The organism is Paenibacillus sp. NPDC056579, from assembly GCF_042793215.1.
In the GTDB taxonomy this organism is placed as follows: Bacteria; Bacillota; Bacilli; order Paenibacillales; family NBRC-103111; genus Paenibacillus_S.
The window spans coordinates 921,202-1,151,887 of sequence record NZ_JBHTVD010000001.1 but is presented as its reverse complement, the minus strand read 5'-3'; the positions used below and the strand labels follow the sequence as shown (position 1 = coordinate 1,151,887).

Here is a 230,686-nt window from a genome sequence, read left to right as displayed (position 1 = left end):
GGGGTCGTTTCGAAGTACCAGATTCGGGTCCAATACCGAGAGCAGTTTCTCAAAGCCTCCGTTACGTGACGCGGCGAGGAAGGCTGATGCCCCGCAGTTTCTGAAGACGATTCGGCACCTTGGACTCGGCGACGAGCGCGGCTCCCAAGCTGTCTCGCTGCGGCTTCGTTGCGTCCAATAATGAGAGCGATCTCCGAGAAAACCGGATGGTTGCGAAACGGAAAACCACCGTTTCGCCGCGGATGAGATTCACGCTCGAAAGATCAAATTCTTTTTAAGCGGTTCGGAAACGCTCGGCCTTTCTCGAAGAAGGATTATTCGAGGAAGACAACCCACCACAAGAAACCCGGTGGTGACGGTGCTATTGAATGATGAATGAGGTGTCTCTTTTGCAAATCGATCACATTATTGTTAGAAATCAATGTAAGATAAAACCAGGGGAACCGATGGAAGTAGAGCTTACTGATGGTACTTTTCACAAGGGCGTCTTTTATCAGCGATGGCAAAAGAAGAACAGCGCTTCTCAAATCGTACTCATCGAAAAAGTGGGAGAGAATCATGAAAGGTTATTTTATCTTGATGAAACAGCGATAAAAGATATTCGTCTCGGTCCGTATGGTGAGCCTCAATTGTATCGGATAAAATAGGGTAGCAATAGAATGACCATTTAAACTAAAAGCCAAGAGATCATAATGATCCTTGGCTTTCTATTATTGACGATATATACGTTAGTTGTTATAGCTTCGTAAATCGGGTAATTAAATTTAGAAAATCCTTAGAACAGAAAAAGCAGCAGAGCGGTATTCAGGGAAATCTACAGTACTTACAGGTACAACAGTGAGCACGTTTCCTGAAATTAAATTGGCTTGAATAACAACACCGGTACGGAATATTCCAGAGTCGATGTCAACATTAATTGCTTCTACAGTAAATGTGGGTCCAAGAGTAGGAGGAGCAGCGTTTCTAAAAACTTGAAATGCAACACTCTCCCCACCACCAAGAGGACCTCCACTAATTATCACGTCTAAACTAGCACTAATTTGATACGTACCATTGAGATTAATCGTTATTTCCCCAGTTGAGATATTAACCGAAGTATTTACAGCAGATCCATCAGAACTATCATACAACACAGGAGATCCAACAATAACTGGTCGTACGGTTTCAAATCCATACATTGACCCAAATGCAGGTGTAAATGCTGGTGGTCCAGTCGGTCCGGTAGGTCCCGTAGCTCCAGTCGGTCCAGTCGGTCCCGTAGCTCCAGTAAGCCCTGTAGCTCCAGTAAGCCCCGTAGCTCCAGTAAGTCCCGTAGCTCCAGTAAGCCCCGTAGCTCCAGTCAATCCAGTCAATCCAGTCAATCCAGTCAATCCAGTCAATCCAGTCAATCCAGTCAATCCAGTCGGTCCGGGCGGCCCTAGAGGTCCAGGAGATCCTATCATATCAACCAAAGTCATCACCCCTTTTATGAACTAATTCAGGTTATGTACAAGTATTCTAATTGTCACGGTACTAGTCTTGCTACAAGCCCATTGTTTGAAACCCTCAGCAGTTCTGATTTCCACTTTTCCAATGATTTCGGTCTTAAACAAGTGAAACTGTATTGAAAGAATATTTGGATCCCCCAGCTCGTTCAGTCGGGAAGGCCAAGCGAATCACCGGCTCTAGGGCGCAAACGCCCAAGACCCGGTAGATTCCATTGGCCTTCTATTCCTCCTTTGCGTTCCGATGAAAAGTCATTCTATTCATCCGATGCGTGCAGGACCTACAAATTAATGAAGAATTTTCTCAGGTTAGATAGGGGGAGCGGGTGATAGTTAAGAGTATTAAAATATCTTGAGCCTCGTATGAATATGCACATTTTAAGACTTTGGTTTTTATAAATGCACGTCGTCTATTGTTACAAAGTCATTGACTGTTAGAGCTTATCCTTGAGAATGTCAAAGTTTTTATGCCGATAAGTGTTAATATGTGCATAGAACTAACGTACGATAGTTGGGCTAATATTGATCGGTTTTGTTTATTTTGTTAATAAAATACCGGGAATGAGGCGCTGTCGGGTGACAAGATCATAGTCTCATTAATAGCCGCGTAAATCGCGGCTTTTTTTATTTTATGAGTCAAGTTCTTGTCAATTCTAATTGATAAGAACTTTATCTCATTCCCGAAATTGACAAGAACTTGACTCATTCCCGACGAATGTTCTCTTATTAGTTAAAACGGAAAAACAATCGGAGCAAATGGAAACGGTATATTGATATTCGAAAGAAGAGATGAATGATACTATCACAATAATGATAATTCCATAATGGTGTTGCATTCTTACGGAAATGTAAGCGAAGGAGCGAAAACGGTTAGACAAGAGTCATTCACTTCATGAAAGTTTCGTCTATAATCCAGACATAATAATTATTTAAGGAGCAAGCAGATGAATAAAATTATAGTTTTCGTGTTAGTGATCGTTGTTTTTGCAGGTATAGGATTTGGAGTAAAACGGTTTGTAGAAGGTCAGCGATCGAGGATATTTGGGGCCACGATTTCGAAGGCAACGAGAGAACACGTCAACCGACTGCAAAAACAGTTGTCGGGTGACAAGAACTTGATCTCATTAATAGCCGCGTAAATCGCGGATTTTTTATTTTATGGGATCAAGTTCTTGTCAAAACAAAATGACAAGAACTTGATCCCATTCCCGAAATTGACAAGAACTTGACTCATTCCCGATGGGTATTCGGCGGATTAAGCTAACGGGTACGATAGTTAAATAATCTGACGACAGCCTGTTCGTAAAGACCGGCTGTTTTTTCGTTAAAGTAACAGGGAAAATTATGTAACTAAGCGAAGGTTATGAACGTCTAAAACACATGGATTAACTTTAATACTCCATATGTTCTAGCCAGGAGTGTGAACCTATGAATAGAAAGTTTATTGTTACTTGCTTGTTATTTGTAATCGGATTTGTTTCATTTTCAATTTGGAGCTATGTCGATGATGATGCACGACGTATTTTGTTTGAGCGACAAAGAGCCTGGGCAGGACCGAGATTTACAAAAAGTGAAACAAATATACATTAAAACCGAAACAGAAGAGGTATTGTTGACGGATGATAGTAGGGTTATCATCGAACTCATGCAAGATTTAAAATACAAGCTGGCAACAAATCAATATTGGTTAGTGAGAGCCAAAAACGGTGATTTCATTCCTTACAACGAAGGAGGCTGGGAACTAGTTTTTATTGTGTGGGGTTGCCTCTTTATTAATTACGTAAAACAACGAAATACCATGGGCCTGTACACGATACGCTCTTGAAGCAGCAAAACAGCGGGGTGTACAAACTTATTTCAATCCTGCACCGGCACCAGAGATCCAAGCGGATGTATATCCATTGTAGATATAATGATTTTGAACGAATCCGAGGCCGAATATATTACTTCTATACGACTAGAGGAAGATTTATCGAATGTCAGACAAGCCGCCAGCCAAATTATTGCCTTAGGAGTCAAAGAAGTTATCATCACATTGGGCGAGAAAGGGTCTCTCTATATGAACCATCAGGAAGAAACTGTCTTTACGAACGGCTGCAGGCGATACGTTCATCGGATCCTTTATCGTAGCCAGGCAACAAGGTATGACGGTTAAGGATGCTCTGCAGCGAGCTAGCGCCGCTTCAGCTATTGCTGTGTCACGTGCCGGGGCTCAAGAATCAATACCCAATGTTGAGGAAATCGCTACCTTCTTGAATGACCATTGCCGTTCTAAAGGTAAGTTAGCAATACAATGATAAGTTTCATGGATACTAATGAATCCCGTATCTTAGGATAGTTAACTCCAATGGTTCTCCTATACTTCAACAACAGACGTGTGTGAACACATTCGTAAGTCTCCCTTGTCTCATGGTTATACATGAGACAAGGGAGACTTACTTTATTATATTTCCCTGGCCGTCTTCCCATCTCGACTGGACTTCAAATATGTGTTAATACAAGAGAATTTTTTGGGGGGGATTTGTTGATCGCACGTATCCATCTCCAATTTAATTGCGTAAAATCACCCGTGTGAGATATCAAGCGTCTCGTAATCCAATCGGCCGAGACAGTATCCCGAGATGTTTGGCTGATCCGGCAATCCGATACCCTGGGGTGAAAAGAGGAGAACATCTTTGCCGTTCAATGAAAAGAAATCGGGACATTCCTACATATATCCCATGTCACCGCTACTTTCGCAGAATACCTTTACATATTCCCAATGGATAAGATCACCGGCAATAAAACAATATTTTTCCGTTATCCCCCAGACGATTTTCGACTAGCATATACCAAGTTCCATCTTGGAAAAATACGTTCGGATCGCGGAAATGGTTATCTTGCCTGATGCCGGCAGGAGGATGCTTGATCACCGGATTTAATTCCGACAATCTGAGTCGCCAATAGGCAGCCTTTCTCATTCCTGGACCTCGGCTTCCAATCGGGCAGATACTGCAGCAATGAGAAGGAGGTTGGGTTATTTTTTTAGTTCTATCAGACTATTTCCTAATTTAGGAAATAGAGGTATTTTAATATAGTAATTGGTATACAATCTATATTTGGAAAGGATTTAAAAATTATTAAATGAAAAGAAAAACAATTTTATCCGTAGTATTGTCTACAACAATGGTATTTGGTGCTGCAATCCCAGCTTTTGCTTCTTCAAGTTCTTCTTTTGAGCCACAAAGTACTGTCAAGACAGCTTCTAATGAAAATGAGAGACAACCGACTAATGTAGTGGCAACTGGTAATGTTGTAAAGTTTGACAGTAAATTAGTTGCAGAAACCAATCTTCTTAATTCATATGTTTCTAAAGGAGAAGACGGCCTTTTGCATATTGATCCAGCCGGAAAAGATGTAGTGAGTGCTGAATCATATGCAATCGTTGAGAATGGTATCGGTATTTTAAATTCATCGTTATCTCAAGGAACTAGTATCATTGAAAACAATTTAGTTGTCGCTAATCCGAATGTAATAATAGCAGCGAAAGGATTTTCAAACACCTATTGGTGGGGTGTTGCCTTAACAATGAACAAAGCTGATACAGAATATTTGGCATATAATCTCAGTCAGTTGTCAACTGGTTATGCAGCAGAAGCCGCTGTCGCTACTTTATTAACTGCAATGTTCCCTAATCCAGCTACTTTCGCAGCGGCAGCAGCAGGCGCTATTGTCTCTGGTGGATGTAAATTGGTTTCAGATAGTTTAAGATACTGGAACACTGGTGCATATGGAACTACATTGAACGTCCATTGGTTACCTGTTCCATACTACGAAGTTACACAAAACAGTTCTTTTCAGTATTAAAGATGCGATGCCACACGGCCAGTTATGATGTGCAGGGGGGCTTTCTCCCTCCACATCCCCTTTGGTGGACGGAAGGGGGCAATTTCGTCACGCCATTAGCGGGTCTATTTTGAAATCACAATCAAATAATGTGATGAACAACATAATGTGGTATTATTTTATTAAAAGAGAAGGAGGTGGGTATGATCACACTATTTCTTTTAAGCTTGGCTGGATTTTTAGTTATATGGACTGGCATTTTTTTCTTCATAAGGAATCGTACTAAAAAGACAGACATTATTACTGCTGCGAGACCAATTGTTTTAGGAATTTTATTACTTGGAGTAATAGCGATTTTAGTTCAAACCTTTGTATATAAGATTGATTCCCCGAATTGGATATTGCTTTCAATGCTTATGGTCATTGCTTTTACATTTGGTTTGCAAACTTATAAATTGAAAAGAAAGTAGTTTAACCGATCTGTACTGTAATTCCAGTCAATTAAGCGAAAACCACCATCGTAACCAACCTGCAGCTGATCATTGGGTTGTAGAAGACGACACCAAAGGAAATAATATGACTGATCCAATGAGAAACGACGGCAGCTCAGGACAGGAAAGTCCTAGACAGCCGCGTTTTTTTGAATTAGGGGCAGTACCAGCGTAGCTGACACCATACGCAAACGCATGTAAAACACTGGTAAACAGTTGCCGAAAGTGCCGGAAAAGATGAGTATCGGAACAAATCCTAGCTTTCGAACGATCCCGGTACCAGAATATAATGAAATCTATCTCTCAACTCAAAAACTTCGATTGCTTGCAAGCAACCTATCAGAGATAAGATTAGGAACCCGACTTTAGTAGTCGGGCATGGGCAGCCACGCCATCCTCGGTATCGTCGATGGGCGGTATGAACGCCTATCAGTGGGCTGAAGCCTATCCTGACGCTATGGATGGGAGAATGCCTGTAGTGTCTCTACCGATCAAAGTACTAACGACGGACGGAGAAGGACGGAGCGCGCCGGGAATCTGTCACCGGCAGTGGAGCAAGCTATCGTAACGGACCTCGGACGTACGAACAGCCTCGAAGACGAGATCCGGAAAGGCCAGCATGAAGACTAGCACTCAGCTGGGCGAGATCCTCTATCGAGTCAAGAGACGAGCCTCCTTGATGTCGTACGACACAAACATTAGTTTCAAGTAATACAACAAATACTTCCTAATGAGTACGTACCCAGTTTCACAAAATAAACGTGATTTACAACAACTGGAACATTGGAAAAACAGTCACGTACTATTACACAACTCTTGAGGCTTAAAATCTCTAAATTACAGCGCTCTCATTGAGGGCGCTTTACTTGTCGCGGACGACGAAACAACAACTCATCAAACAACAACAACTGTCGGGTGACAAGAACATTATCTCGTTAAATGCCGCGTAAATCGCGGCTTTCTTGTTTTATGGGATAAAGTTCTTGTCAAATTTCAATGACAAGAACTTTATCTCATTCCCGAAATTGATAAGAACATTATCCCATTCCCGACGAATTACATAACATGGTAAACCACCGGCTTCATTCAAAGGGAAAACGGCGACGATGTATTCGTTCATTTTTCTGCCATTCAAGGCGAAGGATTCAAATCTTTGGATGAAGGGCAACGCGTTGAATTCAATGTTGTTAAAGGCCAACGTGGACCTCAAGCGGAGAATGTCGTAAAACTGTAATACTGACATCCAAGCCTGTTCTTGACAATACGTCAAGAGCAGGCTTTTTATTATCTTTTTCCCATGAAGTTACTGAACTAACGTGTACGATAGTTTAATAAATAACTAAGACGCGGCTGCCGGCATATCGGCAGCCGCGTTACGCTAACTGGCAGGCTAGTTTAAATATTAATGAAGCTTTCCCAAATGATATAGGCAAATAATGGTAAAATGGTATCGACTATATGACTATTAGATGAAGAAAGGATGATTAAATGGTCGATCAAAGAAACGATGAATTAAGGAAGTATATCAATATGTTTGGTTTAGATTCGGAGATAATACAATCGATTCTTGAATGTGCTGTTAATAAAAGAATTCGAAGCACTAGGATAAAAGAAATTCGACAAATTGAAGGTAACAACTACGGATACCAGGGAGAAAAAATAATTCCCGTGTTTACATACGAGAGTGAGGCTGGAGAGGTCAGCGAGATTGAAATGTTTGCTAAACGATTAAATAAGATAGAGCTCGGAGAAGAGGCGCACTATCATTACCTTGCTAGTTATGGAGTACCTGTTCCTCGATTTTTTGGTGCTTTTAGGAATGTTTCCGGTGAAGAGATACTATTCATTGAACGATTGTCTAAAATCGGAGCCGATTTTAAGGAGCCGTCAGAATTGAAATTGGCTCTCCGACTTTTAGCTAAAATAAACTCTTTGCCGATATCAGACAAGTATCGTTCCTATTTGCCTCCGAGCCATAAAAGCAAAACCACTGATCTAGATAAAGCGCTCCATCTAGTATGGGAATACGCGGCGAACGGGGAGATCGGAGATGATCTAAAAAATTTTTGTAAAACCCATCCAGTAGCTTTATATTTAAGTAAAGCAGAAACGTTCAGACGTGCTACCGAAGATCTAAATTTTGGTCTCATTCATGATGATTTTCATAAAGGCAATATTGGATTTAATACGAATGGGGAGATAGTCATTTTTGACCTGAATTCGATGAGTTGTGGACCGCGATTTTGGGATATCGCCCGAATATACGGATCGATGCCTAAAGAACGTTATTCCGAACTGGTTCAAGGTTATTTATTCGAATATCTAGCACTAAATAACATTAATTTATCAGAAGCAGTTTTTTTTGAGGAATTAGACATTCTGCATAACTTAAAAAGAATGACCTATGTTAAGATATATCTTAACTGGAGTCTATCTGGAAAAAATGGAATGAAGTTACCATTAGAGGAAGGGAAGAAGTATCAGCAAAGAATTTTACTCAATACTTTAGCTTCATTTTTGTAAATCATTTATTACCGTTGGTCTCCGATTATGTAAGTTAATCGCTCCGCTAACGGGTACGATAGTTCAAAATCTGACGACAGCCGGTTCATAAAGACCGGCTGTTTTTTCGTTAAAGGAACAGGGAAAATGTATGTAACTAAGCGAAGGTTATGAACGTCTAAAACACATGGATTAACTTTAATACTCCATATGTTCTAGCCTGGAGTGTGAACCTATGAATAGAAAGTTTATTGTTACTTGCTTGTTATTTATGATAAGACGTGGTTGTCGGAATCGATCGGCAGCGCATTAAGCTAACGTAACGTAGTTCAACAACAATTCAGAGAATTAGATTTAATAGGGATGGGGGAGGAAAAGTGAAAAATATAAATCAATTCGGTTTATCTGTCATTTCAATAATTATTACTTTAATTGGATTCTTGAAATTATCCAATAGTGTCCAACAAGCCAGAGACTCAACAGGTGAATATATAAGGTCGGTAGGAGGTAGTTTAGATACAAACACGGCTCTAACTATTACTGAGGGATATATAGTCTCCAATGTTGTGACAGGTGGAGTCATGTTCTTTATAGGTCTGTTTTTTCTCTGTTTATCTTTTTATTTAATTTTCAAGAAATTAAGCTAACGGGTACGATAGCTTATTAAACAACTAAGACACGGCTTTCGGCATTGATCTGCAGTCGAGGTTGTGCAATGAGCAAGATCTCGTGGTTATTGCTCGAATAATTCTGAGTTACTACGATTCAAAGGGGGGATAATCATGGGCTATAAATCACAGATTGTAATAGAGATAAGTATGAATCTAGCACGATTCATTTATACAAAAACTTATTGACTTAGCCGACTTTCAGACATATGTACAAAATACGGGTTTTGTGCAAATGTAAAAATCATCCAAACCCCAAAATATTATATTTTTGGGGTTTTGGATTTTTAATTGTTTTGAGAGTTAATTTTAATAAATTATGTTTTTTCAATGTGTTTTGTTTGTGTTTTGTTTGTGTTTTGTTTGAGTTAATTTTCGTTAATAATGTTTTCCATTAATTATGTTTTTTCATTAATTATTTTTTTTCATTAAATTACTTTAAAACAACTCGCACTGGCCCATACAAACCGCCGGTCGGAAATGCAGCTTGCCATTCGGGCCGATGCTCGCGATCCCAATATGTCACCGCCGGATTGGCTCCGACCAAGCTGGTTGGGCGGCCTTTCTCATAATGAGTACCCAGTGTGTTAGTTACACGAATACGAAGCCGATGCGTCCCGGCCGATATTGATCCTAGCATGAATCGATACGGTCTCCACACACGGATACCGATCGGCTTGCCATCAAACCATACCTCAGCTGTGCCTCTGACATGACCAAGCTCAAGCGTTGCTTCACTTGCTTCAGATAAGTGAAGCGTCGTTTCATACTCTACAGCTCCGCTATGATGCGGAAGCTGCAGTGCCGTACGCCAGTCGCCAAGCTTCCCCTCATAAGGAACGACATCAAAACGTACAGGACCACTTAGAACAGCCGCTTCCGTCTGTGTTCCCTCTGGTTCGATCCTTACGGCTGCGATTGTCCCTGCTGCTTGTGGCGGAAATGAAGCCCTTCCTCCGGCAAAAGGCACTTCTTGGCCGTCAATCCAAACGCTCACTCGCCCCTGCCCTGTCGTCTCCAGACGCATACCGCATGCACCGACTGGAAGTGGAAATCGCAGCCATACAGGTTGGCCTATGGAAGCTAAGTCCGCTGCAAAAGACACAGGCGGTGAAACGGGTACAGACTCCGGCATAAGCCAACCTACGCCAGGCAATGGATGCGGACGAGGATTGATCCATAGCGATTCCGTTTCTGCAAAATGCAGCACGTTTTTATGTAAAATACCAGGAGCTTCCCCACGTTCATCTTTCCAATCAAGTCCAGTGCAGAAGGACAAGGAACTTCCATCCAATAGCTCAATTCGCCCATCGGCGAGCACTACGCCCTCACCTTCCGGCATCAGGAACCTAACGACATTTTCACCTTCGCGACAAAATTCGGTAACGTCTACCTCCTCTTGACCTTGCCGTATGTATGGATTAAAGTCTCCGTGCTCCGAAACATGTACGCCATTCACCTCGAGGACAACTCGGCCCCTTGCCGCGAATACAAGCTGGACCTTCCGGACCTTTGCTGCCGGCAGGGATTGTCAATGATTTTTGCAAACTGGCGTTTGGATTCGGATTGCTTACGTACAGCCATTTCGGCAGCGATTCGCTTAAAGTCTCATTGATCTCAAACCCCGCACGAATCAAACCGTTTGAAAGCGCTTCGGCTTTGATCAAGAACATATTTGGCCCTTCCTTCAGATCGATCCATGCTGTTTTCTCTTCAGGTCCGCCGCTCCATGCAATCGGACAGTCGTTTACCCAGCCTATGATTTCGGCGTTGCTCTCCACACGCACTCCATAGCGTCCAGCCTTAGGGGCTACTGCGTGAGTATGTGCCCAAACCGTCTCTCCTTTTACAGCGTCACCCAAATGAAGGTAACGTCTCGGAACGCGCCCCATCCGACCTGCCCACGATCGAAACGCCAAATCCCCGAAAATATTGCTGTAGACAAGCGGCTTTGCTTCCGATGGCTGGAACGAATCTCCCTTGTATACATGCCAATAGACAGACTCGCTCCATAACCGTTCATCCCAGTCCGAATCATCATAAGCAGGTAAATGCCAGCCGTTCCCGATTCCCGAATCCCCATCACGCTCCGTGCGTACCTGCATAACGCGTCTTTCCGGCGGCATGATACCACGTTGGGTGCTATGCAGATCGAAATCTCCATACCGGTTGTCCAGTGTAGATTCTACCCGAACTCGCCAGTTCTCCTCCAATAGGATCGTTCGTCCGGCATTGACCGGCCACTCTCCAGGTTGCGCTGGGAAACGCATAGCCAATGGCTGTGAAACAGCCTCTTTTAATCCTTCCGGTATTCTGGTTACATCGGCGGCAGTTCTAAAAGGACAAACGATTAACGCAGCAGGCCAATCGCTAAATCCAGCTTCCACCCGAATCCACTCGCCTTCACGGATGTAAGGTATCGGCTCCATGCGTCCGCTGACAGGATCCCAGAGCTCAGGCACGCCGGACGTCAAAAGCCGATACTCCGCACGGTCCAGCAGCATCGTTGACTCATCCGCGGGCTGGTGCATTCGAAGCAGCTTGCCATCCTCGGGGAGCAGCAGGAAGACGTCGGCCTCATCCGTGCTCCGCTGTAGCGACATACCCGGTCCCTCCACTCGCTTGGGCAAGCGTTCCTCAATAATTGCCGCCATCTCTTCTGCTGTTTGAACAAAAATGGCTCCCGGCAGCGAAGATTTTTCCACCTCTGGCACCATTACTCCTATAACTAAGCCGCCTTGCTCCAACATACGGTTCACTTGCCGGGATGCTTCTGCATCCATGATAGTCGTACCGCACAATACCAGAACGGAGAATGCCTCATTCGAAATAGCGAGCCGTCCGTTTTGAACATCGGCTTGCTGCAAAATCGAGTCGTCGACTACGTCAAAATCCAGATGCCTGCTACGCAGAACGCCAGGACGCATGGCTGTATCACGTCGGTTTACAGTCCCTGTAACTTCCAAATATACCTCACGGAGGTGCGCCACTTTCTTATTCGGGTCTCGGTTCGAAGCAGCCATGGGATGCTCACGGGGCTTGATATCATCCAAAGACAAATACCCTACAACAGCATAGGAAGGATAATGAACGGCAATATCGCATACATGCGAGCCAACGCTTAGCAGACTGCACACACGACTCACCGTATCTGCAAAAATGCCGTAATGCTCAAAGTAAGGCTGTCTCCACCCGGTATCGGGCGGTGCCCACTCCCACCATCCTCCTCGAGTCGAGTAGTACACTGCGTGCGGGCTGAATAGTGTAACCCCTGCTTGAAGGAACGGAATGAGCCAATGCATCGTCTCTTCGAAAGTTCCGCCCCAGCCGCTGGAATGAAATGCTTCCAGCCAGACTCTGGTGCCTCCATTCAAATGGACCATGGACGAATGAGGTTTGATTTCCCCTTCCATATCCGCTCCTGGAGCGTTGTACCAGCGATGGGTGCGGAAATAGTCCAGGTAGAGCCGTTGAGCGGCATGAAGATCAACTCGGCGTGCAGGGCCGGCCTGATCGCATCCTATGAGCATGCCGTATTTGCGGTGCCAATTTCCAAGTGGAATAAACAGCGCTTGCTCGGCCAGCTCCGCTGCAATGCGATAAACCCGGCGGCGAACTTCATCAGCTCCTGGTTCATCATCGAATAAAGCCGGCAGGAGCGTGATGACGTCCTCCCCGAATAGCTCGGCATACCGTATAGGTACATCCGGCGACCATAAGGGTAATGGCGGCAGTTCATCCTGAAAGCTGCCGGCAATCGTCTTCCCTAGATCATTGGGAAATCGCCGCTCCATTTCACCATGTACCCGGTCCAGCATTGCCGCAGAGGCATGAGGATCCAGCCAGTTAAAGCCCTGTCGAACCGCCGCATAGCGGTAGGCTTGCGTTTCAAGCAACAGCTGCGCGCCTTCCGGAAGCTCTTCCTCAGGCAAATAACGGCGCAAATGATACCCGGAAAACTCGGGATTAGAGGCAACTAAACGCGCCAGCTCGTTGGCTCCTGAAAATCCGATCTGATCGTAAAACCAAAGTCGCATACCGAGCCGTTCCGCTTCGCGCAAAGCCACCTCGAAGAGAACCCACCAGTCGTCGCTCATAAAAACCGGACTGTCTCCACAAGATCCGTACTGCGGACCGGTTGGCGCCAGATGAATGATGCCAATGTTGCGCAGCCCGCCTTCGCGAAACTTTTGAAGCTGCCATCGAATCCTTTCCTCTGTGACTTCCTCACCGCTCCACCACCAGAATGGCACTGGACCGAAATGCGGATCCGGAATAGCAAACCGTGTCTGCAGCTCCTTAATCGCTGTCATGACAATATCTCCTCCCTCGATCTCTAACGCTATTACAAAACGATCATTAGCCACAGAAATGACCTGTCCATCACGATAATTATCACTATCATCCTAACTATCCAGCTGGAGACGAAATGAATATCCAACTATTATCCTAATTTTGTGCAAGCCTCTTGCTGCGATAACGCGTACAAAGCATATTAAACATTATATGTTGTATACATCAATATGTAAATCCTGTTTTTACCATGCATAACACCGGATCGGCTTGAGAAACCGGACATCCTTTTGTAACACCAAAAATTGGTATTAATCGAAATAGGTGGAGTCAATTTCCTAATCAATTTTAATTCTTCTATCAGCCTTATATTAACTAAAGACTGCTTGTCACCTGCACTTACGCTGTAAAGATCCTTTTAAGGGAGATGAATCCGTTTGTTAATTCCGGATTGGACTATTAATGAACAATGTTCAATTAACCTCATGTCTACCCCATCACGAATAAACCTGCGTTTAATTGCCGGATCCTCACCAGATAGCCGATAGTCCGGTCCACTGACACGAATAGGATAACTTGCCTCTTCCCTCTTTCATACAATGGCTGCTTTAGCTTTCTTTGTGCAATTGGTTTTCAGCTTTAACAGTTATTACGAATCCGCTTGAAAGCCCCCGACTGGAACTAAATGTAAATAGCCGCTTCATTACCTTGTACGTTAGTCAACTTACTTTATTTGTACAAAGTTAATATCGATTTGTTTTAAATTAACTTGTTTTAAAAATTAAAAATTGTATATTGTAAACGCTATCATTTGTAATTTATTATTACAAGCAAAAGAATTATGAAAACAAGCTGCATGCATTTACCTCTTCTACCCGACGATGCCTGCACTTTATTCATAGATACAAAAGACGCAAAGGAGGACACGCAGGCATAGCATTTTTCTACATAAGCAGTGAATGGATTATTCAAAAATAAAGAAAAAGCAAGTACATACTGGATGGAGCGGTAGTATACATTGACATCATTTTTAATGGAGGGGTCATTTCAATGAAGAATTTCTTTTCTGCAGTTTTGTCGTTAAGCATGGCATTCTCGATGTTACCTATCGCAGCTTTGGCTGCGGACGCACCGAAGGATTCTACAGCGTTCAGCGATCTGAAAGACTTGGATGCAGCTACAAAAGCAAAGTATGATGACATGCTGAAAGCAGGCATTTTTAACGGGATCGAGGAAGGCAAGTTCGGTCTGAAGGAGAAAATGAACCGTGCGCAATTCGCCAAGGTAGCTGCCCTCGTGTTCCAGCTCAAAACCGATGCATCGCTCAAAAAGTCGACGTTTCAAGACGTTACTTCAGACGATCCGGCTAACGGGTATGCTCTACCCTTCATCGAGGCAATTTACAAGGCCGGCATTACGGATGGCTATGCAGAGGGCTTGTTCAATCCAAGCGGTGAAGTGACGAAGGAGCAGCTTGCTGCTTTCCTCGTTAAAGGGCTGAAGCTGGACGAGAAAGTCAAAGCATCTGCAGGCGTTAAGGACGATACCGTATCCGATTGGGCTAAAGGCTATGTAGCTGTTGCCATTGACCTGAAGCTGATGGTTAACGGAGCGAACGGGAAATTTGACGGAACCACCCCTGCCACTCGCGATTTGCTTGTGCTCTCCGCTTATGAAGCCAAAAAGCAGCTTGCTTCTGCTGCCAAACCGGAGGTAGTCACCAAAGTATCGATCAACAAAGCCGAAGTGACAGGAGCCAAAACGATCAAGGTCACTCTGAACGGAGCGATTGCAGATACATCCAAGCTGACGGTCGGCGTTACCCGTGGATCTACCAAGATCGAAGCCAAGCCAAAATGGAACGACAATAAAAACGAGGTTGAATTGACGCTCGATACCAAAATGACGGAAGGCGTCTACAACGTGAAGCTCGAAGCCGTTAAGGACGGAGGCTTAACCGTTGATAAAGGCTCTGCAGACGTAACCGCACAAACCGAGAAATTAACGAAGCTGGAATTTACAACGGCTTCTGACACGATAGCATTGGGCAAAGAGGTCGTTATCGCGTTCCGTGCTTTGAACCAATACAATGAGCAAACCGATTTGCCGGCAGCGCGATTCGACATTCGCGTGAATTCAGATCTTACGGTAAAGGCTTCTAACGTGGAGCAATCATTCACCATAAACACGTCGGATTTGGAACGCAATGATGTCATTTCCGTTACGGTCTTAACTCCTGAGAAAACCGTACAGGCCAACAAAACGTTCAAGATTGGAGACAAGCAGCTGGTATCGAAGGTTGAGCTGGGTGAATTGAAGCTGATCAGTGGCAAGAAGAAGCTCGAAGCCGGAGACAAAGCCTATCTGGACTACAAAGCGTATGACCAATATGGAATGCTGGTAACTGAGCTGGATTTATTGCGTGATCAAACCAACTTGTTGGTGTCTGATGCGGACGCAATACTCGATGGCACGATTACGGAAAACGGCATCAAGATCGACAAAGGCTTCGGCTTCTTTGAAGACGAGGATAGCGATAACCGACCTGATCTTATTATTAGAACCGCTTCCGCCAATCCGGACATGCTGCCTGGCGAGCATGAAGTTACCTTTTCCGTAATGCCTTCCAGCGGACAAACCGCTACGAAAAAAGTGCAAATCGTATCAAGCGATGTGCCATTCGATATCAGCTTTGGCAAGCCAAGCGCCGCCTCGATAGCTTGGGGTGACGAGGACGTCTACCTCCCTGTCATTGTAAAAGATAAAAACGGCAAGGAATTATCCATTGACGATATTGTCAGATTTGCAAACGAAATTCGTATTGATGATTCCGGTTCTGCCCGAGTGAAAATAAGCAGATCTATTGAAACCGAAGGCGTAGGCAGAGGCAAAATTAAAATTGGCGGGCTTGAAGGCTCCAGGGAAAACGATGAAAAAGCAGGAACGCTGACTATTACGGCGACGATTGAGAAGAACAACAAGTCGGCTACTTTCAGTACTTGGATTGGGGAAAAACGCTATCCGAACCAAGTGTACGTATCTTCCGAGCCGAAACCGCTCATGGTTCCGTCCCTTACTCCGTTGTACGTCAGTACTGACAATATGATTACTGAAAACAAAATGAAGCTGAAATTTAAAGACCAATACGGCGATGATTTCGATAAGGACTACACAGGCTACGAGGTCGATATCAGCTACGAACAAATTTCCGGAACCGTAACGAACGCCGTGTACTTTACCAAAGGCTCTCTAACAAGCACAACCGCACCTACATGGCAGTGGGATACGGATAAGGCTTCACCGAATCATAAGATTACTTTCGTTGGTGACGATACTCGCGCAGACGGGTACTCCGCATCCAAAACGTCCGTTAAATCGATCCGTGATGCCGACTTAACCTTCACACCGATCACAGGCGACGATAACGTAGGCGAGTATAAAATGACGGCTACGCTGTTCAAGATGGACGGCAAGAGCAGAAACGAAATGTCTTCTGTATCCCGTGAAGTCGAGCTGTTGAACTCCAAGGATGCAGAGAAAGTGACGTATGAGGTCAAAGCATTTGCCAACGGATTGTTCGCAACGAATGACTTGTATTTGGGTGCGTTCGAAGCCGGCGCTGTCGCGTCTGACTTATCTAAATTAGCTTTGCCTGGATTGGTCGCACCGACTTCCGAGGCCGATGCGATGGCCAACTGGTTTGCCGGCAAAATTGAAGTTTCCGCTAAAAACAGTAAAGGCGAAAATGTCGGTTTGCCTAACAACCTGATTCAAGGTGTATCCACTACAAACAAATTCGCTGTACCGGTAGCTCGACCTAAATCGGATTCCCTTGCCTTCGATACCATTGCCCTTCGCGGTGTGGAAGAAGGAACGACTAATGTTGCCGTTACCTTCCGCAATGGACATAAGCCATACAATCTGTCGAATGTTCAAGTGAAGAAGGATGCACTGAACGTGGCTTCCTTCACATTAGCGGAGAATGGAAAATCAAAAACGGTCTGGTTATCCCTGCTCAACAACTTGTCGATCCATTCCGGAGATTCCGTTGCTAACGGCGTAACTCAATTGAAGAAGACGCTTGGCGACATAAAGCTTAAAGACCAGTATGGAGCGTTTGAATTCAAAAACTATTCCGTATACCGTGCAGCTGATTTGTTCGGTACCCGCTTCAGCATTAATAATGCCAAATGGTCGGATCCAGCAAATCCAGGAACCATTGAGATCGTTGTCGACAAAAAAGCCGGAACCGCCGTATACAAATACGTACCGGGAGCAGGCGGCAGCCAGATCGTTTCCTTTACCGTTATGGCTACAAGCGGAAGTATCACGCAAACGGTCGACGTATTCACGGATCGTACGAAATAAAAGAAGCAGCAGCATGATTCATCGACCACAGACTGTAGAGATGTGACATAACAGAACAGAGAGCTGAGCTGACGTCGATACTTATCGGCGTCAGTTTTTTTACACCTATTCCGGATCCGTGTCGAAGCATAACAAAAATAAAATACACCTTTGAGAATATCCATCAGGTCACCTGGAGGTTTCCAATGTCCATTCAAAAAGGTGCATTATGGTTTTGAGAAAGACAGTATGTATGGGGGTTATATGCTCCCCGCTTCCCTTGAATCCTTACGGAAATGGCCGGGAGTTAATTCCGTGCTTTTTTTGAAGGCTCGGATGAATGACACTACATGGGTATACCCTACTTGCCAGGCAATTTCCTGAATGGAGTCGGAGGACATAGCCAATTTCTTCATCGATAACTCGATCCGTAATCGTGTAACGTAGTCAATGAACTTCTCTCCTGCTCCCTCCTTGAACATTCGGCTGAATTGTACCGGGTTCATGGAAAAGTGATGGCTGATTTGCTTCAAAGATAAATTAGGATCCGTAAGGTGATCATCAATGTACTTTTTAGCATCATCAATCCATGGCAACGTTTTAGGTATATCCATTAGAATGGATTCCAATAAATAGATACCCCCTTCTTTTTATTTGCTTTATTACTTTTAAAAAGTAAGCGCTATCATTCAATGTTAAATTTTTGCTCTTTAAGGATAGTATACCAGATTATTCGTAAAAAAAGTTTAGTTTGAGTCCCTAAAAATGTTGTTATATTACGAAAATTCACATTTTTTTTACAAGTATAACATTTAATTTTGAAGTAAAAAATCTGTTTTGTGTATGGTTTAGTAAGCAAAGTAATTATGATTATGCTATCCTCTTAATCAATTTCATAATGAAACTGAAAACATTCTGAACGCTCTACCCTGTTAGCAGGCGAAATTGTCCCTATAAGAACATTTGTTCGCTAGAATAAAAGATAAACCTGCTGAAAATGATAAACAGGTCTTCAGACAACATTCATTTCGAGGAGGAACAACTATGACTCAGCAACAAGTCGACGTAAATTCATTAAAGAAAGCCGAAGCAATCGCTTCTCTGGCTAAGGATTGTATTACACAAGCCATTGAGCAATCGTCCGCTAACCAAATCCTATGTGAAGAAGCATTAAAGCAGGCGTCCAATGAAATTGCCCAAGCCCAAACGTTAATCAGTCAGGTACAATCATCTTTCCAGGCAGCACAAGCCACATCGTCCAAAGGATAAGAACTGCCTATTTATTTTATGCTGACTTCATAATTTTTATAAAGAATGGTTCTGTTTCATATGGACAAAATAAGCATTGAGACTGAGTGATCATGGTCTATTACTAAGAGAAGGAGTGATTTCGATGGCTAAACACAATGATCGCAATCAACACGAAGCAGAGGATCTCGATTCAGCGAATATGGCTGATGTCGATGCAGGTGAAGCGGTAGGTACTGTAGGCGGTGGAGCCGTAGGCGCTATTGTAGGTTCCGCATTTGGACCTGTCGGCACTGTTATTGGCGGAATCGCCGGTGCAGCGCTTGGCAATAAAGCGGGCGACAGTGTTGACAATAACACGGATGCCTCTGATCGGAACGAGTAACAGAGCAGTGGAAAAATGCAGGGTATCGTTGAATTATGGTGCCCTGCTCTTTTTTCTTACATAGCGTTCATTCCAAAAAAATGAATCATAATACATACACATTATGATCATATTAACGATGTTGTATACTCGAAGGAGGTTTATGAAATGGCTGATCAACCATCCAACGGACAAGAACAGAGCGCACGGACTAAAGCCCAAAATGCTATGAACCATGCACTTCATGCCCTTAACGAAGCAAGACATAGCAACGTGAATCAAGACAGAGAAGTTCAAGCGGCGAAAGAACAGCTTTATAAAGCTCGTCTCGAACATATGCAGGCGAACCATTCGGATAGCCAAGATCAAGGTACTCTATCTTAGCTCATGTCTTCAACTAGCAAAAAGGTCATCCCGTCAGCAGATTGATTTCTGCCATGAGATGACCTTCTTCCCCATTGCAGCTTTGTTAAGTGTCTTACTAAGTTTATTCGGAATCGGGGTCGGGATCTGACGGGTCGTCACTGTCTGGAAACAGCTCCTTCATTATCCGTTTGCCTGTTGGCGTAGCTGCGAGTCCTCCCCGCGCCGTTTCCCTGTATTTCTCCGACATGTCGCTTCCTACCTCCAGCATAGCGTCGATCACCTCGTCGGACGGAATGACGCTGCGAACTCCGGCCAGCGCCATATCCGACGCCGTAATCGCCGACACGGCCCCGAAGCCATTACGCACAATGCAGGGAACCTCAACCAAGCCGCCGACGGGATCACAGACAAGGCCGAGCGAATTTTTGAGCGCCAGTCCGACTGCGTGAACCGACTGCTCCGGCGTACCTCCGCGAAGCTCGGTTAATGCGCCCGCAGCCATAGCGACCGCGGAGCCGATCTCCGCTTGGCAGCCCCCTTCGGCGCCGGAGACGAACGACCGGTTGGCGATAATATACCCAAGTCCCGCAGCGGTAAATAGCCCGTGCGTCATCCATTCGTCCGTCCAGCCAAAATGCTCCTGAGCGCTGACGAAGACGCCTGGGATGACCCCGCATGAGCCTGCCGTCGGCGTCGCGACGATGCGCCCCATACTCGCATTCACTTCCGAAACCGCGAGCGCGCTCGCCAGCGCCCGGCCGGCAACCGGTCCAAGCAGGCCGAGTCCTGTATCGTGTAAGTTCCGTACCCGCTTAGCGTCGTTCCCCGTCAAGCCGCTGTGCGAAAGTGTATCCTGCGTTAACCCGCGGGACACCGCCTCTTTCATAATCCGATAATAGGCGAGCATCTTCTTCAACTCGCTCTCAGCCGATCGTCCCGATTCCTGAGATTGCTCCTCGATCACCAGACGGTGTATCGGCTTGCCTTCCTCACGACATAACTGCGTAAGCTTCTGAAGCGTATCGAATCTCATAAGCCACCCCAGACGATAAAATAGTTTAATTATCGGAATTCCCGGAATCGGTGCGGTCCGATAAATCGAACGTAACCGCGCGGGTAACGCCTTTCACCCGGCGTACCGCTTCCACCAGCTCGATCGGGAAAACGGCGTCCGCTTCGATCACCGTTAGAGCATCCCCGCTTCGCCGGTTTCGATCCACATCCATGAACCCGATGTTGATTCCATATCGGCTGAACCACCGGGTCAAGGCAGCCAGCAAGCCGACCTTATCGGAATGCCAGATTACCATGGTCGGATACGCGGCGCTAAACCGAACGTCGAACCCGTCGACGTTCACGATCTCAACGTTACCCCCTCCGATGGACGTGCCGGTGATTTGCATGACACGGTCTTTGGCCGACATGCGAATTTGCGCTGTATTCGGATGAGGAGCCATGCCTCTTCCCTTGCGGAATTCTATATGCAGTCCATGCTGCTCTGCCAAGGAAAGCGACTGCGGGATGCGTGAATCGTCAGTTGCCCATCCGAGCAGTCCTGCAGCGATGGCTGCGTCCGTACCGTGCCCGCGTCCCGTATCTGCAAACGATTGATATAGCGCTACATCGGCTTGTTCCGGCTGCTCCCCGAAAAGATGTCTCGCAATCAAGCCTATGCGCAGAGCACCGGCTGTATGCGAGCTGGAGGGACCGATCATATCCGGTCCGATAATAGAGAATAGGTCCTTGAAGCGCATCGCCAGCGCCTCCTTTGTACAATCTTATGGACAGCAAGGCATATATCTTTTCCAAATGTTCCGCCAATAGGATAGTCGATTGTGGACAGCCCCTTCCACATATTGATCATGCTCTCATTACTATCATATCGCCATCGGACAATTAAGGACAAATCTTTAATTTGTCTTTAATTCAACAGGCTCTACGACCTTCTTGCAGGATCAGAACGTACAGTAGACCGAGCTACAAAAAAAGCATCTGCGATAAAACGCGGACGCCTTGTAAGATACATATCGTTTCTATATATCAACTATATAAAGAATGACAAGCCTTTTAACAGCAGTCTTTGATGGTAGACCTTCCCCTCTTCCGGAGACAGGTTCAGCCCATTTTTCCCCGATAAACTCCAATTCAAGTATAGCTTCAATGAAGTCATTCTTCTTATATTATAGAGGATATGCAGCTCCTCAAAAAACGGAACCTCCCGTACAGTGATCCCAGCTGCTGCTGTATACTCGTGTAAATATAGCTGAATCAGCTGCGGAGATTATGGAAATTAATTAGTATTCCAAAAATGAAAAAAGCAGTCTCTGATCCATAAAGACCAGAGGCTGCTTGAATTCATAAGAAACTATTAGCACAACCCAACTTAAGGGAGGATGTTGCCTGCCGCCCGGTAAATTTCATACCATTCCTGACGTGTTAAATGGACATCGCTTGCTTTACAGCAATCGATCAACCGCTCGAGGCTCATAGTCCCAGTCACCGGTTGCATGCGTGCTGGATGGCGCAACAGCCACGCCATCGCAATAGTCGTATTGCTCACTTCATATTTGGCCGCGATCTCGTCGATCTTCTTGTTCAGTTCAGGGAACTCGTCGCTTCCGAGGAACACGCCTTTGAAGAATCCGTATTGGAACGGCGACCACGGTTGAATGGTGATATCGTTTAGTCGGCAATAATCAAGCACGCTGCCGTCACGGCTCACAGCGGAATCGTTCTCCATGTTCACATTGACACCGTTCGTAATCATGGTAGCGTTGGTGATGCTTAATTGAAGCTGGTTGGCTACAATCGGCTGCTTCACAAACTTCTTCAGCAGTTGAATCTGCATCGGATTCTGATTGGAAACGCCGAAGTGGAGTACTTTCCCCGAGCTTTCCAGCAGGTCGAAAGCTTCAGCAACCTCTTCCGGCTCGACCAGAGCATCCGGACGGTGCAGGAGCAAAATATCCAAATAATCGGTTTTCAAACGCTTCAGAATGCCGTCCACCGATTCCAGAATATGCTCCTTGGAGAAGTCGAACATGCCCTTCCGAATACCGCATTTGGATTGCAGGATGATGTTCTCGCGAATATCGTCGTTCATATGGATCGCATCGGCAAATATTTCTTCGCAAGTGCCGCCGCCGTAAATGTCCGCATGATCGAAGAAATTCGCCCCTTGCTCCAACGCAGTCTGGACAAAACGCTCGGCTTCACTTCCGCTCAGCGATTTGATTCTCATGCAGCCTACCGCAATAACCGGAACTTCTAAGGAACTGGTTCCCAGCTTAATCGTTCTCATTGCATCATCCATCCTCTCGATTGATTACTTTGCGCCCATATGTAAGCTAGCAAAATATGCTATCATTTATCATTCTCTCATATCTTTACAACCGTTTTCAAATAGATTCGTATGCGGCAGGAAATAAAATAATCAACCGGACTCCTGGAATCCGGTCGATCCTTCATCCTAAATGTATCCTTTTTCCTTTGCGTGGCGTCCCCAGTGCGGCCGGCGTCCGTCAGCGTCGCTGAATCCGTATTCGTCGGAAAAGTCCCAAGAGCTTAACAGCTGGCCGGTTTTATCCATGACATTCGGGTCCGCCGCTAGTGAAGCTACCGCCTGTCCGACGAAGAACGGCGTCTCCGAATGGAGAAAGTCCGGATCCTGCTCCCCTGCATTTCCATACGGATCAACTCCCATACTTAATGTGACCACGAAGCGCACGTTAATCAGCCTTTTTATAAACCGCCTTGATAAAGCCGCCAAAAACGTCGTGACTGTAGGTGAATCCGCGGCTCAGGTAAAAATCGAGAGCGGTATCGTTTCCATTGGACACATAAATAAAGATCAAATGAACGTCGTTAAAGCTTTCCAGCCATTCGACCGACATCTCGAACAATTTGGAGCCGAGTCCTTTATCGCGGTAGCCGTCTCGCAAGTACAGGTTGCTTAAGCAGCCGATCTTTTGCGGCAGACGAACCCACTCGGGATAAAAGCCTTTATCACGCTCAGGATCTTGTACCGGCGCCCATTCCGGTATGGAATTTTTACTTGCATCCACATAATCAATGGTGGAAAATGCATAGCCGACCGGAATCCCTGCGTCTTTTACGACAATAACCTGGCTGTCTAGAGAGCTTTCATAGCTTCGTTTCATTCTCGTATCGAAATTCATGATATCGAACGTTTCAGGAGCTATGGTAGCCGCGGATTGTTGAAAAGCCATCAGCTCGTTGCACAGCTCTCTGCACTGCTCGATATTGCCATTGTTCACCATTTCAATGGTAATGCTGCTCAACTGTCACCTACTCCTCCACACCATGGTTGTCAGAAATCGTCATCCTGCCCTCATCGTTCCGGACAAACGGATTGAATAAAAGCTCTCATTGCTTTTGAAATATATTTCTTTTCATGATACACCAACTGAACCTTGAGCACGAGCGATGGATAATGAAGCGGCAGTATCGCCAGCTGTCCATTTTCGAACTCGGGAGCGATAATCGTTTTGGGGACAAGGGATATCCCTAATCCATGCATCACATATCGTTTGATCGTTTCGAAATTCATATTATCGTACGTTTTGCTGTACTGAACATGGTTCACTCGCAGCATCGTTTCAAAGTATGATCGGCTCGTGCAATTGTCGGAGGTCATAATCATTTCTTCCCCATTCAGATCTTCCGGATACACGGCAGCTTTGGCGAGCAGCGGATGGTCCGGCTTCGCAATCCACGCGTAATCTTCCTCACGGATCGTCCGGCATACATACTCCGGCAGGTCGGTTTGATCGGTGATTATAAATCCCAAGTCGCATTCGCCTGCTTTCAGCGCCTGCAGCAACCCCATTCCGGCCACTTCCTTGATTTGAATTTGGACGGCCGGGTTCTTTTGCTTATAGACGCCTAAATAGTCGGGAAGCAGATACGACGCTAACGTGGATTTGATCCCAATGGTGAAGCTGCCGTTAGTCGCTCCGGATATAGTAATCTTCGATTCTTCGAACAGGCTGACGATCTGCGAAGCGTAACGGAGCAGCTCCAGGCCATCGGATGTAGGCTGCATTTTTTTGTTCATTCGTTCGAATATCGTAATGCTGTACTCCTGTTCAAGCTTTTGGATTTGTGAGGTTACGCTGGATTGCGCATACCCCAGCATGTCGGCGGCTTTCGTATAATTTTGCCACTTGGCGACCTCAAGCAGTGTTTTATAAAATGCGATATCCATAAAGTCTTCCTCCCAACATCAAAAAAACCGATAGTAACTATCAATAATTATAGATAACACCGAAGTAAATTACCATGTTACGATACGGCTAAAGATTTGGGAGGGACCGCTGGATGATCAACCCGTATGAATTGGAAAAGCAGTATGAGCAGCATACGAAAGAATTGGAGCATATCATGAGAACCGCTTATTTAGTGGAGAAACCAAGCAGGCCAAGACATTTTATATTACGGTGGTGGAAATCGCTGTTTGCTTCCAAAACAAAAGAAGACTCCTCCGCGGTACATCGCTAAGATGAAGTCCTCTTCCGTTCCTTGCTTGAGCTGCTTATTACTTGGCAGAAAGTACAATATGCGCTACAGTCAATTTCGGAATTGATAACATAAACTTATTGTTCTGAATATTAGCTGCGCCTTCTCTTTCGGTAATTTGCGGACTGTTCTCATCAAACGCCCACACTTTAGCCGATTGGTACTGCGTCGTCCCGCCGATGGAAAATGAAGCGTTCATTGCATGTTCGAAGTTTTTGTTGATCGCGATGATGTGCAGATTATTGTCGCTGTCATGGAAAACGGAGCTGTAGATAGAGCTGTTTTCAATATCATTGGTATCCGCTTTGACCTTGGTGTCGCCGTACTTCGAATTATTTCCGTCATAATTGTTAAAGATCTTGAAGCCAGAGGAAACATACGGAATTTGGGACAGTCTAACTGTCCCCATCATGTTCCAGTAGCTCGCCATATACAGGCCTTGCTTGCCGAATATTCCAAGGGTATCGGCCTGTGCAATGCCGCCCGAAACGTGGTGATTGCCGCCAAAATCGTATTCGGTGAACGCGATCTTCGTGCCCGGGTTGTACTTGTTCACCGATTGTTTCATAGCCGGGATCAGAGGGAGAAACTCGCTGTACCATTCGCCGATCCACGTGTTTTCGCGATAGCTCGGATCCCACATCGATCTCGGAGCTTGCACGCGCACCTTGTGTGTCTCCTCAGTATGGCTTTCGAGCGACGTGCTGTTAATTCGAATATCGTCGCCTACTTCTTCGGAGTACCAGTGAATATCCAGCACATCCAGCAGCCGGGTACCTTCTTTCCTCGATTCTCTGGCCATGTTGTCCAAGTAGTAATCCAAATACCATCGATAATTTCCTTTGATTTGTTCCCACTCCGGCTTATTGTCGACCATATAGGCATCGCTGAAGTTATAGGAAACTGGACCGAACATTTCGGCTGTCGGATCGACATGCTTGACCGCTTTCGCCAGCTCGATCGATTTGTTGAGTACTTCGACACCTTTAGGTATGTCCGGATGCATATAAGCATGCGTTTTTTTCCATAATCCCGGCTCGTTATCGATCTCATAGCCTTTAATTCCTGTAGCCGAAGAGGCAGGTCCGAACTTGTTAACCAGCAGGTTGACAAACTCGTCGTTATACGCCACATTGTCGGTCATATCCGGCGTCAAGCTGAACGGTGCGCCTTTGGCTGCCTTCACATCCACCCATCGGCTGGAAGGCGCCGTTTCCGCCGGCGTAACCGGCGTGGAAGATTTATCTTTGGCCGCATAGCCGGCGGTTGGCAGCGTCCACAGGGTGTAGGCGCCCTTGGCCAGCGATTTCTGATGGAAGCCTATAGCCGCGATCCCCGGAATGTCCCACTTGGCGCTTTCCGATACCGGAATGCCTCCATAATACCATGGCACGAACGAGTCGTTGACAAATCCATCGTCATCGCCGGAGTTCGACGCATTGTTTTCCCAATTGTAAGCAGAGAAACGGTTGCCGCCCGCTCGCCGGGCCGTAATATTCTCCGTGCCCGTCAAATCTTCATTGGCCCCATAAATGTATGGGCTGATCGGCGCTCTTTCCTCAGTCGGGTCGATTCGAAAATCGACATCGAAGGTGCCTGCAACGGTCCGCAGCGTATTGATTTTGATCGTATCGCTCCATGGGCCTAATGTTGAGCCGTCTACCGCTCTGACACGGTACGTATGCAGCGATGCCGGGGCCAGCCCGCTCTGGGTATATGACAAGGTCGTCCCTGTAGGGACTACGGCGCCATCAACCTCTATTTCATATCCGGTCACCAGCTCCTGCAGAGCTTTCCAAGTAACCTTGATCGAGCTTTCCGTCTTTTCCGCGCGAATGCCGAGAGGTGCAGGCAGCTGCTGCTCGCCTGTCGTCTTGGCTGCAAATAGCGAGCTCCAGAGGCTAGTTGCATTTCCTTTGATCGTTCGAAGCTTGAACGTATGCAATGTCCCTGGCTTCAAGTAGTCATATACAAACGTATTAGCGGTGACGGTGGTCGTAACCCCATCAGCATAGACCTCGTAGCCTGTCGCCCCCGGTACATCATCCCACTTTAACGTAATGGATGTATCTGTCGAAGAGGAATTCACTTGGGCTGGAAATGGCGGGATATCGAGGGGAGCGGGTTCCGTTCCCCATACCAACACTCCATCCTTGTAAAGGGTCGTTCTTGTAGACTCGGCGGCAGTGGACGAGTTCAAGAACGAGTAATCGTTCGTCTGGTCGAAGGACGACCAATCGCTTTTATTCATCCAGCCGCTGAACAAGAGATCGTCTCCCGGCTGAATGACGCCCGCATTATCCTTAAAGCCGATTTCCAAGTAATGCGTCGCGTTTGAAGCGGGTACCGGCATCTTCACGAAATCGGTAATAACGTTCGCCGTAGGGATGGAGCTCCACTTCACCATACTGTAAAATCCGATGGCAAACGATTTTTCTTCTTCATTAATAAAGTCTGCGGTGAAATAATATCTGATTTTCAAATTCTTCAGGTCGATGGCTGTTGTTCCCGTATTCGTCACTTTAAACTCGGGTGTGATCGAAGGCGAACTCTGGTTTTGCCCGGTCGTTGTGATAACCTTGATTGATCCTTGGCTTGCAGCCGGAGGCACTTTAGCCGCCACTTCCGAACTCCAGGCCCCAGTCACGGTGCCATTCTTCGCCCGCACTCTATACTTGTGTTCCGTATCGGGCGCAAGCCCGCTATGGACATACGAGGTGCCCGCCAAATGACTAACCGTTGTTTCATCAACCTCCACATCATAGCCCGTCGCTTGTCCTGCCGAGTCCCAAGTCACTGTAATGGAATCAGCGGCAGCTATCGCTTTCACGTTCGTCGGTACGGTTGGCACCGGCTGCGTATCGGAGTGGACGGTAAACAGTGCAGCGGAATCGTTCACCGTATAGGTCTTTGTACGATCGGGGCTGTATACGCCAATTCCCACTTTATATTGACCTGCAGGCGCATTCGCCTGGGCTGTCCACTTCACAGGGAAATGCTTCGCCTGATTGGCTGTAAACGAATCGACGAACTTTGTCAGAACCTTAGTGCCGTCAGGCTGAATGACGCTCACTTCCACCAGCGCTTCAGCATACACGTTCGCCGTGACGGAAGTGTCGATGCTCACCTCTCCGCCTGAACGCACACTGTCGGGCGCAACCGCTGCGCCGGTCGTGAAGCTAACCGATGGAGTACCTTTCTTCACGGTAATCTTAGTAACTCCGGGGTACCACTTGTTGATATGGCCTCCCCAGCCCGCTCCGAAAATGCCGAAGCTTACGATATATTCTCCTTCCGGCAATTGCTCTGGAACACGCCATTGGAATGGAACGGTTTTCTCCACTCCCGCTGTGAGCTTAATGTTGTCTTGAAACAGCTGACCGACATTCTGTAAGGAGGAATTGAAAAATTCAACATCCATTAATACGTCTGCACTTTCCGAAGCCTTGACGCTCACAAACACATCAGCCTTGGAGCCGGCTTCAACAGAGGCTGGATCCGCTTTTGCAGATACAGAGAAATCGATTGCCGCCTGGGCGGACGGTACCGGGATAAAGAAGGTAAACGTGTGAAACAGCAGCAGGAAAGCCATGCCTAAAGCTAATCTAACCTTTCTGCGGGTAACTATCGATGCATTCATATTGCGTTCTCCTTTTTCGTGCATTCGCCAAATTGCAAGTTTAGTAAGTTTTCTTTCGATCATTGCAGCTGATGGGCGGTCATCCCTCCCTTCCGTTTCAAATACCAGGATCGTCTTGTCGTTTCCCCCTCTCCAGTCAGCGCACCAACCAGTATGACAGCTTCTGCCAAAAATCTATAGTGTCCCAAAGTATACTTTCACGATCCAAAAGGATACCGGTCGGCATTATTTAAGCATGCGTAAGCCGATTCGCTAATATTTTGTTCATAGGGAGGTGCAGAGAAAATGGATTCAGAACGTACGTGCAGGCTTGTTCGAGCCAATCGAACTTATCATGGAAAGCAAGGCTTGGATTACGGGGAAGCGATATCGAAGGAAAGCGTCGGCTCTCAAGCCATATGCATGCTTCTGGTGACAATACCGCCGGGGCAAAGAGCGCAAGCCCATCTCCATGAAAACCATGAAACGGCCATTTACATGCTGCGGGGAACGTCCGCCATGTGGTATGGCGATAAGCTGGAGCTGCATATGGAGCTCGAGGAAGGGGATTTTCTGTATATTCCCGCTGGAATGCCTCATCTCCCTTACAATCCAAGCGAATCCGAAACTTGTACCGCTCTTATCGCCCGTACGGATCCGAATGAGCAGGAGAGCGTCCTTCTGCTCCCCGAGCTTGATGCCTTGTGGCGGCAGCAAAGACTATCGGAGGATTAATTGCATGAACATCAAAAAAGATTCAGTCCGCTAAGGGCTGAATCTTTCTTCATGGTTAAACGTTATTTTTGCTTGATTTGCGGCATGATCTTGACGATTTCCTCTTCCGCTTCCCGAAGCGCAGTGTTCACGTCTTTTTTGCCTGCTACGGTGTCCGCCACTTTGGCATTGAAGATTTTGCGAACATCCGCGTGGGCGGAGTACATGGAGCTTGGTTTGTAAGGCGCGATTTGACCTTTGTAGATCGCCTGCACGTTTTTGCCCTTCAGGAACTCCATCTCGGCGCCGAAGGAATCTTTAACGGCTTTGCTTGCCAATACAGGATAATATCCGTATTTCTTGGCCATCACCGTCTGAACTTCATCCGAGGTCAGCACGGAGACGACTTTCATGGCATCGTCCTGATTTTTGCTTACTTTGTTCACGCCTATGTACATCGTATCGCCCAAGCCTTTAAGCCCTTCGTAGCCTTTATAGCTCGGCAGCTGCACCATATCCCAGTTCAAGCCGTTCTTGGTTGCTTCCTGCAGCGAAGGCATTACGTTGGAAATGACCATCGCGGTATTTTTGTCCTTCACGAATGCGTTGACCACATCGGCAAAAGCCGTGCCTTTCGGCTCATTCCCCGGTATCGACATCAGACTGGCATATAGGGTCAGCAGCTGCTTCCATTGGTCATTATTAATAGTAGGCGCATCGGTATTGGCATCCAACAGATCAATCGGCACTCCGCCTTTCATAGCGAAAATACTCTGAGGATGCAGCCCTTTATACTGGAAGCCTGCATCGGATTTGGTCACCTGCTTGGCCAGGCTGACGATATCCTCCCACAGCATGCCGTCCTTCGGATAAGAAACAGCAAATTTATCGAAAATATCTTTATTGTAATACAAAGCGGTTGGACTGCTGTATAAAGGGAAGGCAACCGTCTTGCCATCCACTTTGTTTCTTTCCAGAAAAGCGGGATCGAACTTGCTGATATCGATATTCTCTTTCTTAATCAGCGGGCCCATATCCTGTGTCAATCCAAGCGTAGAATATGACCGGACATCGTTGGAAATGGTGAATACGTCCGGGAATTCTCCGGAGGCTACCAGTTCTTCCGGATTGCTGCCTTTGCCTCTGACCACTTGCTCCAAAGTAATATGAGGATACTTCTTCTTCACAGGCTCGACGAATAACTGCTGCCATTGGTCATCGGACACGGCTACCCATTGATAAATTTTAATGGTTACAGGCTTTGCCTCGGCTTGCGCCCCGCCTGGATTCGCGCTTTCCTGCACCTGCTTCCCGCCTGAACAGGCAGCAAGCATACTTAATGCCGTTAATGAAGTCAGAACAACCGATAGTCTCTTTTTCAAACCATACATCCCCCTTATCGTTCGTATAAAGCGCGGTTTATCCATTCCATGTGTAAACACACCGCTTCATAGCAACGCTTATCAACTACAAGCGCTTTATGTTGGTGTTTTGATTATAGCAAAGCGGACACTCGGATTCTTTATTCAGATTGCGTTCAATTATCAATATATTGCTATGTTTGCGGCTTGCTTTGGATCGAATGAGATAAGGAATGAAAATCCGGTATCCTTTGTTTGAATTCGAGATACCGGCTTAGGGGGATGATTCAGAGGTATATAAACTATTAGCATGATTCGTGGAGAGGATGTAAAGACTAACCAATAAGACGAAGGAGTAAGGGGGCAATCCCCTTCTTATTTATAAAACGTGTGGTCACCTATTTTAACTGTTACTTTAGCTTTCTTGTTAGGTACATGTGCCGCGCTCTTTAACTCGGCAAAATATAAGGATCCGTTCGTTGGATCGCTGCCATTCAATGCCTCCTCAACCGCTCGTATGGCCGATTGAGTAGCAGGCTTTTTGATGGAACCGTTCTTGACAGGGGAAAATTGGTATACCTTTCCGTTATTGGCGTTAATCACTTCTTTCACCGTTTTCGGAAATTTACCTGATTCCGTCCTGTTTAAAACTACGGCAGCTACCGCCACTTGACCTAAATAGGGCTGATTTCTCGCTTCAGCTGTAACAAGCCTTGCAAGTAACTCCTTATCACTGTCTGAAATACTCTTCTTTTCAGTCGTTGGGCTTGGTTTAGGAGTTTCCAACTTCGGAGGAGGAGTAGGCTCAGGCTTTGCCGGCGCAGGCTGTTCAGGCGGTTTAGGCGCTTCTGCTACCGGTGCGGCGGCAGGCGCTGCGCTTAGGACCATAACCTTTTTTTCCTTTTCCAGCGTAAGCCTCATCTCATCGCTCAACGAGTTGTCAACCTTATTTCCGCTTTCCTTCTGAATAAACGTACTGCTAGGCAATGACACTTCGGAAATTGCTTGCTTATTCACAACCATCATTCTTTTATCTGCATGCGTTGCATTTGCAGGAACGATAAGGAAGACGGAAATGATTCCGGTCAGCAGGGTAGCACTTGCCGCTGCTGCTGGCTTTCTCATTCTATCACTCCGTTTCGTTGAACCACACTTTATCTATTTAAAGTAATAATTAACGATTTGTCTCTAGTGTATTGCTGGTTCTATTGGTAGTATTTTTGCAATTCGGCACTTATTTCGATCCATTCTATGGATTCGGACCCTGTATTTCCCGCTAATCCAATTCTTGCATAATGGGATGCTCGTCCAAATAACCGAAACGCTGCAGCTCCTTAAGCTCCATCATGATATGGTCTGCATCATCATTTGACACCTCGTACAGATCGCTTAACGTATTCCCTTCGTGCTGTTTCAAATAAACCAACATCCCCTTGGCAGCCCAGGACAGGCGGCTGTCGCCATAATCGCCCAGTATATCGCGGAACACTCTGAGCGGTATCACTCTTTTTTCAACTAAGCTTTGAAGTGCCTCCGACGTTTGCTTGGAGCTCATTCGGCCTATGCCGGCGATATCCGCTACCGTTGGATGAGAGGCTCCGCTTTGGAGCATACTGCTCAGGACAATGCACACCATTTGCTCGTATACATTTAATTCCGGTACTTTGAAAATTTCTGAGATTGTAAAGGGCTGGGGGTGATTTGCGTGCGATACGTTAGACACCATCTAAGTCCTCCTTACAAAGAAGAGTTACTTTCTATATTCGAGATCAAATGAATATAAGGGTCCGTCGGAATCAAAATTGCATCGAGGCAAAAAAAAGGAAACGGCACATACCGTCCCCTTTTTTCCTCACAAAAACGACTATCTTAGCAGCTTCACCTGCTGCTGCTCGATGACGTAAACATGATCCGCTACCCGGTCAACAAACGTCCGGTCATGCGATACGAGAAGCACAGTCCCTTCATAAGCCTTCAAGAAGCGTTCCAGTGCTTCCCTGCAGTAAATGTCCAGGAAATTGGTCGGCTCATCCAATACCAGCACATTGTACCTGCCCAGAAACAGCTGACACAAAACCAGTCGAATCGCTTCCCCGCCGCTGATCTGCCGGACGTTCTTTTTCAAATCGTTTCCGGCAAATCCCATCGCATGCAGCGCAGAGCGGATTTTGCTTTCCTCGTGATCGCTTCGTTCATTTATATAGTCAAGGACCGGCCGTTCTATATCCAATACGGTACGTTCTGAGAACGATAGCTCTATATTTACTAGTTCTATACATACTTTTTCCATAGTCCACTACCTCCAATTCGCGTGCAGTTTGAATCTTGTATTGCCATCTATTGATTGCAGCCGACCAAAACCTCCAAGTCGACCGTGATCTCGACTTCCTCTTGATTGATAAACGCAGTGACCCTGTTGCTGTCAGCAGACCAGGAGAGCGGCGTCATATGAACCAACGAGTCGAGCGTCTCCTTGCTCAGCTTTCGCGTATACTTTACCGGAACGACATCCAACAGCTGAAAATGCTGCTTAAACAAAGTCACGGTTTCTGTATTTCTATAAACCGGTTTATTGCTGTTCGGGAATAGCGCCTCGCGCAGTTCTCTCAAATAATGAGCCCGAGGAACGACTTTCATGACAAGTCCGCCGCGAGCCAATATTCTCTTGCACTCGCTGTAGTTCGACGGAGATAAAATGGTGAGAAGCGCATCCATTGACTGGTCATTGAAAGGTGTTTTCGCCAAGTCGCCTACTAGCCAAATCGGGCTTTCATGCCGTTTCGATGCCATCAGCACCGCTTCCTTGGATAGATCAAGACCAATTCCTGTAATGTCTCGGTCCTGACAACCGTCTATAATCATTTGCAAATGAGAGCCTTCTCCACAGCCTAAATCCGCCATAGTGAACCGGCGTGCTGAAGCATCTGTGTGCTCCATTACTACTTCCGCAACCGTCTCATGCAAGGCAGTGAATAAGCCGGTTTCCGTAATGATGCGGTGTCTTGCTTCAAATAATGATTTCGTGTACGGGCTGCTTACAGGCCTCGTCATGAAGTTCAGATACCCTTGCTTTGCGAAGTCAAAGGTGTGTTTTTTGCCGCACACCAGACTTTTTAGATCGACAACTCTCAATTCACTGTGGCAGATCGGGCATCGGAATGAAGACAATAGCTCGCTCATTTGTCCCGCTTTTTTTAGCTGTTTGGTCATGTTATCCCTTCCTTTCGCAACAAAAAAAATCACAGGCTATTTGCCTGTGATTCAGAGTAAAGGGAAGAAGACCCATCTTTTATTAGATGAGGATGATGTCGTTATAGCCGTTACCCAATAAACCTCCCTTTCACGTAAAAGGGAAGCAATAATCTACATAAAAAAAGAAAGGCAGAATATCCGCCTTTCTTCACAATACAAAAATGTATTAAAATGAAGATTATGAGAAATGGGCAGACTGATCCCGTTTACTCTGTTTACAGCAACAGAGCCTTTGAACGTATGAAATTAACGGTTCAAAGTTGGAATACGAAGTCTGACATAATAGATCACTCATAATCCTCCTTACAGTTACAGATTTACGTTTATTATAGTACTCTTTGTAACTATAGTCAAAAACTCATTATTGGAAGGAGAAGCACACCACTTGCGTTTAGAATGTTCGCAGGCTCCCATGGCCGAGCTTTATGATTGTGAAACATCCCATCGGATCCCTTTTCCCGACACGTCTGAAGGACGTCGAGCGGCGGAGCTGCTTCTTCCGTGGCTTGAGCATTCAGCGACCCGTTATGTGGCGAATGTAACAACGAGTCTATATGTGCTTCGCCTTGGCGATATGCTCTTTCCAGTGACCGTCAACGTCAATGAATACGAGAACAGCTATGTATGCTCCCCCTTCACTCACTACATTACTTACGCTAAGGAAGAGCTGTATAAGCTAAATCACCCGCTTCTTGAATCCTTATTGGGTCGGCTGCTGGACGGCATCGGCTGCCTGTTGAAGGCGGGACGAATGAACCAAACCGTACAAGTGAATAACGGGCTGCTCTCTACGAATTTGTATCTGAAGCAGGTCCCTGCTCAGCTATCGGAAGGCTTACGGATGTTACAAGCTGCTTTTCCCGGACATACGATTCTTTTCCGTTCGCTGGTCCCCAGCTTGAATGCAGATTGGATCGACGCTCTCCGTCTGGAAGGCTCCCGCTTCGTCCCGAGCCGGCAAGTGTACCTGTATGCAGCTCCCAATGCAAAAGCAAGGTGGCTAATCAAGCGCGACCGTCAATTGTTGAGCAAGAACGGATACGATGTGATAGCGGGTGATAAATTAGATGTAGCCGATATTCCCCGGCTTAAGGCTTTATACGACCTGCTTTATCTCGAGAAGCATTCCCGGTGTAATCCTTGGTTTACGGAAGCGTTTTTCTCGCAGGCACTTCTATCCGGGACACTGTCGATTTACGCGCTGCGGCATGCGGCAACCGGAAGACTCGATGCGGTTCTCGGATTTTACGTGAAAGAAGGTGTCATGACAACGCCGGTCTTCGGCTATGATACCTCCCTGCCGCGCGAGCTTGGATTGTACCGGATGCTGTCCGCTGTGCTCATCAGTCTGTCCGAGCAGAACGGCTGGAGGCTGCACGAGAGCTCGGGCGCTCCCGAATTTAAGCGAAACCGCGGTGCTGTGCCGGATATCGAGTACAGTGCCGTTCTGGACGCACACTTGCCATGGACTCGCAGGCTTGGCTGGTATGTGCTCGACCGGCTGCTCAACCGGATCGGCGTTCCGCTGATGAGAAAATGGAAGCTATGATCCAGTTATTCTTTTACAAAGGAGTATGAATATGGCATCTTCGAGCAAAACGTTAAGAACTTGCAGCAACGGCCACCAATACTACAAAAGCAGCGATTGCCCTACCTGCCCGATCTGTGAGAACGAACGTAAGCCAGACGACGGGTTTATGTCCTTGCTTAGCGCACCGGCAAGACGCGCATTGAAGCATCATGGAATAACTTCCTTGCACGAGCTTTCTCAATATACCGAGAAGGAGATCTTGGCATTTCACGGCATGGGACCGAAATCAATGCCCATCCTAAGAAATGCTTTGCAAGAAAAGGGCTTATCCTTCAAAAACCTTTCCATTTGAATCGGAAGCATGCGCAGTCAATCTATTTGATCGCTTTGAACTAGCGCCGTTTTGTTCAGAAGGCTTGTGCTCCTGGTTGTCGCTTCCCCCAATCAGAATCATTCCGATAATAACCATCATACCGCCCGCCCACTGCGGCCATCCGGCATGCTCGCCCAATACGAGAACAGACAGCAGCATGGAAGTAAACGGCATCATGCCCGATAACGCAGCGGCGGTCGAGGCGTGGCATCGTTTGATGCCTGCATACCAGCAAATGAATGCCAAGGACGTCACAACCGGTCCGTACCAGACCAGTGCCAGCCACGCCTCCACTCCAATCGTGGAAAGCGATGAAATCGGATCCTCTAGAATCGCAGGAACTAGACAGAGCAACAATGAAATAACCGACACAATCGCGGTTTGCGCCATCGGATGAAGATGCTCCCTTTGTGTTCTCTCCGTTGTAACTGCAGCGGCACGAGACAAAATATTGAAGATGGATTCGCTTATCGCTGCACACAGCACAAGGACATTGCCTGCCAAATGCATTATGGACAGCTTCGCACCTGGCGACAGCAGCTCTTGGATTAGCAAGATCCCTCCGACAGTACTAAGGATCCCTGCCAGCTTGGTCCGGTGGATCGATTCCTTCAAAACGACCCTTGCCAACATAACGGTTACGGCAGGGGTTGCTCCGGTAATGATTCCCGCTTCCCCGGCACTTGTATGCTGCAGACCGAACAGCAAAAACATGCGAAACAAAAAGACACCGAATAATGCTTGAAGACCTAAAAGAGTCCAGTCTCGTAAAGTCATAAGACGTATGGCCGATAGGATCCCCCTCCATGCCACCGGCAGCAAGCAAAGGATGCCTAGGAGCAAACTGACCCCAGTAATTGTGAATGGCCCCATCTGCCCGTTCAAAAGCCTTCCAGCTATGACGGAGGTTCCTGCGAACGAAAAAGCGCAAATCAGATAAAATATCCCTTTCAAGCGTTCCAAATCCATACCACTCCTCCGTTTATTTCTCCCCTGTCGAAGCGCAATCAGAAATTTATGTTACAATCATAGGGAAATAACTGGTATGGGAAAAGAACCAGTTCGACACGGATTCATGCAATCCAGTTGGAGGTCTTATGAGGGGAATTCAATTACATCGAGAAAGTGAAATATCCTTAAAGCGTCAAATCTATCAAGCGTTAAGAGATCAAATCTTGAACGGGAGATTAGAAGCGGGAGAAGCTTTACCTTCCACAAGGGAGCTGGCGGGTGAGCTGAACGTGTCGCGCAATACCGTGAATGAAGCCTACGAGATGCTGATTGTCGAGGGCTTCGTGTTAAGCCGTCAAGGAGCGCCGACGCGGGTTGCGGAAGGCTTATGCCTGGAATCAAAGCAAGATGACCCATCCTCGGAGCGGGAAAAGCCAATACGCTCATACGCAGCGGACTTCAGGACGGGACAACCCGACCTGCGGCAATTTCCCCGATATCTTTGGCAGCAAATCATGCAAAAGACATGCCAAGACATGGAGCCTGCTTTGCTAGGCTATACCGGACCTCAAGGACTGGCAAGGCTGCGTGAAGAGATCGCCGCATGGCTGTTTCGCTCCAAGGGGCTTGCCGTAGATCCGCAGAGTATCTTCATAACCGCCGGTGCCACTCATGCCCTTCATTTGATCGCCGATTTGCTGTACCGGGAAGGGCGGGACATTCTGATTGAAGATCCTTGCAACATCGGCATGCTGCAAACGTTTGTGAACAAAGGTTACCCCCTTTCCCCTATTCCCGTGGATGCTTACGGCCTCAAAACAGATGATTTATCCGGAACCAATCCCTGTGCGGTCTATGTCACACCGTCTCATCAATTTCCTCTCGGAGGAATATTGCCGGCAAGCCGTCGTGCTGCCTTAATTCGGTTTGCACGTGAAACCGGCTGTTACATTGTGGAGGATGATTATGACAGTGAGTTTCGGTATTATGGCGATCCCGTTGCACCGCTCTATGCGATGGATCCCGACAGAGTCATCTATGTCGGTACCTTCAGCAAAGTGCTGTTTCCGGCGCTTCGGATCGGCTATGTGATCCTTCCACCCACACTGCACCCAAGATGGCGATATCTTCGGACCCACACGGATGTTCAGAATCCTCCATTCGAGCAAATGGCATTGGCGGAATTGCTGCATACAAGGAAGTTTGACAGGCACATCGGAAAAATGAGAAAGCTGTACGGCGAGCGCCGGCAAACGCTGCTATCCACCTTGACGGAATGCTTCGGGGATTCATGGCTTTCCTGGGGAGATGCAGCCGGTCTGCATCTGGCGGTAGAGTTCCCGGGCATCTATTTTGACGAAGCGATCTCCGCTCACCTCCTGCATAATGGAATCCGTGTCACTCCAGTAGAGCATCACAGTATCCGAAAAGGCGCGCATGTCAACAAGCTGCTATTTGGGTACGGGCATATGGAGCCGGATGAGATCCGTGCAGGCATCGTTTTGCTGCGCGGAGTTTTGAACCATGTCCTCTCAAGCAGTTAGTCTTAATATTAAGATTACTTCTTCCCATGAAGATATTTAATGTTATTAATTATTAACATAATTTATTACTTTGGGGAGTCATTTTGGGTCAATGGAAACTTACTATTATGCTGATATCAAGTCAAAGGATCCGTACAACATCAAAAAAAGGACTTCATCGACTATTCGCTCGAATGAAGTCCTCTTTATTCTGATTACAAATTTTTATCGTCGATCTGGTTCAACCAGCCTCGAATATCCCCAATGATGGAAGAAACGCACCCTTCCTCAAAGGGAGAGCGCAAGCCGGCGAGCCCTACAAGCTCAGTGAAGGATTGACTTCCGCCCGCCCGGCACAGCTTCAAGTAGCTCGACCATGCAGAGGTTCGGTCGTCGTTCGCAAACTTCCAATATTGCAGGGCGCAGATTTGAGCCAGCGTGTAATCGATATAATAGAACGGGCTCTTAAATATATGCTGCTGCTGATGCCAGAAGCCCCCTCTGTCGAGAAACGGCATATCGTCATAGTTGCGAGACGGGATATATTTGCGCTCGATCTCGCGCCAAACCTGCTTCCGTTGTGCAGGCGTCATATCCGGCTCCTCATAAACCCGGTGCTGGAACTCGTCAACCGCGACACCATATGGAATGAAGGTAATCGCTCCGCTAAGATGAGAGAACTTATATTTATCCGTATCCTGCTCGAAGAAGGAGTCAATCCACGGCCAAGCAAAAAATTCCATGCTCATCGAGTGAATCTCACAAGCGTCAAGCGTAGGATGAATATATTCCGGTACGGCAAAACCGCGGCTCATATACGCCTGGAATGCGTGCCCCGCTTCATGCGTGAGAACATCGACATCGTGCGACGTACCGTTGAAGTTGGAGAAGATGAAGGGAGCCTTGTACGCTGAAATATAGGAGCAGTATCCGCCGACCCGCTTGCCCGGCTTGCTCTCCAAATCCATCAGGCCGTTATCCAGCATGAACCGGAAAAATTCATCCGTCTCCGGCGACATGTCCGCGTACATCGCTCTCGCCTTCTCCACGATCCAATGAGGGTCCCCTTTGGGCGTCGGATTGCCGGTTAAGTAAGAAAGACCGTCATAGTACCGCAGCGAGTCGAGTCCAAGACGGACGCGACGCCGTTCGCTAAGCTCGGAGGCTACCGGAACGATGTGCTCGATCACCTGCTTTCTGAATTCGGCGACCTGTTCTGGACCGTAATCCGTCCGATCCATCCGGTCGTACGCGAGCTGCGTGAAGCTGCGGTAGCCCAGCTTGCGGGCGATGCGCGTCCTCAAATGCACGAGATGGTCGTAAATCTCATCGATCGCCTGTTCATTCGCTTCGTAGAACGAATATCGCGCATCGGTCGCTTTTTTGCGAATCTCTCTATCTGTCGATTGCATGTAAGGAGCGAGCTGGGATAACGTTCGCTCTTGACCGTCGAACTCGATTTTGGCCGAAGCTACGAGCTTTATGTATTCGCTGGTTTTTTTGTTCTCCTCTTTGAGGTCTTCGACAATGTCTGGTGAAAAGGTTTTGACGGAAAGCTCGGCCGTCTCGAACAATTGCCGCCCCCACTTCGCTTCCAGCTCCGCACGGAACGGAGAGCCGGCCAGCGCCTTATAGTAGTCTGTAATCAGCCCCTGATACACCGGCGACTGCTCGTCTATGTAGTCTTGCTCCGCTTTATACCCGGCGTCTGCGGTATTGATGGAATAACGAATTCTTGCGATGGCAAACATGGACGATACTCTCGTACGTGCGGCGTTAATCGCTTCCATCGCAGTGTCCTGCTCCTCCAATGTGGAGGCGGCGTTGAATCGCTCAAGCAATGACGTAAATTCGCTGCGGAATTGCTCCATATTCGGGCGTTCGTAGACATAATCTTGAAACTTCATCAGCGACCTTCTCTCTATTAGGTTATTTTACAACTTCAGGTAAAGCCATGGTCCTTTTCTTAGTATATCAGGAAGTAAGGATAAGAAGTCCATATATCTCTGCGTAGATGGGTTAAACTGAATAAATATTCCCTATTATTTTTCTTTTCACATTCTTTCATTACCTCCAGGTTCCTATATGACTTCAAAGTGCGTACTGTTCAACCCTAGCTTCATGCTGCACAATGAAGTAGAAATCACACAGGAAATGGAGAGGATTCGGATGGAAACAAGAGATAATGCATTGAATAAAACCGCACTGGTAGTTGGCGCTAATGGAGTCATTGGAAGGAATTTGATTGAGTATTTGGAGCAGCTTCCCGATTGGAATATTATCGGAGTTTCCCGCCGGGGTGGAAAGTCCACCGCACGAGTTCGGTATGTAGCAGTAGACTTGCTGGATGAACAGGATTCACAGGAGAAGCTGAGCAGCTTAACGGAAGTCACCCATATTTTCTATGCAGCCTATCAGGATCGTCCGACCTGGGCGGAGCTGGTTGCACCGAATCTGGCCATGCTCGTCAATGTAGTTAATGCGATCGAGCCTTCGGCTCCCGGACTGCAGCATATCAGCCTGATGCAAGGCTATAAAGTATATGGCGCACATCTTGGCCCTTTCAAAACGCCGGCAAAGGAAACCGACGCATACCATATGCCGCCGGAGTTCAACGTCGATCAGCAGCAGTTTCTCGAACGCAGGCAAATCGGCAGCCGCTGGACATGGTCGGCGATCCGTCCTTCGGTTGTATGCGGATTCGCGCTGGGCAATCCGATGAATTTGGCAATGGTTATTGCCATGTATGCTTCCATCTCCAAGGAGCTCGGGTTGCCGCTCCGTTATCCCGGGAAGCCTGGCGCGTATAACAGCCTGCTGGAGATGACCGATGCCGGCTTGCTGGCCAAAGCTACAGTATGGGCTGCGACGGATGAGCGGTGCGCGAATCAGGCATTCAATATTACCAATGGCGATCTATTCCGCTGGAACGAGATGTGGCCCAAAATTGCCGCTTATTTCGGATTGGAGACCGCTCCCCCGCTGCAAATGTCATTGGATGTAGTCATGGCCGATAAAGAAGAGCTATGGAATCGGATGGTAGAAAAATACGGCTTGGAGAACAACAGCTACAAGGACGTATCCTCTTGGAAATTCGGGGACTTTGTATTCTCCTGGGATTACGATTTCTTTGCCGACGGCACCAAAGCTCGCCGCTTCGGTTTTCACGAATTTATGGACACAGAGCAGATGTTCCTGGACATCTTCGAGGATTTGCGCCAACGTAAGGTCATTCCGTGAGTCGCAGGATGAGTTGGGGCAACGTAAACACCGGTCATCGTTGGGTCGAGACCGGTGTTTGTCCTCCTATGTTAGCCCTGTTCCGCAACGGTTGACCCAGAGAGTATTTTGGCTCTGTCACCGAATACGCGTTCGGCATGCGTATCTCCCCATCGGCACATCAGATGAAGGAGCGCCCTCAGGCTCGCACCGTATTCCGTTAGCTCGTATTCTACTTTGGGAGGAACCTGATTGTACGAAATTCGATTGACAATTCCATCCTCTTCCAGCTCTCGAAGCTGCTGTGTCAGCACTTTCTGCGTCACATCGGGCATCAGCTGCATGAGCTCGCCGTTCCGCTTTTTGCCGAAAGTCAGATGGAACAATATCACCGGCTTCCACTTGCCTCCGATGACCTCGAGGGTCACTTCGACCGCTGTGTTGTAGATTTTTAATGGTTCGGACATTCCCGTTAGCACCGCCTTCCTTGCCTATTACGATACCAGCCTGGTGCCCGCGAGCGCAAGCTTATTAGTTGGAGGCAAACCCAACCTCACATTTCTAAGCTTGTCTTACATTTTTTAGCCTGCGGGAAGATGATGGAGAAACCCCTCGAAAATGAGACTGCTGTAGGACCTGTTAAGATATCATTTTGATTCCGCGTAAATCAGTTAACATATTATTTGTTATGTAAACTAAACTGTCCATCTTAAGTGATTGATTGACTTTTTCGATTACAATTGCTCAAGTATGAGAAATATTAAGCATTTCGAGTAACATCACCAGCTTGCTGTAAAACAATGCGCGAATATCCTACAGCAGTTACTTACATGTCAGTGAGGTCATCAGGATAATCGGATCGGACCATGGTTCCGCTATTTCCAAAAAAATGCGCATATTGCGGTCATGATCGGACCGTAGTTCCGTTATTTAACTGAATTGTAGGCATTTTAATGGTAAAAATGCCCAATAACGGATCGTGTGTCCGATAAGACGCAAGAAAAACCTAAAATGAACGAAATAACGGATCTCCTGTCCGTATGAGTCAGCTAATGATCGTACTTACCCGCTAGATTTAAAAAATATTGGTTTCCCCACCTAACACTTGGGCCACATTAGTCGAAAAGTCACAAGTAGACATATTATTTATTATGTAAACAAATTTGTTCTCACTTTCAAAATCATGTTAATACTTAGGTCGCCATCCGGCACAAACTCCCAGCAGAATCTTCATAATTCCCTGACTATTGGAAACAGATTACTATTTATATCCCCCAGTCCTGTTTTACTTTTAAAAGAGTTTAGTACAACCAATCTCCAACTTTATAACGCATTCCTATCGCTTACTACAATCCGGTAAGTATTTATTATCAAATTACAAATATACATAACATATATTATGTAAACTTTATTTCTCTACTATAACATTTCCAACTCTTACGATTCACAATCGCACGTTTCGACACCGCAAAGCGGTCGGTCGCTCCCCTCCAACATCTCATCAATCCAACTGGACTCCTGCAGTTTGTTTACTCACGAACCCATAGCATCCCTTTGCATCAAAAATCAAAAAAGCCTGATTTCTCAGGCTTTTACACTTATTTAATGACGTTAATCATCAATACCATTAACCATGATAAGCTTGCTTTAGTTTCTCAATATCGAGCTTACCCATCTGAAGCATCGCCTGCATTGCTCTCCCCGATTTGACAGGATCCGGTCCATACAGCAGCTCCCCCAAGATGGAAGGGATAACCTGCCAGGAAACTCCGAATTTGTCCTTGACCCAGCCGCACCTCTCCTGTTCTCCGCCGGCGGATAGCTTTTCCCAAAGATCGTCCACTTCTTCCTGCGTCTCACAGTCTACGAAGAAGGAAATAGCCGGTGAGAACGTGAAATGAGGTCCTCCGTTCAGCGCCATAAATTGCTGGCCGTTCAGTTGAAACGTTCCGGTAATTACTGCGCCGTCACCTCCCGCCCGATGGATACTTACGATTGAGGAGTTTTTGAAAATGGACGTATAGAAGTTCATCGCTTCTTCAGCATTGCCGTCGAACCATAAAAACGGAGTGATTTTTTGCATCGTTATGCTCCTTTTTTAATAAATTGCAGCAAGCAGTTACCCGTTACAACAACTTTAGCATATAGCAAACACCATGGTTTCTTATAGATTGCTGCATTAGTCCCTTGCCGGAATTTCACGAAGCAATAACAATGCCAGCAGCTCTTCCGCGGTAATCGCACCGAAATATCGGCTCAAGTCCACCTGGGAGAGCGCATGCCGCAAAGCTTCCTCCTCATAACGCACTCCAAGGAGCCTCTCTTCGAGCTCGGAAACGTCATAAGCGCCGAAATAGTCGCCGAACAAACGAATTTGACGAATAGCTCCCTCTTCAACCTGCAAACGAACGTCGATGATGCCCGATGGGAACTTGAATGCATTTTCGATATTGCTTTTGGGGGACTGCCCGTAGTTCCATTCCCAGCTGCGATAGCGCTCATCGGCCAGACGATGGACATGAGCCCACTCTTCATCCGTCATCGGGTATACGGGAACCTCCTCGGGATCGCATTGGAACACCTCGGCAAGAATGACGTTGCGGAACTGTTCGATCGTCATAGGCTCGGCCAAAAACTCTGAAATGTTAGCGACACGCGAACGTACCGACTTCGTTGATTTCGATTGGATCTTCATCGGTCTTACATTCAGCGCCGATGCGACTTGTCCAAGCTCGGAATGGAACAGCAGCGTACCGTGCGTGTACATGCGCCCTTTGGAGAAAAACTGGGCGTTGCCCGATATTTTGCGTTCGCCGACTTGAATATCATTGCGTCCTGTAAGCTCAGCCTCTACCCCGATTTTGCGAAGGGCATCAATGACCGGCTTCGTAAACTTCCCGAAGTTATGGAACGATTGTCCGTCGTCCTTGGTCAGAATGCTGTAATTCAAATTGCCAAAATCATGATAAACGGCACCTCCGCCCGACAAACGGCGTACAATTTGAATATCGTGCTCCTTCACGTAATCAACATTAATCTCTTCTATTGTATTCTGATTTTTGCCAATGATAATGGATGGCTTATTAATATAAAACAGCAAGCAGCTCTCATCCAGCAGCACGTTGCGTAGCACATACTCCTCCAGCGCAAGATTGACAGCCGGATCCGTGATCCCCTTATTATCGATAAACAGCATTGTTCCTCTTCCTCCTATCAGATCATCTCTCTATATGGATATGTATATTATTATAACTTATCGGTGACGAGAACCATAACCAGATCACAATGACTCTATGAAGATACAAGATCCGGAAGCTGGATCGTTGTCATCGCATTCTTTTTCTGTTCATTGTTTACGTGAGTGTAGATCATCGTCGTTTCAATGGATGCGTGGCCGAGCAGCTCTTTTACAACTCGAATATCCACCTGATTGTTAAGCAGCATCGTTGCGAACGAGTGTCTCAGCTTATGGCACGTCAGCTTCAAATCGTTCAGATGAGGGTTATCCGCCTTCAGCCGCGCGAACGTTTGCGACGCTATTTTTTGAATTTGGCGGATAGACAGCCTTCTCCCCTTTTGGGATACGAAGAAAGCCTCCTCCTTGGTCCGACTCGGAGTCATTCTATCTTTTTCGACAGCCGTCAAATATTGAATCAATGTCGGAGGAAGCGGGATTTCATTCCATTTACGGCCTTTGCCGAAAACCTCTATCGTTCCCTTCGTTTTGTTAAAATGGGACACATTCATGCGATAAATTTCTCCGACCCGTAATCCGCAGTAAGACATTAATAGAAATATCGCTATATTCCGTTCGCGGTAACGCCCGTCGATATAATCGACCGTCTTTTTCAAATCATCCTCTTCCAAATACACCGGTTGTTTATTTTTTTCGGTCTTGGATTTCTTAATTTCTTTGGCGGGATTCCGCACGGCCAGCTCAAAGTCGATAAGCGCGGTATAAAAAGAACGGATCGCGGACAAAGTCCGGTTCCGGGTTTTATCTCCTGCTCCCTCTTGCTTCGATACGAGAAAGGCAACAATATTCATTTTGCCGGCCTCTTGGACGGGCAGTTCATTCAAAGATTCCAGGTAAGCCATCACTTCTCTTAAATATTCCTTTTTGGTTGCATCCGTATAGCCGGCTTGCTTCATCCACACGACAAAAGCTTGGATGGGTTCGGCATACACTTGCTCCAGGTCAAAATTACGCGGCATGAGGTACCTCTTTCTCGTAAATCATCTCTGATGATGGGTAATTGCTATGCAAAACAATCGCTTTAAAAAGAAAGTGCGCAAAATATGGATTTGGCGTACTTATTTTACCATGGAAATGACCATTAATGAAGCCGTTGTTTGTGGCGGCAGCAACGAAAAACCGCCGGCCCTTACGGGACCAGCGGCAGTAATTTTTATCGACCGTCCTTCATGCGGCGGTACACTAACAAGATGGGAGCAAAAAGCAGCGCTGAAGCAACTAGCGACGCTCGTACGGTAAACCGGGTTCCAATCCACCCGATGAACGGGCCACCCCCCGTCTGCCCAAGCGCATCCGTTTGGCTCATCATCGACAGCACTGTCGCCCGGGACTTGCTCTCAATATTCAGATTGAGCCATGTTTCGTACATCGGACCCATCATCGTGCGAATGAGCTCGAAGAATAAAACGGACATCAGCGCCCACTCAAAGCCGGGCGAAAATGCCAAAGCTACAATAGCTACGATCCGAGCAGCCGTCAACAGGAACATCGTACGAAAAACAAGCTTCTGGTTGCTCATATCGATTCGCCGTTCCACAATCCACATGACCAACAAACTGAGCAGAGTTGATAGAACCGCAATTATACCTAACCATACAGCGGTTGGGAATGAGTAGCTGGCGGGAAAACCTATTTCATGAATGAGATGCGCTTGCCATAACCGGTCATACCCTTCGGATGCGGCTCCACTGAATAGTGTAACGATAAGAAACATAATCAGCGCAGGATGGCTGCGGATCACTTGTGCTCCGGACAACCAGGTAGCCTTCATTTCCTTCCAATGGGACGAAAGTCCGCCTCCCTCTTTACGATCAGGCTTTACGAAGGCTGTCTCCTTCATATAGACGAGCAAGAACAGGCCTAGGGCCAAATACAGTATGCCTCCGATTATATAAGGCAAGTTAGCACCCCAAAATGCCGAAATACCCACACTCAGCACAATACCGATTAGACTGCCGAACAGACCGGCACGTCTGGCCCTCATGAAGATGCGACCCGCACTGTCCTCTCCGACTTCGTCTACCATCCATGCGGAATCCGCTCCGCTTATGAACGTAGCGCCTACGCCAAAGAATACTTGAGACAGCAGAAGCCACATAAATGCCGAGATCATGGGACTAGCTTGACCTAACCATAAGGCGCTTCCTTCCAATACAAAACCGAAGCCGAGCACAAACATCCCTGTGATGACAGACCGTCTGCGGCCGTACGTGTCGGCAACCACTCCGGTAATTCCTTCAAACAGCAGTACCGTTACTTCCAATACCATCCCTACCAGCAGCAGCTGGAGCGGATTTAGTCCTAGCTCTATTACTTGATAAATGGCGTAAGTCGTAAACATCGTAGCATTTGCTAACGACGTCATAAAGCTCATCAGCATATAAACCTGTGATGCGTGAAAATCCTTCAATGTCGTGTCCGCCTCTCTCACTCTTGTACGGCAGATAAGGACACGTCACGACAGTCCGATAATATGAATCATCATTCCTAAGCTCGTTTGTCCTCTACCGATCAGATCGTTCCTTCTTATTCCTAGTCATTGTTTGTAATGCAGCAGCACTGAATCGTCTCATATTCGAACACCTCCGGGTATAGTTGAAAATATTATACCTTACCGACAAGCAGCATTAACAGGTAAAGCTTAATTTTACTCAACCTATCCTGTCTCATCCTTCTATTCTGTCAGCCAGTTGAAATCGATCCTTTATCCTTTGTGCGACTTCTTCAGGGCTAAGCTTCGAATTATTAATCCTTATATAATGTTCCTTGGTGATTTCTCCTGCATTAGAATTTAATCGATGCTTGTTCATCGAGGCTATGAGCTCCTGCTCGGACCAATTGGTATCTCTTTTTGTAGGCTTATGCAGCAGCCGGTGCGGGCTTTTATTCCGCTCGATTCGTTCTGCTACATCCGCTTCCAGCTCTACGAAACAAACCTCTCCTCCTCTGGATTCGAATAGTTGGCTGATCTCCTCGATATACGCCCAGTCATGTGGCGAATTCAATGCCCACACGTAAGTAAAAATCAGACCGGCCAGATCACTCTTGGCTACCGCTTCGAATATTTCCTGCCGGAACATTCGCACCAACCGCTTGCCTTCTGCAGAGCCATAGCTGAAAAAAGGAGAAACCAATTCGATCGTCATATGATTATGAAACAGCTTCAAATCCGTTATTTTCTCAAGCTCTTGTCCAACGGTCATTTTTCCGACGGCTTGCGGGCCGAAGATGATGATCAGCTTCATAAACATACCCCTCCCTTTCTAATCTTAACCGGATGTCCATACACTGAAATGATTCTAGTTATGTTCGACAATCACCAAATAATTCCTCCTATCCAAAAATATACAATATTTCGTAAATTCATCACAAAAAAACGACCCTAACTAGGTCGCCAATCAATTTAATATAACTAATAATTAATATAGTTAATTATAATGCCTCTCCCCTATTACCTCCCCCCCCCAATAGCCGCATAGTATGCAGCACTCTCAAGCTGTTGAGGAACCTATTTTTTCGAAATCTTTGTAATAGGTAGGTGGGGTATACCTTGGAGGAGTTTACGTCCGCCTTTGAAATCTGTGAAAATACCGCTAATTCTAATCAGATTCACAGGTTTCAACAGCGGCTGGAGAGGCATACCCCACCGGAGTATTCAAGCAAATTTCGATTTTCTTTGATTTCCCTGCTTAGCCCTCATACTATGCGGCTAACCCTCTCACTTTTGATACTGACCCCGATACGTGTTAGGAGTCAAACCGGTAAACCGTTTGAATATTTTTATAAAATAGTTATCGTTCTCGTATCCGACCTTCATCCCGATCTCCGAGACGGAAAGGTTCGTTTGCTCCAGACGCTGCCTGGCTTCCTCAATTCGAAGCTGATGCAAATACTGAATGATATTCGTTCCCGTCTTTTTCTTGAACAAAGTGCTAATGTACTTCGAATCCATCGATACTTGTTCGGCTAACGTCTTCAGGGAAATCATTTGATGATAATGATCTTTCATATATCGGATCAGCTTGTCGACTTCCTTATGCCCGGTTTCTTCCGGCAGCAGCGCCGACGCTTCCATCTTCTCCAGTGTACCTGCAGGCTGCCGGGCCACCGCCTCATCTCCAGGCTTGTGACGTTTCCGCAAGTCGGCGTCTACTTTTATCAAAGCCTCTACAAGAGATTGCACATTCATCGACAGCTTGAGGATATAATTGGAGGCGCCATACTCCATGGCTTGCCGTACATACTCAAAATCGCTAAGGCAGGACAGCATAATAAAACGGCTCCCGATCTCTGCCTCCCTGACACGCTTCAATACTTCTACGCCGTTCATCTTCGGCATCAGAATATCGCAAATCACAAGATCGGGACGATGCTGTTCAATCCAGTGCAGCGCCTCCTCGCCGTTCCCCGCTTCCCCAATTACATCGAACCCAAGACTGTGCCAATCGACGATCCGCCGGACCGATTCACGAACGAACACCTCATCCTCCACCAGCAACACGGTCCACACATTTCCCGCCTCCTAAACAACGTCTTGATACCAATATTCCCGCACACCGATTTCAGGCATTCCCCCCGATTTCTTACATCGTAGCATGAAAATATACAGCTCGAACATATCCATTTTCCTGCTAACAATAGAACAAAATACAGAATCTCCGCAGTCGGTGCCGGAAGAATAGAACATTTTCTCGCAGGCTCACGGTGAATCTCCAAGATGGTGCAGCTCTGCATTCAGACCCGACTGTTCATGGTAAGGCTTCGACAGCAGCAGAGGCAGCTCGAACCGTACGAGCGTCCCTTGCTCCAGTGACACGATCTCCATCCCGGAGCGGCCCTTGAACAACAGCTCGAGACGTTCTCTCAAGTTGCTGATCCCAATCCCCGGTCTTGTCCTTCCCGGTTGACTTGTGTCCTTCATTCCCGCTCCATTATCCTCCACCTCCAGGTTCAGCTTGCCGTTCCGCGTATAGGCCCTAACAGTGATAAGACCGTTACCTGCAAGCTCCATCAAACCGTGCTGGATGCTGTTTTCGACCAAAGGCTGCAAGCTCAGCTTGGGAATCAACGCATATTCCAGCCCTGGCTCCGCTTCATAACGAACCGCGAACAATTGCTTATACCGGAAGCTCTGGATCTGCACATAAGACTCCACAAGGTGCAGCTCATCGCGTACGTGGATCAACTCCAGCTCGGAATTCAGACCAGCCTCGAGCAGCTTGCCCAAACTTACGCAAATTTCCGCGATATCCGGCTGCTTCTCGACAAGGGCCAGCCATTTGATCGTGTTCAGCGTATTTAGAAGAAAATGCGGATTCGTTTGCGAGAGGAGCACTTGAAACCGGACCGCTTCCTTCTTCCGCTCCTCCTCCTTAAGACGCTGTACCAGTTCTCCCATATCCGCCATCATTTGATTAAAAGCACGGGTCAGCTGAAGCACCTCTCCCTGCCGGTTGCCCTCGGGCAGCTGAACGCGAAACCGTTTGTTGACGGCATCGGCCATCCTCCGCTGCAAATGGTGCAGCGGTTTCGTTATCGTCGAAGAAATAAGCAGCGTGATAGTAATAAAAGCTAACGTCAAGGATACCGACACGATGAAAAACGATCTCTTCAATCGATCGATTTCCGCATAAATAATGTCTAGCGGGACTTGCTTGACGAGATGTTTATCCAACCGCGGCAGCTTGGAATAAATATTCAAGTAATTCCCCGACACATAGTAGCCTTTATCCCCAAGCACCGGCAAATCGGCAAGCTTCTCCGTCCCCTCGGTTCGGCCTGTTTTGTTATCGGCGAGAATGATCCCCTGCTGATCCAGCAGCAAGTAGGTTTCCTCGGAAAATTGGGTGGCGAGACGAAACCATTCGTTCACATCGACACTGACCCGGATAGCGGCGTAGGTGGTATTGTTCTGGTTTTTGAGCGCCGTTGCGTAGGTCAATAGCTGTGGGCTGCGCGAGACATCGCGGCTCGTGTAGTTCGTCTCCCAGCTCCAAGAGAATACGTTAGGCCGCTCAAGAGCTTTGGCATACCAGTCTTCCTGAGTCATTCGTGAATAGGACAAGCTCTCGAGAGGCTGGTAGGAAGCGTATACATTTCCTGAGAAGTCGGCAATCGTGTAATAGACCGGCGACAGGCTGATGAACAGGCTGTTCATAATCGACTTGAACTTCGTGTCAATGAGACGCACCCGCTGCAGGCTGTCGAATGCGTCGGGATTTTGCAGCACGGCCGCTGTCGAGGTATCCTGCTCCATCAAGATGACCGTTTTGTATACGACATTCAGAAAGTCCTCCAACGACTTGTTCATCGTGAGCATTTGATCGAGATTCTGGTCGGCCGTCTGCTTGCGCAGCACTCCTTCTACCCGGTTGAAATTGTACAAATTCAAGCAAGCATGAGGAAGCAAAATGAGCAGAACAAACGCCATAAACAATCGGTTTTTCAGTGTTTTGGGCAGCCACTGGGACGGCTTTAGCTTCTGGATGATAGCGGATTTCCGCATTGCGTACAATCTTCCCCTCTCCACTGTGCATGGATCCGACTTCGCTTACTCTTTCAGCTTAATACACAACCAGGTCGGACGTCCACGTAAAAAAACAAGCCTTCATTACCGAAGGCTGTGCTCATGAGTTCGTATTTATCCTTTGACTGCGGTACTGGATAATCCTTGAATGATAAAGCGTTGGCCGATCAAGAAAACGATCAGCATCGGCAAAATTCCGGCGGATGCAGCAGCCATCATTCCGTTGTAATCGACGTTGAATTCCAGAATGAAATTTTGCAACCCGAGAGGAACGGTATACAACTCCCGGTTGATTAGAAAAACAAGCGCATTCTCAAAGTCATTCCAATGCCACGAGAAATCAATGATGGCAAGCGTAGCCAATGCCGGCTTCGCAAGCGGCAGCATAATTTGTGTGAAAATGCGCAGGTGACCGGCTCCATCGATAAAAGCGGATTCGGAAATCTCCTTCGGAATGGTGATGAAAAATTGTCTCATCATAAATACGCCGAAGATCGTAATCATACCTGGAAGAATAAGTGCCCAATGCGTGTTAAAGATGCCCATCCATTTGAATATAATGAACTTGGGAACGAACAATACTTGCGGCGGGACCATCATCATAGCGATGTAGATTAGGAATAGCGTATCTCTTCCCTTGAATTCGACTTTCGTAAAGCCGTAGGCCGCCAGAGCGGACAAGAACGTTGCGCCCGCCATGCTTAGCAGTGAGACTTTGAGAGAATTAAGATAATACGGCACGAAGCTGCTCGCTCCGGTCCATATTTTCACATGATGCTCCCATACCGGATGCGCAGGAATCCATTGAATTGGATATTCGAATACTTCACCCGGCGTTTTGAACGAGGTGGAGATCATCCATACGAACGGCAGCACCATAGCTACCGCGAAGAAGAGCATGATTAACGTGACCGCGCCTTTTTGCAGCCGTGATCTCGTCTCCTTCTTCAAGGCTGCGGCTGTAGGCTGTCGTTCCGGGGCGGCAAAACCGGTTTTGCTCAACATGATGCATCACCTCCCTGTTTTTCCACTTCCATAGTGTGCAATTAGTAATGTACCCATTTCTTTTGTCCGATCCATTGAATGGCCGTAATGACCAGAATGACTGCGAATAACGCCCAGGACACCGTAGAAGCATAGCCCATCTCGTAATACCGGAATGCGGTCTTGTACACATATAAGGACATGATGAGCGAGCTGTTGCCGGGCCCTCCCTGCGTCAATGCCTCGATGATTCCGAACGTCTTGATCGTCATAATGAGTCCGGTTACGATCAGCATGAACGTAGTGGGGCTCACTAGCGGCAGCATAATGCGGAACACAGTCTGTCTGACGGAAGCGCCGTCCATCTTGGCGGCCTCGAGCAGCTCCGGGGAAATTTCTTGCAGCGCGGCCAAATAAATGATCATATTATAGCCCAGCATGAACCAGATCCATATGATATCGATCGCGGCCATTACTGAATCGGGTGAAGTCAGCCAGCCTGGCTGAGCTATGTCCAGACTGGCCAGCATGCCGTTAATCGGGCCCTGCTTGGGCTGAAACAGCAGCATCCATACGAAGGCGACAGCAACGCCGCTCGTAATATAGGGCATGAAGTACAGGGCACGCAGCAGCGTCTTCAAATATACCGACCGGTTCAAAATGACCGCTACGACGAATGCCAATGCTACCGATACAGGGACGCTGGCAAGAAACAACGCCGTATTTTTCAACGAAATATAAAACAGCTCGTCATGGAACAACCGTAGGATGTTATCCCATCCTACGAAATGAAACGTTGGACTCGTGAACTTCCAATCCGTGAACATCAGCACCGCTGAAAACAAGGCAGGGATGATGAAGAACAGGAGCACGCCGATCAAATTCGGCATGATGAAAGCATAGCCGATCCACTGCTGCCTTCTGCGCATAACGTATCGCTCCCATCATTCGGTTCGCAGGGGAAGCGGGAGCCGCACCGGCGATCAAAGACAACTGGAACTGAAGCCAGCTTCCCGTCCTTCCGCCAAGCATTAGCTTCCGTACTCCCCTGCGGCCGGAATTATTTTTTGTTCTGCTTCAAGTAATCATTATGACGTTTGGCTATCGCGTCGAGAGTCGCTTTCAGATCCTTCTTGCCGGTGAAGAAGCTCTCATATTCTTCCTGGCGCAGATCGAGCACCTGCTTCGGCAGCGAACGCGTATAAGTCGGTATATTCTGGAACAGGACTTTTTTGAGAGATTCCTGGTCGTATGTCGCGGCATTGTCGCCCAGCAGCAATTTTATCGTTTCATCTGCATTCACCGCTTTGGAAGCAGGGAACCTTCCGCCCGGTACCATCGGGAGCATGCCTCCGTCCGCATACCATTTCAGGAATTTCCAGGCCGCCTCCCTATTCTTGGACTTGGCATTAATAGATATGGCGTCGCCGGTACCGCCCCGCGTAACGAAATCCTCCGCCTTCTCGGCTAACCGGGGTACGGGAGCAAAGGCGATTTTGAACGATCTCGGATTATCCTTCATATTGTTCGAGCTGCGGAATATCCACGTACCGGCGTTCAGCATCGCCGCTTCTCCTTTTAGAAATACCGTATCGACAGGCATTTTCGAAGTTACCTGCTCGGCATAAGGAACGGTCGTCCTGCCATCCTGCATCATCGATTTCAACGTTTCGAGCCACTGGCCGTACAGGGCGTGATCCATGTTGGAGCTGCCGTCCGGCTTCGTATAACCGTACTTGACCGAGATCGAGTCCAACGGATCGGGGAAAGGCTCCAAATGCTGGACCAATCCATACCGTTTATCGCTTTTCAGCTTCTCCGCATAGGTCTTCATCTCTTGCCATGTCCAAGACTCCGGTATTTTTAGCCCCGCCTGATCGAGCATTTCTTTGTTGAACCAGACGAAAAACTGGCTTTTACTTGTAGGCATAGCGTAATACTTGGAATTGATTTTCCACTCTCCTGCTCCATTGATCTTCTCATCGATGTTATAATCCGTGAAGGTTCCGAGATCTAATGTAAAGCCGGCGTCGATACGCCGTTGAAGCTGCGTCTGGGAATAATTGACGAACAAGTCAACGCCCTGGTCCGTAGCCAATGCCGTGTCGAGCTTCATATTGCCCGCGTCGTCGTTGACGAAGCGCTCGTATTTAACCTGAATATCCGGGTTCTTGGCATTCCACGCGTCAACGACCGCTTGAGGACCCGATTCTGCAGGTACGCCGCCCCACATCGTCAGCACGATTTTTTCCCCCGGCTTGTTCGAATTCGCCCCGGTACTGCCTGCCGGGCTTGTCGTTCCTTCCGCCGGCGCTGTGCCTGTTGAGCACCCCGATGCCGCCGTACATACCGCAATGACCGTCAATAACGCCATCGTCTGTTTCTTTATCATGGATAACCCCTCCAATGACTGTGTCGATTGTTTCTCGCTTCATCAATATAACATCCGGGCTCCCAGCCGGTAATGAACGTTTTCTAGAGATGCATGGAACAAAGTCGTGAGCTTTATAGGAGGCAATAGAACGATTTCGCGTTGCAGCCGGCACGATATCCGGAGATGTGATTTCCTCCATTGTACACTCTAGGCTAGAACCTATAGCAATCCTTGGGCATACAGTACATTATCAGAATTCAGCATCGAAAGGAACGAAAATATGCATAATCAAACCCCTTATAGGTTTTATTATCCAGTTCGATCTTATCCCGTGGATACACGTTGGCTGAAAGGATACCCCTCTTCTTTCCCCTATTGGACATCACCTCAAGAGGAGCAGCGTGATGAGGCGGCGTCAAGAGAGCAGCAGCAGCCGTTAACGTTTGTCCTGATACACGGGTCGTGGGCCGACTCGAGCTTTTGGAACCCCATTGCCGCCGAACTCAAGAAAAAAGGACATACGGTCTATGCTCCCGAATATCCGGGACACGGTGCGGACACCAATAAAGCGGTCACGCATGCCATGATGACGAAGGCTATCGTAGACTATATTACATCGAGAAATTTACGTAATATCGTACTGGTAGGCCACAGCTTCGGCGGGAGCCTGGTTCAGAAAGTCGCGGAGCAAATCCCGGATCGCATCAAGCGGCTCGTATTTTGGAACGCCTTTGTGCTTCAGGACGGAGCATCGGTGTCCGATCAATTCCCGCCATCGGCGCTTCAAGGCTTCGAACAGCTAAGAAAAATGTCGAGTGACGATACCATTATGCTGCCCTTTCCGCTCTTTCGTGAAACATTTGCCAATTTGGCGCCGCTCAGCTTCGTCCAGCAGATGTATAATAAAATCACACCGGAACCGGCCAAGCCGCTCTTTGAAAAGCTGGATTTAAAAAAGTTCTACAGTCTTACGGTACCGAGAAGTTATGTGTATTTAACGGAGGACACTGCTGTCCCTCAAGCTGAAGGCTATGGCTGGCATCCCCATATGTCCAGTCGGCTTGGAATATTCCGCCTTATCAAAGGGCGGGGAGATCACTTCTCCACATCGCAAACCGATCCGAAGCAGATCGCGCAAAAGCTGTACGAAGCCGGCAGAGATTGACACATAACATCAAGAAGCGAAGCTGGACCTGGCCGGTCCGACTTCGCTTGTTTCATTGTAGTTCTATTCAACTATACTACGGCACGAACGGGCTTATGGATTACGTAGGACTTAGCGTCTCTCCACCCACGATCGCATGCTTCTCTATATCGAATTAATGCACCGAAGCCCGCTGCCCTTCCATGTCGCCTTCCTGCGGTACCGAGCGCTTCAGGAAGAATGAAGTGATCCACGCCAGAGCAACGAGTCCGAACGCCAGCAGGAAGGCGCTCTTCATCCCGGCGATCAAAGCAAGAATCTTCAGCTGTGACGGATCCATTGTGCTCGAGGCTTGTGCCGCATATTGCTCGGAGCTGTTCGTCATAATCGTCACCAACAAGGCGGTTCCTACGGCTCCGGCTACCTGCTGAAGCGTGCTGATTACAGCTGTTCCGTGCGGATATAACGGAGGCGGCAGCTCGTTCAGCGCGTTGGTCATGACCGGCATCATGAGCATCGAAATGCCTAGCATCAATAACGTGTTCAATACAACAATCGTGCTGTACGAGGTGGAAGCCGTAATAAAGGCAAATTGCCAGAGCGTGTTGCCAATCAGTGTCAAGCCGACAATCGCCAGCCATTTGGCGCCGAATTTATCGAAGAGCCGACCTGTAATCGGCGACATGATTCCCATCACAACGCCTCCCGGCAGCATAAGCAAGCCTGCTTGAAGAGGTGTGTAACCCAATGCATTTTGCAGGAATATAGGCAGCAGCATCATGGCCGAGAACATCGCCATCATGACAATCATCATAATCATGGTCGACATTCTGAATATGTTGTACTTAAATGTCCTCAAATCGAGGAGCGGCTGTGAAATCGTCAGCTGTCTCCATGTGAACAAGGCTAGAGCTACGACACCGATGACGATAGGGATCAGCACTTTGCCGCTCGTCCATCCTCCATGGCCTTCGCCTGCACTGCTGAAGCCGTACACAATACCCCCGAATCCAAGGGTTGAGAGCGCCAAAGATAGCACATCCACTTTCGGTTTTGTCGTCTCCGTCACATTTTTCAGCTTCATGAAAGCAATGACGACGACAAGAAGCGTGATCGGAAGAACGCTGTAGAACAGGACACGCCAGCTGAAATGCTCGACGATAATTCCGGACAAGGTAGGTCCTATGGCGGGAGCAAAGGTAATGACGATACCGATCGTCCCCATGGCCGAGCCTCTCTTTTCAATGGCTACTATCGCAAACACGACGTTAGTCAGTAAAGGAAACAGAATTCCGGTTCCTGCAGCCTGAAGCACTCTGCCTAACAGCAAAGCGGCGAATCCCGGCGCAATAGCGGCAATAAATGTGCCGACCGTAAATAATCCCATCGCGGATAGAAACAAAGCTCGTGTTGTGAAACGTTGAATTAAAAACGCAGTGACGGGAATCAATACACCGATAACAAGCAAATAGCCGGTTGTCAGCCACTGCGCGGTGCTTGGGGCGATCCCGATGTCCGCCATAATTTTGGATAGAGCTACGTTCAGAAGCGTTTCATTCAGAATGGCTACGAATACGCCGAGTATCATGATCATCACGACCAGAAAGTTGCTCCTGCTCCCGAAGGTCCCTCCATTTTCGTTGGAACGGATTGGATTGTCCATGGTTCTCTCCTCTCGATTTCTCCTATCTGTACATAAGACTCTTTATTTCTTCTTCCCCCTTCAGATCTGTTCCTATTCTAGCATGCCCCTCATACCGCGGTTTCTTATCGATTGCTATTGTTGCCGCTGGTCTCCCTAATCCTAATCTGATTCACGGTCAATAAAAAAATCTCCGCAAGCTGCGGAGATTGCCTAGATGCGCGTTACGGTTGGAGCAGCGCTTTATTACTATTTTTTTCCCCTCCCTGAGAGCTATATTGACGTCTTTATTGCCGGCCAAATACCCGTCAAAGCTTTTATACAATAAGGGCTTCGCTTTGGCATGATTCGGTGAAATGTTGGGAGCAGAGCCGGCTTGCTTGTGTTTGTCATCAACCATATCAAGCGATTTTTGCAAGTACAGATGCTCCAAATACTCCTCGGGTAAACGCATACAACCATGATTGTCCAATGATCTTGGAGCTGAAACTTGATCACCTCCCGCCCTTTAATACCTATATGTGATATGTTCGGTCTATAATAGAAACGCCGGTTAATAACCGGCGCAGATTTCATCCCTTTTCTTGTAAAAATCACTCAGCTGGCTCTGTTCATAAGCGTAGCCTGTACGGATGAGCAAATCCTCTCTTCCGTGACCTGCTGCCAGCTGCAGGCCTACAGGCAAGCCCTCGCTTGTAATTCCGCACGGAATGGATAAGGCCGGAACTCCTGCCAGATTGAAAATGCCGGTATAGCGGGTCATGGCGTTAAAGATCGATTCGGTGTACGATCCGAACTGTACCTCCTCCACGCCGATCTTTCTTGCTGCTATCGGGATCGTGGGAGTAGCCAACACATCGATTCTTTCACGGAAGAGGCGGGCGAACTTTTGCACATATTGTTCTTTCTTCTTCAAAGCTTCGATGTACTGGAGAGCCGAAATATGTTGGGACATTTCCAGAAAAGCCTTTACGTCCGCTCCATACTGATCCAGACAGCATTCCATTCGAGCTCTATGCTCATACACGGCTTCTGCGCCTGCGATCGTAAAAGTAACATCTTGATTGCCGTCGATGAAGGATACACCTGTGTCGATCAAAACAGCTCCCAGATTTTCCAATGCATACAATGCATGCAGGTAGAGATTATATGTTTCCGTCTCAATGTGCTCGTTAAAATAAGTCGTCGGAACGCCGATCCGCAATCCGCGGATATCTTCTTTCAAGAAAGGCTTGTACGGTGTGCTCGTCATGGCTTCCATCATAATCGCCATATCCGACATATTCGCGGTTAATGGCCCTGCATGATCGAGCGTCCACGAAATATAGGTTACTCCGGCGGTGGACACTTTGCCATAGGTCGGCTTCAATCCGATCACTCCGCAGGACGCTGCAGGAATCCGAACCGAGCCTCCCGTATCGGTTCCTATAGAGGCAACACTTAAGTCGGCGGCTACCGCTGCGGCCGATCCACCGCTGGACCCCCCAGGTGAATACTCCGGGTTCCAAGGGTTATGAACGGGACCGTAATGCGGGTTGTTGGATGTGATGCCGATCGCATATTCGTGCATATTATTTTTGCCTAATAGGATAGAGTCTTGACTTAACAGGCTTTGAGTCACGTCCGCATGGGTATCCGGAATGTTATTGTAATCAATTGAGGAACCGTTCGTAGTGCGAATGCCTTTGGTTGCAATGTTGTCTTTGAGGGACAAAGGAATGCCGAACAAGAGACCCGTCTGTTCCCCTGCCTCTTTTTTCGTTTGAACGATTTTGGCCTCACGAACGGCCCTCTCTTTCGTAACGGTGATGAACGAATTCAGATCCGGCTTCTTCTTTTTGATTCGATGCAGGTAGGCTTTCGTTATTTCCAGAGGGGTAAATCGGTTATCCGAGTAACCGTTCTGAAGCTCTCGAATCGATTTCCGTGCCATTGTTCTCTCTCCTTTCGTTTGCATACATGGATGGCGATGTTCCTATGAAACCTATTTGCTATAATTCTATGTATTACTATATTATGCATAAATAGTAGATTCGTATAAGCTATTAACCGATTTGAAAACTAAATTGGACGTATCACATGTTCCATTTACAACCAATTGGATCTGCGATATAATATATGTAAACACGTAATTACGTAATTTAATAATAACTCCGGCGTGTTTCAATCATTATATTAAGGAGTGTGGTTTAAATGACGCGTGACTATGGTGCTGAGTTGGATGCATTGAGAACACAGATGGCAGCGATCGAGAGCATGGTTCGAGCATTGGCGGGTAAAGACGAGATTCCCGCTGTGGTACCGGGAGCAGATCGTTCGGATAATGAATTGGTCGTTCAAGGGGGCGGCACGGATTCATGCGCTATCTACGTCTCCGGGTATTACCGCACCGGTAATCATACGGTACGGCTCGAACCGCAGGAGAAAGGATCCGCAGAGCTGCTGGACCTTAACAGAGCGAAGGCGGCGAAGGTTCTGTCTGCGCTTGGGCACAAACAACGTCTGGATTTACTTCTTGAGGTATGGAACGAGCCGCTTACGGGTACTGAGCTGGTGGAACGTTTGAATATGGGGACGACAGGCCAGCTGTACCACCACTTGAAGGCGTTAACGGGTGCGGATTTGCTGAAGCAGGAAGAACGAGGCGGCCGCTATACGATTCCGGCTCACCGCCGGTTTCCGGTTTTGCAGCTCATGTCGGCCGTATCGGATCTAATCGATACCAGCGATTACATCGACATGACGGAAGCGCGTAATGAGGCGGGAAACTACTTGGGCGAAGGCACGAAGGAAGGCTATGACCCTCATCAACTCTTATGGGCGGTCGTCAGCAATACGGTTCAGGAGCATCGTGCGGGCTACTGCACGGAAATGGGCATTTACTTGCATGATGATGGAGGAGCGACGGTAGCGGACAACGGCCGAGGCATCCCGATACGCTTGCTGCCGCAAACCGGCCAGCCTTCGGTGCAGTCCGTGATGACCAAGCTCGATCAGTTCAACGATCCGATGAAATCGTTCTTTGCTCCCGGTGCGGACAAAGGAATGAGTATCGCGGTAGTCAATGCGTTATCACGCTCGCTAAGCGTGGAAATCAGGAGAGACGGCGGCATTTACCGGCAAGATTATCGTTTCGGCATCCCGCAAACCGGACTTATGACGGTAGGCGTGTCGAACGAGACCGGTACCAGCATTACTTTCAAGCCGGAGCCTGAGCTGTTTGCAGGCAGCTTCGACAAGGGCAAGATTGAAGAACAGGTACAGCAATTGAGAGAAGCTTGCCCCGGATTGCGAATTCATATTCAATAATAAACAAATATTGCAAAGAGGCCATCCTACCGGGATGGCTCTTTCGGTTTGAACATCGTACGTGTTAACGGACTGATCTTCAACAAGCCGTCCTTCAGTTTGAATTTGAGATACGAATACACTGTCCCCGCGTGCTCATCATAAATCCGGTCGAAATCCATCGCTCTCCCCCCCCCCCTTCCTATTTAATTGTCGCGAGTTCTTCTTGTTCGGTTCAAAGGTTGTGAAAACCAGGGTAACGATAAAAAAACCACCCCCTTCGGGATGGCTTCCTGACTGCACATCATGATCTACTTCGCCAAATGTTCTACGATATCGCGTAGTGTCCCCAATCCGGCTACTTCCGCATCCCTTGCTTCACGGAGCATTATTAGTGCTGCCGCTTTAAGCTCAGGATCGGTCGGATCCGCGCTCTTCGGAAACGGAAACATCTCACGCAGCCTGATCCAGGCACGATAGCTGGCCATGTAATGCTCCGATGCTTGCAGCATCAGCTGCTGAAGGGTGTTATCCTGGATGCTCATACAATGCGTAATGGCCGATTGAGAGAAAAAAGGCACCACATACTGCCTTGACGACGTGATCCACAGTAAATTGTAGCTGGTAAAGAAGGAATGAGCGGTTCCATCCTCGAAGGCTGTTATCCACGCATTGATGGCGGCAATGCCGTTTTTGCGCCGGCTGCCTTCCGAACCCTCGTCGGCAATATGGCGAATAGCAATGGAAAGCGCCGTCCGTAAGGCCGAACGGTAGCTCGCATCCTCTATTTCCGTATATCGCGTTACGTTGAGATGAGGCGGCTCATTTCGTTTTCGGATTACTAACACGAACAATTCAGGCTCTATTGGAGTGCCGTTACGCGGGCGACGCCCGAATTCCTCGTAGCGGAGCTCGCCGCCATTTCGCTTGTTGATATCGTGAATATTCAGAATACGGCGTTCGTCATCATAGCCGTAGATGAGTCCATGCTCGTAATTATCCAGATTCCAGCTGACCACCGCGATCCCATTCTGTATGCTCTCGCGGATCATATCCAAAGCCTCCTCGGCCATGTCTTCGTTCCAAGCCCCGCCGTAGAGGTTGGCGTGAAGCACTTCCATTTCGAAGCCAAGATGGTCCAGTGCCTCTCTTATCAAGCCACCGTCTCCAAACACATCCATCGGACCTACGAACGTATCCGTATTGATCGCGAATGCCTGTCCCGTATACAGCAAAGCCTGAGTCAGATTCAATGATTTGTTCGAGTATTTCATGGCGCCATAGAGTGCAAGTGCAAATGAATTATAGCAATCGTTCCAGTTGAAGCGCTGCCGTTCCAATACCATGCTCGTTGGAAAGCTATCCACAATTCCATACCGCAAGCCGCTCACTTCCACTCCTCCTTAAAGGGAACTCGAATTAATGATAGTAACAAAAATGGAACATATATCCATACAAAGTAATATAACACAACTACCCCTATCCTGTAAGCGTTTTTTCGTTATATTGTCTTCCGGTTTGGCCAAAAAAAGATTACATAATATATATTATGTAATCTTATAATTCGATCTTAAGATCCGCATCGGACAGTTTCCATAATCGAGCCGCCGAGAGGTCGGACTAATGCTCATAAGTGTTTCTTTTCTGAGAAGTGACTAAGCCTCTCGATTTATCGCCTCCATCAGCCGAATCCTCGGATCCAGCTTAGGGTCCAGAATATGCTTCGCGTACTGTTCTGCACTATGCAGAACCGCATCATCCGATGCCGCCGCAGCACCATAAAAGACGAAGCTAGGCAGGAATTTCATCCCGATCAACCCTGCCAAAGCCTGCATAGGCTTCGTAAACTCACTCATACTGAAGCCTTGAAATCCTCCTGCTTGGTAAGCTTGCTCGTGGGAGCCGGCCGAAATGGCAAGAACCAGCTCCTTGCCGGCAAGCCCTCTTCCCCCTTCTCCCATCATCCATTGCGATTCCAGCACCTCTTCCATCCACTGCTTCAAAAAGGCAGGAGCACTGTACCAGTAAAATGGATATTGAAACACGATTCGGTCGTGCTGCAATAACAGCTGCTGTTCCTTTTGAACGTCGATCCGCTTGTCAGGATACTCCTTATGCAAATCGTTCAGAGTGATACTGCTTTCTTGCCTTAACCGTTGTATCCATGCCTTATTGACCTTAGATTGCTGAAGATGCGGATGTGCTGCTACAACTAAAATTTTCATCAAACGCCCTCCTTTTTTTGACTATCATGAATGTCAATATTAAAAGCAAAAAAATTTACTCCGGTCTAATAACCGCCAGCGCCGATTCAACCACTTGTTCGAGAATCGTCTTCAGCTCTTTATCCCTTGTCTGTTGCGTCTTTACTGCTTCCGCGGCGGCATTCTGTACTTGCTGGTGGTCTATATAAGCCATGCCTTGGGAAATAGCACCCCAAAACTGCATTGCCATCAGATTGGCATCCCCTGAACGGATCGTTGTTTGCTCAATCCCCTTCTCCAATGCTTGCACCATCGGCTTCATGAAGGACTTCACCCATTCAAACGGTGAATAAGTGCCGTCAGTATACAAATAGTGCACGTCAAGGCTAATCCTTGTGTAAAAACGGAAAATTGCAGGAGCTTCCAATACTTGATTGCAGACGCTCCAGGCATACGTGTTGAACAATTCCAGAACAGCGCCTTCTCTTGCAAAATGGGCTACTGTATTGGATTGAGCGCTATTCATCATGTATTCGTACAGCTCGCGGAACAGCGTCTGCTTGTTTTTGAAATAATGGTACACCAGACCTCGGGCTAACCCTGCCCGTTCCGCCACTTCTCCGATTTCGGACGCCGCATACCCTTTCTCTGCGTAGACGAGAATGGCCGCCTTCATAATCTCTTGAGTCCTCTGCTTGCGAATCTCATCGTTTTGTTCTTTTGTGCGTGGTGACATGGAAGTTCCCTCTTTTTAAATTGACATAAGTGTCAATCAAAAATATATCGTGTCATGATCGAACTGTCAATAATTTCATGCACGATATTTTTCGGTCAATGAATAATTCAAGTTATTCGTTACAAAATGCAGCCACTTGTTTTGAGGGCTCACAATCTCAGGCAAGTCTTCAAGGGGCGCCCAAAACAACTTGAACCGGTGATCATCCGCGTCCTGCTCCCAAACCGACAGGCTGCAATGGGAATGCATGTGATAAAAATGTCTGGACACGATGGAAGCAAGCACGGACGGCTCTACCCAGCCTGTTATCTGATAAGTAACATACTGAGGATCCGGATAGCGGTCACCTTCTATGTAAGATACTTGGACAAAATCTCCGGACGAACGCACATGCTGAACGGTGATTCCTCTTCGGAATTCCGCCCAGCTGGAGCTTTGCAGATCCGGTCTGGAGTAAACCTTTGCGCTATGCAACAGGATACGGTTATGTTCTGGCAGAGTAAGCTCTTGCTTACCGATATACGTGCAGGCCGTGAACTCGGATAGCCCCGTTTCTTCCCTTGCTTCCCTTAAGGCTGCGGCCGTAATGTCTTCATTGTGCTCGACCGTCCCCGCCGGTAATTGAATACCTGCATTAGGGTGTTGGATGAGCAGCAGCTCGGTCCGATTGTTGGCTTCCCTGGTAATGAAACAGGTGACCTTGTCTAAAACTGCAGGTTGTTTTCCCATATAGAGCCCTCCTTAAAGTAAAAAAAGCCGCCTATTCTTACTATTCGGCAGCCTAGATGCGGTAGATTCAGTTCCATTTTGACACAGTAGTAATATAGTAACGAGTGGGTAGAGGTTTGGAAAGTGAGAAAATTATTATAAATATCCTTTCCATCCATCATATGATTTCCATACGAAGAGAATATAAATATTGTTAATATTTAATATGGTTAATTAAATTAGATAATTAATCACATTAACTAGTTTCATAGGATAACTACACGCTATCCGATATACGTTCAGCCATTACTTTGGAGGATGGCAGTACGCCAGCCTTAGCCATTCCCGACATTGTGTCGCCGTTAACCGTCACATCGAATTTTAAATTCAGACGCATTGGTTTCGTCACCTGCTGGCTCCATGTCAACCGGTTGCCTTCGATGACTGGATTCATGAATGCCGCGGTTTCATCGCCCTGTATGGCTGCTCCACACAGCTGCCCATTTTCGGACTTTATATGAAAGGTCACTTCCATCTTACCTACCGGTGTAGCAATCGAAGCCTTCCATATACCTTCAAAGCATGATGTGCTCTTCCGGTGATCCGATCCGGCTGGAGCTTCCTTCAGAATGTGTGAATTTGTTTTCGATTGCTGTTCCCTATCGCTGCTAAGGCTTCCCATTGGGGTTAACCCCCGCGATTGCCACACGGTTCCACGGCGCTCGTATTCAAACAGCTGCTCGACCTCATGGGCTATTTGGGGACCTAGCTCTCGCTCAACCAAGTACAATGCGACATCAAGCCCTGAAGTCACACCTCCTCCTGTTACCAGGTTCCCATCCACAACAACTCTTGCACGTATTGGGATGGCACCGGTTGCCTCCAAAACATCCATTCCAAGATGGTTCGTCACGGCACGGCGCCCCTCCAGCAAACCACCCATGGCCAGAATGAGAGAGCCTCCGCACACAGTAGCTACGCTCATATCCGGCTTCTGCATCGCCTTCCCGACTATCCCGGTCAATTCCGTCTCCATTGCTTTTCGCAACAACACTGGTACGGAATCGTGACCTTCTCCCGTCATAGGACCGGAAGCACCCGGAACAAGGATGATTCCCGGTCGATCAGGGGTAAGCTTGCCGTTTGCCTCCACTTGGGGTCCATTCATCCCGCTGGCAACGAATCTTGCCCCCTCAGCCGTTACAAGCTCAACGCTCCATGCTCCGTCCGAGAACATTTCAGCGGCACGGAACACTTCATAGGGCGCAAGGGCATCCAGCAAGTCAAATCCGTCGAATAACACGATTTGAATATGCATACAGCATCTCTCCTTCTCTCAACTTGCTACGATAAGGCTGCCGCCTTACGTGCTGTAAACCTAATTACTATTTCCGCCAATAGAAGCAGGAAAACAATCGCACCATACACACCGACGGTGTAACTCTTTTCATACGTCAACCCCAATCCTGCTTGAGTTAATGTAGTGAAGAGATGGATGAACAAGTTGGTGAAACAAAAGACAAAGCTGCGAATCATCCATTGCCGATGCTTGATTTGCCTTTTGCGTCTGATATGAATAATTGCGATCAGAGTAAATGCGGGCCAAACGATATTCAACATATTGAACGCGATGCTGTTGATTTTCCCGCCTGTAGAGAATGGCGCCATATAGCCGGAAGTCAGACATACGATAAAGACGAACACCACGTACAAATAGCCGTTGATTCGGTGGAATTTCCGATAGTTACGGAGCAGATACGAAGAGAAATTAAGTGCTCCGGTAATCATCGCCAAACTGGCGGCAATGACATGTATATACATGACGTTCAGCCATGTCGAAACAGGCAGCGGTCGTTTCAGGTTGCTTTTGCGGCTTAGAAAATCAGAAGCTTCAGGATCATAGTACAAATTTACAAACAAAATATACGCTATGTACAATAAAGAAGCCGCCAACAAGAGGGAATAGAAAGAGTACCGATGATTCTTGCGCAGATACAGCCCATCCTTTCAAAATAAAATCTCTTTTTTGAGACCGGACCGTTCGGTCTTTTTTTATTATATAATAAAGTATGTTATGATTCACCTATGAAATGTTACAATATTATGAGTGGCAACAAGAAATGGAAGAAAGGAAATCCTCTATGCGCAAAGGCGAGAAGACAAAGCTGCATATTATTATGAAATCCGCAGAGCTTTTTAACGAAAAAGGCTACACGGGTTCCACCATACAAGACATTATGGAAGCAACCGGATTGACCAAGGGCGGAATTTACAGGAACTTTGCAAATAAGGACGAAATCGCTCTGGAAGCATTCGCCTATGCCGGAAAAGTATTGTGGGAACACTTTGCGGCGGCCGTTCAGCAGGCGTCTACGGCAACGGGGAAGTTACTTGCGATGTGTGACGTATACAGCGATACTGTGCACAATCCCCCTATTCAAGGCGGGTGCCCTTTTCTTAATACGGCAGTGGAAAGCGATCATTCCTTTCCCGTACTAAGAGACCGCGCTTTGGAAGCATACGAATCCATGATGTCATTTATCCAGAGCATTCTGAAAGAAGGCATTGATGCCGGGGAATTTCGTTCGGAGATGAATACGGAATCGGTAGCCTCCTTCATCTTCTCTTCCATCGAAGGAGCGATTATGGCGAGCAGGCTGACCCGGGATAACAAGCATATAGGCTATGCGCGAGGTCATATCGAGCAGATGTTGAATATGTACCGCCCAACACCTTAAACAACGACAAAAAGCAGGCTGCTTTCTAGCAGATCCTGCATTCTTTTTGTCCTTACGCCCTAGCAGTAGTGCAAAATATCAAGAACCTCATCATTTCAGTTGAAAAAAGGCAACCAGTTCATCCAGCAGCAAATTAGCCGCTTCAATGCCTCCCGCCGAGTTCCAGATGGCTTCATCGACCTGGATCAATTTGCCGTTCTTGGACGCTTTCAGGTTTTGAAACAACGGATCGTTCATCCATTCTTTCACTACTTTGTCTGCATCGGTTTTGCCCGGCGTCTCCGTTACGAAGTAGAACAAGACATCACCGTCCATCTCAGGGATTCTTTCCTTGGACATGACCTCAATGTTGCCGTCCTTGTTCTGAGCAGGGGGACGGGCAACTCCCAATTGTTTCAACAGTACACCGGAGAACGTCTGCTTCTGGTAAATACGCACTTGAGTCGCCGAGAAGCGGACTACAGAAACTTGAGTAGCTGCCTTGCTTCCTAGCTTGGCTTTCACTTCGCTGACCCGTTTGTCAAAAGCGGCCAGTGCCTTCAAGCCTTCTTCCTTCTTATTGACGGCTTCCATATAGAGCTTGAAATTTTCTTGCCAATCTGCCCCTAAATCCGCCGAGAATACGGTCGGCGCGATTTTATTCAATTGCTCGTATACTTTTTCCTGTCTCACTTTATTGCCAATAATCAAATCCGGCTTCAGACTGGCGATAACCTCCATATTCGGCTGCAATTCGTCACCAACCACCGTGACATCCTGCATCTCCCCTTTGATATGGTTATACCATGGATCTCCGGACCAGGATTTCACGGCTCCAATGGGCTTGATTCCCAACGCCAGCAAGGCCTCGGTTCCTTCATTCGTCAAAATTACAACACGCTTCGGTGTTCCTTGCAGCTTAGTTTCGCCCATGGCATGTTTGACTACTCTTTGCGTTTCCGCTTCCGGGGCCTTTGTTGGTGCCGGAGTGGCAGTTGCTATATTGGTGCTGCTGTTGGAATTGGCGCTGCTCGATGGGGCCGCTCCATTCACACACGCGCTCAATAGCAGGGTGAAGCAGACAAATAGCATGGCAAGCATGGATGTCGTGGACTTTCTGTACATTGACAAGTCTCCCTCTCTTTTATACTGATAATGGTTCTCACTTCCCTCATCAATATAACGTTGGGGCTTGGCTGTAACAATAGAATATCTCGACATCGGCGATGGATTATATCGACTGTCTTCCGTGGGATGCGAGCTTTCCTTGAAAACCGTAGGAGAAACACCCTCCACCTTCTTAAACATACGACTGAAATAATAGCTGTCGGAGTAACCGACGCTCTCGGCAATTTCCCTCATCGTAAGATCCGTATTCAGCAGCCGCTCCTTCGCCTTACCGATTCGGATTTGTATCAAATAGTCGATAGGGCTTGTATTCATGCGACTTTTGAACATACGGAGCAGCTGCCTGGAATTGCAATGGAGCTTCTCTGCCAACGATTCGAGGGTAATGGACTCTTGATAATGATCGTGCAAATACCGGATCGCCTGAAGGACCGGGTCCGCCTTAACCAGCGGCACATCTTGTTGATCCAGCTGCCGCAGCACCTCATGAACGAACTGATAAAATAAAGCTTTGACCTCCAGCTTGTTCAAAGGATCGGATTGTTGCCAAAGCTGACTCATCCTGGCTGCCTTATCATATAAGACTACCGGGTAGTGCGGCGCGAATCCGAAATGCATTTGAAACGGATTATGCCTCTCCATGAGCTGTACCCATTCTTGTCTGCAAGGAAGCGATAGCATCGCCTTATACATAATGATGAAATATTCAAGTAATTGTTCTGCCCGTATATCAAGACACAGCCCTTTGCCCATATGCAGAATATGAAATCGGTCCGCTGTACTCTCGCAGCCATCCAAGCCAACCTGTGCCCGCCCTCTCACCACAAACAAGAAGGCACTGGTCGGCATGCGATAGGAACGCAGTCCATCCCCCTCCTCCATAATGGAGTGGCGAATATCCATCACTCTTATGGCCGCATGGTTCCAAACCATGATTTGGTCATTCAGCTTCATGACTTGCTCCTATCCTTTCTTTACTGACGCAAAATCATTCTATTTGTTACTAGTTTCAAAGAACCGATGCTTTTATCGCTATTATAGTTGATAATAATTATCAATATCAACCACAAAAAAGACTAACTCACGCCAATTACCGGCGACAAGTTAGCCGTATTCCCAGGTTTCATTTATGCAGGCTTGAGCCCCTCTCTCAAGTCTTTTAGGAACGATTTTGCAAACTGCTGCATTTCTAAATAAATTGGCTGCGCTTCAGGTAGATAGCATTGTCCTTGTCCCAGTACATAGGTTTCAAAGTAGTCCAGCGTTTCTTCCAGCGTCTGTCCTCTGGCCGTTCCCGTACAGAGGGATTTGACGATGAGATAGGTCTTGCCTCCTTCGATTCGATGCGCATCATGAAGCAGCTTGCCCTCCAAAGACTCTGGAACCTCATCCTTCTGGGATTCCCACGAAACCCGGACGACGGTATCGATATAATCTGAGGGCAGCCCTTGATTGGCCAAGTACTCCCTAACAGCGTCTTCTCTCAAATAAATAAAACCATGAAAATAGCAGCCGTATGTAATCAAGTCCATATCCGTAATTTCGGGATAATAGATTAACAGTTTCTTCGCGGACTGAAGCATTCTCTCAATATGGCTTACATTGTGCATGATGTCTTTGTTGATGTAGTAGGGAGTAACAAATTCAATAAGACTCGGCATATGTATCATCAAGACCACTCCTCTTGGCTTTCTTGACATCATACTCGGATTTCCATATTATTACAACCCGAATATTGAACTGATTTACAAAAGAAGGACCGCCTCTCGACAGTCCCCCTTTCCTTTGCACCAGCTGCACTATTAAGAATTCAGGTGCTCCCTTCTATTTTGGTTGGAATATACCATTCTATAGCTCCAGCTGCTTGCAACTCTGGTGTAATCATCTCAAACCTCGGCTTATCCAAATCGATTCGGTATTTTAATTGATTCTCTTTGGTACAAACCGTCTCCCAAAACGCGCCAATCCATGCTTTCTCAAATCGGAAGACCGCATAATGGTCCTCTGGAATCGTGACAATCAACATATCCGTCGGTACATCGTTCATCGTGGTTGCTTCAATGCCGACAAAAGGCTTAAGCCCCGGCATAATAACCAAGTAAGGTTTACCTTGATTTCTCAGCTCAATACGAGTTAAGGTATCTTCCAACCTCTCAAAAAGCTCATGCTGATCCTCCAGCCACTCACCTTGATATCCGACGAGAGTAACAGCGCGATTGCTATCCGTTCTTACTTGTGAAAAAGTCTCCAAGCTGCTCATAGGCAGTGTAACCTCCATATCCCTTAGTTAATGTATGCGACCTCAACATATGGTATTTTTATCCAGATACTTCACCATCATAATAGATTATGCCTATTTTGTATACGTTTTCCCGTATTAGAGAGTTAGATGCTGTCCTTATTCTCGCCTTCGGTAACGGTAACGAGTTATTTTTACCCTTACCAAATATACTAATCTTTGAAAAAAATGGTTACTTACTAGAGTGCAAATATACAAGCATGATATGGAGGATTTGAATCTAATAGTAATGTAGGAGGAGGTGAGGTTATGAAAAAAGTAAAAATCGCAAGCAAAGGAAAATTAGTTCGGTTGTCCAAAGTACGCATTAAACAAAATCTCGGAGACGGATTTCTCCGTACGGTATTTGCAACTCAAACCATTGATCCGAATGAATTCCTTACTATTGATTTGACTGCCGCAGAAGGCAGAGTTGTGGTCAACGCCGGTTGGTCGATCACCGGTGGTAATAACCCTGCATACGCTACCAACAGCTTCCCGTTAAGTACTACGGTATGGCGGCTGATTCTCCGCAATCCAACAAATAATCAGAGAACAGTAACACCTTATTTAATAACGAAATTAGCTCCTGCGTAAAGAAACGTTGAATCAAAGGGTCGATCACATCGACCCTTTTTTTATGTTACTGGGTAACGTAAAAAGACCTTTTAAGGAAAAACAGCAGCCTCCTGCCCTCAAGCAGTCAGCTGCAATCATAACCTGCATTTACTTTACCTTCATAGACTCGATCGTTTTGGCGGCCTCTTCTTCCGAGGTTCTTAGAAGCGTGTTTACATCCATCTGTCCTAAGGAAAATGGAACAAGCTTCTTCCCGTAAGCAGAGGATACGGCACTGTCGTATATCGTTTGGACAGCGATAGGAGCAAAGGAAGAATACAACGCGGATTTCACATTCTTATCCTTGAACTTGGCGTCTTGCGCAAAAGCGCCGATCACGGAACTGCTTTGGATCACAGGCAGCGTTCCGCTTCGGGCAACAGCCAGCTGGAACTCGTCGGACACGAGATATTTAATCATATCCATCGCCTGATCCTGATGCTTGCTAATGCTGCTAACCCCGAAATACGTAGGGTAGGACTGCGGATTCGAATTAGGTGCATCTTTAAACACCGGGTAACGTACGACATCCCAATTCACCTCTGACATGTCCTGGGTCATATGCATGTTAGCCAGCGCTGCTACCATGGCGGTATCTTTCTTTTTAACAAAATTCGTCACACCGGGAATACCTTGAAGCTCTTGAATTTTCTCTTTGTAGCCGGAAGCTTCGGCCATCTTCGAATAGATCTCGAAAAGCGTCTTCCACTTATCGTTATAGATGGTCGGCATCAATGTATTAGGATCCATTTTGGATAAGGAAAGCGGATTAATGTCAAAGAAATGGCCCTGAGATATTCCAAGCCCGACATATTGTATTCCTCCGTCCACTCGGGTCAGTTGCTTATTCAAGTCCAGCACTTGATCCCATGTCATACCGTCGGTAGGATAGGCCAACCCGAATTTGTCGAATAAGTCTTTGTTATAGTAAAGGGAGAGGGTATTGTTAACGACGGGCAGCGCATACAATTTGCCTCCCGAGATGGTTCTCATCGCATCGAGCATCGTCGGTTCCATCCGGCTCGTATCTACATTGTGCTTCTTGATAAGCTCGGTCATATCATACTGAATATTGTATTGAAGGATGCTTGGGAACTTCGCAACGGATTCCCATATCATGTCGATGGGCTGACCGGCAGTAATGAGGTCTTGATAGCCAGCTCCATTGGTGCTCTGAATGTATTTGATCTGGTGCTGAGGGAATTTGGCCCGCAGGGCATCCCCGAATTTCTCGTTAAAAGCCTCCGGGGTCCACCCGCTGCTCGAATAGATCACAAGCTCCACCGGTTCCATCTGCTGCAGCTGACTTGCTGCCGCCGGTTCGCCAGCTTGTTGGTCGGCGTTAGGCTGCCCGGTGCATGCTGTCATCGCTCCGGCCAGCAGTGCCACAATAAACGCTGCATGGGGGTGTTTCATCTTTACCATCGTGCATCCTCCTTATTAATCTCAATGTAAGCGCATCCACAATTCTTCCAAAAGAATCAGCACCGTTTCCGGCACTGATTTCTTTTACAGCTGGAATTAAGCTAAGATTGGACCCTTAAGAGCTGAGCCGTTCCCGGCGTAATCATGAGCTCGACGCTCCCCTTTCCCTCGCTTGGATAAACCTCGCCAGTTACAACATTCACAAGGGCTGGCCCTTGAATTGCAGCACATTCGGTTACCGACCCTATATTAGCCACAAGAATGTAAGTGTACCCGTCTGCTCCTGTCACGCTTACCGTGCGCAGATTCCCTGTCGGCCCGTGTAACCACTCACTGCGCTCTAAGGCCAACCGACGGGTTTCGGAGCTGTCGCCAACATGGATTACGAAGCCTGCGTCAACAATGATTTCACCGGGTATCACAGAGAGAAGGCCTTGCTCGAACGGTCCACAAAGCTCATCGGCATGAAGCATTCCTTCGACGCCTACCGTGTTCCATTTTTCTTTTAACCCGATCTGCCTTCTCCCGGGATGATAGATCGTCAGCTCCTTGGCGCCGTATATCGCCGCGGCTCCAAGGCGGTTATCCGCATTGATCCAGAGCGAATCCGTTCGTACCGCCTCAGCAGCCGAATCTCTTCGCAGGGTTCGTTCCCCCTTTTCATAGTAATAAGTTCGCTGATCCCCGTTGAACAAATCGTTCGGAACAACAAGATGCAGTCCCTTCACTTCATGCAAGTGCACGCTTCGTTCAAGAGCGGAGGTATATTGCAATACGATCACATGCTGATCGTCGGGAAGCGCTGCACAGACGATTCGGCTTCTTGCCAAATCGTGGTCTTTTTGACCTTCGGCGAGCAAGCCCGACGTATGAATAAGCGTGCTGCCCCAAGTTAGAAAACCGCCTTGAAAAACCGCGCCGTCATGCGATTCCAGTCTCTGCTCCGTCAGCTTGCCCAGTCCTTTCAGCTGCACAGCCAAATTCTCTTTCCACTCTGCCATATCGCTTGCATCGTTCGGCAGACAAAGTCCCTGAGGCTTCTCGGCTGCTTCCCATACCCAGGAGGCCGTTCTTAGTTGCCCCCGATGAACGTAGGCTCCGTGATAGCCGTCGTGCCAACTATCGCCGGAGGCATTACGGATTACGATGGCTCCCGAATCCGTCTTCGTGCTACCTGCTGAGAGGTCGGCACTCTCCAATCCCCAAGCTTTGCCGGGCTTCGCCGAAGCAGCAATTGGTTTCCAAGCCAGCCCCATCGACAGCGCAGCCGCCCGGTCCGACTCGAGCCGGGTGTAGTACAGCGGAGAGCTCTGGCTTAATCCTCGGCATCGCGCAGAGAGAAACGTGCCGTCACCGCTTGCATCCATTTCCAGCTGAACCTGCTCCAGCCAGCCTCGCTCGAAGCGTTCGCAATCCTGATCGCCAAGCACGTCGGCAATCATCAGCCAAGCCGGGATAACATAGTCCTGGCAATACGTATAGCGGACACGAGTATCGCCGCCGATCCGAAGCAGCCTGCCATCGGGGAACGTGCACAGCTTAACGACCTTCCACAGCTCTTCCATATGTCTGTAGAGCGCCTCGGGCGCACGGGTCCCCTGACGCCGGTACATGAAGTGAAGCATCGCCATATTGGATAAGCAAATGACCATGTAACCGACGTTGAGATAGCCGTGATGATTGAGTGCCAAGGAATCGAAGAAATTGGCGCCGATAAACCAATCGGAGGCAGGCTTGCCATGAACTATCGTAGAATCCGTCGCATCAGCCGGGACGGAAATGGAATTCATCAAAAACTGCAAGCCCTTCTCCCGGTATCGTTCAGCTCTGCTGCAGTCAGGGAACATCTCCGTTGTTCGTAATAGCAAGGCGCCGTTCCATAGATTGCTCTCCGGCTTGTTATTCCCGTCTTTATTGTACAGCCCCCCGACGATCTCATAGTGGTCCAATAACCAGTCGCACTCGGAGATCAGCACTCGGCGCAGCAGCTGTCGATCATGCTCGGTCAGCAGCCCTTCCAATGCTTCCACTCCATGCATCATTCTCTCCAGTCCGAGTACGCTGATCCAGGTATGTCCCCATCGAGTATTGTCCGTGCAGCGGTAAGATCCTTCCCAATGAGTTTCTAAGGAAAAACGCAGCAGCTTCAGCGCCATGCTCTGGGCTGTCTCCCTCGTTATCCCTGCGGTTCCCTCATCAAACCTGGGATCCATGGCAGCGGTCGACCAGGCGGCAAAGGCCTTCTGATTCGTTTGCACCCCCCATCCATTGTCTCCAGTCCCGTAATACATCAGCTCGGAGCGGTCATGACATTCTTTTATATAAGGACTAGCCCCGTGAATCCATCTCTGAAGTAAATTCATATACATCTTCGTATCGGCTGCAACCATTGTCCCTGCTCCCCCATCCTTTCGAATTAGAAACTTGCTCTCGTTCTTACCCTCATCCTACCAACGTTGGCTCCCAGGCACCATGCATGATATTTTCCTTTTCTTGTACGATATTTGGGTTTATACTCTTGGTATGAAACAGGGTAAGAAAGCATCCGGATCAGAAGGAGTGCTTTATTATGCAAATGATCAATACCGTCTATTTCCAATATGCGGATAAGCAATGGGTAGGTCACGGCCCTCTAACCAAGCCCTACCATCTGTTCATGTTTGTCGATAAAGGCTCTTGCGCCTACCGTATCGCCGGTGAACGTTATGTGCTGGAGAAGGGAGATATCCTGTTCATCCCGGAGGGGATGGAACGCGTCGGAGAAGCCGTCACGGAGCATGCGCATTCCAAATATTCCGCTCATTGGATCGGCGACGGACTACTTCGCCATTTTCCGCAATTCGAGCAATCCGCTTCCAAGTTCCAGGCCTCTTCGTTATATTCCTATTTACAACGGGCATTTACCCAGATGCACCAGCTTTGGCTCAAAAAAGACCCCTATTACGCTCCTCAGTGCGAAGGCATGCTGCTTGAGGTTATGGCGAGAGTCCATCAGGAGCAGGTAGCGGATCACTACTCCGGCAAACAGCTTCGTGTTGTCCGCCAAGTGAGAGATTATATACTCCAATATTATCAAGAGCCGTTGTCCATTGAGGAATTAGCCCACTTGACCAAACGCAGCGCCTCCCATTTAATTACCAGCTTCAAGAAGCATTACGGACTGGCTCCTATGGAATATATGCATCGGATTCGGATACAGAAAGCGCAGGAGCTGCTTCTGGAGACCGACTTCGGTATGGAGACCATAGCCGTCGAATTGGGCTACTGCGATGCTCCTTACTTCAATCGAATGTTTAAAAAGCTGACCGGCGTCTCCCCTGCCATGTACCGCAAGCAAAATACCAGCGTCCCGCTGAAATGAGAAAAACCTGATTCCTCATCTTGAAGGAATCAGGTTTTTCGGGGTTGTCAGAAGCTGCAATCATGGATTTCCGGTTTCCTACCCCTTAAGCCCCGAGGTGGCTATCCCCTCTACGAAATAGCGCTGGGCTGCAAAAAATAATAGCACTTGAGGGATAATCGATAAAAGCGACATGGCCAATACCTGCCCCCACGAAACCGCGGATTGAGTGTCTATGAACATCCGTAAAGCAAGAGGAACCGTGAATTTATCGACCGAATTCAAATAAATGAGCGGGCCGAAATAATCCTCCCAATGCCAAAGGAACGAAAAGATCATGACGGTAATTAATGCAGGCTTCATCAAAGGCATAATAATGCGCCAATAAATTCCAAACCAGGTACAGCCGTCTATTTTGGCCGATTCATCCAACTCACCTGGGATACCCCTTATGAATTGAATCAGCAGGAAGATGAAGAAGGCTCCCCCCATCGCGCTGGGTACTATAAATGGCAGATAGGTGTTAATCCAATTGAATTTATGAAACATAGCGTATTGCGGAATTAAGGTTACCTGACTGGGCAGCATGATCGTCAGAAGAAGAAGTGAAAACCACAGCTTTTTGAGCGGAAAATTCAGTCTTCCGAAGCCGAAAGCAACCAAGCTGCTGGAAATAACCGTTAAAATGGTCGTCGAAAGAGTCAATTCCAAGCTGTTGATGTAAAAGTAAGTAAAGGTATACTTGGGCAGCGCTACCCAGCCGTCTGAGAAGTTATTCCATTGCAAAATGCTGGGAAATATCGCAGGCGAACTAAGCTCTGTGTTGGATTTGAACGATGCACCGATCCACCAGAGCACCGGATAAAACATGATCGCGCTAAATAGCAGCAGCAGGATGTGGGTGAGCAGCTTGCTCGAGATTAACGTCCTCATCGATTCCCTCCCGGCTCATTCTCGTAAAACACCCAGTACTTGGAGGCAAGGAAATTGATTGCGGTGGCTACGGCAACAATGACCAGCAGTATCCATGCTAACGCGGACGCATAGCCCATATGAAGCGTAGCGAAAGCCTTCTGGTACAAGTACAAAGCGTACATTTCCGTAGAATTAAGAGGCCCGCCGTTCGTCACAATAAATGCTGCAGTAAAGGACTGGAACGAATTAATGACGCCCATAATCAGATTGAAGAAGATGACGGGTGACAATAGAGGAAGCGTCACGGTAAAGAACTGCCGGAGCTTGGACGCTCCATCCACGGATGATGCTTCATAGAGTTCACTTGGAATTTGCTTCAGCCCCGCCAAAAAAATGATCATCGCAGATCCGAACTGCCAGACGCTTAAAGCGACTAGTGTTCCTAATGCGGTTCCCGGTGTTCCGATCCAGTTTTTGGCGTCGATACCGAACAGCGGAACAATGTGATTGATGAAGCCGTTAATTCCGAATATATTTTTCCATAACACGGCTACTGCAACACTGCCCCCGATTAGAGAAGGCAAGTAAATGATGGTTCGGTAGAAGCCGATGCCCCTCATTTTCTTATTGAGCAGCATAGCAACGAGTAGTGCAAAGATGAGCCTGGCGGGAACGGAGGTTACTACGAAAGTAAATGTAACCTTCAACGAATTGTAGAAGAAGCGATCCTCGGATATCTCCCTGAAGTTTTGCATCCCGATCCACCTCGGCGGACTGAGAAGTGAAAAATCCGTAAACGTGTAGTAGAATGACTGAATCATTGGCCAAACGGTTAATATAGCAAAACCAATCAGCCATGGAGAAATGAACAAGTAACCTGCCAAAGGCGAATACGTATGATTATGTAATTTGACTTTCTTGACATTCCCAGTAGGCTTGCTAACGGCCATCACAGATTCTTGTTTCATGCTATCACCCCGTTCTGCTGAGGTTATTTCTCGTATTTCTTGCCGGCCTTCACCAGCTCGTCATAAGCTTGCTCCGGCGTAATCTTCTCAAACATTAACCGTTCCCTTATATCCTTCTCATCTTTAGCGAAATCCGTCCAGCCTGGTGCACCCGGATTGAATACTTGCGAGTTCACCGCCGTTTTATTAATCATTTCCACCGTCAGCTTGTCTCCAAGGTTAAATTTCGGCTGCAGAAGAGAAACAATTTTGTTCGTAATCGGAACGCCACGTGTTGTGCCCCCGATTTCTCCTGCTTCGGGATCGTTAATGAACCAATCTATAAATTTCTTCGATTCCTCTTTATACGCAGAGTCCTGACTGATACTGAAGTAAAAAGTGGCTTTCAGCCATCCGCCTCCTTGTGCTGCTTTAGGCATCGCCGCCACGCCAATCGCGCCTGGCTTCAATGCGTCGTACGCGGATACCTGTGCAGCATGCAACCCTTTAAACAATAAATTGCCGTTAATAAGCATATCCGCGGTCGGATCCAGGTCCTTATCGGCTAGCTGCACATCCGGTGGCGGCACGACGCCGGCTTTTCTTAACTGAGCAAATTTTTTCGTCCATTCGAGCCAGGTTTCTTTGTCATAATTGAACTTACCGTCAACGGTAACGGGCCAGCCTTTCCCTTTGCTCAGCTGGAACGCTGCATATTGAGTTGTATCGGTTGTGCCGTCCTTAATTACGTACTGTCCCTTACCGAGCTTCGGCTTGATCTCTTCTACAAGCTTGAAGAAATCATCCCACGTATAGCCGTCCTTCGGTGCAGCAACTCCCAGCTTCTCCAGCGCGGCTTTATCATAGATCATGCCCCATGCGTTGTTGCCTAGAGGTACAGCAGTCAATTTGCCTTGATACTTGCCAGTATCCACTAAAGTAGGATCAATGTCCTTGATGTTGATACCGGAGGACAAGTCCGCCAGCTGACCTCTTCCGTTCCAGTCGGCGAGCCAAGCGGCATCCATTTGAATGATATCCGGAGCGTTTTTGGCGGCAGCCTGTGTCGTCAGCTTATCCAGATAACCGTCAAAGCCTTGGTACTGCGTTTCAAATGTGACATTGGGATTCTTTTTGGTATAAAGATCCAATATTTTCAGCGTAGCATCATGTCTTGCCTGTGATCCCCACCACATGATACGCAGCTTTACAGGCTTGCCTCCGACAGCTGCTCCCGCTCCTGTTCCGGCCGAATTGGCAGAGGGTTGAGCTTCTTCCTTCACCCCGAGGGAACTGCAGCCTGCAGTGGAAATAGCTAGCAGCAATGATGCAATGACTACGGATGTTTTGTTTAACACGTTGTGCATTGGCATTACCTCCCTTATTCTAAAACGCTTACAAATCAAGTAGTCATTCAGCTGCTGCGTTGATATAGAATCAGATACACAGCAGCCGGCTTACTATCAGGCACTCGGTTATTTAGAGAACGATTGTTTTATATCTTCTTCTATCGCTATAGACGCCGCTTTGCGGAACTTCGAGGTCGATATTAATTGCTCCAGAAGCTCTTCATATTGATCCGAGTCAAACGGTACCTCCACCATTTGCTTTGTGAAGGAAGAAAGCATAATGCCATTGGCGATAGTAACCGAATGAATTCCCTCTGTCCCCTCAGCAATCAATTCCCCATTTCCTGTGAGAATCTTATTGACGAACTTCTCTGTCACAACCTTATGTCCCGATGGAACGTCCGTATCCACTACGATCTCGGTCTCCTCACACTCGACATTCTTGAAGCCTTGCGCAGTTTCTTTCAAATGCTGGAGCATGGAAGTTTGATTGAGGAACAGCTGCAGCTTATCCTTCTCGAACACGAGCCGGCCGTTCTCTCCCACGATTTCCAGACGATTGACTCCCGGGGACTCAGCCGTGGTCACTATAAAATGACCGATCATGCCACTCTCGTGCTCGAAGTAGGCGGTAACCTCATCCTCTACTTCGATATTGTGATATTTGCCGATATGAGCATGTCCGCTGATCTTAGCCGGTACTCCAAACACCCATTGGTAGAAATCAAGGTTGTGAGGACATTGGTTCGTCAAGATGCCGCCGCCTTCTCCAGCCCAGGTTGCACGCCAGTCACCGCTATCGTAATAAGCCTGTGAACGGAACCAGGCTGTATTTATCCAAGTTGCTCTAGTCAGCTGTCCCAGCTTACCGCTATCCACTACTTCTTTGATTTTCTTGTAAAAAGGTAGCGTTCGTTCCTGGAACATCATACCGAATACCAGCTCCGGGTACTGCTGCTTCGCTTCGGCATACGCCTCAATGGTTCTCTTCGCATCATTCACGTGAACCGCCAACGGCTTCTCGCAAAGCACATGGATGCCGCATTCGAAAGCATCGATAGCGATGGTTGAATGGCTATAATGCGGTACCGCAATAATTACCGCTTCCAAGCCCGAACGCTCAAATAATTCCGAATGATTGTAATAGGCTGTGGTCCCGCACTCTGCTGCCACCCGGTCTGCTTTCTCACCTATGAGGTCACACACGCCCACCAATTCAATCTGTTCAATCGCTTGGATATTTCGGATATGGGTTTTCCCGATATTCCCCAGACCAACCAAGCCTAATTTTAACTTTGGAGTATTCATCTGCCGTCCCTCCTTATTTATGAGACAATATCATTAGGACCAAGCCAAGCCTTCCCTTTGCAGCAGCTTTTTAAAAGCTTGGGCAGCAATTTTAAAACGCTCCGGCCCGCTATGATCCGGGAACGCTTTGTGTAAATGCGGTTCGATGGACAGAAATCCCGAAAACTCCCGTTCCTTCAGTGCCTTCACGAACGACGGGAACTCTCCGTCCCCCTCTCCTGCCGGGACAAACATCCGTGCTTGCCTGTCGGCATCTTTAATATGCACATACTCAAGGTAAGGAGACAGCAGCGGGTAAGCCTCGCACATCGGCATGATCTCGTTCATTACGAAGTTCCCCGGATCGAAGGCCAATCGCAGGTTGGAAGAACCGCAATGCTGCAATATGTCCAAACAACGTTCATCCGTATTGCCATAAACCCCGCTTTCGTTTTCCAAAAGCAGAGTAACTCCTTCCTGCTCAGCCCGTTCAGCAAGCTGCTTCATGCGGGAGAGTACTTCATCCCGGTAGTTCTCATGCGACTCATTGGCTGGAATAAAATAAGAGAACACCCGGATATAACGCGTGCCCAGCTTCTTAGCGATAGCTAAAGCCTGCTGTATTTTCTCGAGCTCCTTATCAAACGGCTCTTGTATCGGATATTTGCCAATCGGGGAACCAATGGAAGATACGCCAATCCCTTTCTCCTCGAGCGTAGCTTTCAATTGGGCTAATTCTTCTACCGTTAAATCCATTACGTTCTTACCATAGACGCCCCGCAGCTCTAAATGTGAAATTCCTTCGGCTGCTAGAACGTCCAGCTGTTCTTCCAATTGTCCGGAGATTTCATCTGCAAACCCTGTTAATACTAGCAAATGGCTTCACCTCTCCCTTTTTTCGTAAGCGTTTTCAACTATCGTTGATATTACATAGTTTAACAGGAGATGAAGCCCTTAAGTTACTTTCCCATTGACCAAGTAAGATATGAAATTGTTCTATAATTGACTTTTTAATAAGCGACGGTATTGATCTGGTGTCTTACCTTCCCATTGCTTGAATACTTTGCTGAAATGGGAATGATTTTTAAACCCAATGCTGTAGCAAACATCGGTCACGGATTTTTCCGGCTCCAGCAAGAATAAGATTTTAGCCTGATTAATTCTTCTCTTATAAATATAGTGAAACATCGTCATCCCCGTAGTCTCGCGAAAAATACGCACTAAATAATACTTATTGATGTGTAAATACTCTTCCAATTGATCGAGACAAATATCCGTCATATAGTTCTTTTCAATATAGGTCAATGCGTTCTGTACATGCTGTTCCTTTTCTGACGGGAATGTAACTTCCTCATCCCCCGACTTCATCAGCACTTGGCAGATGAAAAATAACATCTCCAGACAGACCACGCGGAACCGCTCATGAGAGACGGCATCCGTTGCCCGGTATAGACGGTTCATTTTATGCAGAAGGTCTTCAAATTCAGCCCGGTCTGCATCATTGAGCTGTACTTTATAGTTACCGAGTCTCTCGAACGGCTCCAATGGATTGATGGAGAACACATGCTCGGAGGCTGCGCGAAAATAACCCGGATCAAAATTAAGCAGTGTTCGGACATAAGGATGCCCGTCGAAGCTCTTAGGCATATGCAGCGTCAAACCATGCATGACGATAAGCGTTCCCGGCATCAGCACATGAATTTTATCGCCAATCAAATAGTTTCCTTTTCCCTCATGAAAATAAAAAATTTCATAGTTATCATGAGACTGAAAATGACCTTCTGGAACCGGAACGTCTTTTAAATACTCGTATTGCAGTAAATACAATCGTTCCATACTTACCCCCTCCGGGTTCAACAAATAATGGTCCCCTTACCAAAATGCCTAACTCTCACAATTATACATCAAAGCGTTAACGATGTAGGAAGCGAACGCTAAGAAGACGAGAAAGCTGATTTTCAGCCTATTCGTCTTCTAGTTTCAAACTATTGAACAGCTACGCGGCTCAAATGTTATGAACATCCTTTTCATAATAGCAAACGTTTATATTCCCGGTATTGCTTGGGGCTCATGGATGTTTTTTTCTTGAAAAAGTTAGAAAAGTGGGCTGTATCGTAGAAGCCGAGCTGCTCGGTTATCAGCTGATTGCGGAAGTCCATCTCGGTTCCTGCCAGCGTCGCTTCGATGCACTCCGTCAAGATATGATCCAGAGTACCGGCGATTTTCATTTTCGACAGCTTTGTCAGCTCAAAGCAGTTCTTCTCCAGAATCGGTAACAAATCAAGAAATTTCGGCATGTCCAACACGATGAAGCTTCGGACATAGTCACGCAATAATCCGATCATCCCGCGCGGATCCTCATGGCGATGGCGTCACATTATCATTGGAAGGACACGGAGAATATCGTCATCTGGTCTAGCGGAGCGAAGGATTCGGACATGGGCAACCAGCTTTACGTGCTGAAGGATCGCAGTAATGAGGTCCAGCCGATCGACCGAGAGTACTTCCTTAAGGACGGACATTGCAGCTATTCGCCGGACCGAAGCATCCTGCTGTATGACAGCTATCCGGATACCGATAGCTACAGGCATTTGTATCTGTATCATTTGGCGCACAAGCGTGGCGTCACCCTAGGATCATTCTATTCGCAGCCACATATCAACGGGGACATACGCTGCGATCTGCATCCTCGTTGGAATCGGGCAGGTACCGCGATATCCTTCGATTCCACTCACGAAGGTCACAGGCGAATTTATACGGTGAATGTGGAGGGAATCTTCTAATTTTTACAAGCTATGAATTGGTTCTTCTGCTTCTACGTTCTCCATTTCATCCAATGGAATGGAGAACCCTTCAACTTCTCCTTTATTTTTGATAAAAATACCCCCTAAAGAAAAACAGCAGCCTCCTGCCTAAAGCAGTCAGCCGCAGTCCATAAATCCCATTCAGTAATGATAACGAAGGTTATTCCTCACCGGTAGCTACCGGATTGTCGCGATAACTGATCCAGTCCGACCAGCTTCCGGCGTACAATTTGACGTTGGAATACCCTGCCTCGTTCAACGCAAGAATATTCGGTGTGGCCGATATGCCGGATCCGCAATAAACGATAAGCTCTTCCTCCTTCGACAGCTCACCGAACCGTTCGGCTAACGCCGCAGACGATTTCCAAGTCCCGTCTACGTCCAAGCCGTCTTTCCAGAACAAATGAACCGCGCCGGGGATATGTCCCGCCACAGGATCAAATGGCGACTCCAAGCCCAAATATTGACTGGCGTCACGGGAATCGACCAGCTTCGCCTTCCTCGTTCCGTTAACAACATCTCGCACGGTATGAACATCAACAACCCAATCCTCGTGAACATCCGGCTTCCACTCGTGAACCGTTGGCTCGGGCTTCACGTCCGTCACTGACAAGCCTGCTTGAACCCAAGCTTCATAGCCGCCGTCCAACACTTTTACATCTTCTACGCCGATATACTTAAGCACCCACCAAAGGCGCGAAGCCGCAGGCCCGTTCGTATCTTCATATACGACTACCGAGCTCTTACGATCGATTCCTAGCTCCCCGAATCGCTTCGCAACACGTTCCGCCGAAGGAAGCGGACTTCTTCCTCCATGCTCTTGAGGCGGATCCGTCAAATCCGATTTGAAGTCGACGAAAACCGCTCCAGGCAAATGTCCCGCTTCATATGCCGATCTTCCATAGAGCGGATCCTTGGGAGAGAAGCGCACATCCGCAACGACAACCGCTCCCTCCTTCAATCGATTCTGCAGCCATTGTACTCCTACGATAGTAGAGCTTGAGTTAGCGTTTGATAAGATGGACATAGTAAGTGCTCCCTTCATTTTGAATCATCATAAGACAAATTCCAGATCTTCCTCGGTCTTCACCTGGTGAATGGCGGCATAAATATCGTTCTGAATTTTTAGCAGCTGGACATCTTCCCGCTTGCGCGGTCTTGGGCAAGGAACTTCGAATATATGCTGAATTCTGCCGGGTCTTGGCGACAGAAGAACGACCCGATCCCCCAGGAACACCGCCTCGGACACATCGTGTGTAATGAAGCATACCGTCTTTTTCTCCGTGTCCCATATCCGCAGCAGATCGTCCTGAAGCTGAAGCCGGGTCAGATGATCTACGGCTCCGAACGGCTCATCCATGAGCAATACCTCAGGATTATTCGCGAGTGCACGGGCAAGTCCCGCCCGCTGCTTCATGCCCCCCGACAGTTGATGAGGGTACTTGTTCTCGAATCCCTCCAATCCGACCATCGTCAAATATTTTTGAACGACGCTTCTCCTCTCTGCTTTGTATATCTTGCGCAGCTCCAGTCCAAGCTCGACATTCTGAACAATGGTGCGCCACGGGTACAACGAAGGGTCCTGAAAAACGACGCCCCGCTCGATCCCGGGTCCCTCAAGCTTGTTTCCATTGAAAACGACTTCTCCCGATGAGGGCAATTGCAGTCCAGCCAAAATCTCCAGAAGCGTACTTTTCCCGCAGCCGCTCGGGCCTAGAATGCTTAGAAACTCTCCGTCTCGAATTGTCAAGTTAATATCGGACAAGGTTTCAGTTGGATTGGAGCCGCCATATCGTTTTGAAACACCGTGAAGCACAAATCCGGCCATAGTAGCACCCGCCTTTACTTTTTCGGAATGAACCTCAGATCGAGCATTTTTTCTGCATCGTAGATCTTATCCTGCATGCCCAATTCCAGCTGGGTTTGCTGCGTATCCTGCAGCGCTTTTTTATCTACGTCCGGATTGTTCTCCCACAGCACTTTCTCTCGTTCGAACGCCTTGTCAACGGCAGCGGCATCGACTTTGATTTTCGACAGGAAGTAAGCTTTGTATTCGTCCGGATGGCTTTTTGCATAATCCTGGGACTTGAAGTAAGCGCGCAGCAGCTTCTCGATCAGCTCCGGCTTCTTGGCTATGACATCGTTGCTCGACACCAGAACCCCGGTATGGAACGTCGGCAAATAATCCCAGCCCTTGGCCAATATCGTTCCCTTACCGTTCACTTCGGCAAGAGAAGCAAACGGCTCATGAATGATCGTCGCGTCAACCTGACCGGAGGTAAGGCTTGCATAGGCTGCTTCATTCGCCCCGTTTGCCAGATAAGTTACATCCGTCTTGCTTAAGCCGTGCTTTTTGAGAATGACCTGGGTATAGACGTCCAGCCCGCTGCCGAATGCAGCAGCACCCACCTTCTTACCTTTCAGCTCTTCGACGCTTTTAATCCCCGGAGCCGCAACCAGGTAAAATGGCCCCTTCGTACGGAACATCGAGGAGACGATTTTGATCGGCGCCCCTTTACCGGCCGCAATAATGGCGGTTGTCGTAGCAATATCGGCGATATCGACGTCCTTGCTCGTCAGACTTTCTACCGGATTCTGAGTAGTGACGAACTCGACGTCCAGCCCCTCCTCTTTGAAAAATCCTTTTTCGGCGCCGAAATTGACGGCTAATCCGCTGACACCATTGAAGGCTGCGTAACGGACCTTTTGCAGCTTTTGATCTCCCGAATTGGTGGCGGCCAATGCTCCTGTTGTTTGCGCCGAGCCGCTTTGGGTGCCGTTCGAGCAAGCCGTCAGCACCATCATGAGTGCAATGCCGGCAATGCCGAGGCTATGTCCTAATGTTCTTTTCATTGTGTTCTCTCCCCCAAGATGATCTCGTAAAAGTAAAAAGATTGAATCGATGAATCGGTTAGTACGATTTCCATTTCATAATGACTCGTTTCTCAAGCAGGTCGATCAGAGCAATAATAAGCACGGAAACGACCGTAACGACCGTAATGATCGCAAAAGCTTTGGCCGTATCATAGGTGGATGTAGCCTGGACAAGCAGGTTGCCGAGCCCGTCCTTGGAGGCTACCATTTCCCCGAACAATGCACCCACCAATCCGGTAGCTGCCGATACTCTCAAGGATACAAAGATCGTAGGCGCTGCCGACGGCAATATAACCTTCGTGATCGTTTGGAACTTCGTAGCCTCGAATACGTGAGCGACCTTCAAATGCTGTTCCGCTGTCTGTTTAATCCCGGTTATCGTGTTGAAGGCGATAGTAAAAAAGCAGAACAAGAAGACAATGGCAACTTTATGCGATAATCCGATGCCAAGCCACAGCATAAGAAGCGGAATGATCGTCACCTTCGGCACCGCCAACAGTGCGGAGAGAAACGGCCGGAAGAAGGCTTCCGCCCGCGGCACCAGAACCAGAAACAAGCCGGTTCCGATGCCTGCTGCAGCGGACAATACGTACCCTGCCCCGAATTCCCCGAGCGTTACTAGTAAATGATGATAGACTACGCCTTGCGTAAACAAATGGATGATTTCTTCGACCACCTGGGTCGGCTTGGACAAGTACAATGAGCCTACGAGCTCCGCACGGACAACGTATTCGATGAGACCGAGCCCCAGCAGCAAAAATACGATTTGTCCAGCTACAATTCTCCAATTATTTAGAATGGATTTGCTCTCCATACGGTTTCCCTCTTTTCCCCGCGTTAAGCCCAATCGCAGGCTCAGCCGCCAAGTACAGCATTCTTCTTCACGAAACGATTCTCGGGACGCTTCAGGCCGAAATGATCCCGGAACGTGCTTCCTTCGTATTCGGTACGGAACAGCCCTCTTCTCTGCAGCTCGGGAACGACGAACTCAAGGAACAAATCCAGCCCTCCCGGCATATAGGGCGAGCAGAGATTGAAGCCGTCCGCCGCTTCATTGACGAACCAGCGCTCAATCTCATCGGCTATTTGCTCGGGGCTGCCGACGATGAGCAGATGCCCTCTGACGACGGCGGCAAAGTAATGGAACAGCTCGCGCACCGTAATGTCTTCGTGGCCTGAAGCGTTTTGCGCCAATCGGACGAGCTGCTTGGCTCCATCGTCAGTCAGTGAAGATAGTGCCACATCCGGCAATGGCCCATCCAGCGGATAACCCGTCAAATCGATGCCGATCCGTTGAGAAAGCGGCCTAAGATCGAAGTCCGTTACGATCAGATTACTGAGCTCGCGGTACTTGGCCCGAGCTTCTTCCTCCGTTCTGCCTACTAGCGGAACGAGGCCCGGCATAATGAACAGCTCCTTTTTGGAGCGCCCATACTTGGCCAGCTTGCCTTTGACGCTAGCGTAAAATTTGCGTGCTTCGTCGAACAGGATTTGTCCGGTGAAGATGACATTGGAAAATCGTGCTCCGAGCTCCTGGCTTCGCTCCGAAGTACCGGCCGACAGGAGCGGGATTTGCCCTTGAGGCGGCCTCGCCACATTCAGCGGCCCGGCTACAGAGAAATGCTCGCCTTTATGATTCAAGGCATGTACTCTGGTGCCGTCCACATACACACCGGTTTCCTTATTCCGGACAAACGCATCGTCCTCCCATGTATCCCACAGATCCTTCACGACTTGGACGAATTCATCGGCATAATCGTACCGCTTCGTATTGTCCCAATGCTTCTCCCTGCTGAAATTCAGCGCTGCTCTAGGATCCGCACCGGTTACCACATTCCAGGCTACCCGGCCGCCGCTTAGGTAATCCAACGACGCGGTTTGCCTTGCAATATGGTATGGTTCGGCATAGGTCGTGTTGGCTGTCACGATCAGTCCGATTTTCTCGGTAACGGCGGTCAGGTGCGCGATCATCGTGAACGGCTCCAGCCGAACCATCTGGGATGGGAACTGGTACTGCATATCGGCGCTGGAAGCAAGAGCATCCCCCAGAAAGAAGAAGTCGAATTTGGCCTTCTCCAGCTTCTGAGCTACGCTCTGCAAAAATTTCGGATCGAACGCGCCGTCCGTTACCGATTCAGGCAGCCGCCAGCCGGCCGGATGGTAGCCCGTTGAGAATAAAAACAGTCCTAGATGCAGCTGGCGATCGTTGTTCGTATGATTGTAGCTCATATGTGACATCCCCTTATCGAATTATGGTTAATGTGTGCGAAATTTCATCAATCGCCGCCAATTCCTCCGTCGTAAGCCTTTGATCCGCATACCGCAACGCATCCTGGATGTGCTCCGGTTTGGAAGCGCCAAGTATAGCCGAGGAAACATAAGAGTGACTAAGCACCCAAGCAAGCGAGAATTGCGCCAGAGTCCATCCTCTCGCCTCGGCATACGGCCGAATCCTCTCGACCAGCTCGTATGCAGGATTGTCTCGCAGCAGAAGCTCTAACCGCTTCTCGCCTGCAGCGAGCCTTGTGCCGGCTTCCGGCTTCTCCCCTTCACGGTATTTGCCGGTCAGAATTCCCCTGCCTAACGGGCTGTAGACAAGTACACCAACCTGATCGGACTCGACGTACGGGATCAGCTCCTTTTCGATATCACGGGAAATCAGACTGTACTCGGGCTGGACGCTCTGGAACCGGTTCAGCCGGTGCAGCGCGCTGATGCCGTTCGCCTTCGCCAGCTGCCATGCGGCAAAGTTGGAGCAGCCGATATAGCGGATTTTCCCCTGCTTCACCAAATCGTCCAGCGTCCCGAGCGTTTCCTCGAACGGTGTTTCTGGATCGAACCCATGCACTTGATACAGATCGATATGATCTGTCTTCAATCTTCGTAAGCTGTTCTCCACTGCACGATGCAGGTGATACCGGCTAAGCCCGGCATCGTTCACCCCATTGCCGACACGCGCCTTTCCTTTCGTAGCCAAAATAATTTCGTGGCGCCGGCCTTTCAGAATGTTGCCCAAGATCGTTTCCGACTCGCCCAATAAGCTCGGATCGCCTACGTCCATGCCTCTACCGTATACATCAGCGGTGTCTACGACATTGATGCCCGCATCCAGCGCTTGTCCGAGAACGGCATCCGAAGTCTTCTCGTCGATCCAACGGCCGAACGCCATCGTTCCCAAACTGATTTCCGATACTTTCAGTCCGGTTCTGCCTAATTTCCTGTACTTCATTTTTGCACTCCCCTTTTTTTAGTCAAAAATAAAAACAGCCGGAAATACACACTAAACCATTGTGTATCTCCGGCTGTCCGGTAGATGCAGTATATTATATTATTCGCATGGAATAAGTAGGTTTTATGGTTGAAAAAGCTTCCGGCTTGTCCGTGTTACTTTAATAGCTCTGCAGAAAGCAGATGGCCTTTGTTTAGCGCCAATTCATACGGCGTCTCTCCGTCTGCATTCCAAACGGACTTATCGGCACCATGCTTCAAGAAAAGCTCGATTAGCGATTCCCTGCCGAAATATGAGGCTACATGAAGCGCGGTATACCCTGCACGCAGCTTGCCTTCGCATCTGGCATTGACATCGGCGCCATAGCGGATCAGCAGCTGAATGATATGTTCGTAATTCCCCATAATTGCAGCATGAACGGCCATATTGTTCAAATTGCCGTCTTGGCTCCTCGCATTCACATCGGCCCCAAGCTCCAGCAGCAGCTTCACCGTCTCTTCGTTGCCGAAATGAGCTGCCATGGAAAGCGGCGGAAAGCCGTCCGGTCCATAGGCTGAAATCCAATGCGGCGTTTGTTCGAGCAGCTCCTTCACTCTTGCGGTATTTCCGACGGCGGACGCCTCGAAGATATTCAACTCAGCTCCTTGCTCGATGAGCAGCTCCTTAATCTCATTGGCTCGCAAGTATGTCGCGATAAGAACGGCCGTTTCCCCTTTGCTGTTGCTGACGTTCACGAGCGAGGAATCCTGCCGCAGCAGCTCGGTCACCTTCTCAACATTATTGTGCGAAATGGCTTCGAACATCTCATTTCTAAGCTGCTGAACATGATCCGCAAGAGCTTGAGCTTTTCTCAGCAGGTCCTCCGAGGCTTGTATCCCTTTGGCGACCAGATGCGACACAGCTCTGGAACGATTGGTTTCCAGTCCGGATTCTACTAGCAGGTCCACCGCCTTGAGCGATTGGTCGTCTAACCGGATGGAAATCACAACGCTATTTTTTTTCTTTGGCATGTATAGCTCCCAGCTTGTAATTTGAATTACAAAAATACAATACCACACTCTCCGAAAAAATACCACTACTTTTCTTATGATTTTACTCGGATTTAATAGATTGCTAGATGATTCTTTGATATCCAGTAATTTATGCTAGGCATTCTTACGTAATTAAATCAAAAATAATGAATATCATCCCTACAATAACAGTACCCACTCCACCATATTTTACTTGCTCTTTAGTATTAATCCCCTGTAATCTAATCTTCAGAAAAAAAACTGGAGTTATTATTTGGAGTAACCCAACAATCATTCCTATAATTCCCATAACTGTTAAAAATCTCACAGTGAGTGTTCTGCTCCTTTCCATATCAATCCAATATTGACGATTTTGAAGTTGAGACGTGCCATCTGTTATCCTCCGCTCCGACCGAATCCAATCTGATTCAATAGGATCAAAAAAGCTATTAGTAACAGGAAAACTCCGAAAAGCCTTTTGACAACCTTCACGAATCTAGTATTATCTGGAACTTTTTCAAACAGTTCATATGTTTTATAATGACGCATGTATTTAGGAAAAAAAATATATCCGAAAGCTAGAAGAAACATCCCCATCATTACTCCAGTCATAATTCGCTCCTAAGTAGTAGATTTACATATACGCATTGGTTTACACTACCGCTATGCAAAAAAACCACAACGCAACAGTCTTGTACGTTGTGGTGATAAAAAATCACTTTCCATTAATTGTATCTAATTCTCCAATTGCAAGGTAATACTCTTGTTCCAAATAACCCATTTCGGAAAATGCGCACCGGGATAAGTAATTCAAGTATTCAACCCGATCGCCAGCTTTTAGACATTTTACTGCTATGTAAAAATACAACTGACATAGGTAACGAACGCTCAATAAGGAGTCGGATCCAATAGCTTTTATACATTCATCTGCTGATACTTCATCGAGCAGGTAACCCGCAATTGCCCCTGGCCAATTTACTACAGCCTTGGGCTTCCAACGCTTTTTTAATAACTTGATTGCTTCTTTTTCTAAAGACTCATTCTTTTGGGAGATTGCTGCGAAATATAATGTTGCAGGGATTTCAACTCCCCCAGCAGCGTCAGTATACTTCGTAGTCAATCCTTTCTTCCATATATCGATGGCTTCTGTGTGATTTCCTATCAACCAATAACTAACCCCGGCTCTAATAAAATCAGCATCTGCACGACCCTCAGTCACTTGAATAACCTTTAGATAATCTTCTAAAGCATTCCCATAGTGTTTTAGACATAGTGATGCATCTCCACGATTTCGTAAATTAGTCTCATTTGGGTCATTTGTGTATTCAGCATTCGCTATTTTATAAGCGTCTTCATATTATTTTTCAAAACTAGATCGAAAAAATCCACAAAATTCACCCCAAACAGGTTTTCCTGTGATCAGCTCGTGGGGCAATTGTAAGTCATGTTCATCGGTACTGACAAGCAGTTATTTCACTGTATAGCTCACATACCAGAAGCTCTGCCCCATAAAAATGTTCAGCTCCTCAGAGACCGGCTCGAAAATGTCGCGCAGCTCCTCATAGCTGTAATAGTTTTTTAACACCTCGTGCTGCGAACCGTCGGACAGTTCTCTTAACTTATACGTGTCTTCACTATGATCCCGGCGTATCAGCTGCCCGCCCCTTCCCTCTACATAGACGTTGTCTGCCATGAATACTCGCGAGCCTGTGGTAAGCTTGTTATGTAAGCCCGTCAAGAAATCCTCGATCTTGTTCTTAGGGATATGCGAGAACCAGAAGTTGGCAATCCCAAGGTCGAATCTCCCCTCTATCTCCTCTATTTGGTAAGCATCCCATTCAATAAACCGGACCTTATCCTTCGGCATTCCCTTCTCCCTGGCGATCTCGATGACCTCCGGTCGAATGTCGACGCCAACAATGTGATCCGCCGTTTCCGAAATGATTGCAGTCCAATATCCCGTCCCGCAAGCAATTTCCAGTACATTTCTATCTCTGGACTGCTCCTTTAAGGAAGCTGCCAGTATAGTGAGCTCTTGCTGGTAGTTCGGATCATCACGGTAGTAAATTCGTTCATATTCATGGGCGCGTGCTCCATAATAATTCTCGAGCGTGGAGGCTGTTGCTCGCACTGCCTTCGCATTGTCAGCAAGAGGATAAGCTTGTTGTCGGGGAGATACCAGTTCTGAGAATATCGCGTTTCCGGCCGTTTTGTAGTTTGCCAATAACCCGTGAGTAGCCATCACTACCAGTTGGGTCATAGAGAGACCGGTATCGGCGGCCATCTGCTCCAGCTCCGTCTTTGCCTTTTCCGGTAAATAGACGGAAAGTCGTTTGCTCTTATCTTCCATAACCCATCCCACCTCCATATGATTCCTTTAAGAGGTTAACATATAATTTGTGTTATATCAACACATATTTTGTGTTACACCTATCATTCAGCCCTGTTTCGAATCAATGAATCATCAGCATTCTATCAGCGAGCAATAATTGTAATATATGGTAATTTGAGCGATGATCGTTATGTTAGCTGATTTCATATATAAACGGGGGGCTACACATGAACATGAACATGAACAAGAAAAAGAAAAAGATCATGACAATCTTCGGTACGCGTCCGGAAGCTACCAAAATGGCGCCGGTTGTTCAGGAGCTTCAGAAGGTTCCGGATTGGTTCGAAACGATAGTGGTCGTAACAGGACAGCATAGAGAGCAGTTGGATCAGGTTTTAACACACTTTGCAATCAAGCCGGATATCGATTTGAACCTGATGCAGCCCAATCAGACTTTGGCGAAATTCACATCCTCCGCCATCTCCGGCCTTGACAAGGTTTTAGCTGAGACTAAGCCAGATTTCATCCTTGTACACGGGGATACACAAACGGCTCTATGCGGAGGCTTAACGGCGTTCTTCCACCAAGTGCCTGTCGGCCATGTAGAAGCCGGGCTTCGCTCCCATAACAAGTATTCTCCTTGGCCCGAGGAAATCAACAGGCGGTTGGTCGATATTGCAGCAGACCTGCTTTTTGTACCGACATCCGTAGGGAGAGACCATTTGCTGCGCGAGGGATACGCCCGGGAACAGCTATTCGTAACAGGCCAGACGGCAGTCGATGCAGCTGTACAGACTCATGTTTCAGCTTACACCTTCCATAATCAACGGTTGAATCATCTGATCCGCCATCAAGGCAAAATCATTACAGTAACGGCACACCGCAGAGAAAATTACGGAGAACCGATGAAGCAAATGTTTAGGGCGATTCGCCGTATAGCGGACGAGCATCCGGATGTCATCGTTATTTATCCGGTTCATTTAAGCCCCGTCGTTCAAGAAACGGCTTCTTCCATCCTTTCCTCCCATGATAGAATTTACCTGCTGGAGCCATTGGATTATCCCGATATGATTAACCTCCTGTCCCGCTCCTATCTTATCCTTAGCGATTCAGGCGGTCTGCAGGAAGAAACGACAGTGTTCCATAAACCTCTCGTTCTGATGCGCGATACGACAGAGCGGCCGGAAGCGCTCAATGCCGGGGCCGTTCGCCTTGCAGGAACCGACGAGAGCGCCATCTATGAGATCACTGCGAATCTGCTAAGCAATGACGCACAATACACGGCAATGACTACTGCCAACAACCCGTTCGGTGACGGCCGCGCCTCCCAACGGATCGTATCGATTCTTGCTCATTATTACGGCTTCTTATCCGAGCTGCCGGAGGAATACGAAGGATAATTCCAAGAATGCAAAAGAAGCTAAGCCCCTCCTCGAACTATTGCGGGCTTAGCTTCTTTCCTCTTTCTAAGTATAAATTCCCTTTCCCTCTCTCCGATTACCGGACGAGCTCAATCTCCGGAGTATAGCTGGAAGAAAGATAGGTTTCGGCTTTAACGTCGGTAACTACTTCAGGATACATGTGATCCGGCTGCGGATCGATTTGAGTATAACTGATGACCGCACGACCGTCTTGTTCAAATCGGATACTGTTGATTTTTATGCCGTATCCTGCGTTCGGCTTTTGACCACGGGACAACGTAACTTTGTTCACATTCTCGTTTATCTTCTCTACTCCAACTGTAACTTCGTCAACGGCAACCGGCTGCTGAGAATGAGACGATACAAATTGAAGGGAGTTATACATCCATGTCGCGGCTTCTCCACGCGTCAGCGCGGCTTTCGGTTTAAATGTGCTGTCCTTGTCCAGCTCCGCAATCTTGTAGTGCAGCAGCCTTAAAACTTTGCCTTGCAGCTCCGGTTGGATTTGATCCGAGTCTTTGAGTTCGACAGCCAGGTTGATCATAGGCAGATTCGCTTTTTTCTCCACAATCGGCATTAATAATGCGGCAAACTGCTCGCGCGTTACCGCAGCATTCGGATTTACATCCTTCGGAATGTCTATCCCATTGAAGTGAGCGGCGATAAAAGCATCCGCATACCACGAATCATTCTTGACATTAGTGTACAGCTCCGATGCGACGGGCGGCTTGGCTAACCTCATAAGATCCATGTTGTAATTGAACGCTTTTACGATCATTTGCACGCTTTGCGCATATGTGATCGTACCCATCGGCGCAAAATGGTCCTTGTCGATTCCACTAACAATGCCGCGCTGCTGAAGATCTGATACGGCGGTTAACTGGGTTCCCGACACATCCGTGAAGGCAAATGCAGAGCTGAAGGACAAACTGCTGATCAATAATGCAGCTGTGGCTGCTACCGATACTTTTTTCATGCTGGTGTTCTCTCCCCGGTTTGGTTTACTCCGACTGTAGCGGAGTTATTTTTTTAACGTTACTTACGCTTCAAAAGTTGCAAACGAATCTTATCTTTTGCGGGCAGCAGTTTCAGCTCTATTGACACAGCCTCCTACGCCGTATAAGATGTTCCTATTCATGACAACTTACTGGAGGGAATAACTATGTTTCATGCGTCTCACTATTCCGGTACGATAGAGCAAAACTATGAGCTAGTCATCCAGCAGCTTACGGCGTTATTGGAGGGCGAACAAGATCAAACGGCCAATTTGGCCAATGCGTCCGCCTTATTGAATCAATTTCTGAACGATATTAACTGGGTAGGCTTCTATTTATATAAATCCGGCGAGCTGGTATTGGGCCCGTTCCAAGGCTTGCCTGCATGCGTGCGCATCCCTGTCGGAAAAGGAGTGTGCGGGACGGCGGCACAAAACAAACAAACGGTGCGCGTTGACAATGTGCACGAATTCCCGGGTCATATCGCTTGCGATGCCGCTTCCCAATCCGAGATCGTAGTGCCGATGATCAAAAATAACGAGCTTATCGGAGTGCTGGATATTGACAGTCCTTCCCTTAACCGGTTCAGCGAGCTGGATCAGCACTATTTGGAGCGATTCGTCCAAGTGCTGGTTCGCTTTATATAACTCCTTCCCAATGCAAAAAAACAGCAGGCTATCCGATATCCGGAGCCTGCTTTTTCTTGTTCATTTCCGCCGATGCGGCTTCTTTTGCAAAGAAATAAACGACCAGAGTAAGGGACACGGCACCGAATAGAAGCGCGGTGAACTGCAGCCCGATCAGATCGAGCAGCAAGCCGGTTCCGAGCAATACGACCTGAAACATGACCCTGTCCAGCATACTTCGGAACGAGAAGAAGCGACCGTGATATTCCTTCGGTACCTGCTTTTGAAAAAAAGTGCCCGCCATAGGGATAAAGCAGCCTGCCGCCAGCCCGAACAAGCCGAACGATCCTATCGCCCCGAGCTTGGAATCCCCGAAGAACAGCAGCATTTGGGATGCGGCGATCACCGTCGAGCAAATGAACGAGCGGCTCATCAAGCTTCCGTTTTCCGAGAGTCGTCTGACGATAAAGCCGCTCACGATAAATGCGATGCCTTCCGCCGCATACAGCCATCCTTTGATCTCCGGATCATTCTGGAGCTCACTCACGTTAATAACCATCAAGTTAAACCCTCCGATGAACAACGTCGGAATGATGGTCATCCACAGCACTCTTTTTACATTGGGCATGGATCGCAGCAGAACAAGCATTTCCTTGAATCCGCCGCTCGACCGTTGTGACGGCTTACCGGCTCCAGGTTCACCCGGCTTTTGCAGCTGCAATAACCATGTCGATCCAAGCAGCACGATATATGCACCTAACGAAACGGTATACAATGTACTGAGGCTCATTACCGTTAACATCAGCCCGGCCAGCGTCGTTCCGAGAATTCGTGCTACCGTTCCCGCGTTCATATGTACGGCATTCATGGACAACAGGTCTTTCTCGTTGACAATTAACGGGATGACAGCCTGCAGCGTGGGGAAGTAAAAGGCTGCGGAAATCTGAAGCAGAACGGCAAAAAGAACCATATACCATACCGATTCGAAATGAAGTGCCAGAAACATAAATCCTACGCTAATTATTCGGCCAACCCCTGATAGCAGAAGCACATGCTTTTTGGACGAGCGGTCGATAACGCGTCCTGCATAAGGCGAAATTAGCACCCCCGCGAGGAGACCGACAAACAAGATTAACGATTTCATAAAATCGGACGGGACATGCCTCTGCATAAATTCCAGATTGGCAATGATCGAAGTCCATAGACCCAGCCCTGCTATGAATTCACCGGCCAACACGATCCATACGTTACGGTTACTCCACATGAAAGCTCTCCTTTTACCTAATAAACATTCGCTTCTTGGATTGTATCCTGTTCTGCAGCAAAAAGAAAGAAGCAGAAATGATTCTGCCTCTTGGGTCGCAAATGGCTATTTATTCGCTTCCGAGCTCAAAAGCTGGTTAGCCTTCTCCTCGGCCGTTCGCAATGCGGTGTTGATATCTTGATTCAGCGCCGTCCCTACCGCCTCATTGTATGTTTTCTCCACCAGGGAGTCGAGCTTCGATTTGTAAGGCACCGGTGCGAATTGATTCGTGAATACCGCTTTCAAGTTTTTGTTCTTGAATTTACTATCCTGGCCGAACGCCTTTTTCACAGCTTCATTGTTCAGTACAGGCATGATGCCTTTTTTGGATAACTTCATCTGCACTTCTTCAGAGATCAAATACTTGATAATTTCCATCGCTTCATCCTTATGCTTGCTCGTCGAAGTAACCCCGAAGAAGGTCGGATAAGGCTGAGAGCCTACACCAGGCGCTTCCTTCAGTGTCGGGATGGGCACCATGTCCCAGTTGAGGGTTTCATACTCCTTATTAATAAACATCGCCGACGATAAATACATGAACATAGCCGCTTCCTGCGTCAAGAAATTAGGTAATCGGTTGTTTTTGGCGGTAAAGGCATCAAGACCAGAGGCTTTATACGGAACGAGGAAAGCCGTTTCGTAATATTTCTTCCACGGATCGCTGGAAATGGCGGATTTCAGAGTGTCTTGCTTCAAATACGGCAGCGACATCTGGTTCATACGCAGCGCATGGTTGGCAGAGGTCGTGTAGCCTACGTAGACATTGCTTTCATCACTTCTCCCCAGCTTTTTGGACAGCTCGTTCAATTCATCCCATGTCATCTGATCCTTAGGATAAGCGACACCGAATTTATCGAATAAATCTTTGTTGTAGTACATCACCAAATTATTATTAAATACGGGTACGCCCCACATCTCTTTGCCGCCGGAGACGATTTTCGCTGCATCCACCGTTGCCGGCTCCAAGCTTCCCAGATTGACGTTATGCTTCTTGATCAATTCGGTCATGTCCATCTGCAGCTGATAATTTTGGACGGTGCTGAATATCCCTATCGAATCATAATAAATATCGATTTGCTGACCGGCAGTAATCATTTCCTGAATGGACGGACCTTCCTTCTTCCAGGGAAGATAAGTGAATTTCACGTTCGGGTATTTCTCCTTCACCAGATCGAGAAACCGGTCGTTAAAGCTTTCCACGGAATCCCCGCTAGCGGAAACGATGAACAGCTCTATGGGTTCGCTTCCCATTTTGAATGCCTCTGCTTGCGCGGCCGGCAAATCGCCGGTCGTCTTCTCCCCTCCGTTACATGCGGTGATGACAGCCAGTAGTAAGGCCGGGACAATTAAACCTGCTTTGTTCCTTTTTCTCATCCTGCATATTCCTCCCAAACTCAAAAGTTCGTTCCAACAAATAGAGAACGCTTACATTATAAGAAATTGGAACATTGCCCCAGTAGTACAATAATCGGATAAAATCGTTGAAAAAGAACATGATTCCAGATACTAGGAGATCTCAATTGCTAGAGATATCAGCAAAAATTAGGTGGAACCATGCTGTATCTACCATCTGCTTTGAATATTTCGTATACTAATCTTGCGGCTATTATGTAAAGCTCTGCCTCTTATCCATGCAAGAAATCGTTCATTATTAACATAAAGGGTGATTTTATTGCTACCATTTATTCTTGCCAACTCGAATCCCGAGCAGCTCCCTCCGCTTTATATCTACTGCATCGGCTATCATGAGCAGAAGCATATTTACCGGCCGACAGGGTTTCCGGTGTATCAATTTTTTTTGACTCGCAAAGGGTCTGGGATGTTTCGTATTTTCGGAAAAGAGGAGCTGATTTTATCAGAGGGGTCGCTGCTGCTTCTAGGCAAAGGGGTGCCCCATGAGTACTTCCCTTCAAACAAAGAGGAAGGCTGGGAGCTCGGATTTATCGGATTTCAAGGGGATGCTTCCGGCGTCATGGCAACCCTAATAGGCTCCGGCAAGCCAATGACGGTTTCGGAAGAGCGATTTCAGCTGTTATGGACGGAGCTCATCGAGTTGTGGCACAGCGTCAACGATCACGAATCGTACAGCGTCTGGGACGCTTCTCGGCGGCTTTACTCCATTCTGCTGACGTTGCAGGAAGTGCAGATTCGTGTAGATGCCACTAGCGCCAGCCATGTTCGGAACCAGCCTAACCAAGCATTGCAGCACGCTACCCGCTTCCTGGAGGAGCATTACAACGAAGACTTGCATTTAGCCAATGTGGCGTATGCCGTCGGTTATTCCGTTCAGCATCTGCATAGGCTGTTCTCCAGTGCGTATGGAGTGACGCCGAACCGTTACTTGCAAATGATCCGGTTGCGGCGCGCTCTGCAGCTTTTTCAGCTTTACCCTGGGATTACCATTGAAGAGGCCGCCGGACAAGTCGGGATGGAGACCAGTTATTTCATCAAAATGTTCAAAAAAATTTACGGCACCACTCCCAAGCAATATGTCATGCGCTATATCGATCAGAAATGAGTGCCGAGCCGCCGCTCATCAAATCCAACACATGGAAAAAGCGACCACCGATCCTGAATGGCCGCTTTCTTTCAACTTTGTTTCCCTTGCATATTGTTAAGAAAGGGAAGGACAATCTCCACAGACAGAGCTTGTACTTCACTTCCGTTATGACCGCGAGTCGATTCCGCCATAAATAAAGAGTTATAGATCGCTTCTTCGGTTGCATCGGCGGCGGCACGGAAGCATTCGGACATTAACGGCCCGTCCTCTCGCAGTATGGTTGACGATACGAGATCGGCTTCCGGCTCATGCTGGAACCGGTTTCCATTGCTGAATGCAATCACAATATCTCCGCTGCCATGGTGGGCGATCGAGCCGGTCCGGGCCAGCCCGATGCCCGCTCTTTTGGCTACTCTTCGGAGCTGGCGGGCGTCCATGGGCACATCCGTACCCAGCACGATAATGATCGAACCGTCATTGTTCCCCCGCCCCCGCTCCACTGCCTTATCGCGAAGATGAGCTCCGACAGGTTGGCCGAGTATCGTCAGGTCCTCGGCGCGACCGAAATTCGTCAGTACCAGCACCCCGATGTGATAGTCCTTGCCGCTCATTGTGATTCGCCGGGAAGATGAACCGATCCCCCCTTTGCAGCCGAAACAGACCATGCCGGTTCCTGCACCGACAGCTCCTTCCGCTACAGGCCGATCCCCTGCTGCTTGCCGGATAGCTTCTTTCGCATGCTTCGGCCGGACATGAAGTCCTCTCATATCGTTCAGCAGCCTGTCATTGCATTCCCCTGTTACGATATTGATTGAACCCGCCTGCTCCCCGATTCCCGCATCCATTTCCATCATATATTGCAGCGCGCCTTCGGTTACCGCAGGGACGCTGAATGTATTCGTCAGCATGATCGGCGACTCTACAGTTCCAAGCTCGTTCACTTGAACGAGACCGGTCGTTTTGCCGAAGCCGTTAATGACATAGGACGCTGCAGCCACCTTCTCACGAAATACGTTCCCACCGTGCGGCAGTATAGCTGTTACTCCTGTGCGCACCGAGTTATCTTGAGTGTCCGTATGCAGCGTTACATGACCAACGGCTACACCCGGGACATCGGATATGCTGTTATGCTTGCCGGTCGGCAGCTTCCCCACTGCGAAGCCGTAATCCCGGAAACGTTTCCTGCTCATTGTTCCTCCTCCAACCTCCGTTATATGAACGGAATTATTGTATCCAATCCGCACTGTCGTGGCAACTCGGCATAAGGCCCTGTCTCCTGCTACCGCAACAATTCCAGCTTCTTCCACGTATAACTTCATATAAGGAGGGAGGCACTTGTTAAACGATTCGTTTGGAAAGCTCGCACGCTATCCCCTGCTGGCCATTATTCCAATAGCTATTGATGCCTTATCTGTGATAATGGGTACAGCGATGAACGGGTTTCATGGAAATCCCCACTTTACATTCAAACTGGTACTGCAGATGGGATTGCCTTCGGTTGCCGCTGTGACGGAGCAAACCTTCATGCCAGGCTCCGTACAGGTTGCTGGAGCAGGAAGCGTGAACCTGCCGAGCATTCTTGGCATCCTAATGTATCTTGGCTTATTCATCGCCGTCCAATCATTTCTTCAAGGCGGGTATGTCGGCTTGCTCTATGACTCGTCGGATGGCCGCAGACTCGATTCGAGACGGTTCATTCAGTACGGAGGGCGTTTCTTCTTGCGATTTTTGCTCCTGAATGTAACTGTTCTCTTAATCCTGCTAGTTATAGGCGGAATAGCCGCTTTCCTGCTGAGAACGCCGGGGATCGTTCTGTTCATGATCCTCTTCCTATGGCTCAGAGTCTTGTTCCTGTTCCTGGAATATACCATCGTAGCCGACGACTGCTCCATCCTGGATGCGATTGCCCGCTCCTACGAGCATTTTCAGCAAAGAACCCCCCTTACGATACCGCTCGTTATCGCCGCGCTTCTGATTAATGTCGCTGCCGGCCTAATCATTAACGCGCTGTGGCTGCCTCTCTTCTTTATCGTATTGCTGGTGCTGTACGATTCGATCGGAGCCGGGCTGCAGATCGCATTCATGAACGAATTCCGGCGGATCAGAGGTTAACGAAGCTTACGAAGCTTACGAAGAAATGCCCGGTGAACATCTTGGTTTGCCGGGTTCTTTTTATGCGCGCAAACATAGCTTTCCCAGTTCAGTCCGTCATGCATGGCCCTATATTGGCACGGACATACTAAAGCAGAACTTGGGAAAGGAGCCGTATTTCGTGAATGCCTTGTATCAAACCATACTCGATACCCATTCCAACTCAACGGACTTCGTACATACACCTTATCCATCAACGCAGCATGAGTATTTCATTTGCTATTACCGGACGCTCATTGACGTCAAGCTGCTCAACGAAGAGCTTCTGCCGGTACTTCACCAAATCGATGGCGGACGGTTAATGAAGCTGTTCGATGAGCTTCCCTTCACGGAAAAGCATCTATTACAGCAGGAGAAGGATATCCACGATAAGGTTTTAAGCGGCTGCATCCTCCTCTTCAATCCATCGGATAACGGCTGCATTACCATCCAAATGGCCAAAAATGAGTTTCGCGCCATTAATGCCCCCGAGGTCGAATTCAGTGTCATCGGTCCAAAGGATGCTTTCATAGAATCGCTGGACACGAACCTTCTCTTGATCCGCCGCAGATTGCCGATACCGGAATTGAAAATTAAAGAAATACAAATCGGAGAGCTTACCCATAGCCGCTGCGCGATAGTGTACATTGAAACGATTGCCAATCCTATCAATCTCGAAAGAATGATTCAGCGCTTGAACGCCATTCAGACCAGCGTCATTACCGACACTACTTCCGTGATTCAAATGATAGTCGACAATAAATATTCGCTCTTCCCCCAATTTATAGAAACCGAACGTCCCGACCGGCTTGTCCATCTGCTGTCTTTTGGCGGCATCGGCGTGCTTGTCGACGGCTCTGCACAGGCATTATCCGGCCCGGCAACAATTGGCCAATTTTTAATCGCTTACGAGGATTATTACTTGCCTTGGCACATAGGGTCGTTCTTCCGAATTTTGCGCATCGGCGCGATCCTGTTCTCTATCTTGGCTACACCAATGTATATTGCGGTATTGACTTATCATTACCATATTATCCCGACCTTGCTGCTTGGCCCTATCATCTCATCAAGAATCAATCTCCCCTTTCCTCCGGTCATTGAAGTTATTTTCATGGAATTAACGATTGAACTGCTGAGAGAAGCCGGAGCTCGCTTACCTTCCAAAATCGGTCAAACGATAGGCATCGTCGGAGGGATCGTCATCGGAACCGCATCGGCGCAAGCCGCACTCACCAGCAACATCCTGCTGATCATAGTTGCACTATCCGCACTCTCATCCTTTACGGTGCCGATCTTTCATATGAGCAACACGATCAGGGTCATCCGGTATCCGTTTATTTTGGCGGCCCAAATGCTCGGATTGCTGGGCATCTTCCTGTGCGGCTGTTTTCTGTTAACCCATTTGCTCCGGCTAAAGTCGCTCGGAACACCGTTCCTACAACCGTTTTATCCGATTCGCATTAACGATTGGGCTGATTCAATCATTCGTTTGCCAATCCGGTTGTTCTCTATGAGACCGAGCTCTTATCGGCCCTTAAACAGAAGCAAACCGGCAACCGGCAAGCAATCCGGCGATATTGACGATTAGGGAGGCTCTTTCCAAATGAAAGCTCCGTATGTTGTATCCGAAACGAACACGATCCCGCCTTACCTGGTCTTATTTCTCGTATTTGGCGCTCAGGTAGGGCTAGAATATTTAAGCTTCCAACGGAAGCTTGCCAATACGGTCGGCCAGGACAGCTGGATTGTGGTGATCATCGCCGGAGCCCTTCTGCACGTGTCGATCCGCTTCATGTTCTCCTTGCTGAACCGCCACAATACCGATATTGTCACGATAAATAAGCAATGCTTCGGCTCGATTGCCGGAGGCATTATCAACACCGCTCTGATCGTTTATGCATTAGTCGTGTGTGCGCTGAGCGTGCGATTGTATGCCGAAATTGTGAGGCTATGGATTTTCCCGGATCTTGGCATTTGGAAGATCATCCTGGTTCTCTTAATCCTAATCTACTATATCGTATCAGGGGGATTCCGGGTGCTGGTCGGTTTTTTCGTATTCGCCCAGCTGTCGGTAGTTCTCATCATCACATATTATTTCGTCCGAAATTATTACCATCCGTCGAACCTGCTGCCGGTATGGACTCATTCCGCGGCGGATATGGCACAAGGTGTCTTGGTATTGGCTCCCAGCTTTATGGGAGTGGAAGCTCTTCTCTTTTACTACCCTTTTATCAAAAAAGGCTATGCAGCTCAGCTATGGGCACACTTAGGTAATGCAGCAACTGTGTTGATTTACTTGATGGCAATCATCTTCTGCTTGATGTTCTACAGTTTAGGACAACTCATGGATGAACCGTGGCCGATTCTCGGTCTGTTTAAGTTTGTCGAGCTTCCGTTTATGGAGCGGGTCGAATTTATCGGCGCCTCCGTGCAAGTATTCCGGCTCATACCGCTTCTGGCTTTGTACGTTTGGATAGCAATCCAGTCCTGCAAGCTCCAATTCAACTTGAAGAAGAAAATCATGCTGCCTGTCTGTCTCGCCACTGTGCTGGGCATAAGTATGTGGTTTCAAGGTTTGGATGAAATTCAACGGATTTATCCAGTGATCGGGTTGGCCGGCATTACGATCTTGTTCATCTATGTGCCCCTCGTCGGGATGATCTCACGCTGGTTGATTTCCAAGAGGCAGCCTGTATGAAGGTCATTCATTGGATCCTCATATGCTGCTTGATGGCAAGCTGTATCGTAAAAACCGAGGTAGTGGAGGACATTAACATCGCTTTGGCTGCGGCAGTAGATGAAGTTCAACCCAATAGCGACGCTGACAAGACGGAACGTCCCGAGATTAAAATTACGATGAGCGTTCCTTCATATAACTCGGATAGCAGTATCAGCAACAGATTTTTTAGGAATACGGGTGCCAGCTTAAAAGATATTACGATGAAAATGAATTATTCGATGGATCAGTACCTTTCTATCAGTAAATTAAGCCTTCTCCTCATAAGCGAGCCGGTTTTGAACTCCGGCATTATGGAATATGCTAGCACTTTGTTCCGGGATCCGCTGTTAAGCGGACGATTGATCCTTGCCATGACGGAGGGCCAAGCCGAAGATTTATTCAGGGTGGACATTCAGAGCAAAAATGTCCCTATAGGCACCTATCTATGCCATGTGGTCGAGAATAACATAGCCACCTTCGATCTGCCGCTTATGAACCTGCATCAATTTATTTACGCGCATAAAGGCGCGGGCATGGATCCGATCATACCGATCCTGGGCATCAAGGATAACCGGCCGCTGATTCGAGGAATCGCGCTGATGAAGAATGGCTGCTATGTCGGGAAGCTGTCGGACGAGGAGATGATTCCGTTCAGCTGGATGAAGAAACATCGGATCTCGAACAGCTACTACACCGTTAGACTCAGTGATAAAGCGATGAGTATTAGTAACATCAAAATCAGGAGGCATTACGAATATTCAGCATCGCCAGACCAAGTAGTAATAAAATTAAAATTAACAGGCAGACTGATGGAACGCTCTCCAGCTACACCGTTTCAAAGCGACTCAGAGCTGAATTCGGAAGTCAAGAAAAAGCTTGCCAAAGACTGTGAAGCCATTATAGCGAAGCTGCAAAAGCTGGGAGTAGACCCTCTCGGGCTAGGCGATTTTGTGCGAACACATTCCCGCGATTGGCGCGAGGAGGAGTGGAAGGATCTATATCCTCGGTTACCTGTCAAAGTAGTGCTGGAAACCGAATTTGCGCATAATTCATAGGCCATACTTCTTTTTCGTCAGTAACTATAAAAATCTTGACAAAGTGACGGAATTGATTTATCTTTAAATCAAGATAATTTAACTCAAGATAATTCCTTCTCATCGAGCCATCAAGATTAAATTATCCGTCCCTGCACATCTCAAGCTGACAGGAGGGATTCAAACTTGATTACGGAACCGGACGAGGAGTCTATACAAACTTCCCTTAAGCTGATGGTCGTTCTGTCCAAGGCTTATAAAAGCGTGATGGATAAAGCGGTCAAGGACATTAAACAGTACGACCTCTCCCCTTCCGAATTCGGGATATTGGAAGTGCTGTATACGAAGGGAAGCATCCCGCTGCAGCAAATTGGCGACAAAATTCTGATTACAAGCGGGACCATGACCTACAATATCGACAAGCTGGAAAAGAAACAGCTGTTACGGCGGATTCCCGGACAGGAGGATCGCCGGATGGTGTATGCGGAGCTGACTGACAAAGGCAAGGAATTCATTCAGCATATCATGCCCCGCCATGCCGCCCATATTCACAGCATGATGCAGAGCTTGTCAGACCATCAAAAGAATGAAGCCATCGCGCTTCTAAAATTACTTGGCAAAGGAGTAGATGAAGCATGACTGCATTAAGAACCATACAAGGCACCTACAAGGGGGCTCCCTTTCACATGGTGGGAGACGGATTCAGGGTATCCAACTACTTCCCGTCGGGAACGAATTTTCAACAACGGTTCAGCCCCTTTATTTTGATGGACTATAACGCTCCGTTCGTGTTTCCTCCAAGCGACAACGTCAAAGGTGTAGGCGCTCATCCTCACCGCGGATTTGAAACCGTGACTATCGCTTATGACGGGTATATCGAGCACAACGATAATTCAGGCAATCATGGTATTATCGGTCCCGGCGACGTGCAATGGATGACAGCCGGGTCGGGATTGCTGCACAAGGAATACCATGAACGGGAGTTCTCCAAACGAGGCGGCCTGTTTCACATGATTCAGCTGTGGGTCAACCTGCCGCGGAGTCAAAAGATGCATCCGCCCCAATACCAAGAGCTGCTGAAAGCTCAGATGGGAAAGGTCGAGCTGCCAGATGACGGCGGCGCCGTCCGGGTCATTGCCGGCGAATATAAGGGAGTGCGTGGTCCGGCACAGACTTTTACTCCCATCCATTTGTTTGACATCCAATTTAATCTGAACGGTAAAGCGGAATTCACCCTGCCTGAATCGTATAACACCGGTTTGCTGGTGCTTAAGGGCAGTTTGCAAATCAACGATATCCAGATCGCGGCTGCGGGAGACTTCATCTTGTTCGATAACGTACCGGGTGACATTGTTCTTGAAGCACTGACGGATGATGCTCTGGTTATCGTATTAAGCGGCGAACCCATCGACGAGCCGATGGTCCAGCGCGGTCCGTTCGTTATGAACAGTCATGCAGAAATTATGGAAGCCTTCCAGGATTTTCAGCTCGGCAAAATGGGTAATCCGGATTTTTAACCTTATAGCATATTACAATGACGGAAGGGCTGGCGCTCTTCCGTCTTTCTCGTCACCTCCCTATGCCGGAATCTCTAAATCAATCAAAAGCCTGTTCCACTCGCAGGACAGGGTGCATATATTACTATGCGACCATATGGGAGGTAGATAAAGTGAAGCAGAATGCAAGGCAAGGGAATCAAAACATCGAAAGGATGAAGAAAAAGAATCCGAGAGTCAAACCAAGTGCCGCTCAAAATACCAAGCCCTATAAGACCCGCCGTCAGGCTCATCAACTTAGCCTATCGAACCTGGATGACATCCAGCCCTATGCGATTGGGAACGAAGCGGTCCTGAATCCGGGTCAAGCCAAGATTAGAGCACGGAGGCGCCGGTTGAAGTACGGCAAGCTTCGCAAACATTTCTATATGACTAGGTTCAAAGTCGTCCGCAGGCATCTGCCGGATACGAGAAAGGCTACAAGAGATAACTTGAGAGCCATGCTAAGGGCCTACCCTTCCCTATTTCTGAAACCGGATTTGGGATCCGGCGGCCACGGAATACTTAAAATTATGAAGACTCCCTCCTCGTACACGGTAAAATACGGCACGGAAACGAAGCATTATACTTCATTCCGTTCACTTTATACCATGATTCGTCCGCTTCTGCTAAAAAGAAGATATGTTCTGCAAAAAGGGATTCGATTGCTGAGAATCAAGCAACGTCCCTTCGATATCCGGGTAATGGTGCAAAAGAACAGAAACAGAAAGTTCGTCGTAACCGGCATCATCGGTCGTTTGGCCAAAGAAGGCAAGATTGTCACCAATTATCATAGCGGCGGCACCCCGCTGCCTGTCGAAGTTCTGCTGCGTAACCACATCGGCATCAAAAGAAGAGGACGTTACGTTAAAAAAATTGCGTTGGTAGGAAAACGAGCCAGCATCGCCATGAGCAAAAGGTTCCGTGACCTAAAAGCATTCGGAGTCGATATAGCTATTGACCCGGCGAAGAAGCTGTGGATTCTGGAGGTCAATACCAAGCCGGATAAACAAATATTCAATACGCTGAACGATAAGACTATGTACAGAAGAGTGCTTCGATTTGCAAAATACTAATGGATTAGCGCCGCTTATCCTTTCAATAATAGAAAACCTCCCTAAGCTTTTATCTAAGCCTGGGGAGGTTTTTGTCTATCTCAACGCATACTTTTTATTGCGGATCCACAGCGCTCATGTCCATGTAGATGACTTCCCAAATATGGCCGTCTACATCCTGGAAGCTTCGGCTGTACATAAATCCTTGATCCATCGGTTCGCTGTTAGACGATCCGCCTGCAGCCACTGCCTTATTTACGATCTCGTCGACTTGCGCTCTGCTGCTGGCCGACAAGCCTACGATGACTTCGGCACTCTTGGCCGTGTCTGTAATTTCCTTCTTAGTAAATGAGCTGAAAAATGGTTCCACTAGCAGCATAGCGAAGATGCTGTCGCTTATCACTAGGCAAGCTGCGTTCTCGTCGGTGAAATGAGGGTTGAATTCAAACCCTGCTTTTTTGAAAAAGTCCATCGATTGCTGCAAGTCCTTAACCGGTAAATTAACAAAAATTTTGTCCGATGTCACTGCCACTCTCTATCACCTCATGCGTAGGATTAATTAGTACCTGTACTTAATAGTAGCATAGGGTTTCGGCTATCGTTTCTTATAGATTGCTATGTTGCTTTGAAGGAATAAGTGTTGTAACGTCCGTTATCGGAGGAATATCTTAAGATATTACCGTCTCACAAAAAAAAGCAGCTGCCGGGACACTCTATTAGGAATGCCGCCGGATGCCGCCTAAATTAAATCATCTATGACTTGATTTAGATATATACGGGATGCTCATTGCCAAGCAAATAATTAATAATAAAATAGGCTATCGGGCTAAGAATAATCAAAGTAAACAATGTGATGATAAGACCTAATCCGCTGAAGCGGTTCTGTTCGTTTGCTTTTGCCAATTCCATAGTATCGTCCCCCATATCTTGTCGATTGTACCTCTTAGACATCATTATAGGAGACTATACGTCAAAAGTAAGTGATATAAATCACAAGCTAACGAGCCTCGCTCGGGCTGATGGGCTAGCATTGACCTGCAAGCGCCAAGCTTAAAAAATTGCCGGTTGCCGAAGCGCGGTTATTCGCGACCTGCTCGGGTGTTCCCTCTGCGACCAGCTCACCGCCTGCGGTTCCGCCGTCCGGGCCGATATCGATAACCCAATCCGCCTCACGGATGAGCTCAAGGCTGTGCTCGACTACAATGACTGTGTTGCCGGCATCGACCAGCTTGTCTAGCAGCAGGTGAAGCCGCTTGACATCAGTAGGGTGAAGCCCTGTCGTTGGCTCGTCGAGCAAGTAAAGCGTGTGCGTTCTTGTCTTTTTGCTCAGCTCCTTGGCCAGCTTGATCCGCTGCCCTTCTCCGCCTGACAAGGTTTTGACGGATTGCCCCCATTGCAAGTACCCTAGCCCTACTTCGCACAGCAGCTCGATCATGCTGTATATTTTCGCTTTCGATTGGAAGATCGGCAGCGTCTCCTGCACCGTTAAATTCAATAAATCCGATATGGAGTACCCTTCGAATTTGACCTTCAACACGTCTTCATTGAATCTTCTGCCTTTGCAGGCCGGGCAAGTAATCTCCGTACTAGGAAGAAAATTCATCTCCACAGGCAAAACGCCAAGCCCTTGGCATGCTTCGCATCTTCCTCCCGGCGTATTGAAGGAGAAACGCTTCGACGTCAGCTTATTCCTCTTCGCTTCCGGCAATCCGGCATACAGATTCCGCAGCTGAGTATACACGTCGGTATACGTTGCGACGTTGGAGCGCTGCATTCTGCCAATCGGCGACTGATCGACGATGATTTTATTACCAATATGTTCGAAGCCGGTAATTCCGTCACATCCTTCGACAGCCTCCTCCCCGCCTTGCGCCAGCAAATCGAACAGCAGCGTCGATTTCCCCGAACCGGAGACACCGGTCACGGATATGAAACTGCCCAAGGGAAAGGATACGTCGATATGCTTCAAATTGCGGGCATGAGCATTGCGAATCGTAAGGAAACGCCCATTCCCTTGCCTCCGTCTCCGGTCAGGCACGGCTCGAGCTTCATTCCTCAAATAGGCTCCAGTAACCGAATGCTCGCTATCCATAAGCTCCTCCAGGCTTCCTTGACCTACGATCGTGCCCCCGTTGCGGCCTGCGCCCGGACCCACATCGATAATATGGTCTGCCGCCCGCATTACATCCACGTCGTGCTCGATAACGAGAACTGTGTTACCTAAATCCCGGAGCTGCTTCAGCACACGGATGAGACCCGCCGTATCGCGGGGATGGAGTCCCGTCGTCGGCTCATCCAAAATATATAGTACCCCCGTCAATCCGGAGCCCAATAGCGATGCAAGCCGCAGCCGCTGCGCTTCGCCGCCCGATAACGTCACCGTCTGCCGATGCAGCGATAAGTAACCAAGCCCAACATCCATAATCCGCTCGAGCCGGACGGGTACATCATGCAGAACAGGCTCAAGCAGATGGAAGCCTTCGACGGGCAGATGGTCTCTCAATTGCCGCGTCCAGCGCAGCACCTCTTCCAGCGGCCATTCGGCCACTTCGGATAAGGAAGCTCCGGCAACCGTAACCTGGCGCACCTCCTTTTTCAATCGTCCGCCCTGGCATCCGGTGCATAGCTTGACACGAAAGAGCTCCGCTTCCCTCTCCATCGGCCCCTGATCGCCGTCCTTCTCTTTATATCTGCGCCATATTCCGGTAATGATTCCTTCAAACTTGCCGCCATTGACCGTTTTCGGAGGCTTCTTGTCCGGGTAGTGGCGCAAGAATTCCGGGCTTTCCACGCCGTAATATAACACATCTCGCTGAATGTCGTTGTAATCTTTCAGTGGCATATCTGGATCAAAGCTGAAGCCGTAATACTTCGCTGCCGCCAGCAAAATACTAGAATAATATTCGTTCAGCACATCATACAGGAATGTGACTCCTCCGCTCCGCAAGCTTAACTCCGGATTGAATACAGCCTCCATAATCAAGGTGGCGACGTTCCCGAGACCGCTGCATACCTCGCATGCGCCTTCGGGTTTATTGAAAGAGAAATGGGCCATACCGAATTTCTCAAGCTCCATAAGGCAGTGCGGGCACGTGATGGATCCGGCTCTTGACTCTTCTTCCTCCATCATAACGGTTCCCGGCTCCTGAAAGCTTGGAGGGATCATTCCTTTGCAGCCTGGGCATATTCTCTGCCCTAGTCTGGAGTATACGAAGCGCAGGTAAGTGTAAATATCCGTAACCGTTCCGACTGTAGAACGTGGATTCCGGTTGGTAACATGCTGACCGATGCTGATGGATGGCGAAAGTCCTTCTATCGACTCCACCTTCGGCTTGCTTACGGAATCGGGTACCATCCCCATGGACTCCATATACTGCCTTTGGCATTCCCGCTGCAGCGTATCCATGGCCAATGTCGATTTGCCTGACCCGGACGGACCGGTAACAACAACAAGCTTGAACTTCGGGATAGATAGTGAAACATGTTTTAAATTATTCTCGTGCGCACCTTTAATGACGATTGCATCCTTCATACAATTCCTCCTTTTAATTCGGGGTCATGATTGGAACGGAATGATGGCCATCAAATGATCCGCTCGATTCAATAATAGAATACTACATTGATGCAAGTGGGAAGGTTTAGAATCATGTTTGGCCTGTAACAGGCATTTTCTTGACAAAACCTTGACACAGCAGTTTAATGTTTTTATCTGTGGTCCGGAGGTATTCAATGACAATAAGACCTATCGATATTGCAAGAAAATTGCATATCAGCACCAACACCTTAAGGCATTATGAGGAATGGGGGATCGTTCCTCCCGTAGAACGCGGTCCTAACGGCTATCGGATATATACGGAGCTGCATGTCGCTTATTTCGAGTGTATACGTGTCCTAAATGATGGAATTGGCATGCAGAAGACGGCGCAGATGATGAAGCTGACACTTCAGGGCAGGACGGATGAAGCATTATGGATATTGAGCCAATGTCAAGCCGAGCTGTATCAGGATAAGCTCATCGCAGAAAAAGCCGTGCAAGCTCTAGAAACTGAGGATACGAATTTGCTCCCCGCCAAAAAAGGAAAAAAAGGATTGACCATCGGCGAAATATCCGTACAAACCATGATTCCGACTACCGCTATCCGCCATTGGGAAAAAGCGGGACTGCTTACCATATCCCGGGATCGGGAGAACGGGTACCGGGTTTTCACCCCCGCCAATTTGCGGCAAATATTAATTATCCGTACTCTGAAAACGGCGTTTTGGTCTCTCGATATCATTAAGCAAATTATTTCGGAGCTCGACGATAATCAAGTGGCGACGGCTATCAAGACCGCCAGGGAAGCGCTGCTTTATCTCAATCATATGAACCGGAATCAGCTTCGCGGCGCTTCTTATTTCCATCGTTTGATGGACCTGCTCACTTCCTCCCCAGCATGAAGGTTTTTCCTGCCGCAATACGGGGTAAATTAGAAGGGTAAGTATAACCAATCCGAGAGGAGTCATTAATGAATGGATGCCGTAAAAGCTGAACGCTATGCGAATATTCTCCCTATGGAGGAATTAAACACGCCGGAAAAAAGACTGTTGCCCTTCACTATTTACAATAACCTTCGGACAACCACTCCTGTCCGGTATGATGAAAGCCGCGGCTGCTGGGATGTGTTTCGATATGAGGACGTCCACCGGATTTTGAAGGATCCCGCTACTTTCTCTTCCGTACGCAAGCTCGCTGAGAGAGATACCATCCTGACGATGGACCCGCCGCGGCACACTCAGATGAGAGCCCTTGTCAATAAAGCATTTACTCCCAAAGTAGTTAACGATCTCGCTCCTCACATCGCCTCCATTACCCAAGAGCTTCTGGATGCCGTTGCATCCAAAGGCCAAATGGATACCGTTCACGATCTCGCCGTCCCGCTTCCCGTAATAGTCATAGCTGAGCTGCTCGGGGTGCCGCCCAAAGACAGACATCTGTTTAAAGAATGGTCGGATATTCTCGTCAAAGGTCCGGATGTAAATACGGATGAAGCTTTTCGGCAAGTCATGATGGAAAAAGCGCAGGCGATGAAGGAGCTGAATGCCTATTTTGCCGTCATCCTTGAGGAACGACGTCAAAAGCCGCAGGAGGATTTGATTTCGCTGCTGCTAGAAGCCGAGGTGGAAGGGCAGAAGCTCACGGATGAGGAATTGCTAGGCTTCTGTATCCTGCTGCTCGCCGCCGGTAATGAGACGACAACCAATCTGATCACGAATGCCGTGCGCCGGCTGACGGAGGATCAGGAGCTGCAAAAGCAGCTTCAGGAGCAGCCCGAGCTTATTCCGAGCTTCGTAGAGGAGGTGCTTCGTTATTATCCTCCGATCCAGGCCATTGGCCGGGTCGTGATGCAGGATGTCGAAATTCAAGGCATACCGATTAAAGCAGGACAGCAAGTTGTCTCCTGGGTCGCAGCGGCCAATCGGGATGACAACAAATTTCCCGATCCTGACCGCTTTATTGTGGACCGGAAGCCGAATGCGCATCTCTCCTTTGGATTTGGCACCCATTTTTGCCTTGGAGCTCCATTAGCCCGATTGGAAGGACAGGTTGTACTTTCGCATCTGCTCCAGCGGTTTCACGATATTGAATTCGTCAGCGGATCCGAGCTGCAATACATACAAAGCCCGTTCGTCTTTGGAGTGAAGCAGTACCCTGTACGGTTTCGTTCCGTAAAATAAAAAGCTACCCTCCGTAGTAGAGGATAGCTAACGTGAACCATTTAGATCCGAAAAGGCTGCAGAGGTACCCACGTGGCGTACCTCCCCAGCCGCTGTTATTTATCGCAAAATCTATTGTTTTATCCCACGAAAGCCCTCTAGTATTTTCAGTGAAATAAAACTAAGTACGAACTATCGATTGCTTGGAGCTATCCCATCTCCATTGGATCCGGTGACCGGACAGGTGAACTCCGCCGTACCAGCACTCGATTCCGTTCGCCTCCACCCCATCTTCCTTCCCTGCCAGCACCGCTTTGCCAAATGGCGTCAGCTCCAGCTTGCCCTCACGGAACGATGAAATCGATGGGTTCATGTAGTCAGGAAACCGGTCGAAATTGCGAAATGCCAGCAGCGGCTTAGAGCCTTGCGTCATTCGCTCCAGGCGGTACCAATATTGCAAATCCCCCATTCCAAGTCCGTGCAGCTTATCTCCTGTGTGCTTGAACAACGCCAGCGGCGAATGGATACCGCTTTCCACCAGCTCCAGCGTAGTTTGCTCGACTATCCCTAGTCCATTGAGTATGGATGGGAACCGGGCCAGATGAAGCCGGAAGCTATCGCCTGCATAAGGCAGAGCAGCCAAATCGCATTCCTGAAGCAGCTTGTTCAGAACAAGCGGATCCGGAGAGGCATACGCTTCCCATAGCTGTTTGCCCAATTCGAGCGTCTTCTGTCCGACAGGCTGCCATGTACCGACAAGCGACAGCAGCTGTTCTACAGACAATTGGCCCAAGCCTCGGAAATCATCAATGCCAGGGAAAGAATTCAACGACAACAGGCTTAATTTTGTTCCCTCCATCGGCTGTCCTGCGAACCAATGCAGCAAGCAACATAGCATCGCTTGATCGAAAAGGTCATATTCAAACCATAGAACAATCTCTTCATGCTCGCGAAATTGCTCCAGTATACGCTCCTGCTCTTTGCTTAAGGCGATAAACTTTGACGACGGGATGCCCATCGTTTGTTCCAAGTAATTCGCTCGATAGACTCTGTTCGATTCGGATGACGCGTCGACGAACACTGGACCTTCGGACCATATTTCCAGCCATACGAGAACCTCTCCTTGAATCCCGCCTTGCTTCAGCTTATCCCCTACGGTATCGCCATTCACGATATGCAGCATTACCATCAAGCCTCCTTTGCAATGATTATAGCTCCAGATGATGTCTTGTGAGATACTGTCCTTCATTGATGGTAAAGCAGGAGGCGTGATGTTTCAACAGTGATTTCCAAATTTATTCTTTGGGTTGCTTGGTCAGTGTCACCGTTTCTTCTTTATCGTTCCAGCGAATTTGAACCGCCATGCTGCCTTCATTCACATATGGCGCGCTTAGTGTCGCTTTCCCGCTGATCTTCAGCTTCTCGGTCGGCCCCTTGTGCTGGCCGCTTTCTTGAAAATTGGAGCTGTTCTTAAACGTATATTGGACATCGGACACAGGTAATCTGTCTTCGCCGATGTAAGTTATTGAGTACTTCTTCACATTAGCAGGCTCATTAACGGAGCATTCTATATTCCAATTCGAGCTCTTACCGCTGTACAGATTCGGTCTTGAGCAACCGATCAATGATGCCAGAACAACAAGAATGACAGCGCCGATCCACATGAATCTTTTGGACATGACAACCACCCCCTCTATCCCCTATTTCCGGATCAACTAAATCAGCTTTATTTTCACATAAAAATGGATTTGTTCATCGCTCTGCTCCGCCCATATCGCTCCGTCGTGCGATTCCACAATGCTTTTGGCAATGGCAAGGCCAAGACCCGATCCGCCTGTATTTGAGGAACGTGATACGTCCACCCGGTAAAATCGGTCGAACAGCTGCTTGATTTCGCTCTCTTCGAGCATCTCCGAACGGTTGCTGAACCTAATGGTCACATAACGCAAATCCTGCTTGACCATAACCGTGATCTTCCCCGGCTTGACACTGTATTTGATGGCATTCGTCAACAAATTTTCGAACACGCGGATCATCTTGTCTACATCGATTTTGACCAGAATCTTTTCCTTTGGGATATGACGCTGGATCGTCAGCTGCTGCTCCTCTGCAGGCGTCACGAACTCTTCTAGCAGCTGATCCAGAAGCTCGTTGATCGCTACGCCTTCCTTCATCATCGGCACATCGTGATTGGACAGCTTCGTATACTCGAACAGATCGTCGATAAGCGATTGAAGCTTCTCCGATTTGTGGTAAGCAATGCCAACGTAGGAGTCCGCCTGCTCTTGCGTTTCGTAGCCTTTGTCGTGCAGCAGGCGCAGGTATCCCATGATTAAGGTTAGCGGGGTGCGCAGGTCGTGGGACACATTCGTAATCAGCTCGCTCTTCAGTCGTTCGTTACGCCGCTCCTCTTCGATTTTTTGCTGCAGCTGCTCGACCATCAGATTCATATCCCGGGCCAAAGAGCCCAGCTCGTCTTCACTCCGTTCAATGACGCGATAGCTCAGGTTGCCGGTAGCGATAATTCTTAATCCGCCTGCCAGCTCCTCTACATAGCGCATTTTTCTTTGCGTCAAATAGTAGAACAGGAAGATGAACACTGCCGCGGCACCCATAAAAGGCAGCGGGCCTTCGTTTTTTTGATACGTGATGTGGGGCTCAGGAATACCCGAAACGATCAAATACGATTTTTGTCCGTTGTAGTTAACGGGATAAAAGCTGGAATGCACCTTGCGGTTCTCGTTGCCTTCATATCTCGTATTCATGGCATTATCGATGATGCTGTGAATTTCTACATTGGTCTCAGGGGCATTGCTGCTCCGGAAAATTACCCTGCCCTCCAGATCGGTTATCAGAACTTTGTATTGATCATTTTGGACGATCCGCTCGACCCGCTGTTCGAAATCGTCAGACATTTTCTCATCGTGTTGGATATTCGTGTTTTTTTCATCCAAGGCACGGTTTTTTAAATCCATCATCAAGCCTCGCGCCTCATTGTCAATCCGGGAGAGACCTACTTGATAGTCGATGACGGCCTCCCTTTGATATTCCCCGAATATTTCGTCGCCTATAGCATAAGTGAGCGTAGAAGCCAGTAAGCAGACGCAGGTCGTTAAAATCAGCTGAAGTCGAATGCTCCGGCCTATTCTGCCCGATCCGATGAAGTACAGTCTGCGCAGCAGGATAATCAGCTTGCGGACGATATTGAACGGAAACCAGGTGAACGGAAATCGGTTCAGCCTGGAGGATGGATGCAATTCATAACGGCTATTCAACTTTGTAGCCAACCCCCCATACGGTTTTGATATATTTAGGCTTGCGCGGATTCTCCTCGATCTTCTCGCGAATTTTACGAATGTGCACCATAACCGTATTATCCGAATCGAAGTAGGCTTCCTTCCATACCGTCTCGTAAATTTTCTCGATGTTCCAGACGATGCCGCGGTTGCGTGCGAGCAGCTCCAGGATGGCGAATTCTCTCGGCGTCAGTTTGATGTCCCTGCCTTGAAGCTTGACTTCCCGCGTCAATGTGTTGATGGTCAATTCATCCACTTCTATCTCATGATCCTTGTTAGCCTGCGGAACATTAAGCCGGGTATATCTCCGCAGCTGGGACTTGATTCTCGCGATCAGCTCCAGCGGATTGAAGGGCTTGCTCATGTAGTCGTCCGCACCCGAGCTTAATCCCCATATTTTATCCATATCCTGGCTTTTTGCCGACAGCATGATGATCGGCATGTTCCGCTGCTCGCGGATTTTGAGGCATGCCTCGATCCCGTCCATTCTAGGCATCATAATATCAAGGACGATGAGATCCACCTCTTCCTTTTGCAGAACCTGGAGCGCCTCCATTCCGTCCGACGCGCGCAGCAGTCTGAAGCCTTCGTTTTTTAAGTAAATTTCCAGCATATCTATGATGTCTTTCTCGTCATCTACCAGCAGTATCGTTGATTGCAATACGATCGTCCCCCTTTGTGCTTTACTTTAACGCACTTTTGTCCTTTTCGTAAATCCGGTCTTACTGGAATCCCTATGTACGTGGAGGAAACCTTCCGCATTTCTTTCTTATGCCTACTACATCCCCTTGCAATATTTAGTATAGCGTCTGAATCTTAACAGATTGGTACTCGGTTTCTTAAAAGTTTCTTAATAAGTTTAAGCAAAAAAGAAAGAGTACGCACCCTCGCTTTCGCTCGGTCTGCGTACTCCATGCTTCATGAAGCTCTTAATTATTGGTTTTCGCTTCTTCTTCCTCTAACGGCGATAGTAACAGCAATAACGATCAGTATCATGCCTAACCAAGGTGTCAAAGGCATCGATTCCCCGGTTAAAGGCAGCATGCCTGCATTAGGGCTATCCGGTTTCTTGTCATCGGAAGGAACATTATCCGGACGGTTCTGATCCTGGTCAGGAGTAGGTTCAACAGGCTGTTCTCCTGGGGGCTGATTCACAGCCGGATCGTTTGGTTCCGGATGGTTACTATTAGGCCCGTTCTCCCCGGCCGGCGGCGTGGTGCCAGGATTGTTGCCTCCAGGATTGCTTCCCGGAACCGATCCGGGAGTTCCGCCGCCAGGCTGCGGATTCCCAGGCGATCCGCCTCCACCTCCACTGCCGCCACCGCCACCAGGTCCATCTGGCCCGGAAGGATCGGATCTTTTGCGGAGGAATCCGGCGTCGATCGTCATGTTGCGTTCCCCTGCCGCCAACGTAATCCAGTCAGTCGACCCGTCGCTTCTTGCATCGGAGTCGATCGCACGATCCGTACCATTGCCTTTCGAGCTGAATTGATAGCCCGGAGGAAGCTCGAATCTTACACTGTATTTGCCGGCCTGGAGCTGTTCGAATTGATACAGCCCCGCTTGCTCGTATACAGCGCCGGTTACCGTAGTGGAGAGCAGTGTTCCGCTTTCCGAATACAGTCTCACTACAACTCCATTGATTCCCGGCTCACCATCGTTTTGCAGGCCGTCGCTGTTCGTGTCCAGCCATACCCGGTCACCAAGTGCAGCTGCCGGATCGCCCGGACCTGGCCCTGGACCGCCGTCATCGTCTCGAATCATGCCTGCATCAACCGTAAGGTTCGTTTCTCCGGAACCGAGAACAATAACGTCGGTCGATCCGTCCGCTTTAACATCGGAATCGGCGGCTTTATCCGATCCGATACCTTTGCTCGTGAACTCATACCCTGAAGGAAGCTCGACCTTCACGACATAGCTTCCGGATGGCAGCTTATCGAACGAATAATGCCCCGATCTGCCGTATACCGTCTCAGTGACTGTAGTGGACAGCTGCTGACCGGCACCGCTGTACAACGATACGAAGACCCCGTTCACGCCGGTTTCTCCCTCGTTTTGCAGACCGTCACGATTTGTATCATTCCAGACATAATCCCCTATCGAGCCGGAGGATGATGGCTGTTCCCGTTTTACGGATAAGCCGGCATCTATAGTGAGATTTGCCTGACCGGCGCTAAGTGTAACCACATCCGTCATGCCATCGGCATTCACGTTCGAATCGGCAGCGCGATTGTCTCCCGCTTCTTTGGATGTAAACTCATAACCGGAAGGAAGCTCGAACTTCAATTGATAACGGCCAGCCTGCAGCTTATCGAAACGATAGAAGCCCGCCTTGCCGTATACATTGCCGGTTACCGTCGTGTCAAGGTGTTGACCGGAATCGTTGTATAGGTCCACCTTGATCCCGTTCTGACCGGTTTCACCATCGTTTTGGATTCCATCGCGGTTCGAATCAATCCACACGTAATCGCCGAGCGCCCCTGTCAAAGGTGGTTCCGGATTCTTCGTAACCCCCGCGTCGATCGTCAAATTAGTTTGGCCGGCAGACAGCGTGACGAAATCCGTTATCCCGTCCGATTTGACGTTCGAATCGGCGGCCCTGTCGGTTCCCGCTTCTTTCGGCGAGAACGTATAACCTGCAGGCAGCTCGAATTTCAAAGCGTAGCTGCCGGGCAGCAGATCGCCAAACTGGTAATAGCCGGGATACTCGTACACGGAACCATACACCGATTGACGCACCGTACCGTACACAGAGCGGTAAACCGAAGACGTCACGGTCGAGTCGAGCATCGCTCCCCGATCGTTGAACAATTTCACGACGACGCCGTTCAAACCGCTAATGCCGTCGTTTTGGATACCGTCTCCATTATGGTCAACCCATACATAATCTCCAAGGACACCTCTGGCCGGCGGCTTCTCTTCCTTGTACACTCCGGCATCGATCGTCCGATTCGCTTCACCGGCTCCGAGCGAAATGATGCCGGTCTTTCCGTCCGCCGGATTGGCGTTGGAGTCCGTGTCGGATGAGGCATCCGTTCCTTGAGTAGTAAAGACATACGAGCCCGGAAGCGTGAACTGGACCTCGTAGCCTCCTGCCCACAGCTTGTCGAAGGTGTAATACCCGTCGCCGTATACCGCGTGGTTGACCGTCGAAGTGGTGGCAAGCGTCGCGCCTCTTGAATCCTGCAGCTGCACTTCGACTCCGTTCAACCCGGCTTCCCCGGCATCCTGAACGCCGTTACGATTGCTATCCACCCACACGCGGTTTCCGATGCTGGCGTTTGGACCCATAAGTCCAGCATCGATGGAAGTGTTGCTCTCGTTAGGGGCCAACCGGATCACAGCCGTTGTACCGTCCTCTTTTGCATCCGAATCCAGCTCAGGTCTGGTTCCGTCTCCTTGTCGCGTAAAGATATACCCGGCAGGAAGCTCGAACCGAACGACATATTCGCCGGCCGTCAACCGCTGAAACCCGTACAATCCGCCTTGGGCTGTCGTCGTTGTTCCAAGCTGAAAACCATTGGTGTCCTGCAAAGTTACAGTAACGCCGTCAAGACCCTGTTCCCCGTTGTCTTGAAGCCCGTTTCCGTTCAGGTCGAGCCATACCTTATCGCCGAGACTGCTCTTCGGCGGGTTCAGGCCTGCGTCCACCGTAACGATCTTCTCGCCCGAGCTCAGCCGGACCGGCGCCGTCCGTCCGTCCGCTTCGGCATCGGAATCCGTCGTATCGGCTCCTTGATTCGCGACGGTCCACCCGCTGTAGCCTTGCGGTAGTACGAATTTGACTCTGTAGGTACCCGAGGTCAGATTCGTAAACAAATAATAGCCCGGGTTCCCGGCAAAGTCATTGCCGGTTATCGTGGATTGCACTAGGTTGTCATCATTGTTGTACAGCTCGACCCGCACCCCGTTGACACCTTGATCCGCCGCCTCATTCTGAATCCCGTCCTCGTTCTGATCGCGCCAAACATAGTTGCCGATTTCTCCTTTGGCGTCTTCTTGAACAACCATACCGACCTTAAGCGGCTCCGTTGCCAGCAGCGGTTTGTTATTATCCGTACGTTTTGCGGTAAAGCCGAAGGAGCTCCAGGCAGCCTGGTCGTTCGTAGGCGCATTAACCGGCGCTCTCATAACCCATGTCAGTTCTTCTTGAGCTCCCGGCGCGATAATATGCCCGCTCGGGAATTCGAATTTGACTCCGGTGACGGTCGTCAAGTCGGCAGGCGGTACTGTCGACCAATGGCCTCCGGCCATCGATATGTCCGAATCCGCCGTATAATACACTTTAATGCCGCCAAATACGGTAATCTTGTCAGTCAATACCGGGCTCCATTTACTGTCCCGGGGCGATTTATCGATAACGCCCAGGTCCCCGACTCGCGGGAAAGCATCGACAATCGTCAAGCCTTGCACCGGAATGTTGCCTACGTTGGTCACTTGGAGCTTATATTCCACTTTTCCTCCGGGGGTTGTTGTGCCTTTGTCGGGGTATCGAGTCCAGTTGGTCCCGTCCAGATCCCCCTGCACCCACTTGACCGATTCGAGCTTGGCTGCCGTATTGACGTAAATGAAGTTGCTGTTGTACACATACCATTTGCCGTTCTTGAACACTTTTTTGGCAAAATCGTAGCTGTTCAAATAATCATGCTTGTCGGAAGTCACGTCTACCTGGTTCGTAATATAGCCGCTCTTGGTGCCCGCCTTAATCTGCGCCTCGAATTCCAGCTCGATCTTCTTGTCGGTTCCTATTACGGCAGGATTCGTATCATCCCACAACCATCGGAGCAGAGTTCGGCCCGTCGCCGCATCCGACTGCTGCTCGATCCGTGGAGCCGGAAGGTTCAGTCCGTCGTCACTCGCCAGCCTCGCGCTGCCCGATACGTATTGTAGCTCGGAAGGCAGCAGATCCTCGATAACCGGGTTCCGGAACAGAGAGCTGCTGAATTCGGTATTTCTTACGGAGATGCGGTATTTGACCTTGTCTCCCGGGGAGTAGAATGTCGCTCCCTCCGTCTGCTTGATCACCTCAATCAGCGGCCGGTCCTGCACCATATACAGCGATGCGCTGCTTTGGTGCTCCACTGCTTTCCCTGCAAAAAGATACTGCAGCACGGCCGTATTCGTTACTTTGTGGCTCTCATCCGGACGAACCGGCGCGTTGTAGCCCTCATCCAGCTTATACCTAATTTCAAAATTGCCGATTTGACTGAAGTCTACCGGAACCTCACCGAAGAGGATACGAAAGCCTTTAATAACCGTTCCCGGGCCGACCGCATTAGCGGCCATCAACGTTACCCGCTGATCCGCACGTACCGTTCCCCAGTCCTTCCATTCCCCGTATACATTATCGGCTACCGTATATTGAACCCGGTAGGATGAGATGCCTGTAAACGTAGGCGTGAATATTTGCAGCAGCTCCAATGGAGCGGGTACCATATCGGTCATTGTGTAGTTTTGCAAAGGGATGTTGGAGCGGCTGGACAAATTTCCAATATAGAAGTTAACCTCTTGTCCCGGAGAAATCTCTTGCTGCCGGTTATGCACCCACTTGGAAAATCCGCTCCCATCGTTCCCGGACTCGGAGGTAAAGGAGTGAGCTGCATTCGCCTTCAATGTCACTGCCGCCGATTGCAGCGGGGTGAATGACGCTTCCGCTTCGTTCACTACCTCTCCGGTAATGCTGTCCGGGTATTTCACCTTCACCCACAGCTCCTTGAAGCTGACTCCCTCTCCGAGAGTGCCGAGCCTCCAGGTAATCTGATTGCCTGTGACCGCATCCGGTGCGGGCCGCGCCGATACAAACTGGGCCTGGGCGGGAAGAATATCGCGTACGACAACGTTTTGCAGCTCGAGCTTGCCGGCAGTGTTAGGGGTATTATCGAATAAAGTCACCTTGTATTCGACCTCGCTGCCGGGCTTAGGCAAGAGCTCCTTAATCGGTCTTGAACGTTCCTTCGTCAGCTTCCAATCAGCAGCAGCCTGAGCGGTTACTGTCACGATATTGGATTCTTTGCCGCCTTGATCGCTCTCGAACTTACTCTGTGCGCGAGCTTGCGTATTGTTGGGTGTCAAGTAATTGGGAAAATGGGCGTTCACCTGAAGCGTGCCGGTCGTTCCGGCTTTTACGACACCGTTGAATCGAAAAACTACCGTGCGGCTTGCTGCTTGATACGAATGCGACGTATCTCCCGCATCGAATGCCGAGTCAAAGATTAAAGATTCAGGTAAGGGCAGGACAATTTGCGCATTCGTATACTGCTGCGTTGTACTGGAGACGCTGTAATCGATCTCGTACGAGAACGCTCTCCCCGAAGGTACAACGGCAACCGAGCTTCTCATCTCGATTTGAATGCCGTCCGAGGCGGCGGCTGCCGTCCATGCGGTTATCGGCACCATGAATACGTGGAAAAGAAGCAGCAGCACCCAGACAACAGCCTGCCTCTTTATCATCGTTCTCATTGTTTCATTTCTCCTCTAGCTTCATTGCATGGCTTTTCCTTTCAGAACGGCCTTTACTATGAGCCTGTGAGTGGGATTGTATTTCGGCTCGCACGTGATTAGTGTCAGCTCAGCCTTGTCCTTGCTTTGCTCCAGAACGGACAGATCGTCCGGCTTGACCAGAAACTTGGATGTGACGGAATACACGTACGTATCGTCCCGGGTATCGAGCTTGATGCTGTCCCCTGCCGCCAGCTCATCCAGCCGGCTGAATTGCTTGCCGTACGTCCAGCTGCGATGCCCGGCTATTACATAATTGCCGGTAGAGCCTGGACTTCGGCCCGGTACGACGGTGCCGACACCGGTTTTTAACGATTCAGGATCCGCACCTTCAACAATCGGCTCTTCCATATTCAAGGCTTCGATGGACAGAACGCCGAGCACAGGGTAACCGTCTAGCTTAACCGGCTCCGGAACGATGGAGCGACCGGATTCTTGCACCTTCGGCTCGGTGATGGTTACGGAATGTATCACTCCGCCTTTGGAAGAGCCCAAGGAAACCGTCTCAAGCTGTTTCCATGTATTCCATTGGTCAAGCATGGATATTCGGCGCTGCTCCTGCACATGCCGATCCCACAGCGGCTGCAAAATCAAAACAATTCCTGTAATGGACAGAACGACAATGAATGCGATTCGCAGCAGATTCGGACGAATGGTGCAGCACCTCCTACTTTCGTACTAGTAGTTGTTGCAGTAGCCACCGCTCCTTTCTCTACAAGACATCGTAACCCGTCTAGTTGAGCTATCAATGCAGGCTTTCCTTTCAGAATACGGCACGTTTTGCGAGAATATTCCAGCATGTTATTGAGCTTATCCAATATTTTTAATAAAAAAAGCTGACCTTCTTCCATCATTTCGATGGTTGAAGATCAGCCTCTTCAAGTACGTGGTTTAACCTGGCATCCCGATTAAGTTCAGCCCAGAGTCCGGACGGGTGCCCCCGCCAGAAATGCCTGAATGTCTTCCACGGCATCACGGTAAAATACCGCATAATTATCTTTGGTTACATAACCCAGATGAGGGGTTGTCAGTACATTCGGAAGCGATCGGAACAGATCGTCCTCAGGCAGCGGCTCTAGCGGATAGACATCCAGCCCGGCTCCTGCGATCCAGCCGTTTTGCAGTGCCTCGGCAAGGGCGTCCCGATCGACAATCGCTGCCCGCGACGTGTTGATCAAATAAGCGGTCGGACGCATCAGCTTCAGCGCCTCCGCTCCGATCAGCCCTCTTGTCCGGTCGCTCAGCACCAGATGGATGGAAACGAAATCGCTGCTTGCCAGCAGCTCCTGCTTCGAAGAAGTGCGACGAACGCCTAATTCGTCCGCTCGCTCCTGCGTTAAATTCTGGCTCCATGCTTGAACCTTCATCCCGAACGCTTGTCCGATCTGGGCTACCCGACCGCCGAGCTTGCCGAGACCGAGTACTCCGAGCGTTTTACCATACAAATCAGTTCCTAATGTGCTCTGCCATCCGCCTCCGCGAACCGCCTGATGCTCTTGGACAATGTTGCGTGCCAAGCCCAGCATCAATGCCCAGGTCAATTCAGCGGTATGAGCGGGAACTCCGTTAGTACCGCTAACCACAACGCCACTGGCGGCTGCTGCCGCAAGGTCGATCGACGCATTGCGCATTCCTGTTGTCACCAAGAGCTTCAGCTTCGGCAGACGAGCGAGCAGCGAAGCGCGAAACGGAGTCCGCTCACGCATGATAACGATAATATCGAAGCTTTCGAGCGTTTGTGCAAGCTCATCCTTAGACGCTATATGCTGAGAAAATACTTTTACATCTACCCGATCGGAGATCGCACTCCAATCTGCCATATCCAGTGCAACCTGCTGATAATCGTCCAAAATTGCGCATTGAAGCTTCATCCTGTATGTACCTCCTCCAATTTTACCGGCAACAAAGGGAATCATCGTTTCCGGGAGCCTTAAAGCTTCCGGTACAGCTGAGCCTAGTATAGCATGTTATCGATCAGTGAAGGTACATGATTTCAAAGCAGAAAAAGCCGCTTGCTCAGCGACTCTTTGAACGGGGATTTCCAAATGGACGAGCACTAGAGGCTGCTATCTTCGTTCAGCGACAACCTTAATTCCCCCTTTGGGAGATAACGTAAGCAGCGCTTCGGGAACAACCGGAGGATGCCCCTTTATATGACGCAGTCGGAACGATTGCCCAATTACAGCCAGTATAATAACCATTTCCAGCATGGCAAAATGATTGCCTATGCAGGATCGAGGGCCGGCCCCAAACGGAAAGTATGCCATAAGCGGTAGCTTCTTCATCAAGTCATTATCAAAGCGTTCCGGCCGAAAGCTCTCCGGATCTTCGAAATACGCCGGGCTCATATGAAGCGGATATGGACTTATCATGATGGCATCGCCACGGCGAAGCGCCAAGTCTCCGAGCTTCGTATCCACCATAGCCGTACGTCCGGTTAAATAACCTGCCGGCCGGAGCCGCAGTGTCTCCCATAATACATTTTGCGTGTATTCAAGCTCATTATAATGCTCTGCACCGGGCAATGCCCCGTCGAGTACCTGCTCCCATTCCTGCAGCAGCTTTTCCTCTACGTCCGGCCTCTTCATCACATAATCGAATGCCCAAGCCAATGTATGCGCCGTCGTTTCATGTCCGGCAAGGAACATCGTCATCAACTCGTCCCTAAGCTGGCGATCGGACATCCCGGTTTGATCGGTTTCGTCTACTGAACCCATTAAGACGGATAACAAATCTTGCGGCTCCCGCTCCTGGTTTTGTCTGCGCTCGGCTATAATGCCGAACACGATTTCGTCAAGCAGTCGGAGTGCTGCGGCATATTCACGGTTTTGTCTCGTAGGGATGAGTAACGGCAGCCGGATCAGCGATCGGATTTTTTCTGAAGCGATGCGGTTGATGCTGTCGAAGGCCTTCTCGATTTGTTCCAGCGTCGATTGGGAATTATAACTGAACAAGGTGCGCGCCATGATATCGAAGGTTATCTTGAATAAATCGCGGGTTAGCTCACGTTCCTGTACATGCGCCCAATTCGCAATGATACGGTGTGTGCTTAGTGCCATCTGAGCTGCATACGCCTGAATGTGGCTGCGGGTGAACTTCGGCTGAACGATGCGCCTCTGTCTGTCATGAAGCTCACCGTTGCTCATAACAAGACCTTCGCCCGTCAACCTCTTGATTTCGTCGAATGCTCCTGCTTTGCTGAAAGCATCGGCTTTCGTAACCATAGCCTCTTTTAACATATCCGGCTGAAATATGGCGTAAAAGCTTTGCGGTCCAAGCCGGAAACGGGCGTAATCCCCATGACTTTGATGGAGCCGGCACATAAATAATAGCGGATCCTCCCTGAACGCCTGTAGTGAACCGCCAATCATCGTCGTTCTCCATTCGGTTGGATCTGTTGAAGCCTTCATCGTCGTTCCTCCAGTACAAGTGCAATATGAAGCTAAGTTATGTGCAAAACCATTATGACAGCTTGAAGGAGGAAACGATATTATCCGTAAGGATACTTTTTAGGCTTCTATAGGATAGGAGAAGGTCTGTGCAAATTAAGATAAAGCCCGTCGTCTCCGGCGACAGCAATTTTGAAGGCCGCTTCATCGTTCCTGCAGCATCTTGTGCGGGGTCGGCGCTTTTGTTTTATCCTGATTCAGCCATCATTTTGCTGGCAAGCTGGGTTCTTGTATTGATTCCAAGCTTGGCATAAATGGACTTCAAATGTTTTTTTACCGTCACTTCGCTAATATACAGCTTATTGGCCACTTCCGCATTCGAGCAGCCCGAGAGGACGAGCTCGATAACCTCCTGCTCCCGGTTCGTGAACTGTTTCATTAGATCCGCCATACGAGTTCCTCTCGTTTCCGGGAGCGGAATCGGCGGTGCTTGCTGCCATCGGATACCCGCTTGCTTAAGCAAGCCTTCCAGGAATAAACGCAGCTTACTGCCCCTCGTATCGATAGCATAGGTCGGAGTTTGATCGAAGCCGGCATAATAATCATGCCATGCATTGTCCACGATACAGAAGCCGAGCTCGGGATAGATTCTGCTGGAAATTTCGCTCGGATAAGGCGAACATACGAATAGTCCTCCGGAACACATATGTGCATAAATCAGATAGACCCCCTGCGAACGCGCACTGGAGTTCATAAGATCGATAAAGTCCATGGAACGCATAAACCAGCCCGATGGACGATCGCGCGGAGCCTCCAATTTGCTTCTTTCTTCGGCGGACAAAGCACTCAGATAAGGCCGGCATAAAGGATCCTCCTCAAGCAATGGCAGAGTCTCTGAATGAATCGGGATGATAACGGCCAGGGCATGAACCCTCCCTTCCCTATCACGCAGCAGCTTGAGAGATTCAGGGGCTTTTTGGAACAAAGCTCGTACGTCTACACCGGAAAAATTATACCGCAGCGCTTCTACCGAGTATTCGAGTACAAACTGCTCGCCGGTATCCGGATCGGTCTCCATTCCGAAAATGCCCTCGGTGCACTGCTCACGCCATTCGATGTAACGAAAAACATCCTGCAAAGAAGATTCCGTGACCGTCTCCCAATAGTACGAATAACTCGTCGTGTTGTCTCTCGCCATCGCTTTGAGCACCTTAATGCCTGCATAACGAAACAATTCCCCTATTTCCCAAGCCATCCCCTTGTTCCCGGCCGCAGTCAGAATAGCCTCCGCATAATAGATCGCGCTTCTTTCAATATATCGCTTGTATAGCTTCGGTGCCCTGTCTTTCAATTGACAGCTTGTTATTTCGCTCATCAAATCATGCAGCTGCCAGCCGTTCACCGATTTATGCACAAATGACAAGCTTTTCAGCTTATCCACAACCTGCGCGTCAATCTCTTTTTCCATAACGAAGGACAACAGCTCCTGATCGAACCGTCGCAATACCGAGGCGGCCTCAACTACGCTTCTCAGCTCGCGGTCCGGATATTCCTTCAGCCATAAGGAGGCAAGCTCTCCGAACCAGTCCACTTCCGAATGTTTGCTGAGTTCACCTTCATATGCGTAAGAAGCCACAGCCAGAGACAACGTTAAGGGGTGTCCCTTGGACCGGATCCATATGGACTCCATTTGTTCTGCATCTTGAATTCCGCATAATCTCGTATACTTCAAGCACTCTTCTTTATCCAGCGGAGGCAGCCGCAGCTGGCTTATCAGCTCCCGCCATACAGGAGATGTAATCCAACCGCCTTTCAGAGGATGCCGTCCCGCCGAGAGGACAACGGTTCCCTTAGGGAGCCACGGAATAAAACGGTCTCGCATCCAAGCTTCCATATCGATCATTTCTTCGAACGTATCCAACGCGATGATTACTCTGCGTTCGGTTGATGCTTGTTCTATCCAATCCAGAGCTCGCTCTCTTGCACTTTCCCCACCCGTGACCCGGGCCTTCCCGTTACTGTTTTGTCTCGTTAACTGATTTAGTAATGCAGAGCAAAACTCGTCTTCCGTATGAACGAAATCCCGGCTGTCCATCAGAACAAACCAGCAGCCCCTATCTACGGATAACTCTCGGCATAGCCGTAGATAAGTGCTTTTCCCCAATCCTCCTGTACCATAAATATGAAGGACCGACGCCCGGCTTCCTCCATGCTCAGCAGCAAGCATGCTACTAAACCGCTCTAATTCCGCCTCACGGCCGACAATATATTGGTTTTCTCGTTGAGCAAGACTGTTATACTCAAGGTCCATATCGAACTCTCCCTAAACTTGACTATCTTTATCTATATGAATCGGCCATGATGTAAACCAGGTTTGTTTATCCATTTCGGCAGATTCAGGAATAAGTCCTGCTTTCTAGACATGGATTGCCAAGCTGCAGAGCCGAACAAGCAAAAAAGCAGACGGAAATCTCCGACTGCTTTAAGCTGTCTAAGCCTATCTATACGCCGGATTTAATCTCCAGCAGCTCATACTTGATAATTCCCATAGGAGCGTTCACGTTGATAATGTCTCCTACTTTTTTGCCGATCAGCTCTTTACCGAGCGGACTTTCATAAGATATTTTATCCTCTGCCACGTTCGCTTCCGCCGGGCCTACGATCCGGTATTCAATCTTTTCCGAGAATTCCAGGTCATTTAAAATAACAACCGAGCCCACTCCGACTTCGTTTGAACTAATCGCCTGACTGTCAACGACTTTCGCGTTTTTCAGCATCCGCTCCAAAGTCAAAATTCTTGTTTCCATAAACGCCTGATCTTCTTTAGCGGAATGATATTCGCTGTTCTCTCTAAGATCTCCGTAGCTGATCGCTACTTTAAGGCGTTCGGCCAGTTCCTTGCGCTTGACCGTCTTCAGGTCCCGGAGCTCCTCCTCCAATTTGGCCAAGCCTTCTTTTGTCAGTACTATCTCTTCTGTGCTCATTGTTCCACTCCTAATCATCTTTCATCTCTTTATATTATCGTATAAACAAGCTAAATGTAATCCATCCCGCAAAAATTTTGCATAGTGTTTACAATTGTGTGTATTTTCTAGTCCGGTATGGAGGCAGCACAAAAGACCCCTCCCGTCGTCGGAAGGAGTCCAAGTTGCTCCGCTGCTTAAGCAGCGATTGCAATCGTTATTTCACAAAGCGCGCGACGAAGCCGCCGCCGCTGTTCAGTTCAATAGTCAAAGTGTCGTCTGAATGGACCATGCTTTCCTCAACGACGACCGAGCTCGAATCATCCGTCTGATCCTTTACCAGGGTTGCACGGTATTCCTGATCCTCGAGGAACGATAACGGTATGCTGACGGTTCTCTCCGGTCCGGCGCTCATGACGGCCAGCATCCACATCGAGCCGCTCCTTCTTGCAAACACGGTCAACTCGCCGATCTTTGATTCCGGCAATACGATCGTCTCATCCCACACCGCTTGGATGCTTTGGATCACGTCTCTGGCCGGGCTGTCCAAGATGCTCTGCGGATGGGCCGCAAGGGTCAGCATCGGGCTTTGGAACGTGGCGAGCGATGCAATCTGATGCGCCACCGAGGAGTCCCTTCTCCGTTCGGTGAAAATCATTGTCGTATAATCGGCCGGTCCTGCAAGATAACGGGTGAATGGCAATGTGGTTTGATGGCGGGCCCGCTGCTGCAGCGCGCTCGATTCCATGCCCCGAATCCCTTCATAGATCATTGCATTCGGCCAAGTTCTCAACCGTCCTGTCGGCTTGTTCGACCCATGGAAATTTATTACGAGCTGGTACTCGGCCGCTTTAAGCAGCAGTGCCTCATACAAGTCAATATTTTCCTTGGCTTCATGGTCGAAGAAATCGATCTTCGCTCCGGATACGCCAAGACGGTGCAGTCGCGAGAAGAATTCTTCCCGGCTCTCCTCCGTACGAAGCTGATTGCTGTGTCTCCAGAACATCAACCTTACGCCTCGTTCATTAGAATACTCGACAATCTCGCGTATTTGCTCATCGGTCCAACGGTAAGCAAATCCTTCAATGATATGGTATTTCGCCCCGATCTGACCTCCCATGTCGGAGAAACGCTTCATCAGCTCGAAGCGGTCCACGTCCTCAGGCCGTGGCTCGTAATTGCGATCGACGTAATCCCACACGGCAAGTCCCGGTTCCACCCAAGATGTTTGGATGCCTTGCGGGAACAGCTTCTCATCGGCAGGAGGACACAAGCTTGGCAGCATATCGCTGTTCACCAGAGCATTCAGGTCACGGGCAACAATTACAACCCGCCATGGCGTAGTAACGGTGCCTTCGACCGATGCCGGTGCTGCGAGACGCTTCGCCTCCTCTCGTCCATAACGCAGCTCGTAAGGATAGTTAATCGGATGACGATGTGCCAGTGCGATTCTCCAGCCTCTTCGCCCGTCGCTCTCCAGTGCCATGCCGCTGTAGTTAACCAGATTAGCCTCAGTAATCGCCCCGTAACCACCGTTCTCGGGCAGCTGGAACGTTAGAGGCGGTCCCGCCCATGTCCCTGCTTCCACATCGGAAATCTCGACTTGATCATATTCCGCTTCATAATGACCGTCCAAGCCGTGAAACCACGCTGTGGATCCGGCAGGAATCAACAGCTCGGTATGCTCGTCCGGTACGTGCGTACGGTTACTATCGTCTTGAATGATATGCCGGAAGGCCACTCCGTCGTTAAATACGCGAACCTCCAGCGTATACGTTGTCATGCTCAGATCGTGTGTCAGCGAAATCCGAACGCCGTTGCACTCATTTTTCGCCAGGCTGTGGACTCCGTGGTAAGTAAATGTCTCATTGATCGAATAGGACTCCACCTGGTTCATGACGACTCCTGATGAAAGATGGTACCCGTCGAGCCTCATGTCCAACTGCGACCGTTCAATTACCGGCTTGTTATCCAGACTCACCGTGTAGGTCAAGCGCTCTGGGTTGGAGCCCAAAATGAATGCGACGGTACCGTCAGGACTCTTTACTTCCACTTCCTGTAATCGGACTACCCGTTGAGTTCTTCTAGTTGCCTCTTGTACAGCTGCTTTTCCTTCCACTGATTGATTCGTTTCCTTCTGCATAGAGTGAACCTCCAGACATTAAGATAGTCCGCCTTTGTAACCGTTATCATTTCTGCGTGATAAAGTTGCAGGACGGCTTCAACTTCCATCAATCCTGAATTCAAAAACATTTAGGCAAGCTACATATCTCCCTTAGCTATTATAATCCAGTACCTCAAGAGAGTAAATATAAAAATTGGATAAGGCTCCCAAGCTGCATTATAATCAATGCAAAAAAACGGAGAGCAAGCATTGGCTCTTGCGCTCCGTCGTATATGACCACCTGGATGTATGAGGTTCCTCAGATCCAGGAATTGATCTTACATCATCCCTTCTGTGAACACCTGGAAGCCTACGCCGAACTTGTCCGTTACCGAACCATACGCCGGGCTAAAGTGAGTTTCCTGCAGGGGCATGCCGACATTACCGCCCTGCGATAAGGCATCGAACATTTTCGCGGCACTCTCTTTGTCTTTCGTCGAAATACAGATCGTTACTTGATTGCCCGATTGATGCGGGTGACCCGGGAATGTATCGGAAAGCATCAAATCGCTTTCTCCGACTTTCAGCATGGCGTGAGCAATCCGTTCTTTGCTTTCAGCAGGCAACGGGAAATCCGGGTTTTCCGGCATCTCCCCGAACGTTTGCTGAAACATTAATTTCGCATCGAGTGCTTGTACATAAAATTGAATCGCTTCTCTTGCATTACCATCCATAACCAAATAGGCAATTAACCGTGTTGTCATCATTACCATCTCCTTGGGCTTAATGTAAATCGCATCTTTTAGTATGCTTCAAAATTCGAATCTTTGTCCGTTCAACCCTTAAGTAATAGTCCTAATCATCTATAGATTGGTACGCCGATGTCCAGAAATCGAGAAACACACCGGGAGGCTCAGGAGATTCCATCAGACGCTGAGTCATCAGTATGCCGATAACCCCTTCTACGGGATCGGTATATGCAGTTGTACCAATGCCTCCGTCCCATCCGAAACGCCCCGGAACCGTAGCCAGATCGACACGACGGGTATTGACCGCAAGTCCGAAGCCCCAGCCGCTATGCTCCCCGAAAAAGATGCGGGCGTCCGCCTTCTGCTCCGGCGTCAGATGATCGGTAATCATCAGCTCAATGGAGGGTCTTGACAAAATGCGCTCGCCATTATGCACCCCTTTGTCGAGCATCATCTGACAGAAAGCCAAATAGTCATCGACGGTCGAAACCAGTCCGCCTCCGCCGGAAGGAAACAAGGGAGGCTCTGCCCAGCGGCTAGCGGAAGCTTCATCGTGAACTGCCAATTCCCCGGTTTCTTTACCGGCCATGTAGCTGGATGTGAACCGGTTCAGCTTCTCCGCCGGAACGTAAAACCCGGTATCCTTCATGCCTAGCGGTACGAACAATCGCGTGTGCAAAAACTGCTCAAGCGATTGCCCGCTAGCCCGGGCGATCAGTATGCCGAGAATGTCGGAGCCGAGGTGATACATCCATTTCTCTCCCGGTTGATGAATAAGCGGCAAGCGTCCGAGCCGGCTCATATATTCATCCGGGGAGATTTGGAGCGGATTTGGTCCCGGGGTAAGTCCCGCCTCATCCAAAGCTACCTGGATCGGATAGAGTCCTGGCGGAGCCATTACGATTCCGATGCCGAGCTTAAAGGTCAGCAGGTCCCTTAAGGTTATGGGTCTGTTTGCAGGCACCGTGTCGTCTAGCGGGCTATCGATTCGTCTCAGCACCTTACGGTCTGCAAGCTCCGGCAGCAGGTCGTCTATCCGGTCATTGAGGCGAAGCTTGCATTCCTCCACCAGAATCATTGCGGCAGCCGCCACGATTGGTTTGGTCATGGAGGAAATCCGGAAAATCGAGTCGCGGCGCATCGATCCACCTCCGAGCGATTGCTTGCCGAAGGCATCGACAACCACTTCGCCTCTTCGGCTGACTAAAGTCACGATGCCGGGTATTTTCCCGCTTTCTACGTAACCGTTCATTACAGTCCGTAATGTTCCGAGCCGCTCTTGGAATTTGCGGTTATTTCTCAATTTTGTCTCCTCCTTCAAAGGGGATACAATCCAGATTTTCTTTGCAGTCGTCCGTCATGTTTCCATCGTCCTTTGCTTCCGTTCCTTCGTCGCCATGCATAGGCGGTGATGATAGGTAACTAAACATCAGCAGCGGGAAACGCATCATGACTTGTAGCATAGAGACTGCTCCTTTCACGTTCTTGGCAGGCCGGAATTCATGTAATGGTATGAGGCTGCCCATCAAGACTGAAGATTTTAAAGTGTCCTAAATGAAGCAGTTTGATGTGTCTATAAGCGCGTTATCTTGCGTACCGTTACCATACCATACGAAACGTTCGTTCGTTTCTTCTCGATTGCTATATTGACGATCGGCGCTATGTAAGCAGGAATTAATTATGCATTAGCTTTCAGCAGCTTGAGCCATTGAAGCGGAGTCAAGACAATTCAGAGAGAAAAGACCGCTTGATCAGCGGCCTTGGAAGCAATTCGTTAAAAGGTATGCCATGACCTTATGCTATCGGTTATTTGCCTGCACTGGCCAAAGCCTTCTTCATATATTCGGAAAGCTCGGCATCCAATCCGAATTTCTCGCCGGTTTCCGGGAAATCCATGTAGTACTTTTTCATCGCATTGATAAGCGAAGGATCGCCGCCTCCGGTCAATAAGCTTTGCAGCTCAGCCAGCCTCGTAACGTCCAGGCTTTCCGCCGGAGTTCCCTTCGCCATCTCTATCCGAAGATTCGCCAGAATAGCAGCCCATTCTTTTACATACAAGGCTCTTTGCTCCAGACTGCCGAAATGCTCCGTCATCTTTTCCATTTGTTCTTTCGTAAAATAGTTGTCAGCGTTCATTTGAGTCACTCCTATTAATTGGATAAATTGCTCAGCCGTAACTTCCTGATGAGTCAGGAGCTGTTGGTATATTCTCTCCAGCTGCTCATGCATCTGCTCCTTGATCCGGATTTGCTCCTTAATGCCGTCCAAATGAAATTTGATTACTTCGAGCTTGTTGTAGTACGGGTTGGACAAAATCTCTTTTATTTCCTCCAACGTGAACCCAAGCTGTTTCAGTGAAAGAATTTGCTGCAGCTTCGCAATATCTTCTTGGCAGTACAGCCTGTGGCCCGATTCGGAATGCATCGATGGGGAGAACAGCCCGATTTCATCGTAATGATGAAGCGTCCGGACGGTAAGCCCGGTTTGGCCGGCCAAATCTCCTACTTTCCAAAAGGTTCGCTTAATAACCATCCCCTCATTTCGCGCGCTTGATTTTACCGGTAAGCTCACTATACAACCTCACGCCGCGTGAGGTGCAACCCCTTATTTTTTATTATGGATTTTGGGTTCCATGATCTATGCCGCTCTACAAAATCTGATGATCTCGGACTTACTGCTGCTGAATGTAATATGAAAAAAACGGGCTCCGCAGCCCGTTCTCATTCTGTATTCTATGTTAGGTTCACCTGCGAGATATGCCAGCACACGCCCGCAGGATCGATCAAATGAACCTCGCGTTTGCCCCATGGGTACCATGTCGGCTCCTTGATTCGGATCGGATATTTATCCGTTAACGTTTGCAGATGCTCCCATACGTCATCTAAATCCGATACAATCAGCTCTACCATGAAATTTTCCTGGAATCCGCGATTGGAATAGTTTTGCAAGAAGAATTCTTGCTCCCCTGTTCGGTAAATCGTCAAACTGCTGTCGGAATACACAACGATAAAACCCAAATCCTCGAAAAAACGTTGTGCCAACGGATAATCTTCACCGGACGGAATAAACGGACGAAGCTTCAGCGTATTCAATTGGCTGCAATCCTCCTTCATTAGCTTGGGCAGAATTTTATTTTAATCGCCGGTCTTACTCTTGTCACCTTTTAAAACCGCTCAGCAAAAGGGAAATGACGTGCATCGTTTCCTCCAGCGCCCGTTCGCTATCCTCCGTCTGAGCTATCCAAAGCGCCGATTCATTCAAAGCACCCGAAAGAGTGTGCGTGAGAGCATCGATAGACACGTTTCCAATGTAGCCTTCGTTTTGCATCATCTCAAGCTGTCCATACAGAAGCCTCATCGAATTCCGCTCATCCATGCTCCTCCACTGCTCCCACCCCAGCACCGCCGGCCCGTCAATGAGCATAATCCGCTTGTTTCGCGGTTCTACGGCCGCACTGACAAAAGCCCTGCAGCCCCGGAGCAGCTGCTCCCAGACATCGTCGCTTTGAGCCGCATCCTGTTCGACACGCTGTGCCACCTCATGCTGAACGGATTCCAACACCGCGATAAACAGCTGCTTCTTGCTGCCAAAATGATGATACAGCGCACCGCGCGTCAATTGCGCTTCATTCGCGAGCTCTTCCAGCGAAGCTGCCGCAAACCCTTTGACGGTAAAGTGCTCTCTGGCAACGTCAAGCAATGCTTGAATCGTTGCGTTCGTGTCTTCCTTGTTACGTTTCACGTATCGCTTACTTCCCTTCCTCCCATACATTCTCTTGGTATTGCTTCAAGAAGGCTTCGGACGGCGGAATGATCGTGATCAAATCGATCAGCACACCATTCGGGTCCGACGTGATGAAATGCCGTTGACCGAATTCTTCATCGCGAAGCTCAAGATGCAGCGGCAGCTTTGCCTGTGTAATAAGCCTCGCATACTCCGCATTGACGTCCTCCACCTCGAAATTAAGGATAAGTCCTTGCGTTTTATTGCGAAAAGGTGCTGGTATGGTGCTATGCTGGGAATCCAGGATCGCCAGCTCGTAAGGAATGTCCCCTTGTGAGCATTTTAAACTAACATACCAATCCGATTCAAATACAATCTCAAACCCGAAGTACTCTGTGTAAAAAGCTGCGCTTGCCGCAACGTTGTCCGTCAAAATAACGGTATAAAAGCTGTTCCATTTCATAAAATCGCCTCCAATATTTGGTGTAAGCCCATATTAACATACATACAGTATGTATGTAAAGTGAGTATCTTTCTCCTTTTACAAAAAAAACGGTATCGGATACGCAAAATACGCATTCCGGATACCGTTTCTTCTTTTTGCCTGCTTGGCCTTGGGGTTAGCTGAAATCTTTGATAATTAATCGGAATAATAGAAGTCTGTAAAGTAATAAATACAAACCATATTCAGCACGAACAAGACGGGCAGCCCGATGACAAAGGACAGGTGCTTCGTTTTGTGCCGGTATATTTTCATTCCCAGCCACGCTCCCAATGCTCCCCCAACCGCCGCTACCGCAAACAAACGCTTCTCAGGCACTCTTCGTCCATGATGTACCGCTTGGGATTTGTCATAGCCCATCATCATAAAGCCGGCAATGTTCAGCACCGCCAAATAAGTCAATAGAAACAGTATGAAGACCACCTTTCGTAACGACCGGCTCTTTCGCCACTCTCGGTCTCTATTATACGACAGCCGGAAGCTGTGTGAAAATGTTCCCGAATAGTTCCCGTAACAATTCCCGCTTCTATCCCTTACCCCCGGGAAAATGTGCTTCTATAATTGTTTTGTAGTCCACGTGCCGCAAGCACCACAAGAAAGGGATGAACATGATGAACGATGTAACCATGTCCTATGACGCCATACTCCAATCGCTAATGACGGAAACCGCTGCTTCACATAGTGCCGATACGAAGGCTAAGCTCGACTTGTTTATTAGAAGACTGGAGATGAAGGAAAAGCCGGGAGATCTGCTGTATTACTTGTTCGCAACCGCTTTGATGAAAAGAGTCGAGCCGAGCGAGATCAAGCCAATGAATCTATATTTGCGCGATTACGGCGTACCGCAAATCAAGCTGTTTAACCTTCTGGCAGCCCGCTTTCCATTAATTTCCCATGCATCGGAGCTGTCAAACTCCTTGTTATCCGGCTACATCCAACACGGTGAAGCTGTTACTCTGCTTGAAGTGGGCATCGGTACCGGCCGCCAATTGGTCAGCCTGATAAAGCTGCTCGCAAGACAAGGCAAGCGCCCCGCATCCATCACACTGTATGCCATAGAACCCAATGTCTCCTGCTTGGAGGATGCTCGCAAAAACGTCGAGGAAGCGGCTTATCAAGCAGGGATACCGCTGCTCTTCAAACCTGTCCCTGTTGAAATTGAACGATTGACTCCTTCCGACTGGAAGCAATTCTCGGCGCATGACGGGCGGCTATTGGTCAACGCAACCTTCGCCATGCATCATATAGGCGACTTCGGCACCTCCGGCATCCATTCCGTAAAAACCGCCGTGCTGCAAAGCATTCGAGAGCTCCAGCCCTCCTGCATTGTCCTATGCGAGCCGGATTCTGACCACCAAACGCCGGATACCCTTCAACGGTTTACCAATTGCTGGGAGCACTTCTCCACCCTGTTTCGATTGATCGACAGCTTGGATTTATCGGATGAAGAAAACCGGATTCTCAAAATCTTTTTCGGTCGGGAGATCGAAGATATTATTGCAAGCCCTGAGCAAGCCCGCTTTGAAAGACATGACACAACGAACCGCTGGATCGGACGTCTGCAGCATGCCGGCTTCGCCTCCTGTCCTTATATAAGGCTGTACGCTTCAAGGACCTTTGAGAAAATGAATGCCACGTCGAGTCCTTGGCATATAGGGTTAGGCATGGGCAGCACCAATCTGGTATCCGTCATTGCAGCCGTACCCGATAATCAGCCGGGATAACCTTTCATGAGAAAAAGCATCCGCCTTGATTGCTCAAGACAGATGCTTTTAATTATTGCTATATCTTATTGATTGTTAAAGATAGAAACGCCGTCTTTGTTGTTATAACGCTCGGTCGCTTCTTTGATGATCTCGTTGCCGCCTTTAGCCTTGTATTCCTCGATGACTTTAGGCCAATCGGAAATCGGCTCTTTGCCGTAAATCATTTTGATCATATGGTCGATAATCAATTTTGGACCGGTATCTCCGAGCGGAGTCAAATCCGGATATTTGGAGAAGGCTTTCAAATCCGGGTAGAACCCGATACCAGGCAACCCCTCTTTGGACAACACGTTGTCAAATGCGCTCAAAATTTCTTTACCGTCGGCGCTCAGCTCCAATTGAAGCTTGTTATACGTAGCGTCGGACGCCATTCTCAACGAAGTACGGAACGATTCCTCTTGCGACTCTTCTTTGTTCGTCGGGAATTTATAATTGATTTTGCCGTTCTCGACTGTGTAGTTTTCCCCTTCAACGCCGAAGCTGAAGAACTTGGCCGCTTCCTCGGTTTGCATCCATTCGATATATTTCATGATGCCGATAGCTTTTTGCTTATCTACGTTTTTGTTGATGTAGTATGCTGTAACCATCGGAGAATACAGGAAGTATCCGCCTTTTCCTTCAGGTCCCTTCGGAGAAGGAATAACATCCACTTTGGCAGCCGGATCGATAGCTTTAATATTGGTTCTGAAGTCTCTCAGCCCGGTTCCTACGTTAGCGGACCACATGCCTGCTTTACCGGCGTTGATGTTCTTGCTGTAGTCGGTGGAGCTGATTGTTGCGAAATCCTTCGGCATCAAGCCTTCATCATACATCGTTTTGTAGGCTTGCAATGCTTTTTGCGTATTTTCCACGTCAAAGAACTTCGGTACGATTTGGTCGCCCTGCTTCTCGAACTGGTCTTTGTACGGCAGTACGTCAAACGCGCCGAGCAGAATGTCGGCATACTTGAAGTTTTCCCGCATTTGATAAGGATTTTCTACGCCGAGCTTCTTGAAGGCACGCATTACGTTCAAGAACTCATCGACGGTCTTCGGCGCAGCAAGCCCTGTTTTCTCAAGCAAATCCGTACGGATGTACGTGCCGCGGCGCGAAGGATTCGTCAAATAGCTTGGAATCCCGTAAATTTGGCCCTTGTAGGTAACGGAGTCCCACGCTGCTTTAGGAACGTTCTTATACACGGTAGGTGCATATTCCTTCAGCAAATCGTCGAGCGGCATGAAGACGCCGGCTTCCACGGATCCGGCCATATCTTTGCCTGTCGGCATATCCAGCGTTCCAAGCACGTCCGGGATATCGTTTCCTGCGAACAGCACGCTCATTTTCTCCCGTTGAATAAGACGAACGTCCAATTCTACGTTGGCGAGCTTGTTCAATCTTTGTACCCACTTGTCCTTGTTCAAGTCCGGTGAACGCTGTCCATAGCCGTCCCCTGTAGTGATAGGAAGGGCAATGGAAAACTTGGTCGGTCCTGTTGCGCCTGCTCCGTTGGAGCTGTTAGCAGAACCATCGTTTTTTGGTGCACAGCCTGCCAGGGAACCTGCAGCAACGGCGGTGACCATGACTAAACTTAATGCTTTTTTCATGGCTTCTCTCTCTTCTCTCCTATTTAGTTGCGATTCAGGATGATAACATCCAAAAAAAGTACAAGATCTATCATACCTTATCTCGAAAAATAATTAATATCGTTAATTTACGTTACGTTGTGTTTTTTTATGTTATTCTTTTGGTTTTCATTGTATTTTCCCAGTCCATCCTTACAAATGAACCGATTTCCAAAAGGATAAAAGCTCCTTAAAGCTTACTTAAATGCAAAAAAATCCAGGAACTAGGTACTTCATACCCTGCTTTCCTGGATTATAGCGGATTATTTGGTATTCAAAATGAGCTTCATGCCTTCAATTTTCAGTTGGTCCATACGGATGACCCAGCTGCGGAACGCTTCGTATTTTTCATCGGAGAAGCCGAACAGCTCCTTCAAATCCTTCACGATTTGCTTTTCCTCATCGTTATAATCGCCGTCTACATACATCAACAGCAATATTTCCATGAATACAATGTCCTTGACATGGTCTTCCTTTAAATCTTCGACAATATCGGGGAGCTTTCTCGCTTCAGAAATGACTTGCAGATCCTGACTCATGTTCATTTCATCCATGAAGGTGTGCAGATATCCTCGCTCCTTGCCGCTAACAAACCCGTCGACTTGAGCCACGACTTGAGCCAGCTCCAGGAATGCTTTCTTATGCTCTCGGGACTGTAAAAAATGCAAAAACAAAATAAATTCGCTCCTCGCTATAAAGTTCTTGTCTTTGGTGAACCAGTAATTCTTTCGACATCATTTAAGATTTCCCTGCTAAACAGCCCTTACGCCGTTCCATGAAGCAATTAACATCATTAAATGTTCTCGTTCGAAAGAAGTACGGCAATCTCCTTATATCCTTTACGGATCGCCCATGCCATCGGTTGCGTCCACGGCTCTATTTTCGGGAGTAACGGATTCGCCCCTCTGCTAAGCAAAAAGCGGACCATCTCGGTTCGTCCGTACTTGGCCGCCCAGCCGAGCGGCGTAGTACCATACTCTTGATCGATAGGCTCAAGCTCGGCGCCGCAGTCTAACAGCAGCTTCGCATATTCAACATTACCGAGCCATGCAGCTATATGCAGATAGGTTATCCCTTGCCAATTTGCATTGTTGGGATCGGCACCGGCGTCGAGGAGTAGTCGGACCATTTCAAGTCCGGTATCCAAAGCGTATCCCATGTAATTGTTCGCATACCACACTGCGTTCAAATCCGCGCCGCTGCGAATGAGAAGCCTGACGATGTCCGTGTGGCCATATCCTGCCGCCATACATAAAGGACCGTAATCGCCGGATTCGATTAACGAAGGATTGGCTCTTATGATTTCTCCCGCCAAATCAATTCTGCCCAAACAGCAGGCACAATCCAGGTTTACCGAGGCGCCGTACGAATATAATAAATGGACCATCTTATCGTGCCCATTGCTCATAGCAATATATAATGGGTTGCCGCTGGCATACACATCGCTGTTCGGATTCGCGCCATGGTCCAGAAGTAATTGCGCACAATCGAGATAATTTCCCTTGGCTGCCTGCCAGAGAGCGCTTCCATTCTTTCCGGACTCCTCGTCACCATTCGGATCTGCACCGTATTCCAAAAGAAGCTTCAGCATGGTCAGGTAACCGCTTCTGGCCGCATAGCTTAACGGTCTCTTGCCAATGGCATTTTTCTCGTGTATTAGCCCCGGCTTCGCTTCCAATAGGCTGCGTGCATGAATCGTGTCGCCTACGGAGGCAGCCGTGCATAAGTCATACTCGGCGCCGCAAGCCAGCAAATAGCCTACAAGAATCCATTGATCGCGAATAGCTTCCTGGCTTAAATCCTGGTTGGCCCGATACCAGTAATCCCCGTCAATAGCAAGCTGAATCGGTGTAGCTCCATCCACTCTGGCTGCTTGCAAATCAGCCCCGCGGCTTAGCAATTCATCAATGAGCCACATTTGCCGGGTGAGCACAGCCCAATGAAGCGGACGGTTGCCGCGTTCGTCGCCGGTGTGGATCGATTCCGGGTCCGCATTAAGCTGTCTTAGGATCTCATCTCGATCCCGGTTCTTAATACTTTCCACGATGCCGCTTCCTGCCGGTGAGCTTTTGTAGCGATGACCCATATGCGTTTCCAGCAGGTCCGCAATATCTTCATATCCGCGATCCTTCGCTTTGGTCCATGAGTCATCCTGCCAGCCTAATGTTCTCTCCGTCGGATCGGCTCCGTATTCGAGCAATAAGCGGACGCTGTCGAGATTCCCGGATCGTACGGCAAAATGAAGCGGAGTGAAGTACCCGACACTTCGATTTACTAACGATGGATCCCCTTCGAGCATTGTTCGCAAGGCCGGCAAATTGCCTTCGATAGTACAGCTCATCATAGCTTTGATGCGATCCTGGTTGATAAGAGATCATCCTCTCCTATGAATTTGGCTATTCCTGCTTCCCCTTCATTTTCTTCATGACAAACTCGGCGATGCCCGTCAACATGACCGTGATAGACAGCACGCCGAGCGCATAGGGAACGATCAAAGGCACGACCCGGTAATCATGGATGTTGACCCAATGCAAGAACAACGGATACAGCAGCAGGAGAATAAAAAAGAGGATCATTTTCATAGATGACTTCCCTTCCGGTCCGGAACCAAGCCCATATAACGGCTATTGGATTGCAGCCATTATACCAAGAAACCGGATGAAGTATCCACCGATTATCCGGATTTTACTTCGTACTTGTAAGGAAGGATAATTACGTCCTGTCGATAAGGCCAAAAGAAATCTTCATACTGGAGGCTTCCGCAAAATAAGCATCCGGGTGGAGCGCCGCCTCAAATCGTCTCTCACACTCGTATTGCTGTGATGCTTCCTGAGCGGTCATCCCGCGCATCATCAGATTGTGGACAAACTCTTCCTTCTCACCGCAGGGTGATGGCCTCATGGAATTCGCAAGCTTGTTCCTGCTCTCTTGACTTGTATTCAAATCGAGAAAGTTCACACGATCACTCACTCTGCACTGAACCTGCTTCACTCCCAGCTCGCTCATGTAGACGGGCAGCTTAATGCCAATATTCCCGTCTTTACCTTCCCGCTTGGTATCCGCTTCATAGAGTCGCTGAATGAGCCCTAACCGGACGAGATCGGACTGGTCAAGCCCTTCGAAATAGTAGCTGGCCATATTCGCGATCCAGTGCGCCTCGAAGCAGGCGATTCTACCCTGATCCTCGACACAATCGATCATCTTGTGCAAAATCTCCTTCGGATTGGGCATATGCATCAGAAATGCATGGCTGATAGCCATATCATACTTGCGCTCCAGAGAAACCGTTTGAATATCCGCACGGATAAATTCGCTCTCATACGGCAGTTGGGCAAAAAGCTCTTTGGCATGGGCAAGCAGCGCTTCCCCCGCATCAACTCCGGTATAGGCAGACCCAAGGGGCAGCATCGGCAAAAGCTTCAACCCCATGAAACCGTATCCGCATCCGAAGTCGATGAGGCGGATCGGCTCGGTAATTTTCCAGACGTTTTTCACTAGAAATTCAATATAGTCGTCGTTATATAACGTCCATCTTGTGTTTCGCAGGTAGTCGATCTTGTCATCCCATGAAATAGCCTCCATTGCTGCACGCTCCTTCGAATATTTCCCGGCCGGGTACAACAACATTATCCTATTTTTCCAGAAAGATATAGACTTATCCTTTTCTTTCATTTATACTACTATTATAAGGGCTTGAGATACAGCCCCCTGCTTTAAATATGTCTTTTACAGGTACAGCACAGCGGATGTGCTGTTTTTTTGTGCCTTTTTTGCGGGCGCGACGGATACCTCCCGCCTCCATTTGTTAAGCCGGCAATGTTTGTCCAGACAGGTGCTTCGAGCTTTTATGCAAATATTTCTGCAAGCAGCCGCGGTACACCTCCCGAAGGGGCTGCGCCCGTTCAATGTCGGCCGGCGTTACCAGACAAGCGGGCTTGGTGCTGATGTCTACGCCGCTCTCATCCAGTACCGACGCGACGAACTGGGAGCAAAAATACGCATTTTCGCGATGAATCCGCATATTGAGCAGCACCCCGAACAACCCGAGGAAATTATATTTGTACCGATGCTCGTTCCGCTCAATTTCACGTATCCGGCTTCGAATTCGTTCATAGACTGCTTTGCTCACCGTACAACGGTACACGGCACAGGTAGCTTGACCAAACATGCGGCTAGTCATATCTTCCCTTACGAAACCTCCGATCCACGGGTTATTTTGCTGCTTGCGGCCGAAGCTGTACACTTCCTTCAGCTCCCGATCCATGGCGATAGACGCGTGATTCATCTCCACTCCGGTAAAGCATCGGATTAATCTCGTAAATAGCGTTCCTGTATCGGTAAGCAGCACATAAATGCTGTGTGTTTCTTTCATGGTTCCCTTCCCCATCCCAAACGTTTTGTTACATTTAGAATAAAGAAATGGCCACTTGACAGAAACGCACCCGCGACGGGTTTGCAAACCCGACTTAAGACGGGCCGGCTACTGGACGTCTAGAGGAAGACAACATATATCACCGCCGCCAGCAGGAGTCGATAAATAGCAAAGGGTACCAGCTTAATGCGGTTAATCAGCTTAAGAAAGAAACGGATCGACAGCAAAGCGAACGCAAAAGCGCTGATAAAGCCAATAGCAAAAAAAGGAACGACGTCAGCCGTTATCGAGTCCCAATGCTTCCATAGCGATATGAAGCTGGCTCCGGCCATGATCGGAACCGCCATAATGAACGTGAAATCGGCAGCCGCGCGATGGCTCATCCCCAACATGACCCCTCCGGATATGGTGGAACCGGAACGGGAAAACCCAGGCCACAGTGCCAAGCATTGAAACAATCCCATTACAAGCGCCTGCTTATACGTAATCCGGTCAACCGACTCGGTGCTCGTACGTCTTCTCGATACTCGATCCGCCACGATCATCAGTAAGGCACCGGCAACCAATCCAATGATGACCGTTGTCGTTGAGAACAAATACTCGTCTATATCGTCATGAAACAATAACCCCAGAACGCCAAATGGAATTAACCCCACGGCAAGCTTCACGAGATGCAGGCGCGAACCATCGGATCGCGACATCCGAAGCAGCTGGACAAATCGCTCCCTCATTAGAACAACAACGGCCATTATGGAGCCTAATTGAATGACGACTTTAAACGTATTTGCCGCTTCCTGGGAAAATCGTTCTTTCGTTTTGAACAGAACATCATCCACAATGATCATATGGCCGGTGGAAGACACCGGAGCAAACTCGGTCATCCCTTCAACAAACCCTAATACGAGTGCAGCCAACCAATCCCAAATATTCAATTGTATATTCCCCCGCTCTCAATGAATATCCGATTTCTCGAAATAAATAACCGTTGCCGCAAACCCTGCCAATGAAGCTACCGATACGGCTATATAGGAGTAGAGAGCTGGGTACTCGGGGATATATCCTTGCACCGCAATCGCGTGAACCGCCGACCAAGGGAACAAAACACGGTATTCGTGTGACGCCAGAGCCACATTCGCCATCGTTATGACCGCAGTGAAAATGATCGTAGGCACATAGTTTTTAAATAATAGGGTAACGAATATCGTCGGAGTGGATAAGAGAAACAGCAGACATCCTCCGAGGAAAAATTGCTTCAACGATACGAGGATGACCGCTGCGGTCAATCCGTCAAACCGGCCGATTAGCCCAAGTACGAAGGTCAGTCCCCAAGCAACCGCCGTTAACAGCATGATCCAGAGAAACAGCATCAAACATTTGCTAACAATCAGACTGAGCTTGGATACCGGAATGATCAGCAAATTTTTTAACGTATCCTCCGCATATTCGCGATGGAATAAATACGAGGTGATGACTCCGTATAACAACGTTCCGATAAGCAGAAGCACATATAAATTCGTGTTGTAAAAGGAAACCTCGAACGTGACCGGCTCGTCGGGATGAGCGCTTCGTGAATTCATGAAGCCGATGAACATCATGACGGGGGCCGCTGCCGCGCCGATGATGCTCACCCAGAGCATATGGGCCCGTTTTAGCTTCAGCAGCTCCGTATAGAGCAAATTAACCAATTGCCCCACCCCCTATGATTTTGATAAAATAATCCTCCAGCCGTTCCTCGCTCGTTTTGATTTTATACACTTCGATGTCATGCTCAACGAACAGCCGGTTCAGCTTCGCCTGTTCACCGATGTGCGAGTACACGCGTATATTGCCTTCGTCCAGTACCTCATAATCGGTTATGCTGAAATGCCGTTCCAGCAGCACGACGGCTTTATTCTCGTTCGAAACCTGAAACTCGAGGTAAATGCGGTTTCTCGCTCGAAGCTCCTCGAACGATATTTCCTCAAGCAGCCTGCCCTCGTGAATGATTCCGATTTGATCCGCCAGCTGCTCCACCTCGTACAAAATATGGCTGGAAATCAAGATGGTCATGCTTCGTTCTACAGCCAAAGATTTGATCAGCTTGCGGATTTCCTTGATGCCCATAGGATCAAGTCCATTCGTCGGCTCGTCCAGTATGAGCAGCTCCGGATGATGAAGAATCGCACGAGCAATACCCAAGCGCTGCTTCATACCCAGAGAAAAGTTGCCTACCCGCTTCGTCTCTTCCCGGTGCAGTCCTACGATTTCCAGCGCGTCCTGAATAGCGCTCTTTTTATGAACACCCATGAGCTTTGCGTTAATCAGTAAATTTTCCCGCGCCGTCAAATTCTCATAGAACCCGGAAAATTCTACTATCGCGCCGACTCTTCTTAAAATTTCCTTCTGCCTCTCGAACAGCGACTCGCCGAATATCTCGATGCGCCCTTCAGTCGGTTTAATAAGGCCTAGCAGCATACGGATCGTCGTCGTTTTCCCGGCACCGTTCTGGCCAAGAAAGCCGTAAATTTGCCCTTGCTGCACATTCATATCCAATCGATCGACCGCTTTTTGCCTTCCGTATTGCTTGGTCAATTGCATCGTCTTGATGATCGTGCTCATTGGAACCTCCCTGCTTATAATGTGTGATTTTCGTTCATAGGCTCATCATAAACAGGCGATTTTAAATGGCTCTTAACGAGTTCTTAATTATTTCTTAATCCGTGGGTGTAGCGTTTGGGAATCGTACAAGCGAATGTTGTCCGTTCGCCAGGGATACTTTCCGCCCATAGTGTTCCGCCGTGCTTCTCTACCAGCGCCTTTGCAATGGCAAGACCTAAACCGCTTCCGCCATACCGCGGGCTTCTTGAACGGTCTGCACGGTACATTCTTTCGAAAATTTTCGGAAGATCACCCGCCGCAATCCCCGGTCCTTTATCCCAAACGATCCACTCATACGACGTATCGGTTTCGGTCAGCTCGATGCCGAGCACCTTCCCTTCCTTCCCGTACTGAATCGCATTCTTGATAACATTGCGCATGATTCGCTGCAGGCTGATCCGATCTCCCTGTATCCGGCACACGGCTTCCGGGATCGCTGCTTTCAACTCCATGGAATGCAGCTTCAGCTCAGGCAAAAATTCGATTACGGTCTCCCGTGTCATTTCGGCCAAATCCAGCGTCTCCGGCTTCATCACGATCTCGTCGGCGTCCAGCTTGGCCAAATGAAACAGATCGTCGATCAAATGCTTCAAGGCGCTTGCTTTTTTACCTAAAATATCCAAATACTGCTGCTTCTCTTCTTCGGTTACCCCGATATCGTCCCGCAATGCATCGATATATCCAATAATGGAGGTCAGAGGCGTGCGGATGTCGTGGGAAATGTTGGATAACAGCTGCTTTCTGGCGGCCTCGGATTGCAATGTCCTTACCTGCAGCCTATCCAGCTGCTCGATCAGCTCATTGATCGCGAATATGAACGCATCCAGCTCAGGGTCATCGTTCGCCAGCAGCCGGGTGTTCAAATTCCCTTCAATTGCCCGCTTCAATTCGTATACACGCTGCTGCGTTTTCCTTAACGTTCTGATCCTGAGCATAATGAAAGTGATCGTAGTTATTAAAAGCACGGCAAACAGACCCCCACGAATCATATCGAAGGGGCTGGAAGGCCATACCAGGAAGAACAGCACGCCTAACGCGAGCAGTTGAACAACTAGAACCGATAACCATTTGTCACGCATCATCATTAGTCACCTACAAATTTATATCCGATTCCCCATACGGTTTGGATATATTTGGGATCGGATGGGTCATCTTCGATTTTCAATCTTAATTTACGTATATGAACCATCACGGTATTGTCGTCTTCCAGGTAATCGCTGTCCCACACGTTGCGAAACAGCTGCGTCTTCGTAAATACTTGCTCCGGATGCGACGCCATAAATTTCAGCAGCTCAAATTCCTTGGCTGTTAACGCCAGCTCTTCCCTGCCTTTGGTTACAACATACTTCTTCAAGTCTATCGTCAGGGTGTTAAATTGGATCCGCTGCGCCCCCTGGGTCTGCTGATTCCCATTACTATTAGTGCCGCTGCCTAGTACGAGAAACCGCCGCAAATGCGCCTTGATTCTCGCAATGACCTCATGAATGCTGAACGGCTTCGTAATATAATCGTCCGCACCGATGCTAAGGCCTACAATTTTGTCGATCTCCTGATCTTTGGCGGTCAGCATGACAATGGGAATGTTCGTCCGGGTGCGAAGACTCCGGCATACTTCCATCCCGTCCACTTTAGGCATCATCAGATCCAATATGACCAGGTTATAAGTGCGCTCGGCAAACATTCGGAGCGCTTCCTCACCGTCAGAGGCTGTATCGACCTTGTAGCACTCCTTTTCCAGATACGCTTTCAACAGCTGTCGTATTTCCTTATCATCGTCGGCTATCAATACACGAATCGAATCCATAGTTCTCTCCTATTTCTAGCTACTTCCAATCAATAGATTCTAGTGTAACGCATTCCGTACTAAATGCAAAATGGTGCGCTGCTCTGTTGTCAAATGAGAAAAACGCCTTGCGGCGTCCTTGGTGTGCAATATACGTTTGTACATGGGGATGGAATTGGGTGTGGGATTCCGGCCGCTGTTGAAGTCGTGTTCCTTTGAATGGTAGGCTTGCCGCGGTAGGAACACGAGCTTCAAAGGCGGACGCTCCCGCTCCTCCACCCCACACCCATTCTCTCTCTTGTTCTACTCTGTGCTTCGTGCTGCTTCTTTAAAACTTGTCGGTTTATCGGTATTCATAACCATGAAACGACTCAACCGTCCTCGTACGTCTTTCTCCCTTGACCTGCCGGCCCGGCCAGCTCTAACTGCCCGAAGCCGGTAACCGCTTCCCGAATCCCGTCGTATGCCGGGTTCACATACTGAACGAACCAATGATCCAGCTTCGACTTCATAGCGGCGCGATGCTCCTGGAGATCCGGTTGATCGACTACGTTATTACGCTCCTCCGGATCATGGACCAGATCATACATCTCATGCGGTCCATACGGATACCGGTGTATATACTTCCATTCCCGGGTTCGAATCATGCGCACTGGTCCATATTCGTCGTAGATGACGACATCGTCGCGACCCATATCCTCTTCCCCAAGCAGGAGCGGCATGAAGCTGCGTCCCGGCAGCGAGTCAGAGTCAGGATGACCAATATCAACATACTCCAGCAGCGTCGGCATGAAGTCATAACCGCTGACCAGCCCTTCGCATACATGCCCTTGCGGAAGGCGTCCCGGCTGACTAAAGATAGCGGGTACCTTGACCGACGTATCAAACATATTTTGCGGGAACGTTCCGTTGCCTTTGCCCCAGATCCCATGATGCCCGCAGTTAAATCCGTTATCGCTCAGGAAACAGACGAGCGTCTGCTCCCGAATCCCCATCTGCTCCAGCTTATCGATGATGCGTCCAACGTTCCGATCCATCGCCGTAACCGCTGCGAAGTATCCCATTAAATTGGCCCTTTGGTCATCCGACCAGGGTGCCGTACGGATCGACCACGGATGCTTCTCTTCCTGCGGGCACGACTCGAATGCGCAGTCTCGGTACAGATCCACAAATTCCTGCGGATGATTATCGATCCACGGGCTGTGAGGCGCTGTGTAATGAACGCTTAAGTAAAACGGCTCCTCCCCGTCGTGCCGATCCAGAAACTGCAGCGCATCCTCTGTAATGACATCGGTCAAGTAGCCCGGCTCTTGAATCAGTACGCCGTCCCGAATCATAGGTGCGTCATAATAAGCGCTTCCTCCGGTCTGATGGACGTACCAATGCGTAAAGCCCTTCTGCGGCTGCAAGCTGTCACCGAGATGCCATTTGCCGCTCAAGCCGCATTGATAGCCGTTGTCAGCCAGCAGTTCCGTGTAAGCTGTCTGCCCTTGCAAATATTGGATCGACCGCTCACCAACATTTCCTTGGCGTATCCAGTCGTGAATGCCGTGCTGCGATGGGATGCGTCCGGTTAACAGTGAAGCTCGTGCAGGCGAGCAGACCGGCGAGGTGCAGAAGAAATTCGTGAACCGTACTCCCTCTGAAGCAAGCCGATCCAAATGCGGAGTGTGAATCTCGGTATTTCCTGTGCACCCCAGAGCCCACGGCCCTTGATCGTCGGTTAAAATAAACACGATGTTCGGTTTATCGGTATTCCGTTGTTCCATAAGGTGAACCGCTCCTTTCTTAAGCTCTCCTTCAAAATAGATTGGACTCAACGATCTCGCGACCTAATGCTCTCGCGCTTTGTCCACGGACTGCTACTTTTTGCCTTGCGCCTGATACGCTTTATTAACGGCATCAAGCACCTTGTTCCCGCCTTGATCGCGCCATTTTTTGGACAGATCGGTTAACCCGGTGTCGATATCTCTTTTCCCCGTAATCATTTCAATATAATATTGATTCATCAGCTCTCCCAGCACGCCGCCCATCTCAATCTCCTCAACCGTCGTTGAATGGATCAGATTAGGCACCATGTTTTTGGTCGCAATGTCTACGGATTCCTTCGCCCGGTCGGCTTGCGGCTCCGTCTGAGGCAAGTAATTTTCCGTCAACGGCCAGACGAGACTGCCCCATGCCAGCGGATGAGCCCAACCATTGGCGGCAAAGCCGTCTTTTGCCCGCTCTTCTTCGTTGTAGACGATTTTGTCGCCCTGCTTGGTATAATGAACGCCCTCCATACCTAGCTCCAACAAGCTGCGACCTTCCTTGGACAGCATAAACTCAATGAGCTTCGCCGCCTTTTCCGGATTCTTTGCTTGCTTTGTAATTCCGGTGAATAAGCCGTTTTTCGGATTACTGTTCATGCCTCTTTTGCCATCAGGGCCTGCAGGCGGCGCAGAATAGCCGAGTTTTCCGTTAGGGTTAATTTTTTGCAAGCTCGTTTCGAGACGATTCACATGACGGAATAACGGCGCAGACATGAAACCAACCTTGCCTTGGTAAAACTTTTGCTCGCGCTGCTGCGTATCGTTCAATAAAAACTCCGGATCGATCAGCTTCTCATCCCACAGCTTGCGCAAATACTGCACGCCCTGCTTGAACGCAGGATGCTCGAAGATCGGCACTACCTTGCCTGCGCTATCCAGAACCCAATCCCCGTGCGGCATCCCGTACGCATAGAACACAAAATTAAACGATCCGTTAAAGCCTGTGCTCTTTTGCGCGGTTAAACCGTAGGTGTCGTTTTTCCCGTTTTTATCCGGGTCTTTGGTCGTCACATCTTTTAGCGCTTGGTGAAACTCATCCAAGGTTTGCGGCGGCTTTAAGCCGAGAGCATCCAACCAGTCCGCGCGAAAGGCAATCGTCGTATTCGCCCGCTCCTCAATGAACGGATAGCCGTAATATTTCCCGTTCACCGCGGTCCATTGGAGATTTTTCTCGATTTTCTCTTTCACCGTAGGCATCAGAGGCAAATAGTCGTTGATTGGAAGCAGCAGACCTTCGTCAATCCATTGATTCAGTGATGGCGACGGGTAGTTGATGGTAACGATATCCGGCAGGTCGCCGGTAGCCATGGCTACGTTGATTTTCTCGTAACCGTTTTCAGGAACGAATTTGACTTCGAGATCAATGTTCAATCTTTTGTTGATTTCCGCGACGATACGATCTCCCGGTTTGATTCCCATGGCCGCGTTATCCCCTGGCGTCAGGAACACAATCTTGGTCGGTTTATCGCCGTCACTCCCCCCTTCCTTCTTGCTCGCATTATCCGCTCCACTGCTGCAAGCAGTTGAAGATAGGGTCAACACAACAGCTAGAGCAGCCAACGCGCCTTGTTTCGATCGTCTCATTTACATGTCCCCCTCTAAGCTTATTCCTTCACAGCGCCCAAAGTAACGCCTTGTACGAAATACCGTTGAAAAAATGGATAAATGATCATCACCGGAATCGTTGATATCATAATTGTCGCCATTTTGATAGATTGTCCCAGTAGAAACGGACTGTCCCCCCCTGACTGAAAAGCCGCCTCATTATCGATCAGCATCGACCGGAGGAACAGCTGTAGCGGCCAAATATCCTTGTCGGTAATGTACATGACGGCCGTAAAAAACTCGTTCCATTTGGATACCGCGTAAAATAACGAGATGGTGGCAATCGCGGGCATCGACAAAGGGATGACAATGCGCAGCAATATGCCGAAATCGTTGCTGCCGTCAATTTTGGCCGACTCCTCCAGACTCTCCGGAATGGACGTGAAAAAACTGCGCATGATGATGAGATTGTACGTTTGAATCATAGCTGGAATCATCATCGCCCAGACCGAGTTCATCATCCCCAGCTGCTTCACGACAAGATAGTTCGGGATAATCCCTCCGCTGAACATCATCGTGAAGACGATGGCGAACATAAGGACTCTTCCCCCGGGCAGTTCTTTCTTGGATAAAGCGTAGGCGGCGAGCGTCGTGGCGATCATGCTGATTACCGTACCGAGAACCGTAACCAGGAAACTGACCTTGTAAGATGTCCAAAGCTGATCCAGCTTCAATAAGTACTCGTAGGACTCTAATGTTAGAGTTCGAGGGAATAAGTGAACACTTTGGGCCAAGCTTTCGTTCAACGGCGTGATCGAGATGATCAGTGAATCCCAGAACGGGTATAGCGTCAATAACGCAATCAGCGTCAATAGCACAAGATTGAACCCGTCAAACAGCTTGCTCGCAAAACCGGTATGTGTCATATGAATCCTCCTGACGGCTACTCGTCTGTAGTTCCTTATCGTTCTAATAAATTCCCTGCTCGCCCATCATTCTTGACAGTCGATTCGCAATAACAAGCAGGACGAAATTAATGGCCGACTTGAACAATCCGACTGCAGCCGCGAGGCTGAAACGTCCTTCCGTCAACCCGATCCGGTAGACGTACGTGTCGATGATATCCGCTACATTATAAACGCCGGGGTGATACAGCACGAAGATTTGCTCGAACCCCGCTTCCATCAGGCTGCCGATGCGAAGAATAAGCAGGATGACTATCGTGCCGCGGATGGATGGCAGAGTAATGTGCCATATTCGGCGCCAACGGTTCGCTCCGTCCATCAAGGCAGCCTCATACATCTGCGGATTCACTCCTGCCAGCGCCGCCATATAAATGATCGTGTTCCAGCCGAACTCCTTCCAGATCATCGACCATACGAGCGTGCTGCGGAAATGGGATTCATCCGTTAAAAATCCGACCGGATCTCCCCCCAACGAACGGAGGATGTTATTGACGACGCCGTTATCCGTGGATAACAGGTTGATCAGCAAGCCTCCCATAATAACCCACGATATAAAGTGAGGCAAATAAACGATCGTTTGGACGACTTGCTTTAACAGCAGCTTCCTGACCTCGTTCAACAGCACAGCCATAATCAGCGGCAGCGGAAACCCGAACAGCAACCGGTACAAGCTGATCACAATCGTGTTCCAAAACACCTGCCAAAATTTATCGAGCTTGAACAGATACTCGAAATGTTGAAATCCGACCCATGGACTGCCAACAATCCCCTTCGTAATGCTGAATTGTTTGAACGCAATCAATGCTCCGTACATCGGATAATAATGGAAGATCCCGTAATAAACGATCGCAGGCAAAAGCATCAAATACAAATAGCGGAATGAAAGAATGCGCTTCCATAATGTCTGTTTTCTGACCAACGCCTTCGACTGGACTGTAGTCGCCGGAATTGCCATCATGATTCCCCCTTCTTTATAGTTTGTTTTTGAAAACATCTTCAGCATAGGGGCTCAGGCAATCCGGCTCAAGATTGATTATTTGTAAACGGTTTCTTTTGATAAGATTCACAGGTATCAATTCATCGGAAAGGGTTCAATTTCTCAGTTTTCGATTCTCAAACGATCCAGAGAGCTGCGGTTTCGATATTCCGTAGGCGTCAAACCGGTCATCTTCTTGAAGGTTCGAATAACGTTTTGCTTTTGACCGAAGCCGGTGAGCTCGGCGATTTCATTAATATTTTTATCCGTATTGTCCAGCAGTCGGCATGCTTCCTCGAACCGGATCTCCGTCAAATAATCGATGAAGGTTTTGCCGGTTACCTCCTTAAACACTTTGGACAAATAATTGCTATTCATAAAAACGAGATCAGCGAGCATCTGCAGGCTAAGAGGCTCCCGGAAATGGGCGCGGATGTACGCTGTGAGCTTTTCAATGACTTCGGCATTTTTGTTCTCCCTCTTATCCTGAAGCTCCGACGCGGTATTCCTGATCAGCTCTCCAAACCAATGCTGCACGTCCTCAGGACTTTGCAATTTGGCAAAATCGGCGTACCAATGCCGTTCTTCGTCATCCGGTCCCCCGCCTCTTTGTACAAGCTCCACCCGGACGGCAACCAATCCGTTCAATAAATGCGTCAAAATCATATGCTTGTAGGAGAAGCCGAACTGTGAGTCGTTGTTCAATTGCGTGATCATTTCGTCCTTCTGAGCAAGCGCCTTGTCCAGATTGCCTGTCTTGAGCTCCGCTATCAGCTTCTCCACCTGTTGGCGGTATGCGATAAACCGGTTCCTGTTCGAACGGTTCAATTCCAAATCATGAAGCGACAGAATGCTTCCTTGCCCTGCTACTTGCTCATACAACAATGCTTCCGCTGCTTCGTTATAGGACAAAGCGATTTCGGTAAGCTTTTTATACTTGCCGCCTATGCCCACGGTCATTACGACATCATCCATTTGTTCACTCACGGCAGAAATCATGCGGAGGGCTAGCTCCTTTGCTTTCTCGAATGCGTGCGAATGATCCGGCTCGTTTCCGGTGTTCATGATGATGACATCGTGCCTGTGGAATTGGCTGACATAGACGCCTTTTCCAAAGCCGGCCATAGCTTGCTCGCATATCGACCTGATTTGAAAATAGATCAGGTTGCGCTCCTGCTCCCCGCTCTCCGTTATCGAAGCAGCCTCCAGATGGACTCGCAGCACCAGCACCATGAAATGCTCCGGATTCAAATCCAAACCGTAATATTCCAGCTGCCGCAGCATGTCCTTCTCATCGGTGGTTTTACCGGACAACAGATTGACCAGCACGTGGTCCTGCAATATCAATTCCTGACTGCGGAATTTAGCTTTGAACTCTTCGTTCTCATGGAACAGCCGGTTGATCGATTCGCCAATAAAACCGAATTCATCTTTCCCTTGCATGTCCTGCAGAGGATTCTCCCTGTTCGAAGCAAGGGCCATCACCATTTTTTTAACCGGCTTATAGTAATTGCGCGATACAACTACCATCATCAGTACGCCTAGCACCAGCACGAACAGCGATATAAATATCGTAAGATGAATGACGTCCTTGGATCTCTTGAATACTTCGTCGTAAGGATTGAGGGTCAGGTAGATCCACCCGTTAAACGATGAGGTCATAAAGGAAACTAGGGTAGGTTCGCCATGGATCTCCTCCACGAAGTACCCTACCTTTTCACGCTGAATCCGCTCCATGTCGGTCTGGTTGAAGCGGGTCAAAAGCATCGATTTGTCTTTGTAAGACAGCACCTGCCCCTCCGGGTTCAAAATCGCCACATTGCCTAGCTTACGCTTATTCGTGTTCACCACAGCGTTATACAGTACGTCCTCCTTCAAATTGATCTGAAGTGCGCCTTGCTTCTTCACACTTTGAATCGGCACGCTGAAATAAAACGAGATGACGGTATCGGAGCGCTCCGCCGAAGCGGCATTGGCAGCCTCCCAAGCGGAAGTCGTACGCCCCTCCAGAAATTTGCTCAGATGATCGGCATAAAGGAAATCGGCGATATCGGTGATCCCCGAGCTGGATATGAGCTTTTTATTAACCGCACTATACAAATAAATGGAGTCGATGTAATTGGAAGAGTTGATTCGCGTAGAAAACAAGTCTCCCGTATTTTTCAAGAAACGGTATTCCTCCTCCAGATTCCACGGCAGCCATACGGATTTTTGGACATCGGTATTCAATGCCAGTGAGCTGGCCATCTGCTGTACTTCGCCGAATGCTTGTTCGACAATTTTTCTCGATTGGTCCAGCAGCTCCGTATTGCTTCCGAGCACTTCCTCCTTGAGCATGGAGTTCGTATAGCGATATACAAGTGTGCCGACCAGCAATGTAATGACGATCATCGCGACGGTTAAGTGAAACAGCAGCCGGATAAACACGGATCGCTTCATATTCAGATTCCCCCTAAACAAACGTTGATTGCAACCGTTTTATAAGATCCCATGATTTTCTTATCCATGATCTAAGTGTATTACGATTTTACGCAAGATGTAAGGAGGAAATCCGGTCGAACTTGTGGAAGGCTTTCGTTTTAATAAATTCAAAAAGAAAAGGTCATCACGCATGCGCGCTGCGGTTAAACATTCCAGAAACACAAAAAAAGCCCCGGAATCATCCGGGACTCTTCATTCTCGTGTATTATAATACTGTTGAACTTGCATAAGAAGCTGTTGCTTGAAGCCTATTTGGTCCGTTTCTCGTCAATCGCTTTGGTTATATCCTCGCCGGCTTGCCTCAATGCGGTATTAATGTCCACTCCATCGATAACGACTTTGAGGAAAGCATTATTGATAGCGGAGGCGACTTTGTTCGGATCCGCCTTGACAAGTCCTTTGTCCCTTTGAGGAGGGGCCGGTGCCAAATCATATTTATAGGCTGCTTCGACATGCTTTCCTTTTAGAGCCGGAACGTTCTGGCCGAACGTTTTGACCGCTTTGTCCATCGCTTTGATCGATGGCAGGCCTGCCAAATTCGTGGCATAATCCGTTTGTACTTCATCGGAGAGCAAGTAGGCAATAATTTTGAAGGAGATGTCCTTATTCTTATTCGTATTCGTAATGAACCAATATGCGGAGGACGACTGATTCATGGTGTTAGGCTTTTCTTTGAACGTCGGGATGGTGACCATATCCCACTCCAAGCCTTCCGGGAACGTACGGAACTTGGTAAGCTGGTTAACCTGCATCGCTACATCGCCTTTAATAAAAGCATCCGATTCGACGCCGGCCGACCTGTTCTTCGTATCTCGGTTATTGTTCGTAATTTGATAAAAGCGCGCAAGGTTCTCAAACTGCTTCTTCCAAGCTTCGTCATTGTACATTTTGTCAGCCTTCGGATCCAGATACGGAATGCCAAGCTGATTATCTCTCATGATGACCCCTTGCTGCATGCTGAAGCCGCGATATACTTTGCCGCCATCCACTCTCGTCAGCTTCTGAGCCAGGTCGTACACTTCGTCCCAAGTCATTCCATCCTTCGGATAAGGGACACCGAACCGGTCGAAAATCGATTTGTTATAGTAAAGCACCTGCGGGTCGAAATCCGGCATTGGAAGACCGAACAATTGTCCGTCCGGATTCGTGTTGCGGATAGCGTCGATAAGCTGCGGTTTGAAGCGGGACAAATCATAATTATATTTCTTCACAAGCTCGGACATATCGTAGGCGAGACCCGTTTCGATGATAAACCCGTCTACCCCGTTGGTCTTGCCGTACATGATGTCAGGATAAGTACCGGCATTAAGCAGGTCCTGTAAAGTCTGGCCCGTCGTACGCGGAATGAAATTGATGGTCACGTTCGGAAATTTCTGCTTGATGCGATCGCCGTAATATTGATTGAATACATCCATATCGTCAGGAAAATCCGACTTGAAGGTGAGCGTTACCGGTTCGTTATCGACCTTGTTCAAATCGGCGGCGGCTTCTGCAGGAGCTTTGTCGGTCGAGGTGGTTGACGAAGAGCTGCAGGCTGCAAGCAGCGGAATAAGCAGCGTGCATGAAATGGCTGTGGAAATGACTTTGTTCAAGAAAAAACCCCCTTAAGTAGTAAATGAATCCAAACTGGAAGCGCATTCAAGATATTGCAATCGCTTGCAAATGCATTTCTTATGATAATCGCATGCTTCTTCAGATCTCTATATTTAATCTTTCCAGAAACATTCTTTATTAAGATCAATATATCAGGAATCATACGTTTGTCAACAAATTATTACTAAAATGAAACCGCTATCAATCATATCAACAAAAAAACAGCTGGCTCCTGTTCGGAGCTAGCTATTTGGGAATTCTTCTCCACGTACCTTGGCATAAATCATCGTATCTCGTAAAGCCCCCTTAACATCGCGGGCCTCACTCCGCAATATCGCTTCGAGCGTGAAGCCGGCTCTCTCAGCCACCTTACTGCTTCGGGAATTCAGGGAATCGCAGCGGATTTCGATCCGGTTGGCATTCAAGTGCCGAATGGCGAATTCCGTAATTCCATTGACCGCCTCGGTAATGTAGCCTTGTCCTGCACAGGATGTACGCACCCAGTAACCGATCTCGAAGCGCCCGGCTTCCCAATCGATCCGGTGCAGACCGCTGCACCCGACAAGCTCCCCTGTAACCTTATTCATTAACATGAGGCGCAGGTCGGTTCGGTCCAAAAATTTCAGCCGCGCCTGGCGAATGTTAAGCTCTGACTCTTCGAGGCTCGGAATCTGCTGCGCCCACGGCATCCAATGACGCAGCTCCTCAATGCTTTCCTTTACCGCTTCGTTCACTGCTTCCCCGTCTCCCCACAGCGGAGCGCGGATTAACAATCGGTCGGTTTCGAAGCTTTCGGGAAACGACAATAAAATCGGATTCTTCACGGTTTCCACCACCCCAGTTGAAGATATTTCCAATTACGCTACCATAATATGGGCGAATTCGCAATACCTTATTGCAGCAGCTTATTGCGGCTTGCCTAACCAATGAAACGGTGTCGTATTAAAATACAAATTCGGATTCACCGGCACATTGTTCGCCCAGAAGGTAAAGTGCAAATGCGGGCCGGTAGAGAAGCCCGTGGAGCCTACCAAGCCGATGATGTCGCCTTTCTTAACTTTATCGCCGGTCTTAACCTTCAGCTCCGACAGGTGGGCATATTGAGAGAACAGCCCGATTCCGTGATCGATGTAGATCGAATTGCCGGTTAAGTACAAGCTGTCCGCCAGGGCGACCACACCATCGTTCGTCGCTTTAATTGGCGTACCTTGCTTAGCCGCGAGGTCTAGTGCCAGATGGGATCCGCTCAGCTTACCGTTGACATACCGCATATGCCCGTAAGGCGTCGTCAAAATTCCTTCAATCGGTTTGATGAATTCCGATGTGAACAGAAACTCCGGAGCGGAAATGCTTCGCGCGGCATCGATTTTTACCTGGTCCGCTTGGATTCGCTTCGTGTCCTGGCGCATGCTGTTCATCTCTTCCGTCACTTGAAGATACTGCTTAGGGAAGTTTTGAGCCGTCACCTTCAAGATTTGATCGCCGATCGGGTAATCGCCCGGCTTCACTTCGGTACTGATTGGCAAATAGGTAAAGTAACCTGCGCCGAACGGCTGTAACGTATAGGTTTTCCCCTGCCAATCCATCGTTCCCGGCTTATTATGGCGAATCAGCGCGACATCCCCCTGACTAACCGTTCCAGGGATCAGCAGCCATTCGGAGCGGAATGCCTGTTCCGCCTGTTCTTTGGAAGCATACCACTGCGATTCGGTCTGCATCCTTTGCAGCAGCCGCTTTTCCTCTTGGATCGCATCCTTTACACCGCTTGTAACCTCGGACTGCCAGCTAGCGCCCCCATCGGTTGTGACGAACAGCTTCTCTCCTATAGCGCCTTGATCCTGAACGAGCGCCCAGCCTACTCGGTCCGTCATCATTTGCATTTGCTTAAGCGAATATTCTTTCTCAAGATACTTGATCGTTGTGACGGGCTTGGACTCTTGTAAAATCATCCATTGATCTTCCGGCTGAGATCCCGTTGCGACTTCAACCGGGACATTATCCGCCTTCACCCATGAAGAGCCTCCGTCCGATGTCGCCATGATGCCGTCCGCATACCGGATCCAGCCATGATCGAAGTCCGTCATGCGAAATTCAACAGCTTCTCTATACTTCGGAGCCGGCGGCTCTGCCGTCTTGGCCTCCTGCTTCCAGCCTTCGGGAATCATATGCTGAAAACCGGGCATCGCATACAGTGCGCCGCCTGCGGCCATCCCTGCAACGAGTCCGAATAGCAGCAGTGCGGTTTTCTTGGATTTACGTTGTTTTACTCGCGTCATCTTTATTTCATCCTCCGGATAATCCCGATCTTACTGTAAATATTAGGGTTCCCTCCCATTCTCACATCTTTTTAAGAGGATTACAATGATTTCTTTGTTATAACTAAACCTGCCACTATTCGTATGTTGGCATTTCGGTTAAACTCGTAGTATGATTGACTTTAGTAGATTAATAGAAGAGGAGAACCATTACGATGAAAAAAAGCATTACGCTGGTTGCAACTACAGCAATGGCATTTTCTATGTTCGCATCGGTTGCAATGGCGGACACAGCCAAAACGTCAGCAGATTATACAGATCTCGCCGGAATCGAATCCGGTTTAAAAACCAAGATTGACACGCTTCTGTCGAAAGGTATTTTTGAAGGCGTATCCAGCGATACATTCGGCATTTCGCAAAATATGACCCGCGCACAATTCGCCAAAGTAGCTTCTCTTGTGTTCGGCCTGAAAGTGGACACATCGCTTCAAACCTCCAGCTTCACAGACGTTCAAGCGAACGATCCTGCCAACGGCTGGGCGATTCCTTATATCGAGGCAGCCAAAAAAGCCGGTCTGATCGACGGCATGACGGAAACCACTTTCGCTCCTGGCGATAATGTTACAGTCGGTCAATTGGATACAGTGCTGCTGAAAGGCCTCGGTAAAAAGGTAGATACATCCGCAACTCCTTGGTATGCGAATGCGGTGAAGCAAGCGACCGAGCTTGGCATTCATCCTTCCAATAAAAATGGCGATGCCGCAGCTACCCGCGCGGATCTAGTTGTAGGTGCATACGGCTCTTTGCCGGCGTCGCCAACAACGGAGCAGCCGGCAAATGAAAATAAAGTGTCGGTAGCCTCGGTACGAGCTCAAGGTGATGTGACTATCGTCGTAGCACTCGACAAGATAGTAGATACAGCCAAAGCTTCGTTTACGGTAAGTAAAGACGGTACTCTGCTCCCTGTTACGACAAATTGGGAAGTGGATAAGAAAACAGCTACTTTGACTCTGTCAACAGACAACAAGCTGACATCAGGAAGCTATGTCGTTACTTTAGGCGGTATTGACAGCTCGACGATCGGCACTGCATCCGCAACATTAACCGTCGGCAGCGTTTCTAGCTCCACAGGAGATTACAAATACTGGGTTCCTGAATCTTACACGCTCAGTAACGTTATCGATAGCGGTTTGACGGAATCCGCAACCGGTGAATCCGGCTACGCTACGAGAGCCGAAGCCGAGGACCCTACTCAGAGCATGTTTGCCAAAGAAATCGAAATCACCGTTACAACGACATCCGGTGATGAAGTGGCGGCTCCCGGTCTTATCGAGTCCGTTACCTCTTCGAATCCAACGATTGTCAAAGCTGCCGTATCTGCTGACCATAAAGGGTATATTCTAGGCAACAAAGCGGGTACAGCAACAATCAACATTCTTTATAAGACGATTTCCGGCGAGAAGAAGCAGCTTTCCGTTCCGGTAACCGTTAAGGACGAAACGATCTCTACTCAGAAAGTCGAGGCAAGAGATACCACTATTAAAGCAACGGTATCCACAGTAACAAGCGGTGTATATGGCGGAGTATTCAACGCCTATGAAGAAATGGATATGCTGGTTACCGATAATTACGGCAATGAATATGAGCGTGAAGAAATTCAGGATTACAACTTTGCATTGGGAATCCAGTTCATGGCTGAGGATGTCGTAGGCGATCCTTCCAAGGGGGATACCGGTTCGGTAATGATTGACAATGCAGGCTACGTATTTATTAAAGGTAACGTAACCCAGTTCACTTTGACGGTTGTAACTACGAACGGTACCCGTGTTGCTGCGGGTGTTCAAGTAACGCAGGAATAGTTTTCCGGAAATTCAGCATAAAGAGCCCTGGTATAGTCACCTATGCCAGGGCTTTTTTTACTGCTCTTCACCGATCACGTCGGCGTCCAGGCAGCAGCGTTACTTTTTATTGTCGTCGGAATTTCTACCGAGTATCCGGTCATAGCGGTTATCGATCTCTTCCGCCATTTGCCGGTACAGCTTCGTCTCTTCGACCACAGGCTCGACTTGCGCTTGTATGCGGATTTCCGTTTTTATAGGCAGTCGTTTTCGTGCCGCTTCCGTCGTGTCCTGCTGTTCCATTTCGCCTTCCGTCAGCGTTTGGGCGAGCTGTTCTTCCACTTTTTTGGCGTCCATTCCCTCATCCCTCCAAGTGTGCACAAGATTCTCCAATTACTTTACCCGTCATCTTGATCAATTACCCAGCAACTTATATTAATGTTATTAATTATTAATGTTATAAAAAATCATTCCGCTCAGATGATGTTTAGCCATCCGGCCTTTCTTGAAGCCGGTGTGACGAATTCAATATGAACCTGCTGTTCATCTACCGAGAACGATATAATGGTTCGACTGGAGCTTAAGCTTAAAGAAAGCATAATTGCATATCTTCTATTAACTATTTTGCGAGAAAGTCCGGCCTGAACAGGTTGGGCTTTTATGTATTCGGCAAACATTTTGTATAAAACTTTACAATCCAGAATACGCTTACATTGGAGAATTAGTTTTCACAAATTCTCTATCAACATGTGCTTCAAATAGAATGATTTGGGTAATAATTCCCATAACAACAAGAGCAGTCATGATAAGACCAGGTATAAGGAGAGATGATTGATGAACAAGTTGAACATGCAATTAGGGATTATGGCAATGTGCGCTGTCTTCATGCTGCCTGCCGCTGCCGGTGCAGCCGCTGCGACCGACTCCGGGGCTAAGGCAACGTCGGAACCGTCAAAAACTACACCTGCCGTAATCTCCGGCAGCGTCGGTCAAACGAATGTAAACGGAGTCGTCGTACCGGGCTACTATGTGACGAATCCCGACTCAAGAGTGGCTTACATTCCAGGCGGAGTCGGTCTGGTCGTTGTGAATAAAGGAACGGCACTGCCTCCCGGAGCTTATTATGTGACCAAATAACAGGGTATAGTTTGCCTCATTCACTTACATACTAATTACTGTTACCACATTTCATAGGCAGCATGTTCTAATAATTATTTATCAAGAACGGAATAAGTTCTTCTCCTAATGTTTTTAGGGGGGAACTTATTTCGTTAACTGAATCTCTCTTACCTGCGACGTTAACATTAATTAAATGTACGCCTAATACTCCTATTACACTTTACATTTACAATAAAGTCATCTAGGGTTACAGGAGGAATTGCCATGAGAATCCACCCAAAGCCTATCCAAAGAATCATCGCTATCGTTTGCTTGGTCTCTTTATTTCTTGTCGGGATCAATGAACTTCGTTCGAGGTTTGTTTTGGTCAATCCTATTCCGACGGATTCGTACGAGTATGAATTCGAATTTTTGAACGGCAAGGTGCCTGCCAATCCACACGGTATTACAAGATGATACAAACCCAATGTCGGCGGCGTAATGTCGTGACCCCTCTAACTTCCCCTATATCAATAATAAGGTTTAATCATTAAATAAACGAGTACTCCTGTGAAGCTGACATAAAGCCACAGCGGCATAGTCCAACGGGCAATTCGGCGGTGCTTGTCCAGTTTATTCGTAATCCCCCGTGCGAACGTTAACAAAGATAGCGGTACAATGACAGCGGCCAGTACGATATGGGTTAGCAGCACAAAATAATATACATATCTTAGAGGCCCATCTCCCCCATAAGATGTCGAAGGTGCCATGGCATGGTAAGCAAGGTAAGAGACCAGAAACAACGCCGTGGTTGTAAATGCTGCATAAATAAATCTTCGATGCCACAATACATTTTTCTTCAAAATGAGAAATAGCGCCCCCAGCAAAAACACAAAGGTAAATGAATTCATGATGGCGTTAAATAGAGGCAATACTTTCAGATCAAAGCCCGCAACCGGATCAATATTCGGCAAAAATAAAAGCAGTAACACAAGGACATTAATTGCAATGGAAAGTCCTACGACCCATGGAACATAGTTGAAGGTAGATGTTTTCATCGGAAGCGATGCTCCTTTATCTTAATTTGCATGGACTGTCGGTCTGCTGCAACCTGATCTTACGCAAAACTTGGTACAAGGTCAATATGAACCGGCACATTGTGCAACATTAGACAAGGCTTCTTGACCGAATTATGAATATTCAGGCGGAACCGATAAGCTTCCATACCATGTAAACCGCGGTTGACCAAATTAGAAGAGCCGAGCATTTAGACAATCCCATCCTAAATCCTTTAGCCCAATTTACATTCCCCATTCGATGACCGGCAATGGCCAAGCCTGTGAACCATATCCAGGATACAACGATAACCGCTGATGTAAATGCTGTCTTCTCCACGCCTGTATAGCCGATCGAAGTCGTCCCAATAACCCCTATGGTGTCCAAAATAGCATGAGGATTCAATAACGATACGGAAGCTGCAAAGACGACTTGCCGCCGCCAGTCGAATTTTTGTTCCGATGCAGGATTCTGCATTACCGCTTCGCTTGTCCATAAAGTCCACCCCATATAGATCAGAAACAAGCTGCCCAATCCAAGCAGGATGCCGTTTAGCCATTCCCACTTCAAAACCACGACTGATATTCCGGACACGGCTGCTACAATCATCACCGTATCGCATAATGATGCTGTAATTACAGCGGGCATAGCCTTCTTAAGTGCCGAATGATTCATGCCCTGATTCATAATGAACACATTTTGTACGCCTAGCGGCAAAATAAGTCCTAGCGCAAGTAAAAAACCATGGATCATTGCTTCAGTCATCTGTACCCTCTCTTATCTTGGTGTCGTTTTGTTTTGCCCATCATTATAATGCATTTCGGATGCCTTGGCTCCAACCATTTGGATGGCTGCTAAACCAACCAAGTGGTATAATATAATGGATGACAACGAACACCTGCAGGAGGATACACTTTAGACATGGAGAACTGGCAGCCTGACCGCGCCTCTCATATCCCGCTTCATTTGCAAATCAAAGCGTACATCATTAATAAAATCGCCAACGGAGAATGGCCCGTAGGAACGAAGATCCCGCCTCAGCGGAAGCTGGCGGAAGCCTTTGGGGTAAACCGCAGCACAATTGTAGCGGCTATGGATGAATTGACTGCAGACGGCTTCATCGAAGGAAGCAGCGGTGCAGGCACCATTGTCGTTAACCATACTTGGAGTGTGATGGCCTCGACTCCTCCTCCCGACTGGACTTCCTATGTGAAGTCAGGTGCTCATAGTGCGAACCTGCCGACAATACAGCAAATTAATGAGGCGGAGTTTCGACCAGGAATCATCCGCCTTGGAACCGGCGAGCTGGCGAAGGAGCTCCTCCCCTCTCACCGAATGCAAGAGGTACTGCAATCCATCTCAGCACGGGCCGTACCGCTCGGTTATGAGGAGCCGAAAGGGAATTATGCTTTACGGCAGCATATCTCTCGGCACGTAAAATCTCTGGGGATAACGGCGTCCCCTTCGTCTATCTTGATCGTTTCCGGAGCGTTGCAAGCATTGCAGCTTATTTCTCTCGGATTACTACACAGAGGATCGACCGTTTTATTGGAAAAGCCGTCTTACCTGTATTCCGTGCCGGTATTCCCGTCCGCCGCTATGAATATGGAGGGCATACCGCTCGATAACGAGGGCATTGATGTCTCCCTTCTCCCTAGCTGCAAGAAACGCCATAACGGAGCGCTGTTGTACACGATTCCTTGCTATCACAATCCGACTGGCGTTATGATGACGCAACAGCGTCGCGAGCAGCTAATGGATGTATGCAATAAGGAAGGCCTTCCTATTATTGAAGATGACGTATACCGGGATTTATGGCTGGACAACCCGCCGCCCGCTCCGTTAAAAGCAATGGACGCCAACGGGATCGTCCTTTACTTAGGCAGCTTGTCTAAAACCGTAAGCCCCGGGCTGCGTATCGGCTGGGTCATTGGACCCGAGCCGGTAATCCAACGTTTGGCCGATATCAAGATGCAGACCGATTACGGATCCAGCTCGATCTCTCAATGGGCTGCCGCCGAATGGCTGTCCACCGGTCTATATGAGGAGCATCTGCAAACTGTTAGACGGCAGCTCGCCGTGCGGCGCGATGCTTGCCTTACTGCACTGGATAAGCATTTCGGGTCGTTGGGAACCTGGAATATGCCTTCCGGGGGATTCTATATTTGGCTGTGTCTGCCGCGGCCGCTGCATATGGGAAAGCTGTTCGAGCTGGCCTTAAAGGATGGAATCCTGCTAAATCCGGGATATTTGTACGATAAGGACAATAGCAGGCATCTGCGTATTTCTTACGCTTACGCATCATTGACAGATTTGGAAAAAGGGCTCAAACGACTCTCCCGTATTGTCCGGGATGTAATGAACTTGAATGGAGATGTAGGCTGCGAGTTGGCATCAGAAGTGTGAATACCTTGTAAGAGGCTTCCATTCTTCAGGCAGCAGATGCTCATACTGGCGCTGCTCGAACCGGTCATCCACAAGCAGCAGCGTCCCGTGATCGGTTTCCGTACGGATGAGCCTGCCCCCAGCTTGAAGCACTTTGTTGATCCCCGGATAGACGTAAGCATAATCGAAGCCGTTTCTTCCATTGCGATCAAAATATTGTTTAATCAGATTACGCTCGATGTTGATCTGGGGAAGGCCGACACCAACGACAACAGTCCCGGTCAGCCGATCCCCTGTCAGATCGATCCCTTCGGAGAACATCCCTCCCATTACGGCAAATCCGATGCAAGGCTTAGCCGGATTAGGCTGGAAGGCATCGAGGAACGCTTCCTTCTCTTCCTCCGACATTCCTATACGCTGTACCAACAGCTGTACATCTAAGGGATATTGGATGAACAGCTCGAGAACCTCGTTCAAGTAATCGTATGAAGGGAAAAAGATCAAGTAATTCCCGCTGCGCTCCTGCAGGATTTGGTGCAGGCTAACAGCAATGCCCCGCTTCGTTCTCTCCCGATCCCTGAACCTTGTGGAGAGCGGAAGCAGCAGCACGTCTAGCTGTTCTTTGCGGAAAGGCGACGGTATCGTGAGCACATAGTCGTCCGGACTCCCTCCGAGCATCTCCCGGTAATAATGCAGCGGCGATAAAGTCGCAGAGAAAAAGATCCGCGACCGGAAGCCTTTCGCCATCTGGCGCAGCATACCGGACGGATCGAGACAAAACAGCTTCAAGCGGATATCGTTTCGATCGAGCTCCGCTAGGGTTATATAAGCCTCATTATAGTAGCCAAGCGTACGGATAAAGGTTTGTGCGGTAAAGTATGTTTCGAGAAGGATTGTCGCTGCTTCGGCTGGCATCTCGTTTCCAGCGGATAGTTCGGCTTCCGCAGCAGCTATAAACGGCTCAAGTAGCTCGGCCAGCTCCTCAGGGCAGCTGGGCATCACCACGCTTCCGCTTTCCAAGTAGGCTTTCCGAAAACGTATGAAGAAATCGTTGACCGCATTCGCGGCCTTAGCCAGCAGCGCGTTGCTCTCTTTAAATTCGCGCTTGAGCTGCAAAAACGGATACTTCGTAAGAGTGGCCGAGAACATGTCCCTTCCGCGGTCAACCAGATTATGCGCTTCATCGATTAGAATGGCCGTCTGTTTCTTTTGCTCCTCCATCATTCGTTTTAACGATACTTTGGGATCGAATACATAGTTGTAATCACATATTACGGCATCCGCAGCATAAGAAACATCGAGCGAAAACTCGAACGGGCACACCTTATGCCGCATTGCATAAGCTTCTATTACTTCGCGCGAAATCTCCTGCTCATTTGACAGCAGATCGAGTACGGCGGCATTGATACGGTCGTAATATCCGTCTGCAAACTCGCAATATTCCTTCTGACAGCGGGTTTCTTCCTTGAAGCATATTTTATCCTTTGCGGTTAATGTGACGTACCGAAGCTGTAGACCGTTCGAACGCATTAGCCGGAAAGCTTCCTCGGCCGCTGTTCGTGTAATCGTCTTGGCTGTCAAATAGTACAATTTTTGCAGATGACCTTCGCCGATCGCTTTAATCGAAGGAAACAAAGTGGAGATGGTTTTTCCCGTCCCTGTCGGCGCTTTGGCAAATAAGGTTTGCCGCTCCATAATCGATTTGTAGACGGCACCCGCCAGCTTGCGTTGTCCTTGGCGATACGCGGCATAGGGAAAAGGCAGCTCTTTTACACTGCGGTCCCTTGCCTCGGCATGCCGGGCCTGAAGCTTGGCATACGGCAAATACAGAAGGATGACCTCATCCATAAACTGCTGCAGCTCTGTGCGGGTCAGCGACTGAATGAACTGCTTTGTCTGCTCCGTATCTACTTGAACGTAAGTCAAGCGAATCCGGATGGATTCAAGCTCCTCTTGCACACAATATAAATAGGCGTAGCATTTCGCTTGGGCCCAATGGACAGGATGAGAATCCTCAAGGATAAGCTCCAGCCGACCGGCTGTTGACTTAATTTCCTCGATCAGCTCCCCCTCGGACTCCCGGATAATCCCGTCACACCGGCCTTCCAGTTGAATCAGAAGATCGTCATGCTCCCAATCTCCGGACAAATGGACCTCTTTGCGATCATGCTCGCCATAGTTGTTTTGTATAGCTTGATGTGCCTTCGTCCCTTCCTGCAAGGAAGCTGTCGTTCGGAAACCGGAATCGATGCTCCCGCCCCGGTACACATACTCAACAAGAGCTCTTACGGATAGTTTCACAGCATATGGCATAGTCCACCTACCAAGTCCATTAGGTTTCTTGGAACACTTGTTCTTATAGACTATTATACCATAAGGTGAGGACTTCAGGAGGTTTCTTAAATTTATACGGGGAATTCAGAGTCGTCGTCGTCATTATTGCGTCAAGTTTTGTAATTTATCCAAAATTTGCGTAATTTGATCCAATGTCTGAATTAATGATGAATCGGTCAACGACTTCCAGTCTATTTGGCCAACGTTCATTTGCTCGAGGTACGTATTGATTTGCTTGGTTAACGTTTCATTATAAGCCAGCAGCTGCTCGTGAATGCTCTTGGCAAAAGCAGGCGGCTCCAGCTTATTGAAGGCTTCGATTCTCGCTTTCATTTCCATGAATTCGTTCTTTATGGCTGTTCTCGCTTCCGGATCGGAAATAGCCTGCGTTGCCAAATTCGGCAGTTGCTCGGCCAGTCTTGTTCCGCTGTTGATGAATTGGGTCGCCTCATTCACATAATTCAACGATTGATCCACCTTATCCAATAAAGAGCAGCCGGATAATAATGAAACCGCCAATAGTAATAGCAGCAGCTTTACTCTCATTAAGGTTCCCCTCCTTTTGTCGTTTACTATGTAATACTCCGCCTTGTTTGTCTTGGTTTCAAAAAGGGGCGAAGTGCACGGCGAAACGCTCCCGATCGGGCGACAACGAAAAAAAAAGCTGCACAGTATTCTGCGCAGCTCCACAACTATAAGATTAAATAAGAATCAATCCGGGACGACATAATAATTCTTTCCATACACTTGAATAACATCCTCGTGATCCATCTTCTTGCCATTTCGCTTAGCCAAATCTTGAATAAACTCAAATGCGGCTCTTTTATCATGCTCATTCAATGCATCGAACAATCTGAACAATTTTTCCTTGCTTTCCATTATAAATCCTCCTCTCGAATGACCGGGACTACAGAGACGGGAAGATTGTTTGCTCTAAGAAAAACACAAAAAACACAAGGCTAGACTTGTGCTATAAGCAATCTATCCTTCCCACGACGCTTACGAGGTTAGCTGTCGGATTCGGGCTGTGAGAATTTGCCCTACGCTGTACGATCGAAATCATACCTCGATTCACCCCATGAAACTTGGTTCCCCCGTTTTTCTCAAAGAAAACTCAGCGTTAAATAGTTTAATATTTAATTAATACTATTATATCCCTACAATGTTCATTTGTAAAGCCTAATCGTTATTACCCTTCTTGCCTCAAAGAGTAACTCGAGATTAGCTTAAACAAGACTCGCTCCCTGTAACGATGGAAGCAGAAAAAAACCAGAGCTGCTTATAGCAGCCTGGTTAGTATAGAGTCTTACTTATGAGTATCGGCATAGTACGCCATTGCATCGCGCATGAAGAGAGCCAGACCATCACCGAAATTATCAATGTTCTTCGTAAAGCGCACATCATCAATATACATTTGACCAAGACCTTTGAAGGCATCCAGCGAATAGCTGCCCATTTCATTCAAGAAATCGAACCATTCTTGGATCGCCGCCTGAGCTTCGACGGACTGTGGAGAGCTATGACGCAGCGCGGCCAGCTTGAAATAGATCTGATTCATTCTTTCTCCCATTGCCGCTTGCTCCGATTTGGAAAGCTTCCCTAATTTGGCATTAGCATCATCGACCGCATTATCTCCCCAACGTTCTCTAGCTTCTTGCTCATATGGATTATGACTGAAGTCAAATCCTGCGAATTTTTCCTTTTGTGACATTTGAATTTCTCCTTTCGAATGTTGAATTGTCTTTTCAATCGTGTTAATCATCTGATCGAGCTGCCTGCGCTTATCAAGCAGCATTGTTCTATGCAGCTCCAATGCCTCTTGTCGGTCGAATGAAGGACTGTGAATGATTTCTTTGATTTGTTTGAGTGGAAATCCAAGCTCTCTGAAAAATAATATTTGCTGCAGCACTTCGAGATTGTCATCGGAATACAGACGATAGCCGGACTCGGTAATCTCCTTCGGACTCAGCAGCCCGATTTCATCGTAATGATGTAGTGTGCGCACACTAATCCCGACTAAATCCGCCACCTCTTTTACTTTCATTGCAATGAGGATGACCTCCCTTCACGACTTACTATAGAGTATAACGTAACGTTAGAGTCAACTTGAAAAATGAACTTTATGCTGCTGCCCATTCTTAAAAAATTGAGCCTTTCAGCGAGTTCACTCGATGCCCCGAATACAAGATTGTCTCGGCATGGCTCTACGACAAAGTTGGCAATCCTACAAGTCTCAATACCTAGATGACAAAGTCTGTTCCAGAAGCCATGCTTTTACCGATACCCAAGCTAATCAAAATTTCTCAGATCTATAGCAAAAAGCCCATGGTCCGATGGACTCATGGACTAACAATGGCATTCACCTTGAAAAGTTCAATTTTACTTTACCAATAACAGTTTTCCGCAACCAGCACTTCCTGCAAAAACTTGCCGGTCAACGAGCCTTCAGTCTTAGCTACTTCCTCCGGTGTGCCGCAGGCAACGACAGTACCGCCATTTTTGCCGCCTTCAGGTCCCATGTCTATAATGTGGTCGGCTACTTTAATCATATCCAGGTGATGTTCTATGACAACGACGGTATGCCCGGCATCGACGAGCTGATGGATACAGTCGATGAGCTTTTGTATATCCTGCAAATGCAGACCGGTGGTCGGTTCGTCGAGTATGTACAGGTTGTGCGCGCCGCGCTTGATCTTGCTCAATTCAGTGGCAAGCTTGATACGCTGTGCTTCCCCGCCCGATAAGGTCGTGGACGATTGACCTACGCGTAAATACCCGAGACCCAGCTGGTTCAGCACATTCAACTTGTGCAGGATATAGGACTGGTCCGAGAAATAATCTACAGCCTCCTCGATGCTCATCTCCAGTACCTGGGCTATATTCTTATCCTTGATACGTACATCAAGTACTTCTTCATTGAACCGGGCTCCCTTACACACGGGGCACACGGATTCCACGTCAGGCATGAACTGCAGCTGGGTGGTGACTACTCCTTCACCCTGACAGTGCTCACAACGCCCGCCGTTCTTCTGGTTAAAGCTAAAGTCGTTCTTGCCCAGCGCCTTACCCGCGGCAGCGGCAGCTTCGGCATAGAGCTCACGAATGCGGTCAAAAAATCCGACATAAGTCGCCGCATTCGATCTGGAGCTTCGTCCTATCGGCGATTGGTCGATATTGATGATTCCTGTCAAATGCTCTTTCCCTACTAACGAGTCATGCTCTCCTGGAACAATTCTCGCATCATGGAACAACGAGTATAACTGCTTATACATGACCTCGTTAATCAGGGTGCTTTTGCCTGAGCCCGATACGCCGGTAATACAGACCATGACGCCCAAAGGAATATCGACATCCACAGAACGCAGATTGTTCGCTCTCGCTCCCCGGATAGAAAGCATTAGGCCCGACGCTTGGCGGCGCTTCGACGGCACTTCGATCTTGCGGGTGCCGGCTAGAAACGATCCTGTCAATGACTCCGGATGGGCTCTTAAATCCCCTGCCGTTCCTTGGGCAATAATGCGTCCGCCGCGCAAGCCCGGGCCAGGGCCGACCTCTATGATGTGATCGGCGCTGCAGATCGTATCCATATCGTGCTCCACCACGATAATGGTATTGCCGATATCGCGCAGCTTCCTGAGCGTATCCACTATGCGGATGCTGTCTCTTGCGTGAAGTCCGATACTCGGCTCATCCAGTACGTACAGCATGCCCATCAAGCCCGAGCTGATCTGAGTTGACAGCCGAATCCGCTGCGCTTCTCCACCGGAAATTGTATCGGAGCGGCGGCCGAGGCTTAAGTAATCAAGTCCGATATCCAACAGCAGCGTCAGCCGGGATTGGATCTCCTTGACGATTTGCCGTCCTACCTGAGCCTTTTCCTCCCGAAATGTCAGCTCGCTCATAAACCGCTGAAGGTCCATCATTGGTATGCTGCACAGCTCGTGTATGTCGGCGCCGCCTACTTTGACACAGAACCGCTGCGGCTTCAGTTTCTTCCCCTCGCAGTCAGGACATGTATGTTCAACCATTACCCGTTTGTAAAATTCGTCTTCCGTGTTATTTTGAGCTTTGCGCTTGACATACAATTTGTACCAGCGATTCACCATATTGACCAAACCGCCGTAACCCATCATTTTCCCGGCATGTCTCGCTTGAGTTTTGGAGGCGTCGGCGGGAACGACGAACGGGAACTTTTGTCCCTTCGTTCCGTGAAACAATATGCTCAGAATCTCCTCCGGCAATTCATTTAGCGGAGTCTCCAAATCAAAGCCGTAATGCTTACTCAAGCTGTGCAGAATGCTCCATCGCCATGTGTTCATGCTGGTGCCAAGAAGCTTCGTATCCAATGCGCCTTTCAAAATGCTCTTCTCCCAGCTCTTTACCAGAAACCGCGATTCGGTCCTCATAAAAGTCCCGATCCCGCCGCATGTTCGACAGGCGCTTTCCGGGTCGTTAAAGGAAAAGTAATAAGGCTGCAGCTCACCTAATGTAAGGTGGTGCTCAGGGCAGGCAAACCCGGAATAAAAAGCGTTCGCATCAACTTGCTTGCCTTCCGGACTCCCGACGATTTCAAAGCGGATGAAGCCTTCTCCTACCAGCTTCAAGCTGTTCTCGATCGTTTTGGTGAGCACCTTGAAAATGTCGCGTTTCACAACGACTTTATCGACGACCACTTCCATCCGGTATTCCATCTCTTCGTCGAGCTCCAGCGGATCCCCGAGACTATGAGGGACGCCATCGATCAAAAGGGTTCGAAAGCCTTTCGTCCGGATCTCGTCAAATAAGGTTTCAAAGTCCTCCCCATAGATCTTGTAAATGGGAGCCAATACTTCAATTTCGGTTCCTTCGGGAAGCGACTGGATGCGCTCTATCATCTGGTCGGCAGTCCGTACAGGAACCGGATGATCGCAGAACGGACAGCTTGCGTCTCCTGTAGATGCGAACAGCAGCCGCAAAAAGTCATAAATATCCGTCATCGTACCGACGGTGGATCTAGGATTGACAATCCCCTTCTTCTGCTCGATGGCAATAACGGGAGACAAACCGAACACGAAGTCCACGTCAGGCTTCTTGATCTGACTCATTCGGCTTTTGGCGAAGGTAGATAACGATTCAAGAAACCGCCGCTGGCCTTCGCCATATATGACCTCAAAGGCAAGCGAAGATTTCCCGGAGCCGCTGACTCCGGTTATTACGGTTAATTTGTCCCGCGGAATGTTCACATCCACGTTCTGCAAATTGTTCTGGCGCGCTCCCCGGACCTCAATGAATTGTCTCATCTTCGGCTACATCCCCCAATCATCGTCATCGGTAACTTCATACATATACGCCGGTTCCTTAAGCTCAACCCGGCTTTTGGGTGTCGCTTTCGTCTCTGCTTCCATTTTGGACAGAAGCTCACGTTCCGTCAGCCAATCGCATGCCGTGGTGATAGAGCTGGTATTCAACTGGACGACGACACCCAGCTTTTCCACAATATCCGTGGCGGTGCGGACATCCGCTTCCTCCTTCAAGTAATCAAGTACCGGCTGAAACAGTCTCTCGGCCCTTACATTCAAATAACCATTGATCTCCTCCAGAACGGACTTCACCTTATGCTCGTTCGCCCCGTTAGTTATCACTTCCGTATAGATACTTTGAAAGAATGCCGGGTTAAGTTGAAGCGCCTGTTGAACCGATTCACGCATCGGAACTTCTCCGTTCAAGACTACTTCCATTTGTGACAGGACATCCACCATCTTCATAATCCATAATCCGCTATAGGCAGGGTCATTCTTCACATACAGCCACTTCTCCGCCTTAGCGAGAATACTTAGCGCATAGCATCCGAGACGAAGCAGCTGCAGCTGCCTGTCGCGTTCTCCCACGTACCGTATTTGTTCAAAGTATGATTCAATCGAAGGATCCTTGGTAAACAATAATGTGCTGCGTAACAGCATGGAATGATCTATAGAAGTCTGAATGGATCTCTCCATCCACCGCTTGAAATCGTTTCGTGTCTGAATGGAGGTGTTGATAGGAACATCGTTCTCTACAAAGCAATTGTACCCCTTGGACAGCTTCTGATCATGAACGATGAGCTTGAGATCAATGTCCGATTTCTCCCAGACTTGATCGTACGATAAACTTCCTAGCAGGACAGCGGCAATCACTTGATCATCCTGCTTTACCTTGTCGATGAACGTCTGAAGCGCTTCTCTGAATATTGCGGTCAGCCGATTGGCCTGATGCGTCTGTTCCATCCAACACCCTCCCATGGGTAGTAAATCCAGACCTTTATGGTAAAATTAACCACTATTATCATACCAAACATTTGTTCTATTGTAAACGGTTTTATCCATTAACAGCTGTCGAACATGAAGCAAGCCACCGGAATGAGGTCCGATGGCTTGCAGTAACTATTTCATGTGTACTAGCCGGCTCCGTTGTTCCATCAAGGCGCGGATACCGTTACTTTAGCCGTTGTCAATCTGCCTTGATATTCGACTAAAATATCGGCTTTGCCGGATTTCAATGCCGTCACAACACCATTCGAATCAACATTGGCGACGAACGGATTCAAAGAACGGAAGTTAGCGCCGGATGTGACTTGTTGTTTCGTCCGATCGGTATACTCTGCGTACACGACCGTTGAGTGTGTTTGGCCGACACGCAAGGAGTACTCCCGGTCATCAAGATCTATAGATTTAAGAAATACAGGTGGCGCTCCAATAACGATGACTTTGGCTACAGCCCGTTTGCCGGTATATTCCACAATAATGTCGGCCACTCCGCTGCCTACTGCCGTAACCACGCCATTACTGTCAACCTGAGCAACCGACGTATTGGACGATTGGAAGGAGACTCCATCAGTAACGGGCTTCTTACTAAAATCCGAATATACAGCTTGAACGACGGTGGAATGGGTCTCCCCCGCCTTCAGCGTATACGCTAGGGAGTCGAGCTGGATGCCCACTAATTGATAAGGAATGCCGTAAACTACGGCTCTTGCCTCCGCCCGTTTACCACGATACTCCACTGTAATTTCAGCGGTTCCCGGCCCCATTCCTTTAACGACACCGTTCTCATCGATCTGGGCTACGGAAGGGTTGGAGGAACGGTAGGTGACGCCGGATGTTACCGTTTTGCGGCTGTTATCTTCAAATACTGCTGTGACGGCAACCTGTTGCGTATCGTCCGCTTTCAGTAAATACAGCTTCGAATCCAGAACGATCGACGATACCGGAAGCACCGCGCGGTCGATGGAAACCGTATAGGATTTGGAAGCATTGCCGCTTGGGGAATATACGGCGATTTGTACCGTATTATTTCCTTCGTTCAAGCTGATTTCCTGGCTTGCTTGGCCGCTCGCAACCGAGGAACCGTTAACAATAATGGAGGAACCGGTGTCGACAGCGCTTGGAGTTACTGTCAGCTTCTCCACTTTACTCGGCACGCTGACGGAATACTCTGTTTGATCCTTGGCAAACGATGGAGTAAGCTGACCTGTGCTAACGGTCAGGCTGCTCAGTCCCGGCTGTCCATAAGGATACGCTGCAATGTTGCCCACCGCACCGGTGCCGAGACGATCCTGCAATTGCTGCAAATACAAGCTGCGCGGTCCAACCGCTGCACCTGTGCTTTCCCAATAGCCTTCGCCTCTTGGTCTAAGATCGTCTTTGTTAGGAAGGTAAGGCTTGCTCACTTTCCCTGTAAATCCGATCGCATAGTTTTGTGCTGTTGGAGGTCCTTGCAGAGCCAGGGTGCCCTTCGTGTTCCAAGCAACCCAGTTCGCGCCCGCCCATCCATGGCCGCTTCCGAGCCAGCCGCGGTCTTGAATCGCAATATCGGCATCGATATTATCGAACAATCCGCCGACAGACCAGCGGTGATGCGGTTCGGAGGTTGCGAATTCCGTACCTGCTACTCCATCAAGGAAGACGTTTGGTCCTGGGACCCGGCTGCCTACGATGTAGGAATGTCTTGCCGTGTCAACATTGACTCTTTGCGTTAAACCAAGCTGTCCTTCGTACAGCAGCGGATATCTTCTGCCGCCGTCCAGCGTGCTCGCCATTTCCAGGACGGTGCTGTCTTGTGTCGTCGTCCACTTAGCGTCTCTTGCCGTGTAGACCATCGAGTAACCCAAGTGAAGCGCCGTAATATCGCGTACCCATGCGTTTTTAACGCTTCTAAGAACAACGAATGTTTGGGGATGGCTGTCATCTGCATAATAATTAACTCCGCCGTCCTGCTTGACAATCGACGGATCGAAATTAACATCAACGCGCAGGTTTTCAACACCTACTTGTTGGATCCGGTCGGAATCGTCATAAGCAAGAACCTCGCCTCCACCCCAACGCAATTCGACGGAGTTGGCAATCGGCGCATCGATAGTAATGACGTTGCCTTGAATATTCGTAATGACGCGGTCAAAGTTCAGATCGAACGGCGTCCACTGCTGCGTGCTGTTCGTAGTTCCCGGTCTGTCCGTGATTTGATCCATCTTGAGCTCATGAATCCAACGGTCATTTCCTTTCCTACGGACCATAACGGTATCGCCAACTTGGAACTGGCTTGCATCCGAAACCCGGAAGCTGCGCGCACCTGTAGGCACAAACATGTCGGCGATTGTTGTGGATACCGCGGTATTGACTACAGGTCCCCGCGCGCCACCAATTTCCAGCAAATCTCTTTGGTCGGTACCCGTACCGTACAGAATCGTGCCGTCAGCTCCTTGCCCTTCGCCACGCAACACGATACCGGATGCCCGAATGGCCAGCTTGCCGCCCAAACGATAGGTTCCTTTGGAAAGCAGCAGCGCGCCTCTGAAGCCATCCTGAGACAAGGGCATAGCGGAAAGCTCGTCGATAGCGGCCTGGATTCGTGCCGTATCATCGCCTTCAGGGTTAGGATAGAGCGTCATTTTGACAGGAACGTCAGGAAGCTTCACGCCTCCGCCCATATATCCCGCATTGGAGTAATCAATGATTTTATTGCCCTTGAAATCCGGCACATAGACCATTTTGCCGTCTGTTCCCGTGAAGGCCAATTTGCTTTGGCCGGCTGGAATCGTATTCTCGTTTGCCGAGAAGAAATAGAACGTATCGTAGATCGGCGCTTTACCTGCAGGGGTAATCGTAAGCCTGATTTGGTGTTCGCCGATGGAAGACACCGTACCTGGTACCGTCAGCTGTTGAACCGTTCCTGCGGTCAAGGAAGCTGCCGGGAAACGATGTACTACATTTTGCGATCCATCCACCACTTCGCCGCTAATCTCGGCATTGACAAAAGCGTTGAACTGAACGGTTGGATACACATCGCCCGGCTTGACGAAAGCCGGCTGTCCGTTCTGGATGGTCATCGTCGGATGCGTCAATTGCAGATCTGCAATAAGCAGCTCTGGGTTGGCTACGTCGATCCACAAGCTCGTAGTAACCGTCTTGCTGCCGGAAATAATCGTGCCTGTAATTTGCGTTACCCCGGAAGCCAATGCGCTCACGTTCCCGGTCGCATCAACCGCAGCCACTGCCGGCTTCGCGCTGGTAATGGCAACACTCAGTCTCGGATCCGCCGGGTCGATTTCCTCGCCATTGCTCAGCTTGGCATGCAGCTTCAACGGAACGCTGCCGTTCACCTGAGTTTTTATGGTTGTGTCTTCCGTATAAGCCGTTCCCGCAGGATCGGCAAAATATACCGATTTCAAGTCGACCGCGTTCGGATCTCCTCCGCTAATGACTTCGAACTCAGCCAATTTAAACAGCGAGTCTCTGGTCAAATTGACGGAAACCTTCACATATCTTGCTGACACTTCTGGAAAAGATACCGAATCCACAGCGGCAACAGCTTCTGTTGCGCTGTTCTTTTCATATGCTACGCTCCAATTGGAGTTGTCGTTCGAATACAAGATGCTGTAGCCGCTTACGAGCCCTTGCGTTCCATTGAAATCAAGGATCGTCTTATGAAAAGCTTGCGTCGTCGTCAAATCGACGGTCATCCATACATTCAAATCGTCCTTGCGGTCAGCTTGCAATGGCTGCCAATAGGTAGCCGGATTTCCATCCAAAGCGGTGGTTGCCCTACCTGCGGATGTATCCGAGCTCTTGCCCTTAACCGGCTTGTCCAAAGCATAGTTGACTTCCCCTGTACCTGCGGCCAAGGAAGCAGGCATGAACCATTGACCCTGAAACAGAAGAGAAAAGACGAGAAGTAGTGCCAGTAGTGCGCTGCTTTTTTGTTTCATTAGTTGCATTTTTTTATCACCTTTCTTCTATGCTGCTTGGATTGGTTAACGCAGCAAGCGTCTAATGGATTGCGTTGGTATTCACCTCCATAATTGTGTATTTTCCGGAAAACGGCCGGACTCGTACAACATTATAAAGCGCTTTCAATCAGGTTGGAATACGCAAAACTAATTTCTTTTTGTCCGAAACTAACTAGTTACCCTTCTCGCATTTGTGAAATAAAAAAGAAGCCCGAATAAGCAGGCTCCTCGCGCTAATATTTGCGGCATCCCCTATCTTCAAGCGTAAGGGATGTTTTTTCCGTAAAAGATTTCGTCCATTTCCCACTTCAAGCTCTCGGTAATATCCTTTTGCTCCTCAATGCTCAGCTTGTCCTTCGTATAGCCGAACAAGTAATTGTTCAGGTCAAATTCTCTGAGCTTGCATTTGGTATGGAAAATATTTTCCTGATATACATTGACATCGATCATGTCGTACAAAGCTTTGATTTCGGTTGGAATGTAGTTTTGAATCGAGTTGATCTCATGGTCGATAAACAGCTTATGCCCGGTTGTGTCCCGGGTGAAGCCGCGAACGCGGTAATCCATGGTCATAATGTCCGTATCGAAGGAGCGGATCATGTAGTTCAAAGCCTTCAGCGGCGAAATCTCGCCGCAAGTAGATACATCGATATCGGCGCGGAAGGTGCTGATGCCTTCGTCCGGATGGTATTCGGGATACGTATGGACGGTAATATGGCTTTTGTCCAAATGCATCACTACGGTGTCCGGCAGCGGTCCGGGCGATTCATCAAAATCCTCCTTGGTCGGCTCCTCAATGGGTCCCTCCGAAACGAGCATCGTCACGCTCGCCCCTTGGGGCTCGTAATCCTGCTTCGCTATATTTAGGACGTGTGCTCCGATAATGTCCGCCACGTTTTTCAAAATATGGGTCAATCTCGCCGCGTTATACTGTTCATCGATATAAGCTATGTAGGCTTTCCGTTCCTCTCTCGTCTTCGTATAGCAAATATCATACATATTGAAGCTTAACGATTTGGTCAGGTTGTTAAAGCCGTGAAGGGTTATACGCTGTTCAGGCGTCAATGGCATCCTGGATCCAACCTCCTTTTAGTCCAGTTACTAATGTTTCCTTATCCTGTAAAACTGATTCCTTTTTGCCTTCTTTTTTATTACCGCTTCTATGGAATTACCCGTTTTGCTAGTAGTTTAAGCCATCTAGGAGCGAGGGTAACGAGCTTCCACTCAGATAATGATTCAGCAGCAAGGCATGCAACGCAAAAAGACAGGCAGCTCTCGCATCGCTTGCGAAGCACCTGTCTCCAACAGTGCTTAGTTTAACTTTATAAATCTTGGGAGAGCCGAACCATATCCTTCAGCTGCATTCCGTTCTCATAAATCGGTTCATCGTAATGCCGGATGAAGAAATCCCGGTCGATCCCCGTCATGCGAAAGCCGCATTTCTGATACAGAGCGAGCTGAGCCACTCCGGTGCTCCCCGTACCTACTTCAATGGTCTGAAAGCCCATTTCTCTGGCTGATTGAACGGCATGCAGCACAAGCCGCTTCCCGATCCCCTGCCCGTGCAATGCCTCCAGTACGGCAACGTTCACAAGCTCAACGGTTGCCGGTCTTGTGGGAATCAGAACATAGACGCCTATGGCCGAACCATCCTTGTCAGCAATAAAACACGACCCTCTTTGCACATATTGCTCCACCAGCGACCGGTTGGGATCGGCAAGCAGCAGCAGGTCCATAGGGGGCTGCTCATGTTCTCCCAGCTTTCTAATAATCATACGGCTACCCCTTCTCTCACAAACTTGCCTTACGGTTTATCTTAACGCGCTTGGCCAAATGACCAGAGAATCGCGGTCGGTTTCGGCCCCCAGCTTCAACAATAGATTGGCCGCCTCTGTCTTAAGCACAGGCTGTCCATTCCATTTATCGATGACGATTTTACGTATGCCGGGAATACGCAAGTACTCGATGGCGACGGCTCGGAGAAGCTGCTCCATTTCATCAGGGCTTAATGGGAGCGTCTTGTCCTCATTCGCCCTTCCAGCAACGGAGAACCCTGGATCCATCGTGTACATTCTTTTGCCGTTGTTCTCCACCCACAACACCCAGCGTCCACCGCGCAGGACGAGATCGTTCCCTTTCTTGCGCGAGAATGAAATTCCATCCGCATCCGGCCAGCCGACGGTTAGTCCGAACGGATTGGAAGGGTCCGTAGAAGGAAGCAACACCGTATGAAGATCGCCATTCCATTCCGGCATGCGAAGCTGCTCCACCTGATCCTTTGTTGAAAATTGCAGCGTCTTGATTCCTTCGACCCACAAGCCTCGCGTCAGCAAGCCCCACATTTCCAGCTGCTTCAAAGACGCATATACGTCATCCCATGACCAAGGCAGGTGCTGCGCGACAATCTCTTTGGTCAGAAGCCCGTATACTCCGACCAAATGCTTGATCCATGCAGCCAAAGCCGCCTGCCGGTCGTAATCTTCGCCAAGGGATCGCAGAGCATACCAGCGCCCAAGACCCGACTGAAAGCCTTTGCCGCTGCCGGCGGTTTTGGCTTTCTTCGCTCCGCCATTCAGACGCAACGGTGCAAACTGGTCGTTCGACACGAGCCCTCGCCAGGATAACTCCAGCAAACGGGCTGTCAGCTCGGAAGGCACCTCGCCCGTTTCCCGGCTGAGCGCGGACAGGAAGCTTGCCCCCTTTCGTTGGAGCAGCTCCAGCAGTGGTACCTCTTGCATCACATCGGCTTCCGCATGTTCGAGTATAGGTCCGTAAAGCTCCTTGCTATCCGCCAGAAAAAAGGCAACGCTGCCTTCCTTCTCCCCCGGCTGCTTGCGGCCAATCCAGATGACTTCTCCGGCAGCGCACAGCCGGTCCAGCAAATCTTTTTTATAGTCGTTCATCCTTAGCGGAAAGAGGGAACCCTCCCATTGTGACAACGGAAAGAACAACCCTTGCAGCTTTTCGATGACCTGTCGAAGCCCTTCTTCCCCGCTGCGTCTCTCCTGAGGCGATGTATATTGCAAGTCCATCGTCCGGGAGCAATAACGAACGCCGTCCACAGCCTGATTGGCCTGCCTGAGCGTTTCAGCTTCTTGCCGCGTCCTCCGGACGGCTTTGCGCAAGTTCATCCATACGACACGATCACCGGCTGCAGCGTCCGCCAATCGTTCTATTCGTCCTTCCGCTTCCCAGGCTGGCACGAGCTCCTCCACATGCCGGTTGACCTGATCGCCGTATCGTTGTAGCAGCTGTTCTACGGTGAAGCTCGTTTGACGTTCAACGAAACGGGTAAGCACGAAACGATCCGCCAGCAGCTCTGATCCAAGCCGGGAATAGGTAGACGTTTCGTCCGCACATATCCAATAATGAAGCTGAGGGCTGCCCAACGGGATTCGTGCGATTTGTTTGCGCTGCTGCAGCATGGTTATAAGCTCGCTCCGTTCGGACTCGGGTATTACGCCGGCAAGCTCTTCGTCGCTATGCTCCCCAAGCTTCTTCAGCAGCCTTAGCAGCTGATCAGGATCTTCGATCCTACGCTCCGGCGGCGATGATAGTGCTTCCTCCGCTGCTTCAAGCCGTTTCTCCTGCTCCCTCTCCGTAACTGGAGCATCCTCATGAGCGGACTCGGGAGCGAACCAGCTCCCGGCCATGGCACGGTCGAGTCCTTGCAGCCTCGCCTGGAGATCTTTCTCCACTGTATCCGATTCGTACATTTGCGCATTGATAAAGTCGGCGAGAAACAACGCCGCGAACGGTGAGGGATAAGCACCCTGACGGGTCACCACTTCCATTTCGCCGTTCTGTATGCTGTGCAGCATGTCACGTACGCCTTGCACATCCAGTTCCTCATACAGACATTGGCGTATCGCTTCCCCGATGAATGGAAACTGCTCGGCATAGGGCAGCGATTCGCGCAGCAGCTCTTCACTGCGCAAACGCTTCTGCCATGCCGGCATCCGGCCGAAGCTGCGGGACAGCAGCAGCGAGGTTTCCGCGAGCCTCCGGAAGGCGATGCCGAATTGCGGCGATGACGGGACGGCCTGACGGAGCAGAGGCTCCAGCCGATCCGCCGTCACCTCGCGGATGAGCGGCAGCAAGCGCAGCGCTTCTCCGCTGCCGCCGTCCGCCACAATAAATTCAATGCCGTTGTCCTTGGCATTGGCATAGATGCGATAAGGTATGCTGCGCTCGGCATGAAGCTGAATCGCCATCTGCCAGGTGCGGTTAAACGCCCGGCCGAACCAGCTGTGAATTATCAAATGATGCTGCTTGAAGTCATCCTGAAACTGCTCGATGACAATCCGGCGGTGAGTGGGCAGCTCGGAAACCGCCTTCTGGGAGTGTACCAGATTGACCAAATCATCTGCCGCAGACGCATCCATGAAATGCTCGCAGGTCAGCCATTCGATCGTGGAAGCTTTCTTCTCCTGATCCAGCCGTTCCTCGATATGGGCTAGAAAACGGCCGATGTCTGACGAGAATTCGTACGATCTCCCTTGTCCTTCTCCCCGCCAAAAAGGGATCTCGCTGAACGTATTGCCCGCCTCTTCCACAACATAAACTCTGTCGTTGCGGATGGACTGGATTCTCCATGAGCTCGTCCCAAGCTGGAACACGTCCCCGACGCGGCTCTCGTGGATATACTCCTCATCCAGCTCGCCTAGATGGATGCGGCTGTCGGCATGATGAACAGGATAAGCGCTACCCTGCGGGATCGTACCTGCTCCCATGATGGCTGACATCGCGGTCGAGCTCCGCTTCGTCAGCATCCCTGTCTCCCGGTCCCAATCGAGCAAGGGCCGGACGAAGGGATAGTAGCCCGACAGCACTTGGAGTACGGCTTCCAGCCGTTCCAGCGGAAATCCATGATAGCCGTAGCTTCGGTTTAACAGGCGGTACAACGGTTCAACTGGCCTGTCGTCCGCCGCCACCATCGCGACGATTTGCTGGCATAGCACATCGAGAGCAAATCGTGGAACGCGAATCTCTTCAATATTCCGCTCCACGATCTGACGCGCCAGCACCGCGCATTCCGGAAGCTGTCCGCGGGATCTGGCGACGATGACGCCTCTGCTCTCGTCTCCGACGGAATGGCCGGCGCGGCCGATTCGCTGTATGCCGGCAGCGGCGCTTTTCGGCGAGTCGATCTGCAGCACAAGATCGATATGCCCTACATCGATGCCAAGCTCCAAGGAAGAAGTCGCTACTAGACAGCGAAGCTCGCCTCTTTTTAAAGAAGCCTCAACCTCAAGCCGTTGCTCACGTGAAATGCTGCCATGATGTGAGCGGGCCATCTCATACCCTACGTGATCGTTCAGCCAAAGCGTCAATCGCTCGCACAGCCTGCGATTGTTTACGAAAATAAGCGCGGACTGGCTCTCCCCGATCCATTTGCACAAATGCTCCGTCAACGGCCCCCACACGGCCTCCTGTTTGTCTTTTGTTATCAGCGACTTCTCAGGATGCGTGACCACTACGCGAAACCGCTTGTCCATTCGGCTTTCGATGATCTCCACTTCGCGCGGCGAATAACCAGAGTCGTTGTTATCCCAGCCTCCAAGAAATCTCGCGATACGCTCGATAGGCTTCTGTGTCGCGGAGACTCCGATTCGCTGAGGCGTTTCCCCTATCCATTCGCTTAACCGCTCGAGCGTGACCGAAAGGTGCAGCCCTCTGCTGTCTGCGGCCAAATCGTGAATTTCGTCCACAATACAATACCGAACCGACCGCAGCATCATTCTGCCTTTGGGAGAGGTCAGAAGCAGATAGAGCGATTCCGGCGTCGTGACCAGCACATCCGGCGGATTGCGAAGCATCGCGGCGCGAGCGCTTTGTGTCGTATCACCCGTACGGACAGCTGCAGTCAGCCCGTTCCAAACGGTTCCACGCTTCTCGGCGGTTTGCTTCAGTTCATCTATATACCCGATCACGTGATGGTGAATGTCATTGTTGAGCGCCTTGAGAGGCGTAATGTACAGCAGCTTGACTCCATTTGTCGGTGTGGGCGTATCCTTATCCTCCAAAATCCAGCTCAGACAGGGCAGCATAGCCGCCAACGTTTTTCCCGAGCCCGTAGGAGCTGCTATTAAGGTGTGCTCTTCTGATTGTATCGCTTGCCACGCGCGTATTTGTACATCCGTCGGACTGCCGAATCGCTGCTCGAACCATTCGGCAATCAACGGGTGAAAAAGGCTTGCACTTGATTCGCCCATCGTAACAAAACTCCTTTTCCGCCGCTTCCTCTAACGTATTATACCAAATATAGTCAATCGGAAGCTAAGCCGTCCCGAACCTCCCTCATTGAGCAAGAAAAAACCGGCCGCTGAACGGCCGGTTTCTTACACTGGATCAGGTAAATTGAGCTCCGCTCTGCTGCTGATGCCTTCCTCCAGAGCTTGCCTGCGAATCGCCAAATACAGCTCGGCATGAGTCGAATACACATACGGCATGACGAACAATACGCCGACAATCAAAGCGAGAATCCCGAGCAAATACCAGCCGATAAACGATAAATCGAGCACGAACATGTTCCACTTGTGACCTCGAGTCATTTGGTTGCTCAATTCGACCGCCCGCTTCGTTCCGATGCCCGGATGATCCGCCAGAATGTACGGAACCATGCTGTAAGCATACCTCTTAACGAATCCGGGAATGATGAGCAGCAAAAACCATAGAAAATTGAGCAATGTCATCCAGAGCATCCCTTTGACGATAGCCATATAACGGCCTCTGACAAAGGCGTAGCCGAGATAATTCATATTGACGTCATCTTGTGCCGCTTGCTTGTAATATTGCCGCGCGCCAACCAGTAACGGAAAGCCTAAAAAGATTCCAAAAGCAATAGTGGCAACGATTACCAGTCCCATAATAATGAAGAATACGATCAGGACAGACCAAATGATGACGTTCATTTCTCCGTTGAACAATTCTCCCAATCCGCCGAAAGACCCGGAGATTCCGCCGGTTTCGTTGTGGGATCCCGACGAGGATCCCCCTCCTTGATACGAACAATTGGGCAGCCCTCCGCTAACGAAGGTTAACAGCAATCCAACAAGAAACGCCTTCCAATACGAAGTTCTGAGTACCTGTTTGGCTCGATCCTTTAGTTCTTTGCGAGTCCACATTGTTTTCCCCCCCTTCCCTAATCCAGTATATAAAAATAATCGTATAACATCACTGAATTTTTTACATTGAATGGAAATTAGGATTCGTAAAACAAAAAAAGACCCTGTAACGGGTCTAGAATGATACATCGTCTAGATGGCGACATGACCGCCGTTCGAACGGATTACTTTTACAGCTTCGTTATAATCAAGCTCGCTTACCTTCAAGCTAAGTGAGTATAGCAGCTCCCTGTCATCGACTCCATCGTGATTGCTGTCATGCTCCAGTTGGTCAATGGACCGGAATCCGACAAATGCTCCTGCCGCCGTGCCACTGGAAGGCAAGCTCCCTCCCGCATAGCTTCCTCCAGCGGTACCGGTTTCTTCTCCGGAAGCCGAAGCGAGAGGAATTAGCAATGGAACCTTCTTATGGAGTGGCTCCGGCAAGGCACCGATTTCGAGCTGGTCAATATTGTACTTTTGCAGCTTGATTCTCACGTCCTCCGTTTCGTTCTCCGTATGAAAATAAGCTTGGATGCTTCTAGTCATATGCGTCACGCTCCTTATGCAATGGAATGGACTGCTTCGTTCTAATTTCCATTACCCCGAATACATCACGATAACGCACACGTATTTAACTATAATCATCCATCCGACCATAAACTCGCTCGCTCAAGCTAAATCAAGACGGCCACGTTTCTTTACGGTACGCCATATCCCAGAATAAATATTCGAACCGGGTCGTATGGACGAATATTTCCTCCAGTTTCTCAAGCTCCTTCTCCGGCTTCCCTGCGGCCAAGTCGTCCAGCAAGCCGATGCACCAAATCGCGAGCGAGCCAAAATCGTCCGAGCTGTACATCCGAATCCATTCGCCGTAGTACGGATGATCGAGCGCTCCCGGGACGTCCGACAGCTCTTTGCCGATTTCCCAGTAGCTCCACATGCATGGCAGCAGTGCGGCGACGAGCTCAGCTAGCGATCCGTTCTGTCCCGCATGCAGCATATAGTGTGTATACGCTAGAGTAACCGGAGATGGCTCCGCCTCCTCGAGCTCCTTCTCCGAAATACCGAATCTGGCGGCATAGGACCTATGTAAAGACATCTCCTCATTCATCGTCGAATTCAGCAGCGCAGCGAACTTGCCCATCGTTTCAAGATCGGTGGCTTTTACCGCGCCAATGGCAAACAGCTTCGCATACTCGATCAAATACAAGTAATCCTGAATCATATAAAAGCGGAACTTGTCCAGCTCCAAGGTCCCGTCGCCCATTCCTCTTACAAACGGATGTGAATGGTTCTTTCTCCAGATCGGTTCAAGCTTTTGAATCAGCTGCTCGGAAAATTTCATTACTGCATCTCCTCTATTCATTATTTGGGCGTATGACCCCATTCATAAATAAAACGAAGCATCACCTTCGTAAAGTGAACCAGCTGCCGAATGGGAACCGACTCATTAACTGAATGGGCGTTGTGCAAATTTCCCGGACCGTAGATGGCTGCCGGTATTCCCGCATCACCGAACCATCCGCCGTCCGTGACAGTAGGAGATACATCGATTACGGCAGGCTGAGAATGCACCCTCTCGTGGGCTTGACTTAACAATTGTACAGCCGGATGGCCCGGATCCACTTGAAGCGACGGAAACACCTCGCCGCGGTCTTCGATCATCGAGGTGCCTCCCCAGCGGAATTGCGGAGGATTCTCCCTTAGCCATGGATCGGCCTGAGCGACTCTTAAGAGATGCTCTTCGATTTCCTTGGCCACCCCTTCATAGGTTTCATCCGGATAAAAATGCACCGTGATCCATAAACGGCACTCATCCGCAATGAAAGCGGCATGGCGCCCGCCTTCAATAACGGCCGGATTGATGGTATTCGTTCCCGACAAGTACCCCGGATAGCTCTTGGTGACCGCCCAATGCCGCTCCAAATCCTGCAGCCCTTGAATCAGCTTGACCATCTTCTCAATCGCACTGGCTCCGTACAATCCACCGCCAGCATGAATCATGCTTCGTCGGGTGGCGTCGTGGTGAGTCTGCCGGCTTTTTACCGTAACCCAGCCTGTAATAACCCCGCCTTGGCCCTGAATATGTAAATCGCTCGTATCAACCACAACGGCAAAATCGGCGGTATAGCCTCTTTTGCAGCACTGGAGCGTCCCCGCTTCGCCGACTTCCTCTCCAATGACCGATTGGAATAGGAGATCGCCAGGAAGCTGAATCCCGGCTTCGGCAAGCAGTTGAACGGCGAATAACGCGCCCGCCAGTCCGCCTTTCATATCGGATGCGCCGCGGCCTATCAGCCTTCCGTCTTTTACGATAGGCTCGAACGGATCCTTCTCCCACGCTTCGTCCGCACTCACCTCGGCCACATCGATGTGACCGTTAATAATCAGGTTCTTATAATCGCCTGAGCTAGTGCCCTTTTTTACACCAACCACATTGGGATCGCCCGGATACACATCCCATTGATCTATCACAAAGCCCAGGTTCTCCAGGAAGCCAGCAATATAATGCTGAGCTTCCGCGGTATTTCTTGCCGGGGGCGCCGGGGTCGGATAACGGATTAATCGCTCTGCGAGGCCCACCAGCTCCTCTTGACGCCGTTCCACCTGTTCCAGCAGCGATTCAATAGTTGTCACAGCTTTTCATCCTCCTCACCATTCATTACACGCAAAAAAACCGCCTCCATAAAAGAAGCGGTTTACCATCATCATACGGCACAATCCACTTCCCTTCGCTAGCATTACCTAGATCAGGTATAAGGGTTAAGGCATTCGCCTCTCTCAGCTTCATCAGCACCCCTAGTGTCGATTCATTGCTATTCAATTCCCATAAATAGTACCACAGATGGAAGCATGGCTACAACTTATGTATAAGCACTGGCTTCTGAAAAAGCCTCCCCCGTCAACTGCAGGGAAGGCTTCTCTTATTCAATGGCAACCACCGCATCGGCATCGGCTACCGTTGCTAGCTTTTTAACCTGGATTCGGCGAACCCGATGACTATCCTTTTTCAGAACGGTGAATTCCAATTCCTCATAGAACCATTTGGTGCCTACTTCCAGCTCCGGATTAGCTAAGTACAGCCATCCGCCAATCGTATCCACATCGTCATTATCCAATTGAACTCCAAGCAGGTCATTCACTTCGGTTAACAGTACTTTCCCGTCCAGGATATATTGCTCGTCATCGATTTTCTCGATTTCCTTGGCTTCGTCCGCATCGAACTCGTCACGGATTTCACCGACGATTTCCTCCAAGATATCCTCCATAGTGATCAAGCCGGAAGTTCCGCCATATTCGTCTACAAGCAGCGCGATATGGACACGCTCTTTTTGCATTCGAGTCAACAATGTATTGACAGGCATGTATTCAGGAATTGTCAGTACCGGTTGAACCAATGTGCGGAAATCAAACGATTCGCAGCCCGGCTCGTAATTCAGGAAAAACTGTTTGGTGTTGATAACGCCAACGATGTTATCCTTGCTTCCTTTTGCAATCGGGAATCGGGTATACTGCTCGCGGCGGATGATGCTCAAGTTCTCTTCGAGCGTATTGTCCGTATATAAACATACCATGTCGGTCCGCGGAACCATGATTTCCTTCGCCAGCATATCGTCGAAAGCGAAGATCCGGTTCACATAGCCGAACTCGGTTTGATTGATTTTACCGCTCTGGTAGCTCTCCTCGACGATAATCTGGATTTCTTCCTCCGAGTGCGCTTCTTCATGCTCCTTTGCCGGCTTCAATCCGAACATACGGATAAGCATATTCGCCGAACCGTTTAACAGCCAAATGAAAGGATACATGATTTTGTAAAAGAACATGATGGGTTTTGCCGTAAGTAAGCTGATCTGTTCCGCTTTTTGAATCGCCAGCGTCTTAGGTGCCAATTCACCCAGAACGACGTGCAGGTAAGTCATGACGACAAAAGCCAGAATAAACGAAATCAGTGTGCTTGCTTCATCGCTCAGAGCCAATGCATGGAATACCGGATGCAGCATCGCTTCAATAGTAGGCTCACCTAACCAACCGAGTCCGAGGGCCGTAATGGTGATCCCCAGCTGACAAGCGGACAAATATCCGTCGAGATTGCTCTGAACCCTTCGCACAGCCAACGCATTTTTTCTGCCTTCCAAAACAAGCTGGTCTACCCGGCTGCTGCGCAGTCTGATGATGGCGAATTCCGTTGCTACGAAAAATGCGGTCAGTAAGATAAGTACGGCTACAAGAAACAGATTTAAACCCATATCAACCTTCCTTTAATAATGATTAGTTTTATAAACTCCAATTTACGAGTTCATATGAACTTATTATATTTCATTATTCGGAATTAACAAACGTCCATTCTGGCTCATATTAGACCATCCCGGTTCATTTTCGCTCAAATTGGGATTTAAACAATCGTTCAATCGTTCATTTTCTTCCTTTGACAAACGATTGCTAACCTTTTATTATGAGTTCAAATGAACTTGAAATATTGATTGTAGAAAAGAGGAGCTTGTATGGAGACTTTTACCCTAACTCGTAAAGAAATGGCAATTATTCTCCTCTCGTTAAATGGAACCGGCAGTGTAACGCCGCTCCATGTACTGCAGGAAGCTTGGAAAAAGAACCATCTCGCCGATATGATGCACGGAACGTCGTTCACCGCATTTCTCTCCACGCAGCTTACCCCTGTATTGGAGAAGATGATCAAGAACGACCGCGTCGAAGGCTTCTCTCTTCAAGATATTGTCTCCTTGGGGAATCAAATCGAATATACCAATATGTCCCTTACCTCTATGCAAAATTGGGTAAAACGGGATTTGAAGGATTTTTTGGGTTCGCCCAAATGCGGCAAAAAGTATTCCATCGATCAGGTCGCGATGCTGTTCATCATTGACGACTTAAAAAACTGCCTCGATTTCGAATCGATCCGAAGATTGTTCGAAATCATCTTCCGGCAACCTGATGACGACCGGGACGATTTGATGAATCCCGTAGATTTGTACGCAGCTTATTCGCGGCAGTTTGAAGAGCTTGACGTCAACAACGACCAGCTTCTGGACGTGCAGGGACATAGCGCAGGCAAACGAAATCATGACTCTCTGACGGAGCTGACCATCCGGCAAAAGGCGGAGCAATTCGTGAGCGGCATGGACCATCTGAATCCGCAGCAAAAAGAGTCGGTTCGGAACATGCTGTTTATTTCCATGGTTTCCGTCCAAACGGCTTACTTTCACTCCATAGCAAGAAGATACTTGAACGCCACGCTGTTCCTCCATAGTCTCAACTAATTTTTACCACAAATGTAAACAGCCGAAGTCCAAAAGGACCTCGGCTTTTTGTATAATGTCAGCTTAACACAGACAGCCTATTGGACAGGGGAAATACATTGGGAACAGGGCGGGTCGGCAGCATGCTGTTTAATATTACATTGGGCTTCATTATTCCATGGCTGTTCGGTATCTATTTGTATAAGAAGGATCGCAAAATCCTACTACTAATCTATCCCATCAGCGTTGTTATCTCGATGTTCATTAATGATGTCGGCTTCCATTTAAAATTTTGGGATTTCACGCCGCATATTCCCGATGATGAGACTATATCCGCTCTGCCGCTGGACTTGGGGCTATATCCCATATTAGGCAGCTACATGATTTATTGGATTCGGAATAGTTCCCTTCACTGGTTGCTCATTAGCTTGATCACAATGGCATTTACCACCTGTCTGGAATATTTCGGAGTGGTCATTGGGAAAGTCACTTACGGCAACGGATGGAATATCTTTTTCACCAGCGGATCCTACTTGCTTGCCTATTTGCTTGTCTATTTCTATTATACAAGGCTGCTCAAGTACGGATTTTTATCCCGTAAGACAAGTACTGAAGATACTATTTCCCTATCGGCACAGGATGCATCCTAATTCTCCCCTTCCCCGTTCGGGACTGCACGGCCTCCGTTTCTGCGCTTAACAAATAGGGTGAACAAGCCGGTGAGAAGCAAGCCTCCGACAAATCCGCCGGCATGGGCGTAAAGATCCACATTGGGAATCAAGATCGAGTAGACGAAACCGATGATGACAATCGTTCTGACCGTCTGTTTCGTCTGAAAGTCGATCAGGTCCTTGCGAAATACGGATAAATACAAGTAGGCTGCATACACCCCGTAAATCGCACCGGATGCCCCCGCCCCAACATAAGGATCCGTATGAAACCAGGCGCTGGCAATATTGCCGACGATGCCGCAGGCAACGTAAAACAGGGCGTATTTCAAGCTGCCTAACATTCGTTCAAGCGGCGCGGCAAATACATATAAGGCAAAGCTGTTAAACAACAAGTGCTCGAACCCGATATGCAAAAAAATAGACGTAACGTAGCGCCACAGCTCCGGCTGTACTCCCGGTACACCGAACATGGCTCCGAAACGCAGCAGCGTCTCCGTATCTTTGGACGAGCCATACCAGGTCATCGCTGCCATAGCTGCCAAATGAATTACAATGATGAGTGACGTAACCGGATACAGCCGGATATACTGCTTCAAGCTTTCTCTGCGTATGAACAATAGCGTTCTCCCCTTCGACTTTGGACCTTGATTTCATTATTATATCGCAACTCCCGCCCCGTTTCACGGAACCCTTGAACCATCTCCTTTTAATTGCTTTACAAACCAAAATAAAGACTTATTACAATAACGATAAGGTATGCTATACTGGTTAAGTGTTTACAAAATTTTTATAAATAGAATGTGGTGATACATTTGAGGGAGTTGGGGTTGGCGCTTCAAAATCATGGCGCCAGAGCGGCAAAACGGATCCCGCTTTTGCTGTGGTCGCTGTGGATTGTGTTTCTTGTAGAGTTGTTAAGCAGAGGTCAATGGTGGGGTACCTTAAAATGGACCTTCGAGGCGCTGCCGGAAGTAGCCCTTAACGCGCTGGTCGTCCTCGGCTTCCTGTTTCTATTAACGGCCATTACGGGCAGAGTTCATTTGTCGTTCTGGCTTGTAGCGACATTTTGTTTAGCCTTCGGGCTAATAAGCGGCATCAAGCTCGATATTTTAGGCGTACCGTTCCTTCCATGGGATTTGCTGCTGACGAGCGAAACCAAGGATATGGCGCAATATTTAAGCGGTCTTCTCAATTTTACGGTGGTTTCAGGCATTATAACCTTTATCGTTATTAGTATTTTGCTGCTATACAAGCTTCCGAGAATTTTGTTCAACTTCCGCTGGAAGCATCGCGTCGCCATGGGGATTGCATCGCTCCTTATGCTGACTATGATCTATACGGACGGCTCCATGTCGTTGAAACGGCTTGCGCATGTTCAGAACATTGGCTGGGATCAGACTCTGAATGTACAGACGAACGGATTTCTTTTGTCGACCATCATGAACTTGAAATTTCTGTTCCTGAACCAGCCTGAAGGCTACAACGAAGACAATGTGCGCGCTGCGATCTCCTCCACCCCTCCTGCCGTGCCGGCTGAAGGCGACGTGAAGCCTAACATCATTGTAGTGTTGAGCGAGTCGTTCTGGGATGCGACGCAGGTGAAGAATATTACTTTCAGCAAAGACCCGCTGCCTTTTTATCACGAGATGATTAAGAAATATACGAGCGGCACGATGCTGTCTCCTCAATACGGCGGCGGCACGGCGAATGTAGAGTTCGAAGTGCTGACGGGAAACTCGATGCGGTTTTTGCCGCAAGGCTCCGTACCGTACAATCAATATATCAACAAAGGCGTCGACTCTCTCGCAAGTATTATGGAACGGCAAGGCTATACGTCGACGTCCATCAACCCGTTCCACAGCTGGTTCTATAACAGCAAGAAGGTTTACGAGAATTTCGGATTCTCGAAATATATTTCGCAAGAATTCATGAAGCCTGACTACGAAGGCCCTTACATCGCCGATCGGGAAGTGGCTTATCAAATTATTGGTACGACAGACTTGACTGACGGTCCCGACTTTGTCTTTGCCAATACGATGGAGAATCACTATCACTACTATCCCGGCAAATTTAAAGAGAATACGATCGAGGTTACAGGCGTGGAAGGCGAAGCCAAAGGCTTGCTGGAAACGTATGCCCAAGGGCTGCTCGGCGTAGACGATATGCTCAAAAGGCTGGTCACTCATTATGAAACGACCAAGGAGCCGACGATCATCTTATTCTTCGGAGACCATCTGCCGAGTCTCGGAGATAACTACCAAGCATACAAGGATATCGGCTATTTGAAGGAAAACGATCCGGATTTCCTGAATAAAATGTACCGCGTCCCTACTCTCGTCTGGAACAACTATTTGCCGGAGCATAAAGACGAGATTAATATGAGCCCTTCTTTTATAGGGCCATATCTGTTGAAGCTCGCTCAAAGACCCGGAAGCTATTATACCGATTATTTGTATCAGCTCTCTCAGCAAATGCCGATCCTTCCTCCCGAAAATTATTACGAGGAAATGAAGATCGACAAGCAAGCGCTCAAGACATACGAGCAGCTGCAATATGATATCATGTTCGGATCGCAGTTCGGCTACGGCGACATGAAGGACAGCATCAAAGACAAGAACTATGTCCTTGGACTCGGACGCATGGAAATTCAGGACGTGAAGCTGAAAGGCGCGGAGGAATTGCTCATTACCGGAGCGGATCTGCCGGTCAATTGTATTGTCCAAGTGAACGGACAGCCGGTGGAGGTGGAGTGGAACAGCCCCCGGGAGATGACGGCGCATATCAAGCCGGAGTCCAGCAAGAAGCAGCCTCTGAAGATCGAAGTGATTGTTAAGGATTCGAAGGATAAAATTATCGCCAGATCGAACGAATACAAATATTCGGGCGCCATGGCAGGCGATATGTAATACGAGAAAAGCCGCAGAACGGGAAAAAGTCCCAGCCTGCGGCTTTTTGCATTCCAATCCTTATTTACCTAACAGCCATACCTTCCATTATTTTACGCCGGTATAAACAAAAGCACGTATGATATGACGTTGAGCAAAAAAGAATGCGATCAGAATAGGCGTTACCAGAATCATATTTCCGGCCATCAGCACGTTCCAGTTAGCTACTCCTTCTTCTTCGCGTATCTTCGCAATGCCTAAAGGTAATGTTCTCGCGGTTTCATCCGTTGTCATGACCAGCGGCCAGAAGTAATCATTCCAATGGGCAATAAAGCTGAATAAGGCAAAAGTCGCCAATACAGGCTTAGCCATAGGTACCATCAATTTCAAAATGATCTGCCACTCTTTGGCGCTGTCCAGCCTCGCCGCTTCGAGCAATTCCTCCTGTACCTGCTTAAACGACTGCCTCAAGAGGAAAATGCCGAACGCGCTGGATGCAAACGGGAGAATGAGGGCAAGATGCGTATTAAGCAGCTTCCAGGCGCTTAACTGCAAATAAACGGGCAGGAAAATTAATTGAGACGGAATCATTAAGGTAATCATAACCATGCCGAATAAAAATCCCGACCCTTTAAAATGATAGCGTGCAAATGCATAGGCTGCAGGAATAATCGTAAGCATCTGCATAATGAGAATACCAATCGAAATGATGATGCTGTTCGTTATATAGTGCAGAAACGGACCCGAAGCCCAAGCCTGGGCATAATTGCTCCAGACGAAATTTTTGGGTATCCAATTCGGCGGGAAAATCATCGTTTCGGGCAATGTTTTCAAAGAAGTTGAAAGCATCCATACGAACGGCATTGCAAAAACAAGAACCAAAACAATCATACCGGCTATACTTATTGCCTTAAGAACATAATGTAACAGCTTTGTTACGATTTCTTCTTTGCTTTTGACATGAATCAATGTACGCTCAGCATCAAGCGTCTGCTCTGCTTTCAATGGATTCACCTCATCTTATTGGTAATGAACGCGTTTTGACATCATTTTGAAGTAGATTATCGTCAATACTCCAACAATGAACAGCAAGATAACACCTGCTGCAGAGGCGTAGCCGATTTTAAAGAACCGGAACCCGTACTCATAAATATAATAAACGAGCGTATTGGTCGAATTGACCGGTCCACCCTGAGTCATGATCGCTATCGTCTCAAACACCTGAAACGAGCCGATCATGTTGATGATAACCAGGAAAAAGATGGTTGGCGACAGCATAGGAAGAATCAGCTTGTAAAAGGTAGTCCAAGGCTTCGATTGGTCCAAGGCTGCCGCCTCATAAATGTCCTTGGGAATGCTCTGTAAGCCGGCGATAAAAACCAAGGTATTATAGCCCAGTCCTTTCCACACGGCAACGATGACCAGCGAGATCAGAGAAGTGCTCGGTGAGGACAGCCATTGCAGTTTTTCAAATCCGAATAATCCGATAAACCAGTTTAATAAGCCGTACTGCGGATCCATTACCCAAGCCCATATCATGGATATGGATACCCAAGAAACGATATGCGGGCTGAAGATCGCACCTTGGACAAAGCTGTGGAACACGCCGGCCTTATTCAGCCAGAGAGCCAGCAGCAAAGAAAGTCCAATAATGAATATAACGGTTAAAATGGTATATACCGTAGAGTTCGTGATGACTTGGATAAATTCTTTTTCCTGCAGCAGGTCGGAAAAGTTTTGGAAGCCGACAAAATTTTTCGTCGGGCTAATAAAATTCCAATCATACATACTTAAGTAGATCATATACAGGATCGGATAAATAAAAAACAATGAAAATACCGTGATCGCCGGAGCAACCATCGCGTAAGGACGAAGCTTTTCCCACATTGTCATATTACACACCGCCGACACTGACTAGAGTTTTATTGGGTGCTGAATTCTGCACTTTCGCCGCTGCGTGATACGGCACTTCGGTACCGCGTATTCTTTTGCCGTCCAAGTCGAAATAGTAGAGACAATGATCCGGAATGACAACTTTAACATGATCTTCGTATACTAAAGGTGCCAGGAAGGTCTTGACGAAGAATACACCCGCAGCCGAATGGATCTGATAAATATTTTCCGCACCCAAGCTTTCCCGTGTGATAATTTCCCCTTCAACCGTAAGTCCTTCCGAATGATCTTTCGGGTTCATCAACACATGCTCCGCCCGGAATCCGACGAAACCGATGTTAGCTTCCGACTCCACCTTTAGACCTGGTACTGCGCTGTAGTTGAAGATGTTCATGGCCGGAGTGCCGATAAACTGGGCGGTAAACACATTATCCGGATCGTTATAGAGCTTCATTGGCGAGTCCGCCTGCTGGATCACGCCTTTGTTCATAACAACAATTTCATCGCCCATAGACATGGCTTCCACTTGATCATGGGTTACATAAACAAAGGTAGAACCGAGCCTGCGGTGAAGCTGAATCAATTCCGTCCTCATCTGATTACGCAGCTTCGCGTCCAGATTGGAGAGCGGTTCATCCAGGATAAATACCTTTGGTTTTTTTACCATCGCCCGGGCAAGAGCAACCCTTTGCCGTTGTCCTCCGGACAGGTTTTGCGGCTTCTTATCCAAATGGGGTGTCAAACCGACGATCTCACAAATATCACGGATCAAGGTCTCGCGTTCCGGTTTGGGAACCTTTCTGTTTTTCAGTCCGAATTCGATATTTTCACGAACGGACATGGTTGGGTATAAAGCATAGTTCTGGAAAACCATCGCCACATCCCGATATCCGGGCTGGGTATTGTTAACGCATTTGTCGCCGATCCATATTTCTCCGCCGCTTTCCTTTTCAAGACCGGCAATCATACGAAGCGTCGTCGATTTGCCGCAGCCGGACGGGCCTACAAGAACAGTAAACGATCCGTCTTTAATGGTGAGATTCAAATTACTGATTATCGTTTCGTCTTTATACATTTTGGAAATATTTCTCAATACGATCTTCGCCATACGATCATCTCCTTGTCTTGCAGCTTTTTTTCTCGAACAAAAGAAAGAAGGCCAGCCTCCGCTTCCTGAATGGGAGCCGGCTCTTCTCTTATGCTTGGAGACCTATTCGCAGCTATTACTTGCTCAACAGCTTGTTTGCTTTTTCCGCAGCCTCGTTCATTGCATCTTGCGGTTTCACATTTTTCTCTAGAATTGCTTTAGTCATAGCATCGATCATAATTTTCGAAACCTCGGCATACGCATTTGCGTTCGGACGCATTACGGCATACTTTAATTGATCAGAAGCCACCTTGTATTGCGGAAACTCTTTATAGTAGCTTTGCAATTCTTCACTGTTCAACGCAGAGAGACGGTTTGGCAAGTACCCGACATACTTATGCTGATAGATCGTATTTTCCTTGGATGTCATAAATTTAATAAATTCCCAAGTCGCCTCTTTTTCTTGCTCGCTGAGCTTGGAGGTCATAGCCAGGTGGCATCCGCCGGTTGGAACGCCGTAATTTTTATTGGCAGGCATAAAGTCGGTTGCCATTTCGAAGTTGTTCCCTTTTGCAACCTCTATACTTTGAGACACGCCAGCGGTAGAACCGATTTTAAAGGCGGAAATTTGGTTGCTCCAATCCTTGTCGGCGTCGGCGCCCGCTGTTTTCCCTACTACAAACTTGATCAGACCTTCATCGGACATTTTCTTCCAAAACTCTACAGGCGCAACCCCCTCAGGAGAGTTAAACGTAGCTTTTTTGCCGTCATCGCTCAGCACCTTGCCGCCGCTTTGAGCAACTAACGCCTCATACTCCCATACGCCGACCGGCATCGTGAGCGGTGTTTTCCCCTTCGATTTCAATACTCGGGCATACTGCTCCATTTCAGTCCAATTTTTAGGACCGGCCGGATCGAGACCGGCATCTTTTAACATGGTGACATTTTTATAGAAGATCGGGGTGCTGCGCATAAACGGAATGCCGTACAGCTTATCGTCAATATAAGCGTTCCCCATGAGACCCGGATTAAAATCCTTCAGATCGAGCTGGGCATCGTCTCTTTTGGCAAGAGGCGTCAGATCTACCAGCATGCCGGAACGGGCAAAAATACCGGTTGATGCTATTTCGAGATCAAATACGGCAGGCGCGTTGCCGGCAGCAAACGCAGCTTGCGTTTTTGCATGAAGATCGTCATAATTTCCTTGGTTCGCCTGCTGCACTTCAATACGGTTCTGAGATTCATTAAATTTTTTCACAAGGTTTTGTTTGGCTTCTTCAATTTTCCCGCCGTTAGCTGTCCAGTACTTGATAACGATCTTTCCGTTCGACGAAGAGGAATTGCCGGCAGCCGTGCCTGCTTGGCCGCTTGTGCCGCTGGACCCGCATGCAGAGGTCATAAATACCGTACTAAGTGCAAGAATGGATAAGCTTTTTTTGCTTAACATAAGACAAATCCTCCTAGTTTTTAATCTGAGTCTTCAATTTAAGGTGGAATTACCAAATCACTTATTTTTGTTCCGCTGGTAATTGTAAAGGGACATTACATTCCCGATCCGACTCTATACCGCGTGCATTAGGATTATGTCTAAAGTACTTCATATGGTTATATAAAGTTCCTACATTTTCCGCAAGCGCCTCATCCGTAATATCCATAGCGGAAATACGAATCTCCTCTTGCTCGATATCGACGATTCTCAAACCATGCTGATCAAGGCAGGCAGACAGCTGAACAAAAGTCCAATTATTCTGCTTCACTATTGAGTCGACATGAGTATGACCGTTAAAATAAATCCCCACCCCTACTTTCTGGTTTAAAATGTTCCACATATCAATGCTCGGATGAATGGATCCTTTCTCCTTCTCCGAATTGGTTGTCGTATTATAAACCGGATGGTGAGCGAATACTAAAAGAGGCTTTGTCCCAGATGCCTTTACAACCTCTTCAAACCACTGCAATTGTTCTGCGTCAACCCAGCCTCCCCAATCTTCAAAATCCATCTCTTTCGCGGTGTCAAGAAAGGCAAGTACGGCACGATCGGTTACTACTGCGTGATAGCGCGCTTGACCGGTTATTTGGAGAACTTCCATTCTAGTTTGAGCGTATAGATCATGGTTCCCCAACGCGTGATAGAACGTTCTATCATGTTGTCGTATCATCTCATATACTTCTTGCAGCTCAGAGGAAGCTCCGTAATTAGTTAAATCTCCTAACGAAATATGAGCATCGCCTTCCAATTCCAAAAACCGATCTAGAAATATTCGATAGAAATCATCGCGCGCTTCCAGCCATCCTGGAATCGTTTCATCAATTTCGTGATAATGCAAATCTCCCATTAATACCAAACGCATTGGAAACCCCTCCTATGATTTGATGAATCAACATCCTTTTTTGAGCACAAAAAAACCAGTAGCAGAAAATCCCCCCTTGCCTGTAAGGTAAGTTGATTTACTGACCACTGGGTTTTCTCATCGTCTCCACCCGAGGTACATTATGTTATTGTCCATTGACTGTCACCAAAAAGTGCTGCTTCCGATAGATACGAAATCTGCGCCGCTATCCAGAGCGAGCTTGATTTCATCCTCATGCCGGATTAACCCGCCTACAATCAGAGGCTGCTTAATCTTCTGCTTGACCTCACTTATGATCCGAGGCATCAGTCCGGGCATCAATTCCACTTCGTCGGGATTGCTCGTTTTGATCATGCGTACCGCTGTCTCCACTGCAGAAGTATCGATGGCGAAAAACCGCTGAATGCTTAGGATTCCGGCCTGTCTGGCTGCAGCCACCGCGTTGCTCTTGGTTGTCACAATGCCGTCCGCTTTGAACTCCTCGGCCAGATATTGAATGGATGCAGCATCCCTTCCGATTCCGCCAACCATCTCGATGTGAACGAACACCTGCTTGCGCGAGTCATGCAGCTGACCGATAATTTGCTTCAAGTTGTTGACGGTTCCGGTCATCAGGTTCACTCGTTTTACTTGACTGTTGAGTACGTGTTTAATTTGTTCCGCATCGGTAATGGACGCAATAATAGGATATGAGCTCAAGAGTACGTCCTCTTTTCCGGTTTATATTAGTTGTTCTATTAATAGAGTAGGCTATAATTATTATCGTATTATCAATGCAGTGTTATGGATTTATTAATTTTCTCTGTCATTGTTTTACAAAAGCTGCGGTAAAAAGCAAAAAACCGCCTTTCGGCGGTTTTCCCCTAGAACAACCTAATCAAAGTATTCGTGCAGCCCGTCGACGATCGCATCCGCCGCTTTGCGCTGATAATCGGCCGTTCTTACCACAGCCTCGTCCTTGGCGTTGGATAAAAATCCGAGCTCCACCAAAGCAGACGGACGGGAATTGTTTCTCAGCACGTGATAATTGCCGAAAGAAATTCCGTTGCTTTTCAAATTCAGCTGCTTGTTAAGCTGCTCTTCGATCTTGCGGGCGAGCGGCATATCCTTAGATTGCGAATAAAAAAACGTCAGCGTGCCGGAAGTCGGCTTCGGCGAAGAATTGTAATGAATGCTGATAAACGCATCCGCCCGCTTTGATTGACTTAAGCCGGCTCTTTCGGAGAGCTCGGGATTGTCCCCGTCCCGGGTACGGGTCATAATCGTCTGAGCCCCGGCCTGCTTCAGCTTGTCCGCCAAATAGTTGGCGGTCGATAAATTCAACGTTTTCTCGCTTGAGCGGTACTTGGTGCCCGTCGTACCGTGATCGCCGCCTCCATGCCCCGGATCGATGACGATCAGCTTGCCTTTCAAACCTTTGCTGCTTGCAATCGTGACAGCGGATTTCGCAGAGCCCTGAGACGCTGGAGCGCCTTTGAGCAATTGCAAATAGTATCCGGCCACCCAGCCCGTCGTCCTTCCGGATTGAACCTTCATCCATCCGTATGACTCCTGTGACACGGTTACCATCGTATTCCTCGATAACGAGCCGATCACGGGAGACTTTGCATCGGGCTTGCTGCGGACACTTAGCGATGAGGCTAACACTTTGGCGTTCTGGGATCCTGCTGCTTGTGCACTCATTGCTTGCGGCCAAATCAGAACCAGCATCATAATGGGAAGGATGAGTGCCTTGAACAATTTCTGCTTCATAGGGTTACCTCATTCATCTTTCTATGTCGGTTTATACACTATTATAGCAGGAAAATGTTGACACTTGTAGGGTCCATATTCGCGTTATGCTTTAGGGCTGTGGTACCTTGCATACAACCTGTGCCTAATACAAAAAAACAGCCTTGCGGCTGCTTTAATAAATTGAAACTTTTATCACAGCTTTGTAAAAAAGCCTTTGGTGCTTCCGCCCCGGAAAACCGGCTTCACCGATTGCGTTGCCATCAAAGACAAGGAATAGACGCAGAGCGAGACCGCTATGGAAACCGCCACGACCCAAGGCTGACCGAAACCGGCCTGACTCATATACGTAGAGGCGGCTTGACCGCATACCGCCATCGCCAACAGGCACAGGATGATTTTCAAATACCTGCGCACGTCCACGGAGAACCCGATATAAGTGGATATGGCCAAAAAGTTCAGCATCGTTATGATGCATATACCGAAGTTAATTCCCGTCGCAACCCCGTATATCCCCCATTCCGATCCGAAGATGAACATCGCCACGGCTTGCAGCAGCGTACTCATAATAAAATTCCACATCACCGTCTTCACCTTGCCGATTCCCAGAAGAACGGCATGCAGCGGATCCTCGAAGTAATGGAGCAGGAAAAACGGCGCCAGCAGCATCAGCAGCTTCCCGGCTTCAGGCGAATGATACAGGACGGTGGTCAACGGAACCGCCCACATATACAAAATGATCGTACAAGGCGCGCCAATCATAAATGCAAGGCCGATCGCCTGATCGATCCGTTCGTGGATCAAACGCCGGTTGTTGGCCGCATTCGCTTCGCTGATAGAAGGAATGAGCGCAGTAGATAAGGAATGCATGATGAATGTAGGAAACACCAGCAGCGGAAAAGCATACCCTACGAGCAGCCCGTATTGCTTGGTCGCAACGGCGGTTCCGATGCCTGCTATCGCTAGGCTTTTGATCACCAGCGCGGGTTTGATAGCCCGGTAAATGGAATGGATGAACCCTTGTCCGGTGGAGGGCAGCCCGATGCTCAACAGCTCGGACAACGTTTGCTTCTTCCCGGGAAGCGGCTGATCAGCTTGCACCTGCGCGCTGTTCTTTCTTCGATGGATCGTGTACATGATCAATAAGTACAGCAGTCCGCTGCCTTCGCCCAAGACGGTACAGATCATCGCCCCTGCCGCCGCATACTCAAGTCCGTAAGGCACCAGCATTTGTACCAGCGCAGCGATCAAGGCAATTTGAACGATATTCTCGACCACGTCGGAGACCGCGATCGGCTTCATATTTTGCTTCCCGCGGAAATAGCCTTTGAGCACGGAGGAGATGGCCACCAGAGGGGCTATCGGGATAATCGCCAGCATGGCGTAATACGCCCGCTGATCCGCTAGGATCATGCCTGCAATCGGCTTGGCTCCCAGGAACGTGCCCAGAGTGAGCACGATGCTCATCGACACCGTGATGCTCAAGGACACCTGGAGAATCCGCTTCACCTTAGCGGAATCGCCGCGCGCCTCGGCTTCGGCTACCAGCTTGGAAATGGCTACGGGCAGCCCAAGACTTGTCAAAGTGATCATCATTGGGACCAGAGGGTGTGCCATCATGAGCAGGCCGATCCCTTCCGGGCCCAAAAACCGGGCCATAATGATACTGTTGACGAAGCCAAGAATACGGGTAATAAAGGCGGCCGTAGTTAAAATGAAAGTGCCCCGTACAAAGGTAGATTGTTGTTTGTCCATTTGACGTACGCTCCATATCTTTTAGCTTACGTCTATGTATATTCAGCTTGGCCGAGTTGTATGCGAATAAGCCCACTTCAATCCATTTTATGGGATATAATACCTTTAATTGTTTTTTATCTTGTCAAAAAGTGAATTTTCCACACATAAAAATGAATTTTGTCTATCTTCTAATGAGAAACAATCATCTATAATAAGATGAAAGCGCTTAACAACTACTAACTCTCATATGAAAAATAAGGGGCGAATGAAAGTTATGAAAAAAAGAAACCGCTTACTAGCTTCCGCTGTATTAACCTCTCTGCTCTTCTCGACCGCATGCGGTGGCGGCGGAACGACTAATGAGGCGGCACCAGGCAAAGGAAGCGAGCCGGCCGCTAAGAAGGAACCTATCGAGCTGACGTTTTACCGTCCGAATACCGGAACGACTGAAGAACAGTTTATGCAGCTGTTCGGCAATAAAATCAAAGAAAAATTTCCTCACATTACTCCGAAATTCATTACGTACGGTACCGGTACCAGCGTAAACGAGGTCATGGCTTCCGGTCAACCGTTGGATATCATTATTTATTCCATCGGCTTCATTCAGCAGTATCATAAATTGAATTTGTATGCCGAGCTGGATGAGTATATTAAGAAACAGAACTACGATTTGAACAAGCTGGAGAAAACCAATTACGATTTCATCAAGCAAAACGGCAACGGCAAAATTTACTCCCTTCCTTTGTTCACTACGGCGGAAACGTTGATGTACAACAAGGATCTGTTCGATAAATTCGGTGTGCCCTATCCGAAGGAAGGCATGACTTGGGATGAACTGTACGACTTGGCCAAGAAAATGTCCCGTAATGAAGGCGGAGTGCAATATTACGGCTTCTTGACCTCCATTAGCCATATGCTTAACGTCAACCAGCTTTCGCTGCCTTTCGTTGATGGGAAAACGAACCAGCCGGCCTTTAATAATGAGCAGTTTATTAAAATGACGGAAAACTTCACGAGATTTTACAACATCCCTGGAGCTGTGCTGCCTAAGGAAAAATACGGCAAAGAAGCCGACCTGTTCAACAAAGACCGGACTCTCGCGATGTACGCCCACTTTAACAGCGTAATGGTTGGCTCTCAGCCGGATCAAAACCTGGATGCAGTTCCGCTCCCATCGTTCAAGGAAGCACCGGGCGTAGGCTCGCAAATGTATCCGACGTTTGGAAGCGTTACAAGCACGAGCAAGTATAAAGAAGCGGCATTTGAAGTACTGGCATTCTTGACCTCGGAAGAAATGCAAACGAAGTATGCGAAGGAAGGACTTGGAATGCCGATCATCAACAACTCTAAGATTATCGATACGTTCGGCTCCGACATTCCTGTATTGAAAGGCAAGAACATTAAAGCGTTCTACCCTACAAAGCCAGCCCCGATATCGGCAAAAACGCTTTTCGACGATATCGGCTCCAAACATGCGGGGAATGCTTTCCGGGAAGTCGCGCAGGGCGTAAGCGACTCGAACACCGCATTCCGCAAAGCGTATGAGGCGGCTGTCAAAGAAATTGAAGCCGCCGCACAAAAATAACCATTTTAAGGCAGCCAGCAGGCTGCCTTTTCTATTTTGAATACCCTTTTCCAAAATTGGCAACTCTAACAAACATACTATATGCAAATGCGATCTAACGCTGCAGAATGGACAGATTAGAACATGCCGAACGGAACGATCAGCTTCTTGCAAGCATCCATGATCTTGATGCTAATGTGCGGCCTGGCCTCTCACGTCATAGTCAATCCGATGATGCTGGATGTCGCCGGAAGGGATGCATGGATTTCGGTGCTGCTCACCTCCATCCTATTCCTTCCTTGGTGTCTCATACTTTTGTTGATTATGAAAAAATCCGGGCAGCAAAAGCTTCAACCTTGGTTGGCACAGCAAACGACTCCTTTCCTGTCCTGGGTGATCCTGGCTCCCGTACTCGTTATCCTGTACCTAATCGGCGGTATGACTATCGTTCATACGACGGTATGGACGATCACAAACTATTTACCTGCCAGTCCCAAGTTCATTCTGATTACGGCTTTGGTGCTGGTTTGCCAATATCCGGCCAGAGTCAGTATTCGCGCCATTGCCATTGCTTCGGGGATTCTTCTCCCTACCGTAGTGACTCTGGGGATTTTTGTATCTGTAGCCAATTCAACCCAAAAGAATTATGCCATGCTGAAGCCGTTTCTCGAAAATGGCTGGCAGCCTGCCTTTAATGGCATTATGTACGCGGCAGGCGGATTAGTGGAGTTGTTCGTAGTCGTGCTGATGCAGCATCATCTGAAAACGAAAGCAAGCTGGTGGAAGCTGCTGCTGCTGGCTTCCATGCTTGTCTATATTACGGTAGGTCCTCTGATCGGAGCCATTACCGAGTTCGGCCCGCACGAAGCGGCCAAGCAGATGATCTCGCCTTACGAGCAGTGGCGGCTTGTGAAGCTGGGCGATTATGTAGAGCACGTCGATTTTCTGTCGGTGTTTCAGTGGCTGTCAGGCGCCAGCATCAGAATCAGCCTTTCCTTGTTTCTGCTTGCCGATATTCTGCCTTTACGCAACACCAAGTCTCGCAATTGGCTGATTTTATTGGTTTCGTTAAGTTATATCGTATTAGCGATGCTGCCTATCAATCAAGACGCTTTTTACTTATGGATGTTCCAGGACTATTTTCCGCCGTGTCTATACACGATCCTGATTGTTACTGGAATTTGGATGGCCGTCGCGCTAATGACTAAACCACCCAAGGAGAAAGTCTCATGAGCCTACAACATGCTAACTCGCAACCGGTCTGGACGGAGTCTTCCATCCGCGAATTATTCGAACATTCGGCTGATGTTCAAATACAGCTTTTCCATCTCGGAGACGCAGACGATACCCAAATCTTGTTCATCTACGCGGAAGGATTGTGCGACTCTTCGCAAATAAGTAAAGTCGTGCTTCCGGAGCTTCATGATTTGGCCCAGGGGCAGCGGCGCTTTCGGGAGGGCTATTACGGGACGCTGCCTTTAATCCCGCTGCATTCGAACATTTCACCAGGACATCTGGTTGAATTCGTATTTCAAGGCGATTTGATACTCTTTTTCCCCAATAGTCGTAATGTCTTCAAAATGAATGCATGTAACCCGCCGGGTAGAACGCCGGAGGAATCAACAACGGAGATTTCGATCAAAGGGCCAAAGGACGGGTTTGTCGAAGATATTGCGACCAATGTTGCTTTAGTACGTAAACGGATAAGAAGCAACAGTTTAAGTTATGAAATGTACATTCTGGGGACAAGAACGCGAACCAAAGTAGGCTTGATGTATATCGAAGATATCTTATCGCCGCAAATTTTGCAGGAAGTGCGCAAACGGATTAAAAAGATTGATATCGACGGCATCTACAGTATCGCGCAATTGGAAGAGAACTTGTCGGATGTGAAATATTCGCTGTTTCCTCTTATAGACTTCACGGGACGTCCCGATTATGCAGTCAGTTCGTTGCTTGCCGGCCGTTTCGTCCTGATCGTAGACGGAAATCCGTTCGTCCTGATTGGACCTGCAACCTTATCGTTAATATTGAAGTCGCCTGAGGATATACATTTTGGCTTCCAGTATGTTTCGTTCGCACGACTCATTCGTCTATTCAGCTTATGGCTATCCATATTGCTGCCTGGATTTTGGGTTGCCATCGTAGCCTTCCACCAGGACCAAATTCCATTTCGCCTCATGGCTACCATTTCCGTCGCCCGATTGGGACTTCCGTTTTCCTCTCAGATGGAAATGCTGATTCTGCTGCTGCTGCTGGAAATATTCCGTGAAGCCGGCGTTCGTCTGCCGAGCTCCATTGGACAAATACTTACGGTAGTCGGAGGGCTTGTTATTGGCGACGCTGCGATTCGATCCGGTCTGGTGTCCCCTTCCGTTGTCGTAGTTGGCGCCATTACGGCGGTATCCGGAGCGACATTGGTGAACCAGTCCCTAAGTACGGTGATCAGTATCGTCCGACTAGTGATCTTCCTGTTATCGGCGTTTCTCGGAATGTACGGCATGATTCTCAGTCTCATTCTGCTCTTGTTCTACATGTCCAAGCTGCAATCGTTCGGAGTTCCCTATTTGTCTCCCCTTTCGCCTGTGAGCTTCAAGGATTTGGCCATTTCATTCTTGAAAATTCCTTATAACAAGATGAAGAAGAGGCCTTCGAACTTGAGTACATTGGATTCGGACCATCAAGGAGATAGCACGACGTGAAGAAGGTATTATTGCTTCTGATAACGCTGGGGTTGACGCTTCTGCTTCCGGCATGCTGGAACGCCAAGGATATCCAGAACATGGCTTACGTAACCGCACTTGGACTCGATTATCAAGACGGAAAGTATATTAGCTACGTTCAAGTATTGAATTTTGCAAATGTCGCCAGAACCGATACCTCTCAGCTTGGGAAAACCATCCCTGTCTGGATCGGCAAAGGAGAGGGCAAAACGGTTACGGAATCGTTTAACTCGATCTACTCCACGTCGCAAATCCGCGTATTTTGGGGTCATGTCCGAACCATTGTGTGCTCCGAAAGCTTATTGAGCAATCCCCAAAGGATCAAGGAAGCTTACGATATGGTGAACCGGTACAGGGAGATCCGTTATAATGTGCTATTGTATGGAACGAAAGAACCGCTGAAGAACATTTTTGTCCAAAAGTCGATATTAAACCTTTCACCGCTCGATACCGTGATGTTCAGCCCGTCGCAAGTGTTCTCACAGCGTTCCTATGTCGTTCCAGTATATGGATACAAAGTGATCGCCCAATTCAATGAGCTCGGCGATGGAGCGATGATGCCCTCGATAGCTATCGATAGGAAAAGCTGGTCCGAAGATAAGAAATTAAAAGGGATGCTGCGAATCGACGGAGGTTACTTTTTTTACAATCAAAATTTGCGGGGATGGTTAAGTGAGAGCGATCTGAGAGGCTACCGTTGGATGCAGCCGAGGCTTGAGCGGTCACCCATCAACATTTTCGACAGTGACAATCACCATCCTGTAGCCGTGATCGTGATCATTCACCCCAAAAGCAAGATTAAGCCTTACTTCAAAGACGGCAAAGTGTATTTCAATATCTCGATTCGGGTACAGGGTTACTTGGATGAATTTACGGATGACCTGTCCGAGATCGAATTGGAGGAAAAAGCCGCCAACCAAATTAAAGAAGAAGTCCGGTACTCGTTTAAAAAAGGGCTTCAAATCCGCTCCGATGTATTGAAGCTGGAGGAAGCCTTATATCGTAATTACCCGAAACGATTTCACGAACTGAAGCAGGATGATGAATTGCTAATCAACGAGGACTCACTGAAGCAAATCGATGTAAAAGTAAAGCTGCTGCACACGGGCAAATATAAAGGCAGAGGAGACTGACGACTCCTCTGCCTTTTTCGCATGTCTGCTTAACATATGCACGTCTTGCGTTTCTTCCCGACTCGGCTCATTGCCTCTACTTTATGAATATATTCCGTCGCCGTCGGCACCTTGCACGCGGTTTGTCCGACATCAACGTGAACCTTCCCGATACGCTCGGCAGTGAGCACGGCTTCTTGGAACAATGCAGGAACATAACTGCCTACGGAAATGACAAAACCGTTCATCACGTAGCGTACACGGTTGCGTTCACTGTGTATTGTTTCGGCCACCCGGTCCAGCAGCGATCGGATCTGCTCCCTATCGAGTTTGTCATCGGGCGTAATGGATAAATAGTTCGTATAAGCGCTCCATCCGCAGACGGCTATCATCTCCTCCTCCGCCTCCATCCATTCGGCTGCCAGCTCCATGGCATAAGGACTCTCCGCCGCTACACTGGCAACCGTATATTCAGCAAGCATATACCAAGATGCCTGGTGTGCCCAATGCTGGAGCAGCTCCTTGGACATTTGCTTCGGATTCACTGTCAAACCCGCCAAATACATGCCATCGCTGTTACCCGTTTCGTACAGTGCCTTGGCCAATTCCTGATCTTGTTTGATATCTTTTACAAGCTTCTTCATATCTCCGACTTTGACGCCGAATAACGGCTCCTTGGCCCCGTGGCGAATGAAAGTACGCTTTGTTTGCTCCGTTCCCATGGATTGCAGTTTTTCCATTACCTCATCCAATGTCATGTTCATATCCCGCCTATTCCATTAACCTTAATCACACATAGATGTATCAGAACAGCATCATTATACCATGGCGATGTATGATAATTGGATTTTCGCCTATACTACCAATAATTCACACTGCAGCCAAATCCATTAACTGAAGGAGTAGAGTCCGGCATGAATCGACGTTCCGCAACCGTTAGTCCCACCAGCAGCCTGATGAATCCGTATATCCCGTTTAGCCGAAATCATTTGCTGCAGGTGCTTTTTGTCAGCTTCCTTGTCTTCTGGGCTGTTATGGCCATCCGTCCAACCGACCGAATGCAATGGCTGCTGGAAAATGTGCTTGTGGTCGTTTCGGGACTGCTCCTTATCCTAACTTATCCGAAGTACCGATTTTCGAATCTCTCTTATCTTTGTATTTTCGTATTTCTGTGCCTGCATACTTACGCCGCTCACCATACGTATCAGAACACTCCGATGGATATGTGGCTGAAAGCATCCTTTCATACCCAAAGGAGCTACTTTGACCGGGTCGTACACTTTGCTTTCGGCCTACTCCTTACCTATCCCATGCGAGAGATGCTGATGAGAAAAGCCGGCCTGCGCGGATTCTGGTCGTTAGCGGTCTCAGCGGCAGCTATTTTTGCATGCAGCTCCTTATTCGAAATACTTGAGATGATTGTAGCCCTGGTCGGAGCTCAAGCCGGACAAGATTATATGGGCATGCAAGGGGACCCATTCGATACGCATAAAGACATGGCGCTAGGGTTGGCAGGCGCGATCGTCTCCATGGGGATCGTTGCTTGGGTCCGATACCGCAATCGGCATTTGGGGGATAAGCAGAGGAATAAAGCAACAGCCTGAGCATTCGGCTCAGGCTGTCTTCTTATTGCGGCTATTCTTCTTTCTTCACGATCATAAGCCCTTCCACGTGCTTTCGGCTCATCAGTTTTTTCATTTTGCGGTGCTCCTTGGTCTCGAATACGATGTCCAGATCATATTGCTCCGGATACAGCTCCTTGGCGGGAATATGAAGAGACAATCGCTTCTTGTTAATGCGATGCTTATCCCGCTGAATCATCACCCCGACTATGCCCATCGCGTCTTCAACCTCACACACGATGCCTGTACGTCCCAGATAAGAGATATAGACACTGTCTCCAAGCACAAATTTAGTTGCAGCAAGTTGGTCCGCAGCTTTTGTTGGCTCAGGTGACTCATTCTTCCTGAACGGATGATTTTGGGCTGTTTCCTGTACCGCCATCTCGGCGGCAGCTGCCTTAAATCCGTTCTGGGATATTTCTCGGGAACGGTGGATGATGCCGGATGGAATCCCGAGCTTTAAGGCGATGTGGAACGCATAGCTCTGCCCTGCCTGCCCTATCGTTAATCTGTATAACGGCTGCAAAGTGTCCGCATCAAACTCCATTCGCGCATTTTCAAATCCCGGAGCCGCTTCTGCGAAATTTTTGATTTCGGTAAAATGGGTTGTCGCTATGACGGTCGTCCCTCTCCGATGCAGCTCTTCCAAAATCGCGATGGACAACCCGACACCTTCACCCGGATCGGTTCCCGATGCCATTTCATCAATCAATACGAGCGTCGAACGGTCTGCGATCTGCAATATTTGGTTGACATTCCGAATATGTGCGGAGAATGTGCTAAGCGCGTGCTCCAAGCTTTGTCCGTCGCCGATATCGACCGCAAGGTTGGTGAATACGGAAAACATGCTTTCTTCCCGGACAGGTACGAGCAAGCCGGATTGTACCATCGCGGTTAGCAGGCCGACAGTCTTGAGCGCCAATGTTTTGCCCCCAGTGTTAGGACCCGTAATAATTAACGAGCTGTAGCCCTCTCCGATCGAAAAATGCAGCGGAATCATCTGTCGGCCCAGCAATGGATGGATTCCGTTCTGAAAATGAATGATTCCGTCCTCATTGATTTGTACGGGGACTCCGCCTATGGCTTGTGCGTATTTCGCTTTGGCAAACAGAAAATCGTACACACCGACGGTGTCCACATTCGTCTCCAATTCCGCCATGTAGCCTTCCGTCAAAGCGGTTAACTCGCTCAAAATTTTGAGCTCTTCTCGTGCTTCCTCCGCTTTCAGCGCGGATAGCTCGAACTGCAGGCTCGATAACTCCGCCGGCTCGATATAGACAGTTTGGCCGCTGGCCGATTCATCCAGCACTGCGCCTTTAACCAGCCTGCGGTGTTCTTTCTTGATCGGAAGCACGAATCGGCCGTTGCGAGTGCTGAATAGATTTTCCTGCAGTATCGAACGATGTCTGCTCATCAAGGAATCCAGCTTGCCCTTGATCCGCTCCTCGAAGATATTCATTTTTTTGCGGATCTTGGCCAGCTCCTTGCTTGCCGAATCTAGCACGCGGCCGTGACGGATGCACTGATCGATCTCCGATTTTAGCTTGTCGAGCCCATACATGGATGATGCGTATGAGCTGACATTAGGAGCCACCGAGCTCTTGGATGCCATATACTTCATCAGCTGTCCGCAGCTGACCAGAAATTGATGAATATGCGAGAAATCGGCTTCTGTGAACACATATCCTTTGCCCAGCAGCAAAATAACATGTTCAATTCCTTCCAATGACGGAATAGGCACGCTCGCTCCCAGCTGCAGCATAGCCTTGGCTTCGGCTGCTTCCTCCAGCTTCGTACGGATTAATTTGGCATTGGTCATAGGTGCCAAGCACTCTACATGCCGCTTCCCGGCATAGGATACGGCATAATCCATGATGGAATCTCTTATGCGGTTAAATTCCAGTCGTTGCAATGCGGTTTCGTTCATTTCGATACTCTCCTTTGGGATGTAAAATAAAAAAAGGCGGAGAATGAACGTATGTTCATTCTCCGCCCCTTATAGGCACATTCCTGTTCAAGAGTCCCTTCCTTCCATGGATGAAGATAGCCTATGCCGCATTAGAATGTAAGCGGCATGTGTGCGAGTTCATCCAAGGATGCTTGAGGCGCAAAGCGTGACTTCCGCTTCGCATCTACAAAAAAATCCGTGCTGAACACAGCACGGATGGGAGCTCAATGATAGGAATACACCTAAGGCATTGTATGATATCCGTTGTTCTTAACTAATTCCGAGGTCTCAACAAGCCCATAAGAAATAAACATCGCATGGATGTCAATTTTTCCAGGTTGTGATTTCCCTCAATTATGGAATTTATTAGTTAAGAACGACCACCGACATCAAAATCTCTCCTTAGAGTAGGATAGTCTTACTATATGAAACAAATCGCACAAAGTCAAGTTGTCTGCTTGCCTATTTTGTTGTTGCAAAAAGAAAGCCGCCTAAAAGGCGGCACTGAAGCTTATTCATCGTTGTCCGGTTCAATCTTTGTCGGGATCAACATCCTTGTCGTTTCCTTTTTTGGTCGCTACCACTTCCCAAACAACCGGTACAGAATGATTGCCTGCCAAGTCAGCACCTTGAATCGTTATTCTATTGCGGCCTTGCTTCAGAGTCACGACGACGGAATAAGTCAGATCCGGCTTCACGGTTGCAGGACGGCCGTCCGCTGTCACCGTTCCGGGCTCGCTAATTTTCCCGGTAATGAGATAATCACCAACCTCCGCCTTATCATCTTTGCCATTGTCATGGCCTCTTTGATTGGTTACCGTTACAACCGGAGTAGTCGTATCGTACACGATTTGCAGCTTCACAGGAACTGCTTTGTCACCTGCGGCATCGACAGCTTCCACCGTAATATCGTTTACTCCTTTTATCAGCTGAACCGGATAAGAGAACTTCAAATCAGGCTGGACCGCGGCTTCCTTCCCGTTTACGAACACTTGACCCGGTCTGTTCAAGGAACCGGTAATTGTGTACACAGCCGTACTCACCGATCCACTCTGTTGATCCAAGTGAATGATTAACGGACTTAAGGTTCGGACCGTTGCCGGTGCGGAGTAGGCACCTTCCACTGTATTATTTACAGCGGCTATGCTGTACGTGTAGGTCTGATCATAAGACAAGCCCTGATCCTTATAGCTCATCTCCTTTAAGTCGGAAGCGACTAGCGTATATCTGCCGCTGCCTTCACTGCGATAAACCCGGTAAGAGGTTGCATCCGGCACCGCATTCCAAGTGACAGACGCCGAAGTCCCGTACACAGCCGCCGTTACTCCGGCAGGAGCTTGAATGGCAGGTATGCCGACTCGGATATCATCCAAATACTCGTTGACCTTGTGGGTGGCCGACGATAAGAAATCGACGGCGCTTAAGCTAGGCGCATCCGGCCAGCCTTTGCTTTTATGGAAAGGAATGACGCCTGCAGAGGTTCCGTTAATGAACACCTCGGCCGACTGGGTTTTCACATCCGCTATCACCTTCAATTTGTACCACTTGTTCGGAACAAATTCATTGTTAGCCGGCAGCGGTGCGGCCTTGCCGTTGCTATCGTCCGATTTCCGGTAGTAGAAGCAGTAGGCGGTCGGGCATCCGGCGCCATAGCCGGAGAACAGCTCGATGTAGCTTTTGCCGAACGGAACGTCGTTTAACCGCAGTACACGAGGATAGTCCGCCCCTTCTGTCTGCATGACGCTGGCTTCGGCGATGACGACTCCTTTTTGCGCTGGAAAAGTTTTCGATGCTCTTGTTTGGCTTGTGCTGTTATCTACCAAGTTCATAAGCTTGCTCGACGCATTGCCCGCCGGTATTGCAGGCACATTATCGACGATGACGCGATTGGCATCGGTATTCGGCGTCGGTCTGCTGTCGAAGCCCTCCGGATGGCTGCCGACGGTCATATTCTCGAAATCCTCGTTGATCAAATAGACGGCTGCCGGTGTCCCGAGCAGCGCGCCATTGCGTTCCTCGGAATTTTCAAGACTTTCACCATTCGAGTTAGTCGCTCGAATGACATAGAAGTAATTCACACCGGGATCCGCCGTCGTATCCAAATATTTCGTATCCGTTACAGTGGCAATCGTAGTATAAGGACCTCCCGGGGTCACGCTCCGGCGAACTTGATAAGCCGTTGCTCTCTCGGCCGGCGACCAGGAAAGAAGCAAATCGGATTCTCCGCGGGATACGCTCACATTCGTCGCTTTATAAGGAAGCTCCGGGAATTTCTCGAATTGAATTTGCGAGAACATCGATTTGTTGTAGTTCTCAATCAGATTGTTTTCCTTGCCGGCATCCGCCATCAGGCCGATATACACTTCATCCGAGTCCAGCTGCATGGATCCGATCGAACTCCAGTCATTGCCTAACAAGGAGATATAACCGGTGACGGTCTTTCCGAACTTAACGATACGCACATAATACGGCGGATTGATGGACGGCAGCGGCGGCGTTTCGGCCAATGCTCCGCCTTCGGTTTCCCTGCTGTAAAATTCAGCGACATGGCCGTCCCCCCTTACAGCTAACGCGGTCATCCCCATCCGCGCTCCAGGGGTCAGCTTTTCCCTAATCATCACTCCTGCCTTGGCCAATGGTGCGGTATGCGTAATTTTATCGATTCGCGCAATGAGCTGTCCGTCGCCCTGAAGCTTTTGGTAGACGTAATGAAACGATTCGTCGTTGCCTGGGCCTGCTATGTTGCCCGCGCTTTTCAACGTAAGCACGCCGTCGTTCATATTGGAATGGCCTGGTAAACCAGGTGTTCCGATGGTTGCTTCACTCCAAGGCGAAATACCGCCAGTCGCATTGCTATGTACAGGGACGGCATAGGAATCCGTAGATGTACCCGTATTGTCTATAGCTTTCGCCGTCAGGAAGAAAGTGCCTTCAGGAACATTCGCCCATGTGTACTGATACGGGGCGGTCGTATCTTCGCCAAGCTTGACTCCGTTCTGGTAAAACTCCACCTTTTGGATCGATCCGTCAGGGTCCGAAGCATCCGCGTCAATGACCATGGTGCTGCCGCTTCCGGTTATTGCGTTGGTTGCCGGGCTGGCGATCCGTACAACCGGATTTTGGGATCCGCTGCCTACGATACCGTTCAAATAGTGCTCCAGATTCGTATAGCCGTCGGAATCCATATCGCCGTTACGGTCATCCGGATTGGCCGGATCAAGCCCGCGAGCGAGCTCCCACTCATCCGGCATGCCGTCGTGATCCGTATCAGCCGGTGCCGGTGCGCTTTTCAGATCAGGCCACCCGCCGACCTCGGTTGGCGAGTTAATCTGTCTGCCGGTCCGGTTGCGAATATCTTGAATAATTCTCGCATCAACCGAATCCCGCTTTGGCAAAATAGCGCCGGCTTGAGCCAATACGAGCTCATAAGCTTGCTCGGGGGCATGCGTTGTCACAGGTGCGAACGGCACAGGAGAACTCAGCCTCGTATTCGTAGGGGTAAACTCGAACACGCCGGCCCAGTTATCCGCTGTTACCGTAGGGGACCCGTCAATGTAGTTTCCATCAATGTACCACTGGCCGTTGACGCCTAATTCATCGAGCACCAGGTCCCTTTTATCCAACACCGTATCCGGACCGTACTTGTTGTAATTGTTGATCATGTTCACATTGGCGCTGCCTCCGCCGTAAGCCGTCTTATAATTCCAGTTGTAGACGACGTTATTGCGATAATCCAAATTTCGTTTATCCTCTTCCGTCCTCCCTTTGAATCGGGGATTCCGGCTGCTGTTATGAACCAAAATATTGTGATGATACGTGTTATTACCTGCTCCCCATAAGCCGCCGAAGCCGTGGCGTCCTTTTTCATGCTTCGACATATGCAAAGCTTCCCCAACGATCGACCATTGAACCGTCAAATTATCCGTATCCTGCGGTGACAGCACCTCGTCAATCGCCCAAGTAACCGAACAGTGGTCAATGATCAGATTTTTCCTTTTGTCGATGGTCATGGCATCGCCGGCAGAAGGGGTCTCGTCGCCCATACGGAATCTCATGTACCGGATAATGACGTTATCCGCCTTGACGTAGGTTGAATGGTTATTGACGCTGATCCCGTCTCCTGGCGCTGTTTGGCCGGCAATCGTAATATTGGAGCCGGTAATGTTAAGCGGAGACTCCAGCTCGATATTGCCCGATACCCGGAATACGACCGTGCGATTTCCTTGGCTTACCGCATCTCTAAGGGACCCGGGACCCGAATCGTTCAGATTCGTAACCTCGTACACCGAGCCTCCGCGTCCCCCCGTCGTATACATCCCTCCTCCTTCCGCTCCCGGAAATGCCGGAATAGCGGCCGCTACCGCAGGCAAGTCTGCTGCCATCACCGGCACGGAGCTTGCCAGGACACTGATCGAGAGCAGTGACGCGCAGGCTAGCTTACTTACTCTCATTACTAATCCCTCCCAACAATAATGGTTCATTCAACTGTCGCGCGAACAATTTGTTACCGCTTACAACAAATGATCTGCACCACCCATTTACATAGGGATCCTTGGGTTTCAAGAATCACACTGTTGAAAATGGGAAAGATGAAATCGTTTGCTGCATTTACAAATTATACAGGGTGGATGGAATCGTTCTTATAGGGCTTCTTTTCCATTCCATAGGGCGAATACATCTAAACGCCTTATCTTCAGGTAACGACTTCGCCTCCTCATGTAAATTTTTAGCACTCTCGAAATGTAAAAAAAGCCGCAGCCAACAAGCTGCGACTTGGTGCTACCCTATTTTATTCTGCTGAACCTTCAAGACCCAAAGCCGTACGAGCCATCTGCATGGTCGACTCATTGCCCGACTTCAATGCGAACAACCCTATCAATACGGGATAAGCCGCCAGCTGCTCCGCGATATGCTCTCGCATTCGAGGCCAGGTGCGCCCGCCGAACTGCTCATATTTGACCAACAGCCGATCCAGTTCATCCTCGCCGAAGATGGCGCTGTAGAGCGTGAAATCGGTGGAAGGGATAGCGACCTCAGCTTCCGTCCAATCCAGCAGGCCTGTGACCGACTGAGACTTATCGACCAAAATATGCGGAGGATGCAAATCCCCGTGAACAAGCGCAGAATTCTGCGGCCAGCAGGAATCGTCCGAAATCCACGCTTGCCAACGCTGCCAGAGCTCTTCGGCAACGCCGATTGAGCGCTTGACTTCATCCATCCGACCAGCAAAGCGTTCTCTTGCTTCTTGCGGCCCCAATACTCTAATTCCCGCTGCTGCCGCCGCCTCATGGTCAACACCATGCAGAGCCGCCAAGGCTCGAGCCAATGAGTCTACGAACGTATCGGCTAAGGGCTGCCGGTCGATTCGAAACACGTATCCATGCTGTTCCATATCGACAGAGCCTGCAGGCACCCCATCCAGCTTCGGATAAGCGATCAGCTCTGGGGTATAAATACGCCATTCGGGTACGGCAACAGGCAGCCGCTGCTTCAGCAGCTCCAGTACATTACGTTCGTTATCCGCCCGTTCCAGCACATCCGCCCTTCTCGGCTTGCGCAGCACCCACGATCTTCCTGTTTCATCTTGGGCAAAAACAACTTGGAAATCCATTCCCGATTCGTCTACTTCCAATCCATTCGGGCTCAATCGAAGCCCGTTTTTCTCAGCCAATGCCAAGAGTTGTTGTATTTGAATTTGATCCTGCAAAAGATGTTTCGTCATAATAAAAGCCACGCTCCTTAAAGTAAAGTAGTAAACGGCAAAAAACACAGACTATAGCCGCCTGTGCTCGAAATAACCGGAAGCTGTACCCTAACCGCAATAGGTTAGAATGAGTCGCAAAAGAGTGTAAAGACACCTGAAGACAGCCACCCTTAGATCAGGATAACTGAAGGGTAAGCCAGAACCAACTCATTCTATGGAATGCTGTTTTTGGGTACAAAAAAGAGAGGGCAGAATGGACCTACCCCCTCTTTGGTTACAACTATTACGGGTTACAGTATAGGTTCATCAATCCGGTTACTCCGCTAACGCAAGCAGAGCCTTTGATCACTATTTAATTGTAGTGAGACAAAGATCTAAACCGGATATAATCAAACATACGTAACCCTCCGTTCGTTTTAAAGTATCCTCATACTATCATGACTGTGGTATATTTTCAAGCTTTTTTCCATTTTTATCAAATGCTGCAATGCTCGGAGCGAGCTTCCCGCTCTCTATTTCCTCCTATCAAGGCAGCCTTCGAATAGGTCTGGCACAGGAAAGGATTTATCCTCCGCTGCTGCTTCCCGAGCTGCCGATGCCCCCCTTGGAGCCGCTAGAGATGCTGCCGGAGGGGCTGCCGGATATCGTGCTAGAAGAGGAACCGGAAGTGCTGCTACCGATCGAACTCGACGAGGAACCAGAAGCGCTGCTGGTACCCGCTGAACTGGACGAGGAGCCCGAGCCGCTACTGCTGCTTGGCGAGCTGGAAGAGGTACCATTAGCGCCGCTGCTGCTTAGCGAGCTGGAAGCGCCGGTTCCTGCGGAACTGGAAGAGGTCGATCCGCTTCCACCCGCAGCGGTCGAGCTTGTGCCGCTGCCCGAGCTTGAGCCGTTACTCGTGAACGAGCCTGTACGGGAAGAAGTGCTCGGATTTGTAGTCCCGCTTGGATTCGCGGTTGTCGCGCTGCTGCCTGTCGAATCTCCCCCGCTCTTCACCGAGCCACCGGATGGATTGGAGCCGGCTGAGGAAGTTCCGGAACCGCTTGCCACAGGCGGTGCGGGTGCAATACCCTTCGTAAGCCTTCCGGATTGCGTCGCGCTGGATCTGCCGTAATAAGCGGTCCCGCCATGGGCATAGAAGAATGACGAATCATAGGAATCTCCATTATCATCGCAGCGGTTATCCCGATTATCGTCTTCACAATAATCTTGAGCCGATCCGCCGTACGGGAACGCAGGAGCCGTGCTGCCATTACCGCTCCCTTGAGATGCGATTCCCGACTGTACTTGCGTCGGCATCGACGATGAAGCTGGCAAGTACTGTACCCCCGCCGGGCCTGCTGGTTTCGCCGGAGAACATCCGGTAACAACCGTTGCCATAAATAACGATACGACTAAAGCGGAAGCGGAAAGAGCTTTGCTGCCCTCTTTATCTATCATTTCCACTCGCCTCCTTGAAGGTATTGGTTCTAGCTGTCGAAAGACTGGATAAATCTGTATAAGGTTATACGCAGCAAAAGTCCAAAGGTGTCGCTATTTGCAGCAAAACACTGACATACTGCTGTCAGTGTTCGTTGTGTAACATGATCATTATAGGGATAAAATGATGGCAAGAACAGATCGAGGCTATTTATTCATAAGAAATGGGGTTGGCGAATGAGCACACGGGAGTCATTAACAAAACATTCCGCTGGTAAGGAGTTGGAGCGAGGAAATGTCCTGGGACAGCGTGAATTAAACCGGGCGCTGCTCGCCAGACAATATTTGTTACAACGGGTCGACCTGCCTGTCTCAGAGGTTGTCGAGCATTTGATCGGGTTACAGGCCCAAGCGCCGAATCCGCCCTATTTCGGGCTATGGGCGCGCATCAATGGCTTCCGCCAAGAGGCTTTGGCAGAAGCCATCCAAAGCCGTGAAATCGTGCGCATAGCTCTCATGCGCTCGACGATTCACTTGGTCACAGCTCGCGATTGCCTGGAGCTGCGCCCTCTGCTGCAGCCCGTCCTGACGCGCGGGCTGATGGGCTCTCACGGCAAGCGCCTCGAGGGGATCGATACCTCGGCGCTTGCCGCAGTAGGCCGTTCGCTGGTCGAAGAACGGCCGTTAACCTTCAGCGAGCTCGGAGCTCAGCTGCTGGAACGCTGGCCGGACCGCGACCCGGCGGTCCTGGCCGCAGCCGTGAGGAATCTGGTACCGCTTGTCCAGATTCCTCCCAGAGGCTTGTGGGGCTCGAGCGGGCAAGCAGCCCATACTACTGCGGAGGCTTGGCTCGGAACCCCGCTCTCGCCCGCCCTTGACGTTGAGAAGCTGATCAAACGCTACTTGGCTGCGTTTGGTCCCGCTTCCGTCAACGATATGCAGATTTGGTGCGGTCTGACCCGGCTTCGCGAGATCGTTGATCGGCTTCGTCCGGAGCTCCGAACCTTTTGCGATGTCCACGGCAACGAGCTGTTCGATCTGCCAGACGCCCCGCTCCCGGATGGAAGCACGCCGGCTCCGCCGATATTTTTGGGCGAGTTCGATAATATGCTGCTGTCCTATGCCGATCGGACACGTATCATCTCCGACGAATACCGGCCGCGGGTATTTACGGTAAACGGAATTATCCGGTCTACATTCCTGATCGACGGATTTGTCCGCGGTCTATGGAGGCTGGAGCGCAAGCGCGGTGGCGCTGTACTGATTCTGGAGCCCTTCGGGCCCTTGATGAACCACGACCGAAATGCATTGGAGGAAGAAGGCCTCCGCCTTTTAGACTTCGCCGCATCGAATGACAAGACCCGGGAAATCCGATTCGTTAACAAATGAAAAAAAGCTTGATTGCTCAAGCTTTTTTCCCCCTTAGTGGAACGATTTCCAGAAGCTCCCGTCCACCGCAATCATATTCATGATTTGTGCGAACGGAATCGTAAATGTCGGAAATCCGGCTGCATAGGGAGCGATTTCATACGGCTCGAAATACAGATGCAGCGCATGCTCGGTTACATAAAACGGCTGATCCGGGCGGATTCCCTTGTATGAATCAGGAAACACATAGGAATATTGAGGGTCTTCTTTGATTTGTTTTCCAACAATCTCGCTTAGTACGGCGACATAATTGCTGCCTGGCTTGAACAAATCTTTCAACGCATACATCGTGCCGTCTTGTAAATTAATATGGGGGTATTTTCTCGAAGGCATGCCATGTGCCGCGCCGAACGGGAAATTGTAGCCGGATAGCTCGAGTACGAGCAGCGTTTTTTTGAAGAAGGTAACGGCAAAATCCCCTGTGTATGCATAATCCAGCTGAGTATCGGACGGGATCGGCTTCACTTGCGACATCTCCTTAAGCTTCGTGTTCACTCTTTGCTGTGCAGTGGCATTGCTCATCCCTTCTACCTGCGGATAATAGACCAAATAATCTTTATTCGGCTTATACTTTTCTTCCTTTACCCGGTACGGCGGTCTTAATGGGATAACCGTATTTTGCTGCCAAATCGGCTGTCCCTCGCGATTCCAATACGATAAACGCTGATCCACGTTAGCTTGAATAATGGAGTCCTGCAGAGCTACCGTGCCCGTACCGTTAATTTTCGGGTAGCCGGGTGCCGGCTTGCCGCTCGGATCAATAAAAAACGTCTGCTTACGATCATTAACCGATGCCAGCCCTTTATGGAAATCTCCGACATCATAGTATACGAAATCGGTCAGCTGCTTCCCGTCCGTATCGGCAATCGCATATACGGAACCGATGTAAGGCTGATCGGCACGAATTGCTTTGCCCAGAGCCACCCTCTTCTCACCGATTTGACGAATATCGTTATAGCCGGGCTGGATGACATACTGCCCCTTGGTATTGATTAGTCCGTATTTGTTCTTGTAATCCTCCGCGGTATTAACTACGGCACGGCCTTCCTGGAAAGGAAACGCCCTGGTAAATGCCGGCTGGATCACTATATCCCCTTTTTCGCTGATATAGCCGTAACGGCCGTTCTGCTCTTTCTGAAAAGGCAGCAGTCCGTCTCCCGGCTGCCCGACGAATGGGTAGGAATAGGTTGTGAGTTTTCTCCCGTCCAATCCGATCAGTGCATATTCCCCGTCTTTTACTTTTACGAGTGCTTTACCGTTCCTGAAATCACTGGCTTCATCATACTGAGCCGGGATGACTTCGTTACCGTTCGCATCCAAGTATCCATATTTGCTTGATTGGTGGTCGGAAAACATCGCTCTGCCTTCCTTCATGGATGAAATGAAGGAATACGCTTTTGGGGTAACGATACGTCCCGTTTCATCCATTAGCTTGAAGCCCTGCTTGTCGATAACTGCCGCTCTTCCTTCTGAAAACTCCCCTATAAAGTCGTACATGGGTCTAACAACATAATGTCCGGATGTGTTAATGACCCCGTTCTTGCCATGAGACTGTACCCGGGCAAGACCGTTGTCCTGAAAGTCGGAAGCATATTCATACTGAGGCTGGATGCGCAGCTGGCCTTTGTTATCGATATATCCCCATACCGTTCCGGAAACGGTATTGACGGTTGCCGGGAACAAGCTCACGATCCGCTGGAATCCGTTTCTTGGCAAACCGAAGGATTCACCTTCACCCCGGTCTTCATATTCCCGCATCCCCCCTGCAGTCCATTCATAAACAGAGAAATGCGAAGTCATTCCGTTACGCTGCCATCCAACGATAAGATTGCTTCTATCCTGCTGCAGCACCGGGGTTGCCCCCAACAGGCCCACATGATCACCAGGTTCTTTGGAGACGCTGGCGATTTCCCAGCTCGTGCCGTTATGCTTCAGCACCAGCAAGTATACGCCGTCATAAAAGCGGTAGACCGCTGCTATTTCCTCTAACCGATCGCCATCCAAATCCGTCGCATAAATAGCCGGAGCAGCCGAGCGATCTATGGTCGCCAGCTGAGCTCCTGCCGGCAAATACGCTCTGACAAGCTGCTCCAACGGGTTGTATGCTCTCAAAGTACACACCTCACTTCTTGTTTCATACGAAAGGTCATAGGATATTAAAAGCTTCTTGAAACGGCAGGAGGACGCCATTGCCCTGCCAGCACGCTTGTTCCGGGCCAATACATTCGGAGCATGAGATTAAACGGTCCTTGCGGTGCGGGCAGCCAATTGGACTCAATCTCTGCCCCTGGGGAATGGTGTTGAATATATACGGTAATCGAGCCGTTCTCCTCATAATGAAGCTGTCTGTGATGAGAGCTAATAGAATACCGGTTCAGCGGATTTTTCACCAAATACCCGTCCTTGTTATATAACGTTATGGACCAAAAGGCATGAACCGGCGGTAGACGGCCCGGTGCGAAGTGAATAACGTACTGATTGCTTCCGTCCAATGCGTTTCCGTTGCTATCTGAGAATGCATACGCGTAGACGGCATCCTCGGGAATATTCGCTCCGAATAATGTATTGGCTATGATAGCCCTATCCCAGTAATGGGTTCCGTAGTATCCGATATTATTCATTGGCATACTCCACCCGGTATCCGCTAACAGCTGCTCCCCTGCTCTGTTAATAATTTCCGGTCCACTCCGAACCGCTTGAGCCAGTGCTTTTTGAACCTGCGGTTCTAGTTTGCTGAAGTTGAAGCCCGGGCCGGGAATAAGACCGAGAGAATGGAGCTTGTGTGTTATCTCGGGCGATTGAATGTGAGGGTATGGCGGATTTCTATACATCAATTCCATCATCAGATTGAAAAAAACGGCCGCGTCCATCGACTTCACAATCTCGCTCGGCGATTTGTCAATGATGAGAATATGGTCGCTGTTAGGCGTATTCAAAGCTACGGGCTGCTGTCTCGTCAATTGGAAGCCTCGTTGAATGGCATGGACTGCCGGATAATCCTCAGGACCGTTCGTTTGTGTTCTGCCGATAATCCAAACCGTGTCGGTAGGTGCATGTATGATATCGGCACCAGACGGACTGCCTTGCCAGCCCGGGCCGACGATAAGAAATGATCGTTCGCTGTTCCCCGTAGTTCTCGAGCCAACCGAAGCAAAAACATTAGACCACGCATCCAGCATAGGGAGCAAATAATACCTTCCGAGCGTATCCGGAACATGCAATTGGAGAGGACCTCTGCTCAGATCCAGCCATGCCGAGGAGTATAGTGTATCTACATTGGGCCGGACGACATGTGAAAATTTCGGAGTCGCCAATACCTTCTGATTATAAAATCGGTTTCGCTGGGGGATGCTTACCGCACCCGTTCGTCGGGTAATGTCCATCAAAACCAGAGGGAATCCATAAACATAAACATCTAATGCATCAAGGCTGAGCTTATCGCGGTTATACAGGCTCGTATCACCCGAAGACCTGGAGAAATTCCTCATCTCACTGAATTGTGGGTCGTTCATCTCATCTCCCTCCTCAAGAAGCTCTGCAAACCGCCTATCTGGATCGAACCCATTGCAACCATCTTATGCTGGTAAAACCTGACGTATAACAGCCTGAAAGCTTTTTACAGACCATACGAAAAAAGCCGATCTCAGCCCCTCGGCAGCCTGAGGAGTGAAAACGGCCGTTTACTTATAGCTCGGTCTCGGTTGAGTCTCTTGTTACGATTGAAAAAAATCCAGCATCGCTACCGCCCGGACCGGAGAGCCGTCCCCGTCCTTAATTTTCAGCGGAAAGCCGTAAAACATGAACGGCGTCTGCTCCGGAAGTAACTCCAGATTAGCTAGATCCGTATAAGTGACGATTTGCTCCGACAATAGCGCTCTTTGCAGCTCTTCGCTGATCAAGCCCCCGACGAATGGCGCTTGGGCCGATTTGATTTTATCGAACAGCTCGATACCCGCAGCCTCCCGGAAAAACAGTCCTGCTCGGATAGGGAAGTCCTGATCAGGCCGAGCCACGTAGCTTTTACCGAAGAAATGCGTCAAAGGCATGTCCGTCAATGATTTGCCCTTTGAGTTCATATGAGAAAAAGCATCCACATGCGTCCCCGTGTGAGAGCCCATAGTAATTTGGCGCAGCTCCCACTGGTTCTGCTCGTGGGTATGCACGATTTCAACGGATACCGCGGGATCTCCCGGGTATACATCCATTCCCGTATGAATCGAAACGGATAAGTCTATAATTTTCATCGGATGATCTGCCTCCTTGTGAAGGTTTGCACGAATTTTTACGAAGTAACGGTCGAAATCTTCCCGGGACTTTCCTTGATCGAGGCTTCACGATGAAAAGCAACGACTTCACGGACGGATGAAACTCCTTCTCCAATTGTACGGCAAGCTCCGCCTTCGTGTCACGCACTTCACGAGTTGCTTCTTTCACTTGTCTACTACAATATTCGGGAATGAACCGAAATTTCCGCCTATCATTACGTCATCGACCAGATATTTTTGTATAAGTCCGCCTGCCAGCGAAGAGCATCGTTCCCATACCAGGAGCAGCGTACCGATTGCCACATGGATCCACCGCAGCATGATATAATGCCGCAGCCATCAACTCACCACAAGTCCCTAATTCGGTAGCGACCCCCTGATCCTGAATGACAATCCGGCGGAATGAAAGCGGTTACTTAACTGAGTTAAGCAGAACGACTAATAGCCCTACGGCTCCTGCAACAAGGTGACAGAACTCGGCAATTTTCTACTTACGATAATGTCATCGACTAATATTGAGTTGACCTCCGCATCCTCATCTGGATTTTCTTAACCGAAGTGGACAACGGAGCGGAGTCCAGTTTGACGCATGTTTGCACTCCGGTCCCTCCATTAGCATCAATGCCTGGATTTTACTAGAATCATATGACTAGGATGTCACAATAACCATATCCTACCATTTACGACTGCCATACACAATCCTTCGGATCCTTATCCGGCAAAAATCCTCTAAAAATCGTTGTCCTCAGCTGATGAGTATCGGTCCTCTCCTGGTAGTCGATTCGGCAGCATAGCCTTGGCTTGAGCCACTGTGTTTGTTCGTCCTTGGTCGTTTCCAGGTGCTGAGCCAGCTCCAGAAAAAGCCGCTTGTCCTCGGCTTGAAAGCCGAACTCCACCAAGCCTACCGGCTTGTTAGCCATCGTCCTGAAATGCAAGCCGATAACCAGAGCGAACGGCCGAATCCGATAGCCCAAAATGACGACGTCGATGGATCTAAAATGCTTCATTTTCAACCAATCGGGACTTTTCGTATCGAGAGCATATAGCGACTGCTTTCGTTTGGCTACGATCCCTTCCATATTTCGCTGTTTTGTCAGCTCGAACAATGCCTTTCCTTGTCCCGATACGTACATCGTGGGCATGAGGGAAGGATGCGGATCGATCATATCCATCAGACGTTCCTTCCGCTCCATTAACGGTTCATGAATATGCTCCCTGCTCGTCATGAGAACGTCGAAAGCAACGAAAGTAACCGGGTGCGTCTGCATCGCACTGCGAATTTTTATAGAAGTGCCGAGCCTTCCCCGATAAGCGAAATCATCGAATACCGGTCTGCCTCCCCTCAGAACGATGCCTTCCCCGTCCAGAATGGCCGTATCGGCTTGGATGGCTCGCGCAGCCTCCCTCCACTCCGGAAACTTGCCGGTCACCTGTAATCCGTTCCTCGTATACACTTCCACGCGGTCGTTCTGCTTGTGCAGCAGCAGACGCCAGCCGTCCCACTTAGGTTCAAAGATATAATCCTCACTATCAAATGGTTCTTTACCGATGCTCACAATCATCGGCTTCAAGGGGGTAAACAAGTGCATGCTGCTATCACCTCCTTACCATTGTGCCATCGTTTCGTTGTTCGTAACCCGGGTGAAATCAGGTTATTTCTGCATTAGAGCAGAACCCAGGTTCCATGTATAATATAAGAAAGACTGCAGTCCGCTCATAGGGAAACGGAGGCCGGCCGATTGATAAGGCACGTACGAAAGCTGCTTCTACAAAGCTTGACCAAAAAACTTAATCAAGGCCTCCGTCTGCTAGCGGATGTATCGTTTCGCCCCGGGACCGTCATCGCCGGACGATACCGAATGCTTGAAAAGCTGGGAAGCGGCAGCTATGGCGTCGCTTACTTGTGTTTCGATATGCAAAAGGGTCGCCGATGCGTTATGAAACGAATCTCTCCCCTGCGAGGAGGAGCGGCAAGAGCAGAGCAAATTTATGTACGGGAAACCGGCATGATGAGCCGTTTGCATCATCAAGCGATTCCGGAGCTTTACGAGATGTTCGGGTTCCGGAGACATCATTGCTTCACCATGGAGTTTATGGAGGGCAGCAGCTTCGACCGGCTTCTCTTTCAACAAAACCGGCAGTATACCGAAAGGCAGTCGCTGCTTATCGTTGGGCGGCTATTGGAAATTGTAGAGTATATGCATTCGATGGGCATCATTCATCGCGATATTAGCATTGCCAATGTCCTTGTGGACGAAGATGATATAAAGCTTATTGATCTGGGGCTTTCCAGGGAATGGAAGGACGGAGAAGTCGTAGAAGGTGAACAAGAAGACCTTGAAGACGAGGATCCGACAGAGAAAAAACTTCGAAGAGCCGTTCACGTTACGAGCGACTTTTATGCGGTAGGCCATTTCCTGCTGTTTCTATTATACAGCAGCTACTCCGAGAAGAAATCGCCCCGTTCGGAAGAGGAGCCCGGCTGGGAGCAGGAATTATCGATTGATCCCAAAACAATAAAGCTGCTCCGCCGATTGCTCATGACGGACCAGCCATTCGAATCCGTTCAGCAGATTCGCCAGGAGGTTGCTCTTATTTTACGCTCGTTGACGTAAATCCTAGCTGCTGTATGAACTGGAAGAACGCTTTTTCTTATAGTGGTTGTGCCCATATTGATTGTGCTGTTGATATTTATTGCCTCTGCCTATTTGCTTGTAATCATCACTGCTATGACGCGGTCGATAGTAGGATCCACCGGATTTGTGGTTTGTACCGAGAAGCTTGCCTAATAGTTTACGCAGCATGGCTATTCCTCCTTTTCCGTGTTGATTGGTAATACGTACATTGTTTACCCCGGTTTCAGCAAAATGAATATCAGGCCTTATAGAATAACAATATTTACCTAACGGTAATTGACTCGTTTGAACTTATATGTTATCTTCAACTGACAAGGCATTCCCTCTTAAGATGAGAGCGGAATGCCTTCCTGCTTCCAGGCTTTTTTTACATTAAATGTATTCTCTGCGGTAACGCAACTACTAATCGAAAAGGGTGAATCCAATGATTCAAGTAAAAGAATTTATTGACTCCGACAGCAGCTATGCAGAAAGAAAGGCGAATGAGTTTTTGGCTACGTTAAGAGAGGACCAGTTCGTCAGCATCAGCTACGGCACATTGATCAAGAGCAAGCCGGATAAAAGCGAGTATCAACGCAGCACTATTCTGGTCGTTTACAGAACTAGCAACACGGGAGATTAGTCTTCTAATGGTTCGCCAGACACACAATCAGAATAAACCGCGAGATCCGGATCGAGCCTTTAGATTATTTATTTTCTTAATATCTTTGGTATCATCCGTTGCATTACTGATCTTGATCATCCTCTCTTTGATATAACGCCATCGCACCGCCGTCGTTATCGATCGTCCGAGGTCTTCATCGCCTGTTTCTTATCACAGAAATTAGCTTTCCCAATAGGATCAAAAAAAGCTTAGTCCGCGCCACAGGCCGCAAGACTAAGCTTATTAAAGTTGCTGACGACTCTTAAATCTCGATGTCGTTCACGATGCTGTCCACACGTCCCGACTCGCGGATGAATGCGGCTACAGCTTGATGGTGCGGGTTAGGACCGTATGCTTCCAGAGCTGCCCGATCTTCGAACCGGACGTACAATACGACCTGGTAGCCTTGATTTTTCTCCGAAAAATTAATGCCTGCTTGAAGGTCAATAACCCCCGTCAGATGGCTTCTAAGCGCCTTGAACCGGTCAACCACTTCTTGCAATTGTTCTTGCGTAGTTGTATCTGCGAATTTTACTAGTACGATATGATCGATCATGTCAAGTCCTCTTTTCTAAAAATTCAATCTCATCCAATATATCACGATACTAGAAATCTTTCCATGTAAAATCGACCGATAAGATCCCTGCAGGTTCTTCCGAAGTATCCCAGCCTTCCTCAGCAGCGGCAGCCGGATTGCGAAAACAGATCAAATTGCTGTAATAACCAAACGCTTGGCACACGCCGGGCCGAAACGAATGGATCCCGCATTTGTCGTTATCGTCATCGTAAAAGATGCACGTGCCCGGGAATCTTAACTGGTGCTGCAGCTTACTGCGCTGTTCCTCCGGCATTGCTCCGAGAGCCTTTCGAATGATCTTGAGCTCTTGTGCGGTAACCGGAACCGGACCACAGCACAAGCCTCTACAGCCGTTACATGGAAGATATTCCATAAAAAACCTCCTTACTTGTTTACAAAAAATTAAAATTGACATTTATATAGCAATATGATATAATATATTAGATTTATTGGTCTTATGATTCTATCATAGTTTATAGCACATTTCAACCATATCTTAACATAAGGACGAGCGCGAAGCGGTGTAACCTGCCCTACGCGGTCGTTTTTTTAGTTGCCTTTGTTGAC

The 230,686-nt window shown here is 48.6% G+C and carries 197 protein-coding genes, 4 pseudogenes and 2 riboswitches (1 of these 203 cut by a window edge); of the genes and pseudogenes, 54 read left to right on the top strand and 147 right to left on the bottom strand.

Annotated elements, in window-relative coordinates; all coding sequences use genetic code 11:
• Positions 1–53, bottom strand: partial view of a hypothetical protein gene (locus tag ACFQ88_RS05210; RefSeq protein ID WP_379452629.1) — the 5' end (the start) only. It extends 259 nt beyond the left edge of the window; only the first 53 of its 312 coding nucleotides appear in the window; the start codon lies at positions 51–53; its stop codon lies off the left edge, out of view.
• A gap of 336 nt (positions 54–389) precedes the next feature.
• On the opposite strand from ACFQ88_RS05210, the gene ACFQ88_RS05205 reads away from it, so the two are divergent.
• Positions 390–647 carry a hypothetical protein gene (locus ACFQ88_RS05205; RefSeq protein WP_379452627.1) on the top strand — a complete coding sequence of 86 codons (258 nt, stop codon included), beginning with the start codon at positions 390–392 and terminating at the stop codon, positions 645–647.
• Positions 648–764: 117 nt separating this feature from the next.
• Here the strand turns inward: ACFQ88_RS05205 and ACFQ88_RS05200 are convergent, their stop codons facing one another.
• A complete protein-coding gene (locus tag ACFQ88_RS05200; protein WP_379452625.1) occupies positions 765–1,388 on the bottom strand; it encodes a hypothetical protein in 624 nt (207 codons plus the stop codon).
• Between the two features lie 1,600 nt (positions 1,389–2,988).
• Here ACFQ88_RS05200 and ACFQ88_RS05195 point away from each other — a divergent pair.
• From ACFQ88_RS05195 to ACFQ88_RS05185, 3 genes and pseudogenes are all read left to right on the top strand, one after another.
• A complete protein-coding gene (locus ACFQ88_RS05195; RefSeq protein ID WP_379452623.1) occupies positions 2,989–3,309 on the top strand; it encodes a hypothetical protein in 321 nt (106 codons plus the stop codon).
• A gap of 45 nt (positions 3,310–3,354) precedes the next feature.
• Positions 3,355–3,639 (top strand): annotated as a pseudogene (locus ACFQ88_RS05190) (PfkB family carbohydrate kinase); the annotation flags it as partial.
• Entirely contained in the window at positions 3,551–3,781 is a 231-nt protein-coding gene (locus tag ACFQ88_RS05185) for a PfkB family carbohydrate kinase (RefSeq protein WP_379453586.1), read from the top strand. The pseudogene ACFQ88_RS05190 and the gene ACFQ88_RS05185, both read left to right, overlap by 89 nt.
• Positions 3,782–4,047: 266 nt before the next feature.
• Here the strand turns inward: ACFQ88_RS05185 and ACFQ88_RS05180 are convergent.
• A pseudogene (locus ACFQ88_RS05180) lies at positions 4,048–4,179 on the bottom strand (hypothetical protein); the annotation flags it as partial.
• Between the two features lie 76 nt (positions 4,180–4,255).
• Entirely contained in the window at positions 4,256–4,444 is a 189-nt protein-coding gene (locus ACFQ88_RS05175; protein WP_379452621.1) for a hypothetical protein, read from the bottom strand.
• A gap of 163 nt (positions 4,445–4,607) precedes the next feature.
• Here ACFQ88_RS05175 and ACFQ88_RS05170 point away from each other — a divergent pair, with 163 nt between their 5' ends.
• The 4 genes from ACFQ88_RS05170 (at position 4,608) to ACFQ88_RS05155 (ending at position 8,323) form a co-directional block, all read left to right on the top strand.
• Positions 4,608–5,330 carry a hypothetical protein gene (locus ACFQ88_RS05170; protein ID WP_379452619.1) on the top strand — a complete coding sequence of 241 codons (723 nt, stop codon included), beginning with the start codon at positions 4,608–4,610 and terminating at the stop codon, positions 5,328–5,330.
• A 182-nt stretch (positions 5,331–5,512) separates the two neighbouring features.
• On the top strand, positions 5,513–5,779 hold the full coding sequence (locus tag ACFQ88_RS05165) for a hypothetical protein (RefSeq protein ID WP_379452617.1): 267 nt from the start codon (positions 5,513–5,515) through the stop codon (positions 5,777–5,779).
• Between the two features lie 1,105 nt (positions 5,780–6,884).
• Positions 6,885–7,034, top strand: coding sequence for a cold shock domain-containing protein (locus tag ACFQ88_RS05160; RefSeq protein WP_379453584.1), 150 nt, complete (start codon positions 6,885–6,887; stop codon positions 7,032–7,034).
• A gap of 254 nt (positions 7,035–7,288) precedes the next feature.
• A complete protein-coding gene (locus ACFQ88_RS05155; RefSeq protein ID WP_379452615.1) occupies positions 7,289–8,323 on the top strand; it encodes a phosphotransferase in 1,035 nt (344 codons plus the stop codon).
• Between the two features lie 1,080 nt (positions 8,324–9,403).
• Here the strand turns inward: ACFQ88_RS05155 and ACFQ88_RS05150 are convergent.
• On the bottom strand, positions 9,404–10,291 hold the full coding sequence (locus ACFQ88_RS05150; protein WP_379452613.1) for a hypothetical protein: 888 nt from the start codon (positions 10,289–10,291) through the stop codon (positions 9,404–9,406).
• A 100-nt stretch (positions 10,292–10,391) separates the two neighbouring features.
• Positions 10,392–13,283 carry a hypothetical protein gene (locus ACFQ88_RS05145; protein ID WP_379452611.1) on the bottom strand — a complete coding sequence of 964 codons (2,892 nt, stop codon included), beginning with the start codon at positions 13,281–13,283 and terminating at the stop codon, positions 10,392–10,394.
• Between the two features lie 1,030 nt (positions 13,284–14,313).
• Between ACFQ88_RS05145 and ACFQ88_RS05140 the strand changes: the two genes are divergently transcribed.
• Positions 14,314–17,631, top strand: a complete 3,318-nt coding sequence (locus tag ACFQ88_RS05140; protein ID WP_379452609.1) for an S-layer homology domain-containing protein — start codon at positions 14,314–14,316, stop codon at positions 17,629–17,631.
• Between the two features lie 239 nt (positions 17,632–17,870).
• Here the strand turns inward: ACFQ88_RS05140 and ACFQ88_RS05135 are convergent, their stop codons facing one another.
• Complete coding sequence (locus ACFQ88_RS05135) at positions 17,871–18,239, bottom strand: helix-turn-helix transcriptional regulator (protein ID WP_239624153.1); 369 nt, start codon at positions 18,237–18,239, stop codon at positions 17,871–17,873.
• A gap of 415 nt (positions 18,240–18,654) precedes the next feature.
• On the opposite strand from ACFQ88_RS05135, the gene ACFQ88_RS05130 reads away from it, so the two are divergent.
• From ACFQ88_RS05130 to ACFQ88_RS05120, 3 genes are all read left to right on the top strand, one after another.
• Complete coding sequence (locus ACFQ88_RS05130; protein WP_239624150.1) at positions 18,655–18,879, top strand: hypothetical protein; 225 nt, start codon at positions 18,655–18,657, stop codon at positions 18,877–18,879.
• Between the two features lie 124 nt (positions 18,880–19,003).
• Complete coding sequence (locus ACFQ88_RS05125; RefSeq protein ID WP_379452606.1) at positions 19,004–19,243, top strand: glycine zipper domain-containing protein; 240 nt, start codon at positions 19,004–19,006, stop codon at positions 19,241–19,243.
• A gap of 147 nt (positions 19,244–19,390) precedes the next feature.
• The gene (locus tag ACFQ88_RS05120; protein ID WP_239624145.1) at positions 19,391–19,606 is read left to right on the top strand and encodes a hypothetical protein; all 216 of its coding nucleotides are present in this window, start codon (positions 19,391–19,393) and stop codon (positions 19,604–19,606) included.
• A gap of 103 nt (positions 19,607–19,709) precedes the next feature.
• Here ACFQ88_RS05120 and sdaAA read toward each other — a convergent pair whose 3' ends face one another.
• From sdaAA to ACFQ88_RS05090, 6 genes and pseudogenes are all read right to left on the bottom strand, one after another.
• Positions 19,710–20,621, bottom strand: coding sequence for an L-serine ammonia-lyase, iron-sulfur-dependent, subunit alpha (gene sdaAA, locus ACFQ88_RS05115; protein ID WP_379452603.1), 912 nt, complete (start codon positions 20,619–20,621; stop codon positions 19,710–19,712).
• 25 nt (positions 20,622–20,646) lie between these two features.
• Entirely contained in the window at positions 20,647–21,342 is a 696-nt protein-coding gene (gene sdaAB, locus ACFQ88_RS05110; protein WP_379452601.1) for an L-serine ammonia-lyase, iron-sulfur-dependent subunit beta, read from the bottom strand.
• Between the two features lie 629 nt (positions 21,343–21,971).
• Positions 21,972–22,889, bottom strand: a complete 918-nt coding sequence (locus ACFQ88_RS05105; RefSeq protein WP_379452599.1) for an aldo/keto reductase — start codon at positions 22,887–22,889, stop codon at positions 21,972–21,974.
• 168 nt (positions 22,890–23,057) lie between these two features.
• Positions 23,058–23,243 (bottom strand): annotated as a pseudogene (locus ACFQ88_RS05100) (short-chain dehydrogenase); the annotation flags it as partial.
• Positions 23,244–23,316: 73 nt separating this feature from the next.
• Positions 23,317–23,889: a GNAT family N-acetyltransferase gene (locus ACFQ88_RS05095; RefSeq protein ID WP_379452597.1), complete on the bottom strand. Its 573-nt coding sequence runs from the start codon at positions 23,887–23,889 to the stop codon at positions 23,317–23,319.
• A 50-nt stretch (positions 23,890–23,939) separates the two neighbouring features.
• A complete protein-coding gene (locus ACFQ88_RS05090; RefSeq protein WP_379452595.1) occupies positions 23,940–24,815 on the bottom strand; it encodes a LysR family transcriptional regulator in 876 nt (291 codons plus the stop codon).
• A gap of 113 nt (positions 24,816–24,928) precedes the next feature.
• On the opposite strand from ACFQ88_RS05090, the gene ACFQ88_RS05085 reads away from it, so the two are divergent.
• On the top strand, positions 24,929–25,108 hold the full coding sequence (locus tag ACFQ88_RS05085) for a hypothetical protein (protein ID WP_379452593.1): 180 nt from the start codon (positions 24,929–24,931) through the stop codon (positions 25,106–25,108).
• A gap of 37 nt (positions 25,109–25,145) precedes the next feature.
• Here the strand turns inward: ACFQ88_RS05085 and ACFQ88_RS05080 are convergent, their stop codons facing one another.
• Complete coding sequence (locus ACFQ88_RS05080) at positions 25,146–28,766, bottom strand: glycoside hydrolase family 44 protein (protein ID WP_379452591.1); 3,621 nt, start codon at positions 28,764–28,766, stop codon at positions 25,146–25,148.
• A gap of 285 nt (positions 28,767–29,051) precedes the next feature.
• On the opposite strand from ACFQ88_RS05080, the gene ACFQ88_RS05075 reads away from it, so the two are divergent.
• Positions 29,052–29,480 (top strand): cupin domain-containing protein, encoded by a 429-nt coding sequence (locus ACFQ88_RS05075; RefSeq protein WP_379452589.1) that lies wholly within the window; start codon positions 29,052–29,054, stop codon positions 29,478–29,480.
• A gap of 62 nt (positions 29,481–29,542) precedes the next feature.
• On the opposite strand, the gene ACFQ88_RS05070 is transcribed toward ACFQ88_RS05075, so the two are convergent.
• The 5 genes and pseudogenes from ACFQ88_RS05070 to ACFQ88_RS05050 all read right to left on the bottom strand — a co-directional run bounded on the left by ACFQ88_RS05070 (position 29,543) and on the right by ACFQ88_RS05050 (position 34,030).
• On the bottom strand, positions 29,543–30,841 hold the full coding sequence (locus tag ACFQ88_RS05070; protein ID WP_379452587.1) for an ABC transporter substrate-binding protein: 1,299 nt from the start codon (positions 30,839–30,841) through the stop codon (positions 29,543–29,545).
• 354 nt (positions 30,842–31,195) lie between these two features.
• Positions 31,196–31,945 carry a cell wall hydrolase gene (locus tag ACFQ88_RS05065; RefSeq protein WP_379452585.1) on the bottom strand — a complete coding sequence of 250 codons (750 nt, stop codon included), beginning with the start codon at positions 31,943–31,945 and terminating at the stop codon, positions 31,196–31,198.
• Positions 31,946–32,096: 151 nt separating this feature from the next.
• Positions 32,097–32,543 (bottom strand): hypothetical protein, encoded by a 447-nt coding sequence (locus tag ACFQ88_RS05060; protein ID WP_379452583.1) that lies wholly within the window; start codon positions 32,541–32,543, stop codon positions 32,097–32,099.
• A 141-nt stretch (positions 32,544–32,684) separates the two neighbouring features.
• Positions 32,685–33,041 (bottom strand): annotated as a pseudogene (locus tag ACFQ88_RS05055) (ATP-binding cassette domain-containing protein); the annotation flags it as partial.
• A gap of 116 nt (positions 33,042–33,157) precedes the next feature.
• The gene (locus tag ACFQ88_RS05050) at positions 33,158–34,030 is read right to left on the bottom strand and encodes a putative RNA methyltransferase (protein ID WP_379452581.1); all 873 of its coding nucleotides are present in this window, start codon (positions 34,028–34,030) and stop codon (positions 33,158–33,160) included.
• A gap of 427 nt (positions 34,031–34,457) precedes the next feature.
• Here ACFQ88_RS05050 and ACFQ88_RS05045 point away from each other — a divergent pair, with 427 nt between their 5' ends.
• Complete coding sequence (locus ACFQ88_RS05045; protein WP_379452579.1) at positions 34,458–35,621, top strand: GNAT family N-acetyltransferase; 1,164 nt, start codon at positions 34,458–34,460, stop codon at positions 35,619–35,621.
• Between the two features lie 31 nt (positions 35,622–35,652).
• The gene (locus ACFQ88_RS05040; protein WP_379452577.1) at positions 35,653–35,955 is read left to right on the top strand and encodes an RNA polymerase alpha subunit C-terminal domain-containing protein; all 303 of its coding nucleotides are present in this window, start codon (positions 35,653–35,655) and stop codon (positions 35,953–35,955) included.
• Here ACFQ88_RS05040 and ACFQ88_RS05035 read toward each other — a convergent pair.
• Complete coding sequence (locus tag ACFQ88_RS05035) at positions 35,929–36,945, bottom strand: DMT family transporter (RefSeq protein ID WP_379452575.1); 1,017 nt, start codon at positions 36,943–36,945, stop codon at positions 35,929–35,931. The two genes, ACFQ88_RS05040 and ACFQ88_RS05035, sit on opposite strands and share 27 nt — an antisense overlap.
• A 128-nt stretch (positions 36,946–37,073) precedes the next feature.
• Here ACFQ88_RS05035 and pdxR point away from each other — a divergent pair, with 128 nt between their 5' ends.
• Entirely contained in the window at positions 37,074–38,471 is a 1,398-nt protein-coding gene (pdxR, locus tag ACFQ88_RS05030) for a MocR-like pyridoxine biosynthesis transcription factor PdxR (RefSeq protein WP_379452573.1), read from the top strand.
• A gap of 194 nt (positions 38,472–38,665) precedes the next feature.
• Here pdxR and ACFQ88_RS05025 read toward each other — a convergent pair whose 3' ends face one another.
• Positions 38,666–40,357 (bottom strand): M3 family oligoendopeptidase, encoded by a 1,692-nt coding sequence (locus ACFQ88_RS05025; RefSeq protein WP_239624104.1) that lies wholly within the window; start codon positions 40,355–40,357, stop codon positions 38,666–38,668.
• Between the two features lie 262 nt (positions 40,358–40,619).
• Here ACFQ88_RS05025 and ACFQ88_RS05020 point away from each other — a divergent pair, with 262 nt between their 5' ends.
• Positions 40,620–41,690 carry an SDR family oxidoreductase gene (locus tag ACFQ88_RS05020; protein WP_379452570.1) on the top strand — a complete coding sequence of 357 codons (1,071 nt, stop codon included), beginning with the start codon at positions 40,620–40,622 and terminating at the stop codon, positions 41,688–41,690.
• A 71-nt stretch (positions 41,691–41,761) separates the two neighbouring features.
• On the opposite strand, the gene ACFQ88_RS05015 is transcribed toward ACFQ88_RS05020, so the two are convergent.
• The 11 genes from ACFQ88_RS05015 to ACFQ88_RS04965 all read right to left on the bottom strand — a co-directional run bounded on the left by ACFQ88_RS05015 (position 41,762) and on the right by ACFQ88_RS04965 (position 54,827).
• Entirely contained in the window at positions 41,762–42,136 is a 375-nt protein-coding gene (locus tag ACFQ88_RS05015) for a winged helix-turn-helix transcriptional regulator (protein ID WP_379452568.1), read from the bottom strand.
• Positions 42,137–43,296: 1,160 nt separating this feature from the next.
• On the bottom strand, positions 43,297–43,752 hold the full coding sequence (locus ACFQ88_RS05010; protein ID WP_379452566.1) for a VOC family protein: 456 nt from the start codon (positions 43,750–43,752) through the stop codon (positions 43,297–43,299).
• Between the two features lie 96 nt (positions 43,753–43,848).
• Entirely contained in the window at positions 43,849–44,865 is a 1,017-nt protein-coding gene (gene lplA, locus ACFQ88_RS05005) for a lipoate--protein ligase (protein ID WP_379452564.1), read from the bottom strand.
• Positions 44,866–44,960: 95 nt separating this feature from the next.
• Positions 44,961–45,884: a tyrosine-type recombinase/integrase gene (locus ACFQ88_RS05000; protein WP_379452562.1), complete on the bottom strand. Its 924-nt coding sequence runs from the start codon at positions 45,882–45,884 to the stop codon at positions 44,961–44,963.
• Positions 45,885–46,078: 194 nt separating this feature from the next.
• The gene (locus ACFQ88_RS04995; protein WP_379452560.1) at positions 46,079–47,335 is read right to left on the bottom strand and encodes an MFS transporter; all 1,257 of its coding nucleotides are present in this window, start codon (positions 47,333–47,335) and stop codon (positions 46,079–46,081) included.
• 256 nt (positions 47,336–47,591) lie between these two features.
• Entirely contained in the window at positions 47,592–48,170 is a 579-nt protein-coding gene (locus ACFQ88_RS04990; RefSeq protein WP_239624089.1) for an AAA family ATPase, read from the bottom strand.
• Positions 48,171–48,643: 473 nt separating this feature from the next.
• Positions 48,644–49,435 (bottom strand): response regulator, encoded by a 792-nt coding sequence (locus tag ACFQ88_RS04985; protein WP_379452557.1) that lies wholly within the window; start codon positions 49,433–49,435, stop codon positions 48,644–48,646.
• A gap of 189 nt (positions 49,436–49,624) precedes the next feature.
• A complete protein-coding gene (locus tag ACFQ88_RS04980) occupies positions 49,625–51,430 on the bottom strand; it encodes a sensor histidine kinase (protein WP_379452555.1) in 1,806 nt (601 codons plus the stop codon).
• A gap of 135 nt (positions 51,431–51,565) precedes the next feature.
• Positions 51,566–52,456 carry a carbohydrate ABC transporter permease gene (locus ACFQ88_RS04975; protein ID WP_379452553.1) on the bottom strand — a complete coding sequence of 297 codons (891 nt, stop codon included), beginning with the start codon at positions 52,454–52,456 and terminating at the stop codon, positions 51,566–51,568.
• A 41-nt stretch (positions 52,457–52,497) separates the two neighbouring features.
• A complete protein-coding gene (locus ACFQ88_RS04970) occupies positions 52,498–53,364 on the bottom strand; it encodes a carbohydrate ABC transporter permease (RefSeq protein ID WP_379452551.1) in 867 nt (288 codons plus the stop codon).
• Between the two features lie 131 nt (positions 53,365–53,495).
• Positions 53,496–54,827 (bottom strand): ABC transporter substrate-binding protein, encoded by a 1,332-nt coding sequence (locus ACFQ88_RS04965; RefSeq protein WP_379452549.1) that lies wholly within the window; start codon positions 54,825–54,827, stop codon positions 53,496–53,498.
• A gap of 313 nt (positions 54,828–55,140) precedes the next feature.
• On the opposite strand from ACFQ88_RS04965, the gene ACFQ88_RS04960 reads away from it, so the two are divergent.
• Complete coding sequence (locus ACFQ88_RS04960) at positions 55,141–55,974, top strand: alpha/beta fold hydrolase (protein ID WP_379452547.1); 834 nt, start codon at positions 55,141–55,143, stop codon at positions 55,972–55,974.
• A 154-nt stretch (positions 55,975–56,128) separates the two neighbouring features.
• On the opposite strand, the gene ACFQ88_RS04955 is transcribed toward ACFQ88_RS04960, so the two are convergent.
• Positions 56,129–57,616 carry a DHA2 family efflux MFS transporter permease subunit gene (locus ACFQ88_RS04955; protein WP_379452545.1) on the bottom strand — a complete coding sequence of 496 codons (1,488 nt, stop codon included), beginning with the start codon at positions 57,614–57,616 and terminating at the stop codon, positions 56,129–56,131.
• Between the two features lie 532 nt (positions 57,617–58,148).
• Positions 58,149–59,528: an amidase gene (locus tag ACFQ88_RS04950; protein ID WP_379452543.1), complete on the bottom strand. Its 1,380-nt coding sequence runs from the start codon at positions 59,526–59,528 to the stop codon at positions 58,149–58,151.
• 260 nt (positions 59,529–59,788) lie between these two features.
• Here ACFQ88_RS04950 and ACFQ88_RS04945 point away from each other — a divergent pair, with 260 nt between their 5' ends.
• A complete protein-coding gene (locus ACFQ88_RS04945; protein WP_379452541.1) occupies positions 59,789–60,904 on the top strand; it encodes an ArsR family transcriptional regulator in 1,116 nt (371 codons plus the stop codon).
• Between the two features lie 26 nt (positions 60,905–60,930).
• Here ACFQ88_RS04945 and ACFQ88_RS04940 read toward each other — a convergent pair whose 3' ends face one another.
• The 7 genes from ACFQ88_RS04940 to ACFQ88_RS04910 form a co-directional block, all read right to left on the bottom strand.
• A complete protein-coding gene (locus tag ACFQ88_RS04940; protein WP_379452540.1) occupies positions 60,931–61,065 on the bottom strand; it encodes a hypothetical protein in 135 nt (44 codons plus the stop codon).
• Between the two features lie 129 nt (positions 61,066–61,194).
• Positions 61,195–62,274: a hypothetical protein gene (locus ACFQ88_RS04935; protein ID WP_379452539.1), complete on the bottom strand. Its 1,080-nt coding sequence runs from the start codon at positions 62,272–62,274 to the stop codon at positions 61,195–61,197.
• Positions 62,275–62,538: 264 nt separating this feature from the next.
• A complete protein-coding gene (locus ACFQ88_RS04930; protein WP_379452538.1) occupies positions 62,539–63,108 on the bottom strand; it encodes an NAD(P)H-dependent oxidoreductase in 570 nt (189 codons plus the stop codon).
• A 55-nt stretch (positions 63,109–63,163) separates the two neighbouring features.
• Positions 63,164–63,823, bottom strand: a complete 660-nt coding sequence (locus tag ACFQ88_RS04925) for a TetR/AcrR family transcriptional regulator (protein ID WP_379452536.1) — start codon at positions 63,821–63,823, stop codon at positions 63,164–63,166.
• 75 nt (positions 63,824–63,898) lie between these two features.
• A complete protein-coding gene (locus tag ACFQ88_RS04920) occupies positions 63,899–64,552 on the bottom strand; it encodes an NUDIX domain-containing protein (RefSeq protein ID WP_379452534.1) in 654 nt (217 codons plus the stop codon).
• A 256-nt stretch (positions 64,553–64,808) separates the two neighbouring features.
• Entirely contained in the window at positions 64,809–65,849 is a 1,041-nt protein-coding gene (locus tag ACFQ88_RS04915) for a DJ-1/PfpI family protein (protein ID WP_379452532.1), read from the bottom strand.
• A 26-nt stretch (positions 65,850–65,875) separates the two neighbouring features.
• Positions 65,876–66,469, bottom strand: a complete 594-nt coding sequence (locus ACFQ88_RS04910) for a DUF2306 domain-containing protein (RefSeq protein ID WP_379452530.1) — start codon at positions 66,467–66,469, stop codon at positions 65,876–65,878.
• A 203-nt stretch (positions 66,470–66,672) separates the two neighbouring features.
• Here ACFQ88_RS04910 and ACFQ88_RS04905 point away from each other — a divergent pair, with 203 nt between their 5' ends.
• A complete protein-coding gene (locus ACFQ88_RS04905) occupies positions 66,673–67,269 on the top strand; it encodes a TetR/AcrR family transcriptional regulator (RefSeq protein WP_379453582.1) in 597 nt (198 codons plus the stop codon).
• Between the two features lie 90 nt (positions 67,270–67,359).
• Here ACFQ88_RS04905 and ACFQ88_RS04900 read toward each other — a convergent pair whose 3' ends face one another.
• From ACFQ88_RS04900 to ACFQ88_RS04890, 3 genes are all read right to left on the bottom strand, one after another.
• A complete protein-coding gene (locus ACFQ88_RS04900; protein WP_379452528.1) occupies positions 67,360–69,330 on the bottom strand; it encodes an ABC transporter substrate-binding protein in 1,971 nt (656 codons plus the stop codon).
• Between the two features lie 173 nt (positions 69,331–69,503).
• A complete protein-coding gene (locus ACFQ88_RS04895) occupies positions 69,504–70,046 on the bottom strand; it encodes a hypothetical protein (protein ID WP_379452526.1) in 543 nt (180 codons plus the stop codon).
• Between the two features lie 140 nt (positions 70,047–70,186).
• Entirely contained in the window at positions 70,187–70,636 is a 450-nt protein-coding gene (locus ACFQ88_RS04890) for an effector binding domain-containing protein (RefSeq protein ID WP_379452524.1), read from the bottom strand.
• A gap of 288 nt (positions 70,637–70,924) precedes the next feature.
• Between ACFQ88_RS04890 and ACFQ88_RS04885 the strand changes: the two genes are divergently transcribed.
• Positions 70,925–71,251 (top strand): hypothetical protein, encoded by a 327-nt coding sequence (locus ACFQ88_RS04885; RefSeq protein WP_239624042.1) that lies wholly within the window; start codon positions 70,925–70,927, stop codon positions 71,249–71,251.
• A gap of 129 nt (positions 71,252–71,380) precedes the next feature.
• Here ACFQ88_RS04885 and ACFQ88_RS04880 read toward each other — a convergent pair whose 3' ends face one another.
• Both ACFQ88_RS04880 and ACFQ88_RS04875 read right to left on the bottom strand, forming a co-directional pair.
• On the bottom strand, positions 71,381–72,697 hold the full coding sequence (locus ACFQ88_RS04880) for an ABC transporter substrate-binding protein (RefSeq protein WP_379452522.1): 1,317 nt from the start codon (positions 72,695–72,697) through the stop codon (positions 71,381–71,383).
• A gap of 101 nt (positions 72,698–72,798) precedes the next feature.
• Positions 72,799–75,087, bottom strand: coding sequence for a hypothetical protein (locus tag ACFQ88_RS04875; RefSeq protein WP_379452520.1), 2,289 nt, complete (start codon positions 75,085–75,087; stop codon positions 72,799–72,801).
• 179 nt (positions 75,088–75,266) lie between these two features.
• On the opposite strand from ACFQ88_RS04875, the gene ACFQ88_RS04870 reads away from it, so the two are divergent.
• The gene (locus tag ACFQ88_RS04870; RefSeq protein ID WP_239624034.1) at positions 75,267–76,058 is read left to right on the top strand and encodes an AraC family transcriptional regulator; all 792 of its coding nucleotides are present in this window, start codon (positions 75,267–75,269) and stop codon (positions 76,056–76,058) included.
• Positions 76,059–76,136: 78 nt separating this feature from the next.
• Here the strand turns inward: ACFQ88_RS04870 and ACFQ88_RS04865 are convergent, their stop codons facing one another.
• The 7 genes from ACFQ88_RS04865 to ACFQ88_RS04835 form a co-directional block, all read right to left on the bottom strand.
• A complete protein-coding gene (locus ACFQ88_RS04865; protein WP_239624032.1) occupies positions 76,137–76,970 on the bottom strand; it encodes a carbohydrate ABC transporter permease in 834 nt (277 codons plus the stop codon).
• Positions 76,967–77,920 carry a carbohydrate ABC transporter permease gene (locus ACFQ88_RS04860; protein WP_379452517.1) on the bottom strand — a complete coding sequence of 318 codons (954 nt, stop codon included), beginning with the start codon at positions 77,918–77,920 and terminating at the stop codon, positions 76,967–76,969. The genes ACFQ88_RS04865 and ACFQ88_RS04860 overlap by 4 nt, the downstream gene beginning before the upstream one ends.
• Before the next feature lie 23 nt (positions 77,921–77,943).
• Positions 77,944–79,266: an ABC transporter substrate-binding protein gene (locus ACFQ88_RS04855; RefSeq protein ID WP_379452515.1), complete on the bottom strand. Its 1,323-nt coding sequence runs from the start codon at positions 79,264–79,266 to the stop codon at positions 77,944–77,946.
• 108 nt (positions 79,267–79,374) lie between these two features.
• A complete protein-coding gene (locus ACFQ88_RS04850; RefSeq protein ID WP_379452513.1) occupies positions 79,375–80,556 on the bottom strand; it encodes a Gfo/Idh/MocA family protein in 1,182 nt (393 codons plus the stop codon).
• A 33-nt stretch (positions 80,557–80,589) separates the two neighbouring features.
• A complete protein-coding gene (locus ACFQ88_RS04845; RefSeq protein WP_379452511.1) occupies positions 80,590–81,411 on the bottom strand; it encodes a sugar phosphate isomerase/epimerase family protein in 822 nt (273 codons plus the stop codon).
• Between the two features lie 120 nt (positions 81,412–81,531).
• Positions 81,532–82,371: a helix-turn-helix transcriptional regulator gene (locus ACFQ88_RS04840; RefSeq protein ID WP_379452509.1), complete on the bottom strand. Its 840-nt coding sequence runs from the start codon at positions 82,369–82,371 to the stop codon at positions 81,532–81,534.
• A gap of 191 nt (positions 82,372–82,562) precedes the next feature.
• Positions 82,563–82,880 carry a helix-turn-helix transcriptional regulator gene (locus ACFQ88_RS04835; protein WP_379452507.1) on the bottom strand — a complete coding sequence of 106 codons (318 nt, stop codon included), beginning with the start codon at positions 82,878–82,880 and terminating at the stop codon, positions 82,563–82,565.
• Positions 82,881–82,901: 21 nt separating this feature from the next.
• Between ACFQ88_RS04835 and ACFQ88_RS04830 the strand changes: the two genes are divergently transcribed.
• On the top strand, positions 82,902–83,318 hold the full coding sequence (locus tag ACFQ88_RS04830; RefSeq protein ID WP_239624017.1) for a TolB-like translocation protein: 417 nt from the start codon (positions 82,902–82,904) through the stop codon (positions 83,316–83,318).
• 181 nt (positions 83,319–83,499) lie between these two features.
• Here the strand turns inward: ACFQ88_RS04830 and ACFQ88_RS04825 are convergent, their stop codons facing one another.
• The 10 genes from ACFQ88_RS04825 to ACFQ88_RS04780 form a co-directional block, all read right to left on the bottom strand.
• Positions 83,500–84,366, bottom strand: coding sequence for a sulfurtransferase (locus tag ACFQ88_RS04825; protein ID WP_379452505.1), 867 nt, complete (start codon positions 84,364–84,366; stop codon positions 83,500–83,502).
• Positions 84,367–84,393: 27 nt separating this feature from the next.
• Entirely contained in the window at positions 84,394–85,167 is a 774-nt protein-coding gene (locus ACFQ88_RS04820) for an ABC transporter ATP-binding protein (protein WP_379452503.1), read from the bottom strand.
• Between the two features lie 14 nt (positions 85,168–85,181).
• The gene (locus ACFQ88_RS04815; protein ID WP_379452501.1) at positions 85,182–86,192 is read right to left on the bottom strand and encodes an ABC transporter substrate-binding protein; all 1,011 of its coding nucleotides are present in this window, start codon (positions 86,190–86,192) and stop codon (positions 85,182–85,184) included.
• A 58-nt stretch (positions 86,193–86,250) separates the two neighbouring features.
• Positions 86,251–87,027: an ABC transporter permease gene (locus tag ACFQ88_RS04810; protein WP_379452499.1), complete on the bottom strand. Its 777-nt coding sequence runs from the start codon at positions 87,025–87,027 to the stop codon at positions 86,251–86,253.
• Between the two features lie 41 nt (positions 87,028–87,068).
• Positions 87,069–88,442, bottom strand: a complete 1,374-nt coding sequence (locus ACFQ88_RS04805; protein WP_379452497.1) for an LLM class flavin-dependent oxidoreductase — start codon at positions 88,440–88,442, stop codon at positions 87,069–87,071.
• Positions 88,443–88,455: 13 nt separating this feature from the next.
• Positions 88,456–89,442 (bottom strand): aldo/keto reductase, encoded by a 987-nt coding sequence (locus ACFQ88_RS04800; protein ID WP_239624004.1) that lies wholly within the window; start codon positions 89,440–89,442, stop codon positions 88,456–88,458.
• Between the two features lie 155 nt (positions 89,443–89,597).
• A complete protein-coding gene (locus ACFQ88_RS04795; protein ID WP_379452494.1) occupies positions 89,598–90,452 on the bottom strand; it encodes an ankyrin repeat domain-containing protein in 855 nt (284 codons plus the stop codon).
• Between the two features lie 145 nt (positions 90,453–90,597).
• Positions 90,598–90,780 (bottom strand): hypothetical protein, encoded by a 183-nt coding sequence (locus tag ACFQ88_RS04790; RefSeq protein WP_379452492.1) that lies wholly within the window; start codon positions 90,778–90,780, stop codon positions 90,598–90,600.
• Positions 90,781–91,167: 387 nt separating this feature from the next.
• The gene (locus ACFQ88_RS04785; RefSeq protein ID WP_379452490.1) at positions 91,168–91,671 is read right to left on the bottom strand and encodes a hypothetical protein; all 504 of its coding nucleotides are present in this window, start codon (positions 91,669–91,671) and stop codon (positions 91,168–91,170) included.
• A gap of 249 nt (positions 91,672–91,920) precedes the next feature.
• Positions 91,921–92,802 carry a methyltransferase domain-containing protein gene (locus ACFQ88_RS04780; RefSeq protein ID WP_379452488.1) on the bottom strand — a complete coding sequence of 294 codons (882 nt, stop codon included), beginning with the start codon at positions 92,800–92,802 and terminating at the stop codon, positions 91,921–91,923.
• 209 nt (positions 92,803–93,011) lie between these two features.
• On the opposite strand from ACFQ88_RS04780, the gene wecB reads away from it, so the two are divergent.
• On the top strand, positions 93,012–94,184 hold the full coding sequence (gene wecB, locus ACFQ88_RS04775) for a non-hydrolyzing UDP-N-acetylglucosamine 2-epimerase (RefSeq protein ID WP_379452486.1): 1,173 nt from the start codon (positions 93,012–93,014) through the stop codon (positions 94,182–94,184).
• A gap of 97 nt (positions 94,185–94,281) precedes the next feature.
• On the opposite strand, the gene ACFQ88_RS04770 is transcribed toward wecB, so the two are convergent.
• Positions 94,282–95,181, bottom strand: coding sequence for an S-layer homology domain-containing protein (locus ACFQ88_RS04770; protein ID WP_379452484.1), 900 nt, complete (start codon positions 95,179–95,181; stop codon positions 94,282–94,284).
• A gap of 186 nt (positions 95,182–95,367) precedes the next feature.
• On the opposite strand from ACFQ88_RS04770, the gene ACFQ88_RS04765 reads away from it, so the two are divergent.
• Positions 95,368–95,847 (top strand): GAF domain-containing protein, encoded by a 480-nt coding sequence (locus ACFQ88_RS04765; protein WP_379452482.1) that lies wholly within the window; start codon positions 95,368–95,370, stop codon positions 95,845–95,847.
• Between the two features lie 28 nt (positions 95,848–95,875).
• Here the strand turns inward: ACFQ88_RS04765 and ACFQ88_RS04760 are convergent, their stop codons facing one another.
• Both ACFQ88_RS04760 and ACFQ88_RS04755 read right to left on the bottom strand, forming a co-directional pair.
• Entirely contained in the window at positions 95,876–97,090 is a 1,215-nt protein-coding gene (locus ACFQ88_RS04760; RefSeq protein WP_379452480.1) for an MFS transporter, read from the bottom strand.
• Positions 97,091–97,195: 105 nt separating this feature from the next.
• Positions 97,196–98,503, bottom strand: a complete 1,308-nt coding sequence (locus ACFQ88_RS04755) for an ABC transporter substrate-binding protein (RefSeq protein WP_379452478.1) — start codon at positions 98,501–98,503, stop codon at positions 97,196–97,198.
• Positions 98,504–98,801: 298 nt separating this feature from the next.
• On the opposite strand from ACFQ88_RS04755, the gene ACFQ88_RS04750 reads away from it, so the two are divergent.
• The gene (locus tag ACFQ88_RS04750) at positions 98,802–99,647 is read left to right on the top strand and encodes a helix-turn-helix transcriptional regulator (protein ID WP_379452476.1); all 846 of its coding nucleotides are present in this window, start codon (positions 98,802–98,804) and stop codon (positions 99,645–99,647) included.
• Between the two features lie 71 nt (positions 99,648–99,718).
• Here ACFQ88_RS04750 and ACFQ88_RS04745 read toward each other — a convergent pair whose 3' ends face one another.
• Positions 99,719–100,819 carry a DmpA family aminopeptidase gene (locus tag ACFQ88_RS04745; RefSeq protein WP_379452474.1) on the bottom strand — a complete coding sequence of 367 codons (1,101 nt, stop codon included), beginning with the start codon at positions 100,817–100,819 and terminating at the stop codon, positions 99,719–99,721.
• Between the two features lie 145 nt (positions 100,820–100,964).
• On the opposite strand from ACFQ88_RS04745, the gene ACFQ88_RS04740 reads away from it, so the two are divergent.
• From ACFQ88_RS04740 to ACFQ88_RS04710, 7 genes are all read left to right on the top strand, one after another.
• Positions 100,965–101,741, top strand: a complete 777-nt coding sequence (locus ACFQ88_RS04740) for a hypothetical protein (RefSeq protein WP_379452472.1) — start codon at positions 100,965–100,967, stop codon at positions 101,739–101,741.
• A gap of 160 nt (positions 101,742–101,901) precedes the next feature.
• Positions 101,902–103,347, top strand: coding sequence for a spore germination protein (locus ACFQ88_RS04735; RefSeq protein WP_379452470.1), 1,446 nt, complete (start codon positions 101,902–101,904; stop codon positions 103,345–103,347).
• 15 nt (positions 103,348–103,362) lie between these two features.
• Positions 103,363–104,457, top strand: coding sequence for a GerAB/ArcD/ProY family transporter (locus ACFQ88_RS04730; protein ID WP_379452468.1), 1,095 nt, complete (start codon positions 103,363–103,365; stop codon positions 104,455–104,457).
• Positions 104,454–105,533: a Ger(x)C family spore germination protein gene (locus ACFQ88_RS04725; protein WP_379452466.1), complete on the top strand. Its 1,080-nt coding sequence runs from the start codon at positions 104,454–104,456 to the stop codon at positions 105,531–105,533. Before ACFQ88_RS04730 ends, ACFQ88_RS04725 begins: the two co-directional genes overlap by 4 nt.
• Positions 105,534–105,746: 213 nt before the next feature.
• Positions 105,747–106,151 carry a MarR family winged helix-turn-helix transcriptional regulator gene (locus ACFQ88_RS04720; protein WP_379453580.1) on the top strand — a complete coding sequence of 135 codons (405 nt, stop codon included), beginning with the start codon at positions 105,747–105,749 and terminating at the stop codon, positions 106,149–106,151.
• Positions 106,148–107,029, top strand: a complete 882-nt coding sequence (locus ACFQ88_RS04715; protein ID WP_379452464.1) for a pirin family protein — start codon at positions 106,148–106,150, stop codon at positions 107,027–107,029. The genes ACFQ88_RS04720 and ACFQ88_RS04715 overlap by 4 nt, the downstream gene beginning before the upstream one ends.
• Positions 107,030–107,181: 152 nt before the next feature.
• Positions 107,182–108,123 (top strand): YheC/YheD family protein, encoded by a 942-nt coding sequence (locus ACFQ88_RS04710; RefSeq protein WP_379452462.1) that lies wholly within the window; start codon positions 107,182–107,184, stop codon positions 108,121–108,123.
• A 94-nt stretch (positions 108,124–108,217) separates the two neighbouring features.
• Here ACFQ88_RS04710 and ACFQ88_RS04705 read toward each other — a convergent pair whose 3' ends face one another.
• From ACFQ88_RS04705 to uvrA (ACFQ88_RS04695), 3 genes are all read right to left on the bottom strand, one after another.
• Positions 108,218–108,634, bottom strand: coding sequence for a VOC family protein (locus ACFQ88_RS04705; RefSeq protein WP_379452460.1), 417 nt, complete (start codon positions 108,632–108,634; stop codon positions 108,218–108,220).
• 233 nt (positions 108,635–108,867) lie between these two features.
• Positions 108,868–109,011: a hypothetical protein gene (locus tag ACFQ88_RS04700; RefSeq protein ID WP_239623974.1), complete on the bottom strand. Its 144-nt coding sequence runs from the start codon at positions 109,009–109,011 to the stop codon at positions 108,868–108,870.
• Between the two features lie 115 nt (positions 109,012–109,126).
• On the bottom strand, positions 109,127–111,634 hold the full coding sequence (gene uvrA / locus ACFQ88_RS04695) for an excinuclease ABC subunit UvrA (protein ID WP_379452457.1): 2,508 nt from the start codon (positions 111,632–111,634) through the stop codon (positions 109,127–109,129).
• A gap of 197 nt (positions 111,635–111,831) precedes the next feature.
• Here uvrA (ACFQ88_RS04695) and ACFQ88_RS04690 point away from each other — a divergent pair, with 197 nt between their 5' ends.
• Both ACFQ88_RS04690 and ACFQ88_RS04685 read left to right on the top strand, forming a co-directional pair.
• Positions 111,832–112,539: a MerR family transcriptional regulator gene (locus ACFQ88_RS04690; RefSeq protein ID WP_379452455.1), complete on the top strand. Its 708-nt coding sequence runs from the start codon at positions 111,832–111,834 to the stop codon at positions 112,537–112,539.
• Positions 112,540–112,611: 72 nt separating this feature from the next.
• Positions 112,612–113,817, top strand: coding sequence for a cytochrome P450 (locus ACFQ88_RS04685; protein WP_379452453.1), 1,206 nt, complete (start codon positions 112,612–112,614; stop codon positions 113,815–113,817).
• Between the two features lie 160 nt (positions 113,818–113,977).
• On the opposite strand, the gene ACFQ88_RS04680 is transcribed toward ACFQ88_RS04685, so the two are convergent.
• The 19 genes from ACFQ88_RS04680 to ACFQ88_RS04590 form a co-directional block, all read right to left on the bottom strand.
• The gene (locus ACFQ88_RS04680) at positions 113,978–114,979 is read right to left on the bottom strand and encodes a DUF1835 domain-containing protein (protein ID WP_379452451.1); all 1,002 of its coding nucleotides are present in this window, start codon (positions 114,977–114,979) and stop codon (positions 113,978–113,980) included.
• Positions 114,980–115,091: 112 nt separating this feature from the next.
• Entirely contained in the window at positions 115,092–115,475 is a 384-nt protein-coding gene (locus ACFQ88_RS04675; protein WP_379452449.1) for a hypothetical protein, read from the bottom strand.
• Between the two features lie 36 nt (positions 115,476–115,511).
• Complete coding sequence (locus ACFQ88_RS04670; RefSeq protein ID WP_379452447.1) at positions 115,512–117,071, bottom strand: sensor histidine kinase; 1,560 nt, start codon at positions 117,069–117,071, stop codon at positions 115,512–115,514.
• Positions 117,064–117,753 carry a response regulator transcription factor gene (locus ACFQ88_RS04665; protein WP_379452445.1) on the bottom strand — a complete coding sequence of 230 codons (690 nt, stop codon included), beginning with the start codon at positions 117,751–117,753 and terminating at the stop codon, positions 117,064–117,066. The genes ACFQ88_RS04670 and ACFQ88_RS04665 overlap by 8 nt, the downstream gene beginning before the upstream one ends.
• A 272-nt stretch (positions 117,754–118,025) precedes the next feature.
• Entirely contained in the window at positions 118,026–123,551 is a 5,526-nt protein-coding gene (locus ACFQ88_RS04660) for an SdrD B-like domain-containing protein (RefSeq protein WP_379452443.1), read from the bottom strand.
• A 21-nt stretch (positions 123,552–123,572) separates the two neighbouring features.
• Complete coding sequence (locus ACFQ88_RS04655) at positions 123,573–124,178, bottom strand: class D sortase (protein WP_379452441.1); 606 nt, start codon at positions 124,176–124,178, stop codon at positions 123,573–123,575.
• Positions 124,179–124,504: 326 nt separating this feature from the next.
• The gene (locus ACFQ88_RS04650) at positions 124,505–125,461 is read right to left on the bottom strand and encodes a D-2-hydroxyacid dehydrogenase family protein (protein ID WP_379452439.1); all 957 of its coding nucleotides are present in this window, start codon (positions 125,459–125,461) and stop codon (positions 124,505–124,507) included.
• Between the two features lie 195 nt (positions 125,462–125,656).
• The gene (locus ACFQ88_RS04645; RefSeq protein ID WP_379452437.1) at positions 125,657–127,000 is read right to left on the bottom strand and encodes a cytochrome P450; all 1,344 of its coding nucleotides are present in this window, start codon (positions 126,998–127,000) and stop codon (positions 125,657–125,659) included.
• 226 nt (positions 127,001–127,226) lie between these two features.
• The gene (locus ACFQ88_RS04640; protein ID WP_379452435.1) at positions 127,227–129,290 is read right to left on the bottom strand and encodes a LuxR C-terminal-related transcriptional regulator; all 2,064 of its coding nucleotides are present in this window, start codon (positions 129,288–129,290) and stop codon (positions 127,227–127,229) included.
• Positions 129,291–129,480: 190 nt separating this feature from the next.
• Entirely contained in the window at positions 129,481–129,963 is a 483-nt protein-coding gene (gene greA / locus ACFQ88_RS04635; RefSeq protein ID WP_379452433.1) for a transcription elongation factor GreA, read from the bottom strand.
• A gap of 196 nt (positions 129,964–130,159) precedes the next feature.
• Complete coding sequence (locus ACFQ88_RS04630; RefSeq protein ID WP_379452431.1) at positions 130,160–132,085, bottom strand: glycoside hydrolase family 97 protein; 1,926 nt, start codon at positions 132,083–132,085, stop codon at positions 130,160–130,162.
• Positions 132,086–132,384: 299 nt separating this feature from the next.
• Positions 132,385–132,810 carry a VOC family protein gene (locus ACFQ88_RS04625; RefSeq protein ID WP_239635421.1) on the bottom strand — a complete coding sequence of 142 codons (426 nt, stop codon included), beginning with the start codon at positions 132,808–132,810 and terminating at the stop codon, positions 132,385–132,387.
• A gap of 91 nt (positions 132,811–132,901) precedes the next feature.
• Complete coding sequence (locus tag ACFQ88_RS04620; protein WP_379453578.1) at positions 132,902–134,047, bottom strand: serine hydrolase domain-containing protein; 1,146 nt, start codon at positions 134,045–134,047, stop codon at positions 132,902–132,904.
• A 40-nt stretch (positions 134,048–134,087) separates the two neighbouring features.
• Positions 134,088–134,258: a hypothetical protein gene (locus ACFQ88_RS04615; protein WP_239623937.1), complete on the bottom strand. Its 171-nt coding sequence runs from the start codon at positions 134,256–134,258 to the stop codon at positions 134,088–134,090.
• A gap of 343 nt (positions 134,259–134,601) precedes the next feature.
• Positions 134,602–135,366 carry a MerR family transcriptional regulator gene (locus ACFQ88_RS04610; protein WP_379452428.1) on the bottom strand — a complete coding sequence of 255 codons (765 nt, stop codon included), beginning with the start codon at positions 135,364–135,366 and terminating at the stop codon, positions 134,602–134,604.
• A gap of 161 nt (positions 135,367–135,527) precedes the next feature.
• Positions 135,528–135,887, bottom strand: a complete 360-nt coding sequence (locus ACFQ88_RS04605; RefSeq protein WP_239623932.1) for a VOC family protein — start codon at positions 135,885–135,887, stop codon at positions 135,528–135,530.
• Positions 135,888–135,951: 64 nt separating this feature from the next.
• Entirely contained in the window at positions 135,952–136,536 is a 585-nt protein-coding gene (locus tag ACFQ88_RS04600) for a TetR/AcrR family transcriptional regulator (protein WP_379452426.1), read from the bottom strand.
• 7 nt (positions 136,537–136,543) lie between these two features.
• Complete coding sequence (locus ACFQ88_RS04595) at positions 136,544–136,981, bottom strand: VOC family protein (RefSeq protein ID WP_379452424.1); 438 nt, start codon at positions 136,979–136,981, stop codon at positions 136,544–136,546.
• Positions 136,982–137,158: 177 nt separating this feature from the next.
• Positions 137,159–137,443 carry a DUF1294 domain-containing protein gene (locus tag ACFQ88_RS04590; RefSeq protein WP_345774066.1) on the bottom strand — a complete coding sequence of 95 codons (285 nt, stop codon included), beginning with the start codon at positions 137,441–137,443 and terminating at the stop codon, positions 137,159–137,161.
• A gap of 188 nt (positions 137,444–137,631) precedes the next feature.
• Between ACFQ88_RS04590 and ACFQ88_RS04585 the strand changes: the two genes are divergently transcribed.
• Positions 137,632–138,744: a GRAS family protein gene (locus ACFQ88_RS04585; protein WP_379452422.1), complete on the top strand. Its 1,113-nt coding sequence runs from the start codon at positions 137,632–137,634 to the stop codon at positions 138,742–138,744.
• A 65-nt stretch (positions 138,745–138,809) separates the two neighbouring features.
• Here the strand turns inward: ACFQ88_RS04585 and ACFQ88_RS04580 are convergent, their stop codons facing one another.
• The 19 genes from ACFQ88_RS04580 to ACFQ88_RS04490 all read right to left on the bottom strand — a co-directional run bounded on the left by ACFQ88_RS04580 (position 138,810) and on the right by ACFQ88_RS04490 (position 160,826).
• Positions 138,810–140,369: a type 2 periplasmic-binding domain-containing protein gene (locus ACFQ88_RS04580; RefSeq protein ID WP_239635241.1), complete on the bottom strand. Its 1,560-nt coding sequence runs from the start codon at positions 140,367–140,369 to the stop codon at positions 138,810–138,812.
• Positions 140,370–140,650: 281 nt separating this feature from the next.
• A complete protein-coding gene (locus ACFQ88_RS04575) occupies positions 140,651–141,061 on the bottom strand; it encodes a co-chaperone DjlA (RefSeq protein WP_379452419.1) in 411 nt (136 codons plus the stop codon).
• A 119-nt stretch (positions 141,062–141,180) separates the two neighbouring features.
• Positions 141,181–142,740 (bottom strand): ankyrin repeat domain-containing protein, encoded by a 1,560-nt coding sequence (locus tag ACFQ88_RS04570; protein ID WP_379453574.1) that lies wholly within the window; start codon positions 142,738–142,740, stop codon positions 141,181–141,183.
• A gap of 43 nt (positions 142,741–142,783) precedes the next feature.
• Positions 142,784–142,969 carry a hypothetical protein gene (locus ACFQ88_RS04565; protein WP_239635238.1) on the bottom strand — a complete coding sequence of 62 codons (186 nt, stop codon included), beginning with the start codon at positions 142,967–142,969 and terminating at the stop codon, positions 142,784–142,786.
• A gap of 130 nt (positions 142,970–143,099) precedes the next feature.
• A complete protein-coding gene (locus tag ACFQ88_RS04560; RefSeq protein WP_379452417.1) occupies positions 143,100–143,969 on the bottom strand; it encodes a class I SAM-dependent methyltransferase in 870 nt (289 codons plus the stop codon).
• Between the two features lie 223 nt (positions 143,970–144,192).
• Positions 144,193–144,759 carry a hypothetical protein gene (locus ACFQ88_RS04555; protein WP_379452415.1) on the bottom strand — a complete coding sequence of 189 codons (567 nt, stop codon included), beginning with the start codon at positions 144,757–144,759 and terminating at the stop codon, positions 144,193–144,195.
• 119 nt (positions 144,760–144,878) lie between these two features.
• Positions 144,879–145,691, bottom strand: a complete 813-nt coding sequence (locus tag ACFQ88_RS04550) for an undecaprenyl-diphosphate phosphatase (protein WP_379452413.1) — start codon at positions 145,689–145,691, stop codon at positions 144,879–144,881.
• Positions 145,692–145,709: 18 nt separating this feature from the next.
• On the bottom strand, positions 145,710–146,444 hold the full coding sequence (locus ACFQ88_RS04545) for an ABC transporter permease (protein WP_379452411.1): 735 nt from the start codon (positions 146,442–146,444) through the stop codon (positions 145,710–145,712).
• Positions 146,437–147,357, bottom strand: coding sequence for an ABC transporter ATP-binding protein (locus ACFQ88_RS04540; protein WP_379452409.1), 921 nt, complete (start codon positions 147,355–147,357; stop codon positions 146,437–146,439). Before ACFQ88_RS04540 ends, ACFQ88_RS04545 begins: the two co-directional genes overlap by 8 nt.
• 83 nt (positions 147,358–147,440) lie before the next feature.
• Positions 147,441–148,478 carry a sensor histidine kinase gene (locus ACFQ88_RS04535; RefSeq protein ID WP_379452407.1) on the bottom strand — a complete coding sequence of 346 codons (1,038 nt, stop codon included), beginning with the start codon at positions 148,476–148,478 and terminating at the stop codon, positions 147,441–147,443.
• 2 nt (positions 148,479–148,480) lie between these two features.
• A complete protein-coding gene (locus tag ACFQ88_RS04530) occupies positions 148,481–149,200 on the bottom strand; it encodes a response regulator transcription factor (RefSeq protein ID WP_379452405.1) in 720 nt (239 codons plus the stop codon).
• A gap of 350 nt (positions 149,201–149,550) precedes the next feature.
• On the bottom strand, positions 149,551–150,948 hold the full coding sequence (locus tag ACFQ88_RS04525) for a sulfatase family protein (RefSeq protein WP_379452403.1): 1,398 nt from the start codon (positions 150,946–150,948) through the stop codon (positions 149,551–149,553).
• 93 nt (positions 150,949–151,041) lie between these two features.
• Entirely contained in the window at positions 151,042–152,574 is a 1,533-nt protein-coding gene (locus tag ACFQ88_RS04520) for an extracellular solute-binding protein (protein ID WP_379452401.1), read from the bottom strand.
• Positions 152,575–152,594: 20 nt separating this feature from the next.
• On the bottom strand, positions 152,595–153,461 hold the full coding sequence (locus ACFQ88_RS04515) for a carbohydrate ABC transporter permease (RefSeq protein ID WP_239635230.1): 867 nt from the start codon (positions 153,459–153,461) through the stop codon (positions 152,595–152,597).
• Between the two features lie 43 nt (positions 153,462–153,504).
• Positions 153,505–154,458, bottom strand: coding sequence for an ABC transporter permease (locus tag ACFQ88_RS04510; RefSeq protein WP_379452399.1), 954 nt, complete (start codon positions 154,456–154,458; stop codon positions 153,505–153,507).
• Positions 154,459–154,599: 141 nt separating this feature from the next.
• Positions 154,600–156,915 carry a helix-turn-helix domain-containing protein gene (locus tag ACFQ88_RS04505; protein WP_379452397.1) on the bottom strand — a complete coding sequence of 772 codons (2,316 nt, stop codon included), beginning with the start codon at positions 156,913–156,915 and terminating at the stop codon, positions 154,600–154,602.
• Between the two features lie 290 nt (positions 156,916–157,205).
• Entirely contained in the window at positions 157,206–158,549 is a 1,344-nt protein-coding gene (locus ACFQ88_RS04500; protein ID WP_379452395.1) for an ABC transporter substrate-binding protein, read from the bottom strand.
• 243 nt (positions 158,550–158,792) lie between these two features.
• Positions 158,793–159,374, bottom strand: a complete 582-nt coding sequence (locus tag ACFQ88_RS04495; protein WP_379452392.1) for a GNAT family N-acetyltransferase — start codon at positions 159,372–159,374, stop codon at positions 158,793–158,795.
• 81 nt (positions 159,375–159,455) lie between these two features.
• Positions 159,456–160,826: a M23 family metallopeptidase gene (locus ACFQ88_RS04490; protein ID WP_379452390.1), complete on the bottom strand. Its 1,371-nt coding sequence runs from the start codon at positions 160,824–160,826 to the stop codon at positions 159,456–159,458.
• A gap of 194 nt (positions 160,827–161,020) precedes the next feature.
• On the opposite strand from ACFQ88_RS04490, the gene ACFQ88_RS04485 reads away from it, so the two are divergent.
• Entirely contained in the window at positions 161,021–162,664 is a 1,644-nt protein-coding gene (locus ACFQ88_RS04485) for an S-layer homology domain-containing protein (protein WP_379452388.1), read from the top strand.
• 99 nt (positions 162,665–162,763) lie between these two features.
• Here the strand turns inward: ACFQ88_RS04485 and ACFQ88_RS04480 are convergent, their stop codons facing one another.
• A complete protein-coding gene (locus ACFQ88_RS04480) occupies positions 162,764–163,000 on the bottom strand; it encodes a hypothetical protein (protein WP_239635223.1) in 237 nt (78 codons plus the stop codon).
• 477 nt (positions 163,001–163,477) lie between these two features.
• Between ACFQ88_RS04480 and ACFQ88_RS04475 the strand changes: the two genes are divergently transcribed.
• Both ACFQ88_RS04475 and ACFQ88_RS04470 read left to right on the top strand, forming a co-directional pair.
• Positions 163,478–163,780, top strand: coding sequence for a hypothetical protein (locus ACFQ88_RS04475; protein ID WP_239635222.1), 303 nt, complete (start codon positions 163,478–163,480; stop codon positions 163,778–163,780).
• 246 nt (positions 163,781–164,026) lie between these two features.
• Positions 164,027–164,218, top strand: a complete 192-nt coding sequence (locus ACFQ88_RS04470) for a hypothetical protein (RefSeq protein ID WP_239635221.1) — start codon at positions 164,027–164,029, stop codon at positions 164,216–164,218.
• A 53-nt stretch (positions 164,219–164,271) separates the two neighbouring features.
• On the opposite strand, the gene ACFQ88_RS04465 is transcribed toward ACFQ88_RS04470, so the two are convergent.
• On the bottom strand, positions 164,272–164,799 hold the full coding sequence (locus ACFQ88_RS04465) for a DUF420 domain-containing protein (protein WP_379452385.1): 528 nt from the start codon (positions 164,797–164,799) through the stop codon (positions 164,272–164,274).
• A gap of 142 nt (positions 164,800–164,941) precedes the next feature.
• Positions 164,942–165,562: a LysE/ArgO family amino acid transporter gene (locus ACFQ88_RS04460; RefSeq protein WP_379452383.1), complete on the bottom strand. Its 621-nt coding sequence runs from the start codon at positions 165,560–165,562 to the stop codon at positions 164,942–164,944.
• A gap of 156 nt (positions 165,563–165,718) precedes the next feature.
• Here ACFQ88_RS04460 and ACFQ88_RS04455 point away from each other — a divergent pair, with 156 nt between their 5' ends.
• The gene (locus ACFQ88_RS04455) at positions 165,719–167,203 is read left to right on the top strand and encodes an aminotransferase-like domain-containing protein (RefSeq protein WP_379452381.1); all 1,485 of its coding nucleotides are present in this window, start codon (positions 165,719–165,721) and stop codon (positions 167,201–167,203) included.
• On the opposite strand, the gene ACFQ88_RS04450 is transcribed toward ACFQ88_RS04455, so the two are convergent.
• The 15 genes from ACFQ88_RS04450 to ACFQ88_RS04380 all read right to left on the bottom strand — a co-directional run bounded on the left by ACFQ88_RS04450 (position 167,192) and on the right by ACFQ88_RS04380 (position 191,115).
• The gene (locus ACFQ88_RS04450) at positions 167,192–169,495 is read right to left on the bottom strand and encodes an ATP-dependent DNA helicase (RefSeq protein ID WP_379452379.1); all 2,304 of its coding nucleotides are present in this window, start codon (positions 169,493–169,495) and stop codon (positions 167,192–167,194) included. The two genes, ACFQ88_RS04455 and ACFQ88_RS04450, sit on opposite strands and share 12 nt — an antisense overlap.
• Before the next feature lie 123 nt (positions 169,496–169,618).
• Positions 169,619–170,062 carry a DUF6376 family protein gene (locus ACFQ88_RS04445; protein ID WP_379452377.1) on the bottom strand — a complete coding sequence of 148 codons (444 nt, stop codon included), beginning with the start codon at positions 170,060–170,062 and terminating at the stop codon, positions 169,619–169,621.
• A gap of 165 nt (positions 170,063–170,227) precedes the next feature.
• Entirely contained in the window at positions 170,228–170,395 is a 168-nt protein-coding gene (locus tag ACFQ88_RS04440; protein WP_379452375.1) for a hypothetical protein, read from the bottom strand.
• Between the two features lie 102 nt (positions 170,396–170,497).
• Positions 170,498–170,646: riboswitch (cyclic di-AMP (ydaO/yuaA leader) on the bottom strand.
• 176 nt (positions 170,647–170,822) lie between these two features.
• Positions 170,823–171,566, bottom strand: a complete 744-nt coding sequence (locus tag ACFQ88_RS04435) for a MerR family transcriptional regulator (protein WP_379453572.1) — start codon at positions 171,564–171,566, stop codon at positions 170,823–170,825.
• A gap of 334 nt (positions 171,567–171,900) precedes the next feature.
• Positions 171,901–174,795 carry an excinuclease ABC subunit UvrA gene (gene uvrA, locus ACFQ88_RS04430; protein WP_379452373.1) on the bottom strand — a complete coding sequence of 965 codons (2,895 nt, stop codon included), beginning with the start codon at positions 174,793–174,795 and terminating at the stop codon, positions 171,901–171,903.
• A 6-nt stretch (positions 174,796–174,801) separates the two neighbouring features.
• The gene (locus ACFQ88_RS04425) at positions 174,802–175,758 is read right to left on the bottom strand and encodes a hypothetical protein (RefSeq protein WP_379452371.1); all 957 of its coding nucleotides are present in this window, start codon (positions 175,756–175,758) and stop codon (positions 174,802–174,804) included.
• A 191-nt stretch (positions 175,759–175,949) separates the two neighbouring features.
• The gene (locus ACFQ88_RS04420) at positions 175,950–179,744 is read right to left on the bottom strand and encodes an Ig-like domain-containing protein (protein ID WP_379452369.1); all 3,795 of its coding nucleotides are present in this window, start codon (positions 179,742–179,744) and stop codon (positions 175,950–175,952) included.
• 270 nt (positions 179,745–180,014) lie between these two features.
• Positions 180,015–180,827: an adenosylmethionine decarboxylase gene (gene speD / locus ACFQ88_RS04415; protein WP_379452367.1), complete on the bottom strand. Its 813-nt coding sequence runs from the start codon at positions 180,825–180,827 to the stop codon at positions 180,015–180,017.
• Between the two features lie 251 nt (positions 180,828–181,078).
• Complete coding sequence (locus ACFQ88_RS04410) at positions 181,079–181,531, bottom strand: GNAT family N-acetyltransferase (protein WP_379452365.1); 453 nt, start codon at positions 181,529–181,531, stop codon at positions 181,079–181,081.
• A gap of 36 nt (positions 181,532–181,567) precedes the next feature.
• Positions 181,568–185,971 carry a DEAD/DEAH box helicase gene (locus tag ACFQ88_RS04405; protein ID WP_379452363.1) on the bottom strand — a complete coding sequence of 1,468 codons (4,404 nt, stop codon included), beginning with the start codon at positions 185,969–185,971 and terminating at the stop codon, positions 181,568–181,570.
• Positions 185,972–186,097: 126 nt separating this feature from the next.
• A complete protein-coding gene (locus ACFQ88_RS04400) occupies positions 186,098–186,883 on the bottom strand; it encodes a DUF975 family protein (RefSeq protein WP_239635208.1) in 786 nt (261 codons plus the stop codon).
• Positions 186,884–187,015: 132 nt separating this feature from the next.
• A complete protein-coding gene (locus tag ACFQ88_RS04395) occupies positions 187,016–187,411 on the bottom strand; it encodes a hypothetical protein (RefSeq protein ID WP_379452361.1) in 396 nt (131 codons plus the stop codon).
• Between the two features lie 133 nt (positions 187,412–187,544).
• The gene (gene tenA / locus ACFQ88_RS04390) at positions 187,545–188,213 is read right to left on the bottom strand and encodes a thiaminase II (protein ID WP_379452359.1); all 669 of its coding nucleotides are present in this window, start codon (positions 188,211–188,213) and stop codon (positions 187,545–187,547) included.
• A gap of 20 nt (positions 188,214–188,233) precedes the next feature.
• The gene (locus ACFQ88_RS04385; RefSeq protein ID WP_379452357.1) at positions 188,234–189,505 is read right to left on the bottom strand and encodes an acetylornithine deacetylase; all 1,272 of its coding nucleotides are present in this window, start codon (positions 189,503–189,505) and stop codon (positions 188,234–188,236) included.
• Between the two features lie 73 nt (positions 189,506–189,578).
• A riboswitch (TPP riboswitch) is annotated at positions 189,579–189,679 on the bottom strand.
• A 113-nt stretch (positions 189,680–189,792) separates the two neighbouring features.
• On the bottom strand, positions 189,793–191,115 hold the full coding sequence (locus ACFQ88_RS04380) for a hemolysin family protein (protein ID WP_379452355.1): 1,323 nt from the start codon (positions 191,113–191,115) through the stop codon (positions 189,793–189,795).
• 255 nt (positions 191,116–191,370) lie between these two features.
• On the opposite strand from ACFQ88_RS04380, the gene ACFQ88_RS04375 reads away from it, so the two are divergent.
• Both ACFQ88_RS04375 and ACFQ88_RS04370 read left to right on the top strand, forming a co-directional pair.
• On the top strand, positions 191,371–192,144 hold the full coding sequence (locus ACFQ88_RS04375; RefSeq protein ID WP_239635203.1) for a DUF1836 domain-containing protein: 774 nt from the start codon (positions 191,371–191,373) through the stop codon (positions 192,142–192,144).
• A gap of 98 nt (positions 192,145–192,242) precedes the next feature.
• Positions 192,243–192,773, top strand: coding sequence for a CBO0543 family protein (locus tag ACFQ88_RS04370; protein ID WP_379452352.1), 531 nt, complete (start codon positions 192,243–192,245; stop codon positions 192,771–192,773).
• On the opposite strand, the gene ACFQ88_RS04365 is transcribed toward ACFQ88_RS04370, so the two are convergent.
• Positions 192,770–193,411, bottom strand: coding sequence for a rhomboid family intramembrane serine protease (locus ACFQ88_RS04365; RefSeq protein WP_379452350.1), 642 nt, complete (start codon positions 193,409–193,411; stop codon positions 192,770–192,772). The two genes, ACFQ88_RS04370 and ACFQ88_RS04365, sit on opposite strands and share 4 nt — an antisense overlap.
• A gap of 210 nt (positions 193,412–193,621) precedes the next feature.
• On the opposite strand from ACFQ88_RS04365, the gene ACFQ88_RS04360 reads away from it, so the two are divergent.
• Positions 193,622–195,700 carry an LTA synthase family protein gene (locus tag ACFQ88_RS04360; RefSeq protein ID WP_379452348.1) on the top strand — a complete coding sequence of 693 codons (2,079 nt, stop codon included), beginning with the start codon at positions 193,622–193,624 and terminating at the stop codon, positions 195,698–195,700.
• Positions 195,701–195,787: 87 nt separating this feature from the next.
• On the opposite strand, the gene ACFQ88_RS04355 is transcribed toward ACFQ88_RS04360, so the two are convergent.
• From ACFQ88_RS04355 to spoVB, 8 genes are all read right to left on the bottom strand, one after another.
• On the bottom strand, positions 195,788–196,570 hold the full coding sequence (locus ACFQ88_RS04355) for a carbohydrate ABC transporter permease (RefSeq protein WP_379453570.1): 783 nt from the start codon (positions 196,568–196,570) through the stop codon (positions 195,788–195,790).
• 129 nt (positions 196,571–196,699) lie between these two features.
• Positions 196,700–197,572: a carbohydrate ABC transporter permease gene (locus ACFQ88_RS04350; RefSeq protein WP_379452346.1), complete on the bottom strand. Its 873-nt coding sequence runs from the start codon at positions 197,570–197,572 to the stop codon at positions 196,700–196,702.
• 1 nt (position 197,573) lies between these two features.
• Positions 197,574–198,680 carry an ABC transporter ATP-binding protein gene (locus ACFQ88_RS04345; RefSeq protein ID WP_379452344.1) on the bottom strand — a complete coding sequence of 369 codons (1,107 nt, stop codon included), beginning with the start codon at positions 198,678–198,680 and terminating at the stop codon, positions 197,574–197,576.
• Between the two features lie 115 nt (positions 198,681–198,795).
• Positions 198,796–200,106: an ABC transporter substrate-binding protein gene (locus tag ACFQ88_RS04340; RefSeq protein WP_379452342.1), complete on the bottom strand. Its 1,311-nt coding sequence runs from the start codon at positions 200,104–200,106 to the stop codon at positions 198,796–198,798.
• A gap of 61 nt (positions 200,107–200,167) precedes the next feature.
• Positions 200,168–201,010, bottom strand: coding sequence for a metallophosphoesterase family protein (locus ACFQ88_RS04335; RefSeq protein WP_379452340.1), 843 nt, complete (start codon positions 201,008–201,010; stop codon positions 200,168–200,170).
• Between the two features lie 162 nt (positions 201,011–201,172).
• On the bottom strand, positions 201,173–201,709 hold the full coding sequence (locus tag ACFQ88_RS04330; RefSeq protein ID WP_379452338.1) for a glycerol-3-phosphate responsive antiterminator: 537 nt from the start codon (positions 201,707–201,709) through the stop codon (positions 201,173–201,175).
• Between the two features lie 174 nt (positions 201,710–201,883).
• Positions 201,884–202,762 carry an N-acetylmuramoyl-L-alanine amidase gene (locus ACFQ88_RS04325; RefSeq protein WP_379452336.1) on the bottom strand — a complete coding sequence of 293 codons (879 nt, stop codon included), beginning with the start codon at positions 202,760–202,762 and terminating at the stop codon, positions 201,884–201,886.
• A 174-nt stretch (positions 202,763–202,936) separates the two neighbouring features.
• Positions 202,937–204,496, bottom strand: coding sequence for a stage V sporulation protein B (spoVB, locus tag ACFQ88_RS04320; RefSeq protein ID WP_379452334.1), 1,560 nt, complete (start codon positions 204,494–204,496; stop codon positions 202,937–202,939).
• Positions 204,497–204,752: 256 nt separating this feature from the next.
• On the opposite strand from spoVB, the gene ACFQ88_RS04315 reads away from it, so the two are divergent.
• From ACFQ88_RS04315 to ACFQ88_RS04300, 4 genes are all read left to right on the top strand, one after another.
• The gene (locus tag ACFQ88_RS04315; RefSeq protein WP_379452332.1) at positions 204,753–206,063 is read left to right on the top strand and encodes an ABC transporter substrate-binding protein; all 1,311 of its coding nucleotides are present in this window, start codon (positions 204,753–204,755) and stop codon (positions 206,061–206,063) included.
• A 123-nt stretch (positions 206,064–206,186) separates the two neighbouring features.
• Complete coding sequence (locus tag ACFQ88_RS04310) at positions 206,187–207,275, top strand: endospore germination permease (protein ID WP_379452330.1); 1,089 nt, start codon at positions 206,187–206,189, stop codon at positions 207,273–207,275.
• Positions 207,272–208,744: a spore germination protein gene (locus tag ACFQ88_RS04305; RefSeq protein ID WP_379452328.1), complete on the top strand. Its 1,473-nt coding sequence runs from the start codon at positions 207,272–207,274 to the stop codon at positions 208,742–208,744. Before ACFQ88_RS04310 ends, ACFQ88_RS04305 begins: the two co-directional genes overlap by 4 nt.
• Positions 208,741–209,898 carry a Ger(x)C family spore germination protein gene (locus ACFQ88_RS04300; protein WP_379452326.1) on the top strand — a complete coding sequence of 386 codons (1,158 nt, stop codon included), beginning with the start codon at positions 208,741–208,743 and terminating at the stop codon, positions 209,896–209,898. Before ACFQ88_RS04305 ends, ACFQ88_RS04300 begins: the two co-directional genes overlap by 4 nt.
• A 29-nt stretch (positions 209,899–209,927) precedes the next feature.
• Here the strand turns inward: ACFQ88_RS04300 and ACFQ88_RS04295 are convergent, their stop codons facing one another.
• The gene (locus tag ACFQ88_RS04295) at positions 209,928–210,635 is read right to left on the bottom strand and encodes a DNA alkylation repair protein (protein WP_379452324.1); all 708 of its coding nucleotides are present in this window, start codon (positions 210,633–210,635) and stop codon (positions 209,928–209,930) included.
• Between the two features lie 156 nt (positions 210,636–210,791).
• On the opposite strand from ACFQ88_RS04295, the gene ACFQ88_RS04290 reads away from it, so the two are divergent.
• Complete coding sequence (locus ACFQ88_RS04290; protein ID WP_379452322.1) at positions 210,792–211,481, top strand: DUF2238 domain-containing protein; 690 nt, start codon at positions 210,792–210,794, stop codon at positions 211,479–211,481.
• A 31-nt stretch (positions 211,482–211,512) separates the two neighbouring features.
• Here the strand turns inward: ACFQ88_RS04290 and ACFQ88_RS04285 are convergent, their stop codons facing one another.
• From ACFQ88_RS04285 to ACFQ88_RS04275, 3 genes are all read right to left on the bottom strand, one after another.
• On the bottom strand, positions 211,513–213,426 hold the full coding sequence (locus tag ACFQ88_RS04285; RefSeq protein ID WP_379452320.1) for an endonuclease MutS2: 1,914 nt from the start codon (positions 213,424–213,426) through the stop codon (positions 211,513–211,515).
• A 551-nt stretch (positions 213,427–213,977) separates the two neighbouring features.
• Positions 213,978–217,898, bottom strand: coding sequence for an Ig-like domain-containing protein (locus ACFQ88_RS04280; RefSeq protein ID WP_379452318.1), 3,921 nt, complete (start codon positions 217,896–217,898; stop codon positions 213,978–213,980).
• Between the two features lie 338 nt (positions 217,899–218,236).
• Positions 218,237–219,169, bottom strand: a complete 933-nt coding sequence (locus tag ACFQ88_RS04275) for a macrolide 2'-phosphotransferase (protein ID WP_379452316.1) — start codon at positions 219,167–219,169, stop codon at positions 218,237–218,239.
• A gap of 469 nt (positions 219,170–219,638) precedes the next feature.
• On the opposite strand from ACFQ88_RS04275, the gene ACFQ88_RS04270 reads away from it, so the two are divergent.
• The 3 genes from ACFQ88_RS04270 (at position 219,639) to ACFQ88_RS04260 (ending at position 221,959) form a co-directional block, all read left to right on the top strand.
• Positions 219,639–220,265 (top strand): hypothetical protein, encoded by a 627-nt coding sequence (locus ACFQ88_RS04270; RefSeq protein WP_379452314.1) that lies wholly within the window; start codon positions 219,639–219,641, stop codon positions 220,263–220,265.
• 28 nt (positions 220,266–220,293) lie between these two features.
• A complete protein-coding gene (locus ACFQ88_RS04265) occupies positions 220,294–220,518 on the top strand; it encodes a hypothetical protein (protein WP_239635182.1) in 225 nt (74 codons plus the stop codon).
• A 334-nt stretch (positions 220,519–220,852) separates the two neighbouring features.
• Positions 220,853–221,959, top strand: a complete 1,107-nt coding sequence (locus ACFQ88_RS04260; RefSeq protein ID WP_239635181.1) for a winged helix DNA-binding domain-containing protein — start codon at positions 220,853–220,855, stop codon at positions 221,957–221,959.
• 33 nt (positions 221,960–221,992) lie between these two features.
• Here the strand turns inward: ACFQ88_RS04260 and ACFQ88_RS04255 are convergent, their stop codons facing one another.
• The 5 genes from ACFQ88_RS04255 to ACFQ88_RS04235 form a co-directional block, all read right to left on the bottom strand.
• On the bottom strand, positions 221,993–224,110 hold the full coding sequence (locus tag ACFQ88_RS04255; RefSeq protein WP_379452251.1) for a WG repeat-containing protein: 2,118 nt from the start codon (positions 224,108–224,110) through the stop codon (positions 221,993–221,995).
• Positions 224,111–224,154: 44 nt separating this feature from the next.
• On the bottom strand, positions 224,155–225,510 hold the full coding sequence (locus ACFQ88_RS04250; RefSeq protein ID WP_379452249.1) for a DUF1254 domain-containing protein: 1,356 nt from the start codon (positions 225,508–225,510) through the stop codon (positions 224,155–224,157).
• A gap of 201 nt (positions 225,511–225,711) precedes the next feature.
• The gene (locus ACFQ88_RS04245; protein WP_379452247.1) at positions 225,712–226,242 is read right to left on the bottom strand and encodes a cyclase family protein; all 531 of its coding nucleotides are present in this window, start codon (positions 226,240–226,242) and stop codon (positions 225,712–225,714) included.
• Between the two features lie 186 nt (positions 226,243–226,428).
• The gene (locus ACFQ88_RS04240) at positions 226,429–226,566 is read right to left on the bottom strand and encodes a hypothetical protein (protein ID WP_379452245.1); all 138 of its coding nucleotides are present in this window, start codon (positions 226,564–226,566) and stop codon (positions 226,429–226,431) included.
• Positions 226,567–226,943: 377 nt separating this feature from the next.
• A complete protein-coding gene (locus ACFQ88_RS04235) occupies positions 226,944–227,852 on the bottom strand; it encodes an ATP-dependent DNA ligase (RefSeq protein WP_239635177.1) in 909 nt (302 codons plus the stop codon).
• Between the two features lie 150 nt (positions 227,853–228,002).
• Here ACFQ88_RS04235 and ACFQ88_RS04230 point away from each other — a divergent pair, with 150 nt between their 5' ends.
• Positions 228,003–228,878: a serine/threonine protein kinase gene (locus ACFQ88_RS04230; protein WP_379452243.1), complete on the top strand. Its 876-nt coding sequence runs from the start codon at positions 228,003–228,005 to the stop codon at positions 228,876–228,878.
• Positions 228,879–228,881: 3 nt separating this feature from the next.
• On the opposite strand, the gene ACFQ88_RS04225 is transcribed toward ACFQ88_RS04230, so the two are convergent.
• Positions 228,882–229,067, bottom strand: a complete 186-nt coding sequence (locus tag ACFQ88_RS04225) for a hypothetical protein (protein WP_239635175.1) — start codon at positions 229,065–229,067, stop codon at positions 228,882–228,884.
• A 256-nt stretch (positions 229,068–229,323) separates the two neighbouring features.
• Here ACFQ88_RS04225 and ACFQ88_RS04220 point away from each other — a divergent pair, with 256 nt between their 5' ends.
• Positions 229,324–229,521, top strand: coding sequence for a sporulation protein Cse60 (locus ACFQ88_RS04220; RefSeq protein ID WP_239635174.1), 198 nt, complete (start codon positions 229,324–229,326; stop codon positions 229,519–229,521).
• A gap of 283 nt (positions 229,522–229,804) precedes the next feature.
• Here ACFQ88_RS04220 and ACFQ88_RS04215 read toward each other — a convergent pair whose 3' ends face one another.
• Both ACFQ88_RS04215 and ACFQ88_RS04210 read right to left on the bottom strand, forming a co-directional pair.
• Positions 229,805–230,098, bottom strand: a complete 294-nt coding sequence (locus ACFQ88_RS04215) for a Dabb family protein (protein WP_379452240.1) — start codon at positions 230,096–230,098, stop codon at positions 229,805–229,807.
• A gap of 49 nt (positions 230,099–230,147) precedes the next feature.
• Positions 230,148–230,492 carry a YkgJ family cysteine cluster protein gene (locus ACFQ88_RS04210; protein ID WP_379452238.1) on the bottom strand — a complete coding sequence of 115 codons (345 nt, stop codon included), beginning with the start codon at positions 230,490–230,492 and terminating at the stop codon, positions 230,148–230,150.
• Positions 230,493–230,686 lie beyond the last annotated feature (194 nt).

Excerpts from the sequence above, each read along its gene's own strand:
- ACFQ88_RS04640 (WP_379452435.1), bottom strand. The coding sequence starts at position 129,290 with ATGGACCTTGAGTATAACAGTCTTGCTCAACGAGAAAACCAATATATT.
- sdaAA (WP_379452603.1), bottom strand. The coding sequence starts at position 20,621 with ATGAGATTCGATACGCTTCAGAAGCTTACGCAGTTATGTCGTGAGGAA.
- ACFQ88_RS04480 (WP_239635223.1), bottom strand. The coding sequence starts at position 163,000 with ATGGACGCCAAAAAAGTGGAAGAACAGCTCGCCCAAACGCTGACGGAA.
- ACFQ88_RS04375 (WP_239635203.1), top strand. The coding sequence starts at position 191,371 with ATGGAGACTTTTACCCTAACTCGTAAAGAAATGGCAATTATTCTCCTC.
- ACFQ88_RS05155 (WP_379452615.1), top strand. The coding sequence starts at position 7,289 with ATGGTCGATCAAAGAAACGATGAATTAAGGAAGTATATCAATATGTTT.
- ACFQ88_RS04990 (WP_239624089.1), bottom strand. The coding sequence starts at position 48,170 with ATGAAGCTGATCATCATCTTCGGCCCGCAAGCCGTCGGAAAAATGACC.
- ACFQ88_RS05025 (WP_239624104.1), bottom strand. The coding sequence starts at position 40,357 with ATGAAGTTTCAAGATTATGTCTACGAACGCCCGAATATGGAGCAATTC.
- ACFQ88_RS05120 (WP_239624145.1), top strand. The coding sequence starts at position 19,391 with ATGGCTGATCAACCATCCAACGGACAAGAACAGAGCGCACGGACTAAA.
- ACFQ88_RS04515 (WP_239635230.1), bottom strand. The coding sequence starts at position 153,461 with ATGACACATACCGGTTTTGCGAGCAAGCTGTTTGACGGGTTCAATCTT.
- wecB (WP_379452486.1), top strand. The coding sequence starts at position 93,012 with ATGAACATGAACATGAACAAGAAAAAGAAAAAGATCATGACAATCTTC.
- ACFQ88_RS04940 (WP_379452540.1), bottom strand. The coding sequence starts at position 61,065 with ATGGATTTCGACCGGATTTATGATGAGCACGCGGGGACAGTGTATTCG.
- ACFQ88_RS04715 (WP_379452464.1), top strand. The coding sequence starts at position 106,148 with ATGACTGCATTAAGAACCATACAAGGCACCTACAAGGGGGCTCCCTTT.
- ACFQ88_RS04660 (WP_379452443.1), bottom strand. The coding sequence starts at position 123,551 with ATGAGAACGATGATAAAGAGGCAGGCTGTTGTCTGGGTGCTGCTGCTT.
- ACFQ88_RS04440 (WP_379452375.1), bottom strand. The coding sequence starts at position 170,395 with ATGGAAAGCAAGGAAAAATTGTTCAGATTGTTCGATGCATTGAATGAG.
- ACFQ88_RS04555 (WP_379452415.1), bottom strand. The coding sequence starts at position 144,759 with ATGAAAGAAACACACAGCATTTATGTGCTGCTTACCGATACAGGAACG.
- ACFQ88_RS04870 (WP_239624034.1), top strand. The coding sequence starts at position 75,267 with ATGCAAATGATCAATACCGTCTATTTCCAATATGCGGATAAGCAATGG.
- ACFQ88_RS04890 (WP_379452524.1), bottom strand. The coding sequence starts at position 70,636 with ATGAGCAGCTTGGAGACTTTTTCACAAGTAAGAACGGATAGCAATCGC.
- tenA (WP_379452359.1), bottom strand. The coding sequence starts at position 188,213 with ATGAAATTTTCCGAGCAGCTGATTCAAAAGCTTGAACCGATCTGGAGA.
- pdxR (WP_379452573.1), top strand. The coding sequence starts at position 37,074 with ATGAGGGGAATTCAATTACATCGAGAAAGTGAAATATCCTTAAAGCGT.
- ACFQ88_RS05130 (WP_239624150.1), top strand. The coding sequence starts at position 18,655 with ATGACTCAGCAACAAGTCGACGTAAATTCATTAAAGAAAGCCGAAGCA.
- ACFQ88_RS04350 (WP_379452346.1), bottom strand. The coding sequence starts at position 197,572 with ATGACAATGTGGGAAAAGCTTCGTCCTTACGCGATGGTTGCTCCGGCG.
- ACFQ88_RS04905 (WP_379453582.1), top strand. The coding sequence starts at position 66,673 with ATGCGCAAAGGCGAGAAGACAAAGCTGCATATTATTATGAAATCCGCA.
- ACFQ88_RS04630 (WP_379452431.1), bottom strand. The coding sequence starts at position 132,085 with ATGCAGAAGGAAACGAATCAATCAGTGGAAGGAAAAGCAGCTGTACAA.
- ACFQ88_RS04335 (WP_379452340.1), bottom strand. The coding sequence starts at position 201,010 with ATGCGTTTGGTATTAATGGGAGATTTGCATTATCACGAAATTGATGAA.
- ACFQ88_RS04585 (WP_379452422.1), top strand. The coding sequence starts at position 137,632 with ATGAACGATGTAACCATGTCCTATGACGCCATACTCCAATCGCTAATG.
- ACFQ88_RS05020 (WP_379452570.1), top strand. The coding sequence starts at position 40,620 with ATGGAAACAAGAGATAATGCATTGAATAAAACCGCACTGGTAGTTGGC.
- ACFQ88_RS04620 (WP_379453578.1), bottom strand. The coding sequence starts at position 134,047 with ATGAACGGTTACGTAGAAAGCGGGAAAATACCCGGCATCGTGACTTTA.
- ACFQ88_RS04580 (WP_239635241.1), bottom strand. The coding sequence starts at position 140,369 with ATGAAAAAAGCATTAAGTTTAGTCATGGTCACCGCCGTTGCTGCAGGT.
- ACFQ88_RS04220 (WP_239635174.1), top strand. The coding sequence starts at position 229,324 with ATGATTCAAGTAAAAGAATTTATTGACTCCGACAGCAGCTATGCAGAA.
- ACFQ88_RS04840 (WP_379452509.1), bottom strand. The coding sequence starts at position 82,371 with ATGGAACGATTGTATTTACTGCAATACGAGTATTTAAAAGACGTTCCG.
- ACFQ88_RS04765 (WP_379452482.1), top strand. The coding sequence starts at position 95,368 with ATGTTTCATGCGTCTCACTATTCCGGTACGATAGAGCAAAACTATGAG.
- ACFQ88_RS04280 (WP_379452318.1), bottom strand. The coding sequence starts at position 217,898 with ATGAGAGTAAGTAAGCTAGCCTGCGCGTCACTGCTCTCGATCAGTGTC.
- ACFQ88_RS04800 (WP_239624004.1), bottom strand. The coding sequence starts at position 89,442 with ATGAAGTACAGGAAATTAGGCAGAACCGGACTGAAAGTATCGGAAATC.
- ACFQ88_RS04380 (WP_379452355.1), bottom strand. The coding sequence starts at position 191,115 with ATGGGTTTAAATCTGTTTCTTGTAGCCGTACTTATCTTACTGACCGCA.
- ACFQ88_RS04450 (WP_379452379.1), bottom strand. The coding sequence starts at position 169,495 with ATGCCATATGCTGTGAAACTATCCGTAAGAGCTCTTGTTGAGTATGTG.
- ACFQ88_RS04760 (WP_379452480.1), bottom strand. The coding sequence starts at position 97,090 with ATGTGGAGTAACCGTAACGTATGGATCGTGTTGGCCGGTGAATTCATA.
- ACFQ88_RS04675 (WP_379452449.1), bottom strand. The coding sequence starts at position 115,475 with ATGTCCAAAAGATTCATGTGGATCGGCGCTGTCATTCTTGTTGTTCTG.
- ACFQ88_RS05035 (WP_379452575.1), bottom strand. The coding sequence starts at position 36,945 with ATGGATTTGGAACGCTTGAAAGGGATATTTTATCTGATTTGCGCTTTT.
- ACFQ88_RS04805 (WP_379452497.1), bottom strand. The coding sequence starts at position 88,442 with ATGAGCTACAATCATACGAACAACGATCGCCAGCTGCATCTAGGACTG.
- ACFQ88_RS04355 (WP_379453570.1), bottom strand. The coding sequence starts at position 196,570 with ATGATTGTTTTGGTTCTTGTTTTTGCAATGCCGTTCGTATGGATGCTT.
- ACFQ88_RS05080 (WP_379452591.1), bottom strand. The coding sequence starts at position 28,766 with ATGAATGCATCGATAGTTACCCGCAGAAAGGTTAGATTAGCTTTAGGC.
- ACFQ88_RS04815 (WP_379452501.1), bottom strand. The coding sequence starts at position 86,192 with ATGAAAAGAACATTAGGACATAGCCTCGGCATTGCCGGCATTGCACTC.
- ACFQ88_RS04290 (WP_379452322.1), top strand. The coding sequence starts at position 210,792 with ATGAATCGACGTTCCGCAACCGTTAGTCCCACCAGCAGCCTGATGAAT.
- ACFQ88_RS04250 (WP_379452249.1), bottom strand. The coding sequence starts at position 225,510 with ATGAACGACCCACAATTCAGTGAGATGAGGAATTTCTCCAGGTCTTCG.
- ACFQ88_RS04595 (WP_379452424.1), bottom strand. The coding sequence starts at position 136,981 with ATGAAATGGAACAGCTTTTATACCGTTATTTTGACGGACAACGTTGCG.
- sdaAB (WP_379452601.1), bottom strand. The coding sequence starts at position 21,342 with ATGCGCTTCAAGGACCTATTCTCTATTATCGGACCGGATATGATCGGT.
- ACFQ88_RS04770 (WP_379452484.1), bottom strand. The coding sequence starts at position 95,181 with ATGAAAAAAGTATCGGTAGCAGCCACAGCTGCATTATTGATCAGCAGT.
- ACFQ88_RS04470 (WP_239635221.1), top strand. The coding sequence starts at position 164,027 with ATGAGAATCCACCCAAAGCCTATCCAAAGAATCATCGCTATCGTTTGC.
- ACFQ88_RS04510 (WP_379452399.1), bottom strand. The coding sequence starts at position 154,458 with ATGATGGCAATTCCGGCGACTACAGTCCAGTCGAAGGCGTTGGTCAGA.
- ACFQ88_RS04950 (WP_379452543.1), bottom strand. The coding sequence starts at position 59,528 with ATGGCACGGAAATCGATTCGAGAGCTTCAGAACGGTTACTCGGATAAC.
- ACFQ88_RS04560 (WP_379452417.1), bottom strand. The coding sequence starts at position 143,969 with ATGGAGGCTATTTCATGGGATGACAAGATCGACTACCTGCGAAACACA.
- ACFQ88_RS04270 (WP_379452314.1), top strand. The coding sequence starts at position 219,639 with ATGCTCGGAGCGAGCTTCCCGCTCTCTATTTCCTCCTATCAAGGCAGC.
- ACFQ88_RS05015 (WP_379452568.1), bottom strand. The coding sequence starts at position 42,136 with ATGTCCGAACCATTAAAAATCTACAACACAGCGGTCGAAGTGACCCTC.
- ACFQ88_RS04400 (WP_239635208.1), bottom strand. The coding sequence starts at position 186,883 with ATGTGGACTCGCAAAGAACTAAAGGATCGAGCCAAACAGGTACTCAGA.
- ACFQ88_RS04275 (WP_379452316.1), bottom strand. The coding sequence starts at position 219,169 with ATGACGAAACATCTTTTGCAGGATCAAATTCAAATACAACAACTCTTG.
- ACFQ88_RS04475 (WP_239635222.1), top strand. The coding sequence starts at position 163,478 with ATGAACAAGTTGAACATGCAATTAGGGATTATGGCAATGTGCGCTGTC.
- ACFQ88_RS04615 (WP_239623937.1), bottom strand. The coding sequence starts at position 134,258 with ATGCTACAAGTCATGATGCGTTTCCCGCTGCTGATGTTTAGTTACCTA.
- ACFQ88_RS04755 (WP_379452478.1), bottom strand. The coding sequence starts at position 98,503 with ATGAGAAAAAGGAACAAAGCAGGTTTAATTGTCCCGGCCTTACTACTG.
- ACFQ88_RS04860 (WP_379452517.1), bottom strand. The coding sequence starts at position 77,920 with ATGAAACAAGAATCTGTGATGGCCGTTAGCAAGCCTACTGGGAATGTC.
- ACFQ88_RS04625 (WP_239635421.1), bottom strand. The coding sequence starts at position 132,810 with ATGACAACACGGTTAATTGCCTATTTGGTTATGGATGGTAATGCAAGA.
- ACFQ88_RS04340 (WP_379452342.1), bottom strand. The coding sequence starts at position 200,106 with ATGTTAAGCAAAAAAAGCTTATCCATTCTTGCACTTAGTACGGTATTT.
- ACFQ88_RS04535 (WP_379452407.1), bottom strand. The coding sequence starts at position 148,478 with ATGATGCGTGACAAATGGTTATCGGTTCTAGTTGTTCAACTGCTCGCG.
- ACFQ88_RS04820 (WP_379452503.1), bottom strand. The coding sequence starts at position 85,167 with ATGGCCGGATTTGTGCTTCACGGTGTTTCAAAACGATATGGCGGCTCC.
- ACFQ88_RS04645 (WP_379452437.1), bottom strand. The coding sequence starts at position 127,000 with ATGAAGGCTTCAACAGATCCAACCGAATGGAGAACGACGATGATTGGC.
- ACFQ88_RS04265 (WP_239635182.1), top strand. The coding sequence starts at position 220,294 with ATGACGAATCATAGGAATCTCCATTATCATCGCAGCGGTTATCCCGAT.
- ACFQ88_RS04235 (WP_239635177.1), bottom strand. The coding sequence starts at position 227,852 with ATGCACTTGTTTACCCCCTTGAAGCCGATGATTGTGAGCATCGGTAAA.
- ACFQ88_RS04780 (WP_379452488.1), bottom strand. The coding sequence starts at position 92,802 with ATGGAAGATAAGAGCAAACGACTTTCCGTCTATTTACCGGAAAAGGCA.
- ACFQ88_RS04690 (WP_379452455.1), top strand. The coding sequence starts at position 111,832 with ATGACAATAAGACCTATCGATATTGCAAGAAAATTGCATATCAGCACC.
- ACFQ88_RS04720 (WP_379453580.1), top strand. The coding sequence starts at position 105,747 with ATGGTCGTTCTGTCCAAGGCTTATAAAAGCGTGATGGATAAAGCGGTC.
- ACFQ88_RS04530 (WP_379452405.1), bottom strand. The coding sequence starts at position 149,200 with ATGGATTCGATTCGTGTATTGATAGCCGACGATGATAAGGAAATACGA.
- ACFQ88_RS05175 (WP_379452621.1), bottom strand. The coding sequence starts at position 4,444 with ATGAGAAAGGCTGCCTATTGGCGACTCAGATTGTCGGAATTAAATCCG.
- ACFQ88_RS04930 (WP_379452538.1), bottom strand. The coding sequence starts at position 63,108 with ATGAAAATTTTAGTTGTAGCAGCACATCCGCATCTTCAGCAATCTAAG.
- ACFQ88_RS05010 (WP_379452566.1), bottom strand. The coding sequence starts at position 43,752 with ATGCAAAAAATCACTCCGTTTTTATGGTTCGACGGCAATGCTGAAGAA.
- uvrA (WP_379452457.1), bottom strand. The coding sequence starts at position 111,634 with ATGAAGGATGCAATCGTCATTAAAGGTGCGCACGAGAATAATTTAAAA.
- ACFQ88_RS04685 (WP_379452453.1), top strand. The coding sequence starts at position 112,612 with ATGGATGCCGTAAAAGCTGAACGCTATGCGAATATTCTCCCTATGGAG.
- ACFQ88_RS04505 (WP_379452397.1), bottom strand. The coding sequence starts at position 156,915 with ATGAAGCGATCCGTGTTTATCCGGCTGCTGTTTCACTTAACCGTCGCG.
- ACFQ88_RS04455 (WP_379452381.1), top strand. The coding sequence starts at position 165,719 with ATGGAGAACTGGCAGCCTGACCGCGCCTCTCATATCCCGCTTCATTTG.
- ACFQ88_RS04810 (WP_379452499.1), bottom strand. The coding sequence starts at position 87,027 with ATGGAGAGCAAATCCATTCTAAATAATTGGAGAATTGTAGCTGGACAA.
- ACFQ88_RS05000 (WP_379452562.1), bottom strand. The coding sequence starts at position 45,884 with ATGCCGCGTAATTTTGACCTGGAGCAAGTGTATGCCGAACCCATCCAA.
- ACFQ88_RS04875 (WP_379452520.1), bottom strand. The coding sequence starts at position 75,087 with ATGGTTGCAGCCGATACGAAGATGTATATGAATTTACTTCAGAGATGG.
- lplA (WP_379452564.1), bottom strand. The coding sequence starts at position 44,865 with ATGCTGTTTATCGATAATAAGGGGATCACGGATCCGGCTGTCAATCTT.
- ACFQ88_RS04700 (WP_239623974.1), bottom strand. The coding sequence starts at position 109,011 with ATGGAATTGGCAAAAGCAAACGAACAGAACCGCTTCAGCGGATTAGGT.
- ACFQ88_RS04920 (WP_379452534.1), bottom strand. The coding sequence starts at position 64,552 with ATGGGAAAACAACCTGCAGTTTTAGACAAGGTCACCTGTTTCATTACC.
- ACFQ88_RS04795 (WP_379452494.1), bottom strand. The coding sequence starts at position 90,452 with ATGCCAAAGAAAAAAAATAGCGTTGTGATTTCCATCCGGTTAGACGAC.
- ACFQ88_RS04745 (WP_379452474.1), bottom strand. The coding sequence starts at position 100,819 with ATGAGCAGGAAACGTTTCCGGGATTACGGCTTCGCAGTGGGGAAGCTG.
- ACFQ88_RS04210 (WP_379452238.1), bottom strand. The coding sequence starts at position 230,492 with ATGGAATATCTTCCATGTAACGGCTGTAGAGGCTTGTGCTGTGGTCCG.
- ACFQ88_RS05125 (WP_379452606.1), top strand. The coding sequence starts at position 19,004 with ATGGCTAAACACAATGATCGCAATCAACACGAAGCAGAGGATCTCGAT.
- speD (WP_379452367.1), bottom strand. The coding sequence starts at position 180,827 with ATGCCATTGACGCCTGAACAGCGTATAACCCTTCACGGCTTTAACAAC.
- ACFQ88_RS04520 (WP_379452401.1), bottom strand. The coding sequence starts at position 152,574 with ATGAGACGATCGAAACAAGGCGCGTTGGCTGCTCTAGCTGTTGTGTTG.
- ACFQ88_RS04900 (WP_379452528.1), bottom strand. The coding sequence starts at position 69,330 with ATGAAGCTGAATGACCAAATCATGGTTTGGAACCATGCGGCCATAAGA.
- ACFQ88_RS04970 (WP_379452551.1), bottom strand. The coding sequence starts at position 53,364 with ATGCGCAGAAGGCAGCAGTGGATCGGCTATGCTTTCATCATGCCGAAT.
- ACFQ88_RS05090 (WP_379452595.1), bottom strand. The coding sequence starts at position 24,815 with ATGGATATCGCATTTTATAAAACACTGCTTGAGGTCGCCAAGTGGCAA.
- ACFQ88_RS04445 (WP_379452377.1), bottom strand. The coding sequence starts at position 170,062 with ATGAGAGTAAAGCTGCTGCTATTACTATTGGCGGTTTCATTATTATCC.
- ACFQ88_RS04855 (WP_379452515.1), bottom strand. The coding sequence starts at position 79,266 with ATGCACAACGTGTTAAACAAAACATCCGTAGTCATTGCATCATTGCTG.
- ACFQ88_RS05040 (WP_379452577.1), top strand. The coding sequence starts at position 35,653 with ATGGCATCTTCGAGCAAAACGTTAAGAACTTGCAGCAACGGCCACCAA.
- ACFQ88_RS04540 (WP_379452409.1), bottom strand. The coding sequence starts at position 147,357 with ATGAGCACGATCATCAAGACGATGCAATTGACCAAGCAATACGGAAGG.
- uvrA (WP_379452373.1), bottom strand. The coding sequence starts at position 174,795 with ATGAGACAATTCATTGAGGTCCGGGGAGCGCGCCAGAACAATTTGCAG.
- ACFQ88_RS04410 (WP_379452365.1), bottom strand. The coding sequence starts at position 181,531 with ATGATTATTAGAAAGCTGGGAGAACATGAGCAGCCCCCTATGGACCTG.
- ACFQ88_RS04835 (WP_379452507.1), bottom strand. The coding sequence starts at position 82,880 with ATGATCGGATTATTGCGTGACTATGTCCGAAGCTTCATCGTGTTGGAC.
- ACFQ88_RS04395 (WP_379452361.1), bottom strand. The coding sequence starts at position 187,411 with ATGACTAGAAGCATCCAAGCTTATTTTCATACGGAGAACGAAACGGAG.
- ACFQ88_RS04315 (WP_379452332.1), top strand. The coding sequence starts at position 204,753 with ATGAAAAAAAGAAACCGCTTACTAGCTTCCGCTGTATTAACCTCTCTG.
- ACFQ88_RS05170 (WP_379452619.1), top strand. The coding sequence starts at position 4,608 with ATGAAAAGAAAAACAATTTTATCCGTAGTATTGTCTACAACAATGGTA.
- ACFQ88_RS04955 (WP_379452545.1), bottom strand. The coding sequence starts at position 57,616 with ATGGACAATCCAATCCGTTCCAACGAAAATGGAGGGACCTTCGGGAGC.
- ACFQ88_RS04345 (WP_379452344.1), bottom strand. The coding sequence starts at position 198,680 with ATGGCGAAGATCGTATTGAGAAATATTTCCAAAATGTATAAAGACGAA.
- ACFQ88_RS05075 (WP_379452589.1), top strand. The coding sequence starts at position 29,052 with ATGGATTCAGAACGTACGTGCAGGCTTGTTCGAGCCAATCGAACTTAT.
- ACFQ88_RS04680 (WP_379452451.1), bottom strand. The coding sequence starts at position 114,979 with ATGCTGCATATCGTGAATGGCGATACCGTAGGGGATAAGCTGAAGCAA.
- ACFQ88_RS04915 (WP_379452532.1), bottom strand. The coding sequence starts at position 65,849 with ATGCATATTCAAATCGTGTTATTCGACGGATTTGACTTGCTGGATGCC.
- ACFQ88_RS04485 (WP_379452388.1), top strand. The coding sequence starts at position 161,021 with ATGAAAAAAAGCATTACGCTGGTTGCAACTACAGCAATGGCATTTTCT.
- ACFQ88_RS04565 (WP_239635238.1), bottom strand. The coding sequence starts at position 142,969 with ATGAAAATGATCCTCTTTTTTATTCTCCTGCTGCTGTATCCGTTGTTC.
- ACFQ88_RS04465 (WP_379452385.1), bottom strand. The coding sequence starts at position 164,799 with ATGAAAACATCTACCTTCAACTATGTTCCATGGGTCGTAGGACTTTCC.
- ACFQ88_RS04245 (WP_379452247.1), bottom strand. The coding sequence starts at position 226,242 with ATGAAAATTATAGACTTATCCGTTTCGATTCATACGGGAATGGATGTA.
- ACFQ88_RS04325 (WP_379452336.1), bottom strand. The coding sequence starts at position 202,762 with ATGAAGCAGAAATTGTTCAAGGCACTCATCCTTCCCATTATGATGCTG.
- ACFQ88_RS04850 (WP_379452513.1), bottom strand. The coding sequence starts at position 80,556 with ATGAATACTCCAAAGTTAAAATTAGGCTTGGTTGGTCTGGGGAATATC.
- ACFQ88_RS04425 (WP_379452371.1), bottom strand. The coding sequence starts at position 175,758 with ATGGAACAGACGCATCAGGCCAATCGGCTGACCGCAATATTCAGAGAA.
- ACFQ88_RS04405 (WP_379452363.1), bottom strand. The coding sequence starts at position 185,971 with ATGGGCGAATCAAGTGCAAGCCTTTTTCACCCGTTGATTGCCGAATGG.
- ACFQ88_RS04885 (WP_239624042.1), top strand. The coding sequence starts at position 70,925 with ATGAAAAAAGTAAAAATCGCAAGCAAAGGAAAATTAGTTCGGTTGTCC.
- ACFQ88_RS05105 (WP_379452599.1), bottom strand. The coding sequence starts at position 22,889 with ATGAGAACGATTAAGCTGGGAACCAGTTCCTTAGAAGTTCCGGTTATT.
- ACFQ88_RS04215 (WP_379452240.1), bottom strand. The coding sequence starts at position 230,098 with ATGATCGATCATATCGTACTAGTAAAATTCGCAGATACAACTACGCAA.
- ACFQ88_RS04310 (WP_379452330.1), top strand. The coding sequence starts at position 206,187 with ATGCCGAACGGAACGATCAGCTTCTTGCAAGCATCCATGATCTTGATG.
- ACFQ88_RS04305 (WP_379452328.1), top strand. The coding sequence starts at position 207,272 with ATGAGCCTACAACATGCTAACTCGCAACCGGTCTGGACGGAGTCTTCC.
- ACFQ88_RS05085 (WP_379452593.1), top strand. The coding sequence starts at position 24,929 with ATGATCAACCCGTATGAATTGGAAAAGCAGTATGAGCAGCATACGAAA.
- ACFQ88_RS05165 (WP_379452617.1), top strand. The coding sequence starts at position 5,513 with ATGATCACACTATTTCTTTTAAGCTTGGCTGGATTTTTAGTTATATGG.
- ACFQ88_RS04945 (WP_379452541.1), top strand. The coding sequence starts at position 59,789 with ATGACGCGTGACTATGGTGCTGAGTTGGATGCATTGAGAACACAGATG.
- ACFQ88_RS04895 (WP_379452526.1), bottom strand. The coding sequence starts at position 70,046 with ATGATACATATGCCGAGTCTTATTGAATTTGTTACTCCCTACTACATC.
- ACFQ88_RS04420 (WP_379452369.1), bottom strand. The coding sequence starts at position 179,744 with ATGCAACTAATGAAACAAAAAAGCAGCGCACTACTGGCACTACTTCTC.
- ACFQ88_RS04925 (WP_379452536.1), bottom strand. The coding sequence starts at position 63,823 with ATGTCACCACGCACAAAAGAACAAAACGATGAGATTCGCAAGCAGAGG.
- ACFQ88_RS04295 (WP_379452324.1), bottom strand. The coding sequence starts at position 210,635 with ATGACATTGGATGAGGTAATGGAAAAACTGCAATCCATGGGAACGGAG.
- ACFQ88_RS04880 (WP_379452522.1), bottom strand. The coding sequence starts at position 72,697 with ATGGTAAAGATGAAACACCCCCATGCAGCGTTTATTGTGGCACTGCTG.
- ACFQ88_RS04460 (WP_379452383.1), bottom strand. The coding sequence starts at position 165,562 with ATGACTGAAGCAATGATCCATGGTTTTTTACTTGCGCTAGGACTTATT.
- ACFQ88_RS04650 (WP_379452439.1), bottom strand. The coding sequence starts at position 125,461 with ATGAAGCTTCAATGCGCAATTTTGGACGATTATCAGCAGGTTGCACTG.
- ACFQ88_RS04830 (WP_239624017.1), top strand. The coding sequence starts at position 82,902 with ATGGCGTCACATTATCATTGGAAGGACACGGAGAATATCGTCATCTGG.
- ACFQ88_RS04730 (WP_379452468.1), top strand. The coding sequence starts at position 103,363 with ATGAAAGCTCCGTATGTTGTATCCGAAACGAACACGATCCCGCCTTAC.
- ACFQ88_RS04725 (WP_379452466.1), top strand. The coding sequence starts at position 104,454 with ATGAAGGTCATTCATTGGATCCTCATATGCTGCTTGATGGCAAGCTGT.
- ACFQ88_RS04525 (WP_379452403.1), bottom strand. The coding sequence starts at position 150,948 with ATGGAACAACGGAATACCGATAAACCGAACATCGTGTTTATTTTAACC.
- ACFQ88_RS04285 (WP_379452320.1), bottom strand. The coding sequence starts at position 213,426 with ATGAACGAAACCGCATTGCAACGACTGGAATTTAACCGCATAAGAGAT.
- ACFQ88_RS04975 (WP_379452553.1), bottom strand. The coding sequence starts at position 52,456 with ATGTTGAGCAAAACCGGTTTTGCCGCCCCGGAACGACAGCCTACAGCC.
- greA (WP_379452433.1), bottom strand. The coding sequence starts at position 129,963 with ATGAGCACAGAAGAGATAGTACTGACAAAAGAAGGCTTGGCCAAATTG.
- ACFQ88_RS05140 (WP_379452609.1), top strand. The coding sequence starts at position 14,314 with ATGAAGAATTTCTTTTCTGCAGTTTTGTCGTTAAGCATGGCATTCTCG.
- ACFQ88_RS04865 (WP_239624032.1), bottom strand. The coding sequence starts at position 76,970 with ATGAGGACGTTAATCTCGAGCAAGCTGCTCACCCACATCCTGCTGCTG.
- ACFQ88_RS04490 (WP_379452390.1), bottom strand. The coding sequence starts at position 160,826 with ATGACGCGAGTAAAACAACGTAAATCCAAGAAAACCGCACTGCTGCTA.
- ACFQ88_RS04825 (WP_379452505.1), bottom strand. The coding sequence starts at position 84,366 with ATGTCCATCTTATCAAACGCTAACTCAAGCTCTACTATCGTAGGAGTA.
- ACFQ88_RS05050 (WP_379452581.1), bottom strand. The coding sequence starts at position 34,030 with ATGACCAAACAGCTAAAAAAAGCGGGACAAATGAGCGAGCTATTGTCT.
- ACFQ88_RS04965 (WP_379452549.1), bottom strand. The coding sequence starts at position 54,827 with ATGATAAAGAAACAGACGATGGCGTTATTGACGGTCATTGCGGTATGT.
- ACFQ88_RS04225 (WP_239635175.1), bottom strand. The coding sequence starts at position 229,067 with ATGCTGCGTAAACTATTAGGCAAGCTTCTCGGTACAAACCACAAATCC.
- spoVB (WP_379452334.1), bottom strand. The coding sequence starts at position 204,496 with ATGGACAAACAACAATCTACCTTTGTACGGGGCACTTTCATTTTAACT.
- ACFQ88_RS05145 (WP_379452611.1), bottom strand. The coding sequence starts at position 13,283 with ATGACAGCGATTAAGGAGCTGCAGACACGGTTTGCTATTCCGGATCCG.
- ACFQ88_RS05065 (WP_379452585.1), bottom strand. The coding sequence starts at position 31,945 with ATGAGAAAGCCAGCAGCAGCGGCAAGTGCTACCCTGCTGACCGGAATC.
- ACFQ88_RS04980 (WP_379452555.1), bottom strand. The coding sequence starts at position 51,430 with ATGCGGAAATCCGCTATCATCCAGAAGCTAAAGCCGTCCCAGTGGCTG.
- ACFQ88_RS05195 (WP_379452623.1), top strand. The coding sequence starts at position 2,989 with ATGATGATGCACGACGTATTTTGTTTGAGCGACAAAGAGCCTGGGCAG.